We start from the raw sequence: 214,437 nt of genomic DNA, 5'->3' as shown, positions 1-214,437 counted from the left end.
CCTCCAATCGGGTCGTGCAGGACTGGGGGACATATCTGCGAGACAACACCATGAGCACGACGATACTCGATCGGCTGATGCATCATTGCCATCTGCTTGAGTTCGATGGACGCAGCTATCGCCTCAAAGAGGCCGCTGAAGCCCTTGCTCGGGAAACAAAGTCAAACTAACAAGTCCACTTCTGTCCTGTCTTGCGGGTGGGGGATTTTGACTGACCCTACATGGAGGAATTTGAAGTGACCCGCGGGGAGCGCATAATCCCTAGTTGATTTCACCAGCGGGAGAGCGGATTCCCGTTAGCTGGAGACCATTGAAATTCGTCAGGGTGTTTAGCCATTTCGACCCATACATGGTCAGGTATTACATGCGGCCAAGCGAGCACGCTATGAGTGCCGGATTTCGACAACACCAGCTCCTTTTCAATGAGGCCTACAAACCGCGCCTCACCAAGCGGATAAGGGCGCCTAAAAAGAAGCCCGGTCGGGCCGGGCAATTGGGAGGTCTTGGGAACCCCGAAGGTAGGACGTAGAACTCCTTCGGCGCCAACAACCTTGCATTACATTATGACGCCTGCATGAAACCCACGGGTGGATAGCGGTGGCAGGAACGCGCGCTGGCGAGGCGCTTGAGACTCTTTAGCAAGCGCCGAAACAAAAGCCGGGTGGGATCGTTTTCAATCTGCCAGAAGACCCTAACTCTGGCCTGTCCAACTCCCGCTGGCTTCGGCCGGCGGGCTTTTTGCTCGCCGTCATGGTTCGACAAGGTGTTGCTAATATGCAGCACCGACAGCATCTCTGACCGCCGCGCCTGGAACCGCTTCCAACGGCTGCTCGTTGACGTCAAAATGAGAACGAACAATGCGAGGCGGCGAAGATGGACAAGCGACAAAACACTAGGATCGTTGAGATGTGTTGTCTCATAGCCGTTCCGGCATCAATGATTCTCACGATTGTACTAGCTCAAATGATCCTTGGCTGAGCCAACGCGTGGCTAAGGACCATGTCCGTTTTGCATATGCGTGGATGTACGGCGTCCAAGCTCGCAAGGACGGCAAGGCGCGAGACGTGCCCCAGTACTGGGACGAATATGCGGACGCGTGGCTGAAGGGCTTCGACGGGGAACCGATTGCCGACACGCCCAAGTCTGTCAGCGGTCAGCTGGAAGCGGAACTTGACGAAGCTGCGGTCAGCAAGCCGCCTCCGGGCGCTCGGCTTGGTTGACTGACCGACTCGGAGATTACGAGAAGCGGAAAGGCTGGACGCCGTGCCCGTGACAGGCAGGCGCCTTTGTGGCCGCTCAGTATTTGATTTTCCGTGACTCCCTCGGGCCTAGCCCATCCGACACATGTCTCGCGACGTCTTTGACCAAATGATGAATCGCGCTCGGCTCGTACTTTGCATATTCCATGAAGAATTCCATCGAGTGTGAGACCTGATAAATGGTGGCGACGTGCTTGACGAGCCGCACGATCGGGAGGAAGGCGAGCCATCGCTCGGCTGGACGAACCATGTCGACCAGCGTCTCGCTGGGAGAGTCGATGACACGGTATGGTTTGAGGACGGCGAGCTGGATGCCGGGGAGATGGCAGAGCAGCCGGACCACTACTGATCAACCGGCAAACTTGCCGCTTGCTTGATAGCCCGCTGCTTCGGTGGCGGGCTTTTTCATTGCTCAGCCCCTACGTCTCGACGCCGAGTTGCGGAACGCAAACGTCGTGATGTCGTCACGGGAAATCCCAATGTCGCTGAGCATGTCGTCTGGTGACACGCTCAACTCGTCCGTTGCCTTCAACAGCGCCTTCTGCTCGGCTCGATGACGGAGCCAATCGGCAAGGGGAACAATTGCGACAAGAGGGAGGTTCACAAGCATAGGAAGGTTCACAAGCATCGGAGTACTCCTTTCACCGCTGCAGGAAACTACACCCCGCTGCAAGCTTAGGTCCGATGCGTCGATGCGTCTGTGACAGAACTCACACACGGCCCGCTGCCTCACGGTGGCGGGCTTTTCATTTGGCGGTGGGGACTAGCGGGATTAGCGGCAAAACGCCGTCGCTTTCGAGTGTCAGCAGATGTGGTAAGGTTGATTGTCGGCGAGTAGCAGAGGCCCAGCAACAATGACTTTGAGGCGAACCAGAGCTTACGGCGCATCCGGCTTGGTTCTAGCGGTTTGCACTGTATTTGCTTGGCAGAACGCCACTGCCGCTCAAAATTGCGACGCAGCCGCGACGCCTGGCGTCAATTGGCAGGACTGTGACAAAAAGCTTCTCATCCTAAAAGGACAGGACCTGAGCGGAGCGAACCTGTTCGGTGTTGATTTCACTTCGACCGACCTCAGGAACAGCAATCTCCTTGCGGCAAATTTTGAGAAGGCAACGCTTGTGCGTGCTTCCCTGGCCGACTCGACCGCCAAAGGTGCCCGGTTCGACAAAATCGAGGCCTACAGGACCGACTTCAGCCGTATGGACGCGCAGGGCGCTGTGTTTGCGAGCGCGGAAGTGCAGCGCTCGAATTTCCAGGACGCCAATCTGACCAATGTTGATTTCACAAAGGCGGAATTGGGACGAGCGCAGTTCCATGACGCCGATATCAGCGGCAGCCGCTTTTCGTTTGCCAATCTCGCGCGGGCGGACTTCCGAGGAGCGACGTTCACCGCGCCGATAGACTTTGACCGCGCTTTTTTCTTTCTGACCCGTATCGAGGGCCTCGATCTTTCCAATTCGGCGGGTCTGTCCCAGTGGCAGCTCAACATGGCTTGCGGAGACGCCCGGACCGAGTTGCCTTCTGGCTTGACGAGGCCTGAAGATTGGCCCTGTCAATTCCAGCAGGAATAGTTGTCGGCAAGCCGCCTATGATGGCAAGGACGCCGAGGAAGACGAAGACAGCGAGCCGCAACCTAGGCGCTTCATCATCGGAAGTTCCAAGCCCGCTGCCTTACGGTGGCGGGCTTTTTCATGCTCAGCCCCTTCGTCTCGACGCCGAGCTGCGGAACCCAAACGTCGTGATGTCGTCACGGGAAATCCCGATGTCGCTGAGCATGTCGTCTGGTGACACGCTCAACTCGTCCGTTGCCTTCAACAGCGCCTTCTGCTCGGCTCGATGACGGAACCAATCGGCAAGGGGAACAACTGCGACAAGAGAAAGGTTCACAAGCATAGGAAGGTTCACAAGCATCGGAGTACTCCTTTCACCGCTGCAGGAAACTACACCCCGCTGCAAGCTTAGGTCCGATGCGTCGATGCGTCTGTGACAAAACTCAAAGACGCGTTGGTGGCGGGCTTTTTTAATGCGTGATCCAGCCTGCGGCGCGTCCAACTTCGATCAAGGCCATGGCCACCGTCGCCGCAGTCACCAGCGCAGCCATCCAGCGTTCAAAGTTGGCGAGCCGCCGCGCCGTGACGACCTGCTGCCCGTCCCAGTACAGTTCTCCGCTCTTTTCATGTATCCCCAGCAAGGTAAGGCCGCTGCTGCTGATGGCCTGTACTCCTGCCGGCCATTCTGCAGGTGACCGGTCTTTTGCGTGGCGGTCTTTTCGAATCTGCGCCCAATCGATCATTTGTCCGCCCTCGCCTGTTTTTGTTAGCCGTCTGTTAGCCCTGCAGAAATCCCGCAGCCTACTCGTTTTGGTAGCGAAACTTTATCGTATTGTTTTTCTTGGGGGATTTCTGGTGAGCGCGATGGGATTCGAACCCATGACCTACTGATTAAAAGTCAGTTGCTCTACCGGCTGAGCTACGCGCTCCCGCGGGCTCGAAAAGCTGCCCTCGAAATTGCGCGGAACATAGGGAGAGTGCCGCGACCGGTCAACCGGAAAAAGATGGCTCGCAAGCCGGGCTTTATTGCCGTCGCCTGAGATCTAGCGACCCGCTTCGGCGCAGGGGCTAAACGCCCAGTCCACCAGCAGTCGAAGTATGGCTTCCGTCCGAGATCGGATTGGAGAAACATTACAAATCAGTAACTTACCGTTTGCGCGGAACCATAGCATCGCCGGGCCGTTTCCTCCTCACAAGGGACGTCAACTACCCTTTCAAGGAGAAGATCATGAACAAGACCCTGTCGGGCTTGCTGGCGGCCACATTGTCAGTTTCGTTCGCGGCGACGGCTGTCATGCCTGCCGGCGCCGCCCAGATGTTCACGCCGCAGGCGCCTTCGGCGTCGTCCGATGTGCAGGCGGTCGATTACAAGCCGTGGATGAAGCATCGCAACTTCAACGGCAATCGAAATTTCTCTCGCAACAACAGTGACGTTTACTGGAACGGCCATCGCGGCTCGCGTGAATATCATCGCGGCTATCGTCGCCACGGCGATTTCTGGTTCCCGGCTGGTGCCTTCATCGCAGGTGCGCTGATCACCGGCGCGATCATCAACAACAACCAGAACCGCGTCCATCGAGGCGATGCGCATGTGGAGTGGTGCTATGACCACTACCGCTCCTACCGCGCATCGGACAACACCTTCCAGCCGAACTACGGTCCTCGGCAGGAGTGCAATTCGCCTTATTGAGTCTGGGCGGAGTTGAGCAGACGTTGATGAAGCCCGCGCCGGCGACGGCGCGGGCTTCATTGAGGCCGCGCGGCGCATGTCTCGACTGGTTGGAAACAATATCTCGGTTAGCTTGCCCAGCTGATGCTCTTGAAAATCAGATACAGCGCTCCGCCTTCCCCTCGCGGGGAACGGTAGGCTCCAAGGGCGTTGCAGATTCGAACCATTGCCCCGGTCAATTCCCAGCCGAGCGCTTCCAGGTCATTGTCCATATCCGTCACATAAGCCTGAGCCAGTTCGTCAATGCCGTTCTCCTCGCCGTAGGATCGAACCAGCTTTGCGTCGCTAAGGAACTCGCCAGGCAAGTTTGAGTTTGCCCAGGCCCATAGCCAGTTGCTGGCCTTGGCGCTGGTTGAGCCTGCAATCTGGATCTCGGCGACGACCTTGACTTCGCCTTCCTCTGAGAACAGGAGTTTTCCAGCCGTCAGGTCGTAGTCATAGCGGGGCCAACTGCCGAGGCGGAAATCCTTCTCAAGGCGCGCATTCTTGGTAGCCAGCTGTTCGACAGCCTCGTCCAGCCAATCAGGATACCAATCTGGCTTCATTCCCCTCACCCTAGCAATCACCTGATGGGTATTTGATAGCTATCTATTGCGTGCTCAGCGTTCTGCGCACCGCATCGCGCCAGCCTGCGAGCTTGGTGGACCGGACAGCAGCATCCATCTCCGGCTTGAACCGCCGCTCGAGCGCCCAGCTCCTGGCGAAGTCCTTTGCTTTTGGCCAGACACCCGCCTTCGAGCCAGCGAGCCACGCGGCACCGAGCGCGGTCGTCTCCAAAATGGTCGGACGGTCGACCGGCGCATCGAGGATGTCGGCCAGCCGCTGCATCGTCCAGTCCGAGGCCACCATGCCGCCATCGACCCTGAGCACAGTTTTCGCCGACGCGCCCTTCCAGTCCTTGCGCATGGCATCGAGCAGATCGCGGGTCTGATAGGCGACGGATTCGAGTGCGGCGCGGGCGAACTCCGCCGGGCCTGAATTGCGGGTCAGGCCGAAGATGGCGCCCCGCGCCTCGGCGTCCCAGTGCGGTGCACCGAGCCCGACGAAGGCCGGCACCAGATAGACTGCTTGAGTCGGGTCGGCGGTCGCCGCCAGCACGCCGCTCTGCTCGGCCTTGCCGATCACCTTGATGCCGTCGCGCAGCCACTGCACGGCAGCGCCGGCGATGAAGATCGAGCCTTCCAGCGCATAGGTGGTCTTGCCGTTCAGCCGGTAGGCGATGGTGGTCAGCAGCCGGTTCTTCGAACGCACCAGATCGCTGCCGGTGTTGAGCAGGGCGAAGCAGCCGGTACCATAGGTCGATTTCATCATGCCCGGCTCAAAGCAGGCCTGGCCGATGGTCGCGGCATGCTGGTCGCCGGCGACGCCAAGAATCCGGATCTCGGCGCCGAAAAGGCTTTTCTCCGTCACGCCATAGTCGTCGGCGCAATCCTTCACCTCAGGCAGCATCTTTGCCGGGATGTTGAGGATGGCCAGCAGTTCGTCGTCCCAGACATTCTTTTCGATGTTGTAGACAAGCGTGCGCGAGGCGTTGGTGGCGTCTGTGGCGTGCACCTTGCCGCCGGTCAGCCGCCAGATCAGAAAACTGTCGATGGTGCCGGCCAAAAGCTCGCCCTTCTCGGCGCGTTTCCTGGCACCTTTCACCTTGTCGAGCACCCAGGCGATCTTGGTGCCGGAGAAATAGGGGTCGAGCAGCAGGCCGGTCTTTTTGGTGAATGTCTTTTCCAGCCCTTGCTTCTTCAGCTTCTGGCACAGCGGCGCCGTGCGCCGGTCCTGCCAGACGATGGCGTTGTGGATTGGCTTGCCGGTCGCCTTGTCCCAGATGACGACGGTTTCGCGCTGATTGGTGATGCCGATCGCGGCGACATCCGAGGCGTCGCAGCCGGCATTCTTCAGCGCGGTCTTCACCGTCGTCACGACGCTCGACCAGATCTCTTCCGGGTCATGCTCGACCCAGCCGGAGGCCGGATAGTGCTGGGTGAATTCCTTCTGCCCGCTGCCCACGACCTTCATCGTGTCGTCGAACAGGATCGCCCGGCTCGATGTCGTGCCCTGGTCGATGGCTAGGATGTATCCGGTCATTCTGCCTCCCACTTAAAGCGCGTCGCGTTGAAACGGCAACGCGAGGCACTTTAAGTCTTTGTTTTTGTGCATGTCGTTGTCCAAAACCGCTGCGCACTTTTGCGCGACATGCATTAGTCTTTTACACAAACAGGGGAGACGGCAAGATGCCGCCTCCCCCCGATTGTTGCGATGCGGGCGCGAACGCCCGCATCAAATGGTCTTACTTCTGCCAGCTCTTCACCAGTTCGTCGTAGTTGATGGTGATCGGCTTTTCCTTCTCGTTCTCGATCTTGAGCTGAGGAGCGAGATTGCCCTTGGCGACCGCGTCGGCGTTCCAGAAAGCAAGATCATGCTCTTCGGCCATCTTCGGGCCGATATCGCCCTGGACGCCCGACTTCTCGATACGGCTCATGACCTTTTCCTGTTCGCCGCAGAGCGAGTCCATCGCCTCCTGCGCCGTCTTGGCGCCCGACGACGCATCGCCGATCGCCTGCCACCAAAGCTGTGCCAGCTTCGGATAATCAGGCACGTTGGTGCCGGTCGGCGACCACTGGATACGGGCCGGCGAACGGTAGAACTCGATCAGGCCGCCGAGCTTCGGTGCACGCTCGGTGAAGCTCTTGTCGTCGATCGTGCTCTGCCGGATGAAGGTCAAGCCGACATGGCTCTTCTTCACGTCGACGGTCTTCGAGGTCACGAACTGCGCATAGAGCCATGCGGCCTTGGCGCGGTCGGTCGGCGTCGACTTCATCAGTGTCCAGGAACCCACGTCCTGATAGCCGAGCTTCATGCCGTCCTTCCAGTAGACGCCATGCGGTGACGGGGCCATGCGCCATTTCGGCGTGCCGTCGTCGTTCAGCACTGCCTTGGCGCCGGCATCGACCATCGAAGCGGTGAAGGCGGTGTACCAGAAGATCTGCTGGGCAACCGCGCCCTGAGCCGGAACCGGTCCCGATTCAGAGAAGGTCATGCCCTGGGCTTCGGCCGGTGCGTAGGCCTTCAGCCAGTCGAGATATTTCTGGATCGAGTAGACGGCGGCCGGGCCATTGGTGTCGCCGCCACGCGCGGTGCAGGAACCGACCGGTCGCGAATTCTCGTCGACCTTGATGCCCCATTCGTCGACAGGCAGACCGTTCGGCAGGCCCTTGTCGCCATTGCCGGCCATGGACAGCCAGGCGTCGGTGAACCGCCAGCCGAGCGACGGATCCTTCTTGCCGTAGTCCATGTGACCATAGACCTTCTTGCCGTCTATCTCGCGGCCGGTGAAGAATTCGGCGATGTCCTCATAGGCCGACCAATTGACCGGCACGCCGAGATCGTAGCCGTACTTGGCCTTGAAGTCGGCCTTGTTCTTCTCGTCGTTGAACCAGTCGTACCGGAACCAGTAGAGGTTGGCGAACTGCTGGTCGGGAAGCTGATAGAGCTTCTTGTCGGGCGCCGTGGTGAACGAGGTGCCGATGAAGTCCTTCAGGTCGAGGTTCGGGTTGGTGACGTCCTTGCCCTCGCCCGCCATCCAGTCGGTCAAGTTGCGCACCTGCTGGTAGCGCCAGTGGGTGCCGATCAGGTCGGAATCGTTGACCCAGCCGTCATAGAGGTTCTGTCCGGTCTGCATCTGGGTCTGGATCTTCTCGACGACGTCGCCTTCCTGGATGACGTCATGCGTGACCTTGATGCCGGTGATGGCGGTAAAGGCCGGCGCCAGCACCTGCGATTCATACTGGTGGGTGGCGATGGTTTCGGACACGACCTTGATGTCCATGCCGGCGAAGGGTTTCGCAGCATCGATGAACCATTGCATTTCGGCTTCCTGGCCGGCGCGGTCGAGCGTCGACAGCGGGCCGATCTCCTTGTCCAGGAACGCTTTGGCCTCGTCCATTCCGGCGTAGGCATTGCCAATTCCGAGCAACAGGACAAGGGCAGTCGTTGATGTTAAAAATTGCCGTCGCATTTCGTTTCCTCCACTTTACAGGTTTCAAGTGCGATCTGGAGCGGCCGCCGGCACGCGGTCGCTCCAACAGTTTCCCCCTCTATACGTAGCGGAACACGCCAATGGCGTAGACCACGGAGAGAGCGAGAGCCCACCACAGGTTGGATCCGACAAGACCCAACCAAGCGAGATGGATAAAGGCGCTGCCAAGCAGCGAAAGGAAAAGGCGGTCGCCGCGCGTCGTTTCAAAGCGCAGCACGCCAACGCGTGGATTGCCGCCCGGCGAGGCATATTCCCAGACCGCCATGCCGCACAGCAGCAGAAAGATGGTGCCGAAAAAGGCCGCCGTCGGCCACGTCCATGCCATCCAGGAGAGGTCGAAGTTCATGGTCACACCCTCCCCAGGGCAAAGCCCTTGGCGATATAGTTGCGGACAAACCAGATGACGAGCGCGCCGGGGATCAGCGTCAGCACACCGGCGGCGGCGAGCAGGCCCCAATCCATGCCGGCGGCCGAAACCGTGCGGGTCATGGTGGCGGCGATCGGCTTGGCGTCGGTGGTGGTCAGCGTGCGGGCGATCAAAAGTTCGACCCATGAGAACATGAAGCAGAAGAAACAGGCGACGCCGATGCCGCTGGCGATCAGCGGCATGAAGATCCTGACGAAGAAGCGCGGGAACGAATAGCCGTCGATATAGGCGGTCTCGTCGATTTCCTTCGGCACGCCCGACATGAAGCCTTCGAGGATCCACACCGCCAGCGGCACGTTGAACAGGCAATGCGCCAGTGCCACCGCAATGTGCGTGTCGATCAGGCCGAAGGCCGAGTAGAGCTGGAAGAACGGCAGCGCAAACACCGCCGGCGGCGCCATGCGGTTGGTCAAGAGCCAGAAGAACAAATGCTTGTCGCCGAGGAAGCGATAGCGTGAGAACGCGTAGGCCGCCGGCAGTGCTGCGGCCACCGAAATCACCATGTTCATCACCACATAGGTGATCGAGTTGATGTAGCCCGAATACCAGGACGCATCGGTGAAGATTGTGACGTAGTTGGCGATCGTCGGTGCGTGCGGATAGAGCGTCAGCGAGGAAACGATCTCGCCATTGGTCTTGAAGCTCATGTTGATGAGCCAGTAGATCGGCAGCAAGAGCACGATGATGTAGACCGTCGGCACGATCCACCACCAGCGCGATTCCTCGCCGCGCCGGCGCATCAGCCGCGCGATCTGGTCCTGCGACATGGCGCTGGCCAGTGCTTCCGAAGCCGTCGTTTCGCTCACTCTGTCCTGCCTAGTGGTTCTTTCATTGGCGCCGCTCATCTCAGCGCTCCGCGTCGTAGTTGGTCATCACTGTGTAAAACACCCATGACAGCAGAAGGACGATGAGGAAGTAGACCAGCGACATGGCCGCGGCCGGACCGAGATCGAACTGGCCGAGCGCAGTCTTGACGAGGTCGATCGACAGGAACGTCGTCGAGTTGCCGGGACCGCCGCCGGTGACGACGAAGGGCTCGGTGTAGATCATGAAGCTGTCCATGAAGCGCAGCAGCACGGCGATCAAAAGCACGCGGTTCATCTTCGGCAGCTGGATGTAGCGGAACACCGCCCAGCGCGAGGCGCCGTCGATCTTGGCGGCCTGGTAGAAGGCATCCGGAATGGAAACCAGGCCGGCATAGCAGAGCAGCACGACGAGGCTGGTCCAGTGCCAGACATCCATGACGATGACGGTGACCCAGGCGTCGAACGGATCCTGCACGTAGTTGTAGTCGATGCCGAGCGCATTGACGTAGTAGCCGAGCAGGCCGATGTCGTTGCGCCCGAAAACCTGCCAGATGGTGCCGACGACATTCCACGGGATCAGCAGCGGCAGCGCCATCAGCACCAGGCAGACCGGCACACCCCAGCCCTTCTTGGGCATATTGAGCGCGATGAAGATGCCGAGCGGCACTTCGATGGCCAGGATGATGAAGGAGAAGATCAGGTTGCGGACCATCGCTTCCCAGAAGCGGCTGGAAGAGAGCAGTTCCTCGAACCACTCCGTGCCGGCCCAGAAGAAGACGTTGTTGCCGAACGTGTCCTGCACCGAATAGTTGACGACCGTCATCAGCGGGATGACCGCCGAGAACGCCACCAGCACCAGCACCGGCAGCACAAGGAACCAGGCCTTGTTGTTCCAGGTCTTGTCCATCTATGCCCCCATCTCGACGCGCCAGGAATCGGCATAGATGTTGATGCCGGCCGGGTCGAAGCGCACTTTTGGATCGGCAGGCACCGTCTCGTCCTCGCCGATCACCGCCGCGATCTCGCGGCCTTCCAGATTGGCGCGGACCACCTTGTGGCGGCCGAGATCCTCGACCTTGCTGATCGAGACAGCCATGCCCTGGCTACCCAGCCGCACATATTCGGGGCGGATGCCGAGCTCGATGGCGCCGCTGCCGGTGCTGCCAGTAGAAGTCTTGGGCGCGCCCGGCAGGTCGATGCGCTGCGAGCCGAGTTTCGCCGTCTTGCCGTCGATGGCCACCGGCATGACGTTCATGCCCGGCGAGCCGATGAAATAGCCGACGAAGGTGTGGCGCGGGCGCTCGAACAGTTCGGCTGGCGTACCGATCTGCACGATCTCGCCGTCATACATGACGACGACCCGGTCGGCGAAGGTCAGCGCCTCGGTCTGGTCGTGCGTGACATAGACCATGGTGTAACCGAAGCGGCGGTGCAGCTGCTTCAGCTGCGAGCGCAGCACCCACTTCATATGCGGATCGATGACGGTCAGTGGCTCATCGAACAGGATTGCGTTGACGTCCGCGCGCACCAGCCCGCGGCCGAGCGAAATCTTCTGCTTCTGGTCGGCGGTCAGACCGCGCGCCTTCTTCTTCGCCCATGAGGCGAGATCGATCATCTCCAGCGTCTCGCGCACCTTGCGGTCGACGTCGGCTTCCGGCACGCCGCGGTTGCGCAGCGGGAAGGCCAGATTGTCGTAGACGGTCATGGTGTCGTAGATGACCGGAAACTGGAACACCTGCGCGATGTTGCGTTCCTGCGTCGACAGGTTGGTCACGTCCTTGCCGTTGAACAGCAACTGGCCGTGCGAGGGATGCAGCAATCCCGAGATGATGTTGAGAAGCGTGGTCTTGCCGCAGCCCGAGGGGCCGAGCAGCGCATAGGCGCCACCGTCCTCGAAAGTGTGATGCACTTCCTTGAGCGCAAAATCGGCATCCTTCTGCGGGTTCGGCAGGTAGGAATGACGGATGTGGTTGACGTCGATGCGCGCCATCGTTTTCTCCTAAGCCGCCAGCTTCGACGCGGTCACGGCGCGGCCGTGCTCGTCGAAAACCATGATGTGGCGCGGATCGATGAACACCTCGACCACCTCGTCGGGCTCGAAATGCCTAATGCCATGGGTCAGCATGACCCAGCGCGCATCGGCAAAGTCGAGATGGATGAAGCTTTCCGACCCGGTGATCTCGGTGATCGTGACCTTTGCCCGCACCGGCACGGCAGCCGCATTGGGCCGCTCGAGCGACAAATGATGCGGCTGAAAGCCGATCGTGTAGATGGCATCGGCAATGCCGGCGAGTTCGGCGGGCACCGGCAGGTTGACGCCACCCTCGAGCAGGAAATCGCGGCCCTTCTTGGCCAGCACGATGGTGTTGAGCGGTGGATCGGAAAACGTCCTTGCGGTCACCAGATCGGCCGGCTTGCGGAACACTTCGATGGTCGGGCCGAACTGGGTGATCTTGCCTTGTGAAAGCGTCGCCGTGTTGCCGCCGAGCAGCAAGGCTTCGTGCGGCTCGGTCGTGGCGTAGACGAAGATGGTGCCGGCGGCGGCAAAAATCTTCGGCAGTTCGGCGCGCAATTCCTCGCGCAGCTTGTAATCGAGATTGGCGAGCGGCTCGTCGAGCAGCACCAGGCTGGCGTTCTTGACGATGGCGCGGGCAAGCGCGGTGCGCTGCTGTTGGCCGCCGGAGAGGCTGAGCGGCGTGCGGTCGAGATAGGGCGTCAGCTTGAGCAGGTTTGCAGCATTGCGGACTTCCTTGTCGATCTTTGCCTGATCGGTGCCGGCCACGCGCAGCGGCGAGGCGATGTTCTCGTAGACCGTCATCGCCGGATAATTGATGAACTGCTGGTAGACCATGGCGATCTTGCGCTTCTGCACCGGCACGCCAGTGACATCCTGGCCATCGAACCAGATCGAGCCGGAGGTCGGCACGTCGAGGCCGGCCATCAGCCGCATCAGGCTGGTCTTGCCGGAGAGCGTCGGTCCGAGAAGAACGTTGAGCGAGCCGTGCTGAAGCGTCAGCGAGACATCGCGGATATGCTCCGACGCGCCGACCGTCTTCGTCACGTTTCTCAGTTCCAGCATGATGCCTCCTCCCAGGCTTTCATCAGTCGGCCATCCCTATTCGGCAGCGGCGACATGGCGTCGGCTTATTCCACGCATGAATTCGTCAAGTGCTGCAGCCTGCTCACGGCTGAGATGCAGGCCGCGCTTGGTGCGGCGCCACAATACATCTTCGGCGATGACCGCCCATTCGTTTTGAACGAGGTAGCGCACCTCGGCTTCGTAAAGATCAGCGCCAAAGTTGCGGCCAAGATCGGCATTCGACTTGGCGAGGCCCAGCAGCATCCTGGCGCGGGTGCCGTAGAGCCGGGTCAGCCGGCGCGCGAGCCGCGCGTCAAGGAACGGATAGGCTGACTTCAGTTTGGCCACTTCGGCGTCGAAACCGGTGGCCGGAAAATCGCCGCCCGGCAGCGGCGCGTTGGCCGTCCACGGCTTGCCGCGCCTGCCGAGAAAACCTTCGATCTTTTCCAGCATCGATTCCGACAGCCGGCGATAGGTGGTGATCTTGCCGCCAAAGGCGTTGACGATGGGAGCGGCGCCCTCGCCGCCATCGGCCTTCAGCACATAGTCGCGGGTCGCTTCCTGCGCTTTCGAGGCGCCGTCATCATAGAGCGGGCGCACGGCTGAGTAGGTCCAGACGATGTCCGAACGCTTGACGGCTTGCGCGAAATATTCGCTCGCCGCAGCGCACAGATAATCGATTTCGGTGTCGCTGATTTTCACGTCATGCGGGTCGCCGGGATAGTCCCGGTCGGTGGTACCGATCAGGGTGAACTCTTCCTCGTAAGGAATGGCGAAGATGATGCGCCCATCCTTGTTCTGGAAGAAATAGGCGCGCGGGTCATCGAACTTCTTGGCGATGACGATGTGACTGCCCTGGACGAGGCGGACATTGTGCACGTCGTTCAAACCGACGGTGGCGGACAGGACATGGTCGACCCACGGACCGGCGGCATTGACCAGCAACCGGGCCTTGACCTCTTCGGCCTCGCCAGTCTGGACGTTCTCAAGCTTGATCGCCCACAGGTCACCCTCGCGGCGAGCGCCAACGACTTTCGTTCGGGTTCGGATTGTTGCGCCACGATCGGCGGCATCGCGGGCGTTCAACGCCACCAGCCGTGCGTCGTTGACCCAGCCATCCGAATATTCGAAAGCCTTTGTGAACAAGGGCTTCAACGGCTTGCCGGCCGGATCCTTGGCCATGTCCAGCGTCCTGGTCGCAGGCAGCAATTTGCGACCGCCAATGTGATCGTAGAGGAAAAGACCGAGCCGGATCAGCCAGGCCGGACGCAGGCCCTTGGCGTAGGGCAGCACGAAACGCATCGGCCAGATGATGTGCGGCGCGTTCCGCCACAGAACCTCGCGCTCCATCAGCGCTTCGCGCACCAGACGGAACTCGTAGAATTCGAGATAGCGCAGGCCGCCATGGATCAATTTGGTGGAGCCGGAGGAGGTTCCGCTGGCCAGATCGTTCATTTCGGCAAGGAAGACCGAAAAGCCGCGCCCGACGGCGTCGCGGGCAATGCCGCAGCCGTTGATACCGCCACCGATGACGAAAATGTCATGGATCGGGGATGCGTCCACAAAATCCTCCCGCGATTTCGCATTGCAGCATTTTTAGGTTTTTACGAAACCGTATCGGGATTATTTCGAAATGAGAACGAATGTCAAACGAAAAGTCACAGGCCCGTGATCGGAGTTCTCGGGGCCTCTAGCCAAGCGACGTCTCGATCAGCTGAACCTCCGCCTCCTCGCAGATTTTGCGCACCGACGGGATGTCGCAACGGTCGGTGATGAAGGTGTTGACCTGTGACAAATGGCCGATGCGAACCGGCGCCGTGCGTTCGAACTTGGTCTGGTCGGAAACCAGGATGACATGCCTGGCATTGGCGATGATGGCTTGCGCCACCTTGACCTCGCGAAAATCGAAATCGAGCAGCGCACCGTCATGATCGATCGCCGAGGCTCCGATCACTGCGTAATCGACCTTGAACTGCCGGATGAAATCGACCGCCGCCTCGCCGACCACACCGCCGTCGGAGCCACGGACGACACCGCCGGCGATCACCACTTCGATCGAAGGATATATGCGCATCCTATTGGCAACATTGATGTTATTGGTGATGACCATCAGGCCGCTGTGATCAAGCAGCGCCTTGCTGACTGACTCCGTCGTGGTGCCGATGTTGATGAACAGAGAGGCGTTGTCGGGGATCAGCCTAGCCGCCGCGCGGCCGATCGCCTCCTTCTCCTCGGCGGCGATCTTGCGTCTTGCCTCATACTCCATGTTCTCGATGCCGGACGGGAACAGCGCCCCGCCATGGATGCGCGAAAGCAGCCGCTGGTCGCACAGATCGTTGAGATCCTTGCGGATGGTCTGCGGCGTCACGTTGAAATGCGTGGCCAGGTCGTCAACCAGCACGCGGCCATGGTCCTTGGCCATCTGGATGATTTCGGCATGCCGCGGCGACAGATACATTGAGGAGCCTCCCGTTTTCGTTTTTCTTGTCTATAGCGTAAAACGAAAGCGATGAAAAGGCATGAGCCGGCTAATGAAAATCACATGATTGCAAAGGCAAACCCCGGTGCAACTCAAAAAGGGGCTGAATCAGGCCAGGCCGCGTGCAATTTCGGTGACGACTTCGAAAGCCGCATCGACATCCGCCGCGGTCGTCTCGAATTGTCCGACCTGAAAGCGGATCGCTACCCGCCCCTCCACCCTAGTCTGGGTCAGGTAGATGCGGCCATCGTCATTGATCGCGTTGACCAGGCGAAGGTTGTGTTCGTCGGGATCGACGCCCGTGGCGGCCCTGTGGCGGAACGAAAAGAGGGACAGCATCGGCTCGGATACGATCTCGAAATCCGCCTCCTTTGCCAGCCGCGCGGCAAGCCCTTCGCTCCAGGCGACATGGTTGCGGATCATCAGGCGCAGGCCTTCCAGCCCATGGGCGCGCAGCAGGAACCACAGTTTCAGGGCGCGGAAGCGCCGGCCGAGCGGCACCGTCCATTCGGAATAATTGATGATGCCGTCATGGCCGTGGGTTTTCAGATAGTCCGGCTTGATGGCCAGCGTCCTGACGTGGCTCTCGGGATCGCGCAGGAACTGGATCGAGCAGTCGAACTGCGCCCCCAGCCATTTGTGCGGGTTGAAGACGATCGAATCAGCGTTTTCGACGCCGGTCCAGAAATGCCGGTATTCCGGGCAGATCATCGCCGACCCGGCCCAGGCGGCATCGACATGCAGATAGAGTCCATGCCGCTTCGCCACGTCGGCGACGGTAGCGATATCATCTGTGCCGCCGGTGCTGGTGCCGCCGACACAGGCGATGATACCGGCCGGCAGCATGCCGGCCTCCCGGTCGGCGACGATTGCCGCCTCGAGCGCTGCGGTATCCATGGCGCGGAAGCGGCCGGCAACCGGAATGCGGACGAGGTTCTCCTCGCCGATGCCGGACACCCAGATCGCCCGGTCGATCGAGGTGTGAACCTGGTCGGAGGAATAGATGCGCAGCCTCGCCTGCCCGCTCAGGCCCCTTTTATTGCCCTGCCAGTCGAGCGCGCGCTCGCGCATGGTCAGCACGGCGGCCAGTGTCGCCGAAGACGCCGAATCCTGGATGACGCCGGAGAATCCATCCGGCAGACCGAGCGCCTGGCGCATCCAATCAACAGTGCGTGTCTCGAGTTCTGTCGCCGCAGGCGAGGTCTGCCACAGCATGCATTGCGCGGCCATCGCCGAGACCAGATATTCGGCCACCACCGAGACGGGTGCGGCATTGGCCGGGAAATAGGCGAAGAAGCGCGGATGCTGCCAGTGCGTCATTCCTGGCACAATTTTCTCCTCGAAATCGGCGAAGATCCGCTCCATCGGCTCGGCCGCCTCAGGCGGCGAAACCTCTATGCTTCTGAAGATGTCTCCCGGGTTGACGAATGGCCGCACCGGCCGTTCGCGCAGCGTGTTGCGGTACTCGGCGCCCCAATCGGCGGCGCGCCGCGACCATTGCCGGAAATCATCATTGTTCATGGCATCCTCCCGGAATCCGACCGGACACAGCCGACCAAGGCGCAAGCGCCATCATTCATTTGCTTAGCATGAAATATGTTCGGGCCATCGGCTGTCGAACCGGGAAGCGGCCTATCCCGGAAAATCGGGCAGGCTGGCAAAGGCAGCTTTCAGCGCGCTCGACCAGCCATCCGAGATGGTCCGATAGTACTGATCGTCCTGGCCGATCCGCTTCTTCAGGCTGACCTTGAAGGCGTCCTTCTCGTAGAACAAAAGATCGAGCGGCAGGCCGACCGACAGGTTCGACTTCAGCGTCGAGTCGAACGACACCAGCAGCAGCTTAACCGTTTCGGCCAGGCTCATCGTCTTTTCATAGGCGCGGATGATGATCGGCTTGCCGTATTTGGTCTCGCCGATCTGGAAGAACGGCGTGTCGTCGGTCGATTCGATGAAATTGCCTTCGGGGTAGATCATGAACAGGCGCGGCGCGCTGCCCTTGATCTGGCCGCCAAGAATGAACGAGGCATTGAAGTAGGAATCCGCCTTCTCGCCCGCCGGCGACGAACTGGCGATGACTTCCTTGACGGTATCGCCGACCAACCGCACCGTCTGGTACATTGAGGGCGTTTCCAACAGCGTGGCATGGCGATCCGCCACTGCCTTGGTGCGCTCGTCAAGCAGGCTAACCACGGCTTGCGTCGTCGCCAGGTTGCCGGCCGACATCAGCACGATGACGCGCTCGCCCGGTTCCTCCCAGATATGCATCTTCTTGAAGGTGGAGATCGAATCCATGCCGGCATTGGTGCGCGTGTCCGACATGAACACGAGCCCGCGATCGATCTTCAGGCCGACACAATAGGTCATGGAATCTCTTTTGGCAGCAATCTTGCCGGAAACTACTGCTCTACCGTGACCGTGACCGCAAGCTGTTCTTCCGCCTGTCCCAGTCGAATTCCCGATACGGGCGTGGCATCTCGGTAATCGCGGCCCGTTGCCACCTTTACATAGCGTTCGTCAGGCGAGATGCCATTGGCGACATCGAAGGCGACCCAGCCGAGGCCGGAAACATGCGCCTCGCTCCAGGCATGGCTGGCCGCCTGCTGGACCGTCGCATCCATCATCAGATAGCCGCTGACATAGCGGGCCGGGAAACCCATGGCGCGCGCGGCGGCGGCAAAGATATGGCTGTGGTCCTGGCAGACGCCGGTCTTCAGCGCCAGGGCCTCCTCGGCCGGCGTCGCCGCATTGGTGGTGCCCGGCGTGTAGGCGACGCGCTCGGAGATGATGGCCATCAGCCGGTGCAGTCTTTCGATATCGGTGCCCTTGCCGACCGATGCGGCAAGCTCGCGAATGCCGCTGCCGATCACCGTCAACGGTGTTTCATGACCATACAGCCAGAGCGGCGTAAAACCCTGATGCGGCCCGGAGACGCCTGCCGTGTCGCGCGTCACCACCTCGCCCGATGCTTCGACGGTGATGAAGTCGCGCTCGCCTTCGACGCTCAACAGCCTTGTGTCATTGCCGAAATGATCGACGAAGCGCACCTCTTCGCGCGCACCTTCGGTCTTCAATGCCCAGGACAAAACCGTCTGCGTCGAGCCGCTGACCGGCAACAGCCGCAGCCGCTGCAGCAGATATTGCACCGGCGCATCGTAGCGGTATTCGGTCCGGTGGGTGATCTTCAGCCGCATAGCTTATCTTCCGTTTTGAGCATGACCTTGTCCGAAAACCGGTTCCCACTTTTAGGGGTCATGCTCAATTAAACCGGTAATCCTGTGCGATCTCGTCGCCGAGCCTGGTGTTTTCTTGAATGAACCTGGCCAGGAATTCGTGCAGCCCGGTGTCGAATATGTCCTTGATCGACCCTGCCCTCAGCATGGCCTGGGTCTTCTCCGCCGTCGTGTGGCAGGCATGGCGCTCGCCATAGTCGTCGCCGAGGAATTTTAGGTGCTCGGCCAGAAAACGATAGCAGAACATCAGCGAGCGCGGCATGCGCACATTGAGGATCAGATAGTCGGCGATGTTGGTCGGCTTGTAGTCCGCCTCGTAGACCCAGCGGTAGGACCGGTGCGCCGACACCGAACGCAGGATCGATTCCCACTGATAATTGTCGAGCGTCGAACCGACCCAGGAAATTGACGGCAACAGCACGTAGTATTTGACGTCGAGGATGCGCGCCGTGTTGTCGGCGCGCTCGACATAGGTGCCGAGCTGCGAGAAATCGAAGATCTCGTTGCGAAGCATGGTGCCGTAGAACGAGCCGCGGATCAGCGCCGTCTCGCGCTTGATGGCGTCGAGTACGGTGGGCAGGTCGCGTTCGTCGATCGGCTTGGCCAGCATCCGCTTCAGCGACATCCAGGCCTCGTTGATGCTTTCCCAGGTCTCGCGGGTCAGCGCTGTGCGCACCATGCGGGCATTGTTGCGGGCCGTCTCGATCGCCGCCATCGTGCTCGACGGGTTCGAGGTGTCGCGCAAAAGGAAATCGGCGACGTTGGCGGCGGTATAATCCTGGTATTTCTGGGTGAAGGCGACGTCCGAGCCGGCACTGAGCAGCACCGAGTTCCACTCTTCCGAGGCGCTTTGGGTGCGGGTCAGCGCCATGCGCAGACCGGCATCGACAAGCCGAGCCATGTTTTCTGCCCGCTCGATGTAGCGGTTCATCCAGTAAAGCCCGTTGGCGGTACGGCCGAGAAGCATGTCAATTTGCCTCGATGAGCGAGTAGCGAATAGGGAGTAGCGAATAGGGAAAAAAGTGACTCATGATTTTTGTTGCAGACTCCTGATCATCGAACGCAGCATTTTCCCGATCTCATCGGCTTGGCCAAGCAAACGCACCACCTCCACCTCAACCATCAATCCTACTTTTCCAGACAAGATCAGGTGTGTTTCCAACTCTTTCAGAGACCCCTGCGCCACGCGAAGAAATTGAATGAATGACCCTGTGTTTTCTCTCCCGTGTCCTTCGGCGATGTTCGCCGCTATCGATACGGACGACCGCCGCATCTGAGAGGTCATCCCGTAGACTTCGCTGCTCGGAAAGGCCTTCGTCACCGAATAGCAGTCTACGGCCAACTCAACCGCCGCCTTCCAAACAATCAGGTCCCTGTAAGAATTGATCGTCGTCTGACTGCCCCCTTTTCCTTCTTTTTCCCTATTCGCTACTCCCTATTCGCTATTCGCTCTAATCATCGAGCACCCACGTATCCTTCGTCCCGCCGCCTTGCGAGGAATTGACGACGAGCGAACCCTCCTTGAGGGCGACACGGGTCAGCCCGCCGGGCACGATCTGGATGCGGTCGGAAACCAGCACATAGGGCCTGAGATCGACGTGGCGCGGCGCCAGGCCCTTGTCGGTCAGGATCGGACAGGTAGACAGCGCCAGCGTCGGCTGGGCGATGTAGTTGGACGGTTTTGCCGCGAGTTTCTTGGAGAAATCCTCGCATTCCTTCTTGGTCGCTGCCGGCCCGACCAGCATGCCGTAGCCGCCGGAGCCGTGGACTTCCTTGATCACCAGCTCGTCGATGTGCTCGAGCACGTATTTCAGGCTGTCCGGTTCCGAACAGCGCCAGGTCGGGATGTTGCCGAGGATCGCCTTGCGGCCGGTGTAGAATTCGACGATCTCGGGCATGTAGGAATAGATCGCCTTGTCGTCGGCAATGCCGGTGCCCGGCGCGTTGGCGATGGTGATGTTGCCGGCGCGGTAGACGTCCATGATGCCGGGAACACCAAGAGCGGAGTCGGGGCGGAAGGTCAGCGGATCGAGGAACGAATCGTCGACGCGGCGGTAAAGCACGTCGATCTGCTTGTAGCCTTCGGTCGTGCGCATCGCGACATGGCCGTCGACGACGCGCAGATCCTGCCCTTCGACCAATTGCACGCCCATCTGGTCGGCAAGGAAGGCGTGCTCGAAATAGGCGGAGTTGAAGCTGCCCGGGGTCAACACGGCAATCGTCGGCGTGCCCTTGGTGCTTTGTGGCCTGACCGCCGCCAGCGACTGGCGCAGCAGCTGCGGATAGTTCTCCACCGGGCGAACCTTGATCTGCTGGAACAGCTCGGGGAAAAGCTGCATCATCGTCTCGCGGTTCTCCAGCATGTAGGAGACGCCCGACGGTGTGCGCGCATTGTCCTCCAGCACGTAGAATTCGTTCTCCGAGATGCGGACGATGTCGACGCCGATGATGTGGGTGTAGACGCCGGCGGGCGGGCGCACGCCGATCATCTCGGGCAGGAACGCCTCGTTCTTGGCGATCAGTTCCTTCGGCACGCGGCCGGCGCGCAGGATTTCCTGGCGATGGTAGATGTCGTCGAGAAAGGCGTTCAGCGCCTGCACGCGTTGCTCGATGCCTTGCGTCAGCCGCCGCCATTCGTTGCCTGAGATGATGCGGGGAACGATGTCGAAGGGAATCAGCCGCTCGGAGGCTTCCTGTTCGCCATAGACGGCAAAGGTAATGCCGGTCTTGCGGAAGACGCGCTCGGCATCCTGCATTTTTTCGGTAAGCCTGGCCGGATCCTGCTCCTTCAGCCAGCGGTCATATGCCGTATACGGTTTTCTCAATCCGGAAACTTCCGGAAGCATTTCATCGAACGCTGCCAATCGCATACTCCCCTGTGACGCCATTTCACTGGCGTCGCCGGAGAAAATCAAGCGCAATCGGTAATTTGGAAGATGCCGGCGACCAGTATGTCACAACTGCCTAAAATTAAGGCAGCCGCAATATGCCTCTAGTCAGGCTTTGCCTCGTGCCCGGGCACGTGCTGGATGGGGGTTAGAACGCTCGGAAGGTGACGACGGTAAACGTGTCCTTGATCCCGGGTAGAATCTGCACCTTCTCGTTGACGAAGTGGCCGATGTCCTCTTCGTCGTCGACGTAGAATTTGGCGAGCAGATCGTAATTGCCGGCGGTCGAGTAGATTTCCGACGCGATCTCGGCGTCGGCCAAAGCGCTGGCAACGTCATAGGCTTTGCCCAGATCGCACTTTATCTGCACAAAAAACGCCTTCATTGACCGGCCCTGCTCAAGCTTCCACGTACAAGCGGCCCTTGTGGCAGACTGCCGCCCGGCTTTCAAGCATCAGGCCCGGCTTTCAAGCATCAGGGCTAGAGCTCAGGCGGCCCGCGCCCTGGCGACGGCCTGTTTCATTTCAGCCACCGGCATGCCGCGCCGGAACAGCCTGCCGCCGATGACCAGCGCCGGAGTGCCTTGCAACTTGAAGGCGCTCGCCTGGGCATCGGTGCGCGAGAGAGCCGCGTCGATGTCGGGTTCGCGGGCAGCGAGACCGGCGCGGATCATAGCGACATCGACGCCGACAGAAGCCAGGATGTCATTGGTGCGGCGTTCGGAAAGGCCGCGCTCATTGGTCATCAGAGCTTCCACCGCCGCGGCATAGCGGTCACCGGTCAAAAGCGCCATGCGCGCCGCGTCACGCGAGGTGTCGCCGAAGATCGGCCAATCCTTCATCACCAGCCTGATGCCGCTGTCCTGCTCCATCAATTTCTTCAGTTCGACAAAGGCGAGTTTGCAGATCGGGCACTGATAGTCGACGAATTCGGCGATGGTGACATCGCCATCGGGATTGCCAAGGGCTGGAATGATCGGATCGAACGCCACTTCGGTGACAGTCGGCGCCGCGCTTGCCCAGGCCGGCAAGGGGGCCACAACGGCCAGGCTGGCGACGCCCGTCAGCAAAAGACGCCGGTCGATCGGCTGTCCAAACATTGTTCGTCCCTTGATTGCGCGAACAGGCCCCACCCGACTGACGATGCGCGCCTCGCCTTAAAGGGGGGTTAAGCGCAATTGTGTGGCATCTGCGTGGCGAATGTTGGCGCTCGCTGAAACCGTGAAGCACTGCCAAGCGTATGGTATGATGTGTCTTCGGACAGCGATTTTCTTGCAGCGATTCCTCTAGGGGACAACGGAGGCTGGCCATGCGCCGCGCGCTATTTGCATTCGCAGTCGTTCCATTGCTTTTCCTGTCGTCCCTTTTGGTGTCCGGGGCATTTGCCGGCGATGCCGAAATCAAGGCGGCGCAGACGGTCATCGACGGCCAGCTGAAGGCCTTCATCGCCAACGACGGGGCTGCGGCCTACAGCTTTGCCGCACCGAATGTGAAGCGCATCTTTCCGACCGTAGAAACGTTCATGAGCATGGTGACCAACGGCTATCCGCCGGTGCGCAAGCCGCAAAACTATTCCTTCGGCAAGGTGCAGCAGACCGGCCCGACCTCAATTGTCCAGCAGGTGCTGATCGTCGGTCCGGACGGCAAGGACTATGAGGCCGTCTACACGCTCGAGCAGCAGCCCGACGGCAGTTTTCAGATCACCGGCTGCAGCCTGCGCGCGTCGAATTCGTTGAGCACCTGAGAGCTATACAACCGGAATATCGCCCCTCGCCCAACCCTCGGAAATCTCGGCTGTACGGGCTTCGAACGCGCCGGCTTCAATCGCGGCGCGAATGTCCTGCATCAGCTTCTGATAGTAGGACAGATTGTTCCAGGTCAGGAGCATCGCCCCCAGCGCCTCTTGCGAGCGCACCAGATGGTGCAGGTAAGCGCGCGAATAGTCCCGCGCCGCAGGGCAGTCGCTTTCCTCGTCCAGCGGACGCGGATCGTCAGCATGGCGGGCGTTGCGCAGATTGACCTTGCCACGCCTGGTGTAGGCAAGGCCGTGGCGGCCGGCGCGGGTCGGCATGACGCAGTCGAACATGTCGATGCCGCGCGCCACCGACTTCACGATATCGTCCGGCGTGCCGACGCCCATGAGGTAGCGCGGCTTGTTATCAGGCAGTTCCGGGCAGGTGATTTCAAGCATGTCCAGCATCACCGCTTGCGGCTCGCCGACGGCCAGCCCGCCGACCGCATAGCCTTTCAGCTCCATCGCCTTCAGCGCCTGCGCCGAGCGCAGCCGTAGGTCCGGCACATCGCCGCCCTGGACGATGCCGAACATTGCTTTGCCGGGCTGGTCGCCGAAGGCCGTCTTGCAGCGCTCGGCCCAGCGCAACGACAATTCCATGGCGCGCTCGATTTCCTTGCGTTCGGCCGGCAGCGCCGTGCACTCGTCGAGCTGCATCTGGATGTCGGAATCGAGTAGCCCCTGAATCTCGATCGAGCGCTCCGGCGACATCTCGTAGGCGGCGCCGTCGATATGCGAGCGGAAGGTGACGCCCTTTTCCGTCAGCTTCCGCAGCTTCGACAGCGACATCACCTGAAAACCACCGCTGTCGGTGAGGATCGGGTGCGGCCAGTGGGCGAACTCATGCAGGCCGCCGAGCCGCGCCACGCGCTCGGCGCCGGGCCGCAGCATCAGATGATAGGTATTCCCCAGTATGATGTCGGCGCCGACACCGCGCACCTGGTCCATATACATGGTCTTGACGGTGCCGCCGGTGCCGACCGGCATGAAAGCCGGCGTGCGGATTTCGCCGCGCGGCATGGTGATCGCGCCGCGTCGCGCCTTGCCGTCGGTCGCCAGAACCTTGAAGGTAAACGCCTCAGCCATTGAATTCCTTGTCGAATACCGGCGCCCCCGGCGCCTGCTCGTCGAGCGACTGCCGGTAGCGGATGCAGCCGCGCATGAACTTTTCCCAGGGTGGCACGGCGATCGCCGGCTCGGTCTTTTCCGGCAAAAGGCTCCACAGATCGGGATGATGCCAGCAAAGATCGTGGCCTGATGTGTCGCGGTGGCCGCGAATGCCGGCGCGCAGCCTCTTTACCTCCGCGATCAAGGCCTCGCGGTCCAGACCATCGAGATCATCGTCCATCGTTCACCTCCCTGACCAGAAGACTGGCGTCGCCGTAGGAGTAGAATCTGTAGCTGCTATCGATGGCATGCGCATAGGCCGCGCGCATCGTTTCGAGGCCGCTAAAGGCCGAAACCAGCATGAACAGCGTCGAGCGCGGCAGATGGAAATTGGTCATCAGCACGTCGGCAGTTTTGAAACGGTAGCCGGGCGTGATGAAAATGTCGGTCGGGCCGGACCATGCGGCGAGCGTGCCGTCGGCGCGCGCCGCACTTTCCAGCAGGCGCAGCGAGGTCGTGCCGACGGCGATGATGCGTCCGCCCCTTGCCTTTGCTGCGTTGAGCGCATCAGCGGTTTCCTGGGCGACCGAGCCGGTCTCGGCATGCATCTTGTGGTCAGCGGTGTCGTCGACCTTCACCGGCAGAAAGGTGCCGGCGCCGACATGCAAGGTGACGAAGCGGCGCTCGACGCCTTTGGCGTCAAGCGCGGCAAACAGCTCAGGCGTGAAATGCAGGCCGGCGGTCGGAGCGGCAACGGCGCCCTCTTCGCGGGCATAGATGGTCTGGTAGTCGCTGCGGTCGCGTTCGTCGTCGTCGCGTTTCGAGGCGATGTAGGGCGGCAGCGGGATGTGGCCGACGGCGTGCAGCGCCTCATCGAGGAAGGCGCCGGACAGATCGAAGCCGAGCAGCGCCTCGCCGCCCTCGCCTTTCTCTATCACCGTGGCATCGAGCTGGCCGAGGAAACAGGAATTGCCGTCATGGCCGAAATGGATGCGGTCGCCGGCGGCGATACGCTTGCCCGGCCGCATGAAGGCCAGCCAGCGGTCGGGCGCGATCCGCATATGCAGCGTGGCTTCGACCTGCGCTGCCGCTTCGCCGCGCCGCCTGATGCCTTTCAATTGCGCCGGAATAACCTTGGTGTCGTTGAAGACCAGCACGTCTCCGGCCCGCAGCAAAGACGGCAACTCGCGCACCGTGCGGTCCTCAAGCCCCTCGCCCGGCCTGACCACCAGCATCTTGGCGCTGTCGCGCGGCTCCGCCGGGCGCAACGCGATGCGATCGTCGGGCAAGTCGAAGTCGAAGAGGTCGACGCGCATCAGTAGAGCCGGACGAGCAGCGCTCCGGCCAAGAGCAGCACCGCGCCGGCGACGCGGCCGAGCGAAATTTCGCGCACCGCGACGCCGAGGAAGCCGACGCGGTCGATCAGCATGCCGGCCAAGAGCTGGCCGGCAACCAGGAACGCCATCAGCGCGGCAGCACCGATGCGCGGCGTGAGGATTGTCGACAGCGTGACGTAGAAGCCGCCGAGCATGCCGCCGGCGACGAACAGCCAGGGCGCCGGCGCCTTCCAGTCGAGCGAAATCCCTTGCAGCTTGACCGCCGCGACGGAGATGATGCCGAGCACGATGGCGCCCGACAGGAAGGAGAACGCCGCGGCGGCGACCGGGAGCCCCAGGCCGCGCGCCAGCTGCGAGTTGATCGGCGCCTGAATGGCGATGAAGGCGCCGGACAGGATGCCGAGCAGCGACCAGACTGCGCCCATCATCGTCGTTTCGCCTTACTTGACGTCGGCCGCGACCTTCAGCGACACGATCTTGTCGGGATCCTGCACTGGCTCGCCGCGCTTGATCTTGTCGACATTGTCCATGCCTTCGATGACCTGGCCCCAGACCGTGTACTGGCGGTTGAGGAAGGCGGCATCGTCGAAGCAGATGAAGAATTGCGAATTGGCGGAGTTCGGGTTCTGCGAGCGTGCCATCGAGCAGGTGCCGCGGCCATGATTGGCGTTGGAGAACTCGGCCTTCAGGTCCGGCTTGTCGGAACCACCCATGCCCGCGCGGGAAGGCGCAAACGAAGGCTTCGAGGAATTGCCGAACTTCACGTCGCCCGTCTGCGCCATGAAACCTTCGATGACGCGGTGGAAGACCACGCCGTCATAAGCGCCTTCGCGCGCCAGTTCCTTGATGCGGGCAACGTGGCCGGGGGCCAAATCGGGGAAAAGTTCGATGACGACCTTGCCCTTGGTCGTTTCCAGGATGAGCGCGTTCTCGCGGTCCTTGATCTCAGCCATGTCAGATATCCTTTTGATAATAGAGATTTATTTGTCGGCGGCGATGCGCACCTTGATCATCCGGTCGGGGTTGGCGACCGTCCCGTTGTCCGCCTCGTCGCCCTTCTGGATGTGATCCACCAGCGGCATGCCGCTGACGACGTTGCCGACAATGGTGTACTGGCCATCGAGCGGCGGCGCCGGCGCGAACATGATGAAAAACTGCGAATTGGCGGAATCTGGATCCTGCGAGCGGGCCATGCCGACCACACCGCGCTTGTAGTGCTCGGTCTGCGAAAACTCGGCCGGCAGGTCGGGAAGATCGGAGCCGCCGGTGCCGACAGCCTGGGGATTGAAGCCCTTTTCCATGTTGCCGAACTTCACGTCGCCGGTCTGCGCCATGAAACCGTCGATGACGCGGTGGAAGGCGACATTGTTGTAGGCGCCCTGGCGCACCAGCTTCTTGATCTGCGCGACATGCTTTGGCGCGAGGTCCGGCCTCAACGCGATGGTCACATCGCCGTCTTTCAGCGTGATGATCATCGTCTTCTCAGGATCGGCGGCGAAGGCCGAAACCGAAGCGGTCACAAGACCGGCAAGCACAATGAGGAACGAGGCGAGCTTCTTCAGCTGCATAACTATCTCCGGGATCTTATTTCGCGAATTTGGCTGTGAGCGCACCGGCCACGGCCGCCGGCACGAAGGGGCGGATGTCGCCTCCCATCGAGGCTATCTGGCGGACAAGTGTGGCGGTAATGGTTCGCACCGAGGGGCTGGCGGGCAGGAAAACCGTCTGCAATTCCGGCGCCATGGTCTCGTTCATGCCGGCCATCTGCATCTCGTAGTCGAGGTCGGTGCCGTCGCGCAGGCCGCGGATCATGATCGAGGCGCCCTCTCTCCTGGCGGCGTCGATGACCAGCCCGTCGAAGGCGACAACCCTGATGCGGGCGCCGTCGCTACCGAATTCGGCCTTGGTCGCGATTTCGATCAACTTCACCCGTTCCTCGAAGGAAAACAACGGCTTCTTACCGGGATGAATGCCGATCGCCGCATAAACGACGTCGGCCACGGCCAGCGACGCCTTGAGCACATCGAGATGGCCGTTGGTCAGCGGATCGAAGGAGCCGGCATAAAGAGCGATACGTTCGGTCATGGCAGGTGCTTCTAGCGAGCCTCTCGGGCAAACGCAAATGCGCAGGTGAACCTTTTGGCCGCCATGAACGACAGATGAACGGGCCGCTCACGAAGAATTCAACGGCGACCATGTAAGTGGTTTCACAGACGGTGAAACCAAATCGGACCAAAATCGTTGTTGAAGCAGGAGAACACGCACATGCTGATCTACATGCTCGCCGCCGCAATGACCGTCGTAATGCTGATTGCCACCGCCTTCGGGCTGCATCAGGAAGCCGAGCGCGTCCGCGTCAAGACCAAGCGCTTCGAAGGCTCCGGCGTCCGCAAGCCCTTTCGCCACTACTGAATTCACTGGAATATTTGACCACGCCGGCCCATCGGGCCGGCGTTTCCATGTCAAAACCTATTCGGCGTTGTCCGGAGCGGCGTCGCCAGCACCCACATCCGGGCCGGCCCCAATGTCGCCCTCGGCCTCTTCTTCATCCGATTGCGGTTCTGAAATCCGCTCCACCGAAACGACCTTCTCGCCCTCGGCCGTATTGAAGATGGTGACGCCCTTGGTGGCGCGGCTGGCGAAACGGATGCCGTTGACCGGCACGCGAATGACGGTGCCGCCATCGGAGACCAGCATGATCTGGTCGTCATTGCCGACCGGGAAGGTCGCCACCAGCCTACCGATCTCGGCCACCTTCGACACGTCGGTGGCACGGATGCCTTTGCCGCCGCGCCCGGTCACCCGGAAATCGTAGGAAGACGACCGCTTGCCGTAACCATATTCGGTCACCGTCAGGACGTACTGCTCGTGTGCCTTGAGCTTCTCGTAGTCCGCGTCGGAAAGCTCCGCCTCCTCGCCCACCTCTTCATTGGTCAGTGCGATCTCTTCCTCTTCGCCGGCGGCGATGCCGGCGGCAAGCCGCCGTTCGGCCGCCGCGCGCTTGAGATAGGCGGCGCGCACGGCCGGCGATGCATCGACGCTCTCGATCACCGCCATGGAAATCACCCTGTCGGTGTCGGCCATGGCTATACCGCGCACACCGACCGAATTGCGGCTCTGGAAGACGCGCACGTCGCCTACGGAGAAGCGGATGCACTGGCCCGAACTTGCGGTCAAAAGCACGTCGTCATTGTCGGTGCAGGTCTCGACGCCGAGGATTTCGTCGCCTTCCTCCTCCAGCTTCATGGCGATCTTGCCGTTGCGGTTGACCTGGACGAAGTCGGACAGCTTGTTGCGGCGCACGGTGCCGCGCGTGGTGGCGAACATCACGTCGAGCTCGCCCCAGCTGGTCTCATCCTCGGGCAGCGGCATGATCGTGGTGATGCGCTCGCCCTGCTCCAGCGGCAGCATGTTGATCAGCGCCTTGCCGCGTGACTGCGGATTGCCGATCGGCAGCCGCCAGACCTTTTCCTTGTAGACGATGCCGCGCGAGGAGAAGAACAGCACCGGCGTGTGCGTGTTGGCGACGAACAGCCGGGTGACGAAATCCTCTTCCTTGGTCGACATGCCGGAGCGGCCCTTGCCGCCGCGGCGCTGCGCCCGGTAGAGCGACAGCGGCACGCGCTTGATGTAGCCGGAATGGCTCACCGTCACGACCATGTCCTCGCGCTGGATCAGGTCCTCGTCTTCCATGTCGGCGCCGCCGTCGGTGAGCTCGGTGCGGCGTGGCGTGCCGAACTCGTCGCGCACCGCGGTCAGCTCGTCCTTGACGATCTGCTGGATGCGGGCGCGGGACGACAAAATGTCGAGATAATCAATGATTTCCGCGCCGATCGTGTTCAATTCGTCGGCGATTTCATCGCGGCCAAGCGCGGTCAGGCGCTGCAGGCGCAGTTCGAGGATGGCGCGGGCCTGTTCCTCGGACAGGTTGTAGGTGCCGTCCTCGTTGATGCGATGACGCGGATCGTCGATCAACAGGATCAGCGACTCGACGTCGCCGGAGGGCCAGCGCCGCTCCATCAACTGTTCGCGCGCCGTCTGCGGATCGGACGCGGTGCGGATCAGCTTGATCACTTCGTCGATGTTGGCGACGGCGATGGCCAGACCGACCAGCACATGGGCGCGGTCGCGTGCCTTGCGCAACAGGAATTTGGTGCGCCGGCTGATCACCTCTTCGCGGAAGCCGACGAACGCCTTCAGCATGTCGGTCAGCGTCATTACTTCCGGCTTGCCGCCGTTCAGCGCCACCATGTTGGCGCCAAAGGAGGTCTGCAGCGGCGTGAAGCGGTAGAGCTGGTTGAGGATGACGTCGGCTACGGCGTCGCGCTTCAGTTCGATGACGACGCGGTAGCCCTGGCGATCGCTCTCGTCGCGGATGTCGGAAATGCCCTCGATGCGCTTGTCGCGCACCAACTCGGCCATTTTCTCGATCATCGACGACTTGTTCACCTGGTAGGGAACCTCGGTGATGATGATCGATTCACGGTCGTTGCCGCGCTGTTCGACATTGACCTTGCCGCGCATGACGATGGAACCGCGGCCGGTCGAATAGGCGCTGTAGATGCCGGAGCGGCCGAGCACGATGCCGCCTGTGGGAAAATCCGGCCCCGGGATGATCTCCATCAGCGCCGGCAGGTCGATCGCCGGGTTGTCGATGATGGCGATGGCGCCGTTGCAGACTTCGGCGAGATTGTGCGGCGGAATGTTGGTGGCCATGCCGACGGCAATGCCGCCGGAACCGTTGACCAGGAGGTTCGGGAAGCGAGCCGGCAGCACCTTCGGTTCGGTGTCGGAGGCATCATAGGTGTCCTGGAAATCGACAGTTTCCTTGTCGATGTCTTCCAGCAGCTCGTGTGCGACCTTGGTCAGTCGCGATTCGGTGTAGCGCATCGCCGCCGGCGGATCGCCGTCGATGGAGCCGAAATTGCCCTGCCCGTCGATCAGCGGCACGCGCAGCGACCAGTCCTGCGCCATGCGCACCAAGGCGTCATAGATGGAGGCGTCGCCGTGCGGATGGTATTTACCCATCACGTCGGCAACCGGGCGGGCCGACTTCACATATTTGCGGTTCCAGTGGTAGCCGCTCTCATGGGCGGCGTAGAGAATGCGGCGATGCACCGGTTTCAGGCCGTCGCGCACGTCCGGCAGCGCACGGCTGACGATCACGCTCATGGCGTAATCGAGATAGGAGCGCTGCATCTCCTCGATGATGGATATCGGCTCGATGCCGGTGGGGCCGCCGTCGGCGCCGCGCGGTGTCTTCTGGTCGGTCAAATCTAGGTCACAATCTAATCAGGAATCACTTGCCGCTTATATAGGAAGCAGGATCGAAACTCCAACGTCTGCAGCACTTTTCCAGTGTCAATTTTGGTGGTAATTTCAAAAGGATACCACTGATTGCGACGATATGGCCAAAGCGCATTTCGCCGCCGCCAGGGCAAAAGCCTGCCATGGACCGTTTTCCTCGAGCGAAAGCCACGAGCGCGATGAATTGGACCCCGTGGCTGCCCTTGCGAGCGTTGAGCGGTTGGACGCCGAGAGATCTCAACGGCGATCTGGTCACGGGCATTACGCTGGCCGCAATCGCCATCCCAGAGCAGATGGCCACGGCTCGTCTCGGCGGTTTTGCACCCGAAATCGGCTTCTTCACCTTTGTCGCCGGTTCGGTGGCATTCGCGCTGTTCGGCGCCAACCGTCATTTGTCGGCCGGTGCGGATTCGACCATCACGCCTTTGTTTGCCGGCGGCCTCGCTTTGCTCGCCACATCTGGTTCCACGCATTATCTGGCGCTGGCGGCCATGCTGGCGCTGATGGTTGGGCTGATCGTAACGCTCAGCGGCATCTTTCGCCTCGGCTGGGTTGCTGATCTTTTGTCGGTGCCGGTCACCACGGGTTTTCTGGCCGGCATAGCCGTCCATATCGTCGTTTCGCAACTGCCCGGACTGCTTGGTCTGCCGCCCGAGAGCGGTGAAACCTTGCGGCGCATCGGTGCGATCGCCGGCGATCTCCATCTCACCAATCCCTGGAGCCTGGCGCTCGGCCTCGGTGTGTTCGCGATCGTGTTCTGCGCGGAACGCATCAGCGCCCGTATACCGGGCGCCTTGATCGGCATGTTGCTGGCCACTGCGGCGGTTGCCGCCTTCGACCTAAAGGATCGTGGCGTCGAGGTGCTCGGCGCCTTGCCGAACGGCCTGCCGCGGGCGAGCGTGCCGCTGGTCAGCCTTGACGATGCGCAAACGCTGTTTCCGCTGGCGTTACTGATCGCCATCGTCGTCATGGTGCAGACGGCGGCCACGTCCCGCTCCTTCGTCGGTGAAGCCCCCGACATCAACCGCGATTTTGTCGGCGTCGGCGCCGGCAGCATCGCGTCGGGCCTGTTCGGTGCCTTTGCGGTCAATGCCAGCCCGCCGCGCACGGCCATCGTCGCGCAGACCGGCGGCCGCTCGCAACTGTCAGGCCTGACTGCCGCGGCCATCGTGCTGGCGCTCGGCGCCTTTGGCGGTGGCTTGCTCGCCGATGTTCCGCAAGCAGCACTGGCCGGCGTTCTGATGTTTGTCGCCCAGCACATTCTGCGCTGGAAGGTTTTTGCTGCTGTCTACAGGCAGGCATCGATCGAATTCGCGCTGATCCTCATCACCATGGCTGCCATCGTCGTGCTGCCCATCCAGACCGGCGTCGCAATCGGCATCGGCCTGTCGCTGCTGCATGGCATCTGGAGCGCTACGCGCACGCAGCCGATCGAGCTGGAACAGGTTCCGGGTACTTCGGTGTGGTGGCCGCCGGGCACGCCAGGCGCGGGCGAGCAACTGTCCGGCGTGCTGGTCGCGGCGTTTCAGGCGCCGCTGTCCTTCGTCAACGCCGACCGCTTCAAGCGCGGCCTTAACGATCTGATCGACGCCAGAAGCGAAAGCGTGAAGCTGGTCGTGCTGGAAGCCAGTAACATCGTCGAGATCGACTACACCGCCGCCCAGTCCTTGATCGAAACCATCACCCATTGCCGCAAGACGGGCGCGATCTTTGCCATAGCGCGACTGGAATCGCTGCGCGCCCAGTCGGCGCTGGCGCGGTTCGGCATTGCCGAACTCGTCGGCCCGCAGCGGATTTTTCACAGCGTCGATGACGCCATCAGGACGCTAGGTCCAGACAAGCAGCCGCAAGCAAAATGACCACTGAGGGCCTGTGCTGCGTCAACGGGCAGCAGCCCGGGCGCGATAGGTACCGGGCGCCTCACCCATCACCTTGCGGAAACGGCGGTTGAAGGTCGAGAGATCATTGAACCCGGCATCAAAGGCGATCGCCGAGATCGCCTCATCCGAGGTACGCAACCGTACCGCTGCCCGGTGCAGCCGGGTTCTCAGCAGGAATTGATAGGGCGTCATCCCGGCCACCTGCCGGAACGTCCTCAGGAAATGATACGGGCTGGTGGCTGTTTCGTCGGCAAGCCCGGCAAGCGAAATCGGCCCATCGACATCGAGTTCGATGCGCCGCACGGCTTCAGCGACCCGTTTCTGGTCGCGGCGGCTGGGCGCCCGGCCAGCTTGTGCAGCGCCGGAAGCAGCAGCCACAGCGGCGCCGGCAATGCGCAGACCAAGCTCCTCGAACGCTTCCAGATCGGCCGTTTCGCGCGCGGCTTCCGCCTCGGCCAGCAGCGAAGCGAGCGCCGGCAGAGGCGGCAGGCGCGGCATCTCGAAGGTCAGCGTTTTCGCGCCCGGCACGTCGGCGGCGATCCGGTCCATATAGGCCGGAGAAAAATGGAAGGAGAGGCAGCGATCGCCGGCGCCATGCTCGTGGCCGCATTCGTAGCACGAGCCGGGGTTGCCGAGCAGAATGGCGCCCGGCGCCAGCATCGCGGTGCCTTGGCGCGTGCGGTAGCGAAACGTGCCGCTGTTCACCGCGGCGACACAGAAGTTCCGGTGCTCTTCCTCGAACGGCCTGTCGGCGGCGCCGGCGGTGCAGACCACGTCCGCCACGTGCCAGCCTCGTCCCGATGTCAGGGTTTGCGTGCTCGATGTCATGGCCCGAACTATAGCAATTTTTCCCAAGCCCAGAACCCTGCCCGGGCCTAACGTCTGCAGACTCCTGACAGCACGAAGGCAGCAACCATGACAGATCCAACCTCCTTTAGCGAAGCCTTGCACAACGACGGACCCAACCCCGGCCTGTCTGAAAAGCTGGACCTTTACGGGCGCTTCGTCGGCGCCTGGGTATTCGATGCCACACGCCATCTCGAGGACGGCACGGTTCTCACCGGGCGCGGCGAGGTGCATTTCGGCTGGGTTCTCGAAGGCCGGGCGATCCAGGATGTGTGGATCTTGCCCGCGTGGGATGCCGGTCCCTCGCCATCGCTCGGCAAATGGACCTTTTATGGCACGACATTGCGCGTCTACGATCCCGGCGTCGATGCCTGGCACATTTTCTGGAGCGATCCGCGCAACCAGTATTACAGCCGCCAGCTTGGCCGTGCCGAGGGCGATAGCATCGCCCAGCAAGGCGTCGACGGCCCCGGCTCTTCGGTGCGCTGGAGCTTTTCCCGGATTACCGAGAATTCCTTCCGTTGGCTGGGCGAACGGTCGCATGACGACGGCGCGACATGGCGGCTCGAAGTCGAGTTTCTGGCGCGCCGCACGGCCTGAGCCTGACGACCCAACCAATTGTAACAATGGAGAAAACGATGCTCGACCATGTCTCGATCGGTGTCCGCGACGCTAACGCCTCGAAGCGCTTCTACGACGCTGCACTAAAACCGCTTGGCTATACCTGCCTCAGCCAGTCGCCGGGCTCATTGGGCTACGGCACTGAGGCGGTGGCGCTCTGGGTGAACGAAGCCCCGCGTCCGGTTGCGGCCGATATGGAGTCCGGCCTGCATTTCTGCTTTGCCGCGTCGACGCGCAGCAGCGTCGATGCCTTCCATGCCGGCGCCTTGCGTGAAGGCGGAAGCGACAATGGCGCACCCGGCCTGCGCGCCTCCTATGGCGACAACTACTACGCCGCCTTTGTCGTCGACCCCGATGGCTACCGCATCGAGGCCTATTGCGGCGCGGCTGGCTAGTCGGCCGAATTCCCTCGGTTCAAACGGTTTCCTCTGACCCTGCTTTGCTCTACCAATGCAAGGGTTCGGGCGTCGCCCGGCGGGAGGGGCCAGAAATGCCGAGCTTCGACAGCCTGTTCAATGCCTTCGTCACCATTCTGGTGACCATCGACCCGCCCGGCCTGGCACCGCTTTTCCTCGCGGTGACGCGCGGCATGAACCGCGAGGAGCGCCAGCAGGTTTCGATCCGCGCCTCGATCATGGGTTTCCTTGTCATGGCGCTGTTTGCGGTTGCCGGCGCCTCGATCCTGTCGGTGTTCGGCATCACGCTGCCGGCCTTCCGCGTCGCGGGTGGTTTTCTGCTGTTCTTCATCGCCTTCGAAATGGTGTTCGAGCGCCGGCAGGACCGCAAGGAGAAGATCGGCGACGTCGCCATCACCAAGGACATGATCCACAACATCGCCGCCTTCCCGCTGGCGATCCCGCTGATCGCCGGTCCGGGTGCGATTTCAGCGACGGTCCTGCTCTCCGGCTCGTTTCAGGGTCTTGCCGCGCAGGCAGCCTTGGTTGGTATCATCTTTGTCTGCCTTGCCATCACCTATCTGGTGTTCGTGCTGTCCGAGCGCATCGACCGCATTCTCGGCCACACCGGCCGCTCGATCCTGACGCGGCTGCTCGGCGTCATCCTGGCGGCGCTTGCCGTGCAGTTCGTGGCGGATGGCATCAAGGCGCTGATGGCGGGATAGCGGCAACCCCTACTGCCTACTGCCTACTGCCTACTGCCTACTGCTTACTGCCCCGCCGTATCAACGACTTCGAAGTCGTGGGTGATTGCGGCGGACTTGGCCAGCATCGCCGAGGCCGAGCAGTATTTTTCGATCGACAGGTTGATCGCCCGTTTCACCTTGTCATGCGAGAGCGCCCGGCCCTTGACGACGAAATGCATGTGGATGCGGGTGAACACTTTTGGCTCGGTTTCCGCCCGATCGGCATCGAGTTCGACGACGCAGTCCTCGATCGCCTCGCGGCCCTTTTCGAGGATGTGGACGACGTCATAGGCCGAGCAGCCGCCGGTGCCGATCAGCACCAGTTCCATCGGGCTCGGCCCCGGCGTGTTGCCTTCCGGTCCAAACGCGGTTCCTAGCACCAGCTTGTGGCCGCTGCCGGACTCGCCGACGAAGGTGCGCTCCTCGACCCATTTGACCCGTGCCTTCACCTGATACGTCCTTCCCTGCAATTCCTTGGTTGTCCTCGCAGCGGTCATGCGACAAAGCAAAGCCCCGAAAATCCATGAAAGACTTTCGGGGCACTATGTGTGGCTTCACCACATGGCGTTCGCGTTCAGGACCGTGTTGTGCTCAGAACGGGATTTCGTCGTCCAGTTCACGCGACGAACCGCCGCCACCGCCGCTCTTGGCGCCGCCGCCACCACGGCTAAAGCTCTCGCCCGGACCGGACTGGCCGAAATCGGAACCACGGGCAGCGCCACCGCCGGCGCCGGAATAGCCGCCGACCTGACCGCCCTCGCCTTGCCCGCGTGCGTCGAGCATCTGCAGCTCGCCGCGGAATTTCTGCAGCACGACTTCCGTCGTGTACTTATCGTTACCGGTCTGGTCCTGCCATTTGCGCGTCTGCAGCTGGCCCTCGACATAGACCTTCATACCCTTCTTCAAATACTGCTCAGCCACCTTGGCGAGCTGGTCGTTGAAGATGACGACGTTGTGCCACTCGGTCTTTTCCTTGCGCTCGCCGGAATTCTTGTCGCGCCAGCTTTCCGAGGTGGCGATGCGGATGTTGACGACCGGTTCGCCCGAATTCAAACGACGGATTTCAGGGTCCGCCCCGAGGTTGCCCACCAGAATGACCTTGTTGACGCTACCCGCCATGATACTTCTCCGCGCTCATCCGAAACCAAATTTTTGCCGCCGCACCTTACAGGCTACGGACAATCCCCGCCTGCTGTGGCTGCCTTTACCCACAAGGTTTTTGTTCTTTTTTTGTTCTATTCTTGTCGGCCCCGGCTGTCAAGAATGTCAGCAAGAGGTAGGGTGTGCGCATGAAATTGCGACTATGCCGGGATCGAAAGGCGGTGGCGAATGAAAGTCATTGCGCATCTGGATCAGCCGCGAGAGCAGTGGCGAGCGGGCGTGGAGACCCGCATGCAAGTTTCCGCCGGCAACGGAGCGAGCGAGCTTTGCCTGTTCGAACAATGGGTTCAGCCAGGCGTCGGGGCTCCGACACATCGGCATCCGGCCGAGGAAGTGCTCACCGTCATCGCCGGAACCGCCGACATGTGGATCGACGAAGACTGCGTGACGCTGACTGCCGGACAGTCACTCCTCATTCCCGCAGAGAGAAAACACGGTTTTAGAAACGTCGGAGCCAAGACGCTTCACATCCATGCCGTGCTGGCGTCACCGATCTTCGAGGCGACGTTCGAGGGATCGCCTGACACGGTGAGGCGCTGGCTTCCAGCGGCGCCGTAAATCACCGCTTGCCAAATCAATAAGTATCGACTTATGCTTTGGTCATGATCGAAGCAGAGATTTTTCGCGCGCTGGCTGACCCGACGCGACGCGCCGTCTACGAACGGCTCGCCGCCGGCGAACTGAGCGTATCGGAACTGCGCAGCGGCATGAGCGTGTCGCAGCCGGCGGTGTCGCAGCATCTGGCGGTGCTGCGCGGCGCCGGCCTCGTGGTCGAGCGGCGGGCCGGCCGCAACGCCTATTATCGCGCCGACCCGCAAGGGCTTGGCCCCCTGCTCGGCTGGATCGAACGCTATCGGGCGTTCTGGCCCGAGCGCATCGAAAAGCTCAAGGCGGTTTTGAAGGACATGGACCAGTGACGGACGAACAACACGCGGAAGCAGAAGACACGATCGCGTTCGAGTGCGAGCTTGCCGAACCGCCAGAAAAGGTGTGGCGGGCGTTGACGGTGCCGGAGCTGCTCGCGGCCTGGATGATGCCCAACGACATCAAGCCTGAAATCGGCAGCCGCTTCGCCTTTGCCGGGCCGGATGCGCCGATCGACTGCGAAATCCTCGACGCCGAACCCGGGCGGCTGTTGCGCTATTCCTGGCGGGAACGAGCCGAGCCAGGCGATGCCGCGCGCCAGGACGCATTGGACAGCATCGTTACTTTCACGCTCGACCGTACGGTTTCCGGCGGTACGCATCTGCGCATCGTCCACGATGGGTTTGCCAGAACAGCAATGCCTGTGGTTGCCATGGCCGGCGGCAGTTGCCGGTTTTCGCTCAACACATACAAACCCAAACAACCTATCGCCGCGAACGCGACGCGCCTTCGGCTGCGCGCGGCCTGAGCTGGAAAAAATAAACGGAGACAAAAGATGAGCGGCCTTGCCAATCTGGTGCCGATGGTGATCGAGCAATCGAGCCGCGGCGAACGCGCCTTCGACATCTTTTCACGGCTGCTGCGCGAGCGCATCATCTTCATCAACGGGCCGATCGAAGATGGCATGTCGGCACTGGTCTGCGCGCAGCTTCTGTCATTGGAATCGGACAATCCCGACAAGGAGATTTCGCTCTACATCAACTCGCCCGGCGGCGTGGTGACCAGCGGCTTCGCCATCTACGACACGATGCAATATGTCAGTTGCCCGGTGTCGACCGTGTGCATGGGCTTTGCCGCGTCGATGGCGTCGTTCCTGCTGATGGCGGGCACGCCGGGACGGCGCATCGCGCTGCCCAATGCCAGCATCCTGCTGCACCAGCCGCTGGGCGGTTTCCAGGGCCAGGCCTCCGATATCCAGCTGCATGCCGAAAACATCCTGCGAACCAAGCGGCGGATGGCCGGCCTCTACGCCAGCCATTGCGGCCGTCCCCTGGAAGAGGTCGAACGCACGCTCGACCGCGACCATTTCATGACTGCCGAGGAGGCCAAGGCATGGGGTATCGTCGACCATGTCTTTGATACCCGCAAACAGGCGGCATAGAGCGGCGGCACCGGAGAACGGAAATTCGGACCGGCCGCCCCCCAGGGCAATTTTGGCGTCGCCGGTCTGGTCTCGCCTTCATCGCAGCACTATGGTCTTGCGATGCATTTCCGCCTGAACAGACTGATCATCGCCATTGCTGTCACCGCCGCGGCCTCCAGCGCGGCTCTCGCCGGGGACAGCACGACCTCGTCGTCGAAAGGCGCCCTGCCCGGCGTAACCAGCGACTATCGCATCGCCAAGCCTGCACCGCAGCCGGAACCCGACGACACGCTACCCGCCAGCGATAACGGCACGTTCAAAATCGGCGATACCGATGTCAGGATTTCCGGCAGCATCATCGTCGATGTCGGCGTCGGAAAGACCGGGCTCCCGCGTCATTGACATCGCTCCGGCCGGGGACTTCGTCGGAGCACGTGAAGGCTTGGAAGAGTGCAGCACTCACCACCGCCTATAAAAGCAGCCCCGCCGTTGCTTCCGCAAACGGTCGGGGCTTTTTTTGGATTCCAGATCCAACCTGCCGGTAGGGTTATACCGACCTTGATTTCGGATGCTTCGCGGCATTCAGCCGACGATCCGACTAGCAGTCTCTGATTTTCGTGGGGGACGGCAGGTCACGGTTTGTCGGGTGGAATTAAAGCACTAGAACGACAAGTGTCCGCTTACACGCACAACGTGAACTCTAAGGCTTTGAATCAACCCTGGCACTTATGCCTGCCGCGGCTCCAGCCATAAATGGAGCCTCAATGGACTATCCGGTGGCGTCATGCTCCGCTCCTGTGTCCGTTGCGATTGTCGTCAATCCGAAGCACAAATCGCAATTACCTGCGGCGTCTCGCAGGCCGCCTTGGGGCGGCGAGGCCATCGAAAGACGGCCGGCTTCGTTGACCCTTTGGAGACTGCTCCCCCGATTCGGAGACGTCAACCTTGAATAGCCGATTACCGAAAAAAGTGATCGCCGGGAGGTTACGTGCAAGTCAGGTTTCTGCATAGCTTTGTCAGGAGCGTGTTCGGCCTTTGTTCTTTCCGCTTGCCCCTTCGCGCGAAAGACGGTTAAACGCTTTTGTCGAGAATTGTGGCGTCTCTCGACGTGGCGGCAAAAATACCTACATAGGGGATGGCCGGGAAAACCCCGCCGATCCCACTGACACCAGATCTGAGGCGGCGACCGGCAATGGCCGACCATAAATATCTTTCCATTCGCGGGGCGCGCGAACACAATCTGAAGAATGTCGATCTCGACCTGCCGCGTGACAGCCTGATCGTCATGACCGGCCTGTCTGGGTCCGGCAAGTCGTCGCTCGCCTTCGATACCATCTATGCCGAGGGCCAGCGCCGCTATGTCGAGAGCCTGTCGGCCTACGCCCGGCAATTCCTCGAAATGATGCAGAAGCCTGACGTCGACCAGATCGACGGTCTGTCGCCGGCCATCTCCATCGAGCAGAAGACGACGTCGAAGAACCCGCGCTCCACGGTCGGCACCGTCACCGAAATCTACGATTATATGCGGCTTTTGTTCGCGCGCGTCGGTATCCCCTATTCGCCGGCCACCGGCCTGCCGATCGAGAGCCAGACGGTGTCGCAGATGGTCGACCGCGTGCTGGCGGTCGAGGAAGGCACGCGCCTGTTCATCCTGGCGCCGATGGTGCGCGGCCGCAAAGGCGAATACCGCAAGGAACTGCTGGAGCTGCAGAAGAAGGGCTTTCAGCGCGTCAAGGTCGACGGCGTTTTCTACGAGATATCAGATGTGCCGGCGCTCGACAAAAAATACAAGCACGACCTCGACGTCGTCGTCGACCGCATCGTCGTGCGCGGCGACCTGGCGACGCGGCTTGCCGATTCCATCGAAACCGCGCTGAAGCTGGCCGAAGGGCTGGCCGTGGCCGAATTCGCCGACCGGCCGCTCGACGCCAGCCAGACCGGCGAGGATTCGGTCAACAAGTCGAAGAACGAGACGCATGAGCGCATCCTGTTCTCGGAAAAATTCGCCTGCCCGGTGTCCGGCTTCACCATTCCGGAGATCGAGCCCAGGTTGTTCTCCTTCAACAACCCGTTCGGCGCCTGCCCGACCTGCGACGGTCTCGGCAGCCAGCGCGCCATCGACGCCAGCCTGATCGTGCCCGACGAGAACGTCTCGCTGCGCGACGGCGCCGTCAGCCCGTGGGCGAAGTCGACCTCGCCCTATTATTCACAAACGCTGGAAGCGCTGGGCAAGGCGTACGGCTTCAAGCTCGGCGACAAGTTCAAAGACATAAGCGAAGAGGCCAAGGAAGCCATCCTGCGCGGCACCGGCGAGCGCGAGGTCACTTTTCAGTATGATGACGGCCTGCGCTCCTACAAGACGACCAAGACGTTTGAAGGTGTCATCCCCAATCTCGAGCGGCGCTGGAAAGAGACCGAATCCGCCTGGATGCGCGAGGAGATCGAGCGCTTCATGTCGGCCACGCCGTGCCCGGTCTGCAAGGGCTATCGGCTGAAGCCGGAATCGCTGGCGGTGAAGATCGCGGGAAAGCACATCGGCGAGGTCACCGAGCTGTCGATCCGCAGCGCCGACCGCTGGTTCACCGACCTGCCGCCACATCTCAACGACCAGCAGAACGAGATCGCGGTGCGCGTGCTCAAGGAGATCCGCGAGCGGCTGCGCTTCCTCAACGATGTCGGGCTCGACTATCTGACGCTGTCGCGCAATTCCGGCACGCTGTCGGGCGGCGAGAGCCAGCGCATTCGCCTGGCGTCGCAGATCGGCTCCGGCCTGACCGGCGTGCTCTATGTGCTGGACGAGCCGTCGATCGGCCTGCACCAGCGCGATAATGCGCGCCTGCTCGACACGCTGAAGCATCTGCGCGACATCGGCAACACGGTGATCGTCGTCGAGCATGACGAGGACGCCATCCTGCATGCCGACTACGTCGTCGACATGGGACCGGCCGCCGGCATCCATGGCGGCGAGATCATCGCCCAGGGCACGCCGCAGCAGGTGATGGCCAATCCCAATTCGATCACCGGCAAATATCTGTCGGGCGCGCTCGAAGTGGCGACGCCTGGCGTACGGCGCGAGCCGAAGAAGAACCGGCGCCTGAAGATCGTCGGCGCGCGCGGCAACAATCTGAAGAACGTCACGGCCGAGATCCCGTTGGGCACCTTTACCGCCGTCACCGGCGTGTCGGGCGGCGGCAAGTCCACCTTCCTGATCGAGACGCTGTTCAAGGCGGCGTCGCGCCGCATCATGGGCTCGCGCGAGCATCCGGCCGAGCATGACCGCATCGAGGGTCTCGAATTCCTGGACAAGGTCATCGACATCGACCAGTCGCCGATCGGGCGCACGCCACGCTCCAACCCGGCCACCTATACCGGGGCTTTCACGCCGATCCGCGACTGGTTCGCCGGCCTGCCGGAAGCCAAGGCGCGCGGCTATCAGCCGGGGCGTTTTTCGTTCAACGTCAAGGGCGGCCGCTGCGAGGCCTGCCAGGGCGACGGTGTCATCAAGATCGAGATGCACTTTTTGCCCGACGTCTACGTCACCTGCGACGTCTGCCATGGCAAGCGCTACAACCGCGAGACGCTCGATGTCGTGTTCAAGGGCAAGTCGATCGCCGGCGTGCTCGACATGACGGTCGAGGAAGGCGTCGATTTCTTCGCCGCCGTGCCCGGCGTGCGCGACAAGCTGGAGACGCTGAAGCAGGTTGGCCTCGGCTATATCCATATCGGCCAGCAGGCGACGACGCTGTCGGGCGGTGAAGCGCAGCGCATCAAGCTGGCCAAGGAACTGTCGCGCAAGGCGACCGGCAAGACGCTCTACATCCTCGACGAGCCGACCACCGGCCTGCATTTCCACGACGTCGCCAAGCTTTTGGAAGTGCTGCACGAACTGGTCGACCAGGGCAACACGGTGGTGGTTATCGAGCACAATCTCGAAGTGATAAAAACCGCCGACTGGGTCCTCGACCTCGGCCCCGAGGGCGGCGACGGCGGGGGCGAACTGGTTGCCCAAGGCACGCCGGAAGCGATCGTACGCGAAAAGCGCAGCTACACCGGCCAGTTCCTCAAGGAACTGCTGGAGCGGCGCCCCGGAGGCAAACGCGAAGCGGCGGAGTGATGGTCCGACCGTTCGGCGCCTGGAGAGCTTTTGAATGACACTCCGAAGAGCGCTTGCCGGTGATCTCCAAGCTATCGTCTCGCTGACCGAAGCGGCCTATGCGCCCTATACCCCCTTGTTCGGCGCGCCGCCGATGCCGGTCACCGAGGATTATGAACCGCGCATCGAGCGTGGTGAAGTCTGGTTGCTGGAGAGTGGCTCCGAGCTGGCCGGGCTGATCGTCATCGAGCGGCATCCCGATCATGCGATGATCTTCAGCGTCGCCGTCTCCCCTGCCTTCCAGGGCAGAAAGCTCGGCATAGCGCTGCTCAACTTCGCCGAAGAGCAGGCGCGACTATGGGGCTTGCCGGAGGTGCGGCTCTACACCAATTCGAGGATGGAGCGGAACATCGCGCTCTACACTGCCTATGGCTTTCACGAGACGGGTCGCCGGTCCAATCCATACCGGCCAGGATGGACGCTGGTCGACATGGCGAAAGCCTTGGACGCCTGATCTTTTTCAGCATTTGGGAGGACGACAATGAGCAGTCAGGGAAAAATCCGCGCCGGCATGGGCGGCTGGACTTTTGAGCCTTGGGACACGTCGTTCTATCCGGACAAGCTCTCCAAGGCCAAGCAGCTGAACTACGCCAGCCGGCAGGTGCCGAGCATCGAGGTCAACGGCACCTATTATTCCAGCTTCAAGGAACCGACCTTCGTCAAATGGGCCAGCGAGGCGCCGGACGGTTTCGTCTATTCCCTGAAGGGCAACCGCTTCGTCACCAACCGTCGCGTGCTCGGCGAGGCCGGTGAATCGATGATGCGCTTTCTCGGATCGGGCGTGACGGCGCTTGGCGAAAAGCTCGGACCGATCCTGTGGCAGTTCGCGCCGACGAAAAAGTTCGATCCGGACGATTTCGAAGCCTTTTTGAAACTGTTGCCGGAAAAGCAGGATGGCGTGGCGCTGCGCCATGCGGTCGAGGTGCGCAACGACAGCTTCATCGTGCCGGAATTCGCGGCCCTGGTGCGCAAATACAAGGTGTCGATCGTCTACGCCGACCATGCCAGATATCCTGCAATCGCCGACGTCACCGGCGATTTCGTCTACGCGCGGCTGCAGACCGGCAGCGACGACAATCCCGATTGCTATACGCCGAAAGGTCTCGACGAATGGGCAGCGCGGGTAAAGATCTGGGCGCAGGGCAAGGTCCCGGCCGACCTGCCGCGCGCCGATCCCGCGACCGAAGCGCCGGTCAAACCGCGCGACGTGTTCGTCTACTTCATCACCGAGGGCAAGGTGCGCGCGCCATTCGGCGCCATGGCGCTGATGAAGCGCGTCGGCTAGATTTCGGCCTGCCCGCAACCGCAGGCAGGCCGATGCTTCATTTCCCTACAGTGGACTCCAAACCGGCGACGATCTCACGCCGCCAGGACGATCTCATTGTAGGCATCGAGATCGACGTAAAAAACCTTGGTGATCTCGCCGATCAATTCGTCGCGGTCGTAGCCTTGCGACCTTAGAATGTTGATGGCGGTAATGATGTCGACGCGCTCCGTGAGCCGTCGCTTCTGGTAGTCTTCGACGAAACGTTCCATCGGCTGTTCTCCTGGCCTGAATGCTCAAACGCGTTGAACACAAAACAGGTCGCAGGAGGGAAGCTAGGTGTGCTTGCTTGTGTGGAACTTGCCGGCTTGACCCGCGCATTCCCCTCGATCTGCGACAAACCAGACTGAAACGGAAGCGGCCGACTCACCAAGGCCAAGCAAAGACTAGCACGCAATATTCGGCGTGCCAGAGGCGCCCATCACTTCGTCATCCTTGGGCGTAGTGAACGCGAAGCGGAGCGAAGACCCAAGGATCCATGCCGTGACTTCGACGCGTCACCAACGGTGCAGAATCTGGAAATGGATGGGGCTTCGGAGAACGGGTTTATTCTGCGCCGCTACACTCTTCGGCAGATGTCATGGCATGGACCCTGGGGTCTGCGCCGCGTCGCTGCGCTCCTTGCTTCGCCCCAGGATGACGACGTGATGGAGGGCTCCGGCTAATCTCCAAGGTTGCGATTCGCCACAGAGGAGAACCGCCACGCTCTCTGAGCTACACCGTCAGAAATTTCCGGACGTCGGCCCGGTCAAGATCTTGCGCCGGGCCAGTATGGACGATGAGGCCGCGGTCCATGATATTGACCTCGTCGGCGAGTTCGCGACAGAAATCGAGATACTGTTCGACCAGCAGCACGGCGATGCCCGCCTGGTCGCGCAGATAGCGAATGGCGCGGCCGATATCCTTGATGATCGACGGCTGGATGCCTTCGGTGGGTTCGTCGAGCACCAAAAGCTTCGGCCGCATCACCAGCGCCCTGCCGATGGCAAGCTGCTGCTGCTGGCCGCCGGAGAGGTCGCCGCCGCGACGGCCGAGCATCTGCTTCAGCACCGGAAACAGCTCGAAGACATGGGCAGGAATGTTGCGGTCGGCCCGCTTCAGCGGCGCAAAGCCTGATTCGAGGTTTTCGCGCACCGTGAGCAGCGGAAAGATCTCCCTGCCCTGCGGTACGAATGCGATGCCCGACCGGGCGCGGTCATACGCCGCGCTCCGGTCGAGCGCCTTCCCCTCGAAGGCAACACTTCCGCTCGTCAGCCGGTGGTGGCCGACGATCGATCTCATCAAACTGGTTTTGCCGACGCCGTTGCGGCCGAGCACGCAGGTGATCTTGCCAGCGCCGGCTTTGAGCGACACGCCGCGCAGCGCCTGGGCGGCGCCGTAGTGCAGCGTGGCATTGGAGACTTCGAGCATGTCAGCGCCTTTTCCAGAACCTGAGGAACGACAGATCGAAGCGATGGAATTGAACCCGCCAGACCATGCTCATCTCCCCAGATAGACTTCGACGACGCGCTCGTCGGCCGAAACGAAATCGAGCGTGCCTTCGGATAGCACCGAGCCTTCATGCAGGCAGGTGACCTTGACGCCGAGCTCGCGAACGAAATGCATGTCATGCTCGACAACGATGACCGAATGGTCGCGCGCGATGTCCTTGAGCAGGCGAGCGGTTTCCGCGGTCTCGGCGTCGGTCATGCCGGCGACCGGCTCATCGACCAGAAGCAGTTTTGGATCCTGCGCCAAGAGCATGCCGATCTCGAGCCATTGCTTTTGGCCGTGGCTCAGATTTGCCGCCAGTTCGCTGCGCTTGTCGCCGAGCCTGGTGATGCCGAGGATGTCGTCGATCTGCCGCGCCTCGGCCGCCGAGCGGCGATGGAACAGCGCCGGGAAGATCGAACGCGGGCCTTTCAGCGCCAGCATCAGGTTTTCCTCGATCGTGTGGCTTTCGAATACGGTCGGCTTCTGGAATTTGCGACCGATGCCCATCATGGCGATCTCGGCTTCGTCATGCTTGGTCAGGTCGACCTGGCCGTCGAAGAAGACCTCGCCCTCATCAGGCCGCGTCTTGCCGGTGACGATGTCCATCATCGTCGTCTTGCCGGCGCCATTGGGACCGATGATGGCGCGCATCTCGCCCTTGTCGAGCACCAGCGACAGATTGTTGATGGCGCGAAATCCGTCGAAGGAGACCGAGACGCCGTCGAGATAGAGGATCGTGTTCGACTTGGACATGATCGCTCACTCCGCCGGCTGCGGTTCGGGACTGGACGTGGACCAGTCGCCGGGCTTTGTCGCCGCGCTGCGAACGATCTTTGCCGGCGGTGGACCATCAGCATCGGTGCCGGCTTCCTCGGCGATCGAGGCCGCGCGCATCGCCCTGGCGTTGCCGCGCCAGCTGTCCCACATGCCGATGATGCCCTTGGGCAGGAAGAGCGTGACAGCGACAAACAGCCCGCCCAGCGCAAACAGCCAGAATTCCGGCAGCACGCCGGTGAACCAGGATTTGCCGGCATTGACCAGCAGCGCGCCGATGATCGGTCCGACGATGGTGCCGCGCCCGCCAACGGCGGCCCAGACGACGACCTCGATCGAATTGGACGGCTCGAACTCGCCCGGATTGATAATGCCGACCTGCGGCACGTAAAGCGCGCCGGCGATGCCGGCCATCACCGCCGACACGGTGAAGGCAAACAGTTTGACGTTCTCCGCCCGCCAGCCGAGAAAACGGGTACGGCTCTCGGCGTCGCGCACCGCCATCAGCAGCTTGCCGTATTTGGAACCGACGATTGCCCAGGTGAGGTAGACGGCGAGTGCCAGCGTCACCGCGCTGGCGGCAAACAGCGCCGAGCGTGTCGCGTCGGCCTGCACGTTGAAGCCGAGAATATCCTTGAAATCGGTCAGGCCGTTGTTGCCGCCGAACCCCATGTCGTTGCGGAAGAAGGCGAGCAGCAGCGCGTAGGTCATCGCCTGGGTGATGATCGAGAGATAGACGCCTGTCACACGGCTGCGGAAGGCGAACCAGCCGAAGACGAAGGCGAGCAGGCCGGGCACGGCCAGCACCATGATGGCGGCAAACCAGAAATGGTCGAAACCGGTCCAGAACCACGGCAGTGCCTTGTAGTTCAGGAACACCATGAAGTCCGGCAGGACAGGGTTGCCATAGACGCCGCGCGAGCCGATCTGGCGCATCAGATACATGCCCATCGCATAGCCGCCGAGAGCAAAGAAGGCGCCGTGGCCGAGCGAGAGAATGCCGCAATAGCCCCAGACGAGGTCGAGCGCCAAAGCCAACAGCGCGTAGCAAAGATACTTGCCGGTGAGCGCGACGATGTAGGGCGGGATGTAGAACGCGCTCGTCGGAGAGATGGCCAGATTGAGCAGCGGCACGATGATGGCGACTGCCAGCAGAATGAGAATCGTAATGGCGACGCGGCGGTCGGCGCCAGCGGCGAAGAAGCGTCCGGTGATCATACTTCCACCGCCCTGCCCTTGAGCGCGAACAGGCCGCGCGGGCGCTTCTGGATGAACAGGATGATGAGGACGAGGACAACGATCTTGCCGAGCACGGCGCCGGCATAGGGTTCGAGGACCTTGTTGACGATGCCGAGCGAGAAGGCGCCGACCAGCGTGCCCCAGAGATTGCCGACGCCGCCGAAGACGACGACCATGAAGCTGTCGATGATGTAGCCGCGGCCGAGATTGGGCGAGACGTTGTCGATCTGGCTGAGCGCGACGCCGGCGATGCCGGCAATGCCGGAACCCAATGCAAAAGTCAGCGCATCGACCCACGGCGTCCTGATGCCCATGGAGGCGGCCATGCGGCGATTTGCGGTGACGGCGCGCATCTGCAGACCCCAGGGCGTGCGCTTCATGACATAGAGCAGCACGCCGAAGACGCAGAGCGCGAAGACCAGGATCCACAGACGGTTCCAGGTCACGGCCAGCTGGCCGATGGAGAAGGAGCCGGACATCCAGGACGGATTGCCGACCTCCTGGTTGGTCGGGCCAAAAATGGTGCGCACCGCCTGCTGCAGGATCAGCGACACACCCCATGTCGCCAGCAGCGTTTCCAGCGGCCGACCGTAGAGGAAACGGATGACGCCGCGCTCGATGATGAGCCCGACTAAAGCCGCGACGAGGAAAGCCAGCGGCAGCGCGATGACCAGCGACCAGTCGAACAGGTCGGGGAAGGAATTGCGGATCACCTCCTGCACGACAAAGGTGGTGTAGGCGCCGAGCATGACCATCTCGCCATGCGCCATGTTGATCACGCCCATGACGCCGAAGGTGATGGCAAGGCCTATTGCCGCGAGCAGCAGCACCGAGCCCAGCGATATGCCGTACCAGATGTTCTGGCCAGCATCCCAGAATGCCAGCGTCGAGTTGATGTTTGCCATCGCTGCCGTCGCCGCTTCCTTGACCGCGCCTTCGGAGTTGGCCTCGACGGAGGTGAGCAGGGACAGTGCGTCGCGATCGTCGCGGGCGCCGATGAGAGCGATGGCCGCCAGCTTGTCGGCCTCCGGGCGGTCGGAAACCAGAATGGACGCCGCGCGGGCCTGTTCGAACAAGGCCTTCACGCTGGCGACGGTTTCGCCAGCGATCGCGGCATCGAGCGGCTCGATGTTGGCGGCATCGGGCGTCTTGAACATGGTGTCGGCGGCGGCGATGCGCACTGCCGGATCCTTGGCGCGCAGCGTCAGCGTGCCCAGCGCATCGCGGATGACGCGGCGCAGCGTGTTGTTGACCTTGATCTTGGTGAGATCGGCCTTGGCCGCCTCAGCGGATTTTTCACCGCTCAGCGGGTCGAGCAGCTCGACGCTGTCGCCGGCCTCCTTGCCGACAAAGACCAGGGAATCGGCTTTGCGGATGTAAAGATTGCCGTCGCCAAGCGCGGCCAGCGGACGTTCGACCAGGGGATCGCCGGTTGCCGCAAGCTCATGCACCACAGCTTCGGTGGCCGAGAAATTCGAGGCGGTGGCGAATTGGGCGATGATGGCGCGAAGATCGGCTTCGGCTGCGTTTGACGGCAACAGACTTGCCATCAGGAACGCCAGCATGAGGCCGAGATTGCGCAACAGGATCATCCGTTCAGATACTCGTTGTGAGCTGAAAATTCGGGCGTCCGGGCGGGCTGGAGCCACCCGGACGCTTCGCAGTGCCGATCGTGGATACGTCCACGATCGGTCAGGCCCGGGAGGGATCAGTTTGTGCCCTTGCCGCCGCACTTGCCGGTGGCAACATTGAAGTTGCCGCAAGACAGAGGCGCGCGCCAATCGGAGATCAGGTCCTTGGAGTCGGGCAGGTAATCGGACCATTCATCGCCCATGACCAGACCGGGCGTCTGCGAAACGGTCTCGAACTGGCCGTCGGCCTGGATTTCGCCGATCAGCACCGGCTTGGTGATGTGATGGTTCGGCATCATGGTCGAATAGCCACCGGTCAAATTGGGCACGGAGACACCGATCATGGCGTCGATGACCTTGTCCGGATCGGTGGTGCCGGCCTTCTCGACGGCCTTCACCCACATGTTGAAGCCGATATAGTGAGCTTCCATCGGGTCGTTGGTGGTGCGCTTGTCGTTCTTGATGAACTTGTGCCAGTCGGCGATGAACTTCTTGTTTTCGGGCGTATCGACGCTCTCAAAGTAGTTCCAGGCGGCGAGATGGCCGACCAACGGCGCGGTGTCGAGACCGGCAAGCTCTTCCTCGCCGACCGAGAAGGCCATGACCGGGATGTCCTCGGCCTTGATGCCCTGGTTGCCGAGCTCCTTGTAGAACGGCACGTTGGCGTCACCATTGACGGTCGAGACGACGGCGGTCTTCTTGCCGGCCGAACCGAACTTCTTGATCGCCGAGACTTCGGTCTGCCAGTCGGAGAAGCCGAACGGCGTGTAGTTGACCATGATGTCCTCGGCGGCAACGCCCTTGGCCTTCAGATAGGCCTCGAGGATCTTGTTGGTGGTGCGCGGATAGACATAGTCGGTGCCTTCCAGCACCCAGCGCTTCACCGAGCCGCCGTCTTCGCTCATCAGATAGTCGACGGCCGGGATGGCCTGCTGGTTCGGCGCAGCACCGGTGTAGAACACGTTGCGCTCGCTTTCCTCGCCCTCATACTGGACGGGGTAGAACAGGATGTTGTCGAGTTCGGAGAACACCGGCAGCACGGACTTGCGCGACACGGACGTCCAGCAGCCGAACACGGCAGCGACCTTGTCCTTGGAGATCAGCTCGCGCGCCTTTTCGGCGAACAGCGGCCAGTTGGAAGCCGGATCGACGACGACCGCCTCGAGCTTCTTGCCGAGCAGGCCGCCCTTTGCGTTCTGCTCGTCGATGAGCATCAGCATCGCGTCCTTCAGCGTCGTCTCCGAAATCGCCATGGTCCCCGACAGCGAATGGAGAATACCGACCTTGATGGTGTCGTCAGCCGCCTTGGCCGGAGCGGACATCAAAAGCCCCGCCGCCACCACGCTTGCCGAAAACATCTTTGTTATTGTCGAGAAATTACCCCTCATATTACAGACTCCCAAGCTGGTTGATGGTACCGCAACAGACCATGCAACGGCTGTGCCAACCGCTGGAGCAACGTCGACAACCACGGAAATTTCCAATATTATCAGATGGTTATTATGTTAGCCGTCGAATATACATTGACAACGAACAGCGCTGGTTAAAAATTGATTGAGAAAAAATTACGCACCCCTGCCTAATTTTCACCCAAATCTCCTATCTGCCTAAATTTTGATCTGCTGTGCGTCAGTGGACCGCTGTCGACGACCGTTGCGGCATTGCCGGAAAATAGGGCAAGGTCGATCCTCAAACGAGCGACGCCATGGCCTCCAGGATTTCTTGTGTTTTCAGCATCGTGCTGATGCTTGCGGCGACCGGCACTGCGCGTGCCGACTTCACCGACGGCAAGCTGCCGGATGGGACCTATCATTGCGAGGTCTATCTGCTTGGCATGTTCCTCAGCCTCGGCGACATCACCATCAAGGGCAATGTCTACAGCGGCCCGGTGACGTTCGGGACCGCCCAGCAGGGCTACAACTACCAGATGGATGCAAACGGCGTCGTGACCTGGCTCGGCCCCTTAGGCGGCTACACCGCGGGCGGCAACAGCCTGTCGCTGACGCAAGCGACACTGGACGGCACCCCATCCTTCGACATCATCATGCGACAGCAGGACGGCGCCTTTACCGCTTCGACCTGCACCAGGCGTTGAGCGGCGGCCGCGGGTCGCTTGTTTCTGATGCTCGGCTAAATTAGGAAGCGTCAGCGACTTCGAGCGCCAGCCGGGTCATATCGGTGAACAGCGCCTGGCGTTCGGAATAGTCGGTTTGCTCGCCGGTCACGACATTGTCGACGACGGTCAGCAGCGACAGGGCGCGAGCGCCGAAATGCGCGGCGATGCCATAGAGGGCGCTGGTTTCCATATCCACGGCGAGCGCGCCAAGGGCCTGGCCTTCGGCGAAGCGGGTGCGCCCCTCGGGATGATAGAATATGTCGCTGCCGATCGTCAGCCCGGCAGAGTGTTCAATGCCGAGTGCCCCGGCCCGGGCCAATGCATGGGCGAGCAACGCGGGATCAGGCCCTGCGGCGGCGTCATAGAGCCCAAAGGCCTGACCGCTCATGCCGCTTTCCGCGCGCACCGATTGCGAGATCACCAGGCTGCGCAGTTTCACGCTATCGGTCAGGCCACCACAGGTGCCGGTGCGGATCAGCGTTTTGACGCCATAGAAATCCAGCAATTCATGCACGTAGATCAGGAATGACGGGACACCGATGCCCGTAGCCTGGATGCTGACAGGTTGGCCGCGAAACAGACCGGTGAAGCCCAGCGCGCCCCTGCGACGGTTGACGCAGCGCGGCGCCTCGAGAAATGTCTCAGCCATCCATTCGGCGCGTTGCGGATCGCCCGGCAACAGCACCGTTTCCGCATAATCGCCCTTGTCGGCCTCATTGTGTGGCGTCACGGCATCTTCCCCAAATCCTGCCGCGTTTGTCATCACAATCATGGCAGGCTGGCGTCGATGCGCAAGCGGCGATTGCGAAGCTCCAGTCGCCGGACCTCACTGGTTATGAACGGACGGCTCGTTACCCGGCGCCGGCACGTGTAAACGGCATGGCACGGGCGTCTGTGCGCTTGTTCACATTCGGGCGACGCACTTCATGCGGGGCGCTCTAAATCAGGACTCCAGCACGTCCTTGACGATGGTGGCCAATTGCTTGAGCGAAAAGGGCTTTGGCAGGAAGCCGAACTGCGCGTCCGCAGGCAGGTTCCTGGCAAACGCGTCCTCGGCATAGCCGGACACGAAGATGAACTTGATGTCCGGCTGCCGCTTGCGCAATTCGCCAAGCAGCGTCGGCCCATCCATCTCCGGCATGACCACGTCGGAAACGACGATGTCGACCTTGCCGCCAAGTGCTTCGAACACTTCCAGCGCCTCGACGCCCGAGGACGCCTCGTGCACGGTATAGCCGCGCGACGTGAGCGCCCGCATGCCGCCCATGCGCACGGCATCCTCGTCCTCGACAAGCAGCACCGTGGCCGATCCTGAGAGATCCTTGGCCGCATCGGCGATTTTCGCGGGTGCCACCGGCGCGTCAGCGGGATCGCCCGCCTTTCTCACTTCGGCAATGTGGCGCGGCAGGAAGATGCGGAACGTCGAGCCCTTGCCGACTTCGGAATCGCAGAAGATGAAGCCGCCGGTCTGCTTGATGATGCCGTAGACCATCGACAGGCCGAGGCCGGTGCCCTTACCGACCTCCTTGGTGGTGAAGAACGGCTCGAATATCTTCTTCAGGATATCCGGCGCGATGCCGCTGCCGGTATCCTCGACCTCGACCACCACGTAGTCGGCCGGAGTGAGTTCGCGGTAGGAGAATGTCTTGCACTCCGCTTCGGTGACGTTGCGGGTGCGCACGGTGAGGTCGCCGCCGGCCGGCATCGCATCGCGCGCGTTGACGGCCAGATTGACCACCACCTGCTCGAATTGGCCGATGTCGACCTTGACCGGCCACAGGTCGCGGCCATGATCGACCTTCAGCTTGATGTCGTTGCCAACCAGGCGCGCAAGCAGCATCCTTAGATCGGCGAGCACGTCGGTCAGGTTGAGTACCTCCGGCCGCAATGTCTGCTTGCGCGAGAAGGCCAGCAGCTGCCGCACCAGCGAAGCCGCCCGGTTGGCGTTCTGCTTGATGTTCATGATGTCGGGGAAGGACGGGTCCGACGGACGGTGATTGGTCAGCAAAAGGTCGGACGCCATGATGATGGCGGTCAGCACATTGTTGAAATCGTGCGCGATGCCGCCGGCAAGCTGGCCAACCGCCTGCATCTTCTGGCTTTGCGCCATCTGACCTTCGAGCGCCTTCTGCTCGGTGGTCTCGACGGCATAGACGATGGCGGATTCCTCGGCGCCCTCGCCGCCGGTGCTATCGGCAACCGCGTTGACGTAGAAGCGTATGTGGCGGTCTTCGTTGCCGGGCAGCAGCGTGTCGATCGGCTCGATGTCGGCTTGCCGCTGCCGGGCCTTTTCGAAGGCCGCGGCAAAGGCCGGCCGATCGCGCTCGTGGATCACCGTATCCAGCCGCACGCGGCGATCGACTGCGTCGCCGTCGACGACCGAGGAAAACAGCGACAGGAACGGCGCGTTGGTGCGCAGGATGCGGCCGCTCTTGTCGACCGCGGCAATCGCCATCGGCGTCGAGTTGAAGAAGCGGGTGAAACGGACCTCCGAGGCGCGAAGATCGGCGGAAGCGTCCTCGCCCTGCGTGCGGTTGAGCACGATGGTACGGGTCGGACCGTTCAACCCTTCGCGGCTGGCTGAAACACGGTGCATGAAGCGCACCGGCAGTGCCTCGCCCTTGGCTGTCGTCAGATCGAGATCGATGACGGCATTGCGGGTGGTGCCGGGATCGGCCTTGACCGAGCGGACCAGCGCCATGCCGTCGCCGGCAACGATCTCCGACAGTGTGACGGCGCCGGGCGTGAAGCTGGCCAGATCAACGCCCAGCCATTCGGCGAGCGTGGCGTTGATATAGGTGACGCGGCCTTCCTGGTCGGCGGAAAAGAAGCCAGCCGGCGCATGGTCGAGATGATCGATGGCCTTTTGCAGGTCGAGAAAGAAGCGCTCCTGCTCGGCCCGCTCCTGCGAGATGTCGGCAAGCTGCCAGGCGAGCAGAGGCAGCCGCTGGCCCGGAACACTGAAGGCACGGGCGCGGGCGCGATACCAGCGCGCGCCGGGTTCGGCGCCTGGGCGAATGGATTGCGCCAGCCGGAACTCGCCGTCGCCCGGCTGGCCGTCACGCAGGCCGGACGCCAGCCGGTAGATGGTCACCGAGGCCTCGGGAATGTCGGAAAGCAGCCCTTCGACCGTCTTCAGATCCGTCGCCGACGCGGCACCCGTCATGTCGGCATAGGCCCGGTTGGCGTAGACGACACGGCCCTTGGTGTCGGTGACGAGCAGGCCTTGCGACATCGAATCGACGAAGGCTTTCGACAGTTCGTCGCTGGTCGAGCGCGGCGCGATCTGAACGAAACCGATCGCGGTGGCGAACAGGAAGCCGACACCGATCATTGCCAGCACGCCAAGCATGCCCAGCAGGAAGGGGTCGCCAAGACGCTCGCGGAACAGCCCAAAAACGATCGCAGCCCCGGTCAGGACGACGATGAAGACGACGAGCCGGGCAACCGCGCCCGGCCTTGTGTTCTGGTCGACGATAGGTACCGGATAGAAATCGCCGCGCGTTTCCTTGGCCATGTGCCCCCTGCTCGTGAATTCCGGTGTCCGACACCTGGCCCGGTTGAATCACATTCTCCTAGTCCGGAAAAGGCCCCGACGGCAAATGTCCGTTAAAAATGGTGCCGTTGGGCTTACAGTGTTTCAAGCTGTTCACGACGCGTGAAACGCAACTTGCGGTCGCCTGCCGCAACGGTCTAGTGTCGCGTCACTTCGACAAGGCGATTTGGGGGCACCGATGCTGCAGATGCTGGATAGCGTGGCCGGTCCTGGATATGCCGCGGCAATCCTGTGGACGTTTGCCGCGCTTGTCCTGCTGGTCATCATCCTCGTCATCGTCAAGCTTGTCCGCAACCTGACTTTTGGAACATTCGTCGCCGGTGGCAGAAACCGCAAGACGCGGCTGGCGGTCATGGATGCCACCGCCGTCGACAGCCACCGCCGGCTGGTGCTGGTGCGGCGCGACGATATCGAACATCTGCTGCTGATCGGCGGCCCGACCGATGTCGTCGTCGAACGCGACATCCGACTGGCGGCGCCACGGCGCCCGGCCTTGACCGGAGATGGCGGCCAGCAACAGGCGCCGCGACCGCGCGCGCCGCAACCCGGCGCAGCACCTGCGAGGCAGGCGCCAGCACCGCAGCCGGTCAATGCGGCTCCAGCGCCCGTTAAACCCCGTCCGGTAACACCGGCGCCGAAACCGGCCGCGCCAAGCTATCAGCCCTCCAACATCACCCCGCTGCCTGCCTATGGCTCAGCCAACGCCAATGTCGTTCGCCATGCGCCGCCGCCGAGGCAAGATTCCATCGACGATACGCTGATGAAGGAGCTTGAGGTTTCGCTCGATGATCCGCGCGCCGCCAAGCCTGCGAGCAAGGCGGCAGCGAAGGCGCCGCCCTCACTCGACGACGAGATGACAAAACTTCTCGGCGAGCTCTCCAGCCAGAAACGATAAAGCGCAACGCGCTTTAAGTCTTTGTTTTTATGCATGTCGTTGTCCCAAAACCGGGACCACTTTTGGGCGACATGCATTAGCCGAGAGCCAAAAAAATGGCCGGGAAAACCGGCCATTTCTTACGAATTTTGCTCCAGCTGAACGCCTCAGTCGTCGCGATAGACTTTCTCGCGGCGCTCGTGGCGCTCCTGCGCCTCGATCGACAAGGTCGCGATCGGACGCGCGTCGAGCCGCTTCAGTGCGATCGGCTCGCCGGTTTCCTCGCAGTAGCCGTAAGTGCCTTCGTCGATGCGCTGCAGCGCGGAATCGATCTTGGAAATGAGTTTGCGCTGGCGATCGCGGGCGCGAAGCTCGATGGCGCGGTCGGTTTCCGAGGATGCCCGATCGGCAAGATCGGGGTGGTTGGCGTTTTCCTGCTGCAGGATTTCGAGAGTTTCGCGCGCTTCGCGCAAGATGTCGTTCTTCCAAGTGACGAGCTTCAGGCGAAAGTAGGATTTCTGCCGCTCATTCATAAACGGCTCGTCTTCGGAGGGTACGTAATCGGCGGTAACGATGTCGTTCATTCGACTCACCCAACAACCCCAAATTTTGCGCCTATATATTCGCCGTCCGACGCCTGCACAAGCGCAATCGGCCGCAGTCTCACGCAAATTTTAATGTTGGTGAACTGGCACCGGCAACAGCTTTTGCAGCAAGGGTGCGGCCAAATTCCCACATGATTCGTTGTGCTTGAGGGCGCCAGCCATTGTGCGCGAGACTTTCTCATGGCTAATCCTGCAATGTCATTGCTAGACTTTGCGGCGCCAATGAGGGTTCGGTGAGCAGACTTTATCTGTTGAGGCATGCGAAGGCCGGATGGGCGCTGCCCGGCGTGCGCGACTTCGATCGTCCACTCGACGCGTCCGGCATCGCCGACGCCGAGGTGATGGGGGCGGCCATGCGGACCCGCAACTACGTCCCCGACATCACGCTTTGCTCCAACGCCAGGCGAGCCCGCCAGACGCTGGAAGGCCTCGCCGGCCATACCGATACCGGCCGGGTGCTGTTTTTCGACACGCTCTACAGCGAAGACGCCGCCGGCTACCTCGGCATTATCCGCAAGAATGGCGGGCCGGGCTCGCTGCTGGTCATCGGCCACAATCCGATGACGGAAGATCTTGCCATGGCGGTTTCGGGCGACGGCGACGAGGCTGCGAGGGGAATGCTCAACCATGGTTTCCCGACTTCCGGTCTTGCCGTCGTGCGGTTCAACGGCAATCTTGCCGAAGCCGCGCAAGGCAGTGGCTATCTCGAGGCCTTCCTGACCCCCGCCGATCTCTGAGACCATTACAAAGCCCTGATGCAGAGCCTATATCGGAACTCACCGAGACCCCGAGAGAACCGATTTGGCATCATCGCTGACCACTTTCACCGACGAGGCGCGGATTGCACTGGATACGCTGTCCGGGCGCGCCGCCGGGCTCTTTTCTCCGTCGCTGCGGCTGGGGGTCACCGGCCTCTCCCGTGCAGGCAAGACGGTGTTCATCTCGGCCTTTGTCCACAATTTGATCCATGGCGGGCGCCTGCCGCTGTTCGAAGCGCAAAGGTCGGGGCGCATCGCCCGGGCTTTCCTCGAAGAGCAACCGGACGATGCCGTGCCGCGTTTCCAGTACGAGGATCACATCGCAGCCCTGGTCAACGACCGCGTCTGGCCGGACTCGACACGCGCCATTTCCGAGCTGCGGCTGACCATCGAATTCGAATCGGCTTCCGGCTGGGACCGTATGTTTTCCCGAGGAAAATTGTCGGTCGATATTGTCGACTATCCGGGCGAATGGCTGCTCGACCTGCCATTGCTCGGCAAATCCTTCGCCGATTTTTCGCGCGAAGCTTTCGAGATGGCGGCGCTGCCGGTGCGCGCCGATCTTTCGCAAGCATGGCGGGCGCTTGCCGCCACGATCGATCCCAATGCCGACGCCGACGAGATGACGGCACGTCGTCTCGCCGAGAGCTTTGCCGCCTATCTCAAAGCTTGCAAGCTCGACGAGCGGGCGCTTTCGACCCTGCCGCCAGGCCGCTTCCTGATGCCTGGCGACCTGGAGGGTTCGCCGGCGCTGACTTTTGCGCCCTTGCCGATCCGGAACGACCGGCGGCCGCGCTCGGGATCGCTGCAGGCGATGATGGAGCGGCGCTACGAGGCCTACAAGACGCATGTCGTCAAACCGTTCTTCCGCGAGCACATCACCCGCCTCGACCGCCAGATCGTGCTGATCGATGCCATGCAGGCCCTGAACGCCGGTCCCGGCGCGATGGCCGACCTGGAACGCGCCGTCACCGAAATCCTTTCCTGTTTTCGCCCCGGCCGGGGCGGCTTTCTCACCGACCTGTTTGCACGGCGCATCGACCGCATTTTGGTGGCCGCGACCAAGGCCGACCATCTGCATCACGAAAGCCACGACCGGTTGCAGGCGATCGTGCGGCGGCTTGCCGACCGCGCCGTGGCGCGGGCGAATTTCACCGGCGCAGATGTCGATGTGGTCGCCATGGCCGCCATGCGCGCGACAAGGGAAGGCACGGTCAAACAAGGCCGGGAAACACTGCCGGTGATCATCGGCACGCCGTTGAGCGGTGAAAGGATCAATGGCGAAACGTTTGATGGGAGAACCGAAACAGCTATATTTCCCGGTGACTTACCGGAGAAGATTGATGCCGTTTTCGACATTTCCGAACCAGACCATCGGCAGAACAATGACGACCCGGCGATCCGCTTCGTGCGCTTTCGCCCGCCAAAACTCGAACGCACGGCCGAAGGCGTGACGCTGTCGCTGCCGCATATCAGGCTTGACCGTGCCCTGCAGTTCCTGATCGGAGACCATCTGGCATGACCGCGCCCCGCAGACCGGCGGCATTCCGCATCGAGCCGGAGGCCGCAACCAGGCAAGAGGCGGCAAACCATCGCGCGCAAGTCGAGGTGGCGCCGGCGCGAAAGCCGCGCACGACGAAGACCGACATGGCTGTTGTCGTGCCGGCCGAGATCGACGTCTTCGACGAGCCCGATATCATTGCTGCCGAACCGCCGCCCGCCACCGCGCCGCGCAAGCGTTCGCTGCTCGCCAGCATCTTCTTCGGCGCGTTCGGCGTGCTTGTTTCGCTGGCTGTTGGTCTGTGGACCGACCAGTTGATTCGCGACCTGTTCGAGCGTGCGCAATGGCTGGGCTGGCTGGCCGCCGGAATGGCCACGGTCGCGGCACTGGCGCTTGTGATTATCCTTTTCCGCGAGTTTTTGGCGATTGCCCGCCTCGCCGAAGTCGAAAAGCTGCAGAAACGGGCGCTGGATGCTGTCGCGCGCGACGATCCGAAGGCCGCACGCTCAGTTGTCGACGAGCTTTCGGCCTTTGTCGCCGCCAAACCCGAAACCGCGGCCGGCCGGCGCTCGCTGGCCGAATTGCGCGGCGAGATCATTGACGGCGGCAATCTGGTGCGCCTGGCCGAGACCGAAATCCTCGGGCCGCTCGATATCAGGGCCAAGGTGATGATCCTCGAAGCGGCAAAGCGCGTATCGCTGGTGACGGCAGTCAGCCCTCGCGCAATCGTCGATGTCGCCTATGTCGTGTTCGAAGCCGGGCGCCTCATTCGCCGCCTGTCGGAGCTTTATGGCGGCCGGCCGGGCACGCTGGGCTTCTTCCGGCTGGCGCGCAGCGTTCTCGCCCATCTGGCGGTCACCGGCTCGATCGCCGTCGGCGACAGCTTTGTTCAACAAATCGTCGGGCACGGCCTTGCCGCCCGGCTTTCGGCGAAGCTTGGCGAAGGCGTCGTCAACGGCATGATGACGGCACGCATCGGCATAGCGGCGATGGAAACGGCGCGGCCCCTGCCCTTCATCGCCGGCAAGCGGCCAGGCATGGGCGATTTCCTGTCGGCGCTGACATCGTTTGCAACCAAAAAGGAAGAGGAAACACCTGTTCCCGGCAAGTGACGGTCATCAAGCATTAACCAATCTTGTTCATGGTCAGACGAGTTCCAACAACAGTCACTTTGTTGCCGGGTGTCGTCGATGAAAAGCGTAATTCTGTCCACCGTCCTGCCCCTGACGATCGCGGCTGCGGCACCTGTGGGCCTGGCGGGGAAGGCGTTTGCGGCAGAGCCCGACAAGCAGTTCTTTCACACGGTTGAAGGCCAATGGGTCGGCCCGGGTGAAATCGTCGCCGGCAAGTACAAGGGCACGAAATTCTCCTGCAATTTCACCGGCTCCACGCCTGACGGCGGAACCGGCATGACGCTCGATGGTGACTGTCGGGTCGGCGTGTTCACGCAGAAAATGTCGGCGACCGTCGAACGCAAGGGGCGCGACGGCTACAAGGGCAATTTTATGGGTGGCGCTGCCGGAACCGGCCTCGACATCATCGGCGGCAATGTGGTCGATGCCCGCAAGGTCGTCTTCACCATCAACCGCAACCAGCTGCGCGGGGTGATGCAGGCCCGCATCCCCGACGACAATTCGATGACGGTGACGATTGCAGTGCGCGTCGACAAGCAATTGGTGCCGGTTATCGGCATGAGCTTGAAGCGGATCGATGCCGTCGAAGTCGGTTCCATCGAGCCGAACTGAGAACCCGTCCTGAACGCAAAAAGGAGGCGGCAGCCAATGGCCACCGCCTCCTTTCAAAGCAAACAGATCAGCGCTTCGCTCAGCCCTTGATGGCGGCAAGCACGTCGTCATAGGCCTTGCAGGCCTCTGCCGCCGTGGTCGCGCCCGAATATTTGGTGGTGACCGCCTGGACCTTGGCGGTGAGATCGGCGGCCTTGGACGGATCCTTGGTGATCGCCTCCTGCAGAGCGGTCGTCACATCCTGAGCCTTCTTGGTCAGCATTTCCGTCGTGCACTCCGGCGCCTTCGAACAGGCCGAACCGGCAAGCGCCGCGATGCCAACGGCAACAAGCAAAAACTTCTTCATGTCAGTCATCTCCTCAGAAAGGCCGCGACTTGATCGTCACTGGTCCTCCAATGGCCGAAGCCGACTGTCCTTAGCGCCCGATTGTGGCAACACGCAACGCAACCGTCGCGTAAACTTGTGTAACGCGGCTGCAACATCGCGGCGGCCCCGGATTCAGGCCGCCCGTGTCAGTTGGGGCAGGGTTCAGCCACGAGGCTGCAGCAGCGCCAGCACGGCTGTCGATGCGGCAAGGATGGCGGTCAGCGTCAGGGGCGCCGTGGCACCGTAATTGTCCACGACGTAGCCGCCGACGACCGCGCCAATGGTGATGGCAATTTGGAAAGAGACGACCATCAGGCTGCCCGCTGCTTCCAGCGCATCAGGTGCCGCGCGGGACAGATTGGTCGGCAGCACCACCGGCCCCATGCCGAAGGCGAAGCCCCAAAGTGTAACGAATACGAAGGCAGCGCCAATTTGCACGCCCCAAAGCACCAATGCCAGCGCCGCAAACGCCATCAACACGGCGGTGACCACGAGAGCCACGCGGATATTGGCATCGGCCAAACGGCCGCCGGCAATATTGCCGACCACAGCGGCGATGCCAAATCCGAGCAGCGCGAGTGCAATCGGCCCGGTTGCAAGCAGCGTCACGTGTTCGAGGAAGGGGCGCACATAGACCGAACCGGCGAAATGTCCTGTCATCAGCAAGACAATGGCAAGCATGCCGAGTTGAATGCCACGCCGCCGCGTCAGCCGAAACACGTCTCCAAGACTATTGCTGGCGGTTGCTGGCAAGGTCGGCAGGCTGAGAAACTGCAGCAGCATGGCAACCACGGCTAGCCCCGCTGTCATCGCCATCGCGCTGCGCCATCCCAGCCAGTCGCTGATCAAGGCCCCCATCGACGGCGCGGCGATGGTGGCAAGCGAAACGCCGAGGGTGACGATAGCCATGCCCCGACCTGTCGCATTGGCGCCAACCAGCCTAGCCACGACGGCAACCGAAAGTGCCCAGAAAGCGCTGAGAGCAATTCCCAGCCCGGCTCGGCCTAGCAACAGCAGCCAGAAATTGGGCGCCAGCGCTGCAAGAATATTGGAAGCGACCGCCAGGGCCATGAGGCCGACCAGCACGGTCTTGCGGTTCAATCGGCCGATGAGAACATTGCTCAGCATGGCCGTCACGGCGCCGACCGAGGCGGTGGCGGTGACGACCTGCCCGGCTGTGCCCTCGCTGATGCCGAGATCGCGCGCCATTGGGGTCAACAGACCCGCCGGCAGGAACTCGGCCGACACTAGGGCAAAGCTGGTGGCCGCCAATGAAATGACCGCAAACCAGGTGGCTGCGTTCCATGCGGACGGCGCATCGGCGTCAAGGCCGATCGCGGCGTCTTCAAGCTGTAATGTTGTGTCAGTCACGGGAGGATCTCCAAAGGTTGGAGATCTTAGATAGGCGAGTCAGCCCGGATGATATGTACCTTAAAATCCGAAATTCATGTCCATTCGTCCGGGAATTGTGCGGCGCACAACGCCCGGCGAGACATTGGTGATGCGCTTGAACGCGCGAGCGAAGGATGCCTCGGAATCATAGCCCAAACGGGTAGCGACTTCGGCAACCGACATGCCGTTTTGCCCCAGCAATTCGCGGGCAAGCTGCATACGCAGGCGGGCGAGATAGTGTGCGGCACCCTCCCCCAAGACAGCGCTGAAACGCTCGGCGAAAATCGAGCGCGATTGGCCTGCCACACCGGCGAGGCTTCCCAGCGTCCAGTTATGGCCGGGGTCTCGGTGCATGGCTGCCAGGGCGCGGCCGATATGGGGGTCGCGAATGGCTGCGAGCCAACCGGTGGTCACGGCGCCATTGCAATTGACCCAGCAGCGGATGAGCCGGGCCGTCAGCAAGTCCGCCATACGCGACAGAATCGTGGCGCTGCCCATCTGCGGTTGTGCGGCCTCCACCGTCATGGCCGCCAGCAAAGGGCCGACGACAGGGTCATTGCCGGCCACGTCGCAACCCTTGATGATGGGCGGCATCAATGTGATCAATGGATTGAGCGCACAGGAGCCCAAGGCCATCGAGCCGCAGAAAAGGGTGCTTGTCGCGCCCGTTCCCTGCCTTACCACTTCGCAGACATTGCCCCCCAACTTGGTCACCTGGCACCCCTCGAGCGAGTCGCCCACCACGTCCGGCGCACTCGCCAGCCGATGGGCGACGCCTTGCGGCAGCAACACAAGATCGCCATCGCGCAACTCCTGCCAGCCTTGCGCTTCGGTATGAATCCAGCACGGACCCTGGCCGACAAAGTGAAACCGAAGCAGCTGTTGTTGCGGAAATTCTATGCTCCAGGGATGTCGGAGCTCGCAGCGGCCATAGTTGACACCGCTCAAGCGAAAGTCCCGCAGCACTTCGCTGAGTGCGTCCATCGGGATATGCGGCAGCGGCGACGGACGGGACGAATGGTCAAGCATTAATCAGATATAGATGCCGAACGTCCGGCAGGCAAGCGGTGACCGTTGTTCCACCAAGGGAATCGCTTCTAACGCACCCTACCCTTCCTGGCAGGCTTCTCGCCCTTGCCTCCCGCTCCAACTGCATGCAAGGAGTGCTGGGAGAGACAGGGACAAGAGGCATGGCAGCGGACGTATCGGGCAGCGATCTCATTCAGGTGGTGGCGCTGCTTGCCGCAGGCGTCGTTGCCGTACCGATCTTCAAACGCATGGGGCTGGGCTCTATCCTCGGCTATCTCGCAGCCGGCGTGGTCATCGGCCCGTTCGGCATCGGCATCTTCTCCGAATCGGAAGCCATTCTCCACGTCGCCGAACTCGGCGTGGTCATGTTCCTGTTCATTATCGGGCTGGAGATGCAGCCATCGCGGCTTTGGGGCCTGCGCCGGGAAATTTTTGGCCTGGGCGCGCTGCAGGTCGGCGTATGCGCGCTTCTGCTGACCAGCGTCGGACTGGCGGGCGGTTTTCCGATTGCCGTGTCCTTCGTCGCCGGGGCCGGCTTTGTGCTGACGTCGACGGCAATCGTCATGCAACTGCTCGAAGAACGCGGCGAAATGGCTTCACCAAAAGGCCAGCGCATCGTTTCCGTCCTGCTGCTCGAAGATCTGGCGATCGTGCCGCTGCTGGCGCTGATCGCCTTCCTGGCGCCGGGTGGCGCCGATATGAGCCTGACGCAACGGCTGACCGAGGTCGGCATTGGCCTTGCCGCGATTGTCGGGCTGGTGGTGGCCGGTCGCTATCTGCTCAATCCGTTCTTCCGCATACTGGCGGACGCCCGCGCTCGCGAAGTGATGACCGCGGCGGCCCTGCTGGTCGTGCTCGGTTCGGCGCTCGCCATGCAGCTCTCCGGCCTGTCGATGGCGATGGGCGCCTTCCTGGCGGGCGTGCTTTTGTCGGAATCGACCTTTCGCCACCAGCTGGAGGCTGACATCGAGCCGTTCCGCGGCATCCTGCTCGGCCTGTTCTTCCTTGCCGTCGGCATGTCGCTCGACCTGCATGTGGTGGTCGAGAACTGGCGCCTGGTCGCCATCTACGTCGTCGCCTACATGGTGATGAAGGCGCTCGGCATCTACATCGTCGCCCGCCTGCTCAAGACCGGTCACCGGGAAGCGCTCGAGCGCGCCGTGTTCATGGCGCAAGGTGGCGAATTCGCCTTCGTCCTCTATTCCGCAGCCGCGGCGGTCGGCATCATCGACAGCCGGGCCAATGCGACCCTGACTGCGATCGTCATCATCTCGATGGTGCTGACGCCGCTGGCAATCATCGCGCTCAAATATCTGACGCCGCGCGACGAGCAATCGCTCGAAGGCGTCGACATTGCCGACGGCCTCACCGGCAGTGTTCTGGTCATCGGCTTCGGCCGCTTCGGCCAGATCGCCAGCCAGCCGCTGCTGCTGCGCGGCATCGATGTGTCGATCATCGACAATGATGTCGAAATGATCCAGGCGGCCGCGGATTTCGGCTTCAAGGTCTACTATGGCGACGGCACGCGGCTGGACATTCTGCGTGCCGCCGGCGCCGGAAGGGCGCGCGCCGTGCTGATCTGCGTCGACAAGCCGGACGCCGCCGTGCGCATCGCGGAGCTGATCAAGGCGGAGTTTCCATTGCTGACGGTGCTGGCGCGCGCCTTCGATCGCGGAACCGCGCTGCAGCTCATTCGCGCCGGCGTCGACTTCCAGCTCCGCGAAACCTTCGAATCGGCGCTCATTTTCGGCGGTTCCACCCTGGAAGCGCTGGGTGTCGACCCCGAAGACGTCGCCGAGGTGATCGAGGATGTGCGGCGCCGCGATGCTGCCCGTTTCGAGATACAACTGGCTGAAGGCGTTCGCGCCGGCCGGCGCTTCCTGAAAGGCAACATCAACACGCCCATCCCGACGCCGCTTGCCCCGCCGCGCCGTCCCGGCCAGGCGCTCAACGAAGAGACGGCCGGCGTGCTGCACAAATCCGAGCCTGCGGGGGAGTAAGCCGATGACCGAACTGGATGAACGGGCGCTCGCCGTCACCAAATTCTGGCGTGAGGCCGGAGAAGATGCGTGGTTCGAGAAAAACGATGCCTTCGATACCGACTTTCGCGACCGGTTCCTTGACCTGCACTTCGCCGCCGCCCGGCGCGAATGCGACCACTGGTCGGACCATGCCGAGGGCTCACTGGCGCTGATGATCCTGCTCGACCAGTTTCCGCGAAACTGCTTTCGCGGCACCGGCCACATGTACGCCACCGATGCGTTGGCGCGGCATTTTGCGGGCAAGGCGATTGCCGCGGGCCAGGACCTGTTGCTCGACGAAGTGCTCCGCGTTTTTCTTTATTTGCCGTATGAGCATTCGGAACACCTCGCCGACCAGCTCAGGTCGGTGGAACTGACCACCGCCAAGGCCTCGGAATATCTGAAATATGCGGTCGAGCATCGCGACATCGTCCAGCGCTTCGGCCGCTTTCCGCATCGGAACAGGATGCTGGGCCGCGAGACGACGCCGGACGAACAGACGTTTTTGGACGGTGGTGGATTCTCAGGTTAATTGGGTAGACTCGGGTATTTGCCACATGGTTGAGCTGGCAGGGCGGAACTATACAGCCACAATTGGAAGCGATGTCCAACGCGACGGAATGTATCTGGAACTCGCCGACCAAGATGATCACATAGTGGGCGAGATTTTCTTCTCAGATGTCGATGGGAAGATGACAGTTATCTTATCTCAGCCTGAAGTGCCCGTGGAAGTGGTTGAATGGATGATTGCCACAGCCAAGGTCCGTCTTCCACCAACTGATGGTGCTGTCGGCCAACCATAGCAATCCGCTAAGCCAGCCACCACTTCTGGCCAGACGGCAGCCGCTCGATGCCCGAAATGTCGACGGCGCCCAGCCGCTCCGACACGCTGCGGCCGCCAACGGCTAGGCCAGGTGCGATTTCGGCCAGCGGCGCAAGCACGAAGGCGCGTTCCAGCATCCTGGGGTGCGGCACTTCGAGCCCGGTCTCATGGATGATGCGGTCTGCGAATACCAGGATGTCGATGTCGATCAGGCGCGGACCCCAGCGTTCCTCACGCACCCGCTTTAGTCGGCGCTCGGCGTCGAGGCAGAGATCGAGCAGCGCGCGCGGTGCCAGCGCCGTCGAAATTTCGGCCGCCGCATTCAAGAAATCCGGCTGGTCGAGCTTGCCCCAGGGCGGCGTGCGATAAAGCGAGGAGACGGCAACGACGCGCGTATCGCGATCGGCATCCAGCATGCGCAACGCCGAACCCATCGATTTCGCGGGGTCGCCGAGATTGCCACCGAGGCTGAGATAGACGGTGTTATTCGGGCCAGACAACGGTCACCTCGACATAATCGAGCACACCGGGTACCGGCGCATTCGGTTTGCGCACGGTGATCTCGGCCCTTTTTATCTGCGGAAACCGCGCTGTAAGCGCCCGGGCAACCTCCAGCGCCAGCGCCTCGATCAGAAAGCGCCGCTGTCCGGTGATGATCTTTTCGATCACCGCAAAGGCGATGCCATAGTTGACGGTGTCGTTGATGGAATCATCGACCAGTGCGCTGCCGGGGTCGACGGTAAGGGCGGCATCGACATAGAAGCGCTGGCCGAGCTTTTCCTCCTCGTCCAGCACGCCGTGCCGGGCAAAGAAGGCGCAATTCTTCATGCGGATGACATACATCGCTCAGCGTCCTGCCTGGCCTGTTTCGCGCGCCAGCATAGCATCGGCGACGGCCAGTGCGTCCACGTTGATTGCGACATCATGGACGCGAAACAGATCGGCGCCTTTCAGCCTCAGAATGACGCTGGTGGCTGCCGTGCCGGCGGCCCTGTCCATCGCATCGCGACCGGTAACGTTGCCGATAAAGCGCTTTCGCGATGTCCCCGCCATCAGCGGAAAGCCGAGCGCATTGAGTTCGGCAAACCGCGCCATCAGGTCGAGGTTCTCTTCCGCCGTCTCCTTGGCGAAACCGAAGCCGGCATCGAGCACGATATGCTCGTCGCCGGCGCCGTTGTGGCGGGCAATTTCCAATGATTTCCCGAGAAACAGAAACTGGTCGGCGATCACGTCGGGCAGCTTTTCGCGATTGCGCCCGGTGTGCATGATGACCAGCCCGGCGCCAGTATCTGCGGCGACGCGGGCGATGCCCGGTTCGCGCTGCAAGCCCCAGACATCGTTGACGATATGCGCGCCGGCAGCGACGGCAAGCCGGGCCGTCGCCTCACGATAGGTGTCGACCGAGATCAGGCCTTCGCCAAGTCCGGCGAGTGCCGCGATGACCGGCAGGATGCGGGCTTGCTCTTCCGCGGCGGTTACCGGCGATGCACCGGGACGGGTCGATTCGCCGCCGACGTCGATGACGGACGCCCCCTCCTCCAGCATGCGGCGTGCCTGAGTCAGCGCCTGATCGGGCGTGACGAACAGGCCGCCATCGGAAAAACTGTCCGGCGTGACGTTGAGGATGCCGACGACCACGGCCTTACCGCCAAGATCGAGATGGCGCCCGTGCGCCAGCTGCCATCGCCTTGTCGTCATTGTCCATCAACCATGTGTGATCTGCCCAAGATCAATTCCGTTGCGCCGGGAACGGCCGTAAAGCAAGGTGGCTGAAGAGGCAACATGATGAAACGACCCCTGCTGTGCGCCCTGATGCTCGCTTTGACCGCCTTGCCGGCGGGCGCGGCTAACCTGGTGAAGACATATAGCTACTTCGCCATTGGCGGCAGGACGCTCGAGGACATCGAGGCTCAGCTGTCGAAACACGGCCCCCAGGTAAAAAGCACCGGGACGCGGCATCCGGGCGCCACCCAGATGGCGTTCACCACCCGCATCAGCTACGCGCAAACCGCCAAATCCTGCGGGATTGCCGAGGCCTTTGTCACCGTCAAGGTCAAGGTGATCCTTCCCGAGTGGCGGCGTCCGCACAAAGCCGATCCGGATGTAAAGCTGTTCTGGGACACGCTGTCGGCCGACATCAAACGCCACGAGGAACGCCACGTCGAAATCGCCAAGAACCATGCCCGCGAACTCGAGAATGCGTTGAGGGCGGCCTATCCGCAGAAGAACTGCAATGCGGCCAAGGCAAAGGCCGCCGATATCACTGCCGCCATCCTTGCCAAGCACGATAAGGCTCAGGTGCAGTTCGATCGCATCGAAAGCGTCAATTTCGAAAGCCGCATCCTGCGGTTGCTGCGCTACCGCATCCAGCGCATCGAGAGTGGCCAGCTGCCACCCGCCTGAATTTCGCCAAGCAAAAGTGTAGCATCGACGGCAAGCCAATTTCGCCGAAGCGTAGTGCCAGTGCCGAAAAACTTTCGAGCCCCTGTCGAAATCGGCCTATACGGGACGACATAGTTGAGGTTGGCAAAGGCGCAACCTCCAGAGCACGAGACGCAATCATTCGACGCGGCAGACGCACCTCATCGGCCCAGCCAGCGGCCTTAGGAAGCGCACGCAAACACATGGACGACCCAGCATGGACCAGGCTGTCGACAAGCAAACGATGGTGGAAGCCGGCACGCCGCTCAGCGAAGGCGAGAAAAACGCCATCATCGCCGGCGTGTTGTTGTCGATGCTTTTGGCGGCACTTGACCAGACCATCGTCTCGCCGGCCATGCCGACAATCGGGCGGGCGCTCGGTCATGCCGAATATTTGCCATGGATCGTCACCGGCTATCTCTTGACCGCCACCGCCGTGGCGCCGCTCTACGGCAAGATTTCCGATGTCTACGGGCGGCGGCCGACCGTCTACGCGGCGATCCTGATCTTTCTCCTGGGATCGCTGGTCAGCGCCATGGCGCCGAACATGCTCGTCCTGGTCATCGGCCGGGCGATCCAGGGCGCCGGCGGCGGCGGGCTGTTTGCCCTGGCGCAGACAGTCATCGGCGACCTCGTGCCGCCGCGCGAGCGGGCGCGTTATGCCGCCTGGATCGCCGGCACATGGGCTGTCGCCAGCATCGCCGGTCCGCTGCTTGGCGGCACCTTTGCCGAACATTTGCACTGGTCGCTGATCTTCTGGATCAACATTCCGCTCGGCCTTGTGGCCATGGCGATCATCAACAAGCCGCTGAAGAAACTGCCGATCGCGGCAAAACATCATAGCATCGACGGTCTCGGCGCGGTGCTTCTGGTCGTGGCGACGGCGCTGCTGCTGCTGGCGTTGAACTGGGGCGGCAGCACCTATCCCTGGATGTCGCGCGAAATCCTCGGGCTCGTCGCCTGTTCGTCGGTTTTCTGGGCCGCCTTTGCGCTGCGGCTGCGGCGCGCGGCCGAACCGCTGATCTCGCTCGAAGTGCTTGGCAATCCGATTGTTCGGGCCGGCACGCTTTCGATGTTCATGCTGCAGGCCGCCAATATCGGGCTGGCGGTCTACCTGCCTGTCTATCTGCAATCGATCGTCGGTTTGTCGGTCAGCCAATCGGGCATCGCCATGCTCGGCTTGCTGCTCGGCACGGTGGCCGGCGCGACATTCAGCGGCCGCACGATCCCGCGCTTTACCCACTACAAGCGGATCGCCATGGTGGGGGTGACATTCGCCATACTGTGCCTGGGATTGCTCAGCCTCGTTGCCGAACATGCCCCGCTGGTGTTGGTCGAAGTGCTGACCATCTGCATCGGGCTGGGCTCGGGAACAACCTTTCCGGTGGTGACGGTCTCGGTCCAGAATGCCGTCGACCGCATGCATCTCGGTGTCGCCACCGGCGTGCTGACGTTCCTGCGTTCCCTCGGCAGCGCGCTCGGCGTCGCCATGCTCGGCGCCGTCGCCCTGGGCTACGGCTTGCCGCTTGCCGGCGAAGGCACGCCGGCCGCGGGACAGGTCATATCCGGATTGCCGTTCGTGATGATCTTTCTCGCCGCCGCAGCGACGCTGGTCCTGGCGCTGGTGATGCTCGCGCTGATGCCGGAAAAAGTGCTGCGCGGCAATGACGAGACCGCGGCTCCAATCCTGGCGGAGTAGGCTCTATCTGTTCGCACGATCTTGTCCGAAGACCGGAACCACTTTCGGCATCATGCTCCAGACTTCAATCGTGGACGCCGAGCTTTTTCTGCAGGCTGGTCGACGACGTAGTGTACTGGAACACGATGCGCTCGCAGGGGCTGATGATGCGCTTGGCGGCCTGCGCCATCAGCGCCACCTCATGGAAGCCCGACAGGATCAGCTTCAGCTTACCGGGATACCAGTTGATGTCGCCGACGGCAAAAATGCCTGATACCGAGGTCTGGAATTTCTCGGTATCGACCGGGATCAGGTTCTCGTGGAGATTGAGCCCCCATTCGGCGATCGGTCCCAGCTTCATCGTCAGGCCGAAGAACGGCAGCATGCGCGTGCAAGGCACTTCGACGTCGCCGTCAGGCCCCTTGATGATCGCCGAGGCAAGCTGGCCGTCGGCGCCGGTCAGGCCGGTCACCTGGCCGACCTGAAAATCCAGCTCCTTCATCGCCTGCATGGCGTACATCTTGTTGACGCTGTCGGGCGCGGCGCGGAATTCCGGGCGACGGTGCACCAGCGTCACGCTTTTTGCCACCGGTTGCAGGTTCAGCGTCCAGTCGAGCGCTGAATCGCCGCCGCCGACTATGACGAGGTCATGGCCGCGGAATTCCTCCATGCGGCGAACCGAGTAGAAGACGCTTTTGCCTTCATAGGGCTCGATGCCCGGGATCGGCGGCCGCTTCGGCTGGAACGAGCCGCCGCCAGCGGCGATCACCACCACCTTGGCTTCAAACACCTCGTTCTCGTCGGTGGTAACGCGAAAGCTGCCATCCTCGAGCTTTTCGAGGCTGGAAACCATGCGGTTGTAGGAGAATTCGGGCTTGAACGGGTGGATCTGCTCGAGCAGTTTGTCAACCAGGCCCTGCGCCGTGATCAGCGGCCAGCCGGGAATGTCGTAGATCGGCTTTTCCGGATAGAGTTCGGCGCATTGTCCGCCGGGACGATCGAGAATGTCGATCAGATGGCACTTCATGTCGAAGAGGCCGAGTTCGAACACAGCGAACAGGCCGACAGGCCCTGCCCCGACAATGAGTACGTCCGTCTTGATAATATCGGTCATGAAAAGCGCCTCGATGCGGAAACCGCGCGACACTGCATGACCATAGGCCCGCTGCCAAGCGGCGGCAGAAAAAAAGCCCGGATGTCAGCCCTGGCGGGCGGGCACGCGCACTAGCAGGCCGTCAAGAGCGTCGCGCACCTTGATCTGGCACGACAGCCGCGAGTTCGGCTGGACGTCGTAGGCGAAGTCCAGCATGTCTTCCTCCATCGCTTCCGGCTCGCCGACCTCGGCCGTCCATGCCTCGTCGACATAGACATGGCAGGTCGCGCAGGCGCAGGCGCCGCCGCATTCGGCCTCGATCCCCGGCACCGCATGGCGGATTGCGTTTTCCATGACGGTCGAGCCGTTTTCGGCATCGACGTCAAAATGAGTGCCGTCATGGGCGATGAAGGTCAGCTTGGTCATTTGTCACCTGAAGGGAGTCCCAGCCGAGATAATCACTCCGCCAGACAAGTCAACTGCCGTGCGAAAGCGGCGCTGCGTGACGTTTTTTAGGGAAAACCGATTTCAGCGACTGATGGCGGCGATGAAATCGCGCACTTCCTCGATCAAAGTGCCAAGACGCTTGAGGATTCTGACGTCTTCGGGCTGACGTTCGATGTCGGTTGCGCAGTCGGCGATGGCAAAGGCGCCGACCCCTCGCGCCGAACCTTTCAGCCCATGCGCCAGAAGCAGCCGTTCCCGCACGTCGGCGTCGGCTATCTTGTCGCGGACGGAAAGCGCCTGCTGCACGAACAGCGCCAGCACCTCCTGCTCGAGGCCCCGATCACCCATCGTCTGACGTGCAAGATGGGCCAGGTCCACCGGTCGCGCGCGCCCCGTACCCGACACATCGCCACCGGGCATTGAAAAGGCAATGCCGCTTTCACCGCGTACCAATTTGAAACTCCTTGTCCCGACCGCCGAAAAAACTACGCGATTTCCGTAGCTATCGCGTTAATGAATGGCCCGGAAAATTGTTGCCGCAGAGGCCGCGAAATCACGTTCGTGTTAACCTTATATTTAAAGTTTTACGTATCTCGCGGAATGCAGGTTTTCTTTACCCCTGTGTGTCATTACGATACGAGGGGTCCATTTTCAGCCTCCTGCATGGGATAAGACAACCAGAATCATAAGTCCCGCGGCAGCTAGTACAGGGTAGCGAAGGCATGGCGAAGAAACCAACAACGACGACCAGAACTCTCGACAGCGACGTAGCCAGGGAACTCGAAAAGGCACTTGATCTCGATCTGAGCGGAGACACCGGCGACCTCGACATCGCCGCTTCGATGGAAGACCTGGAAGCACAGATATCGCAAGCCGCGGACGAATTGGCGCGCGAAGGCCGCAGCCCGCAACCCGCCGCCGCTCCTGCCAATCAGAGCCAGAACGCAAAGCCCGCAGCCAAGGCCAAGCCGGCCGAGTTGCGCCCTGTGGAAACCCGCAACAGCTCGCAGCCGGCCGGTTTCGCACCAGCCAATGACGACCGTCAAAAAGACTACAAGTCGCTTCTGCATACCCTCAATCGCCGCGCTTCGAACACGATCTACTGGGTCGTGGCATTCGTTTCGCTGGCCTGGATTGCGGGCGCTGGCGGCCTGGCCAATCTTTTGTTCGGGCCCAGCATCTGGAAAATCCGCACGCTTGACCAGTTTCTCGCCCGCCCCGAGCTGATCGGGCTGGCGGTCGCGGCGATCATTCCTATCATCCTGTTCTGGGCCTTCGCGGCGATGATCCGGCGCGCGCAAGAAATGCGCATTGCCGCACAATCGATGACCGAAGTGGCCTTCCGCCTGGCCGAACCGGAAAACCTTGCCCAGGACCGCGTCATGATGGTCGGGCAGGCCGTTCGCCGCGAGGTGGCGGCCATGGGTGAAGGCATCGAACGCACGCTGGCGCGTGCCGTCGAGCTCGAAACCCTGGTCCACAGCGAGGTCAACCAGATCGAACGCTCCTATTCGGAGAACGAATCCCGCATCCGTTCGCTCGTCGACGGGCTCGGCAGCGAACGCGAAGCCGTTGTCACCCACGCCGAGCGGGTGCGCGCCTCGATCACCGGCGCCCACGAGACGCTAAAGGATGAAATCGGCGCTGCCAGCGACATCATTCGTGACTCGATCCTCAACGCATCGACCAAATTGTCGATGACGATCACCAATTCCGGCGACACGCTGATCGACAGGATCAACGAAAGCTCGATGTCGATCTTCGATTCCGTCGAGGGCCGGCTCGATTCGATCACCGACCGGCTGTCAACGTCCGGCGAAGCCTTCGCCAGCCTGCTCGACACCCGCATTGCCAAGCTGACGGACACGACCGACGGTCTCACCCGATCGCTGACCGACCTGCTCGACGACCGCACCACCGGCATGGTGTCGCTGCTCGGCGGCGCCGCGCGCACGCTGAATTCCGAATTCGAAGCCAGCCTCAACGGCATCGAACGGACGCTGGCCGAGCGCGGCCAGGCTCTGATCAGCGAATTCCAGACCCGCGCCGAGGCGCTGGACACCGGCACGCAGAAACTCAATGCCGCTCTCGAAGCCCGCGCACGCCAGATCAACGAGACATTGGTCGAGCGCGCGCGTGAGATCGCGCACACCTTCGCGGAGAGCAAGGACACGCTGTCGGCGATGATCGATCAGGGCAAGACCCAGATCGGCGCCGATATGGCCGACATCGTCTCCTCCACCTCGTCGATGCTCGAAGCCCGCGCCAGCGATTTCGCCGGCCGCATGGAAGCGGCCCGTCATGTCGTATCGCGTTCCTTCGACACCGACATCCAGCGGCTTTCCGATGCCCGCGTCGGCATCGAGGAAGCGATCGAAGACCACAGCCGCAAGCTTTCCGAAAGCCGGGACCGCATGGCGGCTGCGATGGAGGCCGATCTGGCGAAGTTCGCCGAAGGTCGCGCCGGCATCGACGCCGCCGTGACCAACCAGGTTCAGAAGCTGGCCGAAGGCCGCAACCTGATCTCGCGCGCTCTCGAAGAGGATCTGCGCAAGGTCAACGAGTCGCGCGCCGCCATCGACGCTTCACTCGGTAGCCATCTCGAGCGGCTCGAAGACGGCCGCAGCCGGCTGTCCCAGGCCTTGAACGACGACTCCGGAAAACTGGTGCAAGCCCGTACGATCATTGATGAAATGGTTGCCGGGCATGTTGGCAAACTCGCCGAGGGCCGCAACATTCTTTCGCGCGCGCTCGAGGCCGATCTCGGCAAGCTGGCCGACAGCCGCGCCAGCGTCGACGGTCTGGTCGCGAGCCAGGTCGAGAAGATCGCCGAAGGCCGCGCCATTCTGACCAAGGCCCTGGAAAGCGACATTATCGGCATCAAGGGCGTGATCGAGAATCATTCGGCGAAACTGGCCGAAGACCGGACCGAGCTCAGCAGAGCGCTGGAGAGCGATCTGTCGGGCATACGCAATCTGATCGAAGGTCATTCGACCAGGCTCGCCGACGATCGCACGCTGCTGTCGCAGACGCTCGAAGCCGACCTTGCCAAATTGGCGGAAGGCCGGTCGAGCATTGACGGGCTGGTCGCTGGCCAGGTCGAGAAGCTGGCCGAGGGCCGCGACATCCTCAAGCGCGCGCTCGAAGCCGATCTGAATACGATCAAGAGCACCCTCGCCAGCCAGTCCGAAAAACTGGCCGAGGATCGCAGCCAGCTTTCACGCGCATTGGAAACCGACCTGCAGAGCGTGAACGGCATTGTCTCCGACCATATGAACAGGCTTGCCCAGGATCGCTCGACCCTGTCGAAGGCGCTCGAAGACGATCTCGCCAAGCTGGCGGAAAGCCGCTCCAGCATCGACGGGCTGGTCGCTGGCCAGGTCGAAAAGCTGGCCGAAGGCCGCGACATTCTCAGGCGTGCGCTGGAAGCCGATCTGAACATGATCAAGGGCACCATCGCCGACCAGTCGCAGAAGCTGACCGAAAACCGTTCGGAGTTCGCACGGGTGCTGGAAGCCGATCTGGAAAACGTCAACGGCCTCCTCCAAGGCCACAGCGAAAGGCTCGTCCAGGATCGTTCGACCCTGTCGAAGGCGCTTGAAGACGATCTCGCCAAACTGGCGGAGAGCCGTTCCAGCATCGACGGGCTGGTCGCCGGCCAGGTCGAAAAGCTGGCCGAGGGCCGCGACATCCTCAGGCGCGCGCTCGAAGCCGATATGCAGAAGCTTGCGGCAAGCCGCAGCGAGGTCGACGACATCATCGCCGGGCACGTCGGCAAGCTGGCCGAAGGCCGCAACATGCTGACCCGTGCGCTGGAAGACGATCTCGTAAAACTGACCGATACGCGCAAGGACGTCGACCGCTCGCTGTCCGGCCATATCGATCAGATCGCCGCCAGAAGCACCGATATTTCCGCTGCAATCGCCGCCGATGTCGAGAAGATCGAGCAGGCATTCAGCCGGCAGACCGGCATCATCGAGGAGCGCGCCGGAACCATGGAGCGTGCGCTGTCGGTGGGTGTCGACAATGTCCGCGCCGTGCTGGAGAAAAGCGCCGTCTTCGTCGCCGGCGCCTTGCGCGAGAAGGTCATGGAAGTCACCAGCGCGCTGCACGAGCAGGCGGGTGCCGCCTTCAGCGATGCCGACCGCAAGATCGCCGAACGCGCCGAGCAGACTTCGGCGGCCCTGCTGGCCAGGGCCGAGGACATCGCCCGCACCTTCGAGGAGGCGGATCGCCGCCTGCATGCACGTGCAGAAGACACGTCGAGTGCCTTGATCGCGCGGGCCGAGGATACTTCGAGCGCGCTGCTTGCCCGGCATGACGACACGCACAACACGTTGCTGGCTCGCGCCGAGGCGACGGCCGAGCAGTTGGCCGCCCGCGCCGGCGAGATCGCCGGCACCTTCGACGCGGCGGACCAGAAGCTGGTTGCCCGCGCCGTCGAGACGGCGCAGTCGCTGGCAGCACGCGCCGGCGACATCCTGCGCAATTTCGAAGGCGCCGACCAGCGGCTGAGCATGCGCATCGGCGAATCGGCCGAGGCGCTGGCGTCACGCGCATCGGATCTCGGCCGCATCTTCGATGCCGCCGACCAGCACCTGCTCTCGCGTATCGCCGAAGGTTCGGAAGCGCTGTCGTCGCGTGCATCCGAAATCGCCCGCATCTTCGACGATGCGGACCAGCGCCTGGTGTCGCGCATCGCCGACAGCAGCAGCGCGATCGGTGGGCACGCCGAGACCATTGTCGGCGCCTTTGCCAGCACCGAGCAGAGGGTTGCCGACCGTGCACGCCAGACCGGTCAGGAACTGGCCGTCCACGCCCGCGAAATCGAGCAGGCGCTTGCCGGCGCCGACGAGCGCCTTGCCTCGAGCGCCGCGGCTGCGGCTGCCCGTGTCGAGGAGCAGATCGCCGGTGTCGAAAACCGCCTCGCCTACACCGCCGAGACGATGGGCCAGAGGCTCAACGAGCAGGTGTCGAGCGCCGAGGCTCAGCTGGTTTCGCGCGCCAATGTGATCGCGGAAACCTTCACCGCGGTCGGCCAGCATATCGGCCAGAGCACCAACGATGCCGCCAAGACCATCGGCGCCAACACCCGCGAGCTCAACACCATGCTCGCGTCGCGTTCCGCCGAGATGGCCAAAATCCTCGACGAAACGGCGCGGCCGCTGGTCGAACGTTTTGCCCAGGGCGGCTCGGAATTGCAAAAGAGCATGGAAGAGGTCACCGAACGTGCGACCGAGAAGCTGCGCAGCGAAAACGCCGCCCTCGTCAACGCGCTCGCCAGCCGCACGGCCGAAACCTTGTCGGCGGTCGAAGGCGCGCGCTCGTCGCTCTCCGACAGTGTCGCCGATCTCATCGGCCGCATGTCCACCTCCAGCTCGCAGCTCGGTCAGCTCATCGAGCAGGCCGCGGTCAATCTGGGCCAGGTCGACGAACGCCTGAGCGGCAGCACACAGAGCTTTGCCGCAACGACGGAAAAGGCCGCGCAGACTTTTGCCAGCTCGGCGCGCCTGGTCGATTCCAACACGACACGGCTTACCGAACTGTCGTCGTCGACGTTGCGCGAGGTCGCCTCTATCGCCACCAAGTTCGACGAGCACAGCCGCTTGCTGTCCAGCGCTTCGGACCTGCTGAGTTCGGCGCAGAGCAACCTCGAGCATACGCTCGAGCGGCAGTCGTCGCTCGAGGACCTCGCCGTCGGCCTGGTCAAGAAGTCGGAGGATCTCGAAAAGGTCATGCGTTCGTTCGAGAGCCTGGTCGGCCAGACGATGCAGAACGCCGAAGGCAGAACCATGGAATCGGCGGAAAAGATTCGGACCGCTATTTCCGAGGTCGTCGATTCGGCGACAACGCGCTTCGCCGAAGCCACCGAGGAGATCCGGCGCACGGCCGGCTCGATCAAGAGCGAGCTCGACCTCACCCGCGCCGAACTCAAGAAGGGCGTCATCGAGATGCCGGAAGAGGCCAAGGAATCGACCTCTGCCATCCGTCGCGCCGTCGCCGAACAGATCAACGCGCTGAAGGAACTGTCGGATATCGTTGCGAAATCGGGCCGCGGAAGCGACAATTCCGAGCAGCGCAACCTGCGTCCGGCACCGCAAGCGCCTGTTCAGCGTCCGGCCGAGCCGCAGCGCCGTCCCCCGGCGCCGCCGCAGCCGCAGGCGGAGCGTCTGGCCCCGCAGGCGCCGTTGGGCGGCACCGCACTGCGCGGCACGCTCGATCTTGAACGCCCGACCGAGACGGCCCAGCGCCAGCGCGATCAAAACGCCCGTACGCCGCAAGGCGGCTGGGTGCGCGATCTGCTGACCGGGGCTTCGCGTGAGGAAGACGCCAGACCCGTCGCACCGGCGGAAGCACCTCGCTCGGCTCCCGCCCAGCGCTCGCCGCTGCACGTCATGGAGTCGCTCAACTCGCTGTCCGTCGACATTGCGCGGGCCATCGATCACGACGCCTCAATCGAGCTGTGGAACCGCTACCGACGCGGCGAGCGTGACGTGTTCACTCGGCGGCTCTACACGCTGAAGGGCCAGCAGACGTTTGACGAGATCCGCCGCAAGTATCAGTCAGAGGCCGAGTTCCGCGCCGCCGTCGACCGCTACTGCGACGATTTCGAGAAGCTGCTCAAGGACGTGTCGCGCAACGACCGCGACAACATCATGGCGCAGACCTACCTGACGTCAGACACCGGCAAGGTCTACACCATGCTGGCGCATGCCAGCGGCCGGTTGCACTAGCTCCGATCCGCATGCGGGAGACCCCCGGTCTTCCGCAGTGGACACGGCAACGCTTGCTCCTTGCAAGCTCCGATGGTGGTGACCGCATTGCCACCACTTTCGGCGACAGGCTGACCCGGTGGAAGTCACACTCAACGGAATCTCTCAGTCATATGAAGGCTTCGAAGAGTTTGCTTCTGCCTTGAGCCGATTCGATCTGGAGCCGCTGTTTGAGCTTTGGATTTCAGCCCCCGGTGGCCAATCGATTTCCATGCTGCGAAATGGCGACAAGGCCTGGCTAATGTACCTAAGCTTCGAAGGCGACAGCGGCTCGGTGACACGAGGTGCCCACCGTGGGGATGGGACCTGCGCCTACACGCTCGCGAACGGTCAGATCGACGAGTATCCGCTCTCGTGGTGCATCTCGATCGAGCAATGTTACAAGGCGATCGCGCACTTCTTTCGCAACGAAGGTGCCCAGTACGACTTGGTGGCTTGGCAGCACGCTTGACGAACTATCCGGGCAACCGATTGTCAGGCCCTCAGATCAGCGAATCCGTCCAGCGGACGATCTGCTTGGCCGCGTCGCCGAAGGCGCTGTCGAGTGCGGCGACGTAGGCCGCATTGCCGCTGCCCGAGACTGGCGCGGTTGCGGTAAAGCTCTTCGAGGCGCGAACCTCGCCATTGCGGTCGTTCAATATGCGCACGAACAGGTTGACCTCGGCGTGGTCGCCACCGTCGACGCGGACTTCGAAGGAACGGATCTCGACGATCACCTGATAGTCGATGGCCAGCCCCTCGCCGGGCTTGCCGACGCCGGCAAAGCTGCCCGAGCGCTGGAAGGTCTCGGCCAGCCGCGCCTGCACGATCAGCGGCAGCCGGTCGGCCCATTGCGCACCCTTGAGATACTGGATCGAGCGATCGGACGGCTTGATGACGATGTTCTGGCTGTCCAGCGCCTTGAGCGCCGACGGCTGGGCGATGAGTATCTGGCGACGGCTGTGGCCGCGCGCATCGAGCGACGGCGCCGAAAGCTCGAACGTATCAAGCGGGGCAGGCTTGCCGCCCAGCGCCGCGCAACCGGCAAGCGTCAATGCAAGCAATGCCACAGCCGACGTCAACCCGCCCGTTCTCACCGACACCGACTTCACGCGCGATCCCCGTTGTCCCCGGATCGTAAGATCAACCCGCACTCGCAGCTCATGTTCTTGGGGCGAGCGGAGGCCGAAGTCAACGCCGCACCCTGCCATCATATTGCCGAACCTCACCGTCGCCACCGGAAAGAATCCGCTGCGGATTGCGGCTGAGGTCGGTTACCGCCTCTTCGATGCGGCTGATCGAACGACGGCTGTCCTGGACCAGCGCCTCGACATTTGAGAGCCCCTGGCCGGAGAACCGCGCCAGATTGTCGGTGATGACGCCAAGGCGAGCGTTCAGCGTGTCGGCGACCTGCTTGAACGACTTCAGCGTGTCCCTGGCATCCGCCATCACACCATCCGCCTGGCCGGAGCCCAACAGCGTATCGACCCTGGCAAGGATGCCATCGACGCGCACCGAGGCGTCGTTGAGACGCTGCGCCAGCTGCTTGGCATCCTTGATCGTCTCGTCGATATCGTCGGCCCGGTCGGCGAACTTGCCGGTCACCTTCGCGATGTCGGCAGCCGCCTTGTCGGCGCTTTCGCTGGCTTTCTGGATGTTGGCCAGCGCCGTGCGGACCTGCGCCGGATCTATGCCGTCGAGAACGCCGTCGACCTTGGCCAGCGTGCCTTGCGTCTGCTTGGCGAAGTCATTGACCGATCCGACCGCTGTATCGACGTTCTTGATCACGCCGTCGAGCTGCTGCGAGGTTTCCTTGAGGTTGCCCGTCACGGTGTTCACATTGGCGACGATGCTCTTGATCTGGTCCTTGTCGACGGCATTGAGCAAGCCTTCCGCGGCCTTCAGCGTGCCGTCGAGCTTGCCGGAAACCCCCTTCAATTCGTCGGCCAGCGCGCTGACACTCGACAGGAACTTGTCGATACCATCGGCATTCTTGGCCAGCGCATCGGAGAAGGTCTGGGCGTTCTTGACGGTTTGGGTCAGCGGCCCACGCACATCCTTGGTGAAACCTTCGAGATCGGAAAGCACCTTGTCGGCACGGGTGAAGATGTTCTGCGCCGTCTGCAGGAGATTGTTGACGGCGGACGGGTTGGCGACGATCTCGGCGGTCCTGCCTTCCTTTTCCGCTTGCTCGAGCAGCCTCGGCTCCTTGGGATCGGCGCCCTTGAGTTCGATGTTGACCTGACCGGCAAGGCTGGCGATGCCGATATCGGCCTGCGTCGATTTGGTGATCGGCGTTGTCTTGTCGATCTCGGTGTTGGCGATGGCGGCATTCGGATCCTTGGGGTCGAAATAGACGCGCTTGACCACACCGACCTTGACGCCGTTGAACAGCACCAGACTGCCGGGGCCGAGGCCAGAAGCCGAACCCTGAATGCGCACCCGCAACAACGTCGTCTCGCCCTTGTCGCCGATCTGGGCGGTCCAATAGACGAAGGCGAAGGCCGCCAGGATCGCAGCCAGGGTGAAGATGCCGACAATGACGTAGTTGGCTCGGGTTTCCATTGCTTCACTTATGGCTATGCGCGCGCGGCAAGATCAAGTTGCCGGGCGCGTTTTCCGCGGAAATAGGATTTTACCCACGGTTCCTCGCTCTTCAGCATGTCGTCGATCGTGCCTTCAACCAGCACTTTCTTGTTGCCGAGCACCGCTACGTGGTCGCAAGCAGTGAACAGCGTGTCGAGATCGTGCGTGACCATGTAGACAGTCAAATCCATCGTGTCGCGCAGCTTGACCACCAGTTCGTCGAACTCCGCCGCGCTGATCGGATCGAGACCGGAAGTCGGCTCGTCGAGGAAGACGATGTCCGGATCGAGCGCCAGGGCGCGCGCCAGGGCCGCACGTTTGATCATGCCGCCGGAAAGCTCGGAGGGGAATTTCTGCGCCGCGTCCGGCGGCAGCCCGACCAGTTCGACCTTGAGCATCGCCAGCTCATCCATCAGTTTTCTCGGCAAATCGAGATATTCGCGCATCGGCACCTGAACGTTCTCGAGCACCGTCAGTGCGGAAAACAACGCGCCATGCTGGAAAAGAACGCCAAGGCGCATGTCGATGCGTAGGCGCTCCAAGTCGCTCATTTTTTCGACATCGATGCCGAACAGCTTGATCGTTCCCGACTGTTTGCTTGTCAGGCCAAGGATGGTGCGCAAAAGAACCGACTTGCCGGCACCCGAGGCGCCGACGAAGCCGAGAATCTCGCCGCGCCTGATATCGAGCGACAGTTTGTCGAGAATGATCTTGTCGCCAAAGGCCACGGTGACGTCGCGCGCGGAAAGCACGATATCACCCTCGCCTGCATCGACCGCCAGTGCACTCGCCCTTCTCTTCTTTCGCAACATCATGTCAGAACTCGATCGCCGCGTAGAAGATGGCGAAGAGCCCATCGAGGATGATGACGACGAAGATCGACTTCACCACCGAGGCGGTGACGTGCAACCCCAGCGATTCGGCGCTGCCGCCGACTTTCATGCCTTCCACGGAAGCAATGGTGCCGATGATCATGGCCATGAACGGCGCCTTGATCAGGCCGGCGAAGATGGTGCTGATATCGATCGCGCCGCGCAGCCGGTCAATGAAAGCGGACGGCGCAATGCCCGAATAAAGCCAGGCGGCGAGGATGCCGCCGCCAAGGGCTGCGAAATTGGCGATGATGGTCAGGCAGGGCAGCGCGATCACCAGCGCGACCAGGCGCGGAAAGACCAGCACGCCGATCGGATTGAGGCCGATGACCTTCAGCGCATCGACTTCCTCGCGCATCTTCATCGAGCCGATTTCGGCAGTGATGGCGCTGCCGGAGCGGCCGGCGATCATGATGGCGGTCATCAGCACGCCAAGTTCGCGCAGGATCAGCACGCCGACCAGGTCGACGACGAAGATGTTGGCGCCGAAATAGTTGAGCTGGTAGGCGCCTTGCTGGGCAACGATTGCGCCGACGATCGCCGACATCAGCACAACCACCGGAATGGCACCGACACCCATGCGATCGATCTGATTGAAGATCGCCGCCGGGTTGATGGCATGGCCGCGCCCCAGCTTCATCTGCGCGCCGCCGATGGTGGCGCCGAGAATGTTCATCGAGGCAAGGAAATCGTCGCGCATCTCATAGACGCGGCGCCCGACCGCCTCCAGCCCGCGAATGACGATGTTGGGCGGCCGAACGCGGCTCGATTCGGACTCGCGCCGGACAGCTTCGCCGACAGCGCCGAGCAGGATCGAGGCTATCTCGCTTTGCCCCTGCATCTTGACCTCGACGCCCTTCTTCTCGAAGGCGCTGACCAGACGGTCGATGAGCCAGGCGCCGGCGGTATCAATCTTCTCGATCTTGGAAAGGTCGAGCGCCAAAATCTTGAAATTGTTTCGTTTCTCGATTTTGCGCATTTCGGCGTCGACCAGCGCAACGGTGCGCGTTGTCCAGATACCGGAGAAAGCGCAGCCGAGAATATTGCCCTCTTCGCCAACCGCGACACGCGGCTCTCGGTCAGCCTCCTTGGCGGTCGTGCCGCTTGCGTCGCGTTTGCCGATGGTCAACATGGCGTCCTGTTTAGCCTGACGGGTCTGACCTGTCGATTTGCCGACGACGCTTGTCGCACGGCCGGAGCAGAAAAATATGGCGCGTGTCATTTCGGTTGAGGCCGAGCGTTTTCCCATCGCCGGAACCTTCACCATCTCACGCGGTTCGAAGACCGAGGCCGAGGTCATCACCTGCACGATCGGCGACGGCGCCCAACGCGGTCGCGGCGAATGCGTTCCCTACAAGCGCTATGGCGAGAGCATGGAGGGCGTGCACGACGCGATCGAGGCCATGCGCAAGCCGATTGCGGACGGCATCAGCCGCACCGCCCTGCTCAGCGCGATGCCGGCCGGTGCGGCGCGCAACGCCATCGACTGCGCGCTATGGGACCTGGAGGCGAAGATCAGCGGCAAGACGGTGGCCGCAAGCATCTGCAGCGAGCCATTGCGGGCGCTTGAGACGGCCTACACGCTGTCGCTCGGCGAACCCGAAGCGATGGCGGCACAGGCCCGCGCCAATGCGGCGCGGCCGCTGCTCAAGGTCAAGATCGGCGGCGACAATGATGTCGCCCGTATCCGCGCGGTCCGGGACGCTGCACCGGCCAGCCGCATCATCCTCGACGCCAATGAGGGCTGGACCGACGACAACATCGTCGCAAACCTCGCTTTCGCCGCCGAGCTGGGCATTGCGCTGATCGAACAGCCGCTGCCGGCTGGCCGGGACGGCATCTTGCGCCACATCGCGCACCCCGTGCCGATCTGCGCCGATGAAAGCGTGCATGAGGCAGAAAACCTCGCAGCACTTGTCGGCCTTTACGATGCCGTCAACATCAAGCTCGACAAATCGGGCGGGCTGACCGCAGCACTCATGCTTCGCGATCGCGCCCGTGAGCTGGGTTTCGGCGTAATGGTCGGCTGCATGGTCGGGACATCGCTGGCGATGGCGCCGGCCGTGCTGCTGGCGCAGGATGCCGACTTCGTCGATCTCGACGGTCCGCTGCTGCTTGCCCGCGACCGCGATCCCGGTCTTGTCTACCGCGGATCGATGGTATCACCGCCCGATACGGCGCTGTGGGGCTGAGCGCGCGGCAAAGCCGATCAGCGTCAGTCCAATCAAGGCGATCGGGATCATGGCAAAGAAGCCATCGACGCCGAAGCGGTCGTAGAGCGGACCCGACGCCAGCGTCGCCACTGCCATGAAGAAGCCGTTGGAGAAGTAGGCGATGCCTTGCGCGGCTCCGGTGCGCTCTTCGGAAACCGTCTCGCCGATCATTTTCTGCAGGCCGATCAGCACCATCGCCACCGAAACCGCGTGCAGGGTCTGAACGCCGAAAAACCCTGGAATGCCCAGGCCGAGCGGCCAGATCAACGGAAAGGCGACCCAGCGCACGACCGAGCCGATGCCGGCGATGGCCATGATCGAAACGACGGAGAACGACCCGAAAACGCGGGTGAAGATCACGAACATGCAGACCTCGGACACCACGCCCCAGGCCCACAGCAGTCCGACGACCGAATCGCTGATGCCGATCGATTTCCAGTAGATCGAGACAAAGCCGTAGAGAAACGCATGGCTGGCTGTGATGGTGCCGACACCGATGGAGAAATACAGGAAATATGGGTTGAGCAGCTTTGGCGCCGATTGCTGGATATCGGTGGCCGAAAGCGGCGACGCGCGGCGGGGCCGGCCAAGGCGCGGCGCCAGCAGGCCGGCGCCAAGTTGTGCACTGAGCGCCACGAAGATGATCACCGGAACGGCTTGCGGCCCGGTTGCCGCCAGGATGAAGCCGCCGGCAACGTTGGCGCACAGATAGGAGATCGATCCCCATTTGCGCATCGAGGTGTAGTTCGAGCCGAAGCGGCGCACGCCCGACAGCGCCAGCGAATCGGCAATCGGCGAGTGCGGCGTCCAGACGATGGTCAGCGCCAGCGATACGGCGAGCACCATGGCGTAGGTGGCGGGGAGAAAATAACCAGCGGAAAGCACCAGCGTCGCAAGCACCAGCGCGATGTAGACATTGGCGCGGTCCCTGGCCCGGTCGGCCAGCGAGGTCAGCAACGGCGTCGTCACCACGCGCAGAAACATCGGCGCGGCGAGAATGACGGCGATCTGCCCGGCATGGAAACCCTTCGCCTGCAGCCAGAGTGGGAAATAGGGCAGATGCGTCCCCAGCGACACGAAAAGTGTCGCGAAGATCAGGCTCATGCGCAGTTCGAAACGGCGTGGTTTGACGAGCTGTTCGGGCGAGAGCGGCGGCAGCGACATGAATCGATCCAATTACGCCGCATTCGACCGGCCGGCCAGCAACGTACAGACCCCTTAACACGGAGGAAATCAGGACGAAACCGGCTGGACCAACCGATTGGCGCCGAAATCCGCAACGCGTTTCGCGTCAGGCGGCCTCGACCACCCTGTCGTCGATGAGCATCGGAATGAACGGTTCATCCGGAGCTTCAGGCAGGACCTGCGCCCAGTGCAGGATTTCCATCCGGCCGTCAAAATGCTCGACCACGGCCGTGCAGCTTTCCACCCAGTCACCGGTGTTGATGTATTGCACATCCTCGTAGTCTTCGATCGCGGCGTGATGGATATGGCCGCAAATGACGCCGTCGACATGCGATCGGCGCGCTTCCTCGGTCAGCATGGTCTGGAACGAGCCGATGAAGTTCACCGCCTTCTTGACGTTGACCTTGGCCCAGGACGAAAACGACCAGTAGGGCAGGCCCAGCAGCTGGCGAAGCCGCGTCACCACCCGGTTGACCAGCATGGCCGCGTCATAGGCGTAGTCGCCGAGATAGGCGAGCCAGCGCGCATTGTGGACGACAGTGTCGAACTGGTCGCCATGGATGACCAGCAGTCGCCTGCCGTCGGCGGTTTCGTGGATGGCGCGATCGGCAACGACGATGCCGCCGAAATGCACGCCCTGGAACTGGCGGGCGAACTCGTCGTGATTGCCGGCGATGTAAGTGATGCTGGTGCCCTTGCGCGCCTTGCGCAGCAGTTTCTGGACGACGTCATTGTGGCTCTGCGGCCAGTGCCAGCTGCGTCTCAGGCGCCAGCCGTCGACGATGTCGCCGACGAGATAGATGATATCGGCGTCGTGGTAACGCAGGAAATCGATCAGGAACTCGGCCTTGGCCGCCTTCGATCCAAGATGGATATCGGAGATGAACATGCTGCGGAAAGTGCGGGGCTCTTCGCCAGACATCAGATTGTCACCGTTGCTTTCGCGCAGGCTATGCCCCGATTCATGCAACAACCGTATGACGGTTGCGATTGGTCCAGCCAAAGGACTAGCTTGCCGCCGATCAATTGGAGGATTTCGTCATGGATCTCGGCATTCGCGGCAAGAAGGCCATTGTCTGCGCTTCGAGCAAAGGGCTGGGGCGCGGTTGCGCCATGGCGCTGGCCGAGGCCGGCTGCGACTTGGTCGTCAACGGGCGCAATGCCGAGCTGCTGGCCAGAACTGCAGCGGAGCTGCGCGAAAGATTCGGCGTCAAGGTGACTGAGATCGTCGGCGACGTCTCGAAGCCGGAGGTGCAGAAGGCGCTGCTTGCCGCCTGCCCCGATCCCGATATCCTGGTCAACAACAATGGCGGTCCGCCGCTGCGCGATTTCCGCACGCTCGATCGCGAAAAGATCCTCGAAGGCGTGACCCAGAACATGGTGACGCCGATCGAGCTGGTGCAAGCCGTGATCGACGGTATGGCGGCGCGCGGCTTCGGCCGCATCGTCAACATCACCTCACTGTCGGTCTACGTGCCGATCCCAGGGCTTGATCTTTCGTCCGGCGCGCGCGCCGGGCTGACCTCGTTCCTGGCCGGCGTGGCGCGCACGGTAGTCGACGGCAACGTGACCATCAACAGCATGCTGCCGGGCAAGCTCGACACCGACCGGCTGCGCGGCCCGCACGAGGCCGGTACCGTGGAAGATCCGGCAGCCGCTGCGGCGCGTAAGACCCGCATCAGCGCCGACGTCCCGGCCAAGCGGCTCGGCACGCCGGAGGAATTCGGCCAGATCTGCGCCTTCCTGTGCTCGGTCCATGCCGGTTATCTCACCGGTCAGAACATACCGGTCGACGGCGGCCTCTACGTCAGCGCGTTCTGATCGCGCGGCCCGGAGCGCGACCTGATCCATTCGACAGGATTTCAGCACAAGCATCTGAGATAACTTGATTTTTGACGCTTCGCCGGTCTATTCGGCGAATGCGTCATTTGGCGTCGCGAAAAACCGCTGCCGCATGCTAAAAGGCTTCAAAGCAGGATTGCAGGGAGGCCGGCATGGAAGGCGAAAGCAACAAGACGGCACGGTCGGATCTCGACGAAGCCGCGCTCTACTTTCACAAATACCCAACGCCGGGAAAGCTTGAAATACAGGCGACCAAACCTCTCGGCAACCAGCGCGACCTGGCGCTCGCCTATTCGCCGGGCGTGGCCGCCCCTTGCCTCGAAATCCGCGACAATCCGGAGACCGCCGCCGACTACACGGCACGCGCCAACCTGGTCGGCGTCGTCACCAATGGTTCGGCGGTGCTCGGCCTCGGCAATATCGGCCCGCTGGCTTCCAAGCCGGTGATGGAAGGCAAGGCGGTGCTGTTCAAGAAATTCGCCGGCATCGACGTATTCGACATCGAGATCGACGCGCCGGGGATCGAGCGCATGGTCGAGACGATCTCGGCGCTGGAGCCGACCTTTGGCGGCATCAACCTCGAGGACATCAAGGCGCCGGAATGCTTTGAGGTCGAGGAACAGTTGAAGGCCCGCATGGGCATTCCGGTGTTCCATGACGACCAGCACGGCACTGCCATCATCGTTGCTGCCGCCGTGCTCAACGGCCTGGAATTCGCCGGCAAGACCATTTCGGACATCAAGATCGTCACCTCGGGCGCCGGAGCCGCCGCGCTTGCCTGCCTCAATCTTCTGGTCTCGCTCGGCGCCAAGGTCGAAAACATCTGGGTCACCGACCGTTTCGGCGTCGCCTACAAGGGCCGCATCGACGAGATGGACCGCTGGAAAGACCCCTATGTGAAGGACACCGAGGCGCGCACGCTGGCCGATGTCATCCCGGGCGCCGACGTCTTCCTCGGCCTTTCCGCCGCCGGCGTGCTGAAGCCGGAACTGCTCCAGCACATGGCGCCAAAACCGCTGATCCTGGCGCTGGCCAACCCTAATCCCGAGATCATGCCGGAAACGGCGCGAGAGGCGCGCCCCGATGCGATGATCTGCACCGGGCGTTCGGATTTTCCCAATCAGGTCAACAATGTCCTTTGTTTTCCTTACATCTTTCGCGGCGCGCTGGATTGCGGCGCCAAGGCCATCAACGAAGAGATGAAGATGGCGGCGGTGCGAGCGATCGCGGCACTTGCCCGCGAAGAGCCGTCGGATGTCGCGGCGCGCGCCTATTCCGGCGAAACGCCGATCTTCGGCCCCGAATTCCTGATCCCCTCGCCCTTCGATCCGAGGCTGATCCTGCGCATTGCACCGGCTGTCGCCAAGGCTGCGTGCGAGACCGGCGTCGCCACACGGCCGATCACCGACTTTGCCGCCTATATCGACAAGCTGAACCGCTTCGTCTTCCGCTCCGGCCTGGTCATGAAGCCGGTGTTCTCCTCGGCCAAGGCGTCGAGCGCCAAGCGCGTCATCTATGCCGATGGCGAGGACGAGCGCGTGCTGCGCGCCGCCCAGGTGGTGCTGGAGGAAGGCATCGCCGAGCCGATCCTGATCGGCCGCCCGCACGTCATCGAAGTCAGGCTGAAGCGTTACGGTCTGCGCATCAGGCCGGGCGTCGATTTCGGCCTGATCAACCCCGAAGACGATCCGCGCTATCGCCACTATGTCGACCTGTTGATCGAACTTGCGGGACGGCGTGGCGTGACGACGGAAGCCGCGCGCACCATGGTGCGCACCGACAACACGGTGATCGCGGCACTTGCGCTGAAGCGCGGCGACGCCGATGCCATGATCTGCGGGCTCGAAGGGCGTTTCGAGCGCCATTTGCGCAACGTGACGCTCGTCATAGGCCCACGTGCTGGCGTCAGGGACCGAGACCTGTCGACACTTTCGATGCTGATCTCGCAGCGCGGCATCATTTTCCTCACCGACACCCATGTCTCCGTCGATCCGACGGCGGAAGAAATCGCCGAGATGACGGTGCTGGCGGCGGAAGAAATCCAGCGCTTCGGCATCGAGCCGAAGGCCGCCCTTTTGTCGCATTCGGATTTCGGCTCGCGCGATTCGTCGAGCGCCTTGAAGATGCGTCAGGCAGCGGCAATCCTGGCGCGGATAGCGCCCGACCTGCAGTCAGACGGCGAGATGCATGCCGATTCGGCCCTGTCTGAGCATCTGCGCCAGCGCGTCTATCCGCATTCACCGCTGAAGGGCGAAGCCAATCTGCTGGTCTTCCCCAATCTCGATTCTGCCAACATCACGCTCACCACGCTGCGCACGATGATGGACGCGCTGCATGTCGGTCCGATCCTGCTCGGCACAGACAAACCGGCGCACATCCTGACGCCGTCGGTGACCTCGCGCGGTGTCGTCAATATGACGGCGCTGGCGGTGGTCGAAGCCGCCCACAAGGCGCAAGCGGTGGTCGATCTGGGGTGAACCTCTCAGGCCGGCGCGAAGCGAAAATGCCCCGTCTGCTCGAAGGCGAACAAGGTGTCCTCCTCCTGGGCGCCCCGCCCGATATTGTGGATGACCAGCGGCCTTTCCGGCGCTGCGGCTGAACGATTGTACGAGACGATGGCGATGTGCGGCACGTTGGGTGCCAGCATCTGGGTGACGAGATCGCCCGGCAAATAGTCGGCGGGATCCTGGCTGACGGCCAAGGAGACACCCCGCCGCCCGAAAAAGACAGCAAGGTTGGGCACCCGCCGGTGGTCTATATTGCGGTCGGTCGCTTTCAGCCCCCAGGTCTTCGGATAGGCAGCGAAATTGGCCGCCATATCCTCATGCACCAGCCTTTGCAGATCGAGATCGAAGGCGCGGCGATAGGCGCGGACCACGACATCGGTGCACACGCCCCGCTCCGGCGCGACATCGCCGCCGGGATAGCCGATGCGGACATAGGTCGGATCGTAGAGGGTGGTGACGCCGATCTGTTCCCGGGCGGCATCGACCAGTCTGGTGCGCCAACCCGGCGCGTCGGGTTTCTCCTGCGCCATGGCGACGGGCGTCACCAAACACAACAGCCCGAACTGCAGTGCGGCTCGACGGGTAATCGCGCTCACGCCAAGCCTCCGGGCCTTGCTGGATCCCGGCAGTTTTCCCGGGCGAATACGCCTTTTTCATGCAGTGCTGAAGTCGCTATTGCAGGTCTGTCCGAACATCTTCGCCGGCGCGTCTATGGGCTAAGGCCATCTTTGGTTGTGGATTTGAGCGAACGGTTAACCGCGAATCCGGTAGCATCGTAACAGGCAAGCAAGCGAGGTTTCGGGCAATGATGGGCGGAGGGTGGAAGCTGACGCACCTTGCTGCGCTGCTTGGCGCCTTGGCGTTGTCTGCCATTGCTGTCACCGAGCCGCAGGCCGCATCGCGCCTTTGTCGCCAGCTCGAGGCCGAACTCGCGGCAGCTTCAAATGGTGGCGGCGGCTCGGCGATCCTGCGAAGATATGATGATGCCATCGATCGGCAGCGCGAACAGCTTGCCAAGGTCCGCGGCCGGGCGAGCGATGCCAATTGCGGCTTCTCACTGTTTTCCCGCAACGTCAACCAGTGCGCCGCGCTCAACGGCACCATCGAGCGCATGAATGCTAATCTCGACGCCTTGCAGGCCAAGCGCGCGCGGCTCGCCGGCGGCGGTTCGCGGCGCGACCGCAGCCGCATCCTGGCCGCGCTCGACGCCAATGATTGTCGTGACGACGCCGTTGCGCCGCAGCGCGCACCCGTCCAGGAGGCAAACCGCGACGGTGGCAATGGAAATCTGTTCGAGCAGCTTTTCGGTGGCGGCAGCCACCAATCCGATACGGTCGACACGCTCGACCAACCCGACGATCCCGGCGAGGAGCGCAACATCCGCCGGGTGCTCAACGAACCCGGCGTCCCGGATTTCCCCAGCGTCGGCGGCGAGTTCCACACGATGTGCGTGCGCACATGCGACGGCTATTTCTTCCCGATGTCGAACGCGGCCTCGCTGAGCGACTTCGAACGCGACCAGAAGAACTGCGAATCGGCCTGCCCGGGCACCGAAATGCAGGTTTTCTATTCGCGTGGCATGGACGACGATTCGGCCAACATGACATCGTCGGTGACTGGCAGGCCGTATAGCGAGTTGCCGAGAGCCTATCTCTACAAGCAGACCAACATACCGCGCCCGCCGACCTGCGGCTGCAATGCTGCGCAGAATTTCGACATCATCGGCGGCAACCCGCCGGATCCGTCGCAGGCCAATACGGAGACGACGTCGTTCGTTCCGGTGCCGGTCGCCAAGCCCGATCCAGGCGCCGACCCGGAGACGCTGGCCAATATGCAAGGCGGGCTCGACCGCGAGGTGATCAAGCGCCTGTCCGCCAAGCCTGTCACGTCGTCAGTGCTGCCGCCGGATCAGCGCAAGGTCAGGGTCGTCGGGCCAGCGTTCCTTCCCGACCCAGGAGCGGCAATAGATCTGCAAGCTCCGGCCCGGAAGGCAGTCCAGTAAGCGCCAGCCTGAGCGGCATGAACAGCGCCTTGCCCTTGCGGCCGGTTGCTTCCCTGACCTTGCCGGTCCAATCCTTCCACACCGTGCCGTTCCAGGGTTCCTCAGGCAGCAATTCGAACGCCTGCTCGAGAAACTCGCGATCCTCTCCGGAAAACTCCGGCGGCTCCTGCGGGCCTTCGCCGAGGATGCGCCACCAGTTTACGGCGTCCGCCAGCGTGTCGAGATTGCCGCGCACCGCCAGCCAGAAGGCTTCAGCCTTGTCGCCGGAGATGCCGAACACCACCAGCCGGTCACGCGCCTCGGCGAACGGCATTTTGTGCAGCAGCGTGCGATTGAGCACGAAAAGCTCGTCCGGATCGAACTTGGCGGCGGATTTTGACGTCGCGGCCGGATCAAAGCGCTCGGCAAGCTCCCGCATGTCATGCATCGCCACGACATTTTCCGAGGTGCCGACGAGCACGGCCAGCGACGCTACCGCCATCGGTTCGATGCCATCCTCGCGCAGGCTCTCGATCGACAGCGCGCCGGTGCGCTTCGACAGCCCCTCGCCCGAAGCCGTGGTCAACAGATTGTGGTGACCGAAGATCGGCGGCTCGGCACCCAGCGCCTTGAACAAGGCGATCTGCACGCCGGTGTTGGTGACGTGGTCGTCGCCGCGGATGACATGGCTGACACCCATCTCGATGTCGTCGACCACCGATGGCAGCGTATAGAGATAGGTGCCGTCCTCGCGCAGCAGCACGGGATCGGAAAGCGAGGCGAGGTCGACGGTTTCTTCGCCGCGCACCAGATCGTTCCAGTGGATTTCGGTGCGTTCCGGCTGCTGAGGGTCGTTGGTGAAATTGGGCAGCAGAAAACGCCAGTGCGGCCGGCGGCCATCGGACTTGTATTCGGCGATCTGGCTTGGCGTCAGCGTCAGCGCCTCCCGGCCATAGACCGGCGGCAGGCCGCGCGTGCGGCGCACCTTGCGCCTCAGATCGAGTTCTTCGGGCGTCTCATAGCAGGCATAGAGGAGGCGCGCCGCCTTCAGCCGTTCGACCGCAGCATCGTAAGCGTCGACGCGCCGCGACTGGTATTCGGTGGCGTCAGGGAAAATCCCCAGCCAGTGCAGATCATAGAGAATGGCGTCGGCAAATTCCTGCCTTGAGCGGGCAATGTCTGTGTCATCGAAGCGCTGGATGAAGCGGCCCTTGTTGTTCATGGCAAACAGCCAGTTGAACAGAGCGGTGCGCGCATTGCCGATATGAATGCGGCCGGTCGGTGAAGGGGCGAAACGGACGGTAACTGTCATGAGCGGGGCGTAACGGATGCTTTTATGGTTGACAAGACGCGCCCCCGCGCGAGGCGCCAGACATAGAACATGCCAGCCGAAATGAAAAGGCTGTGGACTGGATGCGGCCGTGCATGCCCCGGATGGATCGCCCACCTATGGTGGTACGCCGGGAAAACCGGGCTTTCCCGAGGGGGCAATCTATCCCCGTTATCCACATATGTGACACACAAGATGTTGGGGTCATAAAACCTTCAGAAACGAATCCTTGACGGCGCAAAACGAGTCGCCTTTTATAGGCCATGCGTTCCTGTTGAGAGCGTGACCGGAAAGTTCTGAGCCCGGTCTTTTTCCCGGATTATGTGCGTTTTTGCCCGTATTTCCGCCCGTTTACGAGGCTGGCGGAAGCGTTGGGATTGTGGGGGCGTGGGGGACGATAGGGCGAATTGTCGGACTGGAATAAATTGTCTGTTAACACTATATTTAGTGTTTGCAGGTAGGTTCGACGCTAGATAGTGTGAATTTCCCTCGGGTGAGGGAATCGACAAAAAATCAGTTTTGAGGGACCCGCAGGGTTCGTCGCAGAGTTGGACAGGCGCTTCGCAAGGAGTTTTGACCAGCAGGACGGCGGAGACTGTGAAATGGAGAGCCGGCTGTTTTCGAACGCCGGCAAACGGCGGACTGCGCGTTTCGCTATTGGGGGCAGAAATCCCTGGGGAAAAGCGCTATATATAGACAAAAGGGATCGGACCAATGCGCATCGAGCGGCGTTTCACCAAGCAAGGGCAATCGGCTTACGCGGAGATCGAATTCCGCAAGGCGCTTTCGGAGATCAAGAATCCGGATGGCTCGGTGGTGTTCCGCCTGGATAACATCGATGTGCCGGCTCAGTTCAGCCAGGTTGCCGCCGACATCCTGGCGCAGAAGTATTTCCGCAAGGCCGGCGTTCCCGCACGACTGAAGAAGGTCGAGGAGAACGACGTTCCCTCCTTCCTGTGGCGCTCCGTTGCCGACGAGGCCGAACTCGCAAAACTGCCGGAGGCCGAGCGCTACGGCTCCGAGATCGACGCCCGCCAGGTGTTCGACCGCCTTGCCGGCACCTGGACCTATTGGGGCTACAAGGGCGGCTACTTCAAGTCGGAAGAAGACGCGAGCGCCTTCCGCGACGAGCTCGCCTATATGCTGGCCACGCAGCGCGTCGCGCCGAATTCGCCGCAATGGTTCAACACCGGCCTGCACTGGGCCTATGGCATCGATGGCCCGAGCCAGGGCCATTTCTATGTCGACCCGTTCACCGGCAAGCTGACCAAGTCGAAGTCGTCCTACGAGCATCCGCAGCCGCATGCCTGCTTCATCCAGGGCGTGCAGGACGATCTCGTCAACGAAGGCGGCATCATGGACCTATGGGTGCGTGAAGCGCGGCTGTTCAAATACGGCTCCGGCACCGGCTCCAACTTCTCCATGCTGCGCGGCGAAGGCGAAAAGCTGTCGGGCGGCGGCCGCTCGTCCGGCCTGATGAGCTTCCTCAAGATCGGCGACCGCGCGGCGGGCGCCATCAAGTCGGGCGGCACGACGCGCCGCGCCGCCAAAATGGTCATTGTCGACGCCGACCACCCCGATATCGAGGAATTCATCGACTGGAAGGTCAATGAAGAGCAGAAAGTGGCGTCGCTGGTCACCGGCTCGAAGATCGTCAAAAAGCACCTCGAAGCGATCATGAAGGCCTGCATCAACTGCGAAGGCCATGACGACGATTGCTTCGACCCGTCGATCAACACCGCGCTGAAGCGCGAGATCAAGGCGGCCAAGAAGAACGCGGTGCCGGAGAACTACATCTACCGCGTCATCCAGTTCGCCAAGCAGGGCTACACCTCGATGTCGTTCAAGACCTACGACACCGACTGGGATTCGGATGCCTACCTCACGGTTTCGGGGCAGAACTCCAACAATTCGGTGTCGCTGAAGGACAATTTCCTGCGCGCCGTCGAACAGGACGCCGACTGGCACCTGACCGCCCGCAAGGACGGCAAGGTGCTGAAGACGCTAAAGGCGCGCGACCTGTGGGAAAAGATCGGCTATGCCGCCTGGGCTTCCGCAGATCCAGGCCTGCATTTCAACACGACGATGAACGACTGGCACACCTGCGCTTCGGCCGGTGCGATCCGGGCCTCCAACCCGTGCTCGGAATACATGTTCCTCGACGACACGGCCTGCAACCTCGCCTCGATCAACCTTTTGCCCTACCGCAACGCCGACGGCACGATCGACATCGCCGCCTATGAGCACACGGTGCGGCTGTGGACCATCGTTCTCGAAATCTCGGTGATGATGGCGCAGTTCCCGTCGAAAGAGATCGCCAAGCAGTCCTACGAATATCGCACGCTCGGCCTCGGCTATGCCAACATCGGCGGCCTGCTGATGACGTCTGGCATTCCCTATGATTCCGACGAAGGCCGCGCCATCTGCGCCGCCCTCACCGCGATCATGACCGGCATCGCCTATGCCACTTCGGCTGAGATGGCTTCCGAGCTCGGCGCCTTCGCCGACTACGACCGCAACGCGCAGAACATGCTGCGCGTCATGCGTAATCACCGCCGTGCCGCCTATGGCGAGAAGCAGGGCTATGAGAAGCTCGCCGTCAACCCGGTGCCGCTGGTCGCTTCCGACCTCAAGCAGCAGGAGCTTGTCGAGCACGCCAAGGCTGCCTGGGACCGCGCCATCGAACTCGGCGAGGAGCATGGCTACCGCAATGCGCAGGCGACCGTGATCGCGCCGACCGGCACGATCGGCCTGGTCATGGATTGCGACACCACCGGCATCGAGCCCGACTTCGCCCTGGTGAAGTTCAAGAAGCTCGCCGGCGGCGGCTACTTCAAGATCATCAACCGCGCCGTGCCGGAAGCGCTGCGCACGCTTGGCTATTCGGAAGCACAGCTTGCCGAGATCGAGGCCTATGCGGTCGGCCACGGCAACATGAACCAGGCGCCGGCGATCAACCCCGGCTCGCTCAAGGCCAAGGGCTTCACCGATGAAAAGATCGCGGCGCTCAATGCGGCGCTGAAGTCGGCCTTCGACATCAAGTTCGTCTTCAACCAGTGGACGCTGGGCGCCGACTGGGTGAAGGAGACCTTTGGCTTCACCGACGAGCAGCTCAACGATTTCTCGTTCGAGATCCTGCCGGCGATCGGCTTCTCCAGGAAAGACATCGAGGCTGCCAACATTCACGTCTGCGGTGCCATGACGCTGGAAGGCGCGCCGTTCCTGAAGGCTGAACATCTCGCGGTGTTCGACTGCGCCAGCCCGTGCGGCAAGATCGGCAAGCGTTCGCTGTCGATCAACAGCCACATCCAGATGATGGCGGCGGCACAGCCCTTCATCTCCGGCGCCATCTCCAAGACCATCAACATGCCGAACGACGCGACGGTGGAAGACGCCAAGGGCGCCTACATGCTGTCGTGGAAGCTGGCGTTGAAGGCCAACGCGCTCTACCGCGACGGCTCAAAACTGTCGCAGCCGCTGAATGCCTCGCTGCTCGCCGATGGCGAGGAGGACGAGGATGATGCCATCGAGCAGCTGATCGCGGCGCCCGCCTCACAGCGCGCCGTGCAGGTCACCGAGAAGATCGTCGAACGCGTTATCGAACGCCTCTACCGCGATCGCGAGAAACTGCCGAACCGCCGCAAGGGCTATACCCAGAAAGCGGTTGTCGGCGGCCACAAGGTCTATCTGCGCACCGGCGAGTTCGACGACGGCCGCATCGGCGAGATCTTCATCGACATGCACAAAGAAGGTGCTGCCTTCCGGGCGATGATGAACAACTTCGCCATCGCCATTTCGCTCGGCCTGCAATATGGCGTGCCGCTCGAGGAATTTGTCGAGGCCTTCACCTTCACCAAGTTCGAGCCGGCCGGCATGGTGCAGGGCAACGACGCCATCAAGAATGCCACCTCGATCCTCGACTATGTGTTCCGTGAACTCGCCGTGTCCTATCTCGGCCGCCACGACCTTGCCCATGTCGACCAGTCGGACTTCGATAAGACATCGCTCGGTCGCGGCATCAATGAAGGTAAAATGACACCGTTCTCCAAAGGCCTTACTCGGGGCGCCTCACCAGTGAAGCTTGTATCAGGCATGGGCGCCGAACCGAAAGGCTTTGGAGGCGTCCAAAGTGACTCACGTCCAGAATCTGATCGTCCGTCAGGAGGATCCTCACCGGTTCGGCTATATCGAACCTCGGCTAATTTAGCCGTGGTATCAGTTTTAAACGAGGAGCCAGCTGCATTTAGGCGAGACTATGAAGAAAAGTCGAGGGAGTTAGACCTTGAAACTGGGCTTGAAAGCGATCAAGAGGGAGCTGATGCTTTAGCGGATGATAGCGACATTGACCGTCTATTCTCGGATTCGGCACACAAGGATGCGCTAACAGCTAAAGCTCTAGCCGCGTCGCGCCGCCGCCAATCTTTGGCCCAAGGTTACACCGGGAACATGTGTTCTGAATGTCAGAACTTTACTATGGTCAGAAATGGCACTTGCGAGAAGTGCGACACATGCGGATCCACTAGTGGCTGCAGTTAGTAGAAAATATCAAGAGAAAGAATAAGTACATGCCCACGTTAAGTAAGTTCGGTATACTTGCGCGCAGGTTGCGGATAGACAAGGGACTTACTATGGCTGACCAGTCGGAAGCATTAGAGATTTCTGCAAGCGATATCTCCAAACTGGAAACCGGCATACGTCATCCGGATCAATCTTACATTGACAACTTTGCCAGATGGATTGGGGCTGACTTTATATCACACCAAGAATTGAGAAGGAGTGCATTTGCCACACCTCGCATCGCAACAGCAATAAGTGAGGGAAACGCTCGCCTCTACAGAAAAAAGATGAATACGCTTACACCGGTCCAGATTCGCTCCCTAGGATTGAAAGCCAGAGATAAGCCAGATGCCGGATGAATACTTTGCAAAGCCACTTAGCAACGAAAGCATCGCCGAGATCGCGTATGCATGGCGCGAGGCGTTTGGCATAGAGCCGTACTTGCATTCTGTCGACGTCGTTAAGATCGTTGAGAATGTCCTACCTGTTGTATATCCACCTTTTTCTCTGGTGATTGAGACGGCGTCAATACTCGATGGCATAGAGGCTTACACCGAGTTTGAACCTCCGACGATCGTAGTTCGAGAGAATGTTTACATGTCCGCTATCAAGCGGGACGGCCGGGCGAGGTGGACTTTTGCTCACGAACTTGGACACTTGATGCTGCACGACTCTGCGGTGCCGCTGGCTCGCGCTCCGGAACAGTACAAAAAAATGCAAGATTTGCCAGCTTATGCCAGCACGGAAAAACAGGCTGACAAATTTGCGGCAGCATTTTTGATGCCACAATGGATCGTTGAAAGCTTTAGTTGTCCTATTGCCTTGAGTACGGCATGTGGCGTTTCCTACCAAGCTGCCAAGATACAGTTAGAGCAACGCGCGCGGCGAGATCGTCGCTACCTTCCAGCGGCTGTTAAGAGGTATATTGGCGAGCTTTAGTGTGACTAGTGCGATGGTCACCGAAGTGAAACCGAGATTGGTTAGGTATTGGCCTACCTACCCCGCCGGCGACACCCGCAGGGTCTGCTCGTCAAACAATGGCTCGTCCTGGCCTGCACGCACGAACAGCACTTTCCTCCCCTCATCCGCCGGTACTTCGAAATCGAAATACTGGATGCCGTCCGGCATTTCGCCCCAGTTGCCGCAGGGTGGTTGGGGGACGTCATCGTTGGCGAGCGCCTTCAGCTCTTTCGCGTAGGCGGCGTCGGGGCTGAATGTGTAGCGTTTGACGCCGGCGGGCACGGTGCGCCCGATGTAGGTGAGCACGCAGCGGGCGCTGACTGATTTGTCGGTCTTTTCCCGCAGCAGGCATAGCATTGCAGCGTCGGCGGTTTCGCCTGATGTGATGTCGAACAGTTCGACCAGCGGATCGAGCGCGCTGCCATCGCTGTATTTGATGGCGAGTGCGTTGCCGACGAATTCGAAATGGATCTGGCGGAAGCCGAAATCGAAGCGCTGAACCCAGGCGGCCAGCCCGATCGTCTTGTCGGCCAGATTTTCCCAGACGCATTTGTCGATCGGCGGGCGCGATGGCGGCGGCTCGTCCGCGCGTGCTGCGGCGGATAGTGTAGCGGAGGCAACCAGGGCGCTGGCCCAGATGATCGATCTCATGGCGTGATTCATCACTGCATCCTGTCAAAGTGCAGGCAGCAGCCCAACCAACCAGGCAGCGCCACCAACAAAACCGAGGGCACACACCCACAGCAGCCAGAGCCCGCGCACCCGGCATTCGAGCACGGCCGAGGCCGGGTTGGCGGGGTCATAGTGCACATCGACCTTGCTGCCCTCGGCATAGCGCCGCGCCTGGCCGCTGACGAGGCTGGGCAACGACGCCGTCACGCCGGCACCGAAGGTGACGCGGTCGGCGCTGTAATTCTGGCCGGCGACGCTATAGCTGTAGACGATGCGAGACCGGAAGACGGTGCGCCAGCTTCGATAGATTCCATGGGCGCGGAGCGCCTCCAAGCCCGACGCGTCGATGCGCCCAGTGGCGACCGGCCATTTCTTCGCCCGCCGGGCGATCACTTTATGGGCGAAGCCCATGAGCAGGATAAACAGGCCGATGAACAGCAGCAGCACGGCTGGGCCGAGATTCTCAGGCTTGGGCAGATGCGGTCTGATCGCGTCCAGCACGCCACTGAGCGAAAACACCAGCACCACCGCGCCGATCACCAGCCCAGCCGAAAGCTTGACCATGAACTTGAAGGCGCCATCCGGCAGGGTGCGCTCGATCACGGCTTTGCTCGGATCGGCCGGATTGTAGAAGACGGTCACTTCGGCGCCGCTCGGAAACTGCGCAAGCGTTTCGGCGACTTCGAAATTCCCCAGATTCTCCTTCACGCTGTAGCGCGAGCCGCGAAATTTCTTGCCGCCCACCTTGTACTCGAAGGTGATTGCCGGAAAATTGCGGACTTCTGTGGCATCGTTGCTGTCCACGCCAACGCCCGAGACCCTCACCTTGCGTGCCTCGGCTCGCGACGAGATGATCTTTCCCAGCGTCGGCAGCCAGTGGCTCATTGCCCGCACCTCTCGCCATTTGACGAAGGTGATAAGCGACAACACGCCGGCGATCACGCAGGCAAAGCCGACCAGCAGAAATTTGATCTCCAACTCGCCTCCGATGCCCAAGGGTGCAGGAGCTGCAAATAGACATCAAGGCAAAGCCGATGTCTATTTGCGACCTGGTGCTTGGGGAGAACGCGGCCGACCGTGGAGATCTCTAACAGACGGCGCGGGCGCGCTCGTATTGCGCTCAGCTGAGTTCCTGGGCGAGTCCGATGAGAAGCCCTTCAGGCCCACGGATGTAGCAGAGCCGATACACGTCTTTATACTGGACGACTTCGCCGACGAGCTGCGCGCCGCGCTTGCTGAGCCTTTCAAGCGTGTCGTCGATGTCGTCCACGGTAAACATGACGCGGAGGTAGCCCAGGGCGTTTACCGGGGCGTTCCGGTGATCTGCGACGACAGGCGGCCTGAGGAAGCGGGAGAGCTCGAGCCGGCTGTGGCCGTCCGGTGTGCGCATCATGGCAATCTCGACATGCTGATCGCCCAGTCCAGTGACACGTCCGGCCCATTCTCCTTCGATCGTGCCCTGCCCTTCGAGTTCGAGGCCGAGTTCGCGAAAGAAATCAATCGTCGCCGCGAGGTCTTCGACGACGATTCCTACGTTATCCATCCGCTTGAGCGCCATGTTTCCAATCTCCAAGCTGCTGTCCACATCAGAAGCTTGAACCATGGACTGCCTCAAACCGCCACACCGTCTTCAAACGGTCTCTCAGAAGCAAAGCCCATGCCGCGTCATGACGGCCTGACAGCCAGGAACGTGTTCCATTCGTCGCTGCCGCGTCCCAAGTTGAAATCGTCCCTGATGAGAACCAGCCCGGCGGCTTCGATACGGGCCGCGAAGTCGTCCCTGCGCCAGTAGACCGTATGATATTCGCCTGATGTCTCGCCATCGCCATTGCGCATCGAGACGAGGAAGGCGCCGCCAGGTCGCAGCGATCCGGCTATCTTGGCAAGCACCTGGTCGGTCTGGGCGCGCGGCACATGGATCAGGACGGCCAGGGCCAGGACCGCGTCGTAAGGGCCGCCGAGATCGTCGGTGATGAGATCGAGCAGCCCACCGTGCTTGCCGCGTGCGGCCTGCAGCTCGAGAAACCGCTTGGTTGCGTCGGTGCGCCGAACCTTGGCGCCCAAACTCTCCAGAAAATCCGCGTCGTATCCCGCTCCTGACCCGACTTCCAGAATCTGGCCGCTTGTGCCGGCGAGCGCCACAAGGCGCTTCAGCGATGCCTGCTCTCTCTCGTTAGGAACATGCCGCACGATGGCATCGTAGCGTTCCGCATAGTCCTCATAGGTACTGATCGTTTGCCGGCTCTTCGCCAGATCCTCCGATGACGCGCTCATCTTCCCTCCCTTGCATTCTACGTCGGTCAATGAGCCCGATTTGCCTCAGCGGATGCTGCCATTGGGAACATGTCCGTCGAGCATGCCGATATCGCGCAGGAAGTGGTCCGACAAGCCGCGGTGGTCGAGCAGGCCACGCTTGCGGGGCCTGAACGGAGCGGTGAAGAGGCCGAGCATCGGACGACGAAGCGAGTTGTAAAGAGCGATGGTGGTGGTCATTGCCATATCCTCCAGGGTTCGATCTGATGACCTGAGCATGCCGTTTTCCGGTCTTGGTTTCCAATCGAACGTCGCGTAGCATGCATCAGGAGGATTGATGCGTCATGGGTTGGGAGCTGCCGCCATTAGGCGCTATCAGGGTGTTCGAGGCCGCAGCGCGGCTGGGCAGCTTCACCAAGGCGGCCGAAGAACTCGGCATGACCCAGTCGGCGGCCAGCTATCAGATCAAGCTGTTGGAAGAACGCGCCGGAACGCCGCTTTTCATAAGGAAAACAAGGCAGATCGCCCTGACGGAGGCCGGACAACAACTGGCGCCGCTGGCAACCGGCGCATTCTCAGCTTTGGCGGATGCGTGGCTCGCCACCAAGGGTGGAGCGACCGGGGTGCTTTCCGTCACGACGATGGGAACGTTTGCGTCGAACTGGCTGGCTGTCTGGCTCGGAACATTTCAGCTGATGCATCCCGATCTTGCCGTGAAGGTGGATACATCGTCCCGGCTGGTCGATTTCACGCGCGAGGACATGGATATCGGCATTCGCACCGGCACTGGTAAATGGCCCGGCCTGACCGCCCATTATCTGTTCAAGGCGGACTACACGCCGATGCTCAGTCCAAGACTGGCCGCGAGCGTCGGTGGCATTCACCACCCCGAGGATCTCTACAAGGTGCCGCTGTGCGGCCCTGACGATCCCTGGTGGAAAATCTGGTTCGAAGCAGCCGGCGTGCCCTTCGATCCCGATCGTGTCATCGCGCGTCCGGCGCTTGGCGGGCAGGCCTATGATGCGATGGCGGCAATCACCGATCAGGGCGCTGCCATCCTCACCCAGAACCTCTACAGCGCCCTGCTGGCGAAGGGACAGCTGATACAGCCCTTTGACATCGTCGGATCCGACGGCGACGGCTATTGGCTGGTGCATCTGGAAAGCCGTCGCAACACACCCAAGATCAAGGTGTTCCGCGACTGGGTGCTGGCCCAGACGGCGGATATAAGGGAGCGCGAGACGCGCGCGGCCCGATAGGCCTTCAGGGCGCGCTGCGAAAGGCCGCCTCAATCCTTGAAGGTCAGCCCGTACTTTGCGACCTGCTCCTTGGGCATATCCGCAAACGCCTGACGTGTGGTGTAGCCGCCATAAATGACGTTGCCGTCCTTGACCATCCAGTCCTCAACGTCGGCCTCGGCCACGGTCATTCGGTCGCCCATTTTGTACTTGTTGCCGTTGACCGGAACATCGGCGAGCAGGCCGATATACGAGCCGTCGCTGTAGCCGACCAGCTGCAGCCAGATGTGCTCGGTGGCGCCGTTCTGCGTCAGCGGGAACTTCACCGTGTAGGTGCCGGGCGTGCCGGCGGCGATCAGCTGGTGGAAGCGCGGCAGCGTCGAGCGGCCGCTCTTCTTGGCGGCCTGCATCGCCTTGTCTTCGGTGGAATAGGAGACGACGTTTTGCTTCGACTCCGCCAGCGAGGTGTCGGTGCCCGGCATGTGGGCGAGCGAGTTGAAAAACCCGTAGCCGACGCCGGCCACAACAGCGATTGCCACGACTGGATTGCGCATTGATCCCTCCGAAACCCGATCACGGGCACGTTACCGGAAGGCTGTTGCGATAGCGCTAAAGGACAAAGTGAGCGGATCGTTAGCGAAACGCTGTAAATTCAAGCCAAGGCGACCATAGGGCCGCCGGCGCGGGCGCTGCCGTCATCAGCCTGCGTCGCGAGGCGTTCAGTCGGCGTCAGCCACCATTTGCCGCCCGCCCGCCCATGCGCGCCAGGCATTTTCGTCGCCATGGAAGACATTGAGGTCGATGCGGCCGCTCACGCCGTGCGACAGGCCGGAGCCGGAATACTGCCAGAACAGCCATTTGCGGCCGGGATAAACTTTTGAGGGATGCCGCGCCACCGCACGCAGCCAGAACGGGTAATCCAGGAAGGCGCCCTGCAGATTGTCGCGGTAGAAATCGGGGCTGGTGTAGATGATGGGCCGCTGGCCGTAGTGGCGCTCCAGTCTGTCCATGAACACCTGCATCTTCTCCAGCACCTTTTCGCGCGACGGGCGCCGCTTGCAGCTGGATTCGCCATTCCACTCGACATCGATGACCGGCGGCAGTGCGCCATCCATTTTTGGCACGTTGCGGATGAACCAGTCGGCTTGCTCGCCGGCGGTGCGGCACCAGTAGAAGAAATGATAGGCGCCGCGCTTCAGCCCGGCGGCATCGGCATTGCGCCAGTTCTTCATGAACATCGGATCGAGATGGTCGCCGCCATCGGTCGCCTTGATGTAGGCGAAGTTGGCACCCTGTGCGCGCAGCTTGTCCCAGTTGATGTTGCCCTGCCAGCGCGAGATGTCGACGCCGTGAACGGCCAGGCGCCTTGGCGATACCTTGCCGAAATTGATCGGCTTGGCGTCACGAAAGCCGTAGCGTGTTACCGGCGAGGCCAGCATCGCGGGTGCCGCCCGGCTCAGCCGCTTCGGCGGCGACATCAGGGCAATGGGCTCGGCCTGCGGTTCGGCGCTCTCCTGCGGCGCCGGCGAAGGCGCGATCATGGCCTCTTCTTCCTCAACCATGGAAAAGGGTGGCGCATTGTCGGTCGCCGCATCGGACCGCATCGGCGCGAGAATGGCCGTCTCCACCGGAGCCGCCGCGACCGGCACGCTTGGCCGCACGACCGAACTGGTGGTTTCGTTGGACGGCATTTGCAAGGCATCGACGCCTGCCGTCGACGAGCAGCCGGCAAGGCACAAAGCCGCGACCGAGAAAATGACGACGCCTGATAACCGCATCTGGACCTGTACGCAGAACACAACAGACCGAAAGCCAACATTCGCCGCCGGACAAAACTGGCTTCGATTACTAACGAGAAATTACCAACAAAGTTTGAATCAAATATTAGCCATAAGGTGGCTCTCCCTTCTCCCCTTGTGGGAGAAGGTGGATCGGCGCGCAGCGCCGAGACGGTTGAGGGGTGTTGGAAGGATCGCCGTCATTGCCAAGCTGGAACACCCCTCATCCGACCGAGCTTCGCTCGGCCACCTTCTCCCACAAGGGGAGAAGGGGGAGCCTGGCGCCCGCATCTCGGCAAATTTCCAGCGGTGGCATTGGCATCGAGGCCGATGAGCCCCCCAATCCCGCTTGACAACTTCCGTGTTAATATTACTCTGCGCTAACCTTACATCGTAAGGTAATGAATCGGGAGGAAGCCCATGTCGTCCGCCGCTCTGTCCGAATTGCAACCCGTCGCCCTGCCGGAACCGCATCAGCCGGCCATCGCGATGGAGGACGTCTCCCGCGATTTCAGCCGCGCCATCGAACGCGCCGAGGTCAATGCCTGGCTCGACCTTTATCGCGCCGCTCCCGCCGACTTTGCCGCGCGGCTCGGACTGGCGATCGCCGAAGACGGCAATCTGGTCTGGACCACCTGCACGGCAATCCCGTTCATCCATTTCAACTGCGTGAAGAATTTCGGTGTCGCCGGCCCGGCCACCGAGAGCCAGCTTGACGCGCTGTTGGCGCATTACCGCGCCGCCGGCATTGCGAGGCCATGGTTCTATGCCAATCCGCACGCAGAGCCTTCTGCGCTCCGATGCTGGCTCGAGGCGCGCGGCCTGCAGCGCCTGAGCGGCTGGGAACGGATTTTTCGCGAGGCAGCCCCTCTGGCGGCTGAGCCACTCTTCCTGATCGAGGGCGTTTCGGTCGAGCGCGTGACGCAAGCAACGGCAAGCGAATGGGCAGGCTTCATCGACAGCCAGTACCGGCTGCCGACCTCACCGTGGCTCAAGGCGCTGGTCGGCCGACAGGGCTGGCATCATTACATGGCGCGGCGGGACGGCGCGGTCGTGGCTGTGCGCTCGCTGTTCATCGGCGCTGACGGCACGGCCTGGAGCGGCATCGACGCGCCGGTGCCTGGCATCATGGCGCCAAGCTTCGATCTCGATGCCATGCTTGGCGAAGCCATGGTTCGCGACGGCCTTGCGGCCGGCGCGAAACTGTTTGTCGCCGACATCGAGGCGCCGCACCCCGACCGCGACGGTCCGGCCTATAGCAACTATGCGCGGCTCGGTTTCAAGCTGGCCTATTTCCGCAGCCATTACAGCTATTTGCCGGCAAACTCCGGCTGACCTATCTGCCCAGCCACTGTTGCAGGCAGGTCTTGGCGACGACATGCGCCGGTGGCACCAGCGGCCCATAGACGGCGGGGCGACGGGCACGTTCAAGCAAGATGCGCAGCTGTTCGGGTTTTACGCGGTCACGCTCCATCACCAGCAAGACCATCGGATCGCTCAAAAGCTCATCCAGGGTGTTGATGCTGTCGCTCATCCGTCGCCTCCTCGAATGCCGGCCCGCAGCCGATAGATAGGGAGACAATCATGGCCCGCCAATGACGCTTTGCCGGCTATGTCGTGACTATTTGGATTAAATTTTGGTCATGCGATTCAGTTCGGCGGCGGCGCGCCTTCAAATTGCGGCAGGCCGTCGTCGAGCTGCACCCAGGGCTGCTTCGAGGCGGTCCACATATGCATCTGTGGCTTGAACAGCTTGGGATCGTCGAGCGAGCCGGTGGTGATGCCGATGATGCCGGCGGACTCGCGCCGCGAAAACATCGTCGTGCCGCAGCTGGAGCAAAAGCCGCGCTTGAGGTCGGGCGAGGTGTTGACCGTCGCCACCGCCCCGTCGATCGTCACATCGTCGACGCGAAACAGCACGCGGGCATTGAAGGCCGCGCCAATCACCTTCTGGCAGAGCCGGCAATGGCAGACGCGTTCATTGATCGGTGCAGCATCGGTGCGGTAACGCACCGCGCCGCACAGGCACCCGCCCTGATATCCAGCCATCGCCCGGTTCCGTTTCCCTGAGGAAGCTTAGAGGTAACGGCAGGATTGGCCCGGTCAATTGAAAAGCTTTGATGACGGTATCACCTGTCGTGATGGGAATGGGACCGGCCGCCCTTTGGGGACGGCCGGCAACCGTTTCCGGCGATGGTTATTCCGTTTCGCTGACGACCTCGTCCCAGGTCTTCACCTTGGTCTCGCCATCGAGGAAAGGCAGCGCCGCGGCGGTCAGTTCCGGGGCGAAAAAGACGTCGTAGTGGGTGCGATTGGGCAGAATGACCAAACGGTTCTGCGACAGGTTCTCGCGCATCCAGCCGGCATCCTTCAGTCCGCCGCCGAGCATCTGGTAAAACTTGATCTCATGCTCGGGCCGGTACATGTCGCTGTCGCCATAGACCAGCATCACCGGCATCTTCAGCTTGGTGACGTCGGCGGAATAATCGTAGTCCTTGCGCATGAAATTGCCGAGTGCATCGAGCAGTTTTGGGAAATCCTGCGGCTGCGGCGCCACCGCGACGTAGGATTTGTACATCGGCGTGTCCTTCATGAAATCGGCGGCGGCGGCGCTGACTTGCGCCTGCTGGCCGCGCATCTCGGCATAGAAGCCGTCGGCTGCATAGCCGGTCGAGACCAGGACAAGCCGGCGCACCGCTTCGGGATGCTGGACGGCCATGCGGAAGGCGACGCCGCCACCCAGCGAATAGCCCATGACATCGACCTTGTCATAGCCGAGTGCCTTGACGATCGCAGCCATGTCGTCGCCGATGGCTTCCAGGCCGAACGGCCGCTCACCAAGCGCGGTGCGGCCATGCCCCTGCAAGTCCACGGCGATAACCGTGCGATGCTCGGCAAGCCTGGGCAGGATCGGTGCGAACATATCGGTCGTGCCCAAACCGCCATGCAGCAGAAGCAGCGGCTCGCCCTTGCCGTAGACGGCGTAATAGTAGTTCAGGCCGTCGATCGGCAGCAGGCCGGACTTTTCCGGCTTCGGCAAGGTTTTGGTCTCGGTCGTCATGGTGGTCTCCTCTGCATTGGTGGTGGCCGGTGAGGCAAGAAGCGCTGCCGCCGCGGCAAGGATGGCGAAAAGCAAGGTTCTGGACATATCGATCTCCTCCCGTCTTGTTGGCATCAAAGCGTCTTGGCGAGATCTTCGAGCTGGTCGGTGCACTGCCCCCAGCCGTCGTGAAAACCCATCTTTTCGTGCTGTTCGCGGTCGGCGACGCTCCAGTGCCGGACCCGCACCGTGTAACGGGTCTTGCCGGCGCCCTCATCCTCGAAGGTCAGCACAACGGTCATGAACGGCTTTTCCGAGGGATCCCAAGCTGTGGTGTAGGCGTCGGTGAAGACGATCTTCTTGCCGGGGATGACCTCGAGAAAGACGCCGGGGTTGGGGAATTCGTGGCCGTCGGGGCTGGCCATGACGACCAGGGTGGAGCCGCCGGTGCGCACGTCCATCTCGGCGCGCGGCGTCGTCCACGGTTTTGGCGCGAACCATTGCGTCACCAGCTTGGGGTCGGTCCAGCAACGATAGACGTTTTCGCGCGGCGCATCGATGATGCGGGCAAGTGCTAGTTCGCGGTCATTGCCGGGGGCGATGTCGAGCTTGGTGGTCATGATGGTCTCCTCGGATTGTTCTGGGTTGTGCCCCAAGGACGGGCCAACGGAGCACGAGCCGACAGTGGCCGGCGAAAAAATCACGGGAACGGTGGACCGAGGTCGGAAACTTAGTGGCGCTTGGCTTGCACGAGATAGGCGTCGATCTCGGTTTCGCCGAGCCACTTGGCCGCTTCCAGCCGATGCAGGCCCTCGACCAGGATGTGGCGCTTGCCGTCATGGCGCACCTGGATCGGTGTCTTCATGCCGTTTTCCAGAATGTCCTCGGCCAGATGCCGGACGGTCTCGGGGTGCAATGTCTTCTTGCGCGCGGTCGGCACGTAGATTTCGTCGACCTTGACCTTTTGCACTCTCAGCATTTTGGCTCCCACGGCAGAAATGCCGCCTGCCCTTGAGATAGTCTGTTTGGCCAACAGGGCCAAGGGCGCTGTGGACGAATGCTGGCCCGATCGTTTCCATTTGACGCTTGGCTGGCCGATGGTCTCAATGGCGGCCACTGATCTCAGGTGTTCATTGACGCAGCTGCCGACCGAGTTCCCCGATTTCGGGCTGACGCCCGAGCAGCGCCGCGAGGCGGTGCGTGGCCATTATTACGAATGGCCCGGCATGGATGGCGAGCGTGGCGAGATCTGGTGCTACACGGACCGGTTTTCCTATCGCCCCGGCGAGACGGTGGCGCTGCATGTCAGCTCGACGGCACCAAGCTTCGGCATCGTCATCATCCGCGACGGCGCAACCGAAACCAAGATGTTCGAGCAGGCCGGAATCGTGGCGCGCTGGCAGGAAACGCCGGACCAATGTTCGGTCGAGGGCTGCGGCTGGGAGACGTCCTTCGAATTCCGCGTCGCGGACCACTGGCCCTCCGGCGCCTATCGCGTGACGCTGACAGCCGATGGCCGCGACGGCAAGCCGATCCTTTGCCACCATCTGTTCATCGTCGCCCCGCCGCCCGGCAAAAGGCCTGGCCGCGTGTTGCAAATCGCGGCGACCGGCACCTGGCTCGGCTACAACACCTGGGGCGGCTCCAACCACTACCAAGGCATAACCGGCCCAAACCGCGACCAGTATGCGACGATGGTATCGACGCAACGGCCGTGGTGCCGCGGCTTCGTCGTGCTGCCAAAAGATGCGCCGCGCGTGCCGCTGGAGGTCGCGGTGCCGCCAAAGACCGCGCCGCGCTATCCCCATATGGAATGGGCCTATGCCACCGGCCATTCGAAGAAATACGCCTCATCAGGCTGGGCGAGCTATGACAGCCACTTCTTCCGTTTTGCCGAGCGCGCCGGCTATGGCATCGATCTTGCCAGCCAGCACGATCTGCATTTCTCGCCGGAGATTCTCGACGGCTACGACTGCGTCGCCTTTGTCGGCCATGACGAATACTGGACCTGGGAGATGCGCGACGCGGTCGACGCCTATGTCGAACGGGGCGGCCACGCGGCGCGTTTTGCCGGCAATTTCATGTGGCAGACAAGGCTGGAGGACGAGGGACGCCGGCAGGTCTGCTACAAATACCGGGCGCGTGCGGAAGATCCGGCCTATCACGGCGGCGACGTGACGCGCGCCAGCAATTCGTGGGAAGCACCTGAGATCGGCCGTCCCGGCGCTCTGACTTTCGGCCTCAACGCGACCAGGGGCGTCTATGCCGGGTGGGGTGGCTGCGCGCCGCGCGGCGTGCGCGGCTTTCCAGTCTACCGGCCCGAGCATTGGGCCTTTGCCGGCACCGGCATCTACTATGGCGATCTGCTCGGCGCCGACAGCCATGTCTATGGCTACGAGGTGGACGGGCTCGATTTCGAGATCCGCGGTGGCCTGCCCTACCCGACGCCAGACAGCGGCGCGCCTGATGGTTTGCAGGTGCTGGCAGTCGGCATGGCGAGCCAGGTCGAGGAAAGCGCCGACATTCCGTTCGAAGACCAGTTCCTCGGCGACGAGGACGGCCGCTTCACCGCCGAGACTCTGTTTGGCGAGGCCAGCGACGCCAATCTGGAAAAAGTCAAACGCGGTAATGGCATGATCGTCAATTTCCCACGCGGCAAGGGCGAGGTTTTCCACGCCGGAAGCTGCGAATGGGTTGCTGGCCTGCTACGGCAGGATGCGATGGTCGAACGCGTGACCAAGAATGTAATCGACCGCTATCTCGGAAAGACCTGACATGCCAAAGCCCTCCACCGCCGCATCAGAAACGCGCGCGCCGTCGCATCTGTTCTATCTCTCCAGCCTGCGCCGGCCGCTGATCGATCGCGCCGAGGGCATCTATATGTGGACGCAAGACGGTCGCCGTTTCATCGACGGATCAAGCGGGCCGATGGTCGCCAATATCGGCCATTCCAACCGCAACGTGCTCGATGCGATGAAGCGGCAGATGGACCGCGCCACCTTTGCCTATCGGCTGCATTTCGAGAACGAGCCGGCGGAAGAACTGGCGCGGCAACTGGCGGGAAAACTGCCGGAGGGCATGGACCGCATCTTCTTCGTCTCTGGCGGCTCGGAGGCGACGGAATCCTGCATCAAGCTGGCCCGGCAATGGGCGGTCGCCACCGGGCAAGCCAGCCGCTGGAAGGTGATCACGCGCTTTCCCTCCTATCATGGCGGCACTTTGGGTTCGCTCTCGGTCACCGGCGACGATGCGCTGGCCGAAAGCTTCACGCCGATGATGCAGGTGATGCCGAGCGTGCCGGCGCCGACGGCGTGGCGCGACCGCGACAATCTGTCGATGGAACAGCGCGGCATCCGATACGCCGACATGCTGGAGGACAAGATCCAGGCCGAAGGACCGGACAGCGTGCTCGCCTTCATCATGGAGCCGATCGGCGGCGCTGCGACTTCTGCCCTGGTGGCGCCCGACAGCTACTATCCGCGCATTCGCGAAATCTGCGACCGCTACGGCATCCTGCTCATCCATGACGAAGTGATGAGCGGCGCCGGCCGCACCGGCAAATTCCTTGGCGGCGATCACTGGAACTGCAAGCCAGACATCGTCGCGCTGTCGAAAGGGCTAGGCTCCGGCTATGCGCCGCTCGGCGCGCTGGCCGCACCGATGCGGCTGGTGCAGCCGCTGCTCGCCTCCGGCGGCTTCCAGCATGGCCACACCTATGCCGGAAACCCGCTGGCCTGCGCCGCCGGGCTTGCGGTGCTCGGCGAGATGGACCGGCTCGATTTGATCGCCAATGCGGCGAGAATGGGCGACGTGCTGATGGACGGGCTGAAAGGGCTTGCGAAACGCTTCCCCTTCATTGCTGACGTGCGTGGCAAAGGCCTGCTCACCGGAGCCGAGATGGTCGCCGATCCGGAGACGCTTCGGCCGATCGATCAGAGCAAGAAAGCCACGCAGCGCCTGCTCGACCTGGCCTATGAGCGCGGCCTGATCATCTACGGCCGCAGGGTCAAGGGCGGCGTCGACGGCGACAATTTCATGGTGGCGCCGCCGATGATCGTTACCCGCGAACAGATCGGCGAAATCATTTCCATCATCGGCGACTCGCTGCAGGTGCTGGCCGCCGAACTCGACCTCCCGGTCGAAGGCTGAGGGGGAAAAATGGCGCCGAGGAAAGTCATCATCACCTGCGCGGTCACCGGCTCGGTGCACACACCGTCCATGTCGCCCTATCTGCCGGTGACACCCGACCAGATCGCCGCTGAGGCGATCGCCGCCGCCGAAGCCGGCGCGTCGATCCTGCATCTGCACGCCCGCGATCCAAGCGACGGCCGGCCGACCGCCGACCCTGATGTGTTCATGCAATTCCTGCCGCGCATCAAGCAGGCGACCGATGCGGTGATCAACATCACCACCGGCGGCTCGTCGCTGATGACGCTGGACCAGCGGCTGGCCGCGCCGCTGCGGGCCGAACCCGAAATGTGCTCGCTCAACATGGGCTCGATGAATTTCGCGCTGTTCCCGATGCTCGACAGACCGAGGGAATGGCAGCACGAGTGGGAGCCGAAGCTGCTCGAGGCGACCCGCGACACGATCTTCAAGAACACTTTTGCCGACATGGAGACGGTGCTCGATAAACTCGGCAAGGGCTGCGGCACGCGTTTTGAATTCGAATGCTACGATGTCGGCCATCTCTATTCGCTGGCGCATTTCCGCGACCGCGGGCTGGTGTCGGGACCGTTTTTCATCCAGTTCGTCTTCGGCATTTTGGGTGGCATCGGCGCCGATCCGGATAATCTCGTGCACATGAAGCGCATCGCCGACAAACTCTTTGGCGACAGTTTTCAGTTCTCGGTACTGGCAGCCGGCCGCCAGCAGATGCCACTGATCTCGATCGCCGCGGCAATGGGCGGCAATGTCCGCGTCGGGCTGGAGGACAGTCTTTACGACGGCCGCCAGCTGGCCAAATCCAATGCCGACCAGGTGCGCCGCATCCGCGGCATTCTCGACGGGCTGTCCCTGGAGGTCGCGACGCCGGCCGAGGCGCGCGCTATGCTGGCGCTCAAGGGTGGCGACCGGGTGGCGTTCTAGGCGCATGGTGGAGGCCGGGTGGCAAAGGGAGGAGCTGATATAGAAAGGGTTCTCGTCTCAGCCTGCCTGCTCGGCAGCAAGGTTCGTTACAACGGTTCCTACCGGCTCAACGACCATCCCGTTCTGGCGCGATGGCAGGCAGAAGGGCGGGTCGTGCAGATCTGCCCGGAGGTCGCCGCGGGTTTCTCGACGCCGCGCCCGCCGGCTGAAATTCGCGGCACCGGCGACGGCCTTGCTGTGCTGCACGGCCAAGGCCAGGTGGTCGAGAAAACCGGAAACAATGTGACTGCACTCTATCTCGAAGCCGGGCAGCTCGCGCTCGATCTCGCCCGGGAAACAGGCTGCCGCTATGCAGTCCTGACTGACGGCAGCCCGTCGTGCGGCAGTAGCTTCATCTATGATGGGAGTTTTTCGGGCAACCGGGTGGCTGGCTCTGGCACGACCACGGCGCTGCTGGAGGCGAACGGCATTCGCGTCTTTTCGGAAGACGGCATTGGCGAGCTTGATGACCTCCTGGCCAAGCCTGATACAGCCGGAACCGCAGCCTGATCCATGCGAGAGAAAGCCCGAGCCACGACCCGCGATACCATCATCCGCCCCGGCACCATCGACGACGTCGACACCATCTACGCCGCCCTGTTGCGCCTCGGCAACCATATTGGCGCGCATCAGGAGATCACGTCCACCGCCGACGACCTGCGCCGCTACGGCTTTGGCGAAAAGCCTGCCTTTTCGACCCTGATCGCCGAAGTCGGCGGCGAGTTTGCCGGGCTGTGCCTGCATTTCCCGATCTTCTCGACCTGGATGGGCCGGCCCGGCGTCTATGTGCAGGACCTCTATGTCGAAGGCCGCTTTCGCGGCCGCAAGATCGGCGAACGCCTGCTGCGCAGTGTCGCTGCGCAATGCCGGAAGGACGGTGGCGTCTATCTCAGGCTATCGGTCGACACCGACAACGAAACCGCCAAGGCCTTCTACGAACGATTGGGCATCGCCTGGTCGAGCTACGAACAGACTCAGAAGATTGTCGGCGACGCTTTCTTCGCCTTTGCCGATGGGCCGGACGATGTATAGCCGGCTACTGTATTGGGAGACATGATGAAAGCCTTCTATGCCGAGGAACAGAAACGCCACGATCCAAAGGCCTTCCTCTCCAGCGGGGCGCCGCAGCCCAATCCGGAAAAGCCGGAACGCGCAGAGCGACTGCTTGCCGGTGCCAAGGCCGCCGGCTGCACGATCGAGCGGCCACGGGATCATGGGCTCGGCCCGGTCTCTGCGGTGCATACCCCCGAATATCTGGATTTCCTCGAGCACATCTTCGTGCGCTGGCAGCGCATCGAAGGCGCCTCGGCCGAGGTGATCCCCAACATTCACCCGATTGCGCGCAACGGCTCCTACCCGGCCTCGGCTGTGGGACAGGCCGGCTATCATATGGCCGATACCGCTTGCCCGATCTCGGGCGAGACCTGGGGCAGCGCGCTGTGGAGCGCGTGGAGCGCGGTCGAAGCTGCCGAAGCGGTGATGGCAGGCGCACCGGCCGCCTATGCTCTCTGCCGCCCGCCCGGCCACCACGCTTTTGCCGATGTCGCCGGCGGCTTCTGCTTCATCAACAATTCGGCGGTCGCGGCGCAAGTGCTGCGCAAGCAGGCCGCGCGGGTGGCGATCCTCGATGTCGACCTGCATCACGGCAACGGCACGCAGGGCATTTTTTATGCGCGACCCGACGTGCTGACGGTGTCGCTGCATGCCGATCCGGTGCGCTTCTACCCGTTCTTCTGGGGCCATGCTGACGAGCGCGGCGAAGGGCCGGGTCTCGGCTATAATTTCAACCTGCCTTTGCCACGCAAATCCGGCGACGCGGCCTTTCTGGAGGCACTCGCGGTGTCGTTCCAGCGTATCCGTGCCTTCTCGCCGGACGCGCTGGTCGTGGCGTTGGGTCTGGATGCGTTCGAGGGCGATCCCTTCGGCGGGCTTTCTGTCACCACGCCCGGCTTCTCACGCATTGGCGAGGCGATTGCCAAGCTCGGCCTGCCGACGGTGATTGTGCAGGAAGGCGGCTATCTCTGCGAAGCGCTTGGCGACAATCTCACCGCCTTCCTCACGGGTTTCGGCGGCAAGCGGCGATAGCGGACTAGCGCTGTTGCCTCAGCATGGCGATGACGCGGTGCACGCTTTCCAGCGTCTCGTCGATCTCGGCGACCGTGTTGTAGTGGGCGATGCCGATGCGCACGACGCCGTGCTCGGCCGGAATGCCGAGCTGGTGGACGATCTCCCAGGCGTAGTTGTGGCCCGACCAGAGGAAGATGTTTTCGGCATTCATCTGGCGCACGATCGTCTCCGGCACGATGCCATCGACGGTGAAGGAAACCGTCGGCACGCGATGCCCGAGCCGCGCCGGGTCGGTGATGCCGTGGATCGTCAGGCCTGCAATGTCCGACAGCCCGTCGATCAGTCGTTGCGCCAGCGGATTCTCGTAGGCGATCGAGACTTCGAACGCCTTGGCAATCTTGCGCCTTCTTGACCCACCCTCGCCCGCCGCCGTGCCCAGTTCGGCGAAATAATCGACGGCGGCGGTGAGGCCGGCCATCAGTTCAATTTGCGGCGTGCCGAGTTCAAAACGTTCCGGCAGGCCGTTGGACGAACAGCGACATTTGTACGGCTTCAGCGCCTCGATAACATCCAGCCGGCCCCAAAGAATGCCCATATGCGGGCCGAAGAATTTGTAGGCCGAGCAGATCAGGAAATCGCAGCCGAGGTCTTGCACATCGACCAGGCCATGCGGCGCGAATTGCACGGCGTCGACATAGACCAGCGCGCCCGCCTGTTTGGCGATGCCGGCCAGCGCCTTCACCCGGTTGATGGAACCGGTCAAATTGCTGGCATAGTTCAACGCGACGAGCCGTGTCCGGTCGGTGAGCAGTGCGCTGAGCGCCGTCTCCTCGACCTGCCAGCTCTGCTCGTCGAAAGCCAGCCAGCGCACGACAAGGCCAAGGTCCTCGGCCAGTTGCAGCCAGGGCGAGACATTGCCCTCGTGGTCCATGCGGGTGAGGATGATCTCGTCGCCAGGCTTGAACGTGCGGCCGAGCGTGCGCGACATGTGGTAGGTCAGCGTCGTCATGTTGGCGCCGATGACGATTTCCTGGGGCGACGCGGCACCGAGGAAATCGGCCATCGCGGCATGGGCATCGTCGACGACCTGTTGCGCGGCAACAGTGGTTTCGAAGAAGCCGCCGAGATTTGCGTTGGTGGTCAAAAGACAGTGAGACACCGCGTCGGCGACCGCCTGCGGCACCTGCGTGCCGGCAGGATTGTCAAGGTAGATGCGGCGGCGGCCCTTGTCGGTGAGGGAAAGCGCCGGAAATTTTGCCCGCACGGCGTCGATCTGAAATGCCATTTTTGTTCCCCCGATCAATTCAACTGGCCTACGGATCCCTTGCTCACGGGCACGGATTACCGACGCGCTGATGGATCGCATCGACCGCCTTCTGCATCTCCTCGGTCCAGGTCACGTCGACTGACGACAGCGCCATTTCAAGTTGCGCAATGGTCGTCGCGCCAATGATGTTCGAGGTGACGAACGGCCGGCTCGACACATAGGCGTTGGCAAACAAGGCCGGTTCCAGGCCGAAGGAGCGCGCCAACTCGTTATACTCGAGCTGCGCCTCCGCCGCGTTGGGCGTCTCGTAGCGCTGGCCGCGGTTGAACAGTTGCGAGCGCGACCCTTGCGGGCGTGCGCCATGGTCGTATTTGCCGGTGAGATAGCCCTGCGCCAGCGGCGAATAGGCCAGCAGAGACACCTGCTCTCGGTCGCAGACTTCGGCCAGGTTCACCTCAAAAGTGCGGTTGACGAAATTATAGGCATTCTGGATCGAGGCGACGCGCGGGCCGATGCCCTTGTCGGCCTCGGCGATGAAGCGCATGGCGCCCCAGGAATTCTCGTTCGACAGGCCGAGATGGCGGATTTTTCCTGATTTCACCAACTCGTCGAACACGGCGAGTGTCTCGGCAATCGGCGTCTCGCCGGCCGGCGCCCCGATGGAATCGGCACGCGGCCCCACGGCGCCGATGCGGTTGGGATTGGCGCCCCACGGTATGTCGCGTTCCGGCCAATGGATCTGATAGAGATCGAGATAATCGGTGCCGAGCTTGGTCAGTGATTTTTCGATGGCGTCAAAGATGTCGGCGCGCACCAGCTTCGAGGGACGGTCGCCGCGAAACCAGGTGTTGGCGGTGCGGCCGACCACTTTCGAGGCCAGGATGACCTGGTCGCGGTTGCCCTTCGCTTTCATCCAGCTGCCGATGATCTTTTCGGTGCGGCCTTGTGTCTCCGCCTTGGGCGGAATCGGGTAAAGCTCGGCGGTGTCGATGAAATTGACACCGCGCGCAAAGGCCAGGTCCATCTGGGCATGGCCGTCGGCTTCCGTGTTCTGCTGGCCCCAGGTCATCGAGCCGAGGCAAATCTGGGTAACAAGAAGATCGGTCCGACCGAGACGGCGTTTGTGCATGGAATTTCTGCTCCGGAGGGAAGACTGGGCGCGGCGGCGCGAGAAGGAAATCGCATTTATAGGGAAAGCAGTCGCGCTCTCCAAGCCTCGGCGGACCGACTTTTGCGTGAACTCCGGAAAAGTCAGCGCCTGGCGCCGGCCAAAGCGCGCCGCTTGGCTTCGTCGATCAGCATGTTGGCCACCTGCATGCGGATCATGGCGCGCTGGCGCAAATGCGGGGCGACACGGTCGGGATGGTTGGCGAAGGCGAAGCTGCGGCGCATGCGGCCGAAATCGGCGACATCCCTGGGCTGGTTGAGGCCAAGTTCGAAGGCGATGGATTCGGGATCGATCGGCGGCAACTTGTCTTCCGGCTTGGGTTCTTCGCCGGCCAGCGCGATCTTCGCCTGATCGAGCAGTGCGGCGAACTCGCTCGCCAGGTCGGCGCCCTCGCGATACTCGGCGGCAAACGTGTCGCCCGCAACCTTTATGCGGCCGGAATGAAGCTCGTCCGCCACCGACAGATAATCGAACGGAATCGACGGCCGTGCGCCGGCCTCCTCGCCCTTCTCGGGGGCGACGAAGAGGTCGTCGAGCAACGAAGCGAAATCCCGCTTGCTCCCGGTGCCGATCTCAGCCTCCCCTGTCGTAAGCGCACCTGTACCGGCGTCCAACATAGAATCGGCTCGTTAAAAATGAATGCGACCGATCTTAACCAATTTAGCCGTTGGCTTACGGCGTTTGCCAGCCGAACCCTCTATGCAAAAAAAAGCCGGACTGCATTTTCATACAGTCCGGAAAATTCGCCAGGAGTGGCGAGGAAAAGCCGGCCATGTGCCAGCGTTGAAGCATACGGTCGGGACGCGCCGGAAGTTTCACCGGCCGGTTCGATTGTGACGAAAAAAATTGCGCAGCATGGCTGCCATGCAAATGCTGCACTGCACAATCTTCATGATTTGCCTATATTGCTTGATGTGGAGGATCAACAAGGGGCCATGATCATGGGGTTCTTCACTGAAATGTTCGCTCGTCCGCGTCCGCAGGAACATCTGCGCTATCGCTCGGCACTGGCACTGCTGCATGCGATGAGCAGCAGCGACCGCGCCGACATCGGCATCAAGCCGGCCGATTTTCCGCGCATCGCCCGCGAAATGTCGCTGCGCTGAACAAGGCGTTTAGCCGAGCCTGACGCGAGGCTTCCCGGCAGCGCCGGGAAGCCTTCTTGACCTTCAACGCCCGAGGAAAGTTGCCTTGCCCAGCGGCACGCCGTTGTGACGCAGGATGTCGTAGGCCGTGGTCACGTGGAAGTAGAAGTTGGGCATGGCGGCGTGCAACAGGTATTGCAGCCCGGGCATCGAGACTTCACGCCCCGCAAGCCTGAGTTCGATCGTCCGCTGGTCGGAGCCATCGAGGTCGGCCGCCGAGAAGGTTGCGAGATGCTCGAGGGTCTTGGCGATACGGGCCTGGACGTCGGCAAAACTCGCCTCATTGTCCTCGTATTTCGGCACCTCGCGGCCGGCAAGCCGCGACGGCGCACCTTTGGCATGATCGGTGGCGATCTGCACTTGTCTCACCAGCGCGAACATGTCGGGCGCCAGCCGCGCCGTCAGAAACACCTGCGGATCGATCTTGCGATCAGCCGCATTCTGTTCGGCTGCAGACAGCACATTGGACAGCGCCTTGAGCCTGGCGGAAAACACCGGCACGGACGCTTCATACATCGATAGTGTCACTTGAAATCTCCACGCGGCGGGACGCCGACAGCGGCACGTAGCGCCTTCGCGCGTGACTTTTCAAGCGTCACCGCGTCGCCGTAATCCTTATGCTAGAATTTCCGCATCGACTGGAGATTCCCGATGAGAAGCGCCCTTCTTGCAGCGACCGCTTTTTTCTCCCTTGCCACCATCAGCCAGACTGCCTTTGCCGCCGACGAAGCGCCCTATGTCGATGACCGGTCGGACGCCGCCGCTGTCGTCCGCTCGCTTTACAGTGCCATCAACCGGCACGAATTCGCGCGCGCCTGGGGCTATTACGGCGACACCAAACCGGCCAAGGATTTCGATACATTCGTCAAGGGTTATGACGGCACCGACAAGGTCGATGTCGAAACAGGCGCTGTTTCCGATGAGGGCGCGGCCGGCAGCATCTATTACAGCGTCCCCGTCGCAATCCGCGCCACCGGCAAAGACGGCAACGAGGCGGTATTCGCCGGCTGCTACACGCTGCGCCAGGTCAATGCCCAGGTTCAGGCTCCACCGTTCCAACCGATCTTCATCGACAAGGGCGCGCTGAAACCGTCAAAGGCCGATTTCGAGGAAGCGCTGCCGGCAAGCTGCGGCGACGGACCGCCGCCGCCCAAGAAAGACACCGCACTGGAGCAAGCCAAGAAGATGTTTGCCGCCGACTACGGCGGCCAGTGCGACAAGGAATTTCTCGGCGAGGAGCCGGAAATCTTTTCTATCAAATACAAGGAAAAGGATGCTGCTGCTGGCGATCCCGACAAGGAAATGCGGCTTTTCCATTTCTCCTGCGCGGCTGCGGCCTACAATGAAAGCTCCGTCTACTACTTGAGCGATGAAGTGGCGGGCGTGCGGCAATTGCAGTTCGCCGAACCCCAGATGGATATCCGCTACGAGAACAATGACAGCGACGGCAAACTTTTGGGCATGACCATAGTCGGCTTCCACACGACCGGCTGGGCGACCAACTCCGACTACGACGAAGATACCAAGACGATCAGCACGTTCAACAAATGGCGCGGCGTCGGCGATGCCTCGGACTCAGGGACGTACCTGTTCCGCAACGGTGACTTTTCCCTGGTCCAGTACGATGTGGATGCATCCTATGACGGCGAGGAAAACCCGCAGACGGTGGTGGACTACAACACCGCCCCGTAGAGGCTACCCAAGGGGGTCAAGGCGCTTTCGACAGCATCCAGTTGAGCGTGCCGCGCCAGTCGGTCATGCGGATCGGCGTGCCATGCGTGCCCGTCTCGAAGCGAACGAAATGGGTCGGATACGGATAGGCTTTCGATTTGGCGATGATGGAGCGGAAGAAGGCTTCCTGCTTTTCCACCGGAAATACCGGGTCCTTGCTGCCCTGACCAAAGAAAACCGGCACATGACGCCTGAAGGCGGGGCTCGCCAAAAAGCTCTCGTCCCAGAGCGAGCCAAGCAGCAGCAGCCCGTCGATGCGCCGGCCGGTGTCGTTGCGGGCGGCAAGTTGCCAGCACAGCGATCCGCCCATCGAGCCGCAGGCGACGAAGATTTTCGCGCCCGGCGATTTTTCCGCATAGTGGTCGATCAGCGCCGCGACCTGGGCTGTGCCGGTGTCGCCGAAATCGGTGAAATCCGGAGAGAGATAGAGGCCGCCATTGGCTGCCATCAGGTTCTTGATGCGGTTGAAATTGCCGCCGAAGGTGAAGTCGTCGACGCCTTGCTTGCGGCTGCCGCCCTGCCCGTGCAGGTAGAGCACGATGATGGCGGCGCCTTCGGTCTTGCCGACGGCGATGTGCCTGACATCGCCGGCATCGGTTTTCAGCAGCAGATCCTGCTGCACCTTGCGCACGCTGGTGTCGGTGTATTGGGCATGCACCCGGCGCTCGGGCACTTCATCACGGGCGTTGATGTCGCGCAGTTCCTGGTAGTCGATGACCGTGTAGGCGCCGTTATCCGCCGACGACAGCGTCGCCGGGTAGGCGAACAGATCGTCCTTGAAAGGTTTCAGCGCCTCGGCGCGAGCGGCGACGCCGCCAGGAAACAATACGAGCGCTGAGGCAAGAAGGGCGTAGCGGAATCTGAAAGCCATGCCCAAGCCATGCGTTTTTCAGCTTCGGTTTGTCAATCCTGGAGCACGCCGCCGGCGCCTTCCAACGCCTCGCGTGTGTCGACGTCGATCGATGCGCCGTCGCCGATCTCGACATCGACGACATCCAGCCCCTCGGCCTCGACCAGATGCCGCGCGCCGGTATCGCCTTCGAGATGGGCGATCGCGGGAAACAACGCACGCGGCAACAGCACCGGGTTGCCACGGCGGCCATCATGCGAAGCACGCACGACCGAGCGGCCTTCGGCCTTGCGGAAAGCGTCGATCAGCCTGTCGAGGTCGGCTGATGAGACGCCCGGCATGTCGCCGAGAACAATCATGGCGCCGGCGGCGTCTTCGGCAACCCTGGCAATGCCGGTTTTCAGCGATGAGGACAGGCCCTCGGCAAAATCCGGATTGTCGGCAAAGGTGACGTCAAGGCCCGACAAGGCTGCCCGCACCCGCTCGCGCTGATGGCCGGTGACGACGATTGTTTGAGAGGCTTTCGAGGCAAGAGCGCGCTCGGCGGTGCGGCGCACCAGCGGCTTGTCGTCGAACAATGCCAACAGCTTGTTTGGCCCGCCCATGCGGCTGGAACGGCCGGCGGCCAGAAGCACGACATCGACCGCCAGTTGCGCCTTGGCCGGCAGCGGCTCGCGCGGCTGCGGCCGTGTCGGGATTTCCATCAACAGCCCGCCGACGCCCATGCCGGCAATGTCCTTGGCGGTTACGTCGAGGCCGGCGATCAGCCGGTCGAGCACCCAGTCGAAGCCGTTCTCCTTGGGGCTGCGGGCGCAACCCGGCGCACCGATGACGCGTTTGCCGTCGAGCATGCCGAGCACCAGCAGATTGCCGGGATCGACCGGCATGCCCGCCCGGACGATGGTGCCGCCTGCGCGCTCGATGGCCGCCGGAACGACGTCGCCGAAGTCGCTCATCGCCGAGGCGCCAAAAATCACCACCATGTCATTGTCGCGCGCCAGCGAGGCTGCCGCCTCGGCCACGGCGATGATCTCATGCGGCGTGCGGCGCTCCGCCGTCAGCCGGCCGCCCGAGCGCGCCAGCCGCGCTTCGGTGACGCGCAGCGTCTTGTCGAGCACGCTCGACTTGATGCCAGGCAGAACCGTCTGGATGACGCCGACGCGTACCGGCTGGTAGGCGTTGACGGCAAAGATCTCGCCGCCGGCGCAGATCTTTGTCACCGAATCGACCAAGGCCGAGGCGACCGCGAACGGAATGATCTTCACTGTCGCCACCATCTGGCCTTTTTCGACCGGCGCGTGCTGCGCCAGCGTGGCGATGGTGATGGTCGGGTCGACGGCGTTGATTGCGTCGATCATCGCGGCGTCGACGGTGAAGATGCCGGCGGCGTCAGCGTGCAGATTGACGCGGCCGGTCGCCGCCGGCCTCGCCTCGATGTTGCGATGGTGCATGCTCGCGGCGATCTTTTCGGCGGCTGGGTCCTCGCTCAGATCGTCTGCGGCCAGCACCGCCGCGACAACCTCCGAAATGCCTGAAGCCTTCAGCAGCGACACGTCGTCGGCGCTCAGCCGGTGCGCCTTGCGGAAGCGCCGTTCTCCGGCCGTGGTGGCGTGGGCCAGCACAGCACCTTCGGCCGCCTCGATCGGGATCGGGCCGAATTTCACGCCGCGGCACCCTTGGCTTCGAGGCCGCGCGAACGAAAGGCGTGGATCGCCTGCGCCAGCACCGCAACCGCAATCTCGGCCGGGCTTGCCGCACCAATGTCGAGGCCGATAGGCGCGTGGATGCGGGCGATCTGGTCGGCGGTGGCGCCCAGGGCCAGCAGGCGCTCGACGCGCTTGGCGTGCGTCTTGCGGCTGCCAAGCGCACCGACATAGAAGCAATTGGCGTCGAGCGCCGCCTTCAGCGCAAAATCGTCGATCTTCGGGTCATGCGTGACGGCGGCCAGCGCCGTATAGCTATCGAGCGGCTGGCGCTCTAGCACATCCTCAGGCCATTCGGCATGCAGCGCGACATCGGGAAAGCGGTCCGGGGTGGCAAAGGCCGTTCGCGGATCGACGATCTCGACCGGATAGCCGGCGATCTTCGCCATCGGCGCCAGTGCCTGGCTGATATGGACGGCGCCGATCACCACCAGGCGCGGCTGCGGCAGATGGGCGTTGAGAAAGAAGGTTCGTCCCTCCGCCTCGACCGAACCGGAATTGCCGGTACGAAACGCCTTGGCGATGGCCGCTCCCAAATCGCCGGCAACGGGATCGCCCTCGCGCACGATGCGGTCGCGGCCGTCGCCAAGATCGGTAACCAGGATCGCCGCGCGGCGAGCGCGGCGTTCGGCGTTCAGCGTTTTCAGCGCATAGGGGTCCATGGTCAGCCCAGCCGCTCTACATAGACCTTGATGCGGCCGCCGCAGGACAGGCCGACCTGCCAGGCGGTCTCGTCGGCGACGCCGAACTCGAGCATCTTGGCCTTCCCTGAGTCGATGACGTCGATCGCCTCGGTCACGACAGCACCCTCGACACAGCCGCCGGAGACCGAGCCGTGGAAATTGCCTTCCGCGTCGATGACCAGATGGCTGCCCACCGGACGCGGCGCCGAGCCCCAGGTTTCGACCACAGTGGCAATGGCGACATCCTTGCCGTCCTTCATCCAGCCTTCCGCGATGATCAGCGGGTCGCGGGCCTCATCGAGATAAATGCTGTTGTCCATCGTCGCTTCTCTCAGAGTCTGTTTATGATCCGGCTATCGCCAATTCGCGCAAGCAAATGCATGGTCAATCGATCACCGCGAATGCGTCAACTTCGATCAGATAGCCGGGCGACAGGCTCGCCACACCAAGCACCACGTCAGCCGGTTTGTGATCTCCGAACAGCCCTAGCCGAGCCTTTTCGATGATCGGCAGGCATTCATCGCGATCGTAGTTGACGACATAGATCGTGATCCTGGTGACCTCAGTAGGCGCCGCACCGGCAGCGGCAAGTGCCCGGCCGAGATTGGCAAACACCTGGCGCGCCTGAGCCGCAAGATCACCGCGGCCAACAAGCTTGCCGTCCAGGTCCTCGGGCTCCTGACCCGAGATGAAGACCAACTTGCTCCCTGTCGCAACGACGACCTGGCTGTAGGTCTGCGGAATTGGCAGGTCCTTGGGATTGATGCTTTGGAGCGTCATCTATCGGGTCTCCGGTGCGGTGATTTTTTCCGGGAGTCTGTTTTCCGCTGGATAAACATATGGCTATGCGGCGTGCCTGGCGCCAGCGTCCAACCAACGACGCGGATCGACGGAAGCAGCCGACTTCTTGTCCAGCGAGGCGCAGAGATCGGCGAGCGCATCGAGATTGTGCACCGAGCGGAACTCGTCGACATGCGGCAGCATCGCCTTGACGCCGCGGGCGCGGGCTTCGAAACCGTCGAAGCGCAGCAAAGGATTCAGCCAGATCAGCCGCCGGCAGGATTTGTGCAGCCGCTCCATCTCCTCCGAGAGGCCAGCGACATCGTCGCGCTCGAGCCCGTCGGTGATCAAAAGCACCACCGCGCCCTGCCCCAGCACGCGCCGCGACCATAGCTTGTTGAACTCGGCCAGCGTGTCGCCGATGCGGGTGCCGCCCGACCAGTCCTTGACCGCCGCCGAACTCTCGGCAAGTGCCGCATCGGGATCGCGGTGGCGCATCTGCCGGGTCAGGTTGGTCAGCCTGGTGCCGAAGACGAAAGCATGCACGCGCCGGCGTTTTTCGGTCAGCGCATGCAGGAAATGCAGAAAAATGCGCGTGTACTGGCTCATCGAACCGGAGATATCGGCCAGCACCACCAGCGGTGGATGAACCTCGCGCGGCGACCGGAATTTTGGCAGGATCAATTCGCCGCCGGTGCGCGCGGCCGAGCGCATCATGGCGCGCGGATCGATGCGGCGGCCGTGGGCGTCGGCCTTGAAGCGCCGCGTCCTGACCATGTCGAAGGGCAGCCGCAGCTGGGCGATCGCTTTCTTGGCGTCGGCCATCTCGGCGGCGTTCATCTGGGCAAAGTCCTTGCCTCGCAGCACCTCATTGCCGGAAAAGGTGAAGCGGGCGTCGACCTCGATCTCGGGGATTTCCTGCACCGGCTGGTTCTTCTGGTGCCCCTCGAACATCGCCTGGCTGACACGATTTTCGGCCGCGCGCGGTTTTTGCTTTTCCCTGGCGTCCGGCGCCACCGGCGAAAACATCGCCAGCATCTTTTCGATCAGCTCGCGCGATTTCCAGAACAGCCGGAAGGCTTCGTCGAAGGTGGGATGATCCTCGTGCCGCGACACCAGCACGGCGTGCAGCGTCCAGTAGAAATCGTCGCGCGAGCCGATGCCGGCGGCCAGCACCGCCTCGATGGCATCCTTGACCGAGGCCGGCCCGACCCGCATGCCTGATTTGCGCAAGGTGCGGGCGAAATAGACGATGTTGTCAGCGATGCGCCCGTCGGGGGTGGCCTCTTTCGGTTCGGGGCGTGCCATAGCTCCTACTCCGCCGCCGCAAGCTCGGCTTTCACCTCGTTGAGGATGCGCCGGCCTTCGCCCTGTTCGATGCGGGCAATGTCGTCCTGGTATTTCAACAGGACGCCGATCGTGTCGGAAACCGTCTCCGGGTCGAGCGCCACCTTGTCGAGTTCGGTCAGCGCGCCGGCCCAGTCGATGGTCTCTGCGACGCCAGGCACCTTGAACAGTTCGATCTGGCGAAGCTTCTGGATGAACGACACCACTTCCGCCGAAAGCCGCTGGTTGGCCTGCGGCACCTTACGGCGCACGATCTCCAGCTCGCGCTCGGCATTGGGATAATCGACCCAGTGATAGAGGCAGCGCCGCTTCAGCGCGTCGTGGATTTCACGGGTGCGGTTGGTGGTGATGATGACGATCGGCGGCTCCTCCGCCTTGATCGTGCCGAGTTCTGGCACCGTCACCTGAAAGTCGGAGAGAATCTCGAGCAGGAACGCCTCGAACGCCTCGTCGGTGCGGTCGAGCTCGTCGATCAGGAACACCGGCGCGGCGCCTGCCTTGCCGGTCAGTGCATCGAGCACCGGGCGGCGGATCAGGTATTTTTCGGAAAAGACGTTGCGCTCCATGTCGGAGCGGTCGACCTTGCCGGCTGCCTCCTCCATGCGGATCTCGATCATCTGCGCGGCGTAGTTCCACTCGTAGACGGCTGACGAGACATCAAGGCCTTCATAGCATTGTAGCCGGATAAGCCGGCGGCCAAGCGCCTGCGCCAGCACCTTGGCGATCTCGGTCTTGCCGACACCCGCCTCGCCTTCGAGAAAAAGCGGCCGCTTCATGCGCAGCGACAGAAACAGCACGGTCGCCAGCGAACGGTCCGCGACATAGTCCGCGCCGGTCAGGAGATCGAGCGTCTCGTCGATCGTCCGCGGTGCCGGGCGCGGTTTCAACTCGGTCATTCTTTCTCCATCAGCGCCGCCGGTCCGTTTCACAGAACGTGGTAGCCGCGGTTGTGGTAGATCAGCGGCCGCAAATTATCGCCCATGCGCAACCCTGTCACCTTGCCAAAAAGCACACGATGGGTGGCCAGATCCTTGGTGTCGATCAGTTCGCAGTCGAACACGGCAAGCGCGCCCTTCAGCGTCGGCGCGCCGGTCGAGATGACATCCCATTCGCCGAGCGCAAAGCGCTCCTCGACCGGCAGGCCGGTGATGCCGGAAAAGCCGATCGACAGCGGCTCCTGGTCCGAAGCCAGCGTGTTCAAGGCGAATCTGCCGTTTTTCACGAACGGCTCGTTCTTGGGATTTTCGCGGTTGAGGCAGACCAGAATGGTCGGCGGCGTGTCCGATACCGAACAGGCGGCGATGACCGTCGCGCCGCGCCTGCCGGCAGGACCGTCGGTGGTGACCACATGGACGTGACCGGCAAAATGGGCCATCGCGTCGCGATAGGCCTGCGGCCCGATGTCGTTCTTCTTCAGCACGGATGATTTTCCACAGTCAGAACCCAAGCGTTATATATGGCGGCATACGATATGCCACAAGCGAAGTGGTTGACCTCTCTTCCCGGAATTAGCGTGTTGCACCAAGGCCGGGCAGCCTTTAGGTCTTGGCGGCAAATAGTGCCAGAAGCGTAAGGCCGGCACGGAGGAATCCATCGCTCGAATGCGACCCTGGACAAGAACAATAGCGGCGCTGGTCTGGCTGTCTGTGGCCGGCGGCGCGAACGCGCAGACGCTGCTGGTCGGCGTCGCCGCGCCCTTGTCGGGTCCGTCGGCGCTGCTGGGCAAGCAGATCGAGACGGGCTCCGGCCTCGCAGCCGAGGCGAACGGCGTCGAACTCCGGACGGTCGACGATGCCTGCACGGCCGATGGCGGCGCTGCCGCCGCCCGGGATTTCGTTGCAGCGAAGGTCAGCGTGGTCGTCGGCTTTCTCTGCACCGACGCGATCACGGCGGCGCTGCCGATCCTGAAAGACGCCAACATACCGGTCATCACCGTTGGCGTGCGCACCGAAAGCCTGACCGATCGCCGCGCCAAGACTGGCTGGCCGGTCTACCGCCTCGGACCGCGCGGCGACGACGAACGCAATGCTGTCGCAACCATCCTCACCCGCCTGTGGCAAAACGAGCTGTTCGCCATCGTCGATGACGGCACCATCTATGGCCGCGAAATGGCCGAGACGTTTCGCGCCGCGGCGGAGCAGGCGGCGCTGAAGCCGGTGTTCGTCGATACGTTCCGGCCGCAGTTGGACAACCAGATCGGTCTGATCGGACGGCTGAAGAAGGCCGGCGCGACGCGTGTGTTTGCCGGCGGCGATGGCGACGACATCGCCATCATGGGCCGCGACGCCGGCCAGCTCGAAGCCGGCATCGTCTTTGCCGGCGGCGAGAACATGCGCACACCGCCCGGCGACGTGCCCTATGCCACGGGCACGCTGATGATTGCGCCGCCGGAATGGGCCGAAGTCGCCGATCCCAAGGTGCTGGAAGCGTTTGCCGCACAAAACATTGCGCCCGATGGCTACACACTGCCGGCCTATGCTGCGGTGGAAATCGCCAAGGCCGCCTCCGCTCTTTCGGAAACCACCGGCAAGCCGCTGACTGAGGCGCTCACCGCGCATGATTTCACCACCGCGATCGGACCGATCCGCTTCGATGAAAAGGGCGACCTCAGCCACAACCCCTTCCGTGCCTACCGCTACGACGGCGCCCATTTCGTGCCGGCGGAGACCAACTGATGTTCCGCACCGGTCCGCGCAATCTCATCACCGATGTCGCCGGCCTCCGTGTCGGCAACTCATCCGACGCCAGGCTGAAGTCGGGGGTGACCACCGTGCTGTGCGATGAACCGGCGGTCGCCGGCGTACAGGTATTGGGCGGCGCGCCGGGCACGCGCGAGACCGATCTGCTCGAGCCGCACAATTCGATCGAGGCGATCCATGCCGTGGTGCTTTCGGGCGGCTCGGCCTTCGGCCTGGATGCCGCTTCCGGCGTGCAAGCGGCATTGCGCGAAAAGGGCATCGGCGTGGAGGTCGGCGGCTTTCGCGTGCCGATCGTGCCGGCGGCCATCCTGTTTGACCTGCGCAATGGCGGCGACAAGGATTGGGGCCGCTATCCACCCTATCGCGACCTTGGCTATGAAGCGGCGCAGGCCGCGGCAATCGACTTTGCGCTCGGCACGGCCGGCGCCGGCACCGGCGCGCTGAGTTCCGGCCTGAAGGGCGGACTTGGCTCGGCCTCGTTGGTGCTGGACAGCGGCGTCACCATCGGTGCGCTCGCCGCCGTTAATCCGACCGGCTCGGTCACTGTCGCCCGAACCAGGCATTTCTGGGCGGCGCCGTTCGAGATCGGCGATGAATTCGGCGGGCTCGGATACCCGTCGCCGATGCCGGAGGATGCGAAAAGGATCCTGCTTAAATACCGCGACAAGCATTTCACGGGACAGGCCGGCGGCAACACCACCATCGCCGTGATCGCCACCGACGCAGTTCTGACCAAGGCGGCGGCCAAGCGTCTGGCGATATCGGCGCATGACGGTTTCGTCCGCGCCATCTGGCCAGTCCACACGCCGGCCGATGGCGATCTGGTGTTCGCGCTGGCGACGGGCAGAAGCGGCATTGAACTCACCGCCGATGCGGCGATCGACCTCTACGCCGCGGCCGGCGCCACCATGGCGCGCGCCATCAGCCGCGGCGTCCACGCCGCGACGCCGGCCGATGGCGACCTGTTCCCGGTCTGGTCGTCGCGCTGATTGCGCGGCTACACATCAAACCGGGTCGGACCGTTCTTCCTCGAAAGTGACTGCGACATCCGAGTTTGCCGACAGGCGCACCTTGTTGCCCTCGACCTCGGCGATCAGGCTCGACGGGATATAGTGGTGATGCCCCTTGTGCGCGCCCTGCCCGCTGTCGAGCTTGGTCAGTTTGATTCGTTCGCCCTCGACCTTGTCGACCGTGCCGACATGGACGCCGTCGGCGCCGATCACTTCCATATGTTCGCGAATTTTGCTGGTGTCGGTCATGGTGGGTCTCCGTTGAAGCTGCCGACAACAACTAATGGCGACGGGATTGGATGCATCGACCTTGTGTTTTAGACAGCACGACGTTTTGACCGCGTCGTGATAGGTGATCGGTCGACATTGGCTGCCGGAGCGAAACCGATGCGAATACTGGTCCTGTTTGCCGTTTCCTTGCTTGCCCAGTTTGCGACATCCATCGCCGCTCATGCCGGCGATGTCGCCGAGCTTGAAATCCTTGGCTTCACTGGGGATGGCGGCGTCTTCGCCTTCGAGGAGTATGGTGTCTATGACGGGTCGGGCTTTCCCTATGCCAACCGCTATTACATCGACACCAGCAACGACAGTTTCCTGCCGGGCACGCCGATCCGGGTCCGGCTCGACGACGAGAATGCCACGCTCGACGCAGCGCGCCTCCAGGCGCGGCAAAAAGGCGAGGCGATCGTCAAGCAGGCGGAGCTCACGGCCAATCGTGGCATCACTGCCGGCTTCAACCCGGTGACCGAACTTTCGGCCGACCCGTTCCGCATGGTGGTGAACCCGCGCCCCATCTTTTCGCCGGTCGATCCCCCGCTCGAGTTCCGGCTCGATGAGATTGGCATGAATGACACCGAAGCCTGCCAAAGCTACGGCGAAATCAACGGTTTTCGCCTGCTGCGCATCGAGGCGAACGACGACGGCCAGACCCACCTGCTGCATCAGGACAAATCGATCCCCAAGAGCCGAGGGTGCCCGAACGGCTATCGGATCGGCGCGGTGCAGACGTTTTCAATGGACAGCATCAGCACCTATGCGGTGCTGATCGCAGTGCGCCAATACGGCTTCGAAGGGCCGGATTTTCGCTGGATCGCGGTGACCGGCCGCCTGTGACACCTCCTGTTCAATCCGCAACACCCAACCCAGGCTCCGAGCGTTTGCCGGGCCGAGTCCGGCGTGCCCTGCCCTCGCTTCGGGTCGCTCTTTTCGGCGCCTTGCTGTGGGCTGCGGCGATGGGCGTCAGCGCGCTGGTCAATCTGTGGCTGGACGATTGGGAAACCCCGGCGAAGATCCGCTTCGTCTTCTTGCTGTTTGCCGCCGGCGGCGCGCTGGCCTTTCCGGTCGGCCTGTTCGCGGCCCGGCTGGTCTCGCTTGGACGGCATTGGGAAGTCGCCCTGGCGGCGGCCTTTGTCTGCCTCCTCGTCGCGACGATCGGCTTCACCGGCGGGCTATTCGCGCTGCAATACCGCTCCTACTACGCCGAGTGGCATTCGCCCGCCTTCACCATCACCTGGGCCTTCCAGTTCGTGTTCACGATGTTGACGGCGCTCTACCAGTTCGTTGTCCTGGGCATCCGGCTCTATTTTCCACTCGGTTTCATCGCGTTGGCGCTCGCCAGCGTCTGGTTTGCGCGCCGGCAGCGTTGAGCATTTTGTCTGCCTCTGTTAGGACGCGGGCAAAAGCTCTCGACACGTCAGGACTGACCGATGATCCCTCGCTATTCCCGGCCGGAAATGGTCGCCATCTGGTCGCCAGAAACCCGGTTCCGCATCTGGTTCGAGATCGAAGCCTATGCGTGCGATGCGCTGGCCGAACTCGGCGTCATCCCGAAGGAAGCGGCGAAAACCATCTGGGAAAAGGGCAGCGCGGCGAAATTCGATGTCGAGGCGATCGACGAGATCGAGCGCGTCACCAAGCACGACGTCATCGCTTTCCTGACTCATCTTGGCGAATTCGTCGGACCGGACGCCCGCTTCATCCACCAGGGCATGACCTCGTCGGACGTTCTCGACACCTGTTTTGCGGTGCAGTTGACCCGCGCCAGCGACATCCTGCTCGCCGACATTGACGGCCTGCTTGCCGCACTCAAGCGCCGCGCCTTCGAGCACAAGGACACCGTCACCATCGGCCGCAGCCATGGTATCCATGCCGAGCCGACCACTTTCGGCATCAAGCTGGCGCAGGCCTATGCCGAATTCTCGCGCTGCCGCGAGCGGCTGGTGCACGCTCGGGAGGATATCGCCACCTGCGCCATTTCGGGCGCGGTCGGCACTTTCGCCAATATCGACCCCTATGTCGAAGAGCATGTGGCCAAGAAGCTCGGGCTGAAGCCGGAGCCGGTGTCGACACAGGTCATCCCGCGTGATCGCCACGCCATGTTCTTCGCCACGCTGGGGGTCATCGCCTCGTCGATCGAGCGGCTGTCGATCGAAATCCGCCATTTGCAGCGCACCGAAGTGCTGGAGGCGGAAGAATATTTTTCGCCGGGCCAAAAGGGTTCGTCGGCAATGCCGCACAAGCGCAATCCGGTGCTGACCGAAAACCTCACCGGCCTTGCCCGCATGGTGCGCTCCTTCGCGCTGCCGGCGATGGAGAACGTGGCGCTCTGGCACGAGCGCGACATTTCGCACTCCTCCGTCGAACGTATGATCGGGCCGGATGCGACGGTGACGCTCGATTTCGCGCTGTCACGGCTGACCAGCGTCGTCGACAAGCTGCTCGTCTACCCCGACAACATGCTGAAGAACATGAACAAGTTCCGCGGCCTGGTGCATTCGCAGCGCGTCATGCTGGCGCTGACGCAGGCCGGCCTATCGCGCGAAGATTCCTACCGGCTGGTACAGCGCAACGCCATGAAAGTTTGGGAGCAAGGCGCTGATTTCCTTGAGGAACTTCTGGCCGACAAGGAAGTCACGGCAGCCCTGCCCGAAGCCGAGATCCGCGAGAAATTCGACCTTGGCTATCACACCAAGCATGTCGACACGATCTTCAGGCGCGTGTTTGGATAGGTAGCTCCCTTCTCCCCGTATAGTGACGGGGGGAAGGAAGCTGTGCCACAGTCCAATCACGCCTTGCCGGGAACAGTCCTTATGACCGTGCCCCACGGATCTTCACGCGTGGTTTCGCCGGTCACATTGTCCGAGCGCATCTCGACCCAGGCCAAGCCCGTGCGAGCCGGATCGCGGCGGCCGGCGCCGGCGCTGTGCCAGGCGTTGGCGCCGATGTGATGGTGATAGCCGCCGGACGACAGAAACACCGCCTGGCCGCCATATTTCGCCACCGTGTCGAAACCGAACTCCTGGTTCCACCAGGCTTCGGCGTCTTCCGGCCTGCCGACGCGCAGATGCACGTGGCCGACAATGCTGTTTTCCGGCGCGCCCTGCCAGCCGGCGTCGCCCGCCGGCACATCGGCAACGACAGACGGCAGGTTCAGCCGCTCGGTCGCCATGGCGATCTTGTCGCCATTCCATTTCCAGTCCTTCGGCAGGCGGTCGGCATAGATTTCGATGCCGTTGCCCTCGGGGTCGGTCAAATAGAGCGCCTCGCTGACCAGATGGTCTGATGCGCCTTCGATGCGGATCTTGTTGGTGGCGGCATGGTTGATCCAGCGGCCGAGATCGGCGCGACTCGGCAACAGGAAGGCGGTGTGGAACAGACCGGCGCTGCGCGGATCGTCGGGCTTTGCCGCCGCATCCGCCTCGATGACGAGCAGCGGACGGTTGGCGGCGCCGAGCGAGATGGCGCCGTCGGCGCGGCTCAATTCCTGCAGGCCGACGACCTGGCGGTAGTACGCGGCGAGATTTTCGGAGTCGCGCGCCTTCAACCCGACGCGGGCAACGCTGACGGGAGTCGTGGCGGCAAAGGGCAGTTCACTCATCTGATGCTCCATTCGGCCGGCGTCCGACGAGCCCCCAAAAGCCAAGGACCCGGCGCCAGCGATCACTGTACGTCGTCTTTCTCTTCCTGACGACAGATCGTCGATCGGCATCGTTCACACAAGATGGCAAGAAGCGAACATGGTGTTCACTATTGTGATCAGATGCGCGGCTCATCACGGTTGCATGACGCAGCAGTGCTCGCTATTTCAGCGCCATGAAAGTCAGGGAAGCAGATATTCTCATCGTGCCGGGCTACACCAATTCCGGCCCCGAGCATTGGCAGAGCCGGTGGCAGTCAAAACTGTCGACGGCACGCCGCGTCGAGCAGACGGAATGGTCGAAGCCGGTGCGCGAAGACTGGACTGCGAGCGTGGCCAAGGCGGTCAACGAGGCCGAGCGGCCGGTCGTCATCGTCGCGCATTCGCTTGGTGTCGCCGCTGCCATCCAGGCCATGCCGCAGTTCGAGCGGCCGGTCGCCGGTGCCTTCTTCGTGGCCCCGCCCGATGTCGCCAATCCGAAGTTAAAGCCCAGGCATCTGATGACCTTCGGTCCTTACCCGCGCGAGCCGTTGGGGTTTCCCTCGGTGGTGATCGCCAGCCGCAACGACCCGTTCTGCGCGTTCGACGTGGCCGAAGATATTGCCGGCGCCTGGGGCTCGCTGTTCATCGATGCCGGCGAGGCCGGTCACCTCAACGCGGATTCCGGCTTCGGCCCGTGGCCCGAGGGATCGATGACCTTCGCCAAGTTCCTGACCGATCTCTAGGAGTCAGGATCTGTTAATCTGGTCGATTTAGACTGTTTTGAATCGTAGCGTATCGGACAAGCCAAGATTCTGTTGCAGCGAGACAAAAGGCCAATGCTTGCGCAAGGACGATTCACTTGAGTTCCTGAGGGGCGTCGCTGCTCTCGTCGTTCTGAATTGGCATACTTTGCTTGCGTTTGCGCCTTCGGCAAGCGGCATTTTCGCGGACGGTCCGGCCAACTCGCTGCAGACAAGCTTCGCTTTCGTCGCATTCAACGGCCCATCAGCCGTGTATCTGTTCTTCGTGCTGTCTTCTTTCGTGGTGGTGAAACGCTATTTCACCAGCCGCAAGATGCAAGACCTGGGGCTGGCCGCCATCAAACGCCTGCCGCGTCTTGCCGGCCCAGTCCTCGTCACGGTGCTGGCCTCTTGCCTGGTCTTCAAGCTTGATCTCTACTTCTTCAGCGAAGCGAGCACGCTGACCGCGTCGCCCTGGCTAGCCAGCTTCGCCTATGCCCCAAAGGTGCTGTCGCCGGAAACGGCGAGCTTTTCCGAAGCGTTCACAGAAGGCGCCTGGCGAACGTTCGTCTTCGGTGACAACTATTACGACACCAGCCTGTGGACCATGTGGTTCGAGTTCTGGGGCAGTCTTGCCGCCTTTATCCTCGCGCCAATTCTCTTCTTGCTGCATGACCGCACACCCCTCCTTGCCTGGGTCGCCCTTTTCATCGGCATGTTTGTGGCATGGTCGATCAACTTCATGCTCGTGGCCTTTCCAGTTGGCCTTTCGCTCTATCTGGTGCTTGCCTCGACGTTTCGCCCGAATGCGCGGTTGAGGGCGGTGATCGTGGTGGTCGCGCTGGTCCTGCTGGGCTATGCCGGAAATGCAGTCGGCGCCTACCGCCCCCTGGCCATTCTGGACTTCAACGGCCTCAGCGCCGAGATGCGGCAAGCCTACGTCGCCATCCCGGCCAGCGTCATGCTTGTCTATGCCGTGTTGACGATGGAGAGCCCGCCATCATGGATGACGGGCAAAGTGGCACGTTTCCTGGGCGATCTGTCGTTTCCGCTCTATCTCGTGCATGCGCCGGTCATTTGCTCCCTGGGATCATGGGCCCTTCTGACCAGCGGCTCCGCTCCGATCGCCGCCGCCGTGGCGATGCTGGGCTCGATCATCGTTGCGTTGCCACTCGTGGTCTTCAACAATTGGTGGGTTGCCGCGCTCGGCAATCTGGTTGGCAGGCTTAGACGCCGCGGCGGTATGGTGGTCGCAGCGCCTGAGGCCGCCAATATCTGATTGCGGGCCGCTTTTGCGAGAAGCCGACAGATCAGGATCCGATCGAATCCCTGACGCTCTTGATCAGCGTTTTGGCTCCAAGCGCAATCAGCGAATGGTCAGAGCCCATAGCCAGCAACCGATAGCCCATGGCCACGACGCGGCCGGCAATGGCCGGCTCGATGACATAGATCGCGGCATGCTTGCCGGCCTTGCGTGTCCGCTCGGCGACTGAAGCCACGGTTTCCATCATGCTTTCCAGCGTCGAATTGACGGTGGCACCGTTCGACCAGGCGATCGAGAAATCCGAGGGCCCGAGGAAGATGCCGTCAATGCCCGGCGTGTCGAGGATGCCGTCCAGCGCATCGAGTGCGGCACGTGTCTCGACCATGGCGAAGGCCATGGTGCGCTGGTTGGTGTCGCGCAGCCATTCGGCCTGGTCGCCCTTGCCATGGCGCGGAAAGGCATAGGTCGGACCCCAGGAGCGCTCGCCAAGCGGCGGATATTTCATGGCGGCGGCAAACAGTTTTGCGTCGGCCACCGAATTCACCATCGGCGCAATCACCGCCTCGGCGCCGAAATCAAGTGCGCGGCTGGCCATATCGAAGCGGCCGACGGGAATGCGCACCAGCGCCGGCTTGTTGGCGGCCAGCACCGGCACGAGGCCGCGCAACACGCTGTCTTCGTGATGACCGCCGTGCTGCATGTCGAGCGTGACGGCGTCGAACCCCTGCTTGGCGATGATTTCCACCGTCAAGGCATCCGGCACCCCGGACCATGCTGTGAACAGCGTTTCATCCGCCGCCAGGCGTGATTTTAGGGACATTGGCGATTTTCCTTGTTGGCTGGCGCAGTTTCAGCCGGAAACGGCGGCAAAGGCAAAGAAAAACCGCCCGGCTGGGCCGGGCGGTCGATTGGTCCAGTCATTCTTTGTTTGTCGCAGGTTCTGTCGCAAAACCGCAGGACACTTTTGCGGAACGTGCTTCGGCTGGATCAGGTGTTCTTGATCTGGTCGATCGCCTGCGCCATCAGCTCATCCATGGTGCGGCGGATCTGATGATCGGACTGGGCAACGCCGGCCGCATCGAAATCCGCGCGAATCTTGCGGAAAACGTCGTGATCGCCGGCTTCCTCGATGTCGGCGACAACCACCTCCTTGGCATAGGCGTCAGCGTCCGCCCCGGTCTTGCCAAGCTTTTCGGCAGCCCACAGGCCAAGCGCCTTGTTGCGGCGCGCCGCGGCCTTGAACCGAAGTTCCTCGTCGAATGCGAATTTGCGCTCGAAGCCCTCTTCGCGGTCTTTCATGCTGCTCATGGCATCCCTCCGGTACAGTCCGATTCGTTTGACGGTGAATATGTGTTGCCGAAGCACAAACCAAAAGGCCGCGGGTCGGTCAATATGCTACCTTACTTGCTGCGCTGCGGCATTTCATTCCCGAAAGCGGTTGATTGGAAGGATTTGCCGATTGAGCAAACGATGTGATTGGGATAGACCCGGCATTGAACCCTATCGTAGCCGCACTATTTCAGGCTAACGGACAGGAACTGGTCGCTAGCCGCCTGCCCGGAAATCCAGAGAAAAATCAGATGAAAAATCGCCGCCGCATTTATGAAGGCAAGGCCAAGATCCTCTATGAAGGACCCGAACCGGGCACGCTGATCCAGTTCTTCAAGGACGATGCGACCGCGTTCAACAAGAAGAAACACGAGGTCATCGACGGCAAGGGCGTGCTCAACAACCGCATTTCCGAGTATATTTTCAACCATCTCAACCGCATGGGCATTCCGACCCACTTCATCCGCCGGCTCAACATGCGCGAGCAGCTGATCAAGGAAGTCGAGATCATTCCGCTCGAAGTGGTCGTGCGCAATGTTGCCGCCGGCTCGCTATCCAAGCGCCTTGGCATCGAGGAAGGCACGGTTCTGCCGCGCTCGATCATCGAATTCTATTACAAGGCCGACGCGCTCGACGATCCGATGGTGTCGGAAGAGCACATCACCGCTTTCGGCTGGGCCAGCCCGCAGGAAATCGATGACGTCATGGCACTTGCCATCCGCGTCAATGACTTCCTCTCCGGCCTGTTCCTGGGCGTCGGCATCCAGCTCGTCGACTTCAAGATCGAATGCGGGCGCCTGTTCGAGGGCGACATGATGCGCATCGTCGTTGCCGACGAGATTTCGCCTGACTCCTGCCGGCTGTGGGACGTGGCGACGCAGGACAAGCTCGACAAGGACCGTTTCCGTCGCGATATGGGCGGGCTGGTCGAAGCCTATCAGGAAGTTGCCCGCCGCCTCGGCATCATGAACGAGAACGAGCCGCCGCGTCCGGCCGGACCGGTGCTTGTCGCCTCGACCGATGGCATCAAAGGCAAGCCGCACTAACAATCCTACCGCTCAACATAGAACAGGAGCATGTCCAGCGTGATCAAGGCCCGCATTACCGTCACCCTCAAGAACGGCGTGCTCGACCCGCAAGGCAAGGCGATCGAACACGCTCTATCCGGGCTCGGTTTTGGTGGCGTCGGCACGGTGCGCCAGGGCAAGGTGTTCGATGTCGAGCTTTCGGAGACCGACAAGGCCAAGGCCGAGGCTGACTTGAAAGCCATGTGCGACAAGCTGCTGGCGAATACGGTGATCGAGAATTACGCGGTGGAGATAGCCTAACGTGAAATCAGCCGTCGTTCTTCTGCCTGGCCTCAACCGCGACCGCGACATGATCGCGGCGCTTACCAAGATTTCCGGGACACCCCCGTCCACCGTCTGGCAGACCGACACTGAAATCCCCGATGTCGACCTGATCGCCATTCCGGGCGGCTTCTCGTTCGGCGATTATCTGCGCTGCGGCGCGATTGCCGCGCGCATGCCGGTGATGCGGGCGGTTGCCGAAAAGGCGGCCAAGGGCGTCATGGTCATCGGTGTCTGCAACGGCTTTCAGATCCTGGTCGAGGCCGGCCTGCTGCCGGGCGCCTTGATGCGCAACAGCTCGCTGAAATTCGTCTGCCGTGAGGTGAAGCTGCAGATCGCCAATGCCAACACCATGTTCACCCGCCGCTATCAGCCGGGCCAGATCATCCGCTCACCGGTGGCGCATCATGACGGCAATTACTTTGCCGATGCCGAGACGCTGGCGCGCCTCGAAGGTGAAGGCCAGGTGGTGTTCCGCTATGCCGAAGGCACCAATCCCAACGGCTCGATCAACGACATTGCCGGCATCATCAACAGCCAGGGCAATGTGCTCGGCCTGATGCCGCACCCCGAAAACCTGATCGAAGCAGCCCATGGCGGCAGCGACGGCCGGGCTTTGTTCGAAGGTGCGCTTGGCATCGCCGCTTGAATTTCCTCAACGCAAGCACCGCAAAAAGCGGGCAAATCCAACACATTAGGGAGAGACGGTCATGAAACTCTATTCGCGGCCGTTGTCGCCCTACTCGTCGATCGTGCGGGCGCTGGCCTACATCAAGAACGTGCCGCTCAAGGTGATCGCGCCGCCGTCGGGATTTCCAATCCCCGAAGAATTCCGCGCCATTTCGCCACTCAACCGGATTCCGGTGCTGATCACCGGCTCCGGCGAAACCATCGTCGAATCGGTGGTCATCGCCGAATATCTGGAAGAGCGGTTTCCGGAGCCGGCACTGCTGCCGCAGGATTCGAAGGACCGGGCGCTGGTGCGCATGTTCGCCCGCATCACCGATCTCGATGTGCTTGCCCCGATGATGAAGCTGTTCGAGCTGTATTTCGTGCCGAAGCGCAACGACGCGGAGATCAAGGCGCAATTCGCCCGCCTGCATCACGGACTGGCGGCGATCGAGGCCCGCATGGCGCAAGGGCCGTTTGCGCTCGGCGACGACATCAGTTTCGCCGACGCCTGGCTGACGCCGACCCGCTTCATCTTCAACAATTTCCGGGTGACGACCGGGCACCATGACCTGCTTGAAGCCTATCCGAAATTCGATGCCTATGAGCAGATCGCCTTGCAGCACCCGGCGCTGTCGCGGGTCTGGGGCGAGATGACGGACGGGCTGAAAATCTTCCTTTCCGAACTCGAGATGGGCGCGGCCTGAGCATGACATCGACGATCGCCCGCCTCTGTCTTGTCGCCACCGCCTGCTTTGTGCTCGCCTCCTGCCAGTCGACGCCAAAGAGCGCGCCGGTGCCCATGGGCAAGAGCGCTTCGCTGCTCGCCATGGAGCAGGTGGCGATCGCTGCCCACAAATGCTGGATCGCCAGCAAGGACCCGGCCTTCAAATCGTATCAGATGGCCAATGAGCTGAATTCGTTCAGCGGCACGCCGCGCTTCCTGCTGGTGCCGGCCAAGCATTATGGCGGCAAACCGCTGCTGGTCGTGCAGGCGCAAGGCAATTCGAGCCACGTCGACGCATTCGGCCCACTGATGGCCGATCCGCTCGGCGCCCGCATCGGGTCGGACATTGCCCGCTGGCAGGCCGGCAATTCAGCCTGCAACGCGGCCGCGTAGCCCGATGGGCCGGTTCCTGCAGCTCGCGGGTCTGGTCATCGGTCTGGCCGGGCTTGTCCTGCAATTCTGCATCACCATTCCGGCGTCGATGGAAGCCGGCCGCAGCCTGCTCGGCTCCATCGTCTTCCTGTTCAGCTTCTTCACCATCTTGACCAACATCGGCGCCGTGCTGGTCCATGCCTCGTTGTTGTCGTCAAGCGGCTACGCTTGGCTGCCGGCCTTTGCCGGGCCGCGCATACGGGCAGGCGTCGCGGTTTCCATCACGCTGGTTTTCATCGTCTACGCCACGGTTCTGGCGCAGCTTTGGCAGCCGCAAGGGCTGTTCCTGCTCTGCGATGTCCTGCTGCACTATGTGACGCCGGTGCTGTTCGTGCTGTGGTGGCTGGTGGCGGGCGCGGACGGCTCGACGCGGTGGCGCGACATCTCATGGTGGATGCTCTATCCGATTGCCTATCTGGTCTATGCGCTGGCGCGGGCGCCAATAGCCGGCGAAGTGCCCTACCCGTTCCTCGATGTCGCCAAAAACGGCGCGGCCAGCGTCGCCATTGCGGCGCTGGCCATCACCGGGCTTTTTCTCGTGCTGTGCATCATCGCGGTCGTTGTTGACCGCGGCGTCTCGCGCCTCAGGACGTCAAGCGTCCGTTAGCTGATCCGGACCTCCGGTCCAGATCATGATTCTTGTTTGACTATGATCTTTTCCAAAAACCGGATTCCACTTTTTGGGATCATGGTCCTAATCCCAGAACGGCCTGATGCCCTCGCGGTGCGCATCGCAACGCGAGACGCCGATATCCTTGAGTTGCTCGTCGGTCATCTCCAGCAAGGCCAGACGGCCGCGCCGGCGATCCAGCAGGTTGCCAATCCAGCGCGCGGCCGATGCGACCACGTACACAAGGCGGCTGACATAGGTTCGCCGGGCCGACGGCCCGAGCGACGCATAGGGAATTGTCTCGATTGTATCCATTGTCTTTCTGCCAAAATCCGAATTGTACCCTTTTTGGTACGCGGCTGATATGTATTGACTCCCAATTCGGTGCAATATAGAAAATTGTCACCATGACAAATTGGCTCCCAGACCTTTCCGCCGGCACCGGCCCGCTTTATCAGCGTCTTGCTGACAGCATTGAGTCAGATATCGACCGGGGCGTGATCGATGCCGGGGCAAAACTGCCGCCGCAGCGCGACCTCGCCTACGACATCGGCACCACTGTCGGCACGGTCGGCAGGGCCTACCAGTTGTTGCGCGAGCGTGGACTGGTGAGCGGCGAGGTCGGTCGTGGCACCTATGTTCTGGCGCAGCAATCTGAAGCGGGAAGCCCCGAATTGGTCGAAACCGCCGTGCAGGGCACACGCTATGTCGATGCGCCGCCCGGCAAGCTGCGCTTCGACAGCACCGCCGCGCCCGAGATCGGCCAAGGCGCCATTGTCGCCGACATGCTGTCGCGCACGGTGCAGGATCATCCGCACGAGATTTCCAGCTACACCAGGGATTTTCCGGAGCGCTGGTTCGAGGCCGGCGCACGCTGGCTGTCGCGCAATTCGTTCCGCCCGGCGGCAGAGACCATCGTTCCCACGCTCGGCACCCATGCCGCCGTGATGGCGGCGATCGCGGCGTTGACCACGCCAGGCGACTATGTCGCCTTCGAGCACCTCACCTATTCGCAGATTTCGCGCAGTGCCGGGCTGATCGGCCGGCGCACGGCGCTGGTGGCATCGGACGAGGAAGGCCTCGATCCCGAGGATTTCGAACGTGTCTGCGCGCAAAAGCACCCGAAAATGATCTTCCTGATGCCGACGGTGCAGAACCCGACGCTGGCGATCCTCTCGGCAGCGCGCCGCGAGGCGATTGCGCGCGTGGCGCGTGCGTACAATGTCATCCTCATCGAGGACGACCTCTATGGCGGCCTGACCTCGGATCCGACGCCGTTGCTCGCCGAATATGCGCCTGAGCGCACCATCGTTGCCGGCGGCCTGTCGAAGTCGGTCGCCGCCGGCGTTCGCGGCGGCTGGCTCTCCTGCCCGCCCGCCTATCGCCATCGCATCCGCGTCGCCCACAAGATGATGAGCGGCGGCATGCCGTTCCTGCTGGCAGAAGTGAATGCCCGGCTGGTTCTGTCGGGCCAGGCCGGCGACATCCGCAAGCGCAGTATCGCCGAAATCGGCGCCCGCATCGCGATCGTGCGCGAGACGCTGGCCGGCTTTGCGTTCAAGTCGCATGAGAACGTGCCCTTCGTCTGGCTGACGCTGCCCGACCCCTGGCTGTCCGGCACCTTCAGGAGCGCCTGCCTCGAACATGGCGTGCTCCTCGACGACGAGGACGAGTTCAAGGCGGGACGCTCCGAGCAGGTTTTTCACGGCGTTCGTTTCGGCGTTTCGCAGCCGAGGCGGCGCGAGGACATTGCCGGTGGCGTCGAAGCTATCCGGCGGCTGCTCGACGAAGGCCGCGCCGGCTACGACAGTTTTTCCTGAGTTCGCTTTCGGCCGGGCCTGACAGGTGACGCGCTGCCGTTTTCCGGCGTTTTTCCTCATCCGAAGGGGTGTATCGCGCCAAAGCTTGCGATAAGAGGGGACTCAGAAATCCCCCTCTCCCACGGATACCAATCGCCGCCCATGACCATTTCCAATTCCGTGCCGATCACCCCGGAACTCATTGCCGCGCACGGGCTGAAGCCCGACGAATACCAGCGCATCCTCGACCTGGTCGGGCGCGAGCCGAGTTTTACCGAGCTCGGCATCTTCTCGGCGATGTGGAACGAGCACTGCTCGTACAAGTCTTCGAAAAAGTGGCTACGCACGCTGCCAACCACCGGGCCGCAGGTCATCCAGGGACCAGGCGAGAATGCCGGCGTGGTCGACATCGGCGATGGCGACTGCGTCGTCTTCAAGATGGAGAGCCACAACCACCCCTCCTACATCGAGCCCTACCAGGGTGCGGCGACCGGCGTCGGCGGCATATTGCGCGACGTCTTCACCATGGGCGCGCGGCCGATCGCGGCAATGAACGCGCTGCGCTTCGGAGCGCCTGACCATCCCAAAACCAGGCATCTCGTCTCGGGCGTCGTCTCCGGCGTGGGCGGCTACGGCAATGCCTTCGGCGTGCCGACGGTTGGCGGCGAGGTCAATTTCGACGCCCGCTACAACGGCAACATCCTGGTCAACGCCTTTGCCGCCGGTCTTGCCAAGACCGATGCGATCTTCCTGTCGGAAGCCAAGGGCGTCGGCCTGCCGGTCGTCTATCTCGGCGCCAAGACCGGCCGCGACGGTGTCGGCGGCGCCACCATGGCTTCGGCCGAATTCGACGACAAGATCGACGAGAAACGCCCGACCGTTCAGGTCGGCGACCCCTTCACCGAAAAATGCCTGCTGGAGGCCTGCCTCGAACTGATGGCGTCCGGCGCCGTCATTGCCATCCAGGACATGGGTGCCGCCGGCCTCACCTGTTCGGCGGTCGAAATGGGCGCCAAGGGCGACCTCGGCATCGAGCTCGACCTCGACAAGGTGCCGGTGCGCGAGGAGCGCATGAGCGCCTATGAGATGATGCTGTCGGAAAGCCAGGAGCGTATGCTGATGGTGCTGCGCCCCGAGAAAGAGAAGGAAGCCGAGGCGATCTTCCACAAATGGGGCCTCGACTTCGCCATCGTCGGCAGGACCACCGACGACCTGCGCTTTCGCGTGCTGCACCAGGGCGACCAGGTCGCCGACCTGCCGATCAAGGACCTTGGCGACAAGGCACCCGAATATGACCGCCCCTGGACCGAGCCGAAGAAGCCGGCGGCGCTTGCCGCAAGCGATATTCCGCAATCCGACGTTGCCGATGCGCTGCTGAAGCTGCTTGGCGGACCGGACCAGTCCTCGCGCCGCTGGGTCTGGGAGCAGTATGACACGCTGATCCAGGGCAACTCGCTGCAGCTTCCCGGTGGCGATGCCGGCGTGGTGCGCGTCGAAGGCCATCCCACCAAGGCACTGGCCTTCTCCTCCGATGTGACGCCGCGCTATTGCGAAGCCGACCCTTACGAGGGCGGCAAGCAGGCGGTGGCCGAATGCTGGCGCAACCTGACCGCCACCGGCGCGCTGCCGTTGGCCGCCACCGACAATCTCAATTTCGGCAATCCGGAACGACCCGAGATCATGGGCCAACTGGTCGGCGCGGTGAAAGGCATTGGCGACGCCTGCCGCGCGCTCGGCTTCCCGATCGTTTCCGGCAATGTCTCGCTCTACAACGAGACCAACGGCCAAGGCATCTTGCCGACGCCGACCATCGGCGGCGTCGGACTGATTGCCGATTGGTCGAAGATGGTGCGGATCGGCTTTGCGGCGCAAGGCCAGATGATCCTGCTGGTCGGCGCGCCACACATGTGGGGCACGCATCTCGGCCAGTCGGTCTATTTGCGCGATATCCATGGCCGCACCGATGGCCCGCCGCCGCCGGTCGACCTCGACCATGAAAAGCGCGTCGGCGACCATGTGCGCGCGCTGATCGCCTCCGGCGTCGTCACATCGGCGCATGATGTCTCCGATGGCGGCATCGCGGTGGCGCTGGCCGAAATGGCGATGGCCTCCGGCATCGGCGCGACCGTGCCCGGCCTTGCCGGCACAGATCCGATCCCGGTCTGGTTCGGCGAGGATCAGGGCCGTTATCTCTTGACGCTGTCGATCGATCCGCAGAGCGACGAATGGGACGCCATTCGCGAGCAGCAAAGCAAGCTCGGCATCTTCGCGCCGTGGATCGGCTCAACCGGCGGCAGCGAATTGAAACTCGGCGATGCCAGGGCGATACCGGTCACGGAATTGACCGCCGCCCACGAGGGATGGTTCCCGCGCTTCATGGATCAGGCCATTTGACAAAGCTGGCCGTCCGGGCGCTGCTTGCAGTCGTTTTCTGGCCGTCGCTGTTCTTCTTCTGGTTTCTCGGACCGTTCGTCTTTTTCCTGCTGTCGACGACCGGAAGCGAGGTTTGTCCCCGGCTGGAAACGCGGGCGGCGTTTCTTACCGCGGCCAACGGCACGATTTTGATGCTGGCCGTCCAGAGCCTCGTCTATGCGGTGCCGATCCTGTGCCTGGTCCTTTGGGACCGGCTTTCACCGGAGCCGGCGCGGGCACGGCACATCGTCACCTGCGTCAAGCTCTTTGCCGTTACCGTCGTCATTGGCGTGCTGTGGGCGTATGGTTCCTCGCTCGTCTGCGACGGCTACGGCCAGACGTTCTTCTCACCCCTCTGGCAGTGGACGAGTTACCTCCCCATCGTCAGTCTGATGATCAACATTCCACTCTATGTGCTGACCTTCAGCCTTGGCCGCGCCTTCTCGACACGCGAGGATGTTGCCGAGAACGATGCTTCCCAAACAAACCAAGATGTCCCTTGAGCCTCCAATCGTGGCGCGGAACCGCTTCAATCCGAACCCGAAAGGCTTTAGGCTCACCCCGACTCTCATGACGCGGGCTGCACCGCTCCCCCGCTTGAAACAGGATTTTGCCATGGCAATGGACGCGCACGACATCGAACGGCTGATCAAGGAAGGCATTCCGGACGCCAAGGTGACGATTCGCGACCTGGCCGGCGACGGCGATCACTACGCGGCCGAAGTGGTGGCCGAAAGCTTCCGCGGCAAAAGCCGCGTCCAGCAGCACCAGATGGTCTATGACGCGCTGAAGGGCAATATGGGCGGTGTGCTGCATGCGCTCGCGCTGCAGACCAGCGTTCCGGAGTAGCTAACGCGCCTCACTTCTTCGTCGACACCGCGATGATCGGCCCGGCCGGATAGGTGCCGCCGACGACCATTCTCTGGCCATTCGACAATGCCGACACCGCGCCGTCGAAAAACAGCGCGTTGGGACAATTGAGCGCGTCGCGGAACAAGCGCGCGAAGCTGCCCAGGCTGACCTCCGAGCGCGAGATCGCCAGCACCACCGTATCGCCGTCACGCACGCCGACACCATTGCGGATGTAGCGCGAGGTGCCGTTGGCCTCGAAGCGCGGATGCAGCTGGCCGCCGATCACCAGCATCGGACCTGACTGGGTGGCGAAGGCAACGTCAGGCTTCGCAACCGCATAGGCGTTGCTCTCCATGATCGCCGCCTTGCCGTCCTTGCCGATCTGGAACACGCCATTCGGCTTCAGGAAGAAATTGCCTTCTGCGTCGGCCAGGTTGAGTGGCGCCTTTTCGCGTCCGTCCTCGACCAGGAGGCCAACCGGCGTCAGATCCTCGTGATACATGCCGGCGTTCATGGCGAGCAGCACCGGCCTGCCCTCGCCTATCATCACCTTGTCGAATTTATCCAGCGAGCCGAAGGGTTTGCCGTCGGCACCGGTGTGGAAGACAGCGATGTCATAGCTGCGAAGATCGACCTCACAGACGACATAGGGAACCGCTTCGAAACTGAAATCCCGGCATGGCGCCGGCAGGTCGCCACTGCCGACGATGGGTGGACGCTCCGGCTGCCTGAACCACCAGATCAAGGCCGTTGCCGCGACTAGAAGACCGATCGCGATTGCCGCAAAATATCGTCTTTTCATCACGCCCCGGGCTCAATGCGTTTGGCCCAACATCACGCGATGTTTTGCGCCATTTGCATGGCGGCTCGGCAAACATCTTGTTTCGGGCAACCTATGGGTTTATTTGATGGCTATGTTTCCAGCCTGACTCCCACAGGCGTGAAAGGATCGTCCATGAGCGGAATCAACGACTACATCGACAACGAAGTGAAGGGCAACGACGTCGTCCTTTTCATGAAGGGCACGCCCGGTTTCCCACAATGCGGATTTTCCGGTCAGGTCGTGCAGATCCTCGATTACATCGGCGCCGACTATAAGGGCGTCGACGTGCTGACCTCGGCCGAGTTGCGGCAAAGCATCAAGGAATATTCCAACTGGCCGACGATCCCACAGCTCTACGTCAAGGGTGAGTTCGTCGGTGGTTGCGACATCATCCGCGAGATGTTCCAGGCGGGCGAACTGCAGACGTTCCTCGTCGAAAAAGGCGTCAGCGTCAAAGGCGCCGCCTGACTTCCGTTTTGTGCATGTCGTTGTTTCAAAACCGCTGTACACTTTTGGGCGACATGCACTGAAAACGTCGGGGGTGCCCCCACCTCGGCAGACTGTTGCTCCCCGTTAGCGGGGCAAAGACGAATTCATGCGCCGGCCTTCCGGCGCATATTCGTTTGAACGATCGGACTTGCCGTGGACAACCAGACAGACGCGCCGCAACGGGCATTCAAGCTGCCCATTCCGCGCTGGGAATTTATCGCGCTGTGCGCGGCGCTGATGGCGCTGAACTCGCTGGCCATCGACATTATGTTGCCGGCACTGCAGCAGATCGGCGCGTCGCTTGGCGTCGAAAATGAAAATCATCGCCAGTATGTGATCACCGCCTATATTCTGGGCTTTGGCGGCGGCCAGCTCTTCTTCGGGCCGATCTCCGACCGTTTTGGCCGCCGTGCGCCGCTTGTCGCCGGCCTGATCATATATGTGGCGGCGGCGGCCGCGGCCGCCATTTCGCCAAGCTTTGAAACGCTTCTCATGTGCCGGGCCGTGCAGGGCCTTGGCGCCGCCGCCACGCGCGTTATCGCCGTCTCGATCGTGCGCGATACCTTTGACGGCCGGCGCATGGCCGAGGTGATGTCGCTGATCTTCATGGTGTTCATGGCCATCCCGGTCATCGCCCCTGGCATTGGCCAGTTCATCATGCTGTTTGCCACTTGGCATTGGATCTTCGTCACCATGGCGGTCGGTGCGCTGATCGTGTCCGCGTGGTCGCTGCTGCGTTTGCCCGAAACGCTGCATCCCGAATATCGCCGGCCGCTGACGGTCTCATCCGTCATCGGCGGATTTCGCATCGTGCTCACCAACCGCATCGCACTCTGCTATGCCTTCGCCAGCACCTTCGTCTTCGGTGCGATGTTCGGCTTCATCGCTTCAGCGCAGCAGATCTATGTTGACGTCTTCAATGTCGGCGAAATGTTCCCGGTCATCTTCGCCGGGGTGGCGGGCGTGCTCGCCTTCTCCAACTATCTGAACTCGCGTCTGGTCGGCCGCATCGGCATGCGCCGCCTGTCGCAGGGCGCGCTGCTGTTGTTTCTGGTCATCAGCCTTGCCTGGCTGGTCGTCTCACTGGAGATGAAGATGCCGCTCTGGCTGTTCGTCACCTTCTTCGCTTGCGCGATGGTGCCATTCGGCGCGCTTGGCGCCAATTTCAACGCGCTGGCCATGGAACCGCTCGGGCAGCTGGCCGGCACGGCGTCGTCGATCCTCGGCTTCATGCAGACCTTTTTGGGCGGCATCCTCGGCACGCTGATCGGTCAGGCTTTCAATGGCACGGTAACGCCGCTGGCCGCCGGCTTCTGCAGCGTCTCGGTCGCCGCATTGCTGATGATCTTCATCGCCGAGCGCGGCAAGATGTTCCAGCCGCACAACAAGCCGGTCTAGAGCCTGTTCCATCCCGATGGAATCGGGATGGGGCTCTATCATCTTGTTTGAGCATGATCTTTTCCGAAAACCGGTTCCCACTTTTCGGGATCATGCTCTAGGATGCACCCTCACGCGCTGCCGTGAAGTGAGGAAACAGCGGACGTCCCGCGATTGCTCCGCCCATGGTCTTCGAAAGGGGCAGCGGCAGAGCCTTGTCGAGAGCCGCGAGGACGGAAGCCACGAAGGCCCGGTTGAGCGGGCCATCGTTGCCGAGATGGGCGTAGGTGGCGCGAGGCTTGCCCATCAGCGTGCCGTTTTGGCGAATTGAAAAACTCAGCGTCAACGTCATGCCCGCGGTTCCGGGCGGCGGCTGCCAACAGGCATAGATCGCGGTGAACATTTCGTCGATGGTGTCGACGGGATCGGGACTGTGACACGCGCGTTCCTGCGATCTCGCCCCGGTGGCACCGGCGACCAAGGCAATAGCAAGGACCGTAGCGGCAATCGCCGAGCGAGGTTTCATCGCGGGTCTCCGGTCTCGGCCTAAAGCGCGCCGCGCGCTTTAGGTCTTTGTTTCATGCATGTCGTGCTCCCAAAACCGGGGCCACTTTTGGGCAACATGCATTGGCCGGCTATTGCGCCCAGAGTTCGCGGCGGATTTCGCGCCAGCTTTCCTCGTCCGGCGCGACGAGGATGCCGCCGTCAAGATGCGACGGCAGATAGGCGCTGCCGTCGATGCGCCTTGTGTACCCGCCGGCCTCCGCGTGGATCAGCACGCCGGCCAGATGGTCCCACGGCATCAGCTTGTTGTAGACGACGAAATGAGCGTGGCCGCTGGCAAGCAGGCGGTATTCGTGCGCGGCGCAGCGATAGGCGAATTGCGACAGGGTCTTGGTCTGGTTGCGCGCCAGCCGCGAGCGTTCCGGTTCTGGCATATATTGCCAGGAGACTGCGCCGGTCATTTCCGATATCGGTACCGGCCCAGTGACACGCACCTTCTCCAGGCTGCCATACGCATGCCTGATGTGGCTGCCGGCCCCTCTGGCGCCGATCAGCCAGTCCTTGCCGACCGGATCGTGAATGATGCCGGCAACAGTCTCACCGTTGACCAAGACGCCCAGCATGACACCGAACAGCGGCACGCCGGAAGCGAAGTTGAAGGTGCCGTCGACCGGGTCGATGACGAAGGCGAGTTCGGCATCGCCGAGTCCCCTAAGCAGCGCCGGATCGTCCGAGCAGGCTTCCTCGCCGACGATCACCGCCTGGGGGTAGCGCTGACGCAGCCTGGCGGTGATCAGCCGCTCGGCATTGACGTCCGCCTCGGTCACCAGATCGGCGGCCGAAGTCTTCTGGCGGATGTCGCCCTCACCCAGTCGGCGAAAGCGCGGCATGATCTCGGTCCTGGCTGCATCGGCGAGAAGCTCGGCAAGCCAGTCGATAGCTTGGTCCTCAAATGTCATCGGAAAGGTCAAGTCCTGTGCTGAGGTCGCCATTGAGGGCGGCAAAGTCGAACAGTTTGCGGTCGAGCAGATGCGACGGCCTGGTGTTGGACAGCGCGCGAAGCATCGTGTCCTTGCGGCCGGGCATGCGCTTTTCCATGTCGTTGAGCATCGCTTTCATGGCATTGCGCTGCAGGCCTTCCTGGCTGCCGCAGAGATCGCACGGAATGATCGGGAACTTCATGGCGCCGGCGAATTTTTCGAGATCGGGCTCGGCGCAATAGCTGAGCGGCCTTAGCACCATGACGTCGCCTTCGTCGTTGAGCAGCTTTGGCGGCATGGCGGCGAGACGGCCGCCATGGAACAGGTTCATGAAGAAGGTTTCCAGAATGTCCTCGCGATGATGGCCGAGCACCAGCGCCGAACAGCCTTCCTCGCGCGCAATACGGTAGAGATGGCCGCGCCTCAGCCGCGAGCACAGCGAACAATAGGTGCTGCCCTGGGGCAGCTTGTCGGTTACCACCGAATAGGTGTCCTGATATTCGATGCGGTGAGGAATGCCGTATTTTTCGAGATAATCAGGCAGAATGTGTTTTGGGAAATTCGGTTGGCCCTGGTCGAGATTGCAGGCCAACAGATCGACCGGCAGCAGGCCGCGCCATTTGAGATCGAGCAGCACGGCGAGCAGCCCGTAGGAATCCTTGCCGCCAGACAGAGCGACCAGCCAGCGGTCGCCGGGCCTGGCCATGGCGAAATCCTCGATCGCCTGGCGGGTAAGCCGCAACAGCCGTTTGCGCAGCTTGTTGAACTCGACGGAGGACGGCACGTCGGCAAACAGCGGATGAAAACCGCCTTCGGCCTCAGTGATCGGTTCCAATGATTCGACGTCTGGCAGCATGTTCATGGCGCGTCGGCCCCGAAATCTCTGTTGCCGCCCGGATTAGCGGAGGTGGCGGACAAAGAAAAGGCCGCCTCGACGGGCGGCCTTCGATGGTGTCGTAAAATGGGGTCGATCAGCGCGAATAGAATTCGACGACCAGGTTCGGTTCCATCTGCACGGCGAAGGGAACGTCGGCCAGGCCGGGGATGCGCGCGAAGGTGGCGACCATCTTGTTGTGATCGGCATCGATGTAGTCTGGCACGTCGCGCTCGGCGAGACCTACCGATTCCAGCACGATGACCAGCTGCTTCGACTTCTCGCGCACTTCGACGACGTCGCCCGGCTTGCAACGGTACGAGCCGATGTTGACGCGCTTGCCGTTCACATTGACGTGGCCGTGGTTGACGAACTGACGGGCGGCGAAAATGGTCGGCACGAACTTGGCGCGGTAGACGACCGCGTCGAGACGCGATTCGAGCAGGCCGATCAGGTTCTCGGAGGTGTCGCCCTTGCGGCGATCGGCCTCTTCATAGACCTTGCGGAACTGCTTTTCCGAAACGTCGCCATAGTGACCCTTCAGCTTCTGCTTGGCGCGCAGCTGCAGGCCGAAATCGGAAAGTTTGCCCTTGCGGCGCTGGCCGTGCTGGCCGGGGCCGTATTCACGCTTGTTGACCGGGGATTTCGGGCGGCCCCAGATGTTTTCGCCGAGACGGCGGTCGATCTTGTACTTTGCGGATTCGCGCTTGCTCATCGCATTCCCTTTCAAAACAAACACACCCGGAACCTCATGGTCCGGGTGAAGGAAACGCGCCCTCCTCTGGCCTCCGTTTTCGAGGCCTGACAGGGTTTTCCCACGCAACGCGGCGGAAAACCCACGGGACACGTCAGTTCAAACAAGACCGGGAGACTACTAACCGGTTTCCCAAGAGGTCTTGCGCATACAAAAAAACCACCGGACATTGCGGCCCGGTGTTGGCGCGGTGGTTAAACGGAGATTTAACCGGTGTCAAGCTTGTGATTAGCGCCGGGCTTCGCGACCGTATAGCATTTTCTGCGTTGAATACGGTGCCGGCTCTGGCGGGAAGTTGTTGCGCCAACGGCATCAGGAAGGGACTGGGAGTTAGAGGAGCCCGATTCTGATGAAGAAATTCTTCCTTTCGTTGGCAGGTGCGGCGGTACTGGCAGCATCGATGTCCGTTGCGGTGCCGGAGCCGGCAATGGCCCGGCATTGGCATGGTTACCGGCATCATCAGGTATGCCGCATCGTGGTCAAGAAGAAGGTAGTTTGGCGTCATGGCCACAAGCGCGTTATCCGTTACACGGTAAAGCGCTGCTGGTGGCGCTGGTAAGTCCGGCTTCGGCCTCCGAGGGGTGACAGCCCGATCAATTGAAGCCCGCGGTTTTAGCCGCGGGCTTTTTGATGGAACACCGCCTGGCGGAACACTGCGGGGCGACGTTATTTCGTTTGATTTCCTTCAATGCTTCGACTTCTTCTCGGGCAGGCCCTTGCGCTTGGTCTCGGCAAAATCCTCGAGCTGTTTTTCACTCATGGATTCGTACATTTCCTTGGAAGCGCCTTTGAGTTCGCTCTGCTTCGTCTCGCCACGTTTGGCGGACAGTGCCGCGCCGGCGGCCATTTGCTGGGCTTTCGATGTGGCTGGCATATCCGTTCCTCCTTTGCTGCCAGAAGAAACGTTGCGCCTCAGCGACGGTTCCAGCGCCGGCGGTTCAATTTCGTGTCTGCCCCGCCAGCAAATCGGCCTTCCCGCGTCCGGAACGCCAGTGTAGGACGACGCCATGAAATCGTTGACCGATCCCTCGCAAGCACTCGCTACCGGCCTAGCAAAAATCCGCACCGAGTTCCATGTGCCGGATGGATTTCCGGCAGTCGTAGTGGCAGCCGCAGAGGCGGCGGCCAAACGCGTGCCCACCCAGCATACCGATCGCACAACGATGCCCTTCGTCACGCTCGATCCGGCAAGCTCCACCGATCTTGATCAGGCGTTTTCAATCGAGGCAAGCGGCAGCGACCTTCTGTTGCACTATGCCATTGCCGACGTAGCGTGGTTCGTCGAGGACGGCGACGCGATCGATCTCGAAGCCTGGACGCGGGGCGAGACCCTGTATTTGCCGGACGGCAAGGCCGGGCTTTACCCGCCAGTGATTGCCGAGGGTGCGGCGAGCTTGTTGCCCAACGGACCACGTCCGGCTGTTATCTTCACGGTTCGGATCGCCGGGGACGGAGGGGTAAAACTGGACGGTGCTGAGCGGGCAATCATTCAAAGCCGCGCCAAGCTTGCCTATGACAGCGTGCGTGCCTCCGACGTTCCGGCCGGCTTCGCCGAAATTGCTCGGCGCATGGCGGCAGCCGAGGAGCGTCGTGGCGCCTCCCGCGTCGACCCGCCCGAGCAGGAAGTCGAGCAGCTTGCCGATGGCCGGTTCCAGCTTGCTTTCAGGCCGCTGCTGCAATCCGAGCAGGACAACGCCTCGCTTTCGCTGGCCGCCAACATGGCGATTGCCGACGCCATGCTGGCACACCGGACCGGGCTGTTCCGGGTGATGGCGCCGCCGGATGCTTCCAAGGTGCAAAGACTGCGCAACGCAGCAAGGGCTCTCGGCGTGTCCTGGCCGGCGTCGACCAGTCTGCCCGACTACCAACGAACCCTCGACCCCACCAACAAGCAACAGGCCGCGCTGATGCTGGAAATCCGCCGCGCCGGTTCTGGCGCGTCGTATCAACCCTATGAGGAACGCGTTGTCCCGTGGCACGAGGCGATGGCTGCGACCTATGCCCACGCCACCGCGCCGCTGAGGCGGCTGGCCGACCGCTACGTCGTGCGCTGCACGCTGGCCATCGCCAACGGTCAGCCGGTGCCTCAGGCCGTTACCGAGGCGTTTGCCAGATTGCCCAAGGTTATGGGGCGCGCGGATGCCCGCGCCTCGCAGATCAATCACGCCGCCATCGACCTTGCCGAGGCAGTCATGCTGAAGGGACGCGAGGGCGAAACGTTCAAGGCCGTCGTCACCGACGTCGTCGATCAGCGTGTGCGCGTTCAGCTCTCAGACATGCCTGTCGTTGCCAACGTAAAGGCCTCCGGACCCAGACAAGGCGATGGCCTGACGCTAAGGCTCGTTTCGGCCGATCCGGATCAACGCAGTATCGTCTTCGCACCTGCCTAAATGTCTTTGTTTTTACGCAATTCCTCGAGGGAAAGCGCTACGCGCTTTTCCCGGGAAAACCGTTTCACACTTTTCCTGGAATTGCTCTAGCGCGCGCTCAGGCCAAAACCCTGCATCAGCCGGCGGGTGGCGAAATCCACCTTGCCGGAGGTGAAAACAGCGATGTCGGGCTCGCCGTCCGGCAGAGGGCCGTCTACAGGCGCAAGCAGCGACATGGCGCGCCGTGCGATCGCTTCAGCCGGATCGATCCAGTCCACCGGCCAGGGCGCCGTCTTGCGCATGCGGTTGGCCAGAAAGGGATAGTGCGTGCAGCCCAGCACGACGATGTCGGTGCGGGCGCCGTCCTTTTCGACGAAGCACGGCGCGATTTCCTGGCGCACGATCTCCTCGTCGACAAACCCCTGGCGCATGTAGATTTCGGCCAGCGGGGCAAGTCGGTCTGAACCGACCAGCCGCACATGGCACTTCTGCGCCCATTTTCCGATCAGATCGCGCGTGTATTGGCGCTTCACGGTGCCGGGCGTCGCCAGCACGGAAACCAGACCCGAGCGCGTGCGCTCTGCCGCCGGCTTGATCGCCGGCACCGTGCCGACAAAGGGATGTCCGGGAAATTTCTCGCGCAGCGCATCGATCACCAGCGTCGAGGCAGTGTTGCAGGGAATGACCGAGATTTCCGGCTGGAATTTGTCCAGCAGCGCGCCGAACAGGCCGAGGATGTGAGCTTTGAGCGCTGGCTCCTCCCAGGCGCCATAGGGAAAGGCGGCGTCGTCGGCGACATAGATGAAGCGGCGGTCGGGCATCAGCACGCGCGCCTCGCGCAGCACGGTGAGGCCACCGATGCCGGAATCGAACATCAGGATCGGGCGGGCGTCTGATGGAACGGTCATTGTGCTTGGATCACGAGAAGAAGCTGAGGAATCAGGAGAAGAGGCTGGCTGCGGCGCTTCTATCTGGAACGATCATGGCCTTGAAGTGGCGAGACGCTCACACAAGACCGCGCTTGCCGAAGCCGCCGGGCCGAGGACGAGCGTTTGGACCTGTCGGTCGCGACGGCACCGGTCGGGTGGCAGAGGTGGAACCCTGCGAAGCGGTGGCGGCGGCCGGCGACGAATACAATCTCGAGTTCATGTTGCCGAGCGGCGCGGCCGGTTCGTCGAAATCAAAAACCGACGCCAGCTCGTTGAGGTCGACACCTGCAGGCTTCGCCATCAGAATTGTGCACCAAAGGCCAAAAATCGAGAACCCGAGCAGGTTCAGACCTGAATTGAAATCTTCAGCATCGAAATCATAAACCAGGACCGTGCCGGCCTGCAGAAACGCGAAGATGGCAGAAAACACGATGTAGCCCCACAGGATCCACTTCGATCCTTGCGCGTCGCGGCTACGGCGCCACGCGAAGTTGGCGCGAAACAGCACGACTACCAGCGAAACCAACAGGATCGCCGCGGCCACCCCTTCCCGGCCCGGGCCAGGTTTCGAGTTGGCCAGCCCATCGAAGCCGATGGTGACCGAAATGCACAACACCACTGCCACTATTTCCGCGACCAGCACGGCCGCGGAATAGGAGAAGAAGCGCAGACGGCCGATATTTGAAGCAAACATCCCAGAGCCCATCGTTTTCACGACAATGGGCCTAACCGGATAAAATTCGGTTACCGGTGACGTAGGGGAATGGCTAGTCTTTGTCCGCGGCTTTTCTGGCACGCGCAGCCGCTGCCGGGAGCCGTCTCGGATCATCTCCCGGCGAGCCGTCGCCGCGCGGCATTGCCGGTGAAAACCTGTCCAGCGATGAGATGATGCCGCGCAACACCTTGAGTTCCGGCTCGGCGAAGCCGGCGCGCGTTAGCACCGCGCGCAGATTGTCGACCATCTTCGGCTTCTTCGGCGCCGGGCGAAAATAGCCGCGCGCTTCGAGCGCGCCTTCCAGATAGGCGAACAGGCCGTGGAGCTCTTCCTTGCTTGCCGGCTTCATCTGCGGACCGGCAAAGTTGGTTTTGGTCTCGTCTTCCAGACCGGACTTCATCCACTCATAGGACATCAGCAAAGCCGCCTGGGCGATGTTGAGCGAGGAGAAATCAGGATCCACCGGAAAGGTGACGATCTCGTCGGCCAGGCCGACCTCGTCATTGTAGAGCCCAAAACGCTCGCGGCCGAACAGGATGCCGGTGCGCTGCCCCATGCCGTGACGGGCGCGGAGCACCCTGCCCGCCTCCACCGGGCCGCGTACGGATTTGAAGCCGTCTCGCTGCCTGGCCGTGGTGGCGACGACAAAGTTGAGGTCGGCGATCGCCGAGGCCAGATCGTCGAAGACAGTGACGGCATCGATGACATGGTCGGCGCGGCTGGCAGCGGCGCGTGCCTTTTCGCTCGGCCAGCCATCGCGCGGATTGACCAGGCGCAATTCGGCCAGGCCGAAATTGGCCATGGCGCGCGCCACCATGCCGATGTTCTCGCCAAGCTGCGGCTCGACGAGGATGATCGCCGGCCCTGCGGCAGGATTTTTGTCGGGGTCTTCGTTGGCTGGCATGGTGTCAATGAACTGCGGTTTGCGGCATTTCAGCGTCCCCTGCCACATTCGGCCGCGAAAATGAAGCTTCCGCAAGGGACGATCGGTAGTGACGGTTGGGCCCGGCCGGGCGGATCGCCGTTTGCGCGGTCAAAAATGCTTTGATATACGGGCCGCATCCCCGGCCGAAAGCCATGCGGGCAAGGCCGTTCCGATCCCCCAGCAACGAGGCATTCTTTCCATGGCGAAGATCAAGGTGGCGAACCCGGTCGTCGAACTCGACGGCGACGAGATGACCCGCATCATCTGGCAGTTCATCAAGGACAAATTGATCCACCCCTATCTCGACCTGAAACTTGAATATTACGACCTCGGCATCGAGCACCGCGACGCCACCAACGACCAGGTGACCATCGATTCCGCCAACGCTATCAACAAGTACGGCGTCGGCGTGAAATGCGCGACGATCACGCCTGACGAGCAGCGCGTCGAGGAATTCAAACTGAAGAAGATGTGGAAGTCGCCGAACGGCACCATCCGCAACATCCTCGGCGGCACCATCTTCCGCGAGCCGATCATCATGAAGAACGTGCCGCGGCTGGTGCCCGGCTGGACTAAGCCGATCATCGTCGGCCGCCACGCCTTCGGCGACCAGTACCGCGCCACCGATTTCCGCTTCCCCGGCAAGGGCAAGCTGACGATCAAGTTCGTCGGTGAGGACGGCAAGGTGATCGAGCACGATGTCTATGACGCACCGGGCGCCGGCGTTGCCATGGCCATGTACAATCTGGACGACTCGATCCGTGAGTTCGCCCGCGCTTCGCTGAACTACGGCCTGCTGCGCAACTACCCGGTCTATCTCTCGACCAAGAACACCATCCTCAAGGCCTATGACGGCCGCTTCAAGGACATTTTCCAGGAAGTCTACGAGGCCGAGTTCGAGGCCGAATTCAAGTCGAAGAAGCTGTGGTACGAGCACCGGCTGATCGACGACATGGTGGCCTCCAGCCTGAAATGGTCGGGCGGCTATGTCTGGGCCTGCAAGAACTATGACGGCGACGTGCAGTCCGACACGGTGGCGCAAGGGTTTGGCTCGCTCGGCCTGATGACCTCGGTGCTGATGACGCCGGACGGCAAGACTGTCGAGGCCGAAGCCGCGCACGGCACCGTCACCCGCCACTATCGTCAGCATCAGAAGGGCGAGGAAACCTCGACCAACTCGATCGCCTCGATCTTTGCCTGGACGCGCGGCCTCGCGCACCGCGCCAAGCTCGACGACAATGCCGAACTGAAGCGCTTTTCCGAAACACTGGAAAAGGTCTGCATCCAGACAGTCGAGTCCGGCTTCATGACCAAGGATCTGTCGCTGCTGATCGGCCCCGACCAGCCCTGGTTGTCGACCACCGGCTTCCTCGACAAGATCGACGAGAACCTGCAGAAGGCGATGGCCTGACCGGCAAGCAAGATGGTCAAGCCCATCGTCTACGGGGCGGACTACAGCGTTTATGTGCGCATCGTCCGCCTCGCGCTTGAGGAAAAGGGCATCGACTACGAGCTTGTGCCGGTCGATGTCTTTGCCGCTGTGGGCATTCCCGACTGGTATTTCGAGCGTCACCCGTTCGGCCGCATCCCGGCTTTCGAGCATGGCGGCTTTCGCCTGTTCGAGAGCAGCGCGATTGCCCGCTATGTCGACGAGGCTTTCGACCGCCCGGCGCTACAGCCCGAGGAGCCGCGCAGCCGCGCGACGATGAACCAGATCATCGGCATGCTCGACGCCTACGGCTACCGGGCCATGGTCTGGGATGTCGCCGTCGAGCGGCTGGAGAAGGCGGCGCCCGACGAGGTCCTGATCGCCAACGGACTGCGGCAGGCCGAAACGGTGCTGAAGGTGCTCACCTCACTCAAGGCTCCGGGGCCGTGGCTGCTCGGCGATCGGCTGACGCTGGCCGACCTGCATGCGGCACCCATTGTCGCCTATTTCCTTAAGGTCGCCGAAGGGCAAAACCTGCTCGCCGAATTCACGGATATCCAAGCCTGGTGGAACCAAATCGCAAAGCGGCCGGGCTTTGCCAACCGGCTGACATAGGTGTGGGCGTCCGTGGCTGACCTTACTCACCAGGACGCACTCACAGTGGCCAGAATAGTCAGGGTCAATCATGCCGGCGAGTTCGGCGCGATCCGAATCTATTCGGCGCAGATTCTTGTCGCCAAGCGCTTCTGGCCCGATTGCGTGCCGTCTTTGTCGGAGATGCTTGGGCATGAGCGCACTCATTGCACGGCCTTCCGTGCCGCCATGTCATCACGACATTCGCGACCGTGCCGGGTGATGCAGTTCTGGAGCTTGGGTGGTTGGCTGCTGGGTTTTGTGACCGCCCTGCTCGGTCCGCAAGGCATCTGGGCCTGTACAGCGGCAGTCGAAGCCGCAGTTCACCGCCATCTGGACGACCAACTGTTTTTCCTGGGTGGCCGCGATCGCGAATTGCACGGCATCATCCTGGCGATCCGCGAGGAAGAACTCGCCCATCTCCATCACGCCGAAGAGCAGCTGAAATCGCCCGGCCCCTTGCTGAACCTTCTACGGGCGATGATTTCAATCGCCACCGACGCCCTGATATGGCTGTCTACCTGGGGCGACTCCAACAGAATGACGCGGGCGCTGAAGGTTGCAAAGCAGGCCTAGGTGCTAAAGACCGATTGCCGGCCGGGTAACCATCAGCCAGAGAATTGCAAGCACGGCGGCGAATGCCGGGAAGCCGCAAGCAAACCAGATGCGAAACAGACGCTTTTCCTCGGCCGGCAGCGGCGCGTTTTCGCTGGCCGCCTGCCGCGCCAGATTTCGTATCCTGATCTGAATCCAGACGACGGGCAACCAAAACAAACCGGTCACGACATAGAGCAGCAGAGACAGCACGATCCAACCTTCGGACAGCGGCCAGCCCATGGCCTGCGCCAGCAGCACGCCGGTGATCGGCTGCACCACGACGGCCGTTGCCGTGAATATGGTGTCGGCGATGACGACCGTGCCCGCGACATGAGCGACGAGATCTGGCCGGCCGGTGCGCTGCGCCATCAGCATGAAAAAGGCGATCCCGGCGCCAGTGCCGAAGAGAACCGTGGCGCCGATGACGTGCACCCAACGCAATATGTCGGCCCAAAAACTCATCGCTCGTCCAGAACCGCCAGCGCCACAAGCACCAGGCAGAGCGCGGGAACCGTCTTGACAAGCGGTCCCAGAGGAGCGAGCCAAAGGCCAGGAACGAGAAGCGTCGACGCCGCCAGATAGAACAGCGTGATCGCAATCATCGCCAGCAGCGCCCGCTTGGCCAACGGTCGGACCAGAACCGTCGCGCCGACAAGGATATCAGCGGCACTGCCGGCGAGAACCGAGATATTAGCGACATTCGCCGGCACGCCACGCAAGACAAGAATATCCGCGGCTTCGTCCTGCCGGATCAGGCCGATGATGCCCGAAACAAGCCAGAACAAGGACAGGCAGGCAAAGATGACGGGCTTTGCCAGCCAGAGGCGAGCGAACCAGCGCTCCTGAACATGAGCGGGCATGTCGGCCAGTGTTGCTTCCAGCGGCTGCAGTGGATGGTCGGAAATCTTGCTCCAGAGCGCGGCATTGCCGGTAACGCCAACCGCCAGCGCGGCAAGTGCCGAGCTGCGCAACGGTGATCGCCAACCGAGCATGCCAAGGACATCGGCAACGGCGCCGGCCAGCCGGCCAAAAATAGCCGGCATTGGCACGACCCTCGCCGGCGGCAGACCAAGCCATGCACGAAAGGCAGACAGAACATCAGCGAGAGACCTGGCCTTAGCCTCGACGAGATCGACGACGAGGCGGGGCGGCAGAGATCCTGCGACCGCACGCGAGACCGCTTCAGCAACGTCGGTGACCGATACCGTCTGGATCAGCTGGCGCGACATGACGGCCGGAATGAACCCGGGAAAGGCTGCAAGGGCGCGCAGAAGCGCGGTGCCGCCATAAGCGGCGGGCGCGATCACCAAACCCGGCCGCAGGATCGTCCACTCCAGCGAAGAGGTAGCGATAGCCCTGTCACCTTCCGCCTTGGTGCTGAAAAAAGGATTTGCCGAAGCCAGATCGGCGCCGATCGCGGAAATCTGCACGAAACGGCTGATACCGGCCTGTTCGCATTCCGCGACCAGCGCCACCACTGAGCGTCGGTGGATGGCATCGAGGCGGTCGCGCGGGCCGTCCTGCAAGGCGCCTGCCGCATTGACGACCGCATCCATGCCCGCGACCAGCGGCAGCCAGTCCTCAGCGGCAAGCAGTTGCGCCATGTCGGCCGCGATCCAGCGAACCGCTGGCCTGCGTCGCTGAGCATCCGAAACATCGCGACCAAGGCCGGTCACATGATGGCCGTCGCGCAGCAAACGGCCGACGATGGCTTCCCCGATCAAACCATAGCCGCCGAGGACAAGGACCTTCATGTGGCGGCCTTCAGGCTGCTTCCAGCGCAGCCTTCACCGCAGCGATCGCATCGGCAGCCTTGGAGGCGTCCGGGCCACCGGCCTGGGCCATATCGGGACGGCCACCACCGCCCTGCCCGCCCAAGGCGGCCGAGGCCACGCGCACCAGATCGACGGCGCTGAAACGGCCGACAAGGTCATCGGTGACAGCGACCACGACGCTCGCCTTGTTGTCTTCGCCGGCGCCGACGAAGACCACCACGCCGGAGCCGAGCGATGTCTTGCCGGCATCGGCCAGCGGCTTCAAATCCTTCGGCGAGACGCCCGAAACCGCCTTGCCGAGGAAACCGACGCCAGCGACGGTCTCGTTCTCACTCGGCGCACCAGCTGCTGCACCGCCGCCCAGCGCCAGCTTCTTGCGCGCTTCGGTCAGTTCCTTTTCGAGCTTCTTGCGCTCGTCGAGCAGCGCTTCGACACGCGCCGGCACGTCGGCCGGCGAAATCTTCAGCGTCGCGGCGGTGGCCTTCAGCCGGCGATCCTGCTCATCGAGATATTTTCGCGCGGCTTCGCCGGTCAACGCCTCGATGCGGCGCACGCCGGCGGCGACGGCGCTGTCTGAGACGACACGCACCAGACCGATATCGCCGGTCGCCCTGACATGCGTGCCGCCGCAAAGCTCGACCGAATAGGGCCGGTTGGCCTTGGCGCCGTGCACGCCGGTGCCCATCGACACGACGCGCACCTCATCGCCGTATTTTTCGCCAAACAGCGCCATGGCGCCTTCGGCAATGGCGTCGTCGACCGACATCAGGCGCGTCGACACCGGACTGTTCTGGACGACGATCTCGTTGGCCATGCGCTCGACCTCTTCGAGATCCTCCGGCGAAATCGGCTTGTTGTGCGAGATGTCGAAGCGCAGCCGCTCGGGCGCGACCAGCGAGCCCTTCTGCGCGACGTGGGTCCCCAACACCTCGCGCAGCGCCTCGTGGATCAGATGCGTCGCAGAATGGTTGGCGCGCAGCCTGGAGCGGCGCGCATGATCGACCTTCAGCTCGACGGTCGCACCCGTCTTGACGCTGCCGCTGGCCACCTTGCCGAGATGCACGAACAGCCCATCGGCCTTCTTCTGCGTATCGGAGATCTCGATCGAGAACCCTTCGCCTGAGATGATGCCGGTGTCGCCCATCTGGCCACCAGACTCGGCATAAAACGGCGTCTGGTTGACGACCACGGCCACCGCCTCGCCCTTGCTGGCGCTGTCGATGGCCTTGCCGTCCCTGACAAGCGCCTGGATGAGGCCTTCCGCCTGTTCGGTCTCGTAGCCGAGGAACTCGGTGGCGCCCGCCTTCTCGCGCACCGAAAACCAGACCGTCTCGGTGGCCGCGTCACCGGAACCGGCCCAATGCTTGCGCGCCTCGGCCTTCTGCCGCTCCATCGCATCGGTGAAGCCGGCAAGATTGACCGAGATGTTGCGCTGGCGCAGCGCGTCCTGCGTCAGATCGAGCGGGAAGCCATAGGTGTCGTAGAGCTTGAACGCGGTTTCGCCGTCCAGCATGTCGCCGGCACCGAGCGTTTCCGTCGCCTCCGAGAGGAGGCCGAGGCCGCGCACCAGCGTCTTGCGGAACCTGGTTTCCTCGAGCTTCAGCGTCTCTGATATCAATTGTTCGCCACGCACCAGTTCCGGATAGGCCTGACCCATCTCGCGCACCAGCGCCGGCACCAGGCGCCACATTAGCGGATCATGGGCGCCGAGCAACTGCGCATGGCGCATGGCGCGGCGCATGATGCGGCGCAGAACGTAGCCACGGCCTTCGTTCGACGGCAGCACGCCGTCGGCCACCAGGAACGAGGACGAACGCAGATGATCGGCAATGACGCGGAAGGATGCGACCGTCTCCTTGTCTGGACCGCGCCCGATGGCGGACGACGCCGCATCGATCAGATGCTTGAACAGATCGGTTTCAAAGACGCTTTCCACCCCTTGCAGGATGGATGCCATGCGCTCCAGGCCCATGCCGGTATCGATCGACGGACGCGGCAGGTCGATGCGCTCCTGCTTCGTCACCTGCTCATACTGCATGAAGACGAGGTTCCAGAATTCGAGGAAGCGGTCGCCATCCTCTTCCGGGCTGCCGGGAGGGCCGCCCCAGATGTGCTCGCCGCGGTCGATGAAGATCTCCGAGCACGGCCCGCACGGTCCGGTGTCGCCCATCGCCCAGAAATTGTCCGAGGTCGCGATGCGAATGATGCGATCGTCGGAGAAGCCGGCGATCTTCTTCCAGAAGCCGGCCGCCTCATCGTCCGTGTGGTAGACGGTGACCAGCAGCTTGTCCTTGTCCAGCCCGAACTCCTTGGTGATCAGGTTCCAGGCAAGCTCGATGGCGCGCTCCTTGAAATAATCGCCAAAGGAGAAATTGCCGAGCATCTCGAAGAAGGTCAGATGGCGCGCGGTGTAGCCGACATTGTCGAGGTCGTTGTGCTTGCCACCGGCGCGAACGCTCTTCTGGGCGGTCGAGGCGCGCGAATAGGGCCGCTTCTCGAGACCGGTGAAGACATTCTTGAACTGCACCATGCCGGCATTGGTAAACATCAGCGTCGGATCGTTGCGCGGCACCAGCGGGCTCGACGCGACGATCTCGTGACCCTCCTTGCGGAAGTAGTCGAGAAATGTCGACCGGATCTCGTTCACGCCACTCATGAATGCTGCCTTTTCTAGGAGAGCCGCCGGTCGGCCCGGCGGAAAATAGATTTTTGCCCTTGGAGGACGGACTTGGCCTTTTAGCGGTCACACCGCAGCCTGTCCAGAAACACGGGATTGGTCCAAATCGCGGGCTTCGCGGGCCAGCCGAACCAGCCCTGCGGCGCCGCCCCAAACACAAAACCGCCGGCTCAAGGCCGGCGGTTTGAAACGCATCGATACGCAAACTCAATCGGGATACGCGAACTCAAGAAGAACTCGGGCAGTGATTGCCCGCATCCTACATGGCGCCGGATTCTTCCTCGAAGCCGTCGTCTTCGCCACGTTCAGGGCCGCCATTTTCGAGGAATTTCTCGGCGATCAGCCCGGCATTCTGCCGCAGCGCCAACTCGATCTCGCGTGCCGTGTCGGGATTGTCGCGCAGGAACAGTTTTGCATTCTCGCGGCCTTGGCCGAGACGCTGCGAATTGTAGGAGAACCAGGCGCCTGACTTTTCGACCACGCCGGCTTTGACGCCGAGATCGACCAGCTCACCGGTCTTGGACACGCCTTCGCCATACATGATGTCGAATTCGACCACCTTGAAGGGCGGTGCCAGCTTGTTCTTGACCACCTTGACGCGGGTCTGGTTGCCGACGACCTCGTCGCGGTCCTTGACCGAACCGATGCGGCGGATGTCGAGACGCACCGAAGCGTAGAATTTCAGCGCGTTGCCGCCGGTCGTGGTCTCGGGCGAACCGAACATGACGCCGATCTTCATGCGGATCTGGTTGATGAAGATGACCATGGTGTTGGAGCGCGAGATCGAGGCGGTCAGCTTGCGCAGCGCCTGGCTCATCAGGCGAGCCTGCAGGCCGGGCAGCGAATCGCCCATCTCGCCCTCGATTTCAGCGCGCGGCGTCAGCGCCGCCACCGAATCGACCACCAGCACGTCGATGGCGCCGGAGCGCACCAGCGTGTCGCAGATTTCCAGCGCCTGCTCGCCGGTGTCTGGCTGCGAGATCAGCAGATTTTCGAGATCGACGCCAAGCTTGCGGGCATAGACCGGATCAAGCGCGTGCTCGGCATCGACGAAGGCACAGATGCCGCCCTTCTTCTGGGCTTCGGCCACTGTGTGCAGGGCCAGCGTCGTCTTGCCCGAGCTTTCTGGCCCATAAATCTCGACGATGCGGCCGCGCGGCAGGCCGCCGACGCCAAGCGCGATGTCGAGGCCAAGCGAACCCGTCGGCACAGTTTCGATCTCGACGACCTGCTCGTTGGCGCCGAGCCGCATGATCGAGCCCTTGCCGAAGGCACGCTCGATTTGCGACAGCGCCGCATCCAGAGCCTTTGATTTGTCCACCGCTTTGTCCTCTACAAGCCGCAAAGAATTCTGAGCCATGATACATCACCCCTTGGTCGTCAATGAAGGCCGGACAATCCGTAATCCCTGCCCAGTTTGTACCTTTTTTGTTCTTGTTTGGCAAGAGGGGTCAAATAGCTGAAAATCAATCAATATCCGGATTTGTTCTTTTTTTGTCTCACAATTCGGTTTGGCGATGCATCCAGCATTAGTCGAGGCCGGTTCCTTGTTTCGCCCCGCCGAATCGCTGCCTTGATCGTGAAGCCCAGTCGCACAGCCTAGCGCTTGTCCGAGACGAATAACAAAGGTCATATCGCCTTCATGGTGAAATCCGCAAAGATACTGGCCGTTGGCGGCGCCCATATCGACCGGCGCGGGCAGGTTTCGGGCCCATATGTGCCGGCGGCGTCCAACCCCGGCACAATGCGCGAGGATGTCGGCGGCGGCGTCTTCAACGCGCTGCGCAGCATCGTGCGGCGCGGCGTCTCGGCCTCGCTGCTCTCGGTGCGTGGCGGCGATGCGGCTGCCGACACGGTGTCTTCGGCCATCGCCAAGGCCGGCATTGCCGATCTGTCGGCGGTGTTCCTCGACCGCACGACGCCGAGCTACACTGCGCTGCTTGACCGCGACGGCGAGTTGATCGTCGGCTTTGCCGACATGGCGCTGTATGATTTGGCGTTTCCCAAGCAGATCCGCCGCTCCAAGGTGCGCGAGGTGATCGGCTCGGCCGATGCGGTCCTGTGCGATGCAAACCTGCCGTCGACGGCACTGGAACGGCTGGTGGCGTTGGCTGATGGCAAGCCGGTGTTCGCCATCGCCATCTCGCCGGCCAAGGTGGTGCGGCTGATGCCGGTGCTCGGCGGGCTGGCGTTGCTGTTCATGAACCGGCGCGAGGCGATAGCGCTGGCCGGCGCAAGCGCCGACACTACAGAGCAAGATCTCGTCGATGGCCTGAAGCGCGCCGGCCTCAAAAGCGCCGTGGTGACGGCGGGCGATGGCCCGGTGCTGGGCTTCGACGAAGCTGGCCTGTTCTCAATCGCGCCCCCAGCCCCCAGAAAGATCGCTGATGTCACCGGCGCCGGCGATGCACTGGCTGGCACAACGGTCGCCGCGCTGCTGCGCGGCGCGCCATTACGGGAAGCGCTACGCGAAGGTGTAGCAGCGGCGACGCTTGCCATCGAATGTGCCGACGCAGTGCCTGCCTTCACAGCGGCCAGTTTTGCCGAAGCGCTGGCCCTTGTGCCGGATACACAGGAAATGGCATGACACCGGCGAATTCATGTTTCTGGAGCGCTGCTCCAGATCGGAGATGACAATGACCCCGGAAACCGCCCGCCCGTTCATCGACATCCATCCGCCGGTGGCGCAGGCGCTGGCCGCCGGGCGCCCGGTGGTGGCGCTGGAAAGCACCATCATCACCCACGGCATGCCCTACCCCGACAATGGCGCCATGGCGGCCAATGTCGAGAAGATCATTGCCGATGGCGGCGCGGTGCCGGCGACGATCGCCGTGGTTGCCGGCCGCATCAAGATCGGCCTCTCCGACGGCGAGCGAGAGTCGCTGGCGATGACCGGCGACGCCATGAAGCTGTCGCGTGCCGACCTCGGCTTCGCGGTCGCCGAAGGACGCACCGGTGGCACCACGGTCGCCGCCACCATGATCGCGGCGCATATGGTCGGCATCAAGGTGTTTGCCACCGGCGGCATTGGCGGCGTCCACAAGGGCGCCGAGAAAAGCTTTGATATTTCCGCCGATCTCGACGAACTGGCGCGCACGCCGGTCATCGTCGTCTCGGCCGGCGCCAAGGCGATCCTGGACATCGAAAAGACGCTGGAAGTGCTGGAGACGCGCGGCGTGCCGGTGGTCGGCCACGGCTGCGAGACGATGCCGGCCTTCTGGTCGCGCCATTCGCCTTTCCGCGCGCCGCTGACCTTGCATGGCGCGGACGAGATCGCGCATTTCTACAAGACTCGGGCTGCACTGGGCTTGAGCGGCGGCATGCTGATCGCCAATCCGGTGCCTGAAGATCATGAGATCCCGGCCGAAGAGATGGCCGGCTACATCGAGGCGGCGCAGAAGGCCGCCGAGGCGCTGAACGTGACGGGCAAGGCGGTGACGCCGTTCCTGCTGGGGAAAATCCTCGAACTCACCGGCGGCAGGAGCCTGAAGACGAATATCGCGCTGGTCGAAAACAATGCACGGCTGGCGGCAAGGATCGCGAAAGCCCTCTAGGCGATTACTTGCCGGCGCGCCGTCCGGCCTCATACGCCCGGCGCGCCCAGACCGCCATCTCGTCGGGATCGTCGAAAGCGCTGTCGGGAATGCTCCAGTAAGGCATCGACACAAGCTTGCCGTGCCTGGAGCCAGTATAGGTCCATTGCTGGCAGCCGGCGGCTTCGAAGTCGGGGGCGCTTTGTTCGTCGGCCTTCAATTTCAATTCGCCGCGCAGCACGATGGCGACGATGACGCCGTCGCAATAGACGCCCTTGCCGCCGAACAGTTTTCGGATGCTGACCGGGCCTAGGCTTTCGAAAAGTTCTTCTATGCGTTCATTGTCCATGCCGCGATCATGTCACCGGGATTTGGCCTTGTCATTGTCGCAACCGAAACCATGCTGACAGGTTGAGAACGAAATTCGTAGGAGTTCTTTCATGCCGCTTCTGCTCAAAGGGTCCTGCCGCTGCAACGCTGTGCGTTTCGAGGTCGAAAGCCACACACCGGCGCCCTTCATGCTGTGCTACTGCTCGATCTGCCGCAAACAACAGGGTGGCGGCGGCTTCGCCATCAATCTCGGCGCTGATTACGAGACGCTGAAGATTGAGGGCAAGCGCCATCTCGGTGTCTACCGGGCCGAGATCGAGGATGATGAGCATCCCACGTGCGAGATTTCGACCGGAGAGCGCAATTTCTGCAGGAAATGCGGCTCGGCGCTGTGGCTCTACGATCCGACCTGGCCGGATCTGGTCCACCCCTTCGCCTCGGCGATCGACAGCGAGCTACCGAAGCCGCCGGAAAAGGTCCATCTGATGCTGAAATACAAGGCGAGCTGGGTCGAGCCGGTGATCGGCAAGAAGGACAAGGCGTTCGACGCCTATCCCGAGGAATCGATCGCCGACTGGCACAAGCGGACGAAGATGTGGGTGAAGTAGCTTCTTCGCCCCGTTCACGGGGAGAAGATGCCGGCAGGCAGATGAGGGCGGCGCTAACTCTGGAGAGGCTGGCGCTGCCCCTCATCCGGCCCTTCGGGCCACCTTCTCCCCGTAAACGGGGCGAAGGGGAAGATCAGGCCGACTCGCGCGCTTCGGCCAAGGCCTTCAGATCGGCCGGCTTCAGTTCGACGGATTCGCCGCAGCCGCAGGCCGAGCTCTGGTTGGGGTTGTGGAAGGTGAAGCCGGTGCGCAGCGTCGTCTGCTCGAAATCCATCTCGGTGCCAAACAGGAACAGTGCCGCCTCAGGCGCGACATAGACATGGGCGCCGTCGCGCTCGATATGGTCGTCCTTGGTGTTGGGCTCGGTCACCAGATCGACCGTGTATTCCATGCCGGCGCAGCCGCCCTTTTTGATGCCGAGGCGAATGCCATGCGCGTTGTCGCGGGTGGCGACGATCTCGCGAACCCGGTCAGCGGCCTTTTCGGTCATCGTGATGACGGCGAAGCGTCCCATTCTTTTTCCTCTTCCATTCCATGCAGGTTCAAGGCCTGCCGAATGATTCCTCACCTAAAATGGTGAAGTTTTACCACCGGCGCAAGTGCGCCAGCCTTGGTCTGCCTAGTACCAGCCCACCGCGACCTGCGCCTCTTCCGACATGCGGTCGGGCGACCAGGGCGGGTCGAAAGTCATGTTGACTTCGACGCCGGACACGCCTTCGACGGCACCGACGGCGTTCTCTACCCAGCCCGGCATTTCGCCGGCCACCGGGCAGCCGGGCGCGGTCAGCGTCATGTCGATCTTGACGGCGCGGTTGTCTTCGATGTCGATCTTGTAGATCAGGCCGAGCTCGTAGATGTCGGCCGGGATTTCCGGGTCGTAGACCGTCTTCAGCGCCGAGACGATGTCGTCGGTCAGCCGCGCCAGCTCGTCGGCGGGAATGGCCGAGGCGGAAACCAGCGCGTTAACAGCCGTTTCCGGCACGGTCTCGGTGGTGTGGCTAGCGTCATCCATGATCGTCACCCGAAGAACTTGCGCGCTTTTTCGAGCGCTTCGGCCAAAGCGTCGACTTCGGCCCTGGTATTATACATGCCGAACGATGCCCTGCATGTGGAGGTTACGCCAAAGCGTTTCAACAGCGGCTGGGCGCAATGGGTGCCGGCGCGGACTGCAACACCCTGCCGATCGATCACCATCGACACGTCATGGGCATGAATGCCCTGCAGTTCGAAGGAGATGATGGCACCCTTGCCCGGCGCATCGCCAAAGATGCGCAGCGAGTTGATGGCGCGCAGCCGCTCGTGCGCATAGCTCTTGAGGTCTTCCTCGTGGGCGGCGATGCGCTCGCGGCCAGTCTTTTCCATGTACTCGAGCGCCGCACCCAGTCCGATCGCCTGGACGATCGGCGGTGTGCCGGCCTCGAAACGATGCGGCGGGTCGTTGTAGGTGACGATGTCTTCCGTCACCTCCTCGATCATCTCGCCGCCGCCCATGAAGGGGCGCATGCCGGCGAGAATGTCCTTCTTGCCGTAAAGCACGCCGATGCCCGAGGGACCGTAGACCTTGTGGCCGGTGAAGACGAAGAAGTCGCAGTCGAGATCCTGCACGTCGATCGGCATATGGACGGCGCTCTGGCTGCCGTCGACGAGTACGGGAATTCCACGCGAATGCGCGATGCGGACGATCTCCTTGATCGGCGTCACCGTGCCCAGCGCATTCGACATCTGGGTGATGGCGACCAGCTTGGTGCGTGATGTCAGGCGCTTCTCGAAGTCCTCGATGTGGAAGGCGCCGAGATCGTCGACCGGCACCCAGACCAGTTTCGCGCCCTGCCGTTCGCGGATGAAATGCCACGGCACGATGTTGGAATGGTGCTCCATGATCGACAGCACGATCTCGTCGCCGGCGCCGATGTTGGGCATGCCGTAGCCATAGGCAACCGTGTTGATGGCCGCCGTCGTGTTCGAGGTGAAGACGATGTTGTCGGTGCTGGGCGCGTTGAGGAAACGGCGCACCGTCTCACGTGCCTTCTCATAGGCGTCGGTCGCGGCGTTGGAGAGGAAATGCAGGCCGCGATGGACGTTGGCGTATTCCTGCGAATAGGCGTGTTGGATCGTATCCAGCACCACCTGCGGCTTCTGCGCCGAGGCGCCGTTGTCGAGATAGACCAGCGGCTTGCCGTAGACTTCCCGCGACAGGATCGGGAAATCGCGGCGGATCGCCTCGACGTCGTAAGGGATGTTTTCGACTTTCTGGTCCATTTCGAAGTCCTTGTCGGCCAAAGCCGCGATCCTTCCAACACCCCGCTCGACGCTGCGCGCCGATCCACCTTCTCCCACAAGGGGAGAATGTAAGGCGCTACCCGTGCGCCAAGAACCAGTCGCCGAGCCTTGCTTCCAGCGCGTCGACAATGGCCTCGTCCTTCAGTTCCTCGATCACCTCGGCGACGAACGCCTTGACCAACAGGCCGCGGGCCGACTTCTCGTCGACGCCGCGCGCCATCAGGTAGAACAGATGGTTGTGGTCGATCTCGGTGACGGTCGCGCCATGGCCGCAGACGACATCGTCGGCGAAGATTTCGAGCTCCGGCTTGGTCGAGAACTCGCCGTCATCCGACAGCAGCAGCGTGTTGCAGGCCATCTTGGCGTTGGTCTTCTGCGCATATTGGTGGACGTTGATGCGGCCCTGGAAAACGCCGCGCGCCTTGCCAGTCACCACATTGCGGATCACTTCCGTCGAGGTGGTGTGCGGTACCGCATGGTCGAGCACCATGGTCACGTCCGTATGCGTGTCGCCGGCGAGAAGGTTGATGCCACGCAAGGTGAAGTCAGCGCCTTCGCCGGTCGTCCTGACCACGATCTCCTGGCGCACAAGCTTGCCGCCGGCATTCATGAAGAACACCGTCAGCTTCGAATTCTTGCCGAGATGCGCCTTGAACTGGGCCAGATGCGTGGCCGTTTCCGGCTGCTCCTGGACGATCAGCCAGGTGACGTCAGCGCCCTCGCCAAGCACCAGTTGGCTGACCGAGCTGACCAATGCCGCGCCGTCGCCGGTCTGGCGCTCGACGATGCTTGCCTTGGCGCCGGCGCCGACGCGGACGGCCAGCCGCACATGGGTCTGGCCGCCGGCCTGCAGGTTTTGCAATTCGATCGGCTTTTCAAGCTGGGCGCCGTCGGCAATGTCGACAAAATAGCCATCGGCGACAAAGGCGGTGTTCAGCGCACCGATGGCGTCGTCGCTGCCATAGGGATCGAGCCCCGGCGCGATACTGCCGTCGGTCAGTTTTTCCGACAGGCGCTCCACGGTGACGCCGTCGATGACAGGCAGCTTCGTGCTCGACACGCCATTGAGGATCGCCAACACGGCGGAACCGTCGACGATCGGCGCAATGGCCTTGGTCTTGGCCGCGGGATCGAAATCCGGCACCGAAGTCAACAGGCGGCGCAAATCCGTGTAGTGCCAGGATTCGATGCGCCGCGTCGGCAGGCCGCTTTTGATCGCCTCGATGGCGTCGTCACGCTTCAGCATCACCGCGCCGTCGCCGGGCAGCAGCGACAGCCGCTCGCCAAAAGCGTCGATCAGCGCCGTTTCGGCCTGTGTTCGCTGGGGTTGTGTATGCATGTTCATCAGTTTTGCCTTGCCTTGTGGCATCTCACGCGGCTTCGCCGATCACACCGGCGTAGCCATTGGCTTCGAGGTCGAGCGCCAGCGATTTGTCGCCCGACTTGATGACCTGCCCCTTGTAGAGCACGTGCACGCTGTCCGGCACGATGTGTTCGAGCAGGCGTTGGTAATGGGTGATGACGACGATGGCGCGATCTGGCGAGCGCAGCGCATTGACGCCGTCGGAGACGATCTTCAGCGCGTCGATGTCGAGGCCGGAATCGGTCTCGTCGAGCACGCAGAGTTTTGGCTCCAGCAGCTTCATCTGCAGGATCTCGGCGCGCTTCTTCTCGCCGCCGGAGAAGCCGACATTGAGCGGCCGCTTCAGCATCGCCATGTCCATGTTGAGCGAAGCCGCCGCTTCCTTCACGCGCGTGATGAATTCCGGGATCTTCAGCGGATCTTCGCCGCGCGCCTTGCGCTGCTCGTTCATCGCCACCTTCAAGAATTCCATCGTCGCCACGCCCGGTATCTCCATCGGATACTGGAAGGCGAGGAAGATGCCTGCGGTGGCGCGCTCGGCCGGATCCATTTCGAGGATCGAATGGCCATTGTAGAGGATGTCGCCTTCGGTGACCTCATAGTCCTCGCGACCGGCGAGGATGTAGGACAGCGTCGATTTGCCCGAGCCGTTCGGGCCCATGATGGCAGCGACCTCGCCGGCTTTCACCGTCAGGTTCAGGCCGCGAATGATTTCCGTGCCGTCATCGACGATGCGGGCATGCAGGTTCTTGATCTCAAGCATTCTTCTTTATTCCTCTTGCCGACGCGGCAACTTCGTTCATTCGTTCAATTAGTTCGGGCGTCGCCCACGTGCTGCGACAGTCACATTCCAACGGTCCGCCGCACGAAGGGCCAGACAAAGGCCGCGACCAGGCCGGTGACCGCGCCGCCTGCGAGGCGACCGGGCAGCGAGCCGAATGACGGTGCCAGCGCCGAGAGCGCTCCGCAAATGATGGCGTAGAAAGCCATTTGCAACGTATCCATCACTTCACCCCCTCAAGCCGGTGTTCAGAGAATCTGCTCTGCGTTCACCCGACACTGCCTTCCAGTGAAATGCCGATCAGCTTCTGCGCCTCGACTGCGAACTCCATCGGCAGCTGCTGGATGACATCCTTGACGAAGCCGTTGACGATCAGCGCGATCGCCTCTTCCTCGGGAATGCCGCGCTGCATGACGTAGAATTTCTGGTCCTCGGAAATCTTCGACGTCGTCGCCTCGTGTTCGAACTGCGCCGTCGAGTTCTTGGCTTCCATATAGGGCACGGTGTGGGCGCCGCACTGGTCGCCGATCAGCAGACTGTCGCAATTGGTGAAGTTGCGGGCGTTGGTCGCCTTGCGGTGGGCCGAGACCTGGCCGCGATAGGTGTTCTGCGAGAAGCCGGCGGCGATGCCCTTGGAGATGATGCGGCTCGACGTGTTCTTGCCGAGATGGATCATCTTGGTGCCGCTGTCGACCTGCTGGTAGCCGTTCGACACGGCGATGGAATAGAACTCGCCGGAGGAATCGTCACCACGCAGGATGCAGCTCGGGTATTTCCAGGTGATAGCCGAGCCGGTTTCGACCTGCGTCCACGAGATCTTCGAACGGTCGCCACGGCAGTCGCCGCGCTTGGTGACGAAATTGTAAATGCCACCCTTGCCCTCGGCGTCGCCGGGGTACCAGTTCTGCACCGTCGAATACTTGATCTCGGCATCGTCGAGCGCCACCAGTTCGACGACCGCGGCGTGAAGTTGGTTCTCGTCGCGCTGCGGCGCCGTGCAACCTTCGAGATAGGAGACGTAAGCCCCTTCCTCGGCGATGATCAGCGTGCGCTCGAACTGGCCGGTGTTCTTCTCGTTCATGCGGAAATAGGTCGACAGCTCCATCGGGCAGCGCACGCCCTTGGGCACGAAGACGAAGGAGCCGTCGGTGAACACGGCGGAATTCAGCGTGGCGTAGTAATTGTCGGAGGTCGGCACGACCGATCCGAGATACTTTTTCACCAGTTCCGGGTGCTCGCGGATGGCTTCCGAGATCGAGCAGAAGATGACGCCGGCCTGCGCCAGTTCCTTCTTAAAGGTGGTGACGACGGAGACGGAATCGAACACCGCGTCGACGGCGACGCGGCCCGACTTGTAGACATTGTCGCTGGCCTCTTCGAATTCCGAGACGTCGGTCTTCTGCACGCCGGCGAGGATTTCCTGCTCCCTGAGCGGAATGCCGAGCTTCTCATAGACCTTCAGCAGTTCGGGATCGACGTCGCTGAGCGAGGTCGGGCCAGGCGTGCTCTTGGGCGCCGCGTAGAAGTAGATGTCCTGGAAATCGATCTTGGGATAGTGAACGCGCGCCCAGGTCGGCTCATCCAGCGTCAGCCAGCGGCGATAGGCTTCCAGGCGCCATTCCAGCATCCAGGACGGCTCGTCCTTTTTGGCCGAAATGAAACGGATGATGTCTTCGCTAAGGCCCTTGGGGGCCTTGTCCATCGCGATTTCGGTCTGGAATCCGTATTTATACTGGTCGACGTCGATCTTTCGAACCCGATCGATCGTGTCCTGCACAGCAGGCATAAGCGTTCTCCATCCACGCCGGGGTCAAGGCCCGACAGTTTTCAAACTATGGCACCGGCAACGAGCCCCATCGGGCTCAAAGGCGGCGTAAGTTCCATATAGTGCGTTTCGACCGGAAATTCACCCGGCCACCCTGAAACGCACGGCTCTACCAGGCCAAAAGGCCCGAATTCGTTTTGCCACGCTCAGGCGGCTTCTTCCCTGCTCGCCCGACGCGCGGCGATCGCTGCCAGCGCGGTGCGAAACATCTCGATGTCGTCGGCGCTGGTTGCGTGGCCGATGGACACGCGCAAAGCGCCGAGGCTGTCACTGTAGCCCATGGCCTTCAGGACATGGCTGGGACCAACCTTGCCCGACGAACAGGCGGATCCCGCCGATAGCGCCACGCCGGCCAGATCGAAGGCGATCTGCGCTGTTTCAGCCTTGATGCCCGCAATAGCGAAGAATGTCGTATTGGCAAGCCTTGGCGCGCCGGTTCCGAAGATTTCCGCATCCGGTACCAACATTTTCAGGATGGCCTCGACCTCATCGCGCCGGCGACCGACCGCATCGATGCTCTGCAGTCCGGCGAGAGCTTCACGCGCAGCAGCGCCAAAACCGACGATGCCGGCGAGGTTTTCGGTGCCGCCCCGATGGCCCTTTTCCTGGCCGCCGCCATTGATCAGCGGCTTTGGCATCATCAGATCCGCGGCGGCGACTATGGCGCCGACACCCTTGGGGCCACCGATCTTGTGCGAAGACAAAATCAAATAATCGGCGTAACCCGCTGACATATCGAGCGGAATACGGCCCCCCGCCTGTACCGCGTCGACGATCAGGATGCCGCCCGCCGCCTTGACGATCTTCGCGATCGCCTCGACCGGCTGGATGACGCCGGTCTCGTTGTTGGCGGCATGGATGGCCACCAAAGGCAGGCCGTCGGCCTTGTCGTGCCCGGCTAATGCCGCCGCCAAGGCGCCGAGATCAGCGATGCCGTTGGCGTCGACGGCGATCCGCGTCACAAATGTTGCCGGGAAACGGCCGCCATTCAGCAGGCAAGGATGGTCGGCCGCGCAGACATAGAGATGACTCATGCGGATAACGCCGCGCCCCATCTGCCAATCCGGCGTCAGCAGCGTCGAGGCGGCTTCCGTCGCGCCGGAGGTGAACACGACATGCTCGGGTTTGGCGTTGACCAATGCGGCCACGTCGCGCCTGGCATTTTCGATCAGGCGGCGCGCCGCGCGGCCCTCGGCGTGGACCGATGACGGGTTGGCGGCAACATCGAGCGCCGCGACCATAGCCTCGCGTGCCGCGGCAAGCAGCGGCGCACTGGCATTGTAGTCGAGATAGGCGCGTGTTGCGGCCATTTTCGTTCAATCGGTCCCGTCAAAAGCCATTCAGCGAGGATAGCGCGTTATTTCCTTGAAATTGCAAGGCAAGCCGTCCTATTTACGCGGCTTGCGGCGCGGGCGGCCGAGCCACTACGTTTTGGCCACCCAGTTTTGAACAATTCTAAACTAGCTTCTAAGAAGACGCTCGCCCTGCGTCAAGGCCAGAGGAAAGAGTTGTTCCGGGCGCCGCGCATTCATATGCCAAGTGGAGTATTTTATGCCTGAGGTCATTTTCACCGGTCCGGCCGGTCGCCTGGAGGGTCGCTACCAGCCTTCCAAGGAAAAGAGCGCGCCGATTGCCATCGTGTTGCATCCGCATCCGCAGTTCGGCGGCACGATGAACAACAAGATCGTCTACGACCTCTTCTATATGTTCCAGAAGCGGGATTTCACCACGCTTCGCTTCAATTTCCGCGGCATCGGCCGCAGCCAGGGCGAGTTCGACCATGGCACCGGCGAGCTGTCGGATGCCGCCGCCGCGCTCGACTGGGTGCAGTCGCTGCATCCGGATTCCAAGAGCTGCTGGGTTGCCGGCTATTCGTTCGGCTCGTGGATCGGCATGCAGCTTTTGATGCGCCGGCCGGAGATCGAAGGCTTCATCTCGATCGCGCCGCAGCCCAACACCTATGACTTTTCGTTCCTGGCGCCCTGCCCGTCATCCGGCCTCATCATTCATGGCGATGCCGACAAGGTGGCGCCGCCGAAGGACGTTCAGGGCCTGGTCGACAAGCTGCACACGCAAAAGGGCATCACCATCACCCAGAAGACCTTGCCCGGCGCCAACCATTTCTTCTCCAATGATGCGGACCTTTTGCTCGAAGAATGTGCGGATTATCTCGACCGGCGGCTCGCCGGCGAACTGTCCGATCCGCGGCCGAAGCGTTTGAGATAGAAGGTTCAACGGACGGCGATGTACCAACCTCCTCATTTCGTGGAAACGCGGCCGGAAGTCCTGCGCGGGCTGATCCGGGCGCATCCGCTGGGGCTGTTGATTTCCAACGGGGCCGAGGGGCCGGTCGCCAACGCCATCCCGTTCCTGCTTGACGCCGACGTGCCACCGAACGGGCGGTTGCGCGCGCATCTGGCCAAGGCCAATCCGCAATGGCGCCTGCTGGCCGAGAATCCGGCATCGCCGGTGCTGGTCGTGTTCCAGGGCAGCGATGCCTATGTGACGCCGTCCTGGTACGAGACCAAGCGCGAGACCGGCAAGGTGGTGCCGACCTGGAATTATGCCATCGTCCAGGTGCGCGGCACCGTCAAGGTGATCGACGACCAAGTCTGGCTGGCGCAGCAGATTGCCGAGCTGACGGCGTCGCAGGAAGGTGCGCGCGAAGCGCCCTGGGCGGTGACCGACGCGCCGGCCCCCTTCATCCAGTCGCAGATCAAGGGCATCATCGGGCTGGAAATCGAGATCAGCGAAATACACGGCAAGTGGAAAGTCAGCCAGAATCGGCCGGTCGCCGACCGCGTCGGCGTCGCCGAGGGGCTCGAAAGCGAAGACCCCCATTCGCCCGATATGGCGCATCTGGTGAGGTCCTACGGCGGACTGGACGGCAATTAGCTTCTAGCTGCTGGCCCGCTTCGCCTGGCCGAACCATGCCAGCCGAAACGTTTGCTTGCGGGCCGGCAAGCCCGAGCGCATCACGCAAAAAACGAAGCCAAGGCGGGCAAAGACCAGCGCCGAGGCAATCGCGAAGGCGCAGCCGAGGCCGAAGCCTGCGACTGTATCGCTTGGGTAATGCGCGCCAACGAAGACCCTGGTCGACGCGATGCACGCGGTGATTGCCAGTGCGATGTACCAGCGTTTCGGAAACAGCAGCAGAGCGATCCCGAACACGGCGCCCATGGTGGTGGCGTGGCCGGACGGGAAGCCGGCGAAACGCGCATCAAAAGCGAAGGGATGCAGCGACAACACCCCGAAATCGTTGAAATACATCGGCCGGGCCCGGCCGATCGCATATTTCAGCACATTGACGGTCAGGCCGGACAGGCCGACGGCGCTCAGCACCAGAAAGGCCAGGCAGGTCCAGTTGTAGGCAAGCATCAGCGATTGCCGGGAAAGGCTTCGCCAATCGGTCAGGTTGGCGGCGACAAGCAAGAGCGCTGAGGGAATGAGGTACCAGCCGCCGAGCCCGAACTGGGTGAAGAAATCGGCGACCTGGACGAAACCGGACGACCACCGGTCTCGCAGCATGCCTGCAGGCGTATCGAGGCGAACAAAGGCCGCAGCCGTCAAAAAGACCCAGACCAGGAGCCAGACCGACCAGAGTATGTTCGGATAGGAGGCCGGACGCGCGGCAAAACGCCTTTTCACGATCTGCAAGGTATCGCGAAAATTGCCGAGTGATCGACCGGGCACCGCAAGCAGTGCGGCGGACACGGAAGAGCGCGATTTCACCAGCATCGGGAATTCGACCCTGCAGCCGTCATTGGACCACACGATAGAGGCCGAGCGACAGTTTGTCTCCCGACGAATAGTTGAGGCCGTCGATTCGGGCGACGCGGTTCGCCGATCTGCCTTGCCCCGCCAGCAATCCATTCAGCTTCTGCTCGTCTCCGATCGGCGCCAGTGCCAGGGCGCAGGCAGGGTCGGCAAGCAGATGTTTGGCGACGCCATCGACGTCAGTCAGCAGTGTCTTCGTGCCCACCAGGAACACCAGGCTCGGCTCGTGATATTCCGCCGAGGCGAGTACAGTCGTGTCGCAGGGACGGTTGGCGCGAACTGCGGCCTCGATCGCGGGGCTCAGCCAGATCGGTTTCAGCGAAGGCGCGATGACACCGAACAACAGCCCATAGGTGATGCCAGCGCAAGCCGCCGTCACACCGATGCGGCTGAGCGGCACCTGCAATTGCCACGAAAAGGCGAAGTAGCCGGCGGCGAGCGCCGCCGCGGCAGCCGGAATGCTCCACCATGAGAAGGTGTGTGTGAGATAGATCGGCGCGCCGACGCAGACCGCCGCTAAACCGAGGCTGACCACGGCAAGGCCGAAGGCAGTGGACCACCACAGCCAATTCTGCCAGCGTTTGAGCGGGGCGTTCGCGTCCTGCGGCTGCAATGTCAGAAGCCAGCCGATCAGCAGCGCCATGCCGGGATAGGCGGGCATGACATAGTGCGGCAGCTTTGTCGGGATCAGTTCGAACACCAGCCAGAACGGGATATACCAGGCGAGGCAGAAGCGCAGGCGCGGGTCGTCGCGCAGGCGATTGAGTGCCTGCAGCCCGGCGCCGACTGCGACCAGCCCGAAGGGCCACATGAACAGCGAATAGGTCAGCATATAGAAGCCGGGCGGCAGGCCATGCGATTCCTCGCCCGACGCGACCTTGCCGATCATGTCCTTGCCGACCGCCTGCTGCAGGAAAGCGCCATGGCTTTTCCAGGTGATGAGCGCGATCCAGGGCAGCACGATCAATGCCGCCAGCGCCAAGCCGCGCGCCGCTTTCAGCCTTGAAAGCCAGCGCCAATCGCGCTCGAAGGCGACAAGTGTGACGATGGTCAGCGCCGACAACAGCGGCGCGATCGGCCCCTTGATCAGGATCGCCGCACCCTGGGCGATCCAGAAAATCCACGGCAGATGGCCGCCGACAGGCTCGTTGCGGCGCGAGCCCGTGTAAATCTGCGCCAGCGCGCCTTGCGCCAGAACGCAGCAGGCCAGCAGCATGGCATCGGTCTTGGCGTCACGGCCCTCGAAAGCCGTCGCGAAGATCGCGGCCATCATCAGCCCGGCGGCGATGCCGGCATTGGCCCCGAAGAGATTGGCGCCGGTCCAGGCGATGCCGACAACGGCGATGGCAATGCCGAGCGCCGAGACCAGACGGTACACCCAGATCGGTGCTGCCGCCCCCTCGCCGCTCAGAGCCACGGCCGCCGATTGCAGCCAGTAGATGCCGATCGGCTTCTGGTAGCGCGAGGCGTCCTGGAAGCGGATATCGACATAGTCGCCGGTCTCGACCATCTGCTTGGTGGCCTGAACGAAACGCGGCTCATCGCGATCGATCGGCGGCATCGACGCCAGCCCAGAAACCGACATCACCAGGCTGAACAGGAAGAGAAGGATATAATTCCTGTTCAACGCCATATCTCAGCCTCTCCGGTCATTCGCGATGCATGTCGCCCAAAAGTGTGCAGCGGTTTTGGGATAAACGACATGCAAAAAAGAGTTACGTGACAGGCTGCTCAATCGACCTTGGTCATCGCCGCTGCCTTGCGCTCATTGGCGATCAGCCAGAGATTGCGGATGTAGATCAGCATGCCCATGGCCTGGCCGGCGATGAACACCGGATCCTGGCGCACGATGGCGTAGATCAGCAGCAGGCCGCCGCCGAACAGCGAAAAGAACCAGAAGGCGACCGGCACGACGCTGCGCTTGGCCTTTTCCGAAGCGAGCCACTGCACGACGAAGCGCATGGTGAAGAAGAACTGGGCGACGAAGCCGAGCAGAATCCAGGCATCGAACTGTTTGATGAAAACCTGGTGGAGCCAGGTCGCCAGTTCCTGAAGCACGTTAGCCATGCCTGATTTCCTCTGTTTTTGGCATTCTGCGGCGCCGGCGGCGCAGCCACCAGACACCGCCGAGGTCGAGTGCACCTTGCAGACCGCGATCGAAAATTCCGTAGTTCGACTTGCCGTGGCGCCGCGAGCGGTCGACGACGTCGCAGTGAACGACGCGATACCCCTCCTGGATGACCAGCGCCGGAACAAAGCGGTGCGTGCCGTCGAAGAACGGCAATTTCCTGAGAATGTCGGTGTGGATGGCCTTCAGGCCGCAGCCGGTGTCGCGGGTCTCGTCGTGCAGGATCGCGCCGCGCAGCCAGTTGGCGAAACGCGACGCCAGTTGCTTGATCTTGCTGTCGCGGCGCTTCAGCCGCTGGCCTTGCGCGGCACCGAAATCAGGGCCTGCCTGCCGCAAGGCATCGACCAGCACTGGAATGTACTTTGGATCGTTCTGGCCATCGCCATCGATGGTGGCGACAATGGCGCCGCGCGCCGCCCAAGCGCCCGAACGCACGGAAAGGCTCTGGCCGGCGGATTTCTGATGACGCAATTCCCGCAGGGGAAATGGACGTTTCGCCGCCTCGGCGGCAAGCACCGAAGCGGTATCGTCGGTCGAACCGTCGTTGACGATGATGATTTCGAAGTCGCGCCCGGTCATGGCGGCTTCGATCTCGTCGATCAGCAGCGGCAGGTTCGCCGCTTCGTTGCGGCAAGGAATGACGATGGATATCAATGCGTCCGGCATATGTCGCGTCGGGCTCTGTCACAGGATATGGCATTTGAGGGATGCCGTGCGGTGCCGTTCCAGCGGATCGAAGGCTGCAAGAACCCGTTGGCGCGGCGCCTCATTACGCCAGCCGAAACGATGAAGCAAGCTCGCGCGGCAGCGCAGCCTATGCCACTAGCGTCGGCACAAACCGGAAACCACTTTTGCTAAACGCGCGCGGATGCTAAACGCCCGCGTTCATATCAAGCTTGGCCGTTCAAGCCGGGCGCTTTCAGGAAGAAAAAATGTCCGCCTTCAAATCCGATTTCCTGCGCACGATGAGCGAGCGCGGTTTCATCCACCAGACGTCGGATGATGCCGGCCTCGACCAGCTTTTCGCCAAGGAAACGGTGAGCGCCTATATCGGCTTCGACGCGACCGCCAAAAGCCTGCATGCGGGATCGCTGATCCAGATCATGATGCTGCACTGGTTGCAGCAGACCGGCCACCGGCCGATCGCCCTCATGGGCGGCGGCACCTCGATGATCGGCGATCCGTCCTTCAAGGACGAGGCGCGCAAGCTTTTGACGCCCGAGGATATCGAGGACAACCTGGCCGGCATCCGCCGCAATTTCATGCCTTACCTCAAATTCGGCAGCGGCGCGGGCGATGCCGTCATGATCAACAATGCCGACTGGCTGATGGAGATCAACTACGTCAATTTCCTGCGCGACGTCGGCCGTCACTTTTCCGTCAACCGCATGCTCGCCTTCGATTCGGTCAAGCTCAGGCTCGACCGGGAACAATCGCTGTCGTTCCTCGAATTCAACTACATGATCCTGCAGGCCTACGACTTCGTCGAACTCTACAAGCGTCTGGGCTGCCGGCTGCAGATGGGCGGCTCCGACCAATGGGGCAACATCGTCAACGGCATCGATCTTGGCCATCGCATGGAAAACGCACAGCTTTACGCGCTGACCACGCCGCTGCTGACCACCTCGTCGGGCGCCAAGATGGGCAAGTCGGCGTCAGGCGCAGTCTGGCTCGATGCCGAAATGCTGAGCCCCTACGAATTCTGGCAGTACTGGCGCAACACTGAGGACGCCGATGTCGGCCGCTTCCTGAAGCTCTACACGACGCTGCCTTTGGACGAGGTCGCGCGCCTGGCAGCCTTGGGCGGTTCCGAGATCAACGACGCCAAGAAGGTGCTCGCCACCGAGATCACCGCCATGCTGCACGGTCGGGAGGCGGCGGAGCAGGCCAGCGAAACCGCGCGCAAGACTTTCGAGGAAGGCGTGACCGCGGAAACGCTGCCGACCGTCGAGGTGGGCAAGACCGAGCTGGAGGCCGGCATCGGCATCCTGTCGCTGTTCGTCACCGCAGGGCTCGCCGGCTCCAACGGCGAGGCACGGCGGCACATACAGGGCGGCGCGGTGCGCCTGAACGACCAGCCCGTGTCGGATGATCGCCGCATGGTGACGCTTCAGGATCTGAGTCCGGAAAACGTCGTAAAGCTATCGCTCGGCAAGAAAAAACACGTTCTGGTGCGGCCTGTTTAACCCGGGCCGGACAGGCCCCTGTTTTCTTGTTTGACCATGATCTTGTCCAAAAACCGGTTTCCACTTTTAGGGATCATGGTCTAGCGATACTCGAAGATCGACCTGAAGATCCCGGGCGCGATCACCGACAGCGGGTTGATGTCCAGCACCGGCTTGTTGGCGTTGCCTTTGAGCCGGTAGGTGACGCCGATCAGGCCGCGGTCGCGGCCATTGCCGAGCAGTGCGCCGACCAGCGGCAATTCGCCAAAGATGCGGTTGAGGCCATAGGCCGGCATGAACGTGCCGGTCATGTCCATATTGTTGTCCTGGTCGTAGAGCGTGCCCTGGAACGTCGTGCCGATGCGCGGACCACGAACCACGCCATTGGCGAGCTTCAAATAGCCGGCGCCCTTTTCGATCTCGGAAAAGCCGCGCTCGAACTTCACCCGCGAGGTGTCGAGCTTGCCCTTGACCGCTTCGTTGAGGCTGCGGCTGTCGCCGGCCGGCGTGGTCGATACGATCGAGGCGAGCTTCGGTTCGTCGACGATGAAGAAGTCGCTGCTGTCGACCTGACCCTTCATCGGCCCGTCGCCAACGCCGGCCAGTGCCAGCGTGATCGATCCGCCTTCCATGTGTTCGTAGATGTTGAGGAAGCGCAGGATGGCGCCGGCGTCGGCCGATTTCATGGCGAGCGAGCGCATGCCGTCGCCGGTGGTGTTGCTGATGGTTATGGCTGCACCCGAACTGGCGACAGCGCTCACCTTGAGCCCGTTCACTCTTGAGCCGGCGGCGCTGTAGTCGAGCTTCAGGTTCGACAGGACCTCGTCGTGGAACCCGGTCAGGGAATCGACATCGGCGCTGACGGAAATCGCGTTGGAGCCGGTGGTCTTGGTGGCGGTGTCGACGTCGGAGGTGAACTGCTTGATCAGTGAACGGGCGTCGAGCGCGCTGCCGCTGACATCGACCGCATAGCCCTTGCCGGATCGCTTGACCGACACAGCAATGTCGTCGCCGCGGTTCAAGGTCACCTTGCTGAAGCGGCCGGTCGACAGGGCGCCGTTGACCAGCACCACGCTGCCGTCGATGGAGAAGGTCTTTCCGTCGAGGTTGAAATCGGACAGCGTCGTAGTGTCTCCGGACTTCGCCATGACGAAGGAGACGTTGGCGGGAATGCCCGGCCCCTTGCTCCAGCCCGCCCAAGGGATGTCCAGCCTGGCATCGGTCAGGTCGGCCGAGACGTTCTGGTTGCCGTCGCCGCTCTTGTCGATCGCCACCTTTATGGTTCCGGAAAGCAGCGGCGACAGGCCAGGCATGGCTGCATCGCGTATCTTGTCGTCGAGCACCAGCGCGACCTTGCGGCTGCGCGGCGGTCCGCCGTCCCTGAGCGGCTCGACCAGATCGAGTTCAGCCGGAATGCCGTTCAGCAACGCCTTGGCGGAAATCACCGCCTGATCGGGTCCAACGCTGATCGAACCGTCGGCGCCGGTCACCGTCTGGTCTTCAAACGGCTTGGCCAGCGCCAGGTCCTTGTAATCCAGCGTCACCAGCCAATCGAGTTTCGAGGTGTCGACGCCGGACTGCAGCGGAATATCCGCTTTGACGTGCCCGGTCATCGTGCCGGAGAGGTCTTCCGGCAGCAGGCCGACATGGCGCATGGCGTTGATCGGCTCATAGGAGGCGAGCTCTGCGATTGCCGGCGCCTCGCCGGCGACATCGATATCGAGCGCACCGATCACCGGCGGATGGTTCGCCGCCTTGACCGTCAGCGTGCCGTTGCTTGCCGCGACGGTGCGGCCGCTCGGCATATAGACGCTGCCGGAAGTCAGGGAAATATCGACGTCGTTGCCGTGGAAGCTGACAACGCCCACGGCATCGCGAATCGGCGGGATGCGGCCAGCGGTGTCGAAGCGCGAGCCGTCGATCTGGAAACGGCCGAAGACCTCGTCGGCCGAAAGCGGCACGCCGTTACCAAGACGCCCCGGCACGACCTGGAACTGCAGATTGGCATCGACGACGCGGCCGCCAAACAGGTTCTGCAGCACCCACAGGCGGGCATTCCTGGCGGAAAACCAGGGCCACAACTGCTTGACATGCGAGACCGGCATGTCGTGAACGTTGAAGGCAACCGATATGCCCGGCGCCTTTCCGTCGACGAACGCGACCGAAGCGGTGCCGAGTGCCTCGCCGGTCGGCCCGGATCTGATGCCGATCTGCTCGGCGACCAGTTTGTGGCTGTTGGTCTGGTAGACACCGGCGATACGGGCGAAGAAGTTGAGTGCCGGCTCGGGCGATTCCGATGGCGCCAGCGTCGACCCATCGCTGGTCAGGTCGTAGCGATAGGAGGGCTCCTCGCCCGCCGCACCGCTTGCCGGTTTCGGCCCGATCGAACCGGCGAAATCAAAACTGGAGCGGCCGGTCTTCAACAACAGTCTGTCGACCTCGATCTTGTTGGAGCCGGCGGCAAGCGTGGCATCGACATCGACATCGGCCGGCAGCAGCCCCCGCGTGCCGAGATCGAGTACCGAGCCGGTGAGCGACAGCGCCGCAGTCAGCCGCGAATCGGTCTCGCCGGATCCTTCCGACCCTGTCAGCTTCAGCGCAATGGCGCCCAGCTTGCCAGCCGCCGCTGCCGGGTCGCCGTCGGCTACTTTCGCGATGGCGTCGAGCGCGGTAACGCGCCGCGTCGTCGTATCGCGGCTGGCCGAGGCGGTGATGGCCAGTGCCCGGCCATCGACGTCGGCATCGGCCGAAAATGCCATGCTGCTCGCCCCCGACTGCAGCACGCTGGCGGTGTTGATCCTGACCAGTTTGACCGTGCCGGCTTCGGGCAGCTCAAATTCGACATTGCGCAGATCGATCCGCTGCATCGAATCCTCGCGCACGGCATCGAGCCCATGGTTGACGCCAGCGAAGACCGCTGCGGTGAGTTTTTCCGGATCGATGAGGCCGTCCTGATTGCGCAGCCCGGCCGTCCAGTCGCCGCCTGCCGGCATCGCCGCGGTGACGATATGAGCGTCGGAAATCCTGGCGCTGGTCAGCCGTACTTCGCCGGAAAGCAAAGGGATAAGCCGGATGCCGAAGCGGACGCGCCCGGCATCTGCCATCGGCTTGCCGTCGGCCGTCTTCAAGCTGACGTCGCTCACCTGCAGCGCAATGAAGCTCGATCCGTCGAGCGTGAGGCGGGCCGGACCGACCTTAACGTTGACATCGACACCGGCCAGTTTCTCGATGGCGGTTTCGGCTTCCGCCCGCAACCGCTCGGTGCCGAAGCCGGAGGCGCCGATCACGTACACGGCGACAGCGGCCAACAGCACGAGCGCTGAAAGCCCGGCGACCAGTCGCGCAAGCATGCGGAAGCGGCGACCGATGCGCGCCTGACCGAGCGGCGGCACATTGCACGCAGACGGAAACTTGCCCAGGTCGGTGATCTCATCACGCCTGAACTTGATCTTCTCGTGCTGCGGTTCTTCCTGATCCACGCAATTTTCCGTTGTAAGAACTCGATCGTGGACGAATCCCCGTTCGACACTATATCGATGCGGCTTGGCGCGTAACCTCAAACAAGGGCATCGATATGGCTGACCTCGACGTGGGCGATCTTGCGCCGCAATTCGACCTCCCGCGCGACGGTGGCGGGTCGCTTAGCCTGACGGCATATTCGGGCAAGCCGGTCGTGCTCTATTTCTATCCACAGGACGACACCACAAGTTGTACCACCGAGGCGATCGGCTTTTCACAGCTGAAGCCGGAGTTCGAAAAGGCCGGCGCCGTTGTGATCGGCCTGTCGCCCGACAGCGTGAAGAAGCACGACAAGTTCAAGACCAAATACGATCTCACCATCGATCTGGTTGCCGACGAGGAGCGAAAAGTGATCGAGGCCTACAATCTGTGGGTCGAAAAGACGATGTATGGCCGCAACTATATGGGCGTCGAGCGCGCAACCTTCCTGATCGGCAAGGACGGGAAAATAGCCAGGGTCTGGCGGAAAGTCCGCGTCAAGGGCCACGCCGAAGAGGTGCTGGCGGCGGTGCGCGCACTTTGACTGTCGCCCGTCGCTCGCCGGAGCGACAGGGCTTTGCCTAGCTGCCTGGTGAAACCTGTGCCCGTTGTGCGCACAATCCTTACCGACCGTTCGGGTCCGGCAAAGCTTTGTTAACCCTAATAATGTGTAATCAGGCTCGTCGTTGGTGTCGTAACGAAAGCTTGGTCCCGTGAACGTAACCGGTCAGTCAGCGGTCTTCGGCAGACGCAGAGAGCCCCACACGGTCATCATCGCCCGGGGCAATCAGATAAGGCACTTCACCATACGCCCCTGGCTTGCCGCCTTCATCGGCTCGGCGCTGGCGGCGATTGCCATAGGCTATCTGCTGGCGACCTCCTATCTCGTGCTGCGCGACGATCTCATCGGCGCCGCCACGGCACGGCAGGCACGCATGCAGCAGGCCTATGAGGACCGCATTTCAGCGTTGCGCGCCCAGGTCGACCGGATCACCAGCCGCCAGCTCCTCGACCAGCAGCTCATGGAAACCAAGGTGAGCGAATTGCTCGAACGGCAGTCGCAGCTCAGCCAGCGCCATGGCCGCCTCGGCCCGATCCTCGAACGCGCCGAAAACGAAGTCGGCACCCCGCCCGCCGCGGCTGATGCCACCGCCCCAAAGCCTGACGACCATGCCGACGCGACCGGCAGCATCTCGCAACCGATGGCCTATTCCGTCGCCAGTCTCGGCGCCGGCGACACCAGGCCGTTCTCGCTGTGGTCGACCCGCTCTGATCCGCTGCCGAGCGAGACGGCGGCCGACCGCGCCGACAAGCTGTTCGTGTCGATCAACGAATCGCTCAAGGCCATCGAGAGCCAGCAGCTCACCCGCATCGCCACGCTTGCCGACAATGCCTACAAGAGCGCCGATGCGATCACGCAGGCGCTGCAGGCGGCCGGCCTGCCGGTCGACAGCGACTTCGGCAAGAGCGAGAGCGATGTCGGCGGCCCGCTGATCCCGCTCGACAGCTCGATGATGTTCGACAGCAAGGTCAAGGAACTCGACGAAGCGCTGGATGCGCTCGACCATCTGAAAACCGAGGCGCGGCGGCTGCCCCTCGCCAATCCCGCTCCCGGCCGCTCCGTCACCAGCCCGTTCGGCGTGCGCACCGACCCGATCCTGGGCACCGCGGCGCTGCATTCGGGCATGGATTTCCGGGCGCCGATCGGCATGTCCGCCAAGGTCACAGCGCCCGGCGTGGTCGTCAAGGCCGGCTGGAACGGCGGCTATGGCCGCATGGTCGAGGTCGACCATGGCAATGGCTTTTCGACGCGCTACGGGCATCTCAGCGAAATCGACGTGGCTGTCGGCGACAAGCTCGACGCCGGCGCCATCATCGGCAAGACCGGCAGCAGCGGCCGCTCGACCGGCCCGCATCTGCATTACGAAGTTCGCCACAATGGCGAAGCCATCGATCCGCTGCGCTTCCTCTCGGTCGGCAAGAAGGTCGCCCAGTATCTCTAGGCCGACGATCCTTTCGTCGGCTGTTCATTCGACAACCCACGCATATCCGCAGCGGCGCCAACCTTCAAAGGTTCGGAACAAGCCCCTGATGACCCGGCAAGCGCTGGGGCCATGCAGGCAACCCCAAGCGGACTTACCATCGCGCCGAGAGGCGCTGGCTGATCCGTAGCTGCAGAGGCATCCCCCTTCCCTTCCTCGCTGCGCACCGTCTCTCCTCGGCATATTACCGTTGACATAAACTAGTTGTAGGATGATATGTATATCCATACCTTCCTACTGATCCAGTCTGGCCCGGGATGACAGCGCACGGCATTGCCTCATCAGTTCTCGACGCGCTGCAGGGCGTGGTCGGACACAGCGGCGTGATCGCTGATGCCGCCGGCATGGCGAAGTATCTCGGTGATTGGGCCGGCGATCACAGCGGCAAGGCGCTCGCCGTTCTGAAGCCTGGCTCCGTCGCCGAGGTGCAGGCGCTGGTGCGGCTTTGCAGCGCGCTCGGGCTCGGCGTCATTCCGCAGGGCGGCAACACCGGGCTGGTCGCCGGCGCAATCGACATCGGGACCGGCGGCGCGGTGATCGTCAGTCTGGAGCGGTTGAACGCCATTCGGCTCGTCGACGCCGACAATTTCATCCTGCAGGCCGATGCCGGCTGCGTCCTGCAGCACATCAAGGATGCCAGCGAGGCGCAAGATTGCCTGTTTCCGCTGGCGCTCGGCGCCCAGGGAAGCTGCCAGATCGGCGGCAACGCCGCCAGCAATGCCGGTGGCGTCAATGTGCTGCGCTATGGCATGGCGCGCGACCTCATCCTCGGTCTCGAGGTCGTGCTGCCGGACGGTGACTTGTGGAGCGGCTTTTCCGGCCTGCGCAAGGACAATCGTGGCTATGATCTGAAGCAGTTCTTCATCGGCAGCGAAGGCACGCTGGGCATCATCACCGGCGTCGAGGTCAAGCTGTTTCCCAAGCCCAACCGTGTCGAGACCGCCTATCTCGGCGTTGCCTCGTTCGAAGCGGCCATCGCCCTTTTTCGCGAGGCACGCCGTGGCTGTGCCGATCTGATCTCCGCCTTTGAGATCATCGGCTCGGAATGCATCGCGCTTGCCCGCCTGATCGACGCCAACCTCGTCGCGCCGGTCACAGCCCCGGTCCATGTGCTGATCGAATTGTCGACCAGCGCTCCTATCGACCTCAGCACCTTGCTGGTCGATTTCCTTGCCGGCGCCATGGAAAAAGGTCTCGTCACCGAGGCGGTCCTTGCCGCAAGCGGCGCGCAAACAAAGTCGTTCTGGGCAATTCGCGAAGGGCTGGTCGAAGGCCAGGCCAAGCGAGGCTATCATGTGCGCACCGACCTTTCGGCGCGCCTCTCGGACATTCCGGAACTGGTCGAGCAAGCTCGCGACTTTGTCGCCTTGCGCCATCCCGGCTGGATTGCGCAAGCCTACGGGCACGCCGGCGACGGCAACATCCATTTCAACGTGCTGCCACCGCCCGGTCTTGTCGAGGCCGTTGCCCGTGCCAGAGGCGCCGATATTGCAGCCGGGCTCTACGCCATCACCGCCGCGCTTGGCGGCTCGATCAGCGCCGAGCATGGCATCGGACGCACCCGCCAGCGTGCATTCTGGACCGGCCTATCGCCAACGCACAGACGGCTCGTCACCGCGCTGAAACAGGCGCTCGACCCCAACGGGCTGATGAACCCCGGTTGCCTTCTGCCCTCGATGGAGAGTTTTTCATGAAAACACGACTGGCTGCCATCGGCACGGTGGAAGCGTTGCCACATCGCGTCGCCGCGTTCCTCAGCCGCGAGATCGAATCCGGCGACCTCAATCCGGGCAGTCTGCTGCCGACGGAGCAACAGCTTTCGGAGAAGTTCGGCGTCAGCCGCAATGTCGTGCGCGAGGCGATCGCGCAATTGCGCGCCGACGGCATGGTGGAGGCGCGACAAGGTATCGGTTCGTTCGTCCTGGCGCCGGAGCAGCGGGCGGCAATCCGCATCGACCGCGAGACGCTGAATGAAGGCCAGAATATGCAGCGGCTGTTCGAGCTGCGCTGCATCCTCGAGGCCGAATCGGCGGCGCTTGCCGCCGAGCGCCGCGACCAGGAGCATCTCGATGCCATCAAGGCGGCGCTCGACCGCATGAGTGGCGAGGAGCGCTGGGAGGAAGGAAGCATCGACGCCGATCTGCTGTTCCATCGCGAGATCGCGCGGGCCACCGGCAACAGCTACATCCACACCTTCATTTCCTTCGTCTGCGAGCAGATCCGCCGCTCGATCCACTACGCCCGTCTCACCAACCCGCTGCACGATCTCGTCGAGGTCAATGTCGGTGAGCATGTGCGCATCTATGAGGCGCTGGTCGCGGGCGATCCGGCGGCGGCCGAAGCGGCAATGCGGGCCCACATCGTCGGCGCCGCGCATCGTGTCGGCGTGAAACTGCCGGCCTTGCGCCCTGAACGCATCGGCGAGGGCAAGTAGCCATGGCGATCGGTGGCCTGGATCGGATTACAGACGTGTGCCTGCTTGTCGCCGACATCGAGCGGACCGTGGAATTCTATGTCGACAAGCTCGGCTTCCGGCTGCGCCGGCGCGCCGAGGGCTTTGCCGATTTCCATGGCGAAGGGGTGACCCTCGCCGCCTGGGAGCTCGACCACATCAACAGCAACACTGGCGTGTCGAATGCCCGCTCGCCGCGGCATGCGCACAAGGTCTGCGTGGCGGTCAAGCTCGACGCGCCCGCCGAGATCGACCGGCTCTACGCCGATCTGACTGCCAAGGGTGTGCCCTTCTATAGCCCACCCCAGGACTATGTCTGGAATGCGCGCTGCGCCTATTTCACCGACCCGGACGACACGCTCTGGGAACTATACGCCTGGCTCGACGGCGGCCCAGGCGATTATCACGACGAAAGGCCGTAGGTGACGTCGCGCCGGCGGGAGTGGCGCGGATTTTGACGGAACAATCTTGATCCAACAGGAGCGAAAAATGAGTGGGAACCAACGCTACCAGACAAACCGCCGGACCTTCATCAAGACCGGCCTGATCGGCCTAGCGGCCGCATCTCAGGGCATGCAGCTTTTGCTCACGCCAGGCGCGAAAGCAGCCGGAAAGGTCGTCATCCAGTATGACTGGCTGATGTCGAACGGCCAGATCGGCGATATCGCCGCCGTAGCCAATGGCTATTTCAAGGAGGCCGGGCTTGACGTCGAGTTCAGCCCCGGCGGGCCCAATTCCGCGACCGTGCCGCCGGTGATTTCAGGCTCCGCCCAGCTTGGCCAGTTCTCCGAAACGCCGCAGCTCTATGCCGCGCGCGCCAGCGGCGTGCCGGTGAAAATCATCGCCTGCGGCTTCCGCACCGGGCCGTACGCCTTCACCTCAAAGGGATCGAATCCGATCCGCGCCGTGGCCGACCTCAAGGGCAAGAAGATCGGCATTCAGCCGACAGCTCGTTTTGTCATCGACGAAATCCTGTCGAAGAACGGCTTGAGCGCCGACGATGTCACCGTCGTCAATGTCGGCTTCGACAAGGCGCCGCTGATACGTGGCGACGTCGACGCCATCGGTGGCTGGATCACCAACACGCAGGCGCTCAGCGTCGTCGGCGATGACCGCGTCGACCTTCTGGTGCGCGATCTCGGGCTGGACTCCTATGCCGATGTCTACTTCGCCACGGATACAGCGATAGAGCAGGATCCGCAGACGCTGGCGAAGTTCATCGGCGCCGTGGCCAAGGGTTGGGGCTGGGTTCATGCCAACCCCAAGGAAGCGGTGAGCAAGATGGTCGCGGCCTATCCGGAAATGGACCTCGGCTGGGAGCAGAAAACCATCGATCTCGTGCTGAAGCTGTCTTTCGACGCCGCGACCGCCAAGGATGGCTGGGGGACATTCGACCCAGCCTCCATCGAAAGCCAGCTGGCGTTGCTGGACAAGGTCGGCCAATACCCGAACGGAAGGCCTGCCGCAGCCGACGTCTACACCACAAAAATCCTCGAATTGTCGGCCGCCGACCGGCCCAAGCTCGACGCGCCCGCCGCCTGATGGCGAACGCAATCGAAGCCCGCGAACTGGATGTCGGCTATGGCGGCCGGCAGACGGCGGTGAAAGTGCTCTCCGGCCTCGACCTTTCCGTCGAGGCCGGATCTTTCCTATCGATTCTGGGACCTTCGGGGTGTGGCAAGTCGACCTTGCTGCGCGTCGTCGCCGACCTGCTCGATCCGCTCGGCGGCAGCATCAGCGTGCTCGGCGACACGCCGCATGCGGTGCGCTCGCGTCGCGATGTCGGTTTCGTCTTCCAGGATTCGACCTTGCTGCCGTGGCGCTCGGTGCGCGACAATATCCGCCTGCCGCTCGCAGTCGGCCAAGGCAGCGTCACCCGCAAGATCGAGGATCGCACCGACGACCTGCTTGACCTGATGGGGCTTGCCGACCTCAGTGAGCGCCTGCCGCACCAACTTTCCGGCGGCCAGCGCCAACGCGTGGCCATCGCCCGCGCGCTGCTCGGACAACCCAGGCTGCTGTTGATGGACGAGCCGTTCGGGGCGCTGGACGAGATCACCCGCGACCGCCTCAATGACGAGCTTCTGAACCTGTGGCGCCGCACCGGCACCACCATCCTCTTCGTCACACACTCGATCGCAGAAGCCGCTTATCTCGGCGAACGCGTCATCGTGCTTGCCGCCAATCCTGGGCGCCTGGTCAAGGATCTCGACATGCGGCCGCTCAAGCAGGACGGCAACCGCTGCACGCGCGAGGATCCGGCGATCGTCAACGCCATGGCCGAATTGCGCGGTGCGCTGGAGCGGGCCTCATGAAGCCGGCTCCCTTGTCGCCAACGCTTGCCATCGCCCTGCCCGTGCTTGGTGCCGCGTCGCTCCTTTTCGCCTGGCAGGTCCTGCTCCCATGGCTGGGCGTACCCGCCTATATCGTGCCGACGCCGACGGCCATATTCGGCGTATTCCAGAAGAACCTGTCGCTGCTGCTCGCCAATCTCAGGCCGACGCTGATCGAGGCGCTGGCCGGTTTTGTCATCGGCAATCTTGCCGGCGTGCTGCTTGCCGTCTTGTTCGTGCACAGCCGCATCCTACAGGCAGCCTATTTTCCGATCGTGCTGTTCTTCAACACCATCCCCATCCTGGCGCTGGCGCCGATCATCACCCTGATCTTCGGGCTCGGCATGACGCCGAAGATCGTCATCGCGGCAGTGATCTGCTTCTTCCCGACGCTGGTGAACATGATCCGTGGCCTGGATTCAGGCAGCGACAATGAGCATGAGCTGTTCCGGGTGCTGTCGGCGACGCGCTGGGAAATTTTCTGGAGCCTGCGCCTGCCGCGCGCGCTGCCGATGCTGTTTTCCTCGCTGAGGATCGCATCGGCAACGGCGGTTATCGGCGCCATCGTCGGCGAGTGGATCGGCTCGGACAAGGGCCTCGGTGCACTCATCATCCAGGCGAGCTTCAACTACCAGTCAGACCGGCTTTACGCGGCGATCGTGCTGTCGTCGTCGCTGTCGATCGCGCTATTCGCGATCGTGGTTCTCGTCGAGCGTCGAGTCATAAAATACTGACAGGCATTTTCGCTGCCTGGTTTCAAGCCAGTTCGAAGCGCTCCACAGCCCGCATGATGCCGCGCAGTTCGGCGAGGCCCTTGAGGCGGCCTATCAGCGAATAGCCGGGGTTGATCCTGGTCTTGCCGATGTCGTCGGCAAGCAGATGGCCGTGGTCGGGGCGCATCGGGATGCGCCAGTCCGCCCTGCCCTCCTTGCGCCGGCGGACCTCTTCCTTCATCAGCGCCAGGATCACCGAGGCCATGTCGGTCGAGCCTTCCAGATGCTCGGCCTCGAAGAACGAGCCATCGTCTTCGCGCGTCACGTTGCGCAGATGGGCGAAGTGGATTTTCGACCCGAACTCCTCGACCATGGCGACAATGTCGTTGTCGGCGCGCGTGCCGTAGGAGCCGGTGCACAGCGTCAGTCCGTTGGCCGGACTGTCGACCGTGTTCAGGATGAAACGCGCGTCATCGGCGGTGGAGACGATGCGCGGCAATCCGTACAACGAGAACGGCGGATCGTCGGGATGGATGCACATGCGCGCGCCGACTTCCTCGGCAACCGGAATGATTTCCTTCAGGAACCAGGCAAGGTTGGCGCGCAGTTCCGCCGGGCCGATTGCCGCATAGTCGGCAAGCGCATCGCGCATCGTCTCCCTGTTATAGCTGCGCTCGGTGGCGGGCAGCCCGGCAATGAGATTGCGCTCTATTCTGTCGATCTGCTCGCCGCTCAATGTCTTCAGCCGCGCTTGCGCTTCGGCGATGCGCGCCGGGCTGTAGCTGGCCTCGGCATTGCTGCGTTTCAGCACGAACAGATCATAGGCGGCGAAGTCGATCGCGTCGAAGCGCAAGGCGTAGCCGGTGGTCGGCAACCGATACATGAGATCGGTGCGGGTCCAGTCGACCACGGGCATGAAATTGTAGCAGATGGTCGAAATGCCGGCCTTGGCCAGGGCCCGAATGGTATCCTTGTAGAAGCCTGCGTAGCGCTGCCTCTCCGCCGACCCGATCTTGATCGAGTTGTGGACGGGGATGCTCTCCACCACCGACCAGGTCAGCCCCGCCGCCTCGATGATGCGCTTGCGTTCCAGGATGTCGGCCAAAGGCCAGGCGCGGCCGTCATAGATGTTGTGCAAGGCCGACACGACACCCGTTGCCGCTGCCTGCCTGACATGGTCGAGCGTGACCGGATCGTCCGGCCCGTACCAGCGCCAACATTGTTCCATGGAAGTCCCTTCCGAAGCGAAGCCAAAACCGTATTGTTGGACCATAGCCGGAGTCGAAACTTCGGCAATCCCAACGACGCGATGACGGAGTTTGAGCCATGAAGGATTTCGACGGCAAGGTTGCGCTGGTGACCGGAACGACCGGCATCGGCCTGGCAAGCGCCAGGCGCTTGGCGGCCGGTGGTGCGGCGATCATCGCGTGCGGCATCGACGGCAATGCGAATGCGGCGATGCAAAGGGAATTGGATGGTTCCGGCGCAAAGGCGTTGGTGGTGACAACTGATGTTTCCGTGCCCGATCAGGTGGCCCGGGCGATCGCTGCCGGCGTCGCGCGCTTCGGCGGACTGGACGTCATCGTCAACTCGGCCGCCGTGCACCCTTATGGCACCGCAACGAACACGGATTTCGAGACCTGGAACCGGGCAATGTCCGTCAATGTCGGCTCCATCTACCTGACAGCCCATTTCGGCATTCCCGAAATGATCAAGCGGGGTGGCGGCGCCATCGTCAACCTGGCGTCGGTACAGGGCCACGCCTGCCAGCAGAACGTCGCCGCCTATGCGACGACCAAAGGGGCGATCCATACGCTGACGCGCTCGCTGGCGCTCGACTATGCCCGCCAGGGAATCCGCGTGAATTCGGTCAGCCCGGGATCAATCCGCACACCAATACTGGAAAAGGCGGCGCGCGGCGACAGCGGCAGCGACGCCGATATCGAAGCCGCTTTCAGACGTTTCGGCGAAGCGCACCCGCTTGGCCGCATCGGCGAGCCGGAAGAAGTGGCGGAGCTGATCGCCTTTCTTTGCTCGTCCAAAGCGGGCTTCTGCACCGGCGCCGACTACAAGATCGACGGCGGCCTGACCGCCGGCATCGGGGTCAAGTAGTTGGCCGGATCGCCGCGATCCGATCATTCAATCCAGCAAGACCTGTAAAATGGTGGGCGATGACGGGCTCGAACCGCCGACATCTTCGGTGTAAACGAAGCGCTCTACCAACTGAGCTAATCGCCCGCTCCGGCGCGGACCTTTAAGCGGTCAGGACAGGCTTCGCAAGGCCAAATGAACAGGCGGCCCCCTCGCCATCGGCTGGTTTTGACAACAAAATCCCGCTTGTCAAAAAACCTTCTCCTGTTTGCTGTTATGCTGTCCAGGTGCGCTTGACACCCGGTGGCGAACCCCTTATCCACCGCCCCAACGACGAACACGGCTGACACGTGCTCGTCCATGCGCGGGTGTAGCTCAGTTGGTTAGAGTGCCGGCCTGTCACGCCGGAGGTCGCGGGTTCGAGCCCCGTCACTCGCGCCATTTCTCTTCAAGGGTCACGATCCTTGGTGCCGGAGAAATGTCGACGTTGATGTCAAAAATCTGTTCTTGCACAGGCAAACTGAGGCGCTCCGAATGCCGGCCATTGCCGTCGGTCTTCTGACGTTGTCGATTTCCCGCCGCGCTTCCTTGACGACTGGCTTCGAATCATTGGTGGCTCTGTGCAAATGGGGTGCCGCGGCGGTAAGCTGACTATTCTGGTGAAACGCCACTTGCATATCCGCCGATAGATCGCTTGATTCATCGTCGGACAATAGGCCTGCTATAGAATGTCTGAGCTGGAAGGAGGACTTGCAATGTCAATCGCCCCAAACGTTTCGATGCGCATGGTGTTCACATTGATCTGCCTGGTCGGACTGACAATGATCGCTTCCGCTCTCTTTCCCAATACAGCCTCGGCCGATCGGCTTCAGCGATGCGCGCGCGAGGGCGGCATTTGCCGGCTGCCTTATCCCTCCGAAGTGGTGTTCGGCGTTCAGGGTCGCAGCACCTCCCGCTTTTTCGACCGCGACGCAGTGCCGTGCTCAACTCGTGTCTTTGGTGACCCGGCGCCCGGCCGGCAAAAGGCGTGTTTCATCGTGCTGCGCGATCGCGACGACTCCGATGGCGGCTACGACGAGCCTCGCCGTGACGAATGGGTCGCCTGTGCCCGTGAAGGCGAATATTGTGATTTCCGGGGCCGCAAGGTGGTGAGGTACGGGGGGCGCGGCCGGTTCACGCAAGACGTATTCAGGAACGGTGTCCAATGCGACAACGATTCATTCGGTGACGATCCCGCACCCGGCGCCCACAAGCGCTGCTACGTCAGGCAGTAGTTGGTCATCTCCGGGTCACTCGGGACCCTTGGCAGTTGCGCGTGTGGAAGCAGCGCCTTCCTGACGCGTTCGATGCCTATCAAGCCTGTCAGCCAGCAAGGGTCATGCTGGCCTGTCACGCCGGAGGTCGCGGGCTCGAGCCCCGCTCGCACCATCTCCCTCGATGGCTTCCGATCCCCGTTTGTAAATCAGGCGGACGACGAGGCCGATGTATCCAAGCTGAAGAACAAACATTGCAAGAACAGCCCAGCCGAGCGCCTTCCAGACGGACCCGGTTTCGATCTCGGCCCAGATCGCAACGATGAACGACGTTGCGAACATGCCCACCAAAAATTGCGGAAAATACATAATGGCCCAGCACCCATGTTTCGGCGATTCAGGCGGCTTTCAAATCGGCAGTTAAAGAGCCCGCCGCTTCATTTTGCGAAGCGGCGGGCCCCAATCGCCCCCCGTTCGCCGGGAGCGATGGATGCCCCCGGCATTGCTGACAGTGCAATTGCGGTGCCAGACATGACGACCCATTACGGGACACCTATGCCAATGGCGCAAGACCGGATTGCTGATTAACATTACCTGTTGCTAATATGACACCCCAAGCACGAGCGCCTCGGAAGTCTGAATGCCGGCCTGACAATTTCAGGATTTATAGGTATCGCGCCATCTCGGGCCGGGTTGAAACGAGCCGCCTGATCATCTCTCTTCTCGCCGAGGCGCCCTTGGAATCACCGTTTTTTGCCAGGTCGATGGACTGGCCTGCCAGCGTGTGCGCCGCACTGCGCAGATACAGGATCGAGCCCGGGCGCGGCGGCACCGCTGCATGGAAAATGGCAGGAAGAGCAACAGCTGCGGCAAGCGCGACGAGACCGTAGATCCATCCCTCAAAATACCAGATGCCGCTGACCGCCCCGACCAGTTCGACGAAGCAGATACCCATCAAGCCTGTCAGCCAGTCGGGGGTCATTCTGGCCTGAATTGGACGCCTGGTCTGAGCCATGCTGCGCCATTTTGGCCGCCGTTTTGGCAAGCGTCGAGACGAATGACAGGCATTTGCCCGCAAGCAATGCCCCCAAGGCCAGGGCCACCCAGAGCATCGAAGTTCCTCCTTGCGCGCCAATCATGCCGAAAACAATTTCGCGCCTGCTTCTACCCCTTCGCCAGCAGCGCCTCGACCTCCTGCAGCGTCGGCATGGACGGCGCCGTGCCCGGCCGCGTCACCGAAATGCCGGCGACGGCGCAAGCGAAGCGCATCGCCTGCAACGGCTCCACTCCTTTGGCGAGCGCCGCGGCCAGGCCGCCATTGAAAGCGTCGCCCGCCCCTGTCGTCTCGACCACCGGCCCAGCATTGACCACGGGAACATGGTCGGAACGGTTTTTCGTGTGCAGCAATGCGCCCTTGTCGCCGAGCGTGACGATGACAGCGCCGACGCCCTTTCCGAGCAAGCTGTCGGCGGCGCGGCGGGCGTCGTCGATGGAGGAAACCTTGATGCCGGTCAGTTCCTCGGCTTCGGTCTCGTTGGGCGTGACATAGTCGCAAAGCGCGTAGATGCGATCGGGCAGCATCGCCGCAGGCGCCGGGTTGAGGATGGTGGTCACCCCTGCCCCACGCGCGATCTCCAGCGCCCGCAGCGCTGCCTCGATCGGCTGCTCGAACTGGGTGACGAAGACGCCTGCCGAACCGATCAGGCCGGCATGAGCGTCGATATCGGCGGGTGAAATCAGCATCGCCGCACCGGGGCTGACGATGATGGCGTTGTTGCCGGTTGCCTCCTCGACAAAGATGTAGGCCGCACCGGTGTAGCTCTCGGGCGTGTCGATGACGGCGCTCTTCACCCCGGCCTGCGCCCAGGTCTGCCTCGCCATATCGGCGAAGGCATCGACGCCGAGCCGCGTGAGGAAGGTAACGTCGGCGCCAAGCTTGCCGGCCGCCACCGCCTGGTTCGACCCCTTGCCGCCGGGGCCGAGCTTGAAGGAGTTGCCGAGAATGGTCTCACCCATACGTGGCTGGCGATCGGCGCGATATGCGGTGTCGGCGACGAAGACGCCGAGGATAACGACAGGCTTGCCTTCTGCCATGGTGCTACTCCGCGTCCGGCGGGACGACGCCCTTGCGGAAGGCGAAGCAGCCATAGAAGCGGCGCTCGCCGGTCTGGATGACGCAATAGGCCTTCTTCGAGCGTTCGTAGAAGGCGTAGCGCTCGACCGAAATCATCGGCCAGGCCTTGCCTTCGGCGGCGTCGATCTGCCTCTGCACTTCCTGTTGCACGGGCGGAATCTCATCCGGCTTGCCGACGATCTCCATGCGGGCGGCCGCGTCGTCGACGAATGTATCCAGCGGATAGAGCGACAGCACGGCCTTGACCACATCCGCCGCCGACGCGTCGATGCGCAGCAACTTGCCGAGCACGGTCTGGCGCGCCACCGAATCGGCCGGGAAATTTGTGTCGGCGATGATCAAATCGTCGCCGTGTCCCATTGCCCGCAGTGCCTGCAGCACATCGGCATTGAGCAACGGGTTGATCCCTTTGAGCATTTATTCCTCCCGAACGGATTTTGGGTGTGAAATCAGAGCCGGTTGCCGGTCTCTGCGTCGAAGAGATGGACCTGGTCAAGCCGCGGCTTCAGATGCAGCGTGTCGCCCGGCTTGAAGTCGTGGCGCTCGCGAAACAGCGCCACCATCTCGCCCTCGCCGAAGCGCAGGAAGACCAGCGTTTCGGAACCTGTGGGTTCGACCACCGAGATTTTGGCGGCAACACCGTCGGGGTGGATTTCGAGATGCTCGGGCCGGACGCCGTAGACGACATTGCGCCCGTTCTCCACGGCGCTGCTGGCGGCAATCGGGAACGGCGTGCCGGCAATCTCGACGACCGGCTTGTCGCCCTTCTTCACGACGCCCTTGAGCAGGTTCATCGACGGCGAGCCGATGAAGCCGGCAACAAACAGATTGGCCGGCCGGTCAAACAATTCCAGCGGCGCGCCGACCTGCTCGATGCGGCCATCGCGCATGACCACGATCTTGTCGGCCATCGTCATGGCTTCGATCTGGTCGTGGGTGACATAGATGGTGGTGGTCTTCAGCCGCTGGTGCAGTTCCTTGATCTCGGTGCGCATCTGCACGCGCAGCTTGGCGTCGAGATTGGAGAGCGGCTCGTCGAACAGGAACACTTGCGGGTTGCGCACAATGGCGCGGCCCATGGCGACGCGCTGGCGCTGGCCGCCCGAGAGCTGGCGCGGATAACGCTTGAGATAGGGGTTGAGGTCGAGGATGTCGGCGGCGCGCTTGACCCGTTCCGCAACCACGGCCGGATCGGTTTTGCGCAGCTTGAGCGCAAAGGCCATGTTCTGCTCCACGGTCTTGTGCGGATAGAGCGCGTAGTTCTGGAACACCATGGCGATATCGCGCTTGGCCGGCGGCAGATGGTTGACGACACGGTCGCCGATGGCGATCGTTCCGCCGGATATGGTTTCCAGCCCCGCCACCATCCTGAGCAGCGTGGACTTGCCGCACCCAGACGGGCCGACCAGCACCACGAACTGCCCGTCGGCGATATCGACACTGACATCGTGCAGGACCTTGACGGTTCCGAACGCCTTGGCCACATTGGTGATCGCGACTTGAGCCATCGTCCCCTCTATCGTTTTCGGTGAAGCTAGCCATTGCCAACGATTAGGGCAAGCCAGTATCTTATAGATAAAAACCCATCCTTGTTGACAAGGTAATCGATTACGCGAATAGTGCGAGTGCCAATCCGACAGCCGGCCCTTTTTCCGGTCAACGGAACTCCTGGCGACGCAGGGTGGGGTCCCACGTCCCCATATGATATAGGAGAACCGCGGACGTTTCGGCGTCTGAGATTGGCATATCAAATCCATGTCTGGTCAATTCACGACTGTTGTTCTGGGAGGAATGGTAGATGAGAGTCGGTCTTTACGAAAAATTGGTCCGCGCGGGAGCAACCCGACGCGACATACTCAAGGGAGCGGCCAGCATGGCCGCGCTCTCGGCGGCATCGGGCGCCGGCCTCGGCGCATTGACGCGTCCGGCTTTCGCCGATGATCTGCGCGCGCAGATCCTGCAAGTCCCGGGTGTCGGCAAGGGTCAACCGACCGATGCCGACTTCCAGAAGGTCGGTGAGATGTGCCTTGGCGCCACCAAGGCCAGCATCAAGCCAGGCGAGTTCGCCGGTGTCGAGCTCACCTTCATGGGTCTCAATAACCAGAACCTGCACAATGTGCTCTACCGCGGCTTCCTGAAGGCCTGGGAAGACTACACCGGAGCCAAGTTCACCTGGATCGATCTGGCACAGGCCGACTACGGCGCGCGCCTGCAGCAGTCAATCGCCACCAAAACCGTCGACTTCGACGTCATCGAAATGGGCGCGCCGTTCGAAGGCGACGTCTGCGGCAAGGGGCTGGCCTCCGAGATGCCGGACTGGGTCAAGAAGCAAATCGAAATGGACGACCTGGTCAACTATCTCAAGCCGCCTGTCGGTACATGGGACGGCAAGCAGTATCGCGTGACCGTCGACGGCGATGCGCACAACTTCAACTATCGCACCGATGTTTTCTCCGACAAAGGTCTCGCCGACGCCTGGAAAGCCGCCGGCAATGCAACGCCGTGGGGCGTGCCGACCACCTGGCAGCAGGTGCAGGCCGTGACCAAATTCCTGAAAGGCCAGAAATTCAACGGTCAGGACGTCTACGGTTATCTCGACGCGCCCAAGGCCTGGGGCGGTTTCGGCTTCTATTTCCTTGGCAGCCGCGCCACCGCCTATGCCAAGCATCCGGACGACAAGGCCTGGCTGTTCGACGCCGACACGATGAAGCCGCGCATCAACAATCCGGCCTGGGTGCGTGCCATCCAGGATGTGATCGACGCGCTGCCTTTCGAACCGGCCGACCAGATCAACGCCGATCCCAACACCACAGGCTTCAGCCAGTTCCTCGCCGGTACCGGCTCGATGATCCCGTGGTGGGGCGACATCGGCTCCAACGCCAAGACCAACGATTCTTCGGTTATCGGCGACACCGTCGGCTTCTCGATCCTGCCCGGCTCGGACGATGTCTACAACTCCAAGACCGGCAAGTGGGATACGCTGGCCAGCGGCCCGAACTTCTCGCCGAACTGCGCTTATCTCGGCTGGGGCGTTTATGTCATGGCCCGCGTCGATAGCGACGAAAAGAAGAAAAAGGCGGCCTGGTCGGCAGCAGCCCATCTCGGCGGCAAGGACCTGTCGCTTTGGTGCGCGGCGTATCCGTCAGGCTTCCAGCCCTACCGCAACAGCCATTTCAACATTCCGGAATGGGTGGCGGCCGGCTACGACGAGGCGTTCATCACCTCGTATCTCAAGTCGGAAGCCGACAGCTACAACCATCCGAACGCGGCGATCGAGCCACGCATCCCCGGCATCTTCCAGTATTACAGCGCCGCCGAGGACATTCTGGCCAACACCTTCGCGGGCAAGATGAAGGCGCAGGAAGGCGCCGACGCCATCGCCGCCGCCTGGGAGAAGCTGACCGACCAGCTCGGCCGCGAGAACCAGATCAAGCTCTACAAGGCCTCGCTTGGCGTGTAGGCTGATCGTATAGTGAACAAGGGTCCGGCGGTGCAAAGCCGCCGGACCTGACCGGCCAGGCCGGTCGAAGGGCCTTCTTATGAATGGACGAGACGCGTGGCTGACCAGACCTTGCCCACCAATGCATGGCCGGCAAACGCCGTTCCATCCGACCTGATAGCGCCAGGCCGCAAGCGGCTCGGCCGGACGTTGATGGCCGTTGCGACGCTCGGTCTCTTGGCAATCATCGCAGTCCAGATCCTGTACAAGACTGAAGTCGACGCCATTGGCTTCGAGACCTGGCGGCCGGTCGTCTATGCCTACATGCTTTGGGGCGTGGCAATCGGCATCGGCCAGGTGCTGACGCGCGGCGAAGACGGCCAGCGCGCGCTGTTCCTGCTGCCGGCACTGCTGTTCACCATCGCCATGGTGATCTTTCCGACGCTGTTCGGCTTCTACATCGCGCTGACCGACTGGAACCTCAGTTCCATCACCGGCCGGAAATTCAATGGGCTCGACAATTTCTGGCAGATGCTGTCCGACCCGTACTACCGCAACGCGCTGTTCAACATGGTGCTCTACGTGCTTGCCGTGCTGGTCGAATATGCGATCGCCTTTGGCCTGGCGCTGCTGCTCAACGCGCAGATCCGGGCACGCAAATTCTTCCGCGTCGTCTTCCTGATGCCGTTGATGCTGTCGCCGGTCGCGGTATCGTGGATGGTCGGCAAATCGATCATGGAATATCGCTTCGGGCCGGCCGCGACGCTGGCACGCACTCTCGGCTGGGAAAACCCGGCCTTCTTCTCGGACCCGATCACCGCCCGCATCTCGATCATGGTTCTCGATGCCTGGACCTTCATCCCGTTCATGATGATCATGCTGCTCGCCGGCCTGCAGGCGATGTCGCGCGAGGTGCTCGAGGCCGCGCGCGTCGACGGCGCCACCGCCTGGCAGACTTTCTGGCAGGTCACTTTTCCGCTGATGCTGCCGGTATCGGTGACGGCGGTCATCCTGCGCATTATCTTCAAGCTGAAGCTGGCCGACATCATCATCACCGTCACCTCCGGCGGCCCGGGTGGTGCTACCGATTCCGTGTCGAGCTTCATCTACCGGGAATACCGCGACCGCTCGAATGTCGGCTACGGCACCATGCTGGCGATGGCCTATCTCGTGATCATCGTCGTGTTCGTGACGTGGCTGTTGAAATTCGCCAACCGCTTCGTGCGCAACGTCAATTAGGGCCGGCGGCTACCATGAGCGTCCAGACCACCGACTATACCGCTTCCGAAATCCGCTCGCCGGCGAGCTTCGTCGCCAACCGCGTCTTCATCTACGGCGCGCTCGCCTTCTGGGCCTTCATTTGCCTGTTCCCGATCTACTGGACGATCACCACCTCGTTCAAGACCGCGGTCGACGTCACCCAAGGGCATCTCATCCCGTTCGTCGATTTCCAGCCGGACTGGAAAGGCTGGCGCTCGCTTGGCCTGTCGCCGGACTCGATCTTTCGGACCTCGACGGTGCGCGACGAATTCCTCAAGCGCTTCATGAATTCGGTCATCACCTCGGTCGGCGCGTCGAGCCTGGCCATCATCATCGGCAGCCTCGCTGCCTATGGCCTGACCCGCTACCGCTATCACTTCGCCTGGTTCAAGAACGAGGACATTTCTTTCTTTTTCCTGTCGCAGCTGATCCTGCCGCCGGTGGTGCTCGCTTTGCCCTTCCTCGTGCTCTACCGCGAAGTCGGCCTGCTCGACACACGCGTCGGGCTGATCCTGCTCTACACGCTGATGGTGCTGCCGATCGTCATCTGGATCATGCGCGACCAGTTCAATTCGATCCCGGTCGAACTGGAGGAGGCAGCTTTGGTCGACGGCCTGTCGATCTGGGGCGCCTTTTTCCGCATCGTTATGCCGATCGCCTTGCCGGGCATGGTCGCCGCCTTCATCCTGGCGATGGTGCTGTGCTGGAACGAGTATTTCTTTGCCGCGCTTTTGACCTCAACCGACGCCAAGACCATTCCGGTCATGGTGGCGAGCCAGACCGGCTCGCAAGGCATCAACTGGTGGTCGATGGCGGCGCTCGCCACCGCGGCAATCGCGCCGCTTGCCGTCATTGGCATCGCGCTGGAGCGCTATCTGATCATGGGCATGACGGCGGGAGCCGTGAAGTAGGCGATGGCCGGCCCATATTGGTTCGCCCGCAACATCCGCGTCGGCTATGTCGGCCGCGACCGCTACGGCAAAGGCGTCATGCCGATCGCCTGGCAAGGCCGCGCGGTGATCGCCGGCTTTGTGGTGGCGATGGTGGGAGGTGGTCTGTCCATGTTGCTGACCGTGCTCTACACCAAGTCGTTTCCGCTCGGCATCGCGCTCTTTGCCATCCTGGCAATCGCCGGCGGTGGCACCTTCATCTGGGCGGTGGCGACCAAGAGCGATCCGGAGAAGTCGATCGCCGAGTATAGGGCCGAAAGGCAAAGAGCCGGCTCATCCGGCGCTTAGCACTCGTTGACTGGCAACTAGCGCGAAAGCGTCTTGCGCAGATGATCCATGATCATCGCCACGCCTTTTTGCCCCAGTTCCGCCGAGGCGTCAGGGGCGCTCGCCGTGTACCAGCCAGTATTGTCGGCGAAGTGGCCGGCATCGACCGCCTCCGGGCACAGTGCCAGCATCAGCGAGGTCTCGCCGATGCCGGCATGGTCAAACGGGTACTTTCCGTTCATGGCCGCCGGCATCAGCGGATGCACCTGCACCCAGTTGAAGAAGTTTTCGCCCGCGGCGTGTCCGGAATAGTAGTCGGCCATCTCCTTTGCGCCCCACCAGCCCTCGCCGCGCTCCTTCTCCAAAAAGCGGAAGATCGCTTGCCGGCCGGCGGTCTTGAAGGCGAGATCGGTCGGCATGCCGGCGGCGAAATTCTCGGTCTGGTGGTGGATGATGGCGTGGATGTTGCGAAAACCGACGCGCAACAGGCCGTAGAACAGCTCCTCGGCGAACGGCGCCAGCGCATTGCCGCCGACCTGCACCGAACCGCTGCCCTCCGGCGGCGCCACCACGTAGCTCGCCGCGCCGTAATAGAAAGGCGGCAGGATGACGATGTCGGCCTCCTTTTCGAACAGGTCGAGCATCTTGACGACCGCCAGCGTGTCCATGCCGACAGCCATGTGCTCGCCATGGTATTCGAGCACGCCGAGCGGAAGCACCACCGGCCAGTTCTCTGATATCGCCTTGCGGATCTGGTGCGGCAGCATCAATTCGTAGCGCATGGCCTATTCCATGTTGGTGTGACGGGCGCGCATCGCTTCGGGCGTTGCGCCGGTAATTGCCTTGAGCTTCAGCACCATCACTTCGAACAGCAGGAACAGCGCGCCCTCGAACACCGAACCCATCGGCAGGATGGAGGTCTTTTCCGGCCCCTGGTCGCGGGCCATGGTCTGCGCGCGAATGAGCAAGGTGAAGTCGGCACCTTTTGCCGCGCTGCTGCCGGCCTCGGCGGTGAGTAGCAGGACGGTTGCGCCGGCTTCGCGAGCGACCTGCATCAAGGTCAGCACGGTCGACGTTTCACCCGGGCCGGAGCTGACCAGGAAGACATCGCCTGACCCAAGCGGCGGCGTGTTCATGTCGCCGACCACCGACACCGGCAGGCCGAGATGATAGAGCCGCATGGCAAAACCTTTGACCTGCAGCGCCTCGCGGCCGCAGCCATAGGTGACGATCTGTTTGGCGCCGGCCAGCATGGCGCAGGCCGCATCGATGCGGCTTTCATCGACCCACGCCAGCACGGCGCCGAGCTCTTGCAGCGCAGTCGCAAACATATCCGAGCCGGTATTCGTCATGAGGGTCCCATCTGTCTGCCAAGGCTGTGGCTGGAGATTCCTGGTTGCGCTCTTCCGGGGAAAGGCTTGTTTTTGTTCATGCTATCACCGCGAAAATGCGTGTCCAACCGCCGTGGCGGCTTTTGCTGTGCCTCCGGCGTGATAGTGTCATGTCGGACAAATCAATCCAGGATTTCAGCAGGACATGAAGACACGGCATTTCGACCGCATCGGCAATGGCGGCATCGCGTTTACCGAACTCGGCTTCGGCACGGCGCCACTCGGCAACCTCTACCACGCCGTCTCCGACGAGGACGCCAATGCGACGCTGGAAGCGGCCTGGACGACCGGCTGCCGCTACTTCGACACCGCGCCGCTCTACGGGCTTGGCCTGTCGGAAACGCGGCTCAATCCGTTCCTGCGCGGCAAGAAGCGCGACGACTATGTGCTGTCGAGCAAGGTCGGGCGCATCATGCGCGCCTGCCCGCCGGAGCAGCGCACCGGCATCGGCAAGTTCTTCGACACTCCGTCGCGCCGCGAGGTCTACGACTACAGCTATGACGGCGTCATGCGCTCCTTCGAAGCCTCGCTGGAACGGCTCGGCGTCGACCGCATCGACATTCTGTTCGTGCATGACGTCGACATCTTCACCCATGGCAGCAAGGAAGCCTCGGACCAGCGCATCGAGGAGTTCATGGCCTCCGGCTATTACGGGCTGCTGTCCCTGCGCGACCAGGGCGTGATCAAGGCGTTCGGCGGCGGCATCAACGAGTGGCAGGTCTGCCAGACGCTGGCCGAGCGCGGCGACTTCGATCTGTTCCTGCTTGCCGGGCGCTATACGCTGCTGGAACAGGCGGCACTTGCGACCTTCCTGCCGCTCTGTGAGAAGCGTGGCATCGGCATCGTCCTTGGCGGTCCCTACAATTCAGGCATCCTGGCCACCGGACCCAAGCCCGGCGCCTACTACAATTATTCGGAAGCGCCGCAGGGCGTACTCGACCGCGTCACCCGCATCGAAGCCGTCTGCAAACGCCACGGCGTGCGCCTGATCGAGGCGGCGCTGCAGTTCCCGCTGCTGCACCCATCCGTCGTCTCGGTGATCCCCGGCGGCCAGCGGCCGAGCGAGGTCGAAAGCAACCGCTCGCTGCTCGATGCCAAACTGCCCGCGGCCCTATGGGCCGATCTCAAGCAGGAAGGGCTGATGCGGGCGGACGCGCCGACGGCGTAAGGCCTGCGCGCCCTCATTGCGCACAAAAAAGAAAAGCCGGGGCAAGCCCGGCTTTTCATGTTCTCTGAAAAGAAAAAATGGTCTTAGTTGACCGCGTCCTTGAGGCCCTTGCCGGCCGAGAATTTCGGCACGGTGCGCGCCGGAATCTTCACTTCCGCGCCAGTCTGCGGGTTGCGGCCAGTCGACGCCGCGCGCTTGGAGACGGTGAAATTTCCGAAGCCGACGAGCCGTACATCGCCGCCCTTCTTCAGTTCGCCAGTGATCACGGAAAACACCGCATCGACCGCCGACTGTGCGTCACCCTTCGAAATGCTCGCGGATTCAGCGACAGCGGAAACCAGTTCGTTCTTGTTCATAAAAATTCCCTTCCATGAGAAAAACCGGAACTCTTCGACTCATCCGGCAGGAAAGGGACTTTAGAAAGAAGCGTTCCCAAACCCAAGTCAAAAAGCGGCAAAAAAGTTTGAAAAAGCCCGGAAAAGGTGGGTTTTTCACATGAAAAAGCCGGGCTCAAGGCCCGGCTTTCCATTTGTGCACTGCAACGTTAGCAAATGCTAATGCGCCAGCGTCTTTCCGGCATCATCGCCGTTGTCAACCGCGGCCGGCGGATTGACCGGCTCGACCCACTCGATCGGCTCCGGCATACGCACCAGCGCGTGCCTCAGAACCTCGCCGACGCGTGAGACCGGAATGATTTCCATGCCGTTCTTCACGTTGTCCGGAATCTCCGCCAGATCCTTGGCGTTGTCTTCCGGGATCAGCACCTTCTTGATGCCGCCGCGCAGTGCGGCGAGCAGCTTCTCCTTGAGGCCGCCGATCGGCAAGATGCGGCCGCGAAGCGTTATCTCGCCAGTCATCGCCACATCGGCCCGGACCGGAATACCTGTCATTATAGACACAATGGCTGTCGCCATGGCTGCACCTGCAGATGGACCGTCCTTCGGCGTGGCGCCCTCCGGCAAGTGCACGTGGATGTCGCGCTTGTCGAACAGCGGCGGCTCGATGCCGAAATCGATGGCTCTGCTGCGGACATAGGAGGCCGCCGCCGAAATCGATTCCTTCATCACATCGCGCAGATTGCCGGTCACCGTCATGCGGCCCTTGCCGGGCATCATGACGCCTTCGACCGTCAGCAACTCGCCGCCGACTTCCGTCCAGGCGAGACCGGTGACGACACCGACCTGATCGTCCGCCTCGACCTGGCCGAAGCGGAAGCGCTGGACACCGAGGTAATCGGCGAGGTTCGCCGCCGTGATGCTCACCGTCTTCTTCTTGGTCTTCAGGATCTCGGTCACCGCCTTGCGGCCAAGCTTCATCAGCTCGCGCTCCAGGCTTCTGACGCCCGCTTCACGGGTGTAGGTCTGGATGATGCCGCGGATCGCGTCCTCGCCGACGGAGAATTCCTTCGGCTGCAGCGCGTGATCGCGGATCACCTTGGGCATCAGGTGACGCTTGGCGATTTCGATCTTCTCGTCCTCGGTGTAGCCGGCGATACGGATGATCTCCATGCGGTCCATCAAGGGCGCAGGGATGTTCAGCGTGTTCGCCGTCGTCACGAACATCACGCTCGACAGGTCGTATTCGACCTCGAGGTAATGGTCCATGAACGTCGAGTTCTGTTCGGGATCGAGCACCTCGAGCAAGGCCGACGACGGATCGCCACGGAAATCCTGGCCCATCTTGTCGATTTCATCGAGCAGGAAGAGCGGATTGGACTTCTTTGCCTTCTTCATCGACTGGATGACCTTGCCGGGCATCGAGCCGATATAGGTGCGCCGATGGCCACGGATCTCGGCCTCGTCGCGCACGCCGCCCAGCGCCATGCGGATAAACTCGCGGCCGGTCGCCTTGGCGATCGACTTGCCGAGCGAGGTCTTGCCGACGCCGGGAGGGCCGACGAGGCACAGGATCGGCCCCTTCAGCTTCTTCTGGCGGCTTTGCACGGCGAGATACTCGACGATGCGGTCCTTGACCTTGTCGAGACCGAAATGGTCGGTGTCGAGCACGTTCTGGGCAAAAGCCAGGTCCTGCTTGACCTTGGAGTTCTTGCCCCACGGGATCGACAGGATCCAGTCGAGATAGTTACGCACGACGGTCGATTCAGCCGACATCGGCGACATCGTCCTGAGCTTCTTCAATTCGGCTTCCGCCTTTTCGCGGGCCTCCTTGGAGAGCTTGGTCTTCTTGATGCGCGCCTCGATCTCGGCAGCCTCGTCGCGGCCGTCCTCGCCTTCGCCGAGTTCCTTCTGGATCGCCTTCATCTGCTCGTTGAGGTAGTATTCGCGCTGCGTCTTCTCCATCTGGCGCTTGACGCGCGAGCGGATGCGCTTCTCCACCTGCAGGACGGAGATTTCGGCTTCCATGAAGCCCATCGCCTTTTCCAGCCGCTCCTTGACGGAAAGCGTGGCCAGCATCTCCTGCTTCTCGGGGATCTTGATGGCAAGATGCGAAGCGACCGTATCGGCGAGCTTGGAATAGTCGTCGATCTGGCTGGCGGCACCCACCACTTCGGGCGAGATCTTCTTGTTCAGCTTGACGTAGTTCTCGAAGTCGGTGACGACGGAACGCGCCAACGCCTCAACCTCGACCTCTTCCTCTTCCGGCTCGACCAGCGCCGCGGCGTGGGCCTCGTGGAAGTCGGGACGGTCGGTGAACGAGACGATTTTGGCGCGCGAAGCGCCTTCGACCAGCACCTTGACGGTGCCGTCCGGCAGTTTCAGCAATTGCAGCACATTGGCGAGCGTGCCGATGTCAAAAATGGCACCGGGCTCGGGATCGTCATCGGCGGCGTTCATCTGGGTGGCAAGCAGAATCTGCTTTTCCTGACCCATCACCTCTTCCAACGCCTTGATCGATTTCTCACGCCCTACGAAGAGCGGAACGATCATGTGCGGGAACACCACGATGTCGCGCAGTGGGAGGACTGCGAAGACGCCGTTGCTGGGTGCCTTGGATACTTTGGCCATTGTCCAACCTTTCATGTCGCGGCCACCAATCGGCCAACCGCGAATCTCATATTAACGACCGAGGGTCGTTCCGCCTACCACCGTTTGTGACGGGAGTTTTACAGCACAGAACTCGGCCCCTCGGCCTTCTTTTGTTAGTTGGATGCACGAGGGGCAAAGATCAAGAGCCAGCACAATCCGTTCGTCACAACGCGGCACATCCGCAACAGCAAAACGGCGCCTCGCGGCGCCGTTTCAAAAACTTCTACTGCGGGCTTACGTCAGGCGCTGACGTTGCCCTTCTTTTCCTTCTGCTCGGAGTAGATGTAGAGCGGCCGGGCGCTGCCGGTAACCACCTCCTCCGAAATAACCACTTCGCGAACGCCTTCCAGCGCCGGAAGCTCGAACATGGTGTCGAGCAGGATCGCTTCCATGATCGAACGCAGGCCGCGCGCGCCGGTCTTGCGCTCGATGGCGCGCTTGGCGATCGCCGAGAGCGCATTCTCGTGGAAGGTCAGGTCGACGTTTTCCATCTCGAACAGCCGCTGGTACTGCTTGACCAGCGCGTTCTTCGGCTCGGTCAGGATCTGGATCAGCGCCGGCTCGTCGAGATCCTCCAGCGTCGCCAGGACCGGCAGACGGCCGACGAACTCGGGGATCAGACCGAATTTCAAGAGATCCTCGGGCTCGACCAGCCGGAACACGTCACCGGTGCGTCGATCTTCCGGCGAAGCGACGATGGCGCCGAAGCCGATCGAGGTCTTTCTGCCGCGATCCGAGATGATCTTGTCCAGCCCGGCGAAGGCGCCGCCGCAGATGAACAGGATGTTGGCGGTGTCGACCTGCAGGAATTCCTGCTGCGGATGCTTGCGGCCGCCCTGCGGCGGCACGGAGGCAACCGTGCCTTCCATAATCTTCAAAAGTGCCTGCTGCACGCCCTCGCCCGACACGTCGCGGGTGATCGAGGGGTTGTCGGACTTGCGCGAAATCTTGTCGATTTCGTCGATGTAGACGATGCCGCGCTGGGCGCGCTCGACATTGTAGTCGGCCGACTGCAACAGCTTCAGGATGATGTTTTCGACGTCCTCGCCGACATAACCGGCTTCGGTCAGCGTCGTCGCGTCCGCCATGGTGAACGGCACGTCGATGATGCGGGCCAGCGTCTGCGCCAGCAGCGTCTTGCCGCAACCGGTCGGGCCGATCAAAAGGATATTCGACTTGGCCAGTTCGACGTCGTTGTTCTTGCCGGCATGCGCCAGGCGCTTGTAGTGGTTGTGCACGGCCACCGACAGCACGCGCTTGGCGTAGGGCTGGCCGATGACATAATCGTCGAGAACTTTCAGAATCTCCTGCGGTGTCGGCACGCCCTCGCGCGACTTCACCATCGAGGTCTTGTTCTCCTCGCGGATGATGTCCATGCAGAGTTCGACGCACTCGTCGCAGATGAAGACCGTCGGACCGGCGATCAGCTTGCGCACTTCGTGCTGGCTTTTGCCGCAAAACGAGCAATAAAGCGTGTTCTTGGAATCACCGCCGTTGTTGCCGACCTTGCTCATTTTCATGTCCTTTCATGGCCGCCCGCCGATGGTCTGGCTGAAAGGGCGCATATTCAATCTATCGCGGGAAATCGCCGCCGCCAGTGTCCCGGCTCCCGCAACGTATTCCGTACGAAACACAAATCAGAAAACGTGGCAATGATTCGCAACAACCCCACGCAAAGCTAAGCCGTCGAAACTCAACATAGCCTTAACGTAGGCAATCCTACCCGTCGAGGGAACAGCCAATTGTGGCCGAAATGCCGCAAGCCGCGCCAAAAGCGCAGGATACGCACCTCCGCGATCGGAGATACCGCCATCCAACTGCCACGAAGCGCTTATGCCGCGACACCTTCGACCGGCTCGCGCGACGAAATGACCTTGTCGATGAGGCCGAAATCCCTGGCTTCGTCGGCGGTCATGAAGTGGTCGCGGTCGAGGGTTTTCTCGATCTCCTCGTAGGTCTTGCCGGTGTGCTTGACATAGACCTCGTTGAGACGGCGCTTCAGCTTGATGATGTCCTGGGCGTGGCGCTCGATGTCGGAAGCCTGGCCCTGGAAGCCGCCGGAAGGCTGGTGAACCATGATGCGGGCATTCGGCGTGGCAAAGCGCATGTCCTTGTGGCCGGCGGTCAGGAGCAGCGAGCCCATCGAGGCCGCCTGGCCGATGCACAGTGTCGACACCGCCGGCTTGATGAACTGCATGGTGTCGTAGATCGCCATGCCGGAGGTGACGACGCCACCCGGCGAATTGATGTAGAGGTTGATTTCCTTCTTCGGATTTTCCGCCTCGAGGAACAAAAGCTGTGCACAAACCAGCGTCGCCATGCCGTCTTCGACCGGGCCGGTGATGAAAATGATGCGCTCTTTCAAGAGCCGCGAGAAAATGTCGTAGGCCCGCTCTCCGCGATTGGTCTGTTCGACCACCATCGGAACGAGGTTCATATAGGTTTCGACGGGGTTTTTCATGGACTATCCCTTTTTGAAGGTGGGATTCCGGCGCCGGGGGATGAGCAAGTCGGGCAGAATCGGTTCTGGATCGTTGAGATGTAAATAGGATGCCGGCTCACCCTTGCGCAAGGCCGACCGGCCTAGCCATCCGGTTAAGTCGAATTAAGGTTGCCAAGCAGGATCTGTCCGATGCCCTTATCATCGTCGGCGAGCGGGCGAAACCATCGCCGGGTAGCAATTCCTTAACCGCGTCGCTTAACGAAATCCGGCGAAACCGCTTTTCGCCGGCCCGGCTTCCCCTACAATTCAACGTTGAGCTTGTGTCTGGAGTTCAAACAGGGGGAGTACGATGTTCAGGAAAACTGCTTCCTTCACCATTGCCGGGCTGACTGTTCTCAGCACGATCTCCAGCACGGCAGCGGGCGGCCGCGCCGTCGAATGCTACGAACCGATCCACACGCCGGCTGTCTACGATACCGTCTATGAGGACGTGATGGTCAGCCCCGGCGGGCAGTTGGTCGACTACGACCCGCCGATCTATGGCACGCTCGAGCGCGTCGAGCAGATCGCGCCGCCCCGCGTCACCTATGAGGTCGTGCCGGCCCTCACCCGCACCGTTTACCACACGGTCAAGGTCGACGATGGCGGCTATGTCTGGGAATGGCGCGTCATCCACGGCCGCAAAGTGCTGTGCAAGGTCTGGCGCAAGGCTCGCTACGCGCGCGTCGCCGAAACGGTTGTGGTTGAACCAGAGCGTACCCGACGGGTTGTCCTGCCAGCCGAATATGAGAGCGTTGCCCATGAAGTGCTGGTGCGGCCGGAGCGGCGGCGCATCACCGAGATTGCGCCGTCATACCAGAGGGTGGCGCGGCGGGTGGTGGTGCAGGAAGGCTCGACCAGTTGGCGGCGCGTGCACATTCCACGGCATTGCCAGTACTAGCTGGATAGACGCGGATTCAATGTCCACCAAACAGGCCCCAATGATGAGGGTTGCTGGATTTCTACCCGGAGCGTAGCCTGCGCCGCGGCAAGATTTCGGTTGAGCTGAGGGACATGCGCGACCTGGAAATTTCCCATGAACAACTATCGGATTTTGCAGACGAAGCTCTGAAACTCGCCAAAAGCTACTGGGCGTCGCTTGAGGGACGTCGGGCGTACCCCTCGACCAGAGGCAAAGATACGACCGAACTCTTCTCGCGGCCCTGGCTGGAGGATGGGCGGGGTCAGGAGGTCCTGCAGGACTTCAAGTCAATCACAGAGCATGTGCGACCTGCTACCGGCAGATTCTTCGGTTACGTCGTCGGCTCAGGCGAACCGATCGGCGCGCTGGGTGAGCTGCTCGCTGCGGTGCTCAATCAGAATGTGACGTCGTGGCGGTCGGCTCCGGCGGCGACATCGATCGAACGCGCCGTCATTGGATGGTTGGCGGAAGCTGTCGGCTGCGCCGGATTTACGGGCAGCCTGTGCGGCGGCGGCTCGACGGCCAACCTCATGGCGTTGGCGATGGCGCGTGAAGCGAAGCTCCCAGCCAACGAAACAGGCGCACGGCCCTGCGTTGTCTACGCCTCCGAACAAGTGCACATGTCCATTCCGAAGGCTGTCGCCCTGCTGGGCATTGGCAAAAGAAACCTTCGCCTGATTGCTGTCGACGACAAACTCAGGATGCGACCGGACGCCCTCCTGGCAGCTATTGCCGTCGACCGCGAAGCCGGAAACATACCCATCGCCATCGTGGCAACAGTCGGCACCGTCGTCTCCGGCGCCATCGATCCACTCCCCGAAATTGCAGACATCGCGCGGAGAGAGGCGCTGTGGATGCATGTCGACGGTGCCTATGGGGGACTGGCGGCGCTGGCCGTGCCAGAAATATTCCAGGGGTTGTCTTTGGCGGATTCGCTGTCACTCGATGCCCATAAATGGCTGTATCAGTCACTCGATTGTGGCTGTCTGCTCTATCGTCGTCCAGACATTGCGCGCACAACTTTCTCGCACAGCGACGACTATGTCAGGATATTGAGCGAAGATCCCCTGGAAGCATTCGCCTTCTTTGAGGAGTCGATCGAGCTTTCTCGCCGTTTCCGTGCGTTGAAGCTCTGGATGTCGCTGCAGTATCACGGACGCCGCGCCTATCGCGAAGCCATCGCGCGCGATCTGCGCCACGCCCAAATGTTGGCGCAGACAATCGCGTCGCATCCGGAACTGGAACAGCTTGCGCCCGTGTCGCTAAGCGCTGTCTGTTTCCGCCACCGCTCG

General features: G+C 62.3%; 222 protein-coding genes and 3 tRNA genes (1 of these 225 cut by a window edge). 96 read left to right on the top strand and 129 right to left on the bottom strand.

What is annotated here, in order from left to right; translation table 11 throughout:
• Together AC1D0N_RS09090 and AC1D0N_RS09085 are read left to right on the top strand one after the other, a co-directional pair.
• Positions 1 to 170, top strand: a 170-nt coding sequence (locus AC1D0N_RS09090; RefSeq protein ID WP_477243127.1) for an ATP-binding protein, incomplete at its 5' end; no start/stop codon positions are given.
• 816 nt (positions 171 to 986) lie between these two features.
• Positions 987 to 1,220 (top strand): hypothetical protein, encoded by a 234-nt coding sequence (locus AC1D0N_RS09085; protein WP_477243081.1) that lies wholly within the window; start codon positions 987 to 989, stop codon positions 1,218 to 1,220.
• A 76-nt stretch (positions 1,221 to 1,296) separates the two neighbouring features.
• On the opposite strand, the gene AC1D0N_RS09080 is transcribed toward AC1D0N_RS09085, so the two are convergent.
• Both AC1D0N_RS09080 and AC1D0N_RS09075 read right to left on the bottom strand, forming a co-directional pair.
• A complete protein-coding gene (locus tag AC1D0N_RS09080) occupies positions 1,297 to 1,602 on the bottom strand; it encodes a hypothetical protein (RefSeq protein WP_477243080.1) in 306 nt (101 codons plus the stop codon).
• A gap of 69 nt (positions 1,603 to 1,671) precedes the next feature.
• On the bottom strand, positions 1,672 to 1,887 hold the full coding sequence (locus tag AC1D0N_RS09075; RefSeq protein WP_477243079.1) for a hypothetical protein: 216 nt from the start codon (positions 1,885 to 1,887) through the stop codon (positions 1,672 to 1,674).
• 226 nt (positions 1,888 to 2,113) lie between these two features.
• Here AC1D0N_RS09075 and AC1D0N_RS09070 point away from each other — a divergent pair, with 226 nt between their 5' ends.
• Positions 2,114 to 2,830, top strand: coding sequence for a pentapeptide repeat-containing protein (locus AC1D0N_RS09070; RefSeq protein ID WP_477243078.1), 717 nt, complete (start codon positions 2,114 to 2,116; stop codon positions 2,828 to 2,830).
• Between the two features lie 124 nt (positions 2,831 to 2,954).
• On the opposite strand, the gene AC1D0N_RS09065 is transcribed toward AC1D0N_RS09070, so the two are convergent.
• The 3 genes from AC1D0N_RS09065 to AC1D0N_RS09055 form a co-directional block, all read right to left on the bottom strand.
• Complete coding sequence (locus AC1D0N_RS09065) at positions 2,955 to 3,170, bottom strand: hypothetical protein (RefSeq protein WP_477243077.1); 216 nt, start codon at positions 3,168 to 3,170, stop codon at positions 2,955 to 2,957.
• Positions 3,171 to 3,279: 109 nt separating this feature from the next.
• Positions 3,280 to 3,552, bottom strand: coding sequence for a hypothetical protein (locus tag AC1D0N_RS09060; protein WP_477243076.1), 273 nt, complete (start codon positions 3,550 to 3,552; stop codon positions 3,280 to 3,282).
• A 110-nt stretch (positions 3,553 to 3,662) separates the two neighbouring features.
• Positions 3,663 to 3,738, bottom strand: a tRNA-Lys gene (locus AC1D0N_RS09055).
• A gap of 299 nt (positions 3,739 to 4,037) precedes the next feature.
• Between AC1D0N_RS09055 and AC1D0N_RS09050 the strand changes: the two genes are divergently transcribed.
• Positions 4,038 to 4,499 (top strand): BA14K family protein, encoded by a 462-nt coding sequence (locus AC1D0N_RS09050; RefSeq protein WP_477243126.1) that lies wholly within the window; start codon positions 4,038 to 4,040, stop codon positions 4,497 to 4,499.
• Positions 4,500 to 4,606: 107 nt separating this feature from the next.
• Here the strand turns inward: AC1D0N_RS09050 and AC1D0N_RS09045 are convergent, their stop codons facing one another.
• The 18 genes from AC1D0N_RS09045 to AC1D0N_RS08960 all read right to left on the bottom strand — a co-directional run bounded on the left by AC1D0N_RS09045 (position 4,607) and on the right by AC1D0N_RS08960 (position 22,579).
• Positions 4,607 to 5,083: a DUF6882 domain-containing protein gene (locus tag AC1D0N_RS09045; protein ID WP_477243075.1), complete on the bottom strand. Its 477-nt coding sequence runs from the start codon at positions 5,081 to 5,083 to the stop codon at positions 4,607 to 4,609.
• A gap of 43 nt (positions 5,084 to 5,126) precedes the next feature.
• Positions 5,127 to 6,620 carry a glycerol kinase GlpK gene (gene glpK, locus AC1D0N_RS09040; protein WP_477243074.1) on the bottom strand — a complete coding sequence of 498 codons (1,494 nt, stop codon included), beginning with the start codon at positions 6,618 to 6,620 and terminating at the stop codon, positions 5,127 to 5,129.
• A gap of 202 nt (positions 6,621 to 6,822) precedes the next feature.
• A complete protein-coding gene (locus AC1D0N_RS09035) occupies positions 6,823 to 8,550 on the bottom strand; it encodes an ABC transporter substrate-binding protein (RefSeq protein ID WP_477243073.1) in 1,728 nt (575 codons plus the stop codon).
• A gap of 79 nt (positions 8,551 to 8,629) precedes the next feature.
• Positions 8,630 to 8,917 (bottom strand): DUF2160 domain-containing protein, encoded by a 288-nt coding sequence (locus AC1D0N_RS09030; RefSeq protein WP_477243072.1) that lies wholly within the window; start codon positions 8,915 to 8,917, stop codon positions 8,630 to 8,632.
• Between the two features lie 2 nt (positions 8,918 to 8,919).
• Positions 8,920 to 9,843, bottom strand: coding sequence for a carbohydrate ABC transporter permease (locus tag AC1D0N_RS09025; RefSeq protein WP_477243071.1), 924 nt, complete (start codon positions 9,841 to 9,843; stop codon positions 8,920 to 8,922).
• A 1-nt stretch (position 9,844) separates the two neighbouring features.
• Positions 9,845 to 10,711, bottom strand: a complete 867-nt coding sequence (locus AC1D0N_RS09020) for a carbohydrate ABC transporter permease (RefSeq protein ID WP_477243070.1) — start codon at positions 10,709 to 10,711, stop codon at positions 9,845 to 9,847.
• Complete coding sequence (locus tag AC1D0N_RS09015) at positions 10,712 to 11,794, bottom strand: ABC transporter ATP-binding protein (RefSeq protein ID WP_477243069.1); 1,083 nt, start codon at positions 11,792 to 11,794, stop codon at positions 10,712 to 10,714. It lies immediately after the preceding gene.
• Between the two features lie 9 nt (positions 11,795 to 11,803).
• Positions 11,804 to 12,883 carry an ABC transporter ATP-binding protein gene (locus AC1D0N_RS09010; protein WP_477243068.1) on the bottom strand — a complete coding sequence of 360 codons (1,080 nt, stop codon included), beginning with the start codon at positions 12,881 to 12,883 and terminating at the stop codon, positions 11,804 to 11,806.
• A gap of 36 nt (positions 12,884 to 12,919) precedes the next feature.
• Entirely contained in the window at positions 12,920 to 14,446 is a 1,527-nt protein-coding gene (glpD, locus tag AC1D0N_RS09005) for a glycerol-3-phosphate dehydrogenase (protein ID WP_477243067.1), read from the bottom strand.
• Positions 14,447 to 14,573: 127 nt separating this feature from the next.
• The gene (locus AC1D0N_RS09000) at positions 14,574 to 15,341 is read right to left on the bottom strand and encodes a DeoR/GlpR family DNA-binding transcription regulator (RefSeq protein WP_477243066.1); all 768 of its coding nucleotides are present in this window, start codon (positions 15,339 to 15,341) and stop codon (positions 14,574 to 14,576) included.
• A gap of 129 nt (positions 15,342 to 15,470) precedes the next feature.
• Complete coding sequence (locus tag AC1D0N_RS08995) at positions 15,471 to 16,883, bottom strand: pyridoxal phosphate-dependent decarboxylase family protein (RefSeq protein ID WP_477243065.1); 1,413 nt, start codon at positions 16,881 to 16,883, stop codon at positions 15,471 to 15,473.
• Between the two features lie 111 nt (positions 16,884 to 16,994).
• Positions 16,995 to 17,726, bottom strand: a complete 732-nt coding sequence (locus tag AC1D0N_RS08990; protein WP_477243064.1) for a proteasome-type protease — start codon at positions 17,724 to 17,726, stop codon at positions 16,995 to 16,997.
• 32 nt (positions 17,727 to 17,758) lie between these two features.
• Positions 17,759 to 18,553 carry a transglutaminase family protein gene (locus AC1D0N_RS08985; RefSeq protein ID WP_477243063.1) on the bottom strand — a complete coding sequence of 265 codons (795 nt, stop codon included), beginning with the start codon at positions 18,551 to 18,553 and terminating at the stop codon, positions 17,759 to 17,761.
• A gap of 64 nt (positions 18,554 to 18,617) precedes the next feature.
• On the bottom strand, positions 18,618 to 19,559 hold the full coding sequence (locus tag AC1D0N_RS08980) for an alpha-E domain-containing protein (protein WP_477243062.1): 942 nt from the start codon (positions 19,557 to 19,559) through the stop codon (positions 18,618 to 18,620).
• Between the two features lie 60 nt (positions 19,560 to 19,619).
• The gene (locus AC1D0N_RS08975) at positions 19,620 to 19,979 is read right to left on the bottom strand and encodes a four helix bundle protein (protein ID WP_477243125.1); all 360 of its coding nucleotides are present in this window, start codon (positions 19,977 to 19,979) and stop codon (positions 19,620 to 19,622) included.
• A gap of 64 nt (positions 19,980 to 20,043) precedes the next feature.
• Entirely contained in the window at positions 20,044 to 21,456 is a 1,413-nt protein-coding gene (locus AC1D0N_RS08970) for a circularly permuted type 2 ATP-grasp protein (RefSeq protein WP_477243061.1), read from the bottom strand.
• Positions 21,457 to 21,628: 172 nt separating this feature from the next.
• Complete coding sequence (locus tag AC1D0N_RS08965) at positions 21,629 to 21,865, bottom strand: Lrp/AsnC ligand binding domain-containing protein (RefSeq protein ID WP_023674883.1); 237 nt, start codon at positions 21,863 to 21,865, stop codon at positions 21,629 to 21,631.
• Positions 21,866 to 21,967: 102 nt separating this feature from the next.
• Positions 21,968 to 22,579 (bottom strand): DsbA family protein, encoded by a 612-nt coding sequence (locus tag AC1D0N_RS08960; RefSeq protein WP_477243060.1) that lies wholly within the window; start codon positions 22,577 to 22,579, stop codon positions 21,968 to 21,970.
• A gap of 209 nt (positions 22,580 to 22,788) precedes the next feature.
• On the opposite strand from AC1D0N_RS08960, the gene AC1D0N_RS08955 reads away from it, so the two are divergent.
• A complete protein-coding gene (locus AC1D0N_RS08955; RefSeq protein ID WP_477243059.1) occupies positions 22,789 to 23,223 on the top strand; it encodes a DUF4864 domain-containing protein in 435 nt (144 codons plus the stop codon).
• A gap of 3 nt (positions 23,224 to 23,226) precedes the next feature.
• On the opposite strand, the gene tgt is transcribed toward AC1D0N_RS08955, so the two are convergent.
• From tgt to coaD, 7 genes are all read right to left on the bottom strand, one after another.
• Positions 23,227 to 24,357: a tRNA guanosine(34) transglycosylase Tgt gene (gene tgt / locus AC1D0N_RS08950; RefSeq protein ID WP_477243058.1), complete on the bottom strand. Its 1,131-nt coding sequence runs from the start codon at positions 24,355 to 24,357 to the stop codon at positions 23,227 to 23,229.
• Positions 24,350 to 24,619, bottom strand: coding sequence for a hypothetical protein (locus AC1D0N_RS08945; protein ID WP_477243057.1), 270 nt, complete (start codon positions 24,617 to 24,619; stop codon positions 24,350 to 24,352). The genes tgt and AC1D0N_RS08945 overlap by 8 nt, the downstream gene beginning before the upstream one ends.
• On the bottom strand, positions 24,609 to 25,694 hold the full coding sequence (queA, locus tag AC1D0N_RS08940; protein ID WP_477243056.1) for a tRNA preQ1(34) S-adenosylmethionine ribosyltransferase-isomerase QueA: 1,086 nt from the start codon (positions 25,692 to 25,694) through the stop codon (positions 24,609 to 24,611). The genes AC1D0N_RS08945 and queA overlap by 11 nt, the downstream gene beginning before the upstream one ends.
• A complete protein-coding gene (locus AC1D0N_RS08935; protein ID WP_477243055.1) occupies positions 25,694 to 26,143 on the bottom strand; it encodes a DMT family transporter in 450 nt (149 codons plus the stop codon). The genes queA and AC1D0N_RS08935 overlap by 1 nt, the downstream gene beginning before the upstream one ends.
• A 12-nt stretch (positions 26,144 to 26,155) precedes the next feature.
• Entirely contained in the window at positions 26,156 to 26,668 is a 513-nt protein-coding gene (locus tag AC1D0N_RS08930) for a peptidylprolyl isomerase (protein WP_477243054.1), read from the bottom strand.
• A 27-nt stretch (positions 26,669 to 26,695) separates the two neighbouring features.
• Positions 26,696 to 27,190, bottom strand: coding sequence for a peptidylprolyl isomerase (locus AC1D0N_RS08925; RefSeq protein ID WP_477243124.1), 495 nt, complete (start codon positions 27,188 to 27,190; stop codon positions 26,696 to 26,698).
• Positions 27,191 to 27,299: 109 nt separating this feature from the next.
• The gene (gene coaD / locus AC1D0N_RS08920) at positions 27,300 to 27,800 is read right to left on the bottom strand and encodes a pantetheine-phosphate adenylyltransferase (RefSeq protein ID WP_477243053.1); all 501 of its coding nucleotides are present in this window, start codon (positions 27,798 to 27,800) and stop codon (positions 27,300 to 27,302) included.
• A 180-nt stretch (positions 27,801 to 27,980) separates the two neighbouring features.
• On the opposite strand from coaD, the gene AC1D0N_RS08915 reads away from it, so the two are divergent.
• Positions 27,981 to 28,127, top strand: coding sequence for a hypothetical protein (locus AC1D0N_RS08915; RefSeq protein ID WP_477243052.1), 147 nt, complete (start codon positions 27,981 to 27,983; stop codon positions 28,125 to 28,127).
• Positions 28,128 to 28,184: 57 nt separating this feature from the next.
• Here the strand turns inward: AC1D0N_RS08915 and gyrA are convergent, their stop codons facing one another.
• On the bottom strand, positions 28,185 to 30,989 hold the full coding sequence (gene gyrA, locus AC1D0N_RS08910; RefSeq protein ID WP_477243051.1) for a DNA gyrase subunit A: 2,805 nt from the start codon (positions 30,987 to 30,989) through the stop codon (positions 28,185 to 28,187).
• Positions 30,990 to 31,201: 212 nt separating this feature from the next.
• On the opposite strand from gyrA, the gene AC1D0N_RS08905 reads away from it, so the two are divergent.
• Entirely contained in the window at positions 31,202 to 32,881 is a 1,680-nt protein-coding gene (locus AC1D0N_RS08905) for a SulP family inorganic anion transporter (RefSeq protein ID WP_477243050.1), read from the top strand.
• 21 nt (positions 32,882 to 32,902) lie between these two features.
• Here the strand turns inward: AC1D0N_RS08905 and AC1D0N_RS08900 are convergent, their stop codons facing one another.
• Complete coding sequence (locus tag AC1D0N_RS08900) at positions 32,903 to 33,730, bottom strand: helix-turn-helix transcriptional regulator (RefSeq protein WP_477243049.1); 828 nt, start codon at positions 33,728 to 33,730, stop codon at positions 32,903 to 32,905.
• Between the two features lie 87 nt (positions 33,731 to 33,817).
• Here AC1D0N_RS08900 and AC1D0N_RS08895 point away from each other — a divergent pair, with 87 nt between their 5' ends.
• The 3 genes from AC1D0N_RS08895 (at position 33,818) to AC1D0N_RS08885 (ending at position 35,489) form a co-directional block, all read left to right on the top strand.
• Positions 33,818 to 34,348 (top strand): hypothetical protein, encoded by a 531-nt coding sequence (locus AC1D0N_RS08895; protein ID WP_477243048.1) that lies wholly within the window; start codon positions 33,818 to 33,820, stop codon positions 34,346 to 34,348.
• 38 nt (positions 34,349 to 34,386) lie between these two features.
• Positions 34,387 to 34,764 (top strand): VOC family protein, encoded by a 378-nt coding sequence (locus tag AC1D0N_RS08890; RefSeq protein ID WP_477243047.1) that lies wholly within the window; start codon positions 34,387 to 34,389, stop codon positions 34,762 to 34,764.
• Positions 34,765 to 34,859: 95 nt separating this feature from the next.
• Positions 34,860 to 35,489: a MarC family protein gene (locus AC1D0N_RS08885; RefSeq protein ID WP_477243046.1), complete on the top strand. Its 630-nt coding sequence runs from the start codon at positions 34,860 to 34,862 to the stop codon at positions 35,487 to 35,489.
• A gap of 44 nt (positions 35,490 to 35,533) precedes the next feature.
• Here AC1D0N_RS08885 and AC1D0N_RS08880 read toward each other — a convergent pair whose 3' ends face one another.
• Both AC1D0N_RS08880 and AC1D0N_RS08875 read right to left on the bottom strand, forming a co-directional pair.
• On the bottom strand, positions 35,534 to 35,959 hold the full coding sequence (locus AC1D0N_RS08880; protein WP_477243045.1) for an OsmC family protein: 426 nt from the start codon (positions 35,957 to 35,959) through the stop codon (positions 35,534 to 35,536).
• 142 nt (positions 35,960 to 36,101) lie between these two features.
• The gene (locus AC1D0N_RS08875; RefSeq protein WP_477243044.1) at positions 36,102 to 36,629 is read right to left on the bottom strand and encodes a single-stranded DNA-binding protein; all 528 of its coding nucleotides are present in this window, start codon (positions 36,627 to 36,629) and stop codon (positions 36,102 to 36,104) included.
• Between the two features lie 273 nt (positions 36,630 to 36,902).
• On the opposite strand from AC1D0N_RS08875, the gene AC1D0N_RS08870 reads away from it, so the two are divergent.
• The 8 genes from AC1D0N_RS08870 to AC1D0N_RS08835 all read left to right on the top strand — a co-directional run bounded on the left by AC1D0N_RS08870 (position 36,903) and on the right by AC1D0N_RS08835 (position 44,117).
• Positions 36,903 to 37,229: a cupin domain-containing protein gene (locus AC1D0N_RS08870; protein ID WP_477243043.1), complete on the top strand. Its 327-nt coding sequence runs from the start codon at positions 36,903 to 36,905 to the stop codon at positions 37,227 to 37,229.
• A gap of 44 nt (positions 37,230 to 37,273) precedes the next feature.
• Positions 37,274 to 37,588 carry an ArsR/SmtB family transcription factor gene (locus AC1D0N_RS08865; protein ID WP_477243042.1) on the top strand — a complete coding sequence of 105 codons (315 nt, stop codon included), beginning with the start codon at positions 37,274 to 37,276 and terminating at the stop codon, positions 37,586 to 37,588.
• Positions 37,585 to 38,064, top strand: a complete 480-nt coding sequence (locus AC1D0N_RS08860) for an SRPBCC family protein (protein ID WP_477243041.1) — start codon at positions 37,585 to 37,587, stop codon at positions 38,062 to 38,064. Before AC1D0N_RS08865 ends, AC1D0N_RS08860 begins: the two co-directional genes overlap by 4 nt.
• 27 nt (positions 38,065 to 38,091) lie before the next feature.
• Positions 38,092 to 38,697, top strand: coding sequence for an ATP-dependent Clp protease proteolytic subunit (locus AC1D0N_RS08855; RefSeq protein WP_477243040.1), 606 nt, complete (start codon positions 38,092 to 38,094; stop codon positions 38,695 to 38,697).
• Between the two features lie 102 nt (positions 38,698 to 38,799).
• Positions 38,800 to 39,081 carry a hypothetical protein gene (locus AC1D0N_RS08850; RefSeq protein WP_477243039.1) on the top strand — a complete coding sequence of 94 codons (282 nt, stop codon included), beginning with the start codon at positions 38,800 to 38,802 and terminating at the stop codon, positions 39,079 to 39,081.
• Positions 39,082 to 39,871: 790 nt separating this feature from the next.
• The gene (gene uvrA / locus AC1D0N_RS08845) at positions 39,872 to 42,793 is read left to right on the top strand and encodes an excinuclease ABC subunit UvrA (RefSeq protein ID WP_477243038.1); all 2,922 of its coding nucleotides are present in this window, start codon (positions 39,872 to 39,874) and stop codon (positions 42,791 to 42,793) included.
• Positions 42,794 to 42,827: 34 nt separating this feature from the next.
• A complete protein-coding gene (locus tag AC1D0N_RS08840; RefSeq protein WP_477243037.1) occupies positions 42,828 to 43,286 on the top strand; it encodes a GNAT family N-acetyltransferase in 459 nt (152 codons plus the stop codon).
• A 27-nt stretch (positions 43,287 to 43,313) separates the two neighbouring features.
• Positions 43,314 to 44,117, top strand: a complete 804-nt coding sequence (locus AC1D0N_RS08835; RefSeq protein ID WP_477243036.1) for a DUF72 domain-containing protein — start codon at positions 43,314 to 43,316, stop codon at positions 44,115 to 44,117.
• A gap of 74 nt (positions 44,118 to 44,191) precedes the next feature.
• Here AC1D0N_RS08835 and AC1D0N_RS08830 read toward each other — a convergent pair whose 3' ends face one another.
• The 6 genes from AC1D0N_RS08830 to urtA form a co-directional block, all read right to left on the bottom strand.
• Positions 44,192 to 44,368 (bottom strand): hypothetical protein, encoded by a 177-nt coding sequence (locus tag AC1D0N_RS08830; RefSeq protein WP_477243035.1) that lies wholly within the window; start codon positions 44,366 to 44,368, stop codon positions 44,192 to 44,194.
• A 502-nt stretch (positions 44,369 to 44,870) separates the two neighbouring features.
• Positions 44,871 to 45,566: an urea ABC transporter ATP-binding subunit UrtE gene (gene urtE / locus AC1D0N_RS08825; RefSeq protein ID WP_477243034.1), complete on the bottom strand. Its 696-nt coding sequence runs from the start codon at positions 45,564 to 45,566 to the stop codon at positions 44,871 to 44,873.
• A gap of 69 nt (positions 45,567 to 45,635) precedes the next feature.
• A complete protein-coding gene (gene urtD / locus AC1D0N_RS08820; RefSeq protein WP_477243033.1) occupies positions 45,636 to 46,382 on the bottom strand; it encodes an urea ABC transporter ATP-binding protein UrtD in 747 nt (248 codons plus the stop codon).
• A 6-nt stretch (positions 46,383 to 46,388) separates the two neighbouring features.
• Positions 46,389 to 47,621 (bottom strand): urea ABC transporter permease subunit UrtC, encoded by a 1,233-nt coding sequence (gene urtC, locus AC1D0N_RS08815; protein WP_477243032.1) that lies wholly within the window; start codon positions 47,619 to 47,621, stop codon positions 46,389 to 46,391.
• Positions 47,618 to 49,234 (bottom strand): urea ABC transporter permease subunit UrtB, encoded by a 1,617-nt coding sequence (urtB, locus tag AC1D0N_RS08810; protein WP_477243031.1) that lies wholly within the window; start codon positions 49,232 to 49,234, stop codon positions 47,618 to 47,620. Before urtB ends, urtC begins: the two co-directional genes overlap by 4 nt.
• Before the next feature lie 116 nt (positions 49,235 to 49,350).
• Positions 49,351 to 50,661 carry an urea ABC transporter substrate-binding protein gene (gene urtA, locus AC1D0N_RS08805; protein ID WP_477243030.1) on the bottom strand — a complete coding sequence of 437 codons (1,311 nt, stop codon included), beginning with the start codon at positions 50,659 to 50,661 and terminating at the stop codon, positions 49,351 to 49,353.
• Between the two features lie 317 nt (positions 50,662 to 50,978).
• Between urtA and AC1D0N_RS08800 the strand changes: the two genes are divergently transcribed.
• Complete coding sequence (locus AC1D0N_RS08800; RefSeq protein ID WP_477243029.1) at positions 50,979 to 51,368, top strand: hypothetical protein; 390 nt, start codon at positions 50,979 to 50,981, stop codon at positions 51,366 to 51,368.
• Between the two features lie 40 nt (positions 51,369 to 51,408).
• Here AC1D0N_RS08800 and AC1D0N_RS08795 read toward each other — a convergent pair whose 3' ends face one another.
• Positions 51,409 to 52,119 (bottom strand): purine-nucleoside phosphorylase, encoded by a 711-nt coding sequence (locus tag AC1D0N_RS08795; protein WP_477243028.1) that lies wholly within the window; start codon positions 52,117 to 52,119, stop codon positions 51,409 to 51,411.
• 213 nt (positions 52,120 to 52,332) lie between these two features.
• Positions 52,333 to 54,906, bottom strand: a complete 2,574-nt coding sequence (gene cckA / locus AC1D0N_RS08790; RefSeq protein ID WP_477243027.1) for a cell cycle histidine kinase CckA — start codon at positions 54,904 to 54,906, stop codon at positions 52,333 to 52,335.
• Between the two features lie 217 nt (positions 54,907 to 55,123).
• On the opposite strand from cckA, the gene AC1D0N_RS08785 reads away from it, so the two are divergent.
• A complete protein-coding gene (locus tag AC1D0N_RS08785) occupies positions 55,124 to 55,840 on the top strand; it encodes a hypothetical protein (protein WP_477243026.1) in 717 nt (238 codons plus the stop codon).
• A 146-nt stretch (positions 55,841 to 55,986) separates the two neighbouring features.
• Here AC1D0N_RS08785 and dksA read toward each other — a convergent pair whose 3' ends face one another.
• Complete coding sequence (dksA, locus tag AC1D0N_RS08780; protein ID WP_006202025.1) at positions 55,987 to 56,403, bottom strand: RNA polymerase-binding protein DksA; 417 nt, start codon at positions 56,401 to 56,403, stop codon at positions 55,987 to 55,989.
• Positions 56,404 to 56,657: 254 nt separating this feature from the next.
• On the opposite strand from dksA, the gene AC1D0N_RS08775 reads away from it, so the two are divergent.
• From AC1D0N_RS08775 to AC1D0N_RS08760, 4 genes are all read left to right on the top strand, one after another.
• On the top strand, positions 56,658 to 57,161 hold the full coding sequence (locus AC1D0N_RS08775; RefSeq protein ID WP_477243025.1) for a SixA phosphatase family protein: 504 nt from the start codon (positions 56,658 to 56,660) through the stop codon (positions 57,159 to 57,161).
• A gap of 64 nt (positions 57,162 to 57,225) precedes the next feature.
• Positions 57,226 to 58,704, top strand: a complete 1,479-nt coding sequence (locus AC1D0N_RS08770) for a YcjX family GTP-binding protein (protein ID WP_477243024.1) — start codon at positions 57,226 to 57,228, stop codon at positions 58,702 to 58,704.
• Positions 58,701 to 59,795, top strand: coding sequence for a YcjF family protein (locus AC1D0N_RS08765; RefSeq protein WP_477243023.1), 1,095 nt, complete (start codon positions 58,701 to 58,703; stop codon positions 59,793 to 59,795). The genes AC1D0N_RS08770 and AC1D0N_RS08765 overlap by 4 nt, the downstream gene beginning before the upstream one ends.
• Positions 59,796 to 59,873: 78 nt before the next feature.
• Positions 59,874 to 60,428 carry a hypothetical protein gene (locus tag AC1D0N_RS08760; protein WP_477243022.1) on the top strand — a complete coding sequence of 185 codons (555 nt, stop codon included), beginning with the start codon at positions 59,874 to 59,876 and terminating at the stop codon, positions 60,426 to 60,428.
• 79 nt (positions 60,429 to 60,507) lie between these two features.
• Here the strand turns inward: AC1D0N_RS08760 and AC1D0N_RS08755 are convergent, their stop codons facing one another.
• The 3 genes from AC1D0N_RS08755 to AC1D0N_RS08745 all read right to left on the bottom strand — a co-directional run bounded on the left by AC1D0N_RS08755 (position 60,508) and on the right by AC1D0N_RS08745 (position 63,216).
• On the bottom strand, positions 60,508 to 60,774 hold the full coding sequence (locus AC1D0N_RS08755) for a hypothetical protein (RefSeq protein WP_477243021.1): 267 nt from the start codon (positions 60,772 to 60,774) through the stop codon (positions 60,508 to 60,510).
• Positions 60,775 to 60,957: 183 nt separating this feature from the next.
• On the bottom strand, positions 60,958 to 62,166 hold the full coding sequence (locus AC1D0N_RS08750) for an MFS transporter (protein ID WP_477243020.1): 1,209 nt from the start codon (positions 62,164 to 62,166) through the stop codon (positions 60,958 to 60,960).
• A gap of 60 nt (positions 62,167 to 62,226) precedes the next feature.
• Entirely contained in the window at positions 62,227 to 63,216 is a 990-nt protein-coding gene (locus AC1D0N_RS08745) for an AraC family transcriptional regulator (RefSeq protein ID WP_477243019.1), read from the bottom strand.
• Between the two features lie 161 nt (positions 63,217 to 63,377).
• On the opposite strand from AC1D0N_RS08745, the gene AC1D0N_RS08740 reads away from it, so the two are divergent.
• Genes AC1D0N_RS08740 through AC1D0N_RS08730 form a run of 3 tightly spaced genes read left to right on the top strand, consistent with a single transcriptional unit; the run spans position 63,378 to position 66,040 of the window.
• Positions 63,378 to 65,216: a monovalent cation:proton antiporter-2 (CPA2) family protein gene (locus AC1D0N_RS08740; RefSeq protein WP_477243018.1), complete on the top strand. Its 1,839-nt coding sequence runs from the start codon at positions 63,378 to 63,380 to the stop codon at positions 65,214 to 65,216.
• A gap of 4 nt (positions 65,217 to 65,220) precedes the next feature.
• Positions 65,221 to 65,769, top strand: coding sequence for a DUF924 family protein (locus AC1D0N_RS08735; RefSeq protein ID WP_477243017.1), 549 nt, complete (start codon positions 65,221 to 65,223; stop codon positions 65,767 to 65,769).
• Between the two features lie 25 nt (positions 65,770 to 65,794).
• Positions 65,795 to 66,040: a hypothetical protein gene (locus tag AC1D0N_RS08730; RefSeq protein ID WP_477243016.1), complete on the top strand. Its 246-nt coding sequence runs from the start codon at positions 65,795 to 65,797 to the stop codon at positions 66,038 to 66,040.
• A 7-nt stretch (positions 66,041 to 66,047) separates the two neighbouring features.
• On the opposite strand, the gene folK is transcribed toward AC1D0N_RS08730, so the two are convergent.
• From folK to folP, 3 genes are read right to left on the bottom strand one after another with little or no spacing between them, the layout of a single operon-like run.
• Positions 66,048 to 66,560, bottom strand: a complete 513-nt coding sequence (folK, locus tag AC1D0N_RS08725; RefSeq protein WP_477243015.1) for a 2-amino-4-hydroxy-6-hydroxymethyldihydropteridine diphosphokinase — start codon at positions 66,558 to 66,560, stop codon at positions 66,048 to 66,050.
• The gene (gene folB / locus AC1D0N_RS08720) at positions 66,544 to 66,903 is read right to left on the bottom strand and encodes a dihydroneopterin aldolase (protein ID WP_477243014.1); all 360 of its coding nucleotides are present in this window, start codon (positions 66,901 to 66,903) and stop codon (positions 66,544 to 66,546) included. The genes folK and folB overlap by 17 nt, the downstream gene beginning before the upstream one ends.
• 3 nt (positions 66,904 to 66,906) lie before the next feature.
• A complete protein-coding gene (gene folP, locus AC1D0N_RS08715; RefSeq protein WP_477243013.1) occupies positions 66,907 to 67,758 on the bottom strand; it encodes a dihydropteroate synthase in 852 nt (283 codons plus the stop codon).
• Positions 67,759 to 67,842: 84 nt separating this feature from the next.
• Here folP and AC1D0N_RS08710 point away from each other — a divergent pair, with 84 nt between their 5' ends.
• Positions 67,843 to 68,463 carry a DUF922 domain-containing Zn-dependent protease gene (locus tag AC1D0N_RS08710; RefSeq protein WP_477243012.1) on the top strand — a complete coding sequence of 207 codons (621 nt, stop codon included), beginning with the start codon at positions 67,843 to 67,845 and terminating at the stop codon, positions 68,461 to 68,463.
• Between the two features lie 235 nt (positions 68,464 to 68,698).
• Entirely contained in the window at positions 68,699 to 70,180 is a 1,482-nt protein-coding gene (locus tag AC1D0N_RS08705; protein WP_477243011.1) for an MDR family MFS transporter, read from the top strand.
• A gap of 64 nt (positions 70,181 to 70,244) precedes the next feature.
• On the opposite strand, the gene AC1D0N_RS08700 is transcribed toward AC1D0N_RS08705, so the two are convergent.
• The 3 genes from AC1D0N_RS08700 to AC1D0N_RS08690 all read right to left on the bottom strand — a co-directional run bounded on the left by AC1D0N_RS08700 (position 70,245) and on the right by AC1D0N_RS08690 (position 72,119).
• A complete protein-coding gene (locus tag AC1D0N_RS08700) occupies positions 70,245 to 71,273 on the bottom strand; it encodes an NAD(P)/FAD-dependent oxidoreductase (protein WP_477243010.1) in 1,029 nt (342 codons plus the stop codon).
• 84 nt (positions 71,274 to 71,357) lie between these two features.
• Positions 71,358 to 71,678 (bottom strand): 2Fe-2S iron-sulfur cluster-binding protein, encoded by a 321-nt coding sequence (locus AC1D0N_RS08695; protein ID WP_477243009.1) that lies wholly within the window; start codon positions 71,676 to 71,678, stop codon positions 71,358 to 71,360.
• 102 nt (positions 71,679 to 71,780) lie between these two features.
• Entirely contained in the window at positions 71,781 to 72,119 is a 339-nt protein-coding gene (locus AC1D0N_RS08690; protein ID WP_477243123.1) for an Hpt domain-containing protein, read from the bottom strand.
• A 302-nt stretch (positions 72,120 to 72,421) separates the two neighbouring features.
• Between AC1D0N_RS08690 and AC1D0N_RS08685 the strand changes: the two genes are divergently transcribed.
• On the top strand, positions 72,422 to 78,433 hold the full coding sequence (locus AC1D0N_RS08685; protein ID WP_477243008.1) for a coiled-coil domain-containing protein: 6,012 nt from the start codon (positions 72,422 to 72,424) through the stop codon (positions 78,431 to 78,433).
• A gap of 118 nt (positions 78,434 to 78,551) precedes the next feature.
• Complete coding sequence (locus AC1D0N_RS08680) at positions 78,552 to 78,923, top strand: hypothetical protein (RefSeq protein ID WP_477243007.1); 372 nt, start codon at positions 78,552 to 78,554, stop codon at positions 78,921 to 78,923.
• Between the two features lie 31 nt (positions 78,924 to 78,954).
• Here the strand turns inward: AC1D0N_RS08680 and AC1D0N_RS08675 are convergent, their stop codons facing one another.
• Genes AC1D0N_RS08675 through AC1D0N_RS08660 form a run of 4 tightly spaced genes read right to left on the bottom strand, consistent with a single transcriptional unit; the run spans position 78,955 to position 83,041 of the window.
• Positions 78,955 to 79,605 (bottom strand): ABC-type transport auxiliary lipoprotein family protein, encoded by a 651-nt coding sequence (locus AC1D0N_RS08675; RefSeq protein ID WP_477243006.1) that lies wholly within the window; start codon positions 79,603 to 79,605, stop codon positions 78,955 to 78,957.
• Between the two features lie 37 nt (positions 79,606 to 79,642).
• Complete coding sequence (locus AC1D0N_RS08670) at positions 79,643 to 81,016, bottom strand: MlaD family protein (RefSeq protein ID WP_477243005.1); 1,374 nt, start codon at positions 81,014 to 81,016, stop codon at positions 79,643 to 79,645.
• 14 nt (positions 81,017 to 81,030) lie between these two features.
• Positions 81,031 to 81,852, bottom strand: a complete 822-nt coding sequence (locus AC1D0N_RS08665; protein WP_477243004.1) for an ABC transporter ATP-binding protein — start codon at positions 81,850 to 81,852, stop codon at positions 81,031 to 81,033.
• 1 nt (position 81,853) lies between these two features.
• A complete protein-coding gene (locus tag AC1D0N_RS08660; RefSeq protein WP_477243003.1) occupies positions 81,854 to 83,041 on the bottom strand; it encodes an MlaE family ABC transporter permease in 1,188 nt (395 codons plus the stop codon).
• Between the two features lie 76 nt (positions 83,042 to 83,117).
• Between AC1D0N_RS08660 and dgcA the strand changes: the two genes are divergently transcribed.
• Positions 83,118 to 84,101 carry an N-acetyl-D-Glu racemase DgcA gene (dgcA, locus tag AC1D0N_RS08655; RefSeq protein WP_477243002.1) on the top strand — a complete coding sequence of 328 codons (984 nt, stop codon included), beginning with the start codon at positions 83,118 to 83,120 and terminating at the stop codon, positions 84,099 to 84,101.
• Here the strand turns inward: dgcA and AC1D0N_RS08650 are convergent.
• Together AC1D0N_RS08650 and AC1D0N_RS08645 are read right to left on the bottom strand one after the other, a co-directional pair.
• Positions 84,072 to 85,286 (bottom strand): MFS transporter, encoded by a 1,215-nt coding sequence (locus AC1D0N_RS08650; protein WP_477243001.1) that lies wholly within the window; start codon positions 85,284 to 85,286, stop codon positions 84,072 to 84,074. The genes dgcA and AC1D0N_RS08650 overlap by 30 nt on opposite strands.
• A gap of 127 nt (positions 85,287 to 85,413) precedes the next feature.
• Positions 85,414 to 86,196, bottom strand: coding sequence for a UDP-2,3-diacylglucosamine diphosphatase (locus tag AC1D0N_RS08645; RefSeq protein WP_477243122.1), 783 nt, complete (start codon positions 86,194 to 86,196; stop codon positions 85,414 to 85,416).
• Between the two features lie 152 nt (positions 86,197 to 86,348).
• Between AC1D0N_RS08645 and AC1D0N_RS08640 the strand changes: the two genes are divergently transcribed.
• Entirely contained in the window at positions 86,349 to 87,128 is a 780-nt protein-coding gene (locus AC1D0N_RS08640) for an SDR family oxidoreductase (RefSeq protein ID WP_477243000.1), read from the top strand.
• A 173-nt stretch (positions 87,129 to 87,301) separates the two neighbouring features.
• Positions 87,302 to 89,626: an NADP-dependent malic enzyme gene (locus AC1D0N_RS08635; RefSeq protein ID WP_477242999.1), complete on the top strand. Its 2,325-nt coding sequence runs from the start codon at positions 87,302 to 87,304 to the stop codon at positions 89,624 to 89,626.
• 5 nt (positions 89,627 to 89,631) lie between these two features.
• Here the strand turns inward: AC1D0N_RS08635 and AC1D0N_RS08630 are convergent, their stop codons facing one another.
• Positions 89,632 to 90,252, bottom strand: a complete 621-nt coding sequence (locus AC1D0N_RS08630; protein WP_477242998.1) for a DUF1287 domain-containing protein — start codon at positions 90,250 to 90,252, stop codon at positions 89,632 to 89,634.
• 209 nt (positions 90,253 to 90,461) lie between these two features.
• Here AC1D0N_RS08630 and AC1D0N_RS08625 point away from each other — a divergent pair, with 209 nt between their 5' ends.
• Positions 90,462 to 91,658, top strand: a complete 1,197-nt coding sequence (locus AC1D0N_RS08625) for a DUF2865 domain-containing protein (RefSeq protein ID WP_477242997.1) — start codon at positions 90,462 to 90,464, stop codon at positions 91,656 to 91,658.
• Here AC1D0N_RS08625 and gltX read toward each other — a convergent pair.
• Positions 91,576 to 92,949: a glutamate--tRNA ligase gene (gene gltX, locus AC1D0N_RS08620; protein WP_477242996.1), complete on the bottom strand. Its 1,374-nt coding sequence runs from the start codon at positions 92,947 to 92,949 to the stop codon at positions 91,576 to 91,578. The two genes, AC1D0N_RS08625 and gltX, sit on opposite strands and share 83 nt — an antisense overlap.
• A 732-nt stretch (positions 92,950 to 93,681) precedes the next feature.
• Here gltX and AC1D0N_RS08615 point away from each other — a divergent pair.
• Genes AC1D0N_RS08615 through AC1D0N_RS08605 form a run of 3 tightly spaced genes read left to right on the top strand, consistent with a single transcriptional unit; the run spans position 93,682 to position 98,463 of the window.
• The gene (locus tag AC1D0N_RS08615; RefSeq protein WP_477242995.1) at positions 93,682 to 97,503 is read left to right on the top strand and encodes a vitamin B12-dependent ribonucleotide reductase; all 3,822 of its coding nucleotides are present in this window, start codon (positions 93,682 to 93,684) and stop codon (positions 97,501 to 97,503) included.
• A 29-nt stretch (positions 97,504 to 97,532) separates the two neighbouring features.
• On the top strand, positions 97,533 to 97,883 hold the full coding sequence (locus tag AC1D0N_RS08610) for a helix-turn-helix domain-containing protein (protein ID WP_477242994.1): 351 nt from the start codon (positions 97,533 to 97,535) through the stop codon (positions 97,881 to 97,883).
• Positions 97,873 to 98,463: an ImmA/IrrE family metallo-endopeptidase gene (locus AC1D0N_RS08605; protein ID WP_477242993.1), complete on the top strand. Its 591-nt coding sequence runs from the start codon at positions 97,873 to 97,875 to the stop codon at positions 98,461 to 98,463. The genes AC1D0N_RS08610 and AC1D0N_RS08605 overlap by 11 nt, the downstream gene beginning before the upstream one ends.
• Before the next feature lie 57 nt (positions 98,464 to 98,520).
• Here the strand turns inward: AC1D0N_RS08605 and AC1D0N_RS08600 are convergent, their stop codons facing one another.
• The 5 genes from AC1D0N_RS08600 to AC1D0N_RS08580 all read right to left on the bottom strand — a co-directional run bounded on the left by AC1D0N_RS08600 (position 98,521) and on the right by AC1D0N_RS08580 (position 101,649).
• A complete protein-coding gene (locus AC1D0N_RS08600; protein WP_477242992.1) occupies positions 98,521 to 99,147 on the bottom strand; it encodes a hypothetical protein in 627 nt (208 codons plus the stop codon).
• Between the two features lie 12 nt (positions 99,148 to 99,159).
• Positions 99,160 to 100,134 (bottom strand): DUF3592 domain-containing protein, encoded by a 975-nt coding sequence (locus AC1D0N_RS08595; protein WP_477242991.1) that lies wholly within the window; start codon positions 100,132 to 100,134, stop codon positions 99,160 to 99,162.
• 142 nt (positions 100,135 to 100,276) lie between these two features.
• Positions 100,277 to 100,714 (bottom strand): VOC family protein, encoded by a 438-nt coding sequence (locus tag AC1D0N_RS08590; RefSeq protein ID WP_477242990.1) that lies wholly within the window; start codon positions 100,712 to 100,714, stop codon positions 100,277 to 100,279.
• A gap of 107 nt (positions 100,715 to 100,821) precedes the next feature.
• A complete protein-coding gene (locus AC1D0N_RS08585; protein WP_477242989.1) occupies positions 100,822 to 101,430 on the bottom strand; it encodes a class I SAM-dependent DNA methyltransferase in 609 nt (202 codons plus the stop codon).
• Between the two features lie 45 nt (positions 101,431 to 101,475).
• Positions 101,476 to 101,649, bottom strand: a complete 174-nt coding sequence (locus tag AC1D0N_RS08580; protein ID WP_477242988.1) for a hypothetical protein — start codon at positions 101,647 to 101,649, stop codon at positions 101,476 to 101,478.
• 104 nt (positions 101,650 to 101,753) lie between these two features.
• On the opposite strand from AC1D0N_RS08580, the gene AC1D0N_RS08575 reads away from it, so the two are divergent.
• Positions 101,754 to 102,668 (top strand): LysR family transcriptional regulator, encoded by a 915-nt coding sequence (locus AC1D0N_RS08575; RefSeq protein ID WP_477242987.1) that lies wholly within the window; start codon positions 101,754 to 101,756, stop codon positions 102,666 to 102,668.
• 29 nt (positions 102,669 to 102,697) lie between these two features.
• Here AC1D0N_RS08575 and AC1D0N_RS08570 read toward each other — a convergent pair whose 3' ends face one another.
• Entirely contained in the window at positions 102,698 to 103,201 is a 504-nt protein-coding gene (locus AC1D0N_RS08570; protein WP_477242986.1) for a DUF2314 domain-containing protein, read from the bottom strand.
• A 165-nt stretch (positions 103,202 to 103,366) separates the two neighbouring features.
• Positions 103,367 to 104,425, bottom strand: a complete 1,059-nt coding sequence (locus AC1D0N_RS08565) for a glycoside hydrolase family 25 protein (RefSeq protein ID WP_477242985.1) — start codon at positions 104,423 to 104,425, stop codon at positions 103,367 to 103,369.
• A gap of 420 nt (positions 104,426 to 104,845) precedes the next feature.
• Here AC1D0N_RS08565 and AC1D0N_RS08560 point away from each other — a divergent pair, with 420 nt between their 5' ends.
• Positions 104,846 to 105,760, top strand: coding sequence for a hypothetical protein (locus tag AC1D0N_RS08560; protein WP_477242984.1), 915 nt, complete (start codon positions 104,846 to 104,848; stop codon positions 105,758 to 105,760).
• 1 nt (position 105,761) lies between these two features.
• Here AC1D0N_RS08560 and AC1D0N_RS08555 read toward each other — a convergent pair whose 3' ends face one another.
• The 5 genes from AC1D0N_RS08555 to AC1D0N_RS08535 form a co-directional block, all read right to left on the bottom strand.
• A complete protein-coding gene (locus AC1D0N_RS08555; RefSeq protein WP_477242983.1) occupies positions 105,762 to 105,959 on the bottom strand; it encodes a hypothetical protein in 198 nt (65 codons plus the stop codon).
• 116 nt (positions 105,960 to 106,075) lie between these two features.
• Positions 106,076 to 106,474, bottom strand: a complete 399-nt coding sequence (locus AC1D0N_RS08550; RefSeq protein WP_477242982.1) for a GFA family protein — start codon at positions 106,472 to 106,474, stop codon at positions 106,076 to 106,078.
• A 148-nt stretch (positions 106,475 to 106,622) separates the two neighbouring features.
• Positions 106,623 to 107,573 (bottom strand): alpha/beta fold hydrolase, encoded by a 951-nt coding sequence (locus AC1D0N_RS08545; RefSeq protein WP_477242981.1) that lies wholly within the window; start codon positions 107,571 to 107,573, stop codon positions 106,623 to 106,625.
• Between the two features lie 26 nt (positions 107,574 to 107,599).
• Positions 107,600 to 108,085 carry an SRPBCC family protein gene (locus AC1D0N_RS08540; RefSeq protein WP_477242980.1) on the bottom strand — a complete coding sequence of 162 codons (486 nt, stop codon included), beginning with the start codon at positions 108,083 to 108,085 and terminating at the stop codon, positions 107,600 to 107,602.
• Positions 108,086 to 108,195: 110 nt separating this feature from the next.
• The gene (locus AC1D0N_RS08535) at positions 108,196 to 108,444 is read right to left on the bottom strand and encodes a ParB N-terminal domain-containing protein (protein WP_023669061.1); all 249 of its coding nucleotides are present in this window, start codon (positions 108,442 to 108,444) and stop codon (positions 108,196 to 108,198) included.
• Positions 108,445 to 108,571: 127 nt separating this feature from the next.
• On the opposite strand from AC1D0N_RS08535, the gene AC1D0N_RS08530 reads away from it, so the two are divergent.
• From AC1D0N_RS08530 to AC1D0N_RS08505, 6 genes are read left to right on the top strand one after another with little or no spacing between them, the layout of a single operon-like run.
• Positions 108,572 to 110,239: a N,N-dimethylformamidase beta subunit family domain-containing protein gene (locus AC1D0N_RS08530; RefSeq protein WP_477242979.1), complete on the top strand. Its 1,668-nt coding sequence runs from the start codon at positions 108,572 to 108,574 to the stop codon at positions 110,237 to 110,239.
• A gap of 1 nt (position 110,240) precedes the next feature.
• Positions 110,241 to 111,614: an aminotransferase family protein gene (locus AC1D0N_RS08525; RefSeq protein WP_477242978.1), complete on the top strand. Its 1,374-nt coding sequence runs from the start codon at positions 110,241 to 110,243 to the stop codon at positions 111,612 to 111,614.
• Positions 111,615 to 111,623: 9 nt separating this feature from the next.
• Positions 111,624 to 112,553, top strand: a complete 930-nt coding sequence (kce, locus tag AC1D0N_RS08520) for a 3,5-dioxohexanoate:acetyl-CoA acetone transferase (protein WP_477242977.1) — start codon at positions 111,624 to 111,626, stop codon at positions 112,551 to 112,553.
• Between the two features lie 39 nt (positions 112,554 to 112,592).
• Positions 112,593 to 113,102: a 2-thiouracil desulfurase family protein gene (locus AC1D0N_RS08515; protein WP_477243121.1), complete on the top strand. Its 510-nt coding sequence runs from the start codon at positions 112,593 to 112,595 to the stop codon at positions 113,100 to 113,102.
• A 3-nt stretch (positions 113,103 to 113,105) separates the two neighbouring features.
• Complete coding sequence (locus AC1D0N_RS08510) at positions 113,106 to 113,624, top strand: N-acetyltransferase family protein (protein WP_477242976.1); 519 nt, start codon at positions 113,106 to 113,108, stop codon at positions 113,622 to 113,624.
• 24 nt (positions 113,625 to 113,648) lie between these two features.
• Entirely contained in the window at positions 113,649 to 114,677 is a 1,029-nt protein-coding gene (locus AC1D0N_RS08505) for a histone deacetylase family protein (RefSeq protein WP_477243120.1), read from the top strand.
• Between the two features lie 4 nt (positions 114,678 to 114,681).
• Here AC1D0N_RS08505 and AC1D0N_RS08500 read toward each other — a convergent pair whose 3' ends face one another.
• The 3 genes from AC1D0N_RS08500 to AC1D0N_RS08490 all read right to left on the bottom strand — a co-directional run bounded on the left by AC1D0N_RS08500 (position 114,682) and on the right by AC1D0N_RS08490 (position 117,711).
• A complete protein-coding gene (locus AC1D0N_RS08500) occupies positions 114,682 to 115,944 on the bottom strand; it encodes a cysteine desulfurase-like protein (RefSeq protein WP_477242975.1) in 1,263 nt (420 codons plus the stop codon).
• Positions 115,945 to 115,987: 43 nt separating this feature from the next.
• The gene (locus AC1D0N_RS08495) at positions 115,988 to 117,055 is read right to left on the bottom strand and encodes an aldo/keto reductase (RefSeq protein ID WP_477242974.1); all 1,068 of its coding nucleotides are present in this window, start codon (positions 117,053 to 117,055) and stop codon (positions 115,988 to 115,990) included.
• 122 nt (positions 117,056 to 117,177) lie between these two features.
• A complete protein-coding gene (locus AC1D0N_RS08490) occupies positions 117,178 to 117,711 on the bottom strand; it encodes a hypothetical protein (protein ID WP_477242973.1) in 534 nt (177 codons plus the stop codon).
• An 18-nt stretch (positions 117,712 to 117,729) separates the two neighbouring features.
• Between AC1D0N_RS08490 and AC1D0N_RS08485 the strand changes: the two genes are divergently transcribed.
• Complete coding sequence (locus tag AC1D0N_RS08485) at positions 117,730 to 118,200, top strand: hypothetical protein (protein ID WP_477243128.1); 471 nt, start codon at positions 117,730 to 117,732, stop codon at positions 118,198 to 118,200.
• A 63-nt stretch (positions 118,201 to 118,263) separates the two neighbouring features.
• Here the strand turns inward: AC1D0N_RS08485 and AC1D0N_RS08480 are convergent, their stop codons facing one another.
• Positions 118,264 to 118,767 (bottom strand): DUF1993 domain-containing protein, encoded by a 504-nt coding sequence (locus tag AC1D0N_RS08480; RefSeq protein WP_477242972.1) that lies wholly within the window; start codon positions 118,765 to 118,767, stop codon positions 118,264 to 118,266.
• A 123-nt stretch (positions 118,768 to 118,890) separates the two neighbouring features.
• On the opposite strand from AC1D0N_RS08480, the gene AC1D0N_RS08475 reads away from it, so the two are divergent.
• Positions 118,891 to 119,931, top strand: a complete 1,041-nt coding sequence (locus AC1D0N_RS08475; protein WP_477242971.1) for a DUF1176 domain-containing protein — start codon at positions 118,891 to 118,893, stop codon at positions 119,929 to 119,931.
• Between the two features lie 16 nt (positions 119,932 to 119,947).
• On the opposite strand, the gene AC1D0N_RS08470 is transcribed toward AC1D0N_RS08475, so the two are convergent.
• The 8 genes from AC1D0N_RS08470 to AC1D0N_RS08435 all read right to left on the bottom strand — a co-directional run bounded on the left by AC1D0N_RS08470 (position 119,948) and on the right by AC1D0N_RS08435 (position 126,753).
• A complete protein-coding gene (locus AC1D0N_RS08470) occupies positions 119,948 to 120,841 on the bottom strand; it encodes an alpha/beta hydrolase (protein ID WP_477242970.1) in 894 nt (297 codons plus the stop codon).
• Between the two features lie 32 nt (positions 120,842 to 120,873).
• A complete protein-coding gene (locus tag AC1D0N_RS08465) occupies positions 120,874 to 122,484 on the bottom strand; it encodes an NTP transferase domain-containing protein (RefSeq protein ID WP_477242969.1) in 1,611 nt (536 codons plus the stop codon).
• Positions 122,481 to 123,185 carry an XdhC family protein gene (locus AC1D0N_RS08460; RefSeq protein WP_477242968.1) on the bottom strand — a complete coding sequence of 235 codons (705 nt, stop codon included), beginning with the start codon at positions 123,183 to 123,185 and terminating at the stop codon, positions 122,481 to 122,483. Before AC1D0N_RS08460 ends, AC1D0N_RS08465 begins: the two co-directional genes overlap by 4 nt.
• 2 nt (positions 123,186 to 123,187) lie before the next feature.
• Positions 123,188 to 123,526: an XdhC family protein gene (locus AC1D0N_RS08455; RefSeq protein ID WP_287205644.1), complete on the bottom strand. Its 339-nt coding sequence runs from the start codon at positions 123,524 to 123,526 to the stop codon at positions 123,188 to 123,190.
• Between the two features lie 64 nt (positions 123,527 to 123,590).
• Entirely contained in the window at positions 123,591 to 123,986 is a 396-nt protein-coding gene (locus AC1D0N_RS08450) for a RidA family protein (RefSeq protein ID WP_477242967.1), read from the bottom strand.
• A gap of 63 nt (positions 123,987 to 124,049) precedes the next feature.
• Positions 124,050 to 125,294: a vWA domain-containing protein gene (locus tag AC1D0N_RS08445; protein ID WP_477242966.1), complete on the bottom strand. Its 1,245-nt coding sequence runs from the start codon at positions 125,292 to 125,294 to the stop codon at positions 124,050 to 124,052.
• A gap of 5 nt (positions 125,295 to 125,299) precedes the next feature.
• The gene (locus AC1D0N_RS08440; RefSeq protein WP_477242965.1) at positions 125,300 to 126,229 is read right to left on the bottom strand and encodes an AAA family ATPase; all 930 of its coding nucleotides are present in this window, start codon (positions 126,227 to 126,229) and stop codon (positions 125,300 to 125,302) included.
• 29 nt (positions 126,230 to 126,258) lie between these two features.
• Positions 126,259 to 126,753 carry a flavin reductase gene (locus AC1D0N_RS08435; protein ID WP_477242964.1) on the bottom strand — a complete coding sequence of 165 codons (495 nt, stop codon included), beginning with the start codon at positions 126,751 to 126,753 and terminating at the stop codon, positions 126,259 to 126,261.
• A gap of 181 nt (positions 126,754 to 126,934) precedes the next feature.
• On the opposite strand from AC1D0N_RS08435, the gene AC1D0N_RS08430 reads away from it, so the two are divergent.
• Positions 126,935 to 128,008, top strand: a complete 1,074-nt coding sequence (locus tag AC1D0N_RS08430; protein WP_477242963.1) for a branched-chain amino acid ABC transporter substrate-binding protein — start codon at positions 126,935 to 126,937, stop codon at positions 128,006 to 128,008.
• Positions 128,008 to 129,021, top strand: a complete 1,014-nt coding sequence (locus tag AC1D0N_RS08425) for a P1 family peptidase (protein WP_477242962.1) — start codon at positions 128,008 to 128,010, stop codon at positions 129,019 to 129,021. The genes AC1D0N_RS08430 and AC1D0N_RS08425 overlap by 1 nt, the downstream gene beginning before the upstream one ends.
• A 15-nt stretch (positions 129,022 to 129,036) precedes the next feature.
• On the opposite strand, the gene AC1D0N_RS08420 is transcribed toward AC1D0N_RS08425, so the two are convergent.
• Positions 129,037 to 129,291 (bottom strand): DUF2171 domain-containing protein, encoded by a 255-nt coding sequence (locus AC1D0N_RS08420; protein ID WP_477242961.1) that lies wholly within the window; start codon positions 129,289 to 129,291, stop codon positions 129,037 to 129,039.
• A gap of 138 nt (positions 129,292 to 129,429) precedes the next feature.
• Here AC1D0N_RS08420 and AC1D0N_RS08415 point away from each other — a divergent pair, with 138 nt between their 5' ends.
• From AC1D0N_RS08415 to purB, 3 genes are all read left to right on the top strand, one after another.
• The gene (locus AC1D0N_RS08415) at positions 129,430 to 130,155 is read left to right on the top strand and encodes a DUF2259 domain-containing protein (protein WP_477242960.1); all 726 of its coding nucleotides are present in this window, start codon (positions 129,430 to 129,432) and stop codon (positions 130,153 to 130,155) included.
• 119 nt (positions 130,156 to 130,274) lie between these two features.
• On the top strand, positions 130,275 to 130,688 hold the full coding sequence (locus AC1D0N_RS08410) for a hypothetical protein (protein WP_477242959.1): 414 nt from the start codon (positions 130,275 to 130,277) through the stop codon (positions 130,686 to 130,688).
• A 60-nt stretch (positions 130,689 to 130,748) separates the two neighbouring features.
• Entirely contained in the window at positions 130,749 to 132,050 is a 1,302-nt protein-coding gene (purB, locus tag AC1D0N_RS08405; RefSeq protein ID WP_477242958.1) for an adenylosuccinate lyase, read from the top strand.
• 56 nt (positions 132,051 to 132,106) lie between these two features.
• Here purB and AC1D0N_RS08400 read toward each other — a convergent pair whose 3' ends face one another.
• Positions 132,107 to 132,919 (bottom strand): VOC family protein, encoded by an 813-nt coding sequence (locus AC1D0N_RS08400; RefSeq protein ID WP_477242957.1) that lies wholly within the window; start codon positions 132,917 to 132,919, stop codon positions 132,107 to 132,109.
• 215 nt (positions 132,920 to 133,134) lie between these two features.
• Here AC1D0N_RS08400 and AC1D0N_RS08395 point away from each other — a divergent pair, with 215 nt between their 5' ends.
• Entirely contained in the window at positions 133,135 to 133,683 is a 549-nt protein-coding gene (locus AC1D0N_RS08395; protein WP_477242956.1) for an RBBP9/YdeN family alpha/beta hydrolase, read from the top strand.
• Positions 133,684 to 133,780: 97 nt separating this feature from the next.
• Positions 133,781 to 134,959: an acyltransferase family protein gene (locus AC1D0N_RS08390; RefSeq protein WP_477242955.1), complete on the top strand. Its 1,179-nt coding sequence runs from the start codon at positions 133,781 to 133,783 to the stop codon at positions 134,957 to 134,959.
• A gap of 31 nt (positions 134,960 to 134,990) precedes the next feature.
• Here AC1D0N_RS08390 and AC1D0N_RS08385 read toward each other — a convergent pair whose 3' ends face one another.
• Positions 134,991 to 135,764 (bottom strand): HpcH/HpaI aldolase family protein, encoded by a 774-nt coding sequence (locus tag AC1D0N_RS08385; protein WP_477242954.1) that lies wholly within the window; start codon positions 135,762 to 135,764, stop codon positions 134,991 to 134,993.
• A gap of 167 nt (positions 135,765 to 135,931) precedes the next feature.
• Entirely contained in the window at positions 135,932 to 136,252 is a 321-nt protein-coding gene (locus tag AC1D0N_RS08380) for a DUF1476 domain-containing protein (protein ID WP_477242953.1), read from the bottom strand.
• Between the two features lie 272 nt (positions 136,253 to 136,524).
• Between AC1D0N_RS08380 and purC the strand changes: the two genes are divergently transcribed.
• From purC to AC1D0N_RS08350, 6 genes are all read left to right on the top strand, one after another.
• Positions 136,525 to 137,319, top strand: a complete 795-nt coding sequence (gene purC / locus AC1D0N_RS08375) for a phosphoribosylaminoimidazolesuccinocarboxamide synthase (RefSeq protein ID WP_477242952.1) — start codon at positions 136,525 to 136,527, stop codon at positions 137,317 to 137,319.
• Positions 137,320 to 137,358: 39 nt separating this feature from the next.
• Positions 137,359 to 137,601: a phosphoribosylformylglycinamidine synthase subunit PurS gene (gene purS, locus AC1D0N_RS08370; protein ID WP_477243119.1), complete on the top strand. Its 243-nt coding sequence runs from the start codon at positions 137,359 to 137,361 to the stop codon at positions 137,599 to 137,601.
• Position 137,602: 1 nt separating this feature from the next.
• A complete protein-coding gene (purQ, locus tag AC1D0N_RS08365) occupies positions 137,603 to 138,271 on the top strand; it encodes a phosphoribosylformylglycinamidine synthase subunit PurQ (RefSeq protein WP_477242951.1) in 669 nt (222 codons plus the stop codon).
• 61 nt (positions 138,272 to 138,332) lie between these two features.
• Positions 138,333 to 138,998 (top strand): glutathione S-transferase family protein, encoded by a 666-nt coding sequence (locus AC1D0N_RS08360; RefSeq protein ID WP_477242950.1) that lies wholly within the window; start codon positions 138,333 to 138,335, stop codon positions 138,996 to 138,998.
• A gap of 2 nt (positions 138,999 to 139,000) precedes the next feature.
• On the top strand, positions 139,001 to 139,411 hold the full coding sequence (locus AC1D0N_RS08355) for a hypothetical protein (RefSeq protein ID WP_477242949.1): 411 nt from the start codon (positions 139,001 to 139,003) through the stop codon (positions 139,409 to 139,411).
• Between the two features lie 4 nt (positions 139,412 to 139,415).
• Complete coding sequence (locus AC1D0N_RS08350; protein ID WP_477242948.1) at positions 139,416 to 140,057, top strand: Pr6Pr family membrane protein; 642 nt, start codon at positions 139,416 to 139,418, stop codon at positions 140,055 to 140,057.
• A gap of 87 nt (positions 140,058 to 140,144) precedes the next feature.
• On the opposite strand, the gene AC1D0N_RS08345 is transcribed toward AC1D0N_RS08350, so the two are convergent.
• Positions 140,145 to 140,375 carry a DUF1127 domain-containing protein gene (locus AC1D0N_RS08345; protein WP_477242947.1) on the bottom strand — a complete coding sequence of 77 codons (231 nt, stop codon included), beginning with the start codon at positions 140,373 to 140,375 and terminating at the stop codon, positions 140,145 to 140,147.
• A gap of 92 nt (positions 140,376 to 140,467) precedes the next feature.
• On the opposite strand from AC1D0N_RS08345, the gene AC1D0N_RS08340 reads away from it, so the two are divergent.
• From AC1D0N_RS08340 to AC1D0N_RS08325, 4 genes are all read left to right on the top strand, one after another.
• The gene (locus tag AC1D0N_RS08340) at positions 140,468 to 141,880 is read left to right on the top strand and encodes an aminotransferase-like domain-containing protein (RefSeq protein ID WP_477242946.1); all 1,413 of its coding nucleotides are present in this window, start codon (positions 140,468 to 140,470) and stop codon (positions 141,878 to 141,880) included.
• 141 nt (positions 141,881 to 142,021) lie between these two features.
• Entirely contained in the window at positions 142,022 to 144,253 is a 2,232-nt protein-coding gene (gene purL, locus AC1D0N_RS08335) for a phosphoribosylformylglycinamidine synthase subunit PurL (protein ID WP_477242945.1), read from the top strand.
• Positions 144,250 to 144,774 (top strand): hypothetical protein, encoded by a 525-nt coding sequence (locus AC1D0N_RS08330; protein WP_477242944.1) that lies wholly within the window; start codon positions 144,250 to 144,252, stop codon positions 144,772 to 144,774. Before purL ends, AC1D0N_RS08330 begins: the two co-directional genes overlap by 4 nt.
• A 112-nt stretch (positions 144,775 to 144,886) precedes the next feature.
• The gene (locus tag AC1D0N_RS08325; RefSeq protein WP_023798252.1) at positions 144,887 to 145,120 is read left to right on the top strand and encodes a BolA/IbaG family iron-sulfur metabolism protein; all 234 of its coding nucleotides are present in this window, start codon (positions 144,887 to 144,889) and stop codon (positions 145,118 to 145,120) included.
• A 10-nt stretch (positions 145,121 to 145,130) separates the two neighbouring features.
• Here the strand turns inward: AC1D0N_RS08325 and AC1D0N_RS08320 are convergent, their stop codons facing one another.
• Complete coding sequence (locus AC1D0N_RS08320; RefSeq protein WP_477242943.1) at positions 145,131 to 145,925, bottom strand: phosphodiester glycosidase family protein; 795 nt, start codon at positions 145,923 to 145,925, stop codon at positions 145,131 to 145,133.
• Positions 145,926 to 146,078: 153 nt separating this feature from the next.
• On the opposite strand from AC1D0N_RS08320, the gene grxD reads away from it, so the two are divergent.
• Entirely contained in the window at positions 146,079 to 146,414 is a 336-nt protein-coding gene (gene grxD / locus AC1D0N_RS08315) for a Grx4 family monothiol glutaredoxin (RefSeq protein WP_477242942.1), read from the top strand.
• A gap of 174 nt (positions 146,415 to 146,588) precedes the next feature.
• Complete coding sequence (locus tag AC1D0N_RS08310; protein ID WP_477242941.1) at positions 146,589 to 147,833, top strand: multidrug effflux MFS transporter; 1,245 nt, start codon at positions 146,589 to 146,591, stop codon at positions 147,831 to 147,833.
• Positions 147,834 to 147,930: 97 nt separating this feature from the next.
• Here AC1D0N_RS08310 and AC1D0N_RS08305 read toward each other — a convergent pair whose 3' ends face one another.
• The 4 genes from AC1D0N_RS08305 to rpsD form a co-directional block, all read right to left on the bottom strand.
• Complete coding sequence (locus AC1D0N_RS08305) at positions 147,931 to 148,338, bottom strand: hypothetical protein (protein ID WP_477242940.1); 408 nt, start codon at positions 148,336 to 148,338, stop codon at positions 147,931 to 147,933.
• A gap of 109 nt (positions 148,339 to 148,447) precedes the next feature.
• Positions 148,448 to 149,275, bottom strand: coding sequence for an inositol monophosphatase family protein (locus tag AC1D0N_RS08300; RefSeq protein WP_477242939.1), 828 nt, complete (start codon positions 149,273 to 149,275; stop codon positions 148,448 to 148,450).
• Positions 149,265 to 150,158 carry a tRNA 2-thiocytidine(32) synthetase TtcA gene (gene ttcA, locus AC1D0N_RS08295; protein ID WP_477242938.1) on the bottom strand — a complete coding sequence of 298 codons (894 nt, stop codon included), beginning with the start codon at positions 150,156 to 150,158 and terminating at the stop codon, positions 149,265 to 149,267. Before ttcA ends, AC1D0N_RS08300 begins: the two co-directional genes overlap by 11 nt.
• A 109-nt stretch (positions 150,159 to 150,267) precedes the next feature.
• Positions 150,268 to 150,885, bottom strand: a complete 618-nt coding sequence (gene rpsD / locus AC1D0N_RS08290) for a 30S ribosomal protein S4 (RefSeq protein WP_006332867.1) — start codon at positions 150,883 to 150,885, stop codon at positions 150,268 to 150,270.
• Positions 150,886 to 151,273: 388 nt separating this feature from the next.
• Here rpsD and AC1D0N_RS08285 point away from each other — a divergent pair, with 388 nt between their 5' ends.
• Entirely contained in the window at positions 151,274 to 151,483 is a 210-nt protein-coding gene (locus AC1D0N_RS08285; RefSeq protein WP_477242937.1) for a hypothetical protein, read from the top strand.
• Positions 151,484 to 151,609: 126 nt separating this feature from the next.
• On the opposite strand, the gene AC1D0N_RS08280 is transcribed toward AC1D0N_RS08285, so the two are convergent.
• On the bottom strand, positions 151,610 to 151,798 hold the full coding sequence (locus AC1D0N_RS08280) for a DUF3008 family protein (RefSeq protein ID WP_477243118.1): 189 nt from the start codon (positions 151,796 to 151,798) through the stop codon (positions 151,610 to 151,612).
• A gap of 133 nt (positions 151,799 to 151,931) precedes the next feature.
• On the opposite strand from AC1D0N_RS08280, the gene AC1D0N_RS08275 reads away from it, so the two are divergent.
• A complete protein-coding gene (locus AC1D0N_RS08275) occupies positions 151,932 to 153,314 on the top strand; it encodes an RNB domain-containing ribonuclease (RefSeq protein WP_477242936.1) in 1,383 nt (460 codons plus the stop codon).
• A gap of 86 nt (positions 153,315 to 153,400) precedes the next feature.
• Here AC1D0N_RS08275 and murI read toward each other — a convergent pair whose 3' ends face one another.
• The 3 genes from murI to AC1D0N_RS08260 form a co-directional block, all read right to left on the bottom strand.
• Positions 153,401 to 154,201 (bottom strand): glutamate racemase, encoded by an 801-nt coding sequence (murI, locus tag AC1D0N_RS08270; RefSeq protein WP_477242935.1) that lies wholly within the window; start codon positions 154,199 to 154,201, stop codon positions 153,401 to 153,403.
• 97 nt (positions 154,202 to 154,298) lie between these two features.
• Positions 154,299 to 154,937 (bottom strand): hypothetical protein, encoded by a 639-nt coding sequence (locus AC1D0N_RS08265; RefSeq protein ID WP_477242934.1) that lies wholly within the window; start codon positions 154,935 to 154,937, stop codon positions 154,299 to 154,301.
• 52 nt (positions 154,938 to 154,989) lie between these two features.
• Positions 154,990 to 155,841, bottom strand: a complete 852-nt coding sequence (locus AC1D0N_RS08260; RefSeq protein WP_477242933.1) for an RNA methyltransferase — start codon at positions 155,839 to 155,841, stop codon at positions 154,990 to 154,992.
• 220 nt (positions 155,842 to 156,061) lie between these two features.
• On the opposite strand from AC1D0N_RS08260, the gene AC1D0N_RS08255 reads away from it, so the two are divergent.
• From AC1D0N_RS08255 to AC1D0N_RS08245, 3 genes are read left to right on the top strand one after another with little or no spacing between them, the layout of a single operon-like run.
• Complete coding sequence (locus AC1D0N_RS08255) at positions 156,062 to 157,273, top strand: NADP-dependent isocitrate dehydrogenase (protein WP_477242932.1); 1,212 nt, start codon at positions 156,062 to 156,064, stop codon at positions 157,271 to 157,273.
• Positions 157,274 to 157,285: 12 nt separating this feature from the next.
• Positions 157,286 to 157,906, top strand: coding sequence for a glutathione S-transferase family protein (locus AC1D0N_RS08250; protein WP_477242931.1), 621 nt, complete (start codon positions 157,286 to 157,288; stop codon positions 157,904 to 157,906).
• 12 nt (positions 157,907 to 157,918) lie between these two features.
• Positions 157,919 to 158,500 (top strand): demethoxyubiquinone hydroxylase family protein, encoded by a 582-nt coding sequence (locus AC1D0N_RS08245; protein WP_477242930.1) that lies wholly within the window; start codon positions 157,919 to 157,921, stop codon positions 158,498 to 158,500.
• 3 nt (positions 158,501 to 158,503) lie between these two features.
• Here the strand turns inward: AC1D0N_RS08245 and AC1D0N_RS08240 are convergent, their stop codons facing one another.
• From AC1D0N_RS08240 to recA, 4 genes are all read right to left on the bottom strand, one after another.
• Complete coding sequence (locus AC1D0N_RS08240) at positions 158,504 to 158,983, bottom strand: DUF2269 family protein (RefSeq protein WP_477242929.1); 480 nt, start codon at positions 158,981 to 158,983, stop codon at positions 158,504 to 158,506.
• Entirely contained in the window at positions 158,980 to 160,275 is a 1,296-nt protein-coding gene (locus AC1D0N_RS08235) for an SDR family oxidoreductase (RefSeq protein WP_477242928.1), read from the bottom strand. The genes AC1D0N_RS08240 and AC1D0N_RS08235 overlap by 4 nt, the downstream gene beginning before the upstream one ends.
• A 10-nt stretch (positions 160,276 to 160,285) precedes the next feature.
• Positions 160,286 to 162,952 (bottom strand): alanine--tRNA ligase, encoded by a 2,667-nt coding sequence (gene alaS / locus AC1D0N_RS08230; protein WP_477242927.1) that lies wholly within the window; start codon positions 162,950 to 162,952, stop codon positions 160,286 to 160,288.
• Positions 162,953 to 163,232: 280 nt separating this feature from the next.
• A complete protein-coding gene (gene recA, locus AC1D0N_RS08225; protein WP_112561417.1) occupies positions 163,233 to 164,333 on the bottom strand; it encodes a recombinase RecA in 1,101 nt (366 codons plus the stop codon).
• Between the two features lie 282 nt (positions 164,334 to 164,615).
• On the opposite strand from recA, the gene AC1D0N_RS08220 reads away from it, so the two are divergent.
• A complete protein-coding gene (locus AC1D0N_RS08220; protein ID WP_477242926.1) occupies positions 164,616 to 165,560 on the top strand; it encodes a carbohydrate kinase family protein in 945 nt (314 codons plus the stop codon).
• A 49-nt stretch (positions 165,561 to 165,609) separates the two neighbouring features.
• Positions 165,610 to 166,527, top strand: a complete 918-nt coding sequence (locus tag AC1D0N_RS08215) for a pseudouridine-5'-phosphate glycosidase (protein WP_477242925.1) — start codon at positions 165,610 to 165,612, stop codon at positions 166,525 to 166,527.
• Between the two features lie 4 nt (positions 166,528 to 166,531).
• On the opposite strand, the gene AC1D0N_RS08210 is transcribed toward AC1D0N_RS08215, so the two are convergent.
• On the bottom strand, positions 166,532 to 166,855 hold the full coding sequence (locus AC1D0N_RS08210; protein ID WP_477242924.1) for a TfoX/Sxy family protein: 324 nt from the start codon (positions 166,853 to 166,855) through the stop codon (positions 166,532 to 166,534).
• Positions 166,856 to 166,946: 91 nt separating this feature from the next.
• Here AC1D0N_RS08210 and AC1D0N_RS08205 point away from each other — a divergent pair, with 91 nt between their 5' ends.
• Positions 166,947 to 167,444, top strand: coding sequence for a GFA family protein (locus tag AC1D0N_RS08205; RefSeq protein ID WP_477242923.1), 498 nt, complete (start codon positions 166,947 to 166,949; stop codon positions 167,442 to 167,444).
• A gap of 133 nt (positions 167,445 to 167,577) precedes the next feature.
• Here AC1D0N_RS08205 and sufA read toward each other — a convergent pair whose 3' ends face one another.
• From sufA to AC1D0N_RS08165, 8 genes are all read right to left on the bottom strand, one after another.
• Positions 167,578 to 167,958 (bottom strand): Fe-S cluster assembly scaffold SufA, encoded by a 381-nt coding sequence (gene sufA / locus AC1D0N_RS08200; RefSeq protein ID WP_477242922.1) that lies wholly within the window; start codon positions 167,956 to 167,958, stop codon positions 167,578 to 167,580.
• A 105-nt stretch (positions 167,959 to 168,063) separates the two neighbouring features.
• Positions 168,064 to 168,456 carry an SUF system Fe-S cluster assembly protein gene (locus tag AC1D0N_RS08195; RefSeq protein ID WP_477242921.1) on the bottom strand — a complete coding sequence of 131 codons (393 nt, stop codon included), beginning with the start codon at positions 168,454 to 168,456 and terminating at the stop codon, positions 168,064 to 168,066.
• 5 nt (positions 168,457 to 168,461) lie between these two features.
• Positions 168,462 to 169,703 (bottom strand): cysteine desulfurase, encoded by a 1,242-nt coding sequence (locus AC1D0N_RS08190; protein WP_477242920.1) that lies wholly within the window; start codon positions 169,701 to 169,703, stop codon positions 168,462 to 168,464.
• A gap of 97 nt (positions 169,704 to 169,800) precedes the next feature.
• On the bottom strand, positions 169,801 to 171,069 hold the full coding sequence (gene sufD, locus AC1D0N_RS08185; RefSeq protein ID WP_477242919.1) for a Fe-S cluster assembly protein SufD: 1,269 nt from the start codon (positions 171,067 to 171,069) through the stop codon (positions 169,801 to 169,803).
• A gap of 25 nt (positions 171,070 to 171,094) precedes the next feature.
• The gene (sufC, locus tag AC1D0N_RS08180) at positions 171,095 to 171,850 is read right to left on the bottom strand and encodes a Fe-S cluster assembly ATPase SufC (protein ID WP_477242918.1); all 756 of its coding nucleotides are present in this window, start codon (positions 171,848 to 171,850) and stop codon (positions 171,095 to 171,097) included.
• An 80-nt stretch (positions 171,851 to 171,930) separates the two neighbouring features.
• Positions 171,931 to 172,092: a hypothetical protein gene (locus AC1D0N_RS08175; RefSeq protein WP_477242917.1), complete on the bottom strand. Its 162-nt coding sequence runs from the start codon at positions 172,090 to 172,092 to the stop codon at positions 171,931 to 171,933.
• Between the two features lie 44 nt (positions 172,093 to 172,136).
• Complete coding sequence (gene sufB, locus AC1D0N_RS08170) at positions 172,137 to 173,654, bottom strand: Fe-S cluster assembly protein SufB (RefSeq protein ID WP_258593086.1); 1,518 nt, start codon at positions 173,652 to 173,654, stop codon at positions 172,137 to 172,139.
• A 185-nt stretch (positions 173,655 to 173,839) separates the two neighbouring features.
• On the bottom strand, positions 173,840 to 175,003 hold the full coding sequence (locus AC1D0N_RS08165) for a cysteine desulfurase family protein (RefSeq protein ID WP_477242916.1): 1,164 nt from the start codon (positions 175,001 to 175,003) through the stop codon (positions 173,840 to 173,842).
• A 241-nt stretch (positions 175,004 to 175,244) separates the two neighbouring features.
• Between AC1D0N_RS08165 and AC1D0N_RS08160 the strand changes: the two genes are divergently transcribed.
• Entirely contained in the window at positions 175,245 to 175,919 is a 675-nt protein-coding gene (locus AC1D0N_RS08160; protein ID WP_013532163.1) for an alpha/beta hydrolase, read from the top strand.
• An 18-nt stretch (positions 175,920 to 175,937) separates the two neighbouring features.
• Positions 175,938 to 176,588, top strand: a complete 651-nt coding sequence (locus AC1D0N_RS08155; protein WP_477242915.1) for an FMN-binding negative transcriptional regulator — start codon at positions 175,938 to 175,940, stop codon at positions 176,586 to 176,588.
• A 3-nt stretch (positions 176,589 to 176,591) separates the two neighbouring features.
• Here the strand turns inward: AC1D0N_RS08155 and AC1D0N_RS08150 are convergent, their stop codons facing one another.
• From AC1D0N_RS08150 to AC1D0N_RS08135, 4 genes are all read right to left on the bottom strand, one after another.
• The gene (locus tag AC1D0N_RS08150; protein ID WP_477242914.1) at positions 176,592 to 177,431 is read right to left on the bottom strand and encodes a phosphatase PAP2 family protein; all 840 of its coding nucleotides are present in this window, start codon (positions 177,429 to 177,431) and stop codon (positions 176,592 to 176,594) included.
• 22 nt (positions 177,432 to 177,453) lie between these two features.
• Positions 177,454 to 179,103 (bottom strand): ArnT family glycosyltransferase, encoded by a 1,650-nt coding sequence (locus AC1D0N_RS08145; RefSeq protein WP_477242913.1) that lies wholly within the window; start codon positions 179,101 to 179,103, stop codon positions 177,454 to 177,456.
• Positions 179,104 to 179,201: 98 nt separating this feature from the next.
• Positions 179,202 to 179,537, bottom strand: coding sequence for a lipid-A-disaccharide synthase N-terminal domain-containing protein (locus tag AC1D0N_RS08140; protein WP_477242912.1), 336 nt, complete (start codon positions 179,535 to 179,537; stop codon positions 179,202 to 179,204).
• Positions 179,530 to 180,264: a glycosyltransferase family 2 protein gene (locus AC1D0N_RS08135; protein ID WP_477242911.1), complete on the bottom strand. Its 735-nt coding sequence runs from the start codon at positions 180,262 to 180,264 to the stop codon at positions 179,530 to 179,532. The genes AC1D0N_RS08140 and AC1D0N_RS08135 overlap by 8 nt, the downstream gene beginning before the upstream one ends.
• 266 nt (positions 180,265 to 180,530) lie before the next feature.
• Between AC1D0N_RS08135 and tyrS the strand changes: the two genes are divergently transcribed.
• Positions 180,531 to 181,784, top strand: coding sequence for a tyrosine--tRNA ligase (tyrS, locus tag AC1D0N_RS08130; RefSeq protein ID WP_477242910.1), 1,254 nt, complete (start codon positions 180,531 to 180,533; stop codon positions 181,782 to 181,784).
• Between the two features lie 80 nt (positions 181,785 to 181,864).
• Here tyrS and AC1D0N_RS08125 read toward each other — a convergent pair whose 3' ends face one another.
• Complete coding sequence (locus tag AC1D0N_RS08125; RefSeq protein WP_477242909.1) at positions 181,865 to 185,242, bottom strand: hypothetical protein; 3,378 nt, start codon at positions 185,240 to 185,242, stop codon at positions 181,865 to 181,867.
• Positions 185,243 to 185,337: 95 nt separating this feature from the next.
• Between AC1D0N_RS08125 and AC1D0N_RS08120 the strand changes: the two genes are divergently transcribed.
• The 8 genes from AC1D0N_RS08120 to AC1D0N_RS08085 all read left to right on the top strand — a co-directional run bounded on the left by AC1D0N_RS08120 (position 185,338) and on the right by AC1D0N_RS08085 (position 192,822).
• A complete protein-coding gene (locus AC1D0N_RS08120; RefSeq protein WP_477242908.1) occupies positions 185,338 to 185,805 on the top strand; it encodes a peroxiredoxin in 468 nt (155 codons plus the stop codon).
• A 169-nt stretch (positions 185,806 to 185,974) separates the two neighbouring features.
• On the top strand, positions 185,975 to 187,264 hold the full coding sequence (locus tag AC1D0N_RS08115) for a M23 family metallopeptidase (protein WP_477242907.1): 1,290 nt from the start codon (positions 185,975 to 185,977) through the stop codon (positions 187,262 to 187,264).
• 296 nt (positions 187,265 to 187,560) lie between these two features.
• On the top strand, positions 187,561 to 188,997 hold the full coding sequence (locus tag AC1D0N_RS08110) for an FAD-binding oxidoreductase (protein WP_477242906.1): 1,437 nt from the start codon (positions 187,561 to 187,563) through the stop codon (positions 188,995 to 188,997).
• Complete coding sequence (locus tag AC1D0N_RS08105; protein WP_477242905.1) at positions 188,994 to 189,737, top strand: FadR/GntR family transcriptional regulator; 744 nt, start codon at positions 188,994 to 188,996, stop codon at positions 189,735 to 189,737. The genes AC1D0N_RS08110 and AC1D0N_RS08105 overlap by 4 nt, the downstream gene beginning before the upstream one ends.
• Positions 189,738 to 189,739: 2 nt before the next feature.
• Positions 189,740 to 190,177 (top strand): VOC family protein, encoded by a 438-nt coding sequence (locus AC1D0N_RS08100; protein WP_477242904.1) that lies wholly within the window; start codon positions 189,740 to 189,742, stop codon positions 190,175 to 190,177.
• Positions 190,178 to 190,244: 67 nt separating this feature from the next.
• Entirely contained in the window at positions 190,245 to 191,297 is a 1,053-nt protein-coding gene (locus AC1D0N_RS08095) for an ABC transporter substrate-binding protein (protein WP_477242903.1), read from the top strand.
• A complete protein-coding gene (locus AC1D0N_RS08090) occupies positions 191,297 to 192,070 on the top strand; it encodes an ABC transporter ATP-binding protein (RefSeq protein WP_477242902.1) in 774 nt (257 codons plus the stop codon). The genes AC1D0N_RS08095 and AC1D0N_RS08090 overlap by 1 nt, the downstream gene beginning before the upstream one ends.
• The gene (locus AC1D0N_RS08085) at positions 192,067 to 192,822 is read left to right on the top strand and encodes an ABC transporter permease (protein WP_477242901.1); all 756 of its coding nucleotides are present in this window, start codon (positions 192,067 to 192,069) and stop codon (positions 192,820 to 192,822) included. Before AC1D0N_RS08090 ends, AC1D0N_RS08085 begins: the two co-directional genes overlap by 4 nt.
• A gap of 22 nt (positions 192,823 to 192,844) precedes the next feature.
• On the opposite strand, the gene uxuA is transcribed toward AC1D0N_RS08085, so the two are convergent.
• A complete protein-coding gene (gene uxuA / locus AC1D0N_RS08080) occupies positions 192,845 to 194,029 on the bottom strand; it encodes a mannonate dehydratase (protein WP_477242900.1) in 1,185 nt (394 codons plus the stop codon).
• 98 nt (positions 194,030 to 194,127) lie between these two features.
• Here uxuA and AC1D0N_RS08075 point away from each other — a divergent pair, with 98 nt between their 5' ends.
• Positions 194,128 to 194,913: an SDR family NAD(P)-dependent oxidoreductase gene (locus tag AC1D0N_RS08075; protein ID WP_477242899.1), complete on the top strand. Its 786-nt coding sequence runs from the start codon at positions 194,128 to 194,130 to the stop codon at positions 194,911 to 194,913.
• A gap of 50 nt (positions 194,914 to 194,963) precedes the next feature.
• Here AC1D0N_RS08075 and AC1D0N_RS08070 read toward each other — a convergent pair.
• Positions 194,964 to 195,039, bottom strand: a tRNA-Val gene (locus AC1D0N_RS08070).
• A gap of 217 nt (positions 195,040 to 195,256) precedes the next feature.
• Between AC1D0N_RS08070 and AC1D0N_RS08065 the strand changes: the two genes are divergently transcribed.
• Positions 195,257 to 195,333, top strand: a tRNA-Asp gene (locus AC1D0N_RS08065).
• A gap of 314 nt (positions 195,334 to 195,647) precedes the next feature.
• Positions 195,648 to 196,166 carry a hypothetical protein gene (locus AC1D0N_RS08060; RefSeq protein ID WP_477243117.1) on the top strand — a complete coding sequence of 173 codons (519 nt, stop codon included), beginning with the start codon at positions 195,648 to 195,650 and terminating at the stop codon, positions 196,164 to 196,166.
• Positions 196,167 to 196,268: 102 nt separating this feature from the next.
• Here AC1D0N_RS08060 and AC1D0N_RS08055 read toward each other — a convergent pair whose 3' ends face one another.
• From AC1D0N_RS08055 to AC1D0N_RS08035, 5 genes are all read right to left on the bottom strand, one after another.
• Positions 196,269 to 196,514, bottom strand: a complete 246-nt coding sequence (locus tag AC1D0N_RS08055; protein ID WP_477242898.1) for a hypothetical protein — start codon at positions 196,512 to 196,514, stop codon at positions 196,269 to 196,271.
• Positions 196,515 to 196,809: 295 nt separating this feature from the next.
• Positions 196,810 to 197,127, bottom strand: coding sequence for a hypothetical protein (locus AC1D0N_RS08050; protein WP_477242897.1), 318 nt, complete (start codon positions 197,125 to 197,127; stop codon positions 196,810 to 196,812).
• A 182-nt stretch (positions 197,128 to 197,309) separates the two neighbouring features.
• A complete protein-coding gene (gene rbsK / locus AC1D0N_RS08045) occupies positions 197,310 to 198,239 on the bottom strand; it encodes a ribokinase (protein ID WP_477242896.1) in 930 nt (309 codons plus the stop codon).
• 4 nt (positions 198,240 to 198,243) lie between these two features.
• Positions 198,244 to 198,696 (bottom strand): RbsD/FucU family protein, encoded by a 453-nt coding sequence (locus AC1D0N_RS08040; protein WP_477242895.1) that lies wholly within the window; start codon positions 198,694 to 198,696, stop codon positions 198,244 to 198,246.
• 32 nt (positions 198,697 to 198,728) lie between these two features.
• On the bottom strand, positions 198,729 to 199,787 hold the full coding sequence (locus AC1D0N_RS08035; protein ID WP_477242894.1) for an ABC transporter ATP-binding protein: 1,059 nt from the start codon (positions 199,785 to 199,787) through the stop codon (positions 198,729 to 198,731).
• 290 nt (positions 199,788 to 200,077) lie between these two features.
• On the opposite strand from AC1D0N_RS08035, the gene AC1D0N_RS08030 reads away from it, so the two are divergent.
• The 4 genes from AC1D0N_RS08030 to AC1D0N_RS08015 all read left to right on the top strand — a co-directional run bounded on the left by AC1D0N_RS08030 (position 200,078) and on the right by AC1D0N_RS08015 (position 204,216).
• Positions 200,078 to 201,739 carry an ABC transporter substrate-binding protein gene (locus AC1D0N_RS08030; protein ID WP_477242893.1) on the top strand — a complete coding sequence of 554 codons (1,662 nt, stop codon included), beginning with the start codon at positions 200,078 to 200,080 and terminating at the stop codon, positions 201,737 to 201,739.
• 96 nt (positions 201,740 to 201,835) lie between these two features.
• The gene (locus tag AC1D0N_RS08025; RefSeq protein ID WP_477242892.1) at positions 201,836 to 202,957 is read left to right on the top strand and encodes a carbohydrate ABC transporter permease; all 1,122 of its coding nucleotides are present in this window, start codon (positions 201,836 to 201,838) and stop codon (positions 202,955 to 202,957) included.
• A 14-nt stretch (positions 202,958 to 202,971) separates the two neighbouring features.
• A complete protein-coding gene (locus tag AC1D0N_RS08020) occupies positions 202,972 to 203,889 on the top strand; it encodes a carbohydrate ABC transporter permease (protein ID WP_477242891.1) in 918 nt (305 codons plus the stop codon).
• Positions 203,890 to 203,892: 3 nt separating this feature from the next.
• Positions 203,893 to 204,216 (top strand): hypothetical protein, encoded by a 324-nt coding sequence (locus AC1D0N_RS08015; protein WP_477242890.1) that lies wholly within the window; start codon positions 203,893 to 203,895, stop codon positions 204,214 to 204,216.
• 17 nt (positions 204,217 to 204,233) lie between these two features.
• On the opposite strand, the gene AC1D0N_RS08010 is transcribed toward AC1D0N_RS08015, so the two are convergent.
• Positions 204,234 to 204,977: a creatininase family protein gene (locus tag AC1D0N_RS08010; protein WP_477242889.1), complete on the bottom strand. Its 744-nt coding sequence runs from the start codon at positions 204,975 to 204,977 to the stop codon at positions 204,234 to 204,236.
• Between the two features lie 3 nt (positions 204,978 to 204,980).
• Complete coding sequence (locus AC1D0N_RS08005; RefSeq protein WP_477242888.1) at positions 204,981 to 205,547, bottom strand: SIS domain-containing protein; 567 nt, start codon at positions 205,545 to 205,547, stop codon at positions 204,981 to 204,983.
• 184 nt (positions 205,548 to 205,731) lie between these two features.
• Between AC1D0N_RS08005 and AC1D0N_RS08000 the strand changes: the two genes are divergently transcribed.
• Positions 205,732 to 206,754, top strand: coding sequence for an aldo/keto reductase (locus AC1D0N_RS08000; RefSeq protein ID WP_477242887.1), 1,023 nt, complete (start codon positions 205,732 to 205,734; stop codon positions 206,752 to 206,754).
• Positions 206,755 to 206,837: 83 nt separating this feature from the next.
• Here AC1D0N_RS08000 and AC1D0N_RS07995 read toward each other — a convergent pair whose 3' ends face one another.
• The 4 genes from AC1D0N_RS07995 to clpP form a co-directional block, all read right to left on the bottom strand.
• Complete coding sequence (locus AC1D0N_RS07995; protein WP_112392385.1) at positions 206,838 to 207,110, bottom strand: HU family DNA-binding protein; 273 nt, start codon at positions 207,108 to 207,110, stop codon at positions 206,838 to 206,840.
• A 198-nt stretch (positions 207,111 to 207,308) separates the two neighbouring features.
• Positions 207,309 to 209,720 carry an endopeptidase La gene (gene lon, locus AC1D0N_RS07990; protein WP_477242886.1) on the bottom strand — a complete coding sequence of 804 codons (2,412 nt, stop codon included), beginning with the start codon at positions 209,718 to 209,720 and terminating at the stop codon, positions 207,309 to 207,311.
• Between the two features lie 260 nt (positions 209,721 to 209,980).
• Positions 209,981 to 211,255, bottom strand: a complete 1,275-nt coding sequence (gene clpX / locus AC1D0N_RS07985) for an ATP-dependent Clp protease ATP-binding subunit ClpX (RefSeq protein ID WP_436161829.1) — start codon at positions 211,253 to 211,255, stop codon at positions 209,981 to 209,983.
• A gap of 317 nt (positions 211,256 to 211,572) precedes the next feature.
• Positions 211,573 to 212,202, bottom strand: a complete 630-nt coding sequence (gene clpP / locus AC1D0N_RS07980) for an ATP-dependent Clp endopeptidase proteolytic subunit ClpP (RefSeq protein ID WP_477242885.1) — start codon at positions 212,200 to 212,202, stop codon at positions 211,573 to 211,575.
• A 331-nt stretch (positions 212,203 to 212,533) separates the two neighbouring features.
• Here clpP and AC1D0N_RS07975 point away from each other — a divergent pair, with 331 nt between their 5' ends.
• Positions 212,534 to 213,124 (top strand): hypothetical protein, encoded by a 591-nt coding sequence (locus AC1D0N_RS07975; protein ID WP_477242884.1) that lies wholly within the window; start codon positions 212,534 to 212,536, stop codon positions 213,122 to 213,124.
• A 50-nt stretch (positions 213,125 to 213,174) separates the two neighbouring features.
• On the top strand, positions 213,175 to 214,437 hold the 5' portion of the coding sequence (locus tag AC1D0N_RS07970) for a pyridoxal phosphate-dependent decarboxylase family protein (protein ID WP_477242883.1). It continues 180 nt past the right edge of the window; 1,263 of the gene's 1,443 nt are visible here — the first part of the coding sequence; its start codon is at positions 213,175 to 213,177; its stop codon lies off the right edge, out of view.

Source organism: Mesorhizobium sp. P2_E10, assembly GCF_056404235.1.
Note: the sequence above shows the minus strand (reverse complement) of the source record. Positions and strands in the feature narration are given on the sequence as shown.

What these genes read in the sequence shown, in the direction of transcription:
- AC1D0N_RS09025 (WP_477243071.1), bottom strand. Translation starts at nt 9,843, where the DNA reads ATGAGCGGCGCCAATGAAAGAACCACTAGGCAGGACAGAGTGAGCGAA.
- AC1D0N_RS08400 (WP_477242957.1), bottom strand. Translation starts at nt 132,919, where the DNA reads ATGAGTGAACTGCCCTTTGCCGCCACGACTCCCGTCAGCGTTGCCCGC.
- clpP (WP_477242885.1), bottom strand. Translation starts at nt 212,202, where the DNA reads ATGAAAAACCCCGTCGAAACCTATATGAACCTCGTTCCGATGGTGGTC.
- AC1D0N_RS08255 (WP_477242932.1), top strand. Translation starts at nt 156,062, where the DNA reads ATGGCGAAGATCAAGGTGGCGAACCCGGTCGTCGAACTCGACGGCGAC.
- sufA (WP_477242922.1), bottom strand. Translation starts at nt 167,958, where the DNA reads ATGGGACGCTTCGCCGTCATCACGATGACCGAAAAGGCCGCTGACCGG.
- AC1D0N_RS08205 (WP_477242923.1), top strand. Translation starts at nt 166,947, where the DNA reads ATGCCGCTTCTGCTCAAAGGGTCCTGCCGCTGCAACGCTGTGCGTTTC.
- AC1D0N_RS08490 (WP_477242973.1), bottom strand. Translation starts at nt 117,711, where the DNA reads ATGTTGGACGCCGGTACAGGTGCGCTTACGACAGGGGAGGCTGAGATC.
- AC1D0N_RS08730 (WP_477243016.1), top strand. Translation starts at nt 65,795, where the DNA reads ATGGTTGAGCTGGCAGGGCGGAACTATACAGCCACAATTGGAAGCGAT.
- AC1D0N_RS08440 (WP_477242965.1), bottom strand. Translation starts at nt 126,229, where the DNA reads ATGACCGAGTTGAAACCGCGCCCGGCACCGCGGACGATCGACGAGACG.
- AC1D0N_RS08215 (WP_477242925.1), top strand. Translation starts at nt 165,610, where the DNA reads ATGACCCCGGAAACCGCCCGCCCGTTCATCGACATCCATCCGCCGGTG.
- AC1D0N_RS08175 (WP_477242917.1), bottom strand. Translation starts at nt 172,092, where the DNA reads ATGGATACGTTGCAAATGGCTTTCTACGCCATCATTTGCGGAGCGCTC.
- AC1D0N_RS08755 (WP_477243021.1), bottom strand. Translation starts at nt 60,774, where the DNA reads ATGAAGAAGTTTTTGCTTGTTGCCGTTGGCATCGCGGCGCTTGCCGGT.
- AC1D0N_RS08500 (WP_477242975.1), bottom strand. Translation starts at nt 115,944, where the DNA reads ATGGCATTTCAGATCGACGCCGTGCGGGCAAAATTTCCGGCGCTTTCC.
- AC1D0N_RS09015 (WP_477243069.1), bottom strand. Translation starts at nt 11,794, where the DNA reads ATGGCGCGCATCGACGTCAACCACATCCGTCATTCCTACCTGCCGAAC.
- AC1D0N_RS08385 (WP_477242954.1), bottom strand. Translation starts at nt 135,764, where the DNA reads ATGTCCCTAAAATCACGCCTGGCGGCGGATGAAACGCTGTTCACAGCA.
- AC1D0N_RS08670 (WP_477243005.1), bottom strand. Translation starts at nt 81,016, where the DNA reads ATGGAAACCCGAGCCAACTACGTCATTGTCGGCATCTTCACCCTGGCT.
- AC1D0N_RS08760 (WP_477243022.1), top strand. Translation starts at nt 59,874, where the DNA reads ATGAAAAGCGTAATTCTGTCCACCGTCCTGCCCCTGACGATCGCGGCT.
- AC1D0N_RS08875 (WP_477243044.1), bottom strand. Translation starts at nt 36,629, where the DNA reads ATGGCGGGTAGCGTCAACAAGGTCATTCTGGTGGGCAACCTCGGGGCG.
- AC1D0N_RS08060 (WP_477243117.1), top strand. Translation starts at nt 195,648, where the DNA reads ATGTCAATCGCCCCAAACGTTTCGATGCGCATGGTGTTCACATTGATC.
- AC1D0N_RS08320 (WP_477242943.1), bottom strand. Translation starts at nt 145,925, where the DNA reads ATGAAAAGACGATATTTTGCGGCAATCGCGATCGGTCTTCTAGTCGCG.
- AC1D0N_RS08445 (WP_477242966.1), bottom strand. Translation starts at nt 125,294, where the DNA reads ATGGCACGCCCCGAACCGAAAGAGGCCACCCCCGACGGGCGCATCGCT.
- AC1D0N_RS08350 (WP_477242948.1), top strand. Translation starts at nt 139,416, where the DNA reads ATGGGCCGGTTCCTGCAGCTCGCGGGTCTGGTCATCGGTCTGGCCGGG.
- AC1D0N_RS08560 (WP_477242984.1), top strand. Translation starts at nt 104,846, where the DNA reads ATGTCGTCCGCCGCTCTGTCCGAATTGCAACCCGTCGCCCTGCCGGAA.
- AC1D0N_RS08965 (WP_023674883.1), bottom strand. Translation starts at nt 21,865, where the DNA reads ATGAAGGCGTTTTTTGTGCAGATAAAGTGCGATCTGGGCAAAGCCTAT.
- AC1D0N_RS08580 (WP_477242988.1), bottom strand. Translation starts at nt 101,649, where the DNA reads ATGACCACCACCATCGCTCTTTACAACTCGCTTCGTCGTCCGATGCTC.
- AC1D0N_RS08565 (WP_477242985.1), bottom strand. Translation starts at nt 104,425, where the DNA reads ATGCGGTTATCAGGCGTCGTCATTTTCTCGGTCGCGGCTTTGTGCCTT.
- AC1D0N_RS08785 (WP_477243026.1), top strand. Translation starts at nt 55,124, where the DNA reads ATGCTGCAGATGCTGGATAGCGTGGCCGGTCCTGGATATGCCGCGGCA.
- AC1D0N_RS08605 (WP_477242993.1), top strand. Translation starts at nt 97,873, where the DNA reads ATGCCGGATGAATACTTTGCAAAGCCACTTAGCAACGAAAGCATCGCC.
- AC1D0N_RS08355 (WP_477242949.1), top strand. Translation starts at nt 139,001, where the DNA reads ATGACATCGACGATCGCCCGCCTCTGTCTTGTCGCCACCGCCTGCTTT.
- dgcA (WP_477243002.1), top strand. Translation starts at nt 83,118, where the DNA reads ATGGCGCGTGTCATTTCGGTTGAGGCCGAGCGTTTTCCCATCGCCGGA.
- AC1D0N_RS08235 (WP_477242928.1), bottom strand. Translation starts at nt 160,275, where the DNA reads ATGAAGGTCCTTGTCCTCGGCGGCTATGGTTTGATCGGGGAAGCCATC.
- AC1D0N_RS08585 (WP_477242989.1), bottom strand. Translation starts at nt 101,430, where the DNA reads ATGAGCGCGTCATCGGAGGATCTGGCGAAGAGCCGGCAAACGATCAGT.
- urtE (WP_477243034.1), bottom strand. Translation starts at nt 45,566, where the DNA reads ATGCTCGAAGTCTCCAATGCCACGCTGCACTACGGCGCCGCCCAGGCG.
- AC1D0N_RS08800 (WP_477243029.1), top strand. Translation starts at nt 50,979, where the DNA reads ATGGCCTCCAGGATTTCTTGTGTTTTCAGCATCGTGCTGATGCTTGCG.
- AC1D0N_RS08455 (WP_287205644.1), bottom strand. Translation starts at nt 123,526, where the DNA reads ATGGACAACAGCATTTATCTCGATGAGGCCCGCGACCCGCTGATCATC.
- AC1D0N_RS09060 (WP_477243076.1), bottom strand. Translation starts at nt 3,552, where the DNA reads ATGATCGATTGGGCGCAGATTCGAAAAGACCGCCACGCAAAAGACCGG.
- AC1D0N_RS08835 (WP_477243036.1), top strand. Translation starts at nt 43,314, where the DNA reads ATGAGCAGTCAGGGAAAAATCCGCGCCGGCATGGGCGGCTGGACTTTT.
- AC1D0N_RS08590 (WP_477242990.1), bottom strand. Translation starts at nt 100,714, where the DNA reads ATGGCGCTCAAGCGGATGGATAACGTAGGAATCGTCGTCGAAGACCTC.
- coaD (WP_477243053.1), bottom strand. Translation starts at nt 27,800, where the DNA reads ATGACCGAACGTATCGCTCTTTATGCCGGCTCCTTCGATCCGCTGACC.
- purB (WP_477242958.1), top strand. Translation starts at nt 130,749, where the DNA reads ATGATCCCTCGCTATTCCCGGCCGGAAATGGTCGCCATCTGGTCGCCA.
- AC1D0N_RS08495 (WP_477242974.1), bottom strand. Translation starts at nt 117,055, where the DNA reads ATGCACAAACGCCGTCTCGGTCGGACCGATCTTCTTGTTACCCAGATT.
- AC1D0N_RS07975 (WP_477242884.1), top strand. Translation starts at nt 212,534, where the DNA reads ATGTTCAGGAAAACTGCTTCCTTCACCATTGCCGGGCTGACTGTTCTC.
- AC1D0N_RS08085 (WP_477242901.1), top strand. Translation starts at nt 192,067, where the DNA reads ATGAAGCCGGCTCCCTTGTCGCCAACGCTTGCCATCGCCCTGCCCGTG.
- AC1D0N_RS08640 (WP_477243000.1), top strand. Translation starts at nt 86,349, where the DNA reads ATGGATCTCGGCATTCGCGGCAAGAAGGCCATTGTCTGCGCTTCGAGC.
- AC1D0N_RS08570 (WP_477242986.1), bottom strand. Translation starts at nt 103,201, where the DNA reads ATGCGCAATCCAGTCGTGGCAATCGCTGTTGTGGCCGGCGTCGGCTAC.
- AC1D0N_RS08865 (WP_477243042.1), top strand. Translation starts at nt 37,274, where the DNA reads ATGATCGAAGCAGAGATTTTTCGCGCGCTGGCTGACCCGACGCGACGC.
- AC1D0N_RS08905 (WP_477243050.1), top strand. Translation starts at nt 31,202, where the DNA reads ATGAATTGGACCCCGTGGCTGCCCTTGCGAGCGTTGAGCGGTTGGACG.
- AC1D0N_RS08550 (WP_477242982.1), bottom strand. Translation starts at nt 106,474, where the DNA reads ATGGCTGGATATCAGGGCGGGTGCCTGTGCGGCGCGGTGCGTTACCGC.
- AC1D0N_RS08870 (WP_477243043.1), top strand. Translation starts at nt 36,903, where the DNA reads ATGCAAGTTTCCGCCGGCAACGGAGCGAGCGAGCTTTGCCTGTTCGAA.
- AC1D0N_RS08195 (WP_477242921.1), bottom strand. Translation starts at nt 168,456, where the DNA reads ATGGATGACGCTAGCCACACCACCGAGACCGTGCCGGAAACGGCTGTT.
- AC1D0N_RS08855 (WP_477243040.1), top strand. Translation starts at nt 38,092, where the DNA reads ATGAGCGGCCTTGCCAATCTGGTGCCGATGGTGATCGAGCAATCGAGC.
- AC1D0N_RS08420 (WP_477242961.1), bottom strand. Translation starts at nt 129,291, where the DNA reads ATGACCGACACCAGCAAAATTCGCGAACATATGGAAGTGATCGGCGCC.
- AC1D0N_RS09030 (WP_477243072.1), bottom strand. Translation starts at nt 8,917, where the DNA reads ATGAACTTCGACCTCTCCTGGATGGCATGGACGTGGCCGACGGCGGCC.
- AC1D0N_RS08635 (WP_477242999.1), top strand. Translation starts at nt 87,302, where the DNA reads ATGGAAGGCGAAAGCAACAAGACGGCACGGTCGGATCTCGACGAAGCC.
- AC1D0N_RS08685 (WP_477243008.1), top strand. Translation starts at nt 72,422, where the DNA reads ATGGCGAAGAAACCAACAACGACGACCAGAACTCTCGACAGCGACGTA.
- AC1D0N_RS08980 (WP_477243062.1), bottom strand. Translation starts at nt 19,559, where the DNA reads ATGCTTCTCGGCCGTACCGCCAACGGGCTTTACTGGATGAACCGCTAC.
- AC1D0N_RS08325 (WP_023798252.1), top strand. Translation starts at nt 144,887, where the DNA reads ATGGCAATGGACGCGCACGACATCGAACGGCTGATCAAGGAAGGCATT.
- recA (WP_112561417.1), bottom strand. Translation starts at nt 164,333, where the DNA reads ATGGCTCAGAATTCTTTGCGGCTTGTAGAGGACAAAGCGGTGGACAAA.
- AC1D0N_RS08035 (WP_477242894.1), bottom strand. Translation starts at nt 199,787, where the DNA reads ATGGCTCAAGTCGCGATCACCAATGTGGCCAAGGCGTTCGGAACCGTC.
- AC1D0N_RS08090 (WP_477242902.1), top strand. Translation starts at nt 191,297, where the DNA reads ATGGCGAACGCAATCGAAGCCCGCGAACTGGATGTCGGCTATGGCGGC.
- AC1D0N_RS08485 (WP_477243128.1), top strand. Translation starts at nt 117,730, where the DNA reads ATGAATGCGACCGATCTTAACCAATTTAGCCGTTGGCTTACGGCGTTT.
- AC1D0N_RS08505 (WP_477243120.1), top strand. Translation starts at nt 113,649, where the DNA reads ATGAAAGCCTTCTATGCCGAGGAACAGAAACGCCACGATCCAAAGGCC.
- AC1D0N_RS08945 (WP_477243057.1), bottom strand. Translation starts at nt 24,619, where the DNA reads ATGGACGATGATCTCGATGGTCTGGACCGCGAGGCCTTGATCGCGGAG.
- AC1D0N_RS08740 (WP_477243018.1), top strand. Translation starts at nt 63,378, where the DNA reads ATGGCAGCGGACGTATCGGGCAGCGATCTCATTCAGGTGGTGGCGCTG.
- AC1D0N_RS08650 (WP_477243001.1), bottom strand. Translation starts at nt 85,286, where the DNA reads ATGTCGCTGCCGCCGCTCTCGCCCGAACAGCTCGTCAAACCACGCCGT.
- dksA (WP_006202025.1), bottom strand. Translation starts at nt 56,403, where the DNA reads ATGAACGACATCGTTACCGCCGATTACGTACCCTCCGAAGACGAGCCG.
- AC1D0N_RS08990 (WP_477243064.1), bottom strand. Translation starts at nt 17,726, where the DNA reads ATGACCTATTGTGTCGGCCTGAAGATCGATCGCGGGCTCGTGTTCATG.
- AC1D0N_RS08830 (WP_477243035.1), bottom strand. Translation starts at nt 44,368, where the DNA reads ATGGAACGTTTCGTCGAAGACTACCAGAAGCGACGGCTCACGGAGCGC.
- AC1D0N_RS08985 (WP_477243063.1), bottom strand. Translation starts at nt 18,553, where the DNA reads ATGCGGCTGAAGATCACCCACCGGACCGAATACCGCTACGATGCGCCG.
- AC1D0N_RS09075 (WP_477243079.1), bottom strand. Translation starts at nt 1,887, where the DNA reads ATGCTTGTGAACCTTCCTATGCTTGTGAACCTCCCTCTTGTCGCAATT.
- AC1D0N_RS08955 (WP_477243059.1), top strand. Translation starts at nt 22,789, where the DNA reads ATGCGCCGCGCGCTATTTGCATTCGCAGTCGTTCCATTGCTTTTCCTG.
- AC1D0N_RS09010 (WP_477243068.1), bottom strand. Translation starts at nt 12,883, where the DNA reads ATGCTGGAACTGAGAAACGTGACGAAGACGGTCGGCGCGTCGGAGCAT.
- AC1D0N_RS08900 (WP_477243049.1), bottom strand. Translation starts at nt 33,730, where the DNA reads ATGACATCGAGCACGCAAACCCTGACATCGGGACGAGGCTGGCACGTG.
- ttcA (WP_477242938.1), bottom strand. Translation starts at nt 150,158, where the DNA reads ATGAACATGCTGCCAGACGTCGAATCATTGGAACCGATCACTGAGGCC.
- AC1D0N_RS08890 (WP_477243047.1), top strand. Translation starts at nt 34,387, where the DNA reads ATGCTCGACCATGTCTCGATCGGTGTCCGCGACGCTAACGCCTCGAAG.
- AC1D0N_RS08460 (WP_477242968.1), bottom strand. Translation starts at nt 123,185, where the DNA reads ATGGACCCCTATGCGCTGAAAACGCTGAACGCCGAACGCCGCGCTCGC.
- AC1D0N_RS08415 (WP_477242960.1), top strand. Translation starts at nt 129,430, where the DNA reads ATGCGAATACTGGTCCTGTTTGCCGTTTCCTTGCTTGCCCAGTTTGCG.
- AC1D0N_RS08530 (WP_477242979.1), top strand. Translation starts at nt 108,572, where the DNA reads ATGGCGGCCACTGATCTCAGGTGTTCATTGACGCAGCTGCCGACCGAG.
- folP (WP_477243013.1), bottom strand. Translation starts at nt 67,758, where the DNA reads ATGACGACAAGGCGATGGCAGCTGGCGCACGGGCGCCATCTCGATCTT.
- AC1D0N_RS07995 (WP_112392385.1), bottom strand. Translation starts at nt 207,110, where the DNA reads ATGAACAAGAACGAACTGGTTTCCGCTGTCGCTGAATCCGCGAGCATT.
- AC1D0N_RS08470 (WP_477242970.1), bottom strand. Translation starts at nt 120,841, where the DNA reads ATGGCTTTCAGATTCCGCTACGCCCTTCTTGCCTCAGCGCTCGTATTG.
- purC (WP_477242952.1), top strand. Translation starts at nt 136,525, where the DNA reads ATGAAAAATCGCCGCCGCATTTATGAAGGCAAGGCCAAGATCCTCTAT.
- AC1D0N_RS08165 (WP_477242916.1), bottom strand. Translation starts at nt 175,003, where the DNA reads ATGGCCGCAACACGCGCCTATCTCGACTACAATGCCAGTGCGCCGCTG.
- lon (WP_477242886.1), bottom strand. Translation starts at nt 209,720, where the DNA reads ATGGCCAAAGTATCCAAGGCACCCAGCAACGGCGTCTTCGCAGTCCTC.
- AC1D0N_RS08190 (WP_477242920.1), bottom strand. Translation starts at nt 169,703, where the DNA reads ATGGACCAGAAAGTCGAAAACATCCCTTACGACGTCGAGGCGATCCGC.
- AC1D0N_RS09065 (WP_477243077.1), bottom strand. Translation starts at nt 3,170, where the DNA reads ATGCTTGTGAACCTTCCTATGCTTGTGAACCTTTCTCTTGTCGCAGTT.
- AC1D0N_RS08610 (WP_477242994.1), top strand. Translation starts at nt 97,533, where the DNA reads ATGCCCACGTTAAGTAAGTTCGGTATACTTGCGCGCAGGTTGCGGATA.
- AC1D0N_RS08885 (WP_477243046.1), top strand. Translation starts at nt 34,860, where the DNA reads ATGCCGAGCTTCGACAGCCTGTTCAATGCCTTCGTCACCATTCTGGTG.
- tgt (WP_477243058.1), bottom strand. Translation starts at nt 24,357, where the DNA reads ATGGCTGAGGCGTTTACCTTCAAGGTTCTGGCGACCGACGGCAAGGCG.
- AC1D0N_RS08135 (WP_477242911.1), bottom strand. Translation starts at nt 180,264, where the DNA reads ATGCCGGACGCATTGATATCCATCGTCATTCCTTGCCGCAACGAAGCG.
- AC1D0N_RS08915 (WP_477243052.1), top strand. Translation starts at nt 27,981, where the DNA reads ATGCTGATCTACATGCTCGCCGCCGCAATGACCGTCGTAATGCTGATT.
- murI (WP_477242935.1), bottom strand. Translation starts at nt 154,201, where the DNA reads ATGACCGTTCCATCAGACGCCCGCCCGATCCTGATGTTCGATTCCGGC.
- AC1D0N_RS08705 (WP_477243011.1), top strand. Translation starts at nt 68,699, where the DNA reads ATGGACCAGGCTGTCGACAAGCAAACGATGGTGGAAGCCGGCACGCCG.
- AC1D0N_RS08735 (WP_477243017.1), top strand. Translation starts at nt 65,221, where the DNA reads ATGACCGAACTGGATGAACGGGCGCTCGCCGTCACCAAATTCTGGCGT.
- uxuA (WP_477242900.1), bottom strand. Translation starts at nt 194,029, where the DNA reads ATGGAACAATGTTGGCGCTGGTACGGGCCGGACGATCCGGTCACGCTC.
- AC1D0N_RS08765 (WP_477243023.1), top strand. Translation starts at nt 58,701, where the DNA reads ATGACCGCGCCCCGCAGACCGGCGGCATTCCGCATCGAGCCGGAGGCC.
- AC1D0N_RS08745 (WP_477243019.1), bottom strand. Translation starts at nt 63,216, where the DNA reads ATGCTTGACCATTCGTCCCGTCCGTCGCCGCTGCCGCATATCCCGATG.
- AC1D0N_RS08695 (WP_477243009.1), bottom strand. Translation starts at nt 71,678, where the DNA reads ATGACCAAGCTGACCTTCATCGCCCATGACGGCACTCATTTTGACGTC.
- AC1D0N_RS08600 (WP_477242992.1), bottom strand. Translation starts at nt 99,147, where the DNA reads ATGAATCACGCCATGAGATCGATCATCTGGGCCAGCGCCCTGGTTGCC.
- AC1D0N_RS08615 (WP_477242995.1), top strand. Translation starts at nt 93,682, where the DNA reads ATGCGCATCGAGCGGCGTTTCACCAAGCAAGGGCAATCGGCTTACGCG.
- AC1D0N_RS08075 (WP_477242899.1), top strand. Translation starts at nt 194,128, where the DNA reads ATGAAGGATTTCGACGGCAAGGTTGCGCTGGTGACCGGAACGACCGGC.
- AC1D0N_RS08110 (WP_477242906.1), top strand. Translation starts at nt 187,561, where the DNA reads ATGACAGCGCACGGCATTGCCTCATCAGTTCTCGACGCGCTGCAGGGC.
- AC1D0N_RS08220 (WP_477242926.1), top strand. Translation starts at nt 164,616, where the DNA reads ATGGTGAAATCCGCAAAGATACTGGCCGTTGGCGGCGCCCATATCGAC.
- AC1D0N_RS08030 (WP_477242893.1), top strand. Translation starts at nt 200,078, where the DNA reads ATGAGAGTCGGTCTTTACGAAAAATTGGTCCGCGCGGGAGCAACCCGA.
- AC1D0N_RS08545 (WP_477242981.1), bottom strand. Translation starts at nt 107,573, where the DNA reads ATGTCCAGAACCTTGCTTTTCGCCATCCTTGCCGCGGCGGCAGCGCTT.
- glpK (WP_477243074.1), bottom strand. Translation starts at nt 6,620, where the DNA reads ATGACCGGATACATCCTAGCCATCGACCAGGGCACGACATCGAGCCGG.
- AC1D0N_RS08250 (WP_477242931.1), top strand. Translation starts at nt 157,286, where the DNA reads ATGGTCAAGCCCATCGTCTACGGGGCGGACTACAGCGTTTATGTGCGC.
- AC1D0N_RS09070 (WP_477243078.1), top strand. Translation starts at nt 2,114, where the DNA reads ATGACTTTGAGGCGAACCAGAGCTTACGGCGCATCCGGCTTGGTTCTA.
- AC1D0N_RS08280 (WP_477243118.1), bottom strand. Translation starts at nt 151,798, where the DNA reads ATGCCAGCCACATCGAAAGCCCAGCAAATGGCCGCCGGCGCGGCACTG.
- AC1D0N_RS08625 (WP_477242997.1), top strand. Translation starts at nt 90,462, where the DNA reads ATGATGGGCGGAGGGTGGAAGCTGACGCACCTTGCTGCGCTGCTTGGC.
- sufB (WP_258593086.1), bottom strand. Translation starts at nt 173,654, where the DNA reads ATGCCTGCTGTGCAGGACACGATCGATCGGGTTCGAAAGATCGACGTC.
- AC1D0N_RS08275 (WP_477242936.1), top strand. Translation starts at nt 151,932, where the DNA reads ATGAAATCGTTGACCGATCCCTCGCAAGCACTCGCTACCGGCCTAGCA.
- AC1D0N_RS08555 (WP_477242983.1), bottom strand. Translation starts at nt 105,959, where the DNA reads ATGAGCGACAGCATCAACACCCTGGATGAGCTTTTGAGCGATCCGATG.
- alaS (WP_477242927.1), bottom strand. Translation starts at nt 162,952, where the DNA reads ATGAGTGGCGTGAACGAGATCCGGTCGACATTTCTCGACTACTTCCGC.
- tyrS (WP_477242910.1), top strand. Translation starts at nt 180,531, where the DNA reads ATGTCCGCCTTCAAATCCGATTTCCTGCGCACGATGAGCGAGCGCGGT.
- AC1D0N_RS08260 (WP_477242933.1), bottom strand. Translation starts at nt 155,841, where the DNA reads ATGCCAGCCAACGAAGACCCCGACAAAAATCCTGCCGCAGGGCCGGCG.
- urtC (WP_477243032.1), bottom strand. Translation starts at nt 47,621, where the DNA reads ATGATCACCGGACGCTTCTTCGCCGCTGGCGCCGACCGCCGCGTCGCC.
- AC1D0N_RS09035 (WP_477243073.1), bottom strand. Translation starts at nt 8,550, where the DNA reads ATGCGACGGCAATTTTTAACATCAACGACTGCCCTTGTCCTGTTGCTC.
- AC1D0N_RS08360 (WP_477242950.1), top strand. Translation starts at nt 138,333, where the DNA reads ATGAAACTCTATTCGCGGCCGTTGTCGCCCTACTCGTCGATCGTGCGG.
- AC1D0N_RS08395 (WP_477242956.1), top strand. Translation starts at nt 133,135, where the DNA reads ATGAAAGTCAGGGAAGCAGATATTCTCATCGTGCCGGGCTACACCAAT.
- urtD (WP_477243033.1), bottom strand. Translation starts at nt 46,382, where the DNA reads ATGTCCAAGTCGAACACGATCCTCTATCTCGACGGCGTCTCGGTCTCC.
- AC1D0N_RS08645 (WP_477243122.1), bottom strand. Translation starts at nt 86,196, where the DNA reads ATGTTCATCTCCGATATCCATCTTGGATCGAAGGCGGCCAAGGCCGAG.
- AC1D0N_RS08240 (WP_477242929.1), bottom strand. Translation starts at nt 158,983, where the DNA reads ATGAGTTTTTGGGCCGACATATTGCGTTGGGTGCACGTCATCGGCGCC.
- AC1D0N_RS08710 (WP_477243012.1), top strand. Translation starts at nt 67,843, where the DNA reads ATGATGAAACGACCCCTGCTGTGCGCCCTGATGCTCGCTTTGACCGCC.
- sufC (WP_477242918.1), bottom strand. Translation starts at nt 171,850, where the DNA reads ATGCTTGAGATCAAGAACCTGCATGCCCGCATCGTCGATGACGGCACG.
- AC1D0N_RS08665 (WP_477243004.1), bottom strand. Translation starts at nt 81,852, where the DNA reads ATGATGTTGCGAAAGAAGAGAAGGGCGAGTGCACTGGCGGTCGATGCA.
- AC1D0N_RS08285 (WP_477242937.1), top strand. Translation starts at nt 151,274, where the DNA reads ATGAAGAAATTCTTCCTTTCGTTGGCAGGTGCGGCGGTACTGGCAGCA.
- AC1D0N_RS08700 (WP_477243010.1), bottom strand. Translation starts at nt 71,273, where the DNA reads ATGACCGATATTATCAAGACGGACGTACTCATTGTCGGGGCAGGGCCT.
- AC1D0N_RS08155 (WP_477242915.1), top strand. Translation starts at nt 175,938, where the DNA reads ATGTACCAACCTCCTCATTTCGTGGAAACGCGGCCGGAAGTCCTGCGC.
- AC1D0N_RS08425 (WP_477242962.1), top strand. Translation starts at nt 128,008, where the DNA reads ATGTTCCGCACCGGTCCGCGCAATCTCATCACCGATGTCGCCGGCCTC.
- AC1D0N_RS08660 (WP_477243003.1), bottom strand. Translation starts at nt 83,041, where the DNA reads ATGTTGACCATCGGCAAACGCGACGCAAGCGGCACGACCGCCAAGGAG.
- AC1D0N_RS08015 (WP_477242890.1), top strand. Translation starts at nt 203,893, where the DNA reads ATGGCCGGCCCATATTGGTTCGCCCGCAACATCCGCGTCGGCTATGTC.
- AC1D0N_RS08535 (WP_023669061.1), bottom strand. Translation starts at nt 108,444, where the DNA reads ATGCTGAGAGTGCAAAAGGTCAAGGTCGACGAAATCTACGTGCCGACC.
- AC1D0N_RS08930 (WP_477243054.1), bottom strand. Translation starts at nt 26,668, where the DNA reads ATGGCTGAGATCAAGGACCGCGAGAACGCGCTCATCCTGGAAACGACC.
- AC1D0N_RS08100 (WP_477242904.1), top strand. Translation starts at nt 189,740, where the DNA reads ATGGCGATCGGTGGCCTGGATCGGATTACAGACGTGTGCCTGCTTGTC.
- AC1D0N_RS08300 (WP_477242939.1), bottom strand. Translation starts at nt 149,275, where the DNA reads ATGACATTTGAGGACCAAGCTATCGACTGGCTTGCCGAGCTTCTCGCC.
- AC1D0N_RS08450 (WP_477242967.1), bottom strand. Translation starts at nt 123,986, where the DNA reads ATGACGCTCCAAAGCATCAATCCCAAGGACCTGCCAATTCCGCAGACC.
- AC1D0N_RS08935 (WP_477243055.1), bottom strand. Translation starts at nt 26,143, where the DNA reads ATGATGGGCGCAGTCTGGTCGCTGCTCGGCATCCTGTCCGGCGCCTTC.
- AC1D0N_RS08475 (WP_477242971.1), top strand. Translation starts at nt 118,891, where the DNA reads ATGAGAAGCGCCCTTCTTGCAGCGACCGCTTTTTTCTCCCTTGCCACC.
- purL (WP_477242945.1), top strand. Translation starts at nt 142,022, where the DNA reads ATGACCATTTCCAATTCCGTGCCGATCACCCCGGAACTCATTGCCGCG.
- AC1D0N_RS08020 (WP_477242891.1), top strand. Translation starts at nt 202,972, where the DNA reads ATGAGCGTCCAGACCACCGACTATACCGCTTCCGAAATCCGCTCGCCG.
- AC1D0N_RS08540 (WP_477242980.1), bottom strand. Translation starts at nt 108,085, where the DNA reads ATGACCACCAAGCTCGACATCGCCCCCGGCAATGACCGCGAACTAGCA.
- AC1D0N_RS08850 (WP_477243039.1), top strand. Translation starts at nt 38,800, where the DNA reads ATGCATTTCCGCCTGAACAGACTGATCATCGCCATTGCTGTCACCGCC.
- AC1D0N_RS08040 (WP_477242895.1), bottom strand. Translation starts at nt 198,696, where the DNA reads ATGCTCAAAGGGATCAACCCGTTGCTCAATGCCGATGTGCTGCAGGCA.
- AC1D0N_RS08690 (WP_477243123.1), bottom strand. Translation starts at nt 72,119, where the DNA reads ATGCCCGGTGGCGATGTGTCGGGTACGGGGCGCGCGCGACCGGTGGAC.
- AC1D0N_RS09045 (WP_477243075.1), bottom strand. Translation starts at nt 5,083, where the DNA reads ATGAAGCCAGATTGGTATCCTGATTGGCTGGACGAGGCTGTCGAACAG.
- folB (WP_477243014.1), bottom strand. Translation starts at nt 66,903, where the DNA reads ATGTATGTCATCCGCATGAAGAATTGCGCCTTCTTTGCCCGGCACGGC.
- urtA (WP_477243030.1), bottom strand. Translation starts at nt 50,661, where the DNA reads ATGAGGGGTAATTTCTCGACAATAACAAAGATGTTTTCGGCAAGCGTG.
- cckA (WP_477243027.1), bottom strand. Translation starts at nt 54,906, where the DNA reads ATGGCCAAGGAAACGCGCGGCGATTTCTATCCGGTACCTATCGTCGAC.
- rbsK (WP_477242896.1), bottom strand. Translation starts at nt 198,239, where the DNA reads ATGGCAGAAGGCAAGCCTGTCGTTATCCTCGGCGTCTTCGTCGCCGAC.
- AC1D0N_RS08095 (WP_477242903.1), top strand. Translation starts at nt 190,245, where the DNA reads ATGAGTGGGAACCAACGCTACCAGACAAACCGCCGGACCTTCATCAAG.
- AC1D0N_RS08160 (WP_013532163.1), top strand. Translation starts at nt 175,245, where the DNA reads ATGCCTGAGGTCATTTTCACCGGTCCGGCCGGTCGCCTGGAGGGTCGC.
- rpsD (WP_006332867.1), bottom strand. Translation starts at nt 150,885, where the DNA reads ATGAGCAAGCGCGAATCCGCAAAGTACAAGATCGACCGCCGTCTCGGC.
- AC1D0N_RS08575 (WP_477242987.1), top strand. Translation starts at nt 101,754, where the DNA reads ATGGGTTGGGAGCTGCCGCCATTAGGCGCTATCAGGGTGTTCGAGGCC.
- AC1D0N_RS08210 (WP_477242924.1), bottom strand. Translation starts at nt 166,855, where the DNA reads ATGGACAATGAACGCATAGAAGAACTTTTCGAAAGCCTAGGCCCGGTC.
- AC1D0N_RS08380 (WP_477242953.1), bottom strand. Translation starts at nt 136,252, where the DNA reads ATGAGCAGCATGAAAGACCGCGAAGAGGGCTTCGAGCGCAAATTCGCA.
- AC1D0N_RS08140 (WP_477242912.1), bottom strand. Translation starts at nt 179,537, where the DNA reads ATGGCTAACGTGCTTCAGGAACTGGCGACCTGGCTCCACCAGGTTTTC.
- AC1D0N_RS08510 (WP_477242976.1), top strand. Translation starts at nt 113,106, where the DNA reads ATGCGAGAGAAAGCCCGAGCCACGACCCGCGATACCATCATCCGCCCC.
- kce (WP_477242977.1), top strand. Translation starts at nt 111,624, where the DNA reads ATGGCGCCGAGGAAAGTCATCATCACCTGCGCGGTCACCGGCTCGGTG.
- queA (WP_477243056.1), bottom strand. Translation starts at nt 25,694, where the DNA reads ATGCGCGTCGACCTCTTCGACTTCGACTTGCCCGACGATCGCATCGCG.
- AC1D0N_RS08150 (WP_477242914.1), bottom strand. Translation starts at nt 177,431, where the DNA reads ATGCTGGTGAAATCGCGCTCTTCCGTGTCCGCCGCACTGCTTGCGGTG.
- AC1D0N_RS08145 (WP_477242913.1), bottom strand. Translation starts at nt 179,103, where the DNA reads ATGGCGTTGAACAGGAATTATATCCTTCTCTTCCTGTTCAGCCTGGTG.
- AC1D0N_RS08010 (WP_477242889.1), bottom strand. Translation starts at nt 204,977, where the DNA reads ATGCGCTACGAATTGATGCTGCCGCACCAGATCCGCAAGGCGATATCA.
- AC1D0N_RS08410 (WP_477242959.1), top strand. Translation starts at nt 130,275, where the DNA reads ATGGGCGTCAGCGCGCTGGTCAATCTGTGGCTGGACGATTGGGAAACC.
- AC1D0N_RS08055 (WP_477242898.1), bottom strand. Translation starts at nt 196,514, where the DNA reads ATGTATTTTCCGCAATTTTTGGTGGGCATGTTCGCAACGTCGTTCATC.
- AC1D0N_RS08105 (WP_477242905.1), top strand. Translation starts at nt 188,994, where the DNA reads ATGAAAACACGACTGGCTGCCATCGGCACGGTGGAAGCGTTGCCACAT.
- uvrA (WP_477243038.1), top strand. Translation starts at nt 39,872, where the DNA reads ATGGCCGACCATAAATATCTTTCCATTCGCGGGGCGCGCGAACACAAT.
- AC1D0N_RS09020 (WP_477243070.1), bottom strand. Translation starts at nt 10,711, where the DNA reads ATGGACAAGACCTGGAACAACAAGGCCTGGTTCCTTGTGCTGCCGGTG.
- AC1D0N_RS09000 (WP_477243066.1), bottom strand. Translation starts at nt 15,341, where the DNA reads ATGTATCTGTCGCCGCGGCATGCCGAAATCATCCAGATGGCCAAGGAC.
- AC1D0N_RS08925 (WP_477243124.1), bottom strand. Translation starts at nt 27,190, where the DNA reads ATGATCATCACGCTGAAAGACGGCGATGTGACCATCGCGTTGAGGCCG.
- AC1D0N_RS08995 (WP_477243065.1), bottom strand. Translation starts at nt 16,883, where the DNA reads ATGAACAATGATGATTTCCGGCAATGGTCGCGGCGCGCCGCCGATTGG.
- AC1D0N_RS08895 (WP_477243048.1), top strand. Translation starts at nt 33,818, where the DNA reads ATGACAGATCCAACCTCCTTTAGCGAAGCCTTGCACAACGACGGACCC.
- AC1D0N_RS09050 (WP_477243126.1), top strand. Translation starts at nt 4,038, where the DNA reads ATGAACAAGACCCTGTCGGGCTTGCTGGCGGCCACATTGTCAGTTTCG.
- AC1D0N_RS08840 (WP_477243037.1), top strand. Translation starts at nt 42,828, where the DNA reads ATGACACTCCGAAGAGCGCTTGCCGGTGATCTCCAAGCTATCGTCTCG.
- urtB (WP_477243031.1), bottom strand. Translation starts at nt 49,234, where the DNA reads ATGATCCTGTTGCGCAATCTCGGCCTCATGCTGGCGTTCCTGATGGCA.
- AC1D0N_RS08120 (WP_477242908.1), top strand. Translation starts at nt 185,338, where the DNA reads ATGGCTGACCTCGACGTGGGCGATCTTGCGCCGCAATTCGACCTCCCG.
- gltX (WP_477242996.1), bottom strand. Translation starts at nt 92,949, where the DNA reads ATGACAGTTACCGTCCGTTTCGCCCCTTCACCGACCGGCCGCATTCAT.
- sufD (WP_477242919.1), bottom strand. Translation starts at nt 171,069, where the DNA reads ATGAACATGCATACACAACCCCAGCGAACACAGGCCGAAACGGCGCTG.
- AC1D0N_RS08305 (WP_477242940.1), bottom strand. Translation starts at nt 148,338, where the DNA reads ATGAAACCTCGCTCGGCGATTGCCGCTACGGTCCTTGCTATTGCCTTG.
- grxD (WP_477242942.1), top strand. Translation starts at nt 146,079, where the DNA reads ATGAGCGGAATCAACGACTACATCGACAACGAAGTGAAGGGCAACGAC.
- clpX (WP_436161829.1), bottom strand. Translation starts at nt 211,255, where the DNA reads ATGAGCAAGGTCGGCAACAACGGCGGTGATTCCAAGAACACGCTTTAT.
- AC1D0N_RS08960 (WP_477243060.1), bottom strand. Translation starts at nt 22,579, where the DNA reads ATGTTTGGACAGCCGATCGACCGGCGTCTTTTGCTGACGGGCGTCGCC.
- AC1D0N_RS08345 (WP_477242947.1), bottom strand. Translation starts at nt 140,375, where the DNA reads ATGGATACAATCGAGACAATTCCCTATGCGTCGCTCGGGCCGTCGGCC.
- AC1D0N_RS08340 (WP_477242946.1), top strand. Translation starts at nt 140,468, where the DNA reads ATGACAAATTGGCTCCCAGACCTTTCCGCCGGCACCGGCCCGCTTTAT.
- AC1D0N_RS08525 (WP_477242978.1), top strand. Translation starts at nt 110,241, where the DNA reads ATGCCAAAGCCCTCCACCGCCGCATCAGAAACGCGCGCGCCGTCGCAT.
- AC1D0N_RS08000 (WP_477242887.1), top strand. Translation starts at nt 205,732, where the DNA reads ATGAAGACACGGCATTTCGACCGCATCGGCAATGGCGGCATCGCGTTT.
- AC1D0N_RS08430 (WP_477242963.1), top strand. Translation starts at nt 126,935, where the DNA reads ATGCGACCCTGGACAAGAACAATAGCGGCGCTGGTCTGGCTGTCTGTG.
- AC1D0N_RS08050 (WP_477242897.1), bottom strand. Translation starts at nt 197,127, where the DNA reads ATGACCCCCGACTGGCTGACAGGCTTGATGGGTATCTGCTTCGTCGAA.
- AC1D0N_RS08005 (WP_477242888.1), bottom strand. Translation starts at nt 205,547, where the DNA reads ATGACGAATACCGGCTCGGATATGTTTGCGACTGCGCTGCAAGAGCTC.